The organism is Streptomyces sp. Q2 (assembly GCF_056820935.1).
The window spans coordinates 1-227409 of record NZ_JBXEJE010000007.1 but is presented as its reverse complement, the minus strand read 5'-3'; the positions used below and the strand labels follow the sequence as shown (position 1 = coordinate 227409).

General features: G+C 70.9%; 199 protein-coding genes and 12 pseudogenes (1 of these 211 only partly in view). 84 read left to right on the top strand and 127 right to left on the bottom strand.

The window, feature by feature from the left end; translation table 11 throughout:
* From ACWBNA_RS10330 to ACWBNA_RS10315, 4 genes are all read left to right on the top strand, one after another.
* Positions 1-521 carry the 3' portion of an ABC transporter ATP-binding protein gene (locus tag ACWBNA_RS10330; RefSeq protein WP_482703955.1) on the top strand. It extends 196 nt beyond the left edge of the window, so only the last 521 of its 717 coding nucleotides appear in the window; its start codon lies off the left edge, out of view; it ends in the stop codon at positions 519-521.
* Positions 518-1486, top strand: a complete 969-nt coding sequence (locus tag ACWBNA_RS10325; protein ID WP_482703954.1) for an ABC transporter substrate-binding protein — start codon at positions 518-520, stop codon at positions 1484-1486. Before ACWBNA_RS10330 ends, ACWBNA_RS10325 begins: the two co-directional genes overlap by 4 nt.
* Positions 1487-1513: 27 nt before the next feature.
* Positions 1514-2611 carry an LLM class flavin-dependent oxidoreductase gene (locus ACWBNA_RS10320; RefSeq protein WP_482703953.1) on the top strand — a complete coding sequence of 366 codons (1098 nt, stop codon included), beginning with the start codon at positions 1514-1516 and terminating at the stop codon, positions 2609-2611.
* A 144-nt stretch (positions 2612-2755) separates the two neighbouring features.
* Positions 2756-4132 (top strand): FAD-binding oxidoreductase, encoded by a 1377-nt coding sequence (locus tag ACWBNA_RS10315; protein WP_482703952.1) that lies wholly within the window; start codon positions 2756-2758, stop codon positions 4130-4132.
* A gap of 140 nt (positions 4133-4272) precedes the next feature.
* Here ACWBNA_RS10315 and ACWBNA_RS10310 read toward each other — a convergent pair whose 3' ends face one another.
* The 4 genes from ACWBNA_RS10310 to ACWBNA_RS10295 all read right to left on the bottom strand — a co-directional run bounded on the left by ACWBNA_RS10310 (position 4273) and on the right by ACWBNA_RS10295 (position 9146).
* A complete protein-coding gene (locus ACWBNA_RS10310; protein WP_217242573.1) occupies positions 4273-4674 on the bottom strand; it encodes an SseB family protein in 402 nt (133 codons plus the stop codon).
* A gap of 378 nt (positions 4675-5052) precedes the next feature.
* The gene (locus ACWBNA_RS10305) at positions 5053-5304 is read right to left on the bottom strand and encodes a hypothetical protein (protein ID WP_482703951.1); all 252 of its coding nucleotides are present in this window, start codon (positions 5302-5304) and stop codon (positions 5053-5055) included.
* A gap of 375 nt (positions 5305-5679) precedes the next feature.
* Positions 5680-7356: a cellulase family glycosylhydrolase gene (locus tag ACWBNA_RS10300; RefSeq protein ID WP_482703950.1), complete on the bottom strand. Its 1677-nt coding sequence runs from the start codon at positions 7354-7356 to the stop codon at positions 5680-5682.
* Between the two features lie 194 nt (positions 7357-7550).
* Positions 7551-9146 (bottom strand): alpha/beta hydrolase, encoded by a 1596-nt coding sequence (locus ACWBNA_RS10295; protein WP_482703949.1) that lies wholly within the window; start codon positions 9144-9146, stop codon positions 7551-7553.
* 443 nt (positions 9147-9589) lie between these two features.
* Here ACWBNA_RS10295 and ACWBNA_RS10290 point away from each other — a divergent pair, with 443 nt between their 5' ends.
* Both ACWBNA_RS10290 and ACWBNA_RS10285 read left to right on the top strand, forming a co-directional pair.
* Positions 9590-10711, top strand: a complete 1122-nt coding sequence (locus tag ACWBNA_RS10290; protein ID WP_482703948.1) for a glycoside hydrolase family 53 protein — start codon at positions 9590-9592, stop codon at positions 10709-10711.
* A gap of 391 nt (positions 10712-11102) precedes the next feature.
* Positions 11103-12659 carry a carbohydrate-binding protein gene (locus ACWBNA_RS10285; RefSeq protein WP_482703984.1) on the top strand — a complete coding sequence of 519 codons (1557 nt, stop codon included), beginning with the start codon at positions 11103-11105 and terminating at the stop codon, positions 12657-12659.
* A gap of 114 nt (positions 12660-12773) precedes the next feature.
* On the opposite strand, the gene ACWBNA_RS10280 is transcribed toward ACWBNA_RS10285, so the two are convergent.
* Positions 12774-13886, bottom strand: coding sequence for a sensor histidine kinase (locus ACWBNA_RS10280; RefSeq protein ID WP_482703947.1), 1113 nt, complete (start codon positions 13884-13886; stop codon positions 12774-12776).
* A gap of 1 nt (position 13887) precedes the next feature.
* Entirely contained in the window at positions 13888-14478 is a 591-nt protein-coding gene (locus ACWBNA_RS10275) for a response regulator transcription factor (RefSeq protein WP_482703946.1), read from the bottom strand.
* A gap of 179 nt (positions 14479-14657) precedes the next feature.
* On the opposite strand from ACWBNA_RS10275, the gene ACWBNA_RS10270 reads away from it, so the two are divergent.
* Positions 14658-15041 (top strand): hypothetical protein, encoded by a 384-nt coding sequence (locus ACWBNA_RS10270; RefSeq protein WP_482703945.1) that lies wholly within the window; start codon positions 14658-14660, stop codon positions 15039-15041.
* Between the two features lie 62 nt (positions 15042-15103).
* Here the strand turns inward: ACWBNA_RS10270 and hypE are convergent, their stop codons facing one another.
* The 18 genes from hypE to denD form a co-directional block, all read right to left on the bottom strand.
* Positions 15104-16183 carry a hydrogenase expression/formation protein HypE gene (gene hypE / locus ACWBNA_RS10265; protein ID WP_482703944.1) on the bottom strand — a complete coding sequence of 360 codons (1080 nt, stop codon included), beginning with the start codon at positions 16181-16183 and terminating at the stop codon, positions 15104-15106.
* Positions 16176-17303: a hydrogenase formation protein HypD gene (gene hypD / locus ACWBNA_RS10260; RefSeq protein ID WP_482703943.1), complete on the bottom strand. Its 1128-nt coding sequence runs from the start codon at positions 17301-17303 to the stop codon at positions 16176-16178. The genes hypE and hypD overlap by 8 nt, the downstream gene beginning before the upstream one ends.
* Positions 17300-17620 (bottom strand): HypC/HybG/HupF family hydrogenase formation chaperone, encoded by a 321-nt coding sequence (locus tag ACWBNA_RS10255; protein ID WP_482703941.1) that lies wholly within the window; start codon positions 17618-17620, stop codon positions 17300-17302. Before ACWBNA_RS10255 ends, hypD begins: the two co-directional genes overlap by 4 nt.
* A gap of 31 nt (positions 17621-17651) precedes the next feature.
* Positions 17652-20069, bottom strand: coding sequence for a carbamoyltransferase HypF (hypF, locus tag ACWBNA_RS10250; RefSeq protein ID WP_482703940.1), 2418 nt, complete (start codon positions 20067-20069; stop codon positions 17652-17654).
* Complete coding sequence (gene hypB / locus ACWBNA_RS10245) at positions 20066-20857, bottom strand: hydrogenase nickel incorporation protein HypB (RefSeq protein WP_482703939.1); 792 nt, start codon at positions 20855-20857, stop codon at positions 20066-20068. The genes hypF and hypB overlap by 4 nt, the downstream gene beginning before the upstream one ends.
* Positions 20858-20860: 3 nt before the next feature.
* Positions 20861-21256, bottom strand: coding sequence for a hydrogenase maturation nickel metallochaperone HypA (hypA, locus tag ACWBNA_RS10240; RefSeq protein WP_482703938.1), 396 nt, complete (start codon positions 21254-21256; stop codon positions 20861-20863).
* A gap of 125 nt (positions 21257-21381) precedes the next feature.
* The gene (locus tag ACWBNA_RS10235) at positions 21382-21486 is read right to left on the bottom strand and encodes a DUF6893 family small protein (protein WP_374200275.1); all 105 of its coding nucleotides are present in this window, start codon (positions 21484-21486) and stop codon (positions 21382-21384) included.
* Between the two features lie 11 nt (positions 21487-21497).
* Positions 21498-22043, bottom strand: a complete 546-nt coding sequence (locus ACWBNA_RS10230; RefSeq protein WP_482703937.1) for a hydrogenase maturation protease — start codon at positions 22041-22043, stop codon at positions 21498-21500.
* The gene (locus tag ACWBNA_RS10225) at positions 22040-23473 is read right to left on the bottom strand and encodes a hypothetical protein (RefSeq protein WP_482703936.1); all 1434 of its coding nucleotides are present in this window, start codon (positions 23471-23473) and stop codon (positions 22040-22042) included. The genes ACWBNA_RS10230 and ACWBNA_RS10225 overlap by 4 nt, the downstream gene beginning before the upstream one ends.
* A complete protein-coding gene (locus tag ACWBNA_RS10220; RefSeq protein WP_482703935.1) occupies positions 23470-24162 on the bottom strand; it encodes a DUF6084 family protein in 693 nt (230 codons plus the stop codon). Before ACWBNA_RS10220 ends, ACWBNA_RS10225 begins: the two co-directional genes overlap by 4 nt.
* Positions 24159-24827, bottom strand: coding sequence for a DUF5947 family protein (locus ACWBNA_RS10215; RefSeq protein ID WP_482703934.1), 669 nt, complete (start codon positions 24825-24827; stop codon positions 24159-24161). The genes ACWBNA_RS10220 and ACWBNA_RS10215 overlap by 4 nt, the downstream gene beginning before the upstream one ends.
* Positions 24824-25360 carry a hypothetical protein gene (locus ACWBNA_RS10210; protein ID WP_482703933.1) on the bottom strand — a complete coding sequence of 179 codons (537 nt, stop codon included), beginning with the start codon at positions 25358-25360 and terminating at the stop codon, positions 24824-24826. The genes ACWBNA_RS10215 and ACWBNA_RS10210 overlap by 4 nt, the downstream gene beginning before the upstream one ends.
* Positions 25357-27141: a nickel-dependent hydrogenase large subunit gene (locus tag ACWBNA_RS10205; RefSeq protein WP_482703932.1), complete on the bottom strand. Its 1785-nt coding sequence runs from the start codon at positions 27139-27141 to the stop codon at positions 25357-25359. The genes ACWBNA_RS10210 and ACWBNA_RS10205 overlap by 4 nt, the downstream gene beginning before the upstream one ends.
* A gap of 79 nt (positions 27142-27220) precedes the next feature.
* The gene (locus ACWBNA_RS10200) at positions 27221-28309 is read right to left on the bottom strand and encodes an NADH-quinone oxidoreductase subunit B family protein (protein ID WP_482703931.1); all 1089 of its coding nucleotides are present in this window, start codon (positions 28307-28309) and stop codon (positions 27221-27223) included.
* Positions 28310-28372: 63 nt separating this feature from the next.
* The gene (locus tag ACWBNA_RS10195) at positions 28373-30139 is read right to left on the bottom strand and encodes an enoyl-CoA hydratase-related protein (RefSeq protein WP_482703930.1); all 1767 of its coding nucleotides are present in this window, start codon (positions 30137-30139) and stop codon (positions 28373-28375) included.
* Positions 30140-30296: 157 nt separating this feature from the next.
* A complete protein-coding gene (locus ACWBNA_RS10190; protein ID WP_482703929.1) occupies positions 30297-30554 on the bottom strand; it encodes a hypothetical protein in 258 nt (85 codons plus the stop codon).
* Complete coding sequence (locus tag ACWBNA_RS10185; protein WP_482703928.1) at positions 30541-30855, bottom strand: DUF6400 family protein; 315 nt, start codon at positions 30853-30855, stop codon at positions 30541-30543. Before ACWBNA_RS10185 ends, ACWBNA_RS10190 begins: the two co-directional genes overlap by 14 nt.
* Positions 30856-31584: 729 nt before the next feature.
* Complete coding sequence (denD, locus tag ACWBNA_RS10180) at positions 31585-32601, bottom strand: D-erythronate dehydrogenase (protein ID WP_482703927.1); 1017 nt, start codon at positions 32599-32601, stop codon at positions 31585-31587.
* A 282-nt stretch (positions 32602-32883) separates the two neighbouring features.
* On the opposite strand from denD, the gene ACWBNA_RS10175 reads away from it, so the two are divergent.
* Positions 32884-33561: an SDR family NAD(P)-dependent oxidoreductase gene (locus ACWBNA_RS10175; protein WP_482703926.1), complete on the top strand. Its 678-nt coding sequence runs from the start codon at positions 32884-32886 to the stop codon at positions 33559-33561.
* A gap of 115 nt (positions 33562-33676) precedes the next feature.
* Here ACWBNA_RS10175 and ACWBNA_RS10170 read toward each other — a convergent pair whose 3' ends face one another.
* On the bottom strand, positions 33677-34375 hold the full coding sequence (locus ACWBNA_RS10170; protein ID WP_482703925.1) for a TetR/AcrR family transcriptional regulator: 699 nt from the start codon (positions 34373-34375) through the stop codon (positions 33677-33679).
* Between the two features lie 105 nt (positions 34376-34480).
* A complete protein-coding gene (locus tag ACWBNA_RS10165) occupies positions 34481-35194 on the bottom strand; it encodes an SDR family NAD(P)-dependent oxidoreductase (protein WP_482703924.1) in 714 nt (237 codons plus the stop codon).
* Positions 35195-35488: 294 nt separating this feature from the next.
* Here ACWBNA_RS10165 and ACWBNA_RS10160 point away from each other — a divergent pair, with 294 nt between their 5' ends.
* Positions 35489-35947, top strand: coding sequence for a pyridoxamine 5'-phosphate oxidase family protein (locus ACWBNA_RS10160; protein WP_482703923.1), 459 nt, complete (start codon positions 35489-35491; stop codon positions 35945-35947).
* A 498-nt stretch (positions 35948-36445) separates the two neighbouring features.
* Here ACWBNA_RS10160 and ACWBNA_RS10155 read toward each other — a convergent pair.
* Positions 36446-36894 (bottom strand): annotated as a pseudogene (locus ACWBNA_RS10155) (Lrp/AsnC family transcriptional regulator).
* A gap of 139 nt (positions 36895-37033) precedes the next feature.
* Between ACWBNA_RS10155 and ACWBNA_RS10150 the strand changes: the two are divergent.
* Positions 37034-37426, top strand: a complete 393-nt coding sequence (locus tag ACWBNA_RS10150) for a VOC family protein (RefSeq protein WP_482703922.1) — start codon at positions 37034-37036, stop codon at positions 37424-37426.
* Between the two features lie 130 nt (positions 37427-37556).
* Here the strand turns inward: ACWBNA_RS10150 and katG are convergent, their stop codons facing one another.
* The 11 genes from katG to ACWBNA_RS10095 all read right to left on the bottom strand — a co-directional run bounded on the left by katG (position 37557) and on the right by ACWBNA_RS10095 (position 58209).
* On the bottom strand, positions 37557-39746 hold the full coding sequence (gene katG, locus ACWBNA_RS10145; protein WP_482703983.1) for a catalase/peroxidase HPI: 2190 nt from the start codon (positions 39744-39746) through the stop codon (positions 37557-37559).
* A 643-nt stretch (positions 39747-40389) separates the two neighbouring features.
* On the bottom strand, positions 40390-41931 hold the full coding sequence (locus ACWBNA_RS10140; protein ID WP_482703921.1) for a diguanylate cyclase domain-containing protein: 1542 nt from the start codon (positions 41929-41931) through the stop codon (positions 40390-40392).
* 59 nt (positions 41932-41990) lie between these two features.
* Entirely contained in the window at positions 41991-44780 is a 2790-nt protein-coding gene (locus tag ACWBNA_RS10135; protein ID WP_482703920.1) for a response regulator, read from the bottom strand.
* 369 nt (positions 44781-45149) lie between these two features.
* Positions 45150-47249, bottom strand: a complete 2100-nt coding sequence (locus tag ACWBNA_RS10130; protein ID WP_482703919.1) for an ATP-binding protein — start codon at positions 47247-47249, stop codon at positions 45150-45152.
* Positions 47246-48733 (bottom strand): glycosyltransferase family 2 protein, encoded by a 1488-nt coding sequence (locus ACWBNA_RS10125; RefSeq protein WP_482703918.1) that lies wholly within the window; start codon positions 48731-48733, stop codon positions 47246-47248. Before ACWBNA_RS10125 ends, ACWBNA_RS10130 begins: the two co-directional genes overlap by 4 nt.
* On the bottom strand, positions 48730-49827 hold the full coding sequence (locus tag ACWBNA_RS10120; protein ID WP_482703917.1) for a HEAT repeat domain-containing protein: 1098 nt from the start codon (positions 49825-49827) through the stop codon (positions 48730-48732). The genes ACWBNA_RS10125 and ACWBNA_RS10120 overlap by 4 nt, the downstream gene beginning before the upstream one ends.
* A complete protein-coding gene (locus ACWBNA_RS10115; RefSeq protein WP_482703916.1) occupies positions 49827-50201 on the bottom strand; it encodes a response regulator transcription factor in 375 nt (124 codons plus the stop codon). Before ACWBNA_RS10115 ends, ACWBNA_RS10120 begins: the two co-directional genes overlap by 1 nt.
* A complete protein-coding gene (locus ACWBNA_RS10110; RefSeq protein ID WP_482703915.1) occupies positions 50201-50623 on the bottom strand; it encodes a response regulator in 423 nt (140 codons plus the stop codon). The genes ACWBNA_RS10115 and ACWBNA_RS10110 overlap by 1 nt, the downstream gene beginning before the upstream one ends.
* A gap of 168 nt (positions 50624-50791) precedes the next feature.
* Positions 50792-51580 carry a leucyl/phenylalanyl-tRNA--protein transferase gene (locus tag ACWBNA_RS10105; RefSeq protein WP_482703913.1) on the bottom strand — a complete coding sequence of 263 codons (789 nt, stop codon included), beginning with the start codon at positions 51578-51580 and terminating at the stop codon, positions 50792-50794.
* On the bottom strand, positions 51577-54864 hold the full coding sequence (locus tag ACWBNA_RS10100; protein ID WP_482703912.1) for an amino acid adenylation domain-containing protein: 3288 nt from the start codon (positions 54862-54864) through the stop codon (positions 51577-51579). Before ACWBNA_RS10100 ends, ACWBNA_RS10105 begins: the two co-directional genes overlap by 4 nt.
* A 72-nt stretch (positions 54865-54936) precedes the next feature.
* A complete protein-coding gene (locus ACWBNA_RS10095) occupies positions 54937-58209 on the bottom strand; it encodes an EAL domain-containing protein (RefSeq protein ID WP_482703911.1) in 3273 nt (1090 codons plus the stop codon).
* 402 nt (positions 58210-58611) lie between these two features.
* Here ACWBNA_RS10095 and ACWBNA_RS10090 point away from each other — a divergent pair, with 402 nt between their 5' ends.
* Positions 58612-59535, top strand: coding sequence for a hypothetical protein (locus ACWBNA_RS10090; protein WP_482703910.1), 924 nt, complete (start codon positions 58612-58614; stop codon positions 59533-59535).
* A gap of 134 nt (positions 59536-59669) precedes the next feature.
* Here ACWBNA_RS10090 and ACWBNA_RS10085 read toward each other — a convergent pair whose 3' ends face one another.
* Positions 59670-60542 carry a class I SAM-dependent methyltransferase gene (locus ACWBNA_RS10085; RefSeq protein ID WP_482703909.1) on the bottom strand — a complete coding sequence of 291 codons (873 nt, stop codon included), beginning with the start codon at positions 60540-60542 and terminating at the stop codon, positions 59670-59672.
* A 126-nt stretch (positions 60543-60668) separates the two neighbouring features.
* Positions 60669-61259: a helix-turn-helix domain-containing protein gene (locus ACWBNA_RS10080; RefSeq protein ID WP_482703908.1), complete on the bottom strand. Its 591-nt coding sequence runs from the start codon at positions 61257-61259 to the stop codon at positions 60669-60671.
* 97 nt (positions 61260-61356) lie between these two features.
* Between ACWBNA_RS10080 and ACWBNA_RS10075 the strand changes: the two are divergent.
* The 8 genes and pseudogenes from ACWBNA_RS10075 to ACWBNA_RS10040 all read left to right on the top strand — a co-directional run bounded on the left by ACWBNA_RS10075 (position 61357) and on the right by ACWBNA_RS10040 (position 68936).
* Positions 61357-62370 (top strand): annotated as a pseudogene (locus ACWBNA_RS10075) (NAD(P)/FAD-dependent oxidoreductase).
* Positions 62371-62496: 126 nt separating this feature from the next.
* A complete protein-coding gene (locus ACWBNA_RS10070) occupies positions 62497-64089 on the top strand; it encodes an MFS transporter (RefSeq protein ID WP_482703907.1) in 1593 nt (530 codons plus the stop codon).
* A 279-nt stretch (positions 64090-64368) separates the two neighbouring features.
* Positions 64369-65031 (top strand): SPDY domain-containing protein, encoded by a 663-nt coding sequence (locus ACWBNA_RS10065; RefSeq protein ID WP_482703906.1) that lies wholly within the window; start codon positions 64369-64371, stop codon positions 65029-65031.
* Positions 65032-65080: 49 nt separating this feature from the next.
* Positions 65081-66199 (top strand): HAD-IC family P-type ATPase, encoded by a 1119-nt coding sequence (locus ACWBNA_RS10060; RefSeq protein WP_482703982.1) that lies wholly within the window; start codon positions 65081-65083, stop codon positions 66197-66199.
* Positions 66103-66378, top strand: coding sequence for a YHS domain-containing protein (locus ACWBNA_RS10055; protein ID WP_482703905.1), 276 nt, complete (start codon positions 66103-66105; stop codon positions 66376-66378). The genes ACWBNA_RS10060 and ACWBNA_RS10055 overlap by 97 nt, the downstream gene beginning before the upstream one ends.
* Positions 66375-66779 carry a metal-sensitive transcriptional regulator gene (locus tag ACWBNA_RS10050; RefSeq protein WP_482703904.1) on the top strand — a complete coding sequence of 135 codons (405 nt, stop codon included), beginning with the start codon at positions 66375-66377 and terminating at the stop codon, positions 66777-66779. Before ACWBNA_RS10055 ends, ACWBNA_RS10050 begins: the two co-directional genes overlap by 4 nt.
* A gap of 40 nt (positions 66780-66819) precedes the next feature.
* Complete coding sequence (locus ACWBNA_RS10045; protein ID WP_482703902.1) at positions 66820-67260, top strand: hypothetical protein; 441 nt, start codon at positions 66820-66822, stop codon at positions 67258-67260.
* 71 nt (positions 67261-67331) lie between these two features.
* Complete coding sequence (locus tag ACWBNA_RS10040) at positions 67332-68936, top strand: multicopper oxidase family protein (RefSeq protein ID WP_482703901.1); 1605 nt, start codon at positions 67332-67334, stop codon at positions 68934-68936.
* Positions 68937-69104: 168 nt separating this feature from the next.
* On the opposite strand, the gene pspAB is transcribed toward ACWBNA_RS10040, so the two are convergent.
* The 4 genes from pspAB to ACWBNA_RS10020 form a co-directional block, all read right to left on the bottom strand.
* Entirely contained in the window at positions 69105-69683 is a 579-nt protein-coding gene (gene pspAB / locus ACWBNA_RS10035) for a PspA-associated protein PspAB (protein WP_482703900.1), read from the bottom strand.
* Positions 69684-69751: 68 nt separating this feature from the next.
* Positions 69752-70654 carry a zinc metalloprotease HtpX gene (gene htpX / locus ACWBNA_RS10030; protein ID WP_482703899.1) on the bottom strand — a complete coding sequence of 301 codons (903 nt, stop codon included), beginning with the start codon at positions 70652-70654 and terminating at the stop codon, positions 69752-69754.
* Positions 70655-70659: 5 nt separating this feature from the next.
* Entirely contained in the window at positions 70660-70938 is a 279-nt protein-coding gene (gene pspAA / locus ACWBNA_RS10025; RefSeq protein ID WP_482703898.1) for a PspA-associated protein PspAA, read from the bottom strand.
* The gene (locus tag ACWBNA_RS10020) at positions 70935-71711 is read right to left on the bottom strand and encodes a PspA/IM30 family protein (RefSeq protein ID WP_482703897.1); all 777 of its coding nucleotides are present in this window, start codon (positions 71709-71711) and stop codon (positions 70935-70937) included. The genes pspAA and ACWBNA_RS10020 overlap by 4 nt, the downstream gene beginning before the upstream one ends.
* A 347-nt stretch (positions 71712-72058) precedes the next feature.
* Here ACWBNA_RS10020 and ACWBNA_RS10015 point away from each other — a divergent pair, with 347 nt between their 5' ends.
* Positions 72059-72586, top strand: a complete 528-nt coding sequence (locus ACWBNA_RS10015) for a DUF6448 family protein (RefSeq protein WP_482703896.1) — start codon at positions 72059-72061, stop codon at positions 72584-72586.
* 130 nt (positions 72587-72716) lie between these two features.
* On the opposite strand, the gene ACWBNA_RS10010 is transcribed toward ACWBNA_RS10015, so the two are convergent.
* From ACWBNA_RS10010 to ACWBNA_RS09980, 7 genes are all read right to left on the bottom strand, one after another.
* Positions 72717-73394, bottom strand: coding sequence for a hypothetical protein (locus tag ACWBNA_RS10010; protein WP_482703895.1), 678 nt, complete (start codon positions 73392-73394; stop codon positions 72717-72719).
* A gap of 61 nt (positions 73395-73455) precedes the next feature.
* Positions 73456-74205 carry a glucose 1-dehydrogenase gene (locus ACWBNA_RS10005; protein ID WP_482703981.1) on the bottom strand — a complete coding sequence of 250 codons (750 nt, stop codon included), beginning with the start codon at positions 74203-74205 and terminating at the stop codon, positions 73456-73458.
* A gap of 123 nt (positions 74206-74328) precedes the next feature.
* Entirely contained in the window at positions 74329-74748 is a 420-nt protein-coding gene (locus tag ACWBNA_RS10000) for a CBS domain-containing protein (RefSeq protein ID WP_482703894.1), read from the bottom strand.
* Between the two features lie 131 nt (positions 74749-74879).
* Positions 74880-77516, bottom strand: coding sequence for a cation-translocating P-type ATPase (locus ACWBNA_RS09995; protein WP_482703893.1), 2637 nt, complete (start codon positions 77514-77516; stop codon positions 74880-74882).
* Between the two features lie 119 nt (positions 77517-77635).
* Entirely contained in the window at positions 77636-78514 is an 879-nt protein-coding gene (locus tag ACWBNA_RS09990) for a potassium channel family protein (protein ID WP_482703892.1), read from the bottom strand.
* A 112-nt stretch (positions 78515-78626) separates the two neighbouring features.
* Positions 78627-81026, bottom strand: a complete 2400-nt coding sequence (locus ACWBNA_RS09985; RefSeq protein ID WP_482703891.1) for a glycoside hydrolase family 65 protein — start codon at positions 81024-81026, stop codon at positions 78627-78629.
* Between the two features lie 57 nt (positions 81027-81083).
* Positions 81084-81959: a universal stress protein gene (locus ACWBNA_RS09980; RefSeq protein ID WP_482703890.1), complete on the bottom strand. Its 876-nt coding sequence runs from the start codon at positions 81957-81959 to the stop codon at positions 81084-81086.
* Between the two features lie 317 nt (positions 81960-82276).
* Here ACWBNA_RS09980 and ACWBNA_RS09975 point away from each other — a divergent pair, with 317 nt between their 5' ends.
* A complete protein-coding gene (locus ACWBNA_RS09975; RefSeq protein WP_482703889.1) occupies positions 82277-82678 on the top strand; it encodes a cyclic nucleotide-binding domain-containing protein in 402 nt (133 codons plus the stop codon).
* Between the two features lie 22 nt (positions 82679-82700).
* Complete coding sequence (locus ACWBNA_RS09970; protein ID WP_482703888.1) at positions 82701-83378, top strand: CBS domain-containing protein; 678 nt, start codon at positions 82701-82703, stop codon at positions 83376-83378.
* A gap of 49 nt (positions 83379-83427) precedes the next feature.
* On the opposite strand, the gene ACWBNA_RS09965 is transcribed toward ACWBNA_RS09970, so the two are convergent.
* Positions 83428-84420 carry an Acg family FMN-binding oxidoreductase gene (locus ACWBNA_RS09965; RefSeq protein ID WP_482703887.1) on the bottom strand — a complete coding sequence of 331 codons (993 nt, stop codon included), beginning with the start codon at positions 84418-84420 and terminating at the stop codon, positions 83428-83430.
* Between the two features lie 75 nt (positions 84421-84495).
* Entirely contained in the window at positions 84496-85422 is a 927-nt protein-coding gene (locus ACWBNA_RS09960) for a pyridoxamine 5'-phosphate oxidase family protein (protein ID WP_482703886.1), read from the bottom strand.
* Between the two features lie 133 nt (positions 85423-85555).
* On the opposite strand from ACWBNA_RS09960, the gene ACWBNA_RS09955 reads away from it, so the two are divergent.
* Positions 85556-86230, top strand: a complete 675-nt coding sequence (locus ACWBNA_RS09955) for a CBS domain-containing protein (RefSeq protein WP_482703885.1) — start codon at positions 85556-85558, stop codon at positions 86228-86230.
* Positions 86231-86344: 114 nt separating this feature from the next.
* Here ACWBNA_RS09955 and ACWBNA_RS09950 read toward each other — a convergent pair whose 3' ends face one another.
* From ACWBNA_RS09950 to ACWBNA_RS09930, 5 genes are all read right to left on the bottom strand, one after another.
* Positions 86345-86803: an Hsp20/alpha crystallin family protein gene (locus tag ACWBNA_RS09950; RefSeq protein ID WP_482703884.1), complete on the bottom strand. Its 459-nt coding sequence runs from the start codon at positions 86801-86803 to the stop codon at positions 86345-86347.
* 34 nt (positions 86804-86837) lie between these two features.
* Complete coding sequence (locus ACWBNA_RS09945; RefSeq protein ID WP_482703883.1) at positions 86838-87125, bottom strand: DUF1876 domain-containing protein; 288 nt, start codon at positions 87123-87125, stop codon at positions 86838-86840.
* 39 nt (positions 87126-87164) lie between these two features.
* Positions 87165-88526 (bottom strand): nicotinate phosphoribosyltransferase, encoded by a 1362-nt coding sequence (locus tag ACWBNA_RS09940; protein WP_482703882.1) that lies wholly within the window; start codon positions 88524-88526, stop codon positions 87165-87167.
* Positions 88527-88563: 37 nt separating this feature from the next.
* Positions 88564-89169, bottom strand: coding sequence for an Rv1733c family protein (locus ACWBNA_RS09935; RefSeq protein ID WP_482703881.1), 606 nt, complete (start codon positions 89167-89169; stop codon positions 88564-88566).
* A gap of 157 nt (positions 89170-89326) precedes the next feature.
* Positions 89327-90148 (bottom strand): universal stress protein, encoded by an 822-nt coding sequence (locus ACWBNA_RS09930; protein WP_482703880.1) that lies wholly within the window; start codon positions 90146-90148, stop codon positions 89327-89329.
* Positions 90149-90348: 200 nt separating this feature from the next.
* Between ACWBNA_RS09930 and ACWBNA_RS09925 the strand changes: the two genes are divergently transcribed.
* The 5 genes from ACWBNA_RS09925 (at position 90349) to ACWBNA_RS09905 (ending at position 96307) form a co-directional block, all read left to right on the top strand.
* A complete protein-coding gene (locus ACWBNA_RS09925) occupies positions 90349-91218 on the top strand; it encodes a universal stress protein (RefSeq protein WP_482703879.1) in 870 nt (289 codons plus the stop codon).
* A 103-nt stretch (positions 91219-91321) separates the two neighbouring features.
* Positions 91322-92797, top strand: coding sequence for a bifunctional aminoglycoside phosphotransferase/ATP-binding protein (locus ACWBNA_RS09920; RefSeq protein ID WP_482703980.1), 1476 nt, complete (start codon positions 91322-91324; stop codon positions 92795-92797).
* Between the two features lie 176 nt (positions 92798-92973).
* Entirely contained in the window at positions 92974-93555 is a 582-nt protein-coding gene (locus ACWBNA_RS09915) for a hypothetical protein (protein ID WP_482703878.1), read from the top strand.
* Positions 93552-95141, top strand: a complete 1590-nt coding sequence (locus ACWBNA_RS09910) for an FAD-dependent monooxygenase (RefSeq protein WP_482703877.1) — start codon at positions 93552-93554, stop codon at positions 95139-95141. Before ACWBNA_RS09915 ends, ACWBNA_RS09910 begins: the two co-directional genes overlap by 4 nt.
* Positions 95142-95278: 137 nt before the next feature.
* Positions 95279-96307 (top strand): alcohol dehydrogenase catalytic domain-containing protein, encoded by a 1029-nt coding sequence (locus tag ACWBNA_RS09905; protein ID WP_482703979.1) that lies wholly within the window; start codon positions 95279-95281, stop codon positions 96305-96307.
* Positions 96308-96490: 183 nt separating this feature from the next.
* On the opposite strand, the pseudogene ACWBNA_RS09900 reads toward ACWBNA_RS09905, so the two are convergent.
* Positions 96491-96898: pseudogene (locus tag ACWBNA_RS09900) on the bottom strand (STAS domain-containing protein); the annotation flags it as partial.
* A gap of 57 nt (positions 96899-96955) precedes the next feature.
* Entirely contained in the window at positions 96956-97276 is a 321-nt protein-coding gene (locus tag ACWBNA_RS09895) for a hypothetical protein (protein ID WP_482703876.1), read from the bottom strand.
* Between the two features lie 512 nt (positions 97277-97788).
* Between ACWBNA_RS09895 and nhaA the strand changes: the two genes are divergently transcribed.
* Together nhaA and ACWBNA_RS09885 are read left to right on the top strand one after the other, a co-directional pair.
* Complete coding sequence (nhaA, locus tag ACWBNA_RS09890) at positions 97789-99087, top strand: Na+/H+ antiporter NhaA (RefSeq protein WP_482703875.1); 1299 nt, start codon at positions 97789-97791, stop codon at positions 99085-99087.
* Entirely contained in the window at positions 99084-99257 is a 174-nt protein-coding gene (locus ACWBNA_RS09885) for a hypothetical protein (protein ID WP_482703874.1), read from the top strand. Before nhaA ends, ACWBNA_RS09885 begins: the two co-directional genes overlap by 4 nt.
* Before the next feature lie 364 nt (positions 99258-99621).
* Here ACWBNA_RS09885 and ACWBNA_RS09880 read toward each other — a convergent pair whose 3' ends face one another.
* Positions 99622-100674 carry a class I fructose-bisphosphate aldolase gene (locus tag ACWBNA_RS09880; RefSeq protein WP_482703873.1) on the bottom strand — a complete coding sequence of 351 codons (1053 nt, stop codon included), beginning with the start codon at positions 100672-100674 and terminating at the stop codon, positions 99622-99624.
* 201 nt (positions 100675-100875) lie between these two features.
* Between ACWBNA_RS09880 and ACWBNA_RS09875 the strand changes: the two genes are divergently transcribed.
* Positions 100876-101766, top strand: coding sequence for a universal stress protein (locus ACWBNA_RS09875; protein ID WP_482703872.1), 891 nt, complete (start codon positions 100876-100878; stop codon positions 101764-101766).
* A 78-nt stretch (positions 101767-101844) separates the two neighbouring features.
* Here the strand turns inward: ACWBNA_RS09875 and ACWBNA_RS09870 are convergent, their stop codons facing one another.
* Positions 101845-102870, bottom strand: coding sequence for a 6-phosphofructokinase (locus ACWBNA_RS09870; RefSeq protein ID WP_482703871.1), 1026 nt, complete (start codon positions 102868-102870; stop codon positions 101845-101847).
* A gap of 402 nt (positions 102871-103272) precedes the next feature.
* Between ACWBNA_RS09870 and ACWBNA_RS09865 the strand changes: the two are divergent.
* A pseudogene (locus ACWBNA_RS09865) lies at positions 103273-104371 on the top strand (PEP/pyruvate-binding domain-containing protein); the annotation flags it as partial.
* 177 nt (positions 104372-104548) lie between these two features.
* Positions 104549-105070 carry an STAS domain-containing protein gene (locus ACWBNA_RS09860; RefSeq protein WP_482703870.1) on the top strand — a complete coding sequence of 174 codons (522 nt, stop codon included), beginning with the start codon at positions 104549-104551 and terminating at the stop codon, positions 105068-105070.
* A gap of 139 nt (positions 105071-105209) precedes the next feature.
* Here the strand turns inward: ACWBNA_RS09860 and ACWBNA_RS09855 are convergent, their stop codons facing one another.
* The 4 genes from ACWBNA_RS09855 to ACWBNA_RS09840 all read right to left on the bottom strand — a co-directional run bounded on the left by ACWBNA_RS09855 (position 105210) and on the right by ACWBNA_RS09840 (position 110273).
* A complete protein-coding gene (locus ACWBNA_RS09855; protein WP_482703869.1) occupies positions 105210-105704 on the bottom strand; it encodes a flavodoxin domain-containing protein in 495 nt (164 codons plus the stop codon).
* 16 nt (positions 105705-105720) lie between these two features.
* A complete protein-coding gene (locus ACWBNA_RS09850; RefSeq protein WP_482703868.1) occupies positions 105721-106452 on the bottom strand; it encodes a CBS domain-containing protein in 732 nt (243 codons plus the stop codon).
* Positions 106453-106490: 38 nt separating this feature from the next.
* Positions 106491-109184, bottom strand: coding sequence for a bifunctional acetate--CoA ligase family protein/GNAT family N-acetyltransferase (locus ACWBNA_RS09845; protein ID WP_482703867.1), 2694 nt, complete (start codon positions 109182-109184; stop codon positions 106491-106493).
* Between the two features lie 183 nt (positions 109185-109367).
* Complete coding sequence (locus ACWBNA_RS09840; protein WP_482703866.1) at positions 109368-110273, bottom strand: universal stress protein; 906 nt, start codon at positions 110271-110273, stop codon at positions 109368-109370.
* 468 nt (positions 110274-110741) lie between these two features.
* Between ACWBNA_RS09840 and ACWBNA_RS09835 the strand changes: the two genes are divergently transcribed.
* Positions 110742-111443, top strand: coding sequence for a response regulator (locus ACWBNA_RS09835; protein WP_482703864.1), 702 nt, complete (start codon positions 110742-110744; stop codon positions 111441-111443).
* Between the two features lie 33 nt (positions 111444-111476).
* Here ACWBNA_RS09835 and ACWBNA_RS09830 read toward each other — a convergent pair whose 3' ends face one another.
* The 13 genes and pseudogenes from ACWBNA_RS09830 to ACWBNA_RS09770 all read right to left on the bottom strand — a co-directional run bounded on the left by ACWBNA_RS09830 (position 111477) and on the right by ACWBNA_RS09770 (position 126786).
* Entirely contained in the window at positions 111477-113198 is a 1722-nt protein-coding gene (locus ACWBNA_RS09830; protein ID WP_482703863.1) for a sensor histidine kinase, read from the bottom strand.
* Positions 113199-113574: 376 nt separating this feature from the next.
* Entirely contained in the window at positions 113575-113835 is a 261-nt protein-coding gene (locus ACWBNA_RS09825) for a hypothetical protein (protein WP_482703862.1), read from the bottom strand.
* A 38-nt stretch (positions 113836-113873) separates the two neighbouring features.
* Positions 113874-114992 carry an Mrp/NBP35 family ATP-binding protein gene (locus ACWBNA_RS09820; protein ID WP_482703978.1) on the bottom strand — a complete coding sequence of 373 codons (1119 nt, stop codon included), beginning with the start codon at positions 114990-114992 and terminating at the stop codon, positions 113874-113876.
* Between the two features lie 88 nt (positions 114993-115080).
* Complete coding sequence (locus ACWBNA_RS09815) at positions 115081-116148, bottom strand: 2-oxoacid:ferredoxin oxidoreductase subunit beta (RefSeq protein WP_482703861.1); 1068 nt, start codon at positions 116146-116148, stop codon at positions 115081-115083.
* On the bottom strand, positions 116145-118091 hold the full coding sequence (locus ACWBNA_RS09810) for a 2-oxoacid:acceptor oxidoreductase subunit alpha (RefSeq protein WP_482703860.1): 1947 nt from the start codon (positions 118089-118091) through the stop codon (positions 116145-116147). The genes ACWBNA_RS09815 and ACWBNA_RS09810 overlap by 4 nt, the downstream gene beginning before the upstream one ends.
* The gene (gene fdxA, locus ACWBNA_RS09805) at positions 118088-118426 is read right to left on the bottom strand and encodes a ferredoxin (RefSeq protein ID WP_482703859.1); all 339 of its coding nucleotides are present in this window, start codon (positions 118424-118426) and stop codon (positions 118088-118090) included. The genes ACWBNA_RS09810 and fdxA overlap by 4 nt, the downstream gene beginning before the upstream one ends.
* 61 nt (positions 118427-118487) lie before the next feature.
* Positions 118488-119261: an ABC transporter ATP-binding protein gene (locus tag ACWBNA_RS09800; protein WP_482703858.1), complete on the bottom strand. Its 774-nt coding sequence runs from the start codon at positions 119259-119261 to the stop codon at positions 118488-118490.
* The gene (locus ACWBNA_RS09795) at positions 119258-120154 is read right to left on the bottom strand and encodes an ABC transporter permease (RefSeq protein ID WP_482703857.1); all 897 of its coding nucleotides are present in this window, start codon (positions 120152-120154) and stop codon (positions 119258-119260) included. The genes ACWBNA_RS09800 and ACWBNA_RS09795 overlap by 4 nt, the downstream gene beginning before the upstream one ends.
* Positions 120155-120250: 96 nt before the next feature.
* The gene (locus ACWBNA_RS09790) at positions 120251-121714 is read right to left on the bottom strand and encodes an ABC transporter substrate-binding protein (protein ID WP_482703856.1); all 1464 of its coding nucleotides are present in this window, start codon (positions 121712-121714) and stop codon (positions 120251-120253) included.
* A 12-nt stretch (positions 121715-121726) separates the two neighbouring features.
* On the bottom strand, positions 121727-121954 hold the full coding sequence (locus ACWBNA_RS09785) for a 4Fe-4S dicluster domain-containing protein (RefSeq protein ID WP_053748154.1): 228 nt from the start codon (positions 121952-121954) through the stop codon (positions 121727-121729).
* A gap of 12 nt (positions 121955-121966) precedes the next feature.
* Positions 121967-124713: pseudogene (locus ACWBNA_RS09780) on the bottom strand (fumarate reductase/succinate dehydrogenase flavoprotein subunit).
* A 5-nt stretch (positions 124714-124718) separates the two neighbouring features.
* Entirely contained in the window at positions 124719-125504 is a 786-nt protein-coding gene (locus tag ACWBNA_RS09775) for a GntR family transcriptional regulator (RefSeq protein ID WP_482703855.1), read from the bottom strand.
* A gap of 250 nt (positions 125505-125754) precedes the next feature.
* Positions 125755-126786 (bottom strand): LysR family transcriptional regulator, encoded by a 1032-nt coding sequence (locus tag ACWBNA_RS09770; protein WP_482703977.1) that lies wholly within the window; start codon positions 126784-126786, stop codon positions 125755-125757.
* A 114-nt stretch (positions 126787-126900) separates the two neighbouring features.
* Between ACWBNA_RS09770 and ACWBNA_RS09765 the strand changes: the two genes are divergently transcribed.
* Positions 126901-127995: a YeiH family protein gene (locus ACWBNA_RS09765; RefSeq protein WP_482703854.1), complete on the top strand. Its 1095-nt coding sequence runs from the start codon at positions 126901-126903 to the stop codon at positions 127993-127995.
* Positions 127996-128500: 505 nt separating this feature from the next.
* Positions 128501-129895, top strand: a complete 1395-nt coding sequence (locus tag ACWBNA_RS09760; RefSeq protein WP_482703853.1) for an MFS transporter — start codon at positions 128501-128503, stop codon at positions 129893-129895.
* Between the two features lie 41 nt (positions 129896-129936).
* On the opposite strand, the gene ACWBNA_RS09755 is transcribed toward ACWBNA_RS09760, so the two are convergent.
* The 4 genes from ACWBNA_RS09755 to lnt all read right to left on the bottom strand — a co-directional run bounded on the left by ACWBNA_RS09755 (position 129937) and on the right by lnt (position 134974).
* Positions 129937-131883, bottom strand: coding sequence for a helix-turn-helix domain-containing protein (locus ACWBNA_RS09755; protein WP_482703852.1), 1947 nt, complete (start codon positions 131881-131883; stop codon positions 129937-129939).
* Positions 131884-131959: 76 nt separating this feature from the next.
* A complete protein-coding gene (locus ACWBNA_RS09750; protein ID WP_482703851.1) occupies positions 131960-132769 on the bottom strand; it encodes a 3-hydroxybutyrate dehydrogenase in 810 nt (269 codons plus the stop codon).
* Between the two features lie 54 nt (positions 132770-132823).
* Complete coding sequence (locus tag ACWBNA_RS09745) at positions 132824-133303, bottom strand: NUDIX hydrolase (RefSeq protein ID WP_482703850.1); 480 nt, start codon at positions 133301-133303, stop codon at positions 132824-132826.
* A 57-nt stretch (positions 133304-133360) separates the two neighbouring features.
* Complete coding sequence (gene lnt / locus ACWBNA_RS09740; RefSeq protein WP_482703849.1) at positions 133361-134974, bottom strand: apolipoprotein N-acyltransferase; 1614 nt, start codon at positions 134972-134974, stop codon at positions 133361-133363.
* Positions 134975-135274: 300 nt separating this feature from the next.
* Here lnt and ACWBNA_RS09735 point away from each other — a divergent pair, with 300 nt between their 5' ends.
* Entirely contained in the window at positions 135275-136282 is a 1008-nt protein-coding gene (locus ACWBNA_RS09735; protein WP_482703848.1) for an O-antigen ligase family protein, read from the top strand.
* Between the two features lie 44 nt (positions 136283-136326).
* On the opposite strand, the gene ACWBNA_RS09730 is transcribed toward ACWBNA_RS09735, so the two are convergent.
* Positions 136327-136872 carry a hypothetical protein gene (locus ACWBNA_RS09730; RefSeq protein WP_482703847.1) on the bottom strand — a complete coding sequence of 182 codons (546 nt, stop codon included), beginning with the start codon at positions 136870-136872 and terminating at the stop codon, positions 136327-136329.
* A 138-nt stretch (positions 136873-137010) separates the two neighbouring features.
* Positions 137011-137796, bottom strand: a complete 786-nt coding sequence (locus ACWBNA_RS09725) for a glutamate racemase (protein ID WP_482703846.1) — start codon at positions 137794-137796, stop codon at positions 137011-137013.
* A gap of 57 nt (positions 137797-137853) precedes the next feature.
* On the opposite strand from ACWBNA_RS09725, the gene ACWBNA_RS09720 reads away from it, so the two are divergent.
* Complete coding sequence (locus ACWBNA_RS09720) at positions 137854-139032, top strand: glycosyltransferase (RefSeq protein WP_482703845.1); 1179 nt, start codon at positions 137854-137856, stop codon at positions 139030-139032.
* Positions 139033-139036: 4 nt separating this feature from the next.
* On the opposite strand, the gene ACWBNA_RS09715 is transcribed toward ACWBNA_RS09720, so the two are convergent.
* On the bottom strand, positions 139037-140320 hold the full coding sequence (locus ACWBNA_RS09715; RefSeq protein WP_482703976.1) for a TerD family protein: 1284 nt from the start codon (positions 140318-140320) through the stop codon (positions 139037-139039).
* Positions 140321-140619: 299 nt separating this feature from the next.
* On the opposite strand from ACWBNA_RS09715, the gene ACWBNA_RS09710 reads away from it, so the two are divergent.
* The 4 genes from ACWBNA_RS09710 (at position 140620) to ACWBNA_RS09695 (ending at position 145288) form a co-directional block, all read left to right on the top strand.
* The gene (locus tag ACWBNA_RS09710; protein ID WP_482703844.1) at positions 140620-141069 is read left to right on the top strand and encodes a DUF6643 family protein; all 450 of its coding nucleotides are present in this window, start codon (positions 140620-140622) and stop codon (positions 141067-141069) included.
* A gap of 41 nt (positions 141070-141110) precedes the next feature.
* Entirely contained in the window at positions 141111-141938 is an 828-nt protein-coding gene (locus ACWBNA_RS09705) for an MOSC domain-containing protein (RefSeq protein ID WP_482703843.1), read from the top strand.
* Positions 141939-142135: 197 nt separating this feature from the next.
* Positions 142136-142741, top strand: coding sequence for an Rv1733c family protein (locus ACWBNA_RS09700; protein WP_482703842.1), 606 nt, complete (start codon positions 142136-142138; stop codon positions 142739-142741).
* A 108-nt stretch (positions 142742-142849) separates the two neighbouring features.
* Positions 142850-145288: a right-handed parallel beta-helix repeat-containing protein gene (locus ACWBNA_RS09695; protein WP_482703841.1), complete on the top strand. Its 2439-nt coding sequence runs from the start codon at positions 142850-142852 to the stop codon at positions 145286-145288.
* Here ACWBNA_RS09695 and ACWBNA_RS09690 read toward each other — a convergent pair.
* A complete protein-coding gene (locus ACWBNA_RS09690) occupies positions 145258-147606 on the bottom strand; it encodes a hypothetical protein (protein ID WP_482703840.1) in 2349 nt (782 codons plus the stop codon). The two genes, ACWBNA_RS09695 and ACWBNA_RS09690, sit on opposite strands and share 31 nt — an antisense overlap.
* Positions 147607-147897: 291 nt before the next feature.
* Between ACWBNA_RS09690 and ACWBNA_RS09685 the strand changes: the two genes are divergently transcribed.
* Complete coding sequence (locus tag ACWBNA_RS09685) at positions 147898-148728, top strand: DeoR/GlpR family DNA-binding transcription regulator (RefSeq protein ID WP_482703839.1); 831 nt, start codon at positions 147898-147900, stop codon at positions 148726-148728.
* A 63-nt stretch (positions 148729-148791) separates the two neighbouring features.
* Complete coding sequence (locus ACWBNA_RS09680) at positions 148792-149265, top strand: SRPBCC family protein (RefSeq protein WP_482703838.1); 474 nt, start codon at positions 148792-148794, stop codon at positions 149263-149265.
* On the opposite strand, the gene cds1 is transcribed toward ACWBNA_RS09680, so the two are convergent.
* The gene (cds1, locus tag ACWBNA_RS09675) at positions 149262-150383 is read right to left on the bottom strand and encodes an L-cysteine desulfhydrase Cds1 (protein WP_482703837.1); all 1122 of its coding nucleotides are present in this window, start codon (positions 150381-150383) and stop codon (positions 149262-149264) included. The genes ACWBNA_RS09680 and cds1 overlap by 4 nt on opposite strands.
* 346 nt (positions 150384-150729) lie before the next feature.
* Between cds1 and ACWBNA_RS09670 the strand changes: the two genes are divergently transcribed.
* The gene (locus ACWBNA_RS09670) at positions 150730-151053 is read left to right on the top strand and encodes a hypothetical protein (RefSeq protein ID WP_482703836.1); all 324 of its coding nucleotides are present in this window, start codon (positions 150730-150732) and stop codon (positions 151051-151053) included.
* 187 nt (positions 151054-151240) lie between these two features.
* Positions 151241-151771: an ATP-binding protein gene (locus ACWBNA_RS09665; protein ID WP_482703835.1), complete on the top strand. Its 531-nt coding sequence runs from the start codon at positions 151241-151243 to the stop codon at positions 151769-151771.
* A 318-nt stretch (positions 151772-152089) separates the two neighbouring features.
* Here ACWBNA_RS09665 and ACWBNA_RS09660 read toward each other — a convergent pair whose 3' ends face one another.
* Positions 152090-152374, bottom strand: coding sequence for an SHOCT domain-containing protein (locus ACWBNA_RS09660; RefSeq protein WP_482703834.1), 285 nt, complete (start codon positions 152372-152374; stop codon positions 152090-152092).
* Positions 152375-152552: 178 nt separating this feature from the next.
* Between ACWBNA_RS09660 and ACWBNA_RS09655 the strand changes: the two genes are divergently transcribed.
* From ACWBNA_RS09655 to ACWBNA_RS09640, 4 genes are all read left to right on the top strand, one after another.
* Positions 152553-153143 (top strand): TetR/AcrR family transcriptional regulator, encoded by a 591-nt coding sequence (locus ACWBNA_RS09655; protein WP_482703833.1) that lies wholly within the window; start codon positions 152553-152555, stop codon positions 153141-153143.
* Positions 153144-153154: 11 nt separating this feature from the next.
* Entirely contained in the window at positions 153155-153739 is a 585-nt protein-coding gene (locus tag ACWBNA_RS09650; RefSeq protein ID WP_482703832.1) for a DUF4865 family protein, read from the top strand.
* On the top strand, positions 153733-154644 hold the full coding sequence (locus tag ACWBNA_RS09645; RefSeq protein WP_482703831.1) for a phosphotriesterase family protein: 912 nt from the start codon (positions 153733-153735) through the stop codon (positions 154642-154644). Before ACWBNA_RS09650 ends, ACWBNA_RS09645 begins: the two co-directional genes overlap by 7 nt.
* A 142-nt stretch (positions 154645-154786) precedes the next feature.
* On the top strand, positions 154787-154963 hold the full coding sequence (locus tag ACWBNA_RS09640; protein ID WP_482703830.1) for a DUF1272 domain-containing protein: 177 nt from the start codon (positions 154787-154789) through the stop codon (positions 154961-154963).
* 129 nt (positions 154964-155092) lie between these two features.
* On the opposite strand, the gene ACWBNA_RS09635 is transcribed toward ACWBNA_RS09640, so the two are convergent.
* On the bottom strand, positions 155093-156562 hold the full coding sequence (locus ACWBNA_RS09635; RefSeq protein WP_482703829.1) for a ketol-acid reductoisomerase: 1470 nt from the start codon (positions 156560-156562) through the stop codon (positions 155093-155095).
* Positions 156563-156651: 89 nt separating this feature from the next.
* Between ACWBNA_RS09635 and ilvY the strand changes: the two genes are divergently transcribed.
* A complete protein-coding gene (gene ilvY, locus ACWBNA_RS09630; protein WP_482703828.1) occupies positions 156652-157509 on the top strand; it encodes an HTH-type transcriptional activator IlvY in 858 nt (285 codons plus the stop codon).
* Here ilvY and ACWBNA_RS09625 read toward each other — a convergent pair.
* The 3 genes from ACWBNA_RS09625 to ACWBNA_RS09615 form a co-directional block, all read right to left on the bottom strand.
* A complete protein-coding gene (locus tag ACWBNA_RS09625; protein WP_482703827.1) occupies positions 157506-157955 on the bottom strand; it encodes an RpiB/LacA/LacB family sugar-phosphate isomerase in 450 nt (149 codons plus the stop codon). The genes ilvY and ACWBNA_RS09625 overlap by 4 nt on opposite strands.
* A 128-nt stretch (positions 157956-158083) precedes the next feature.
* Positions 158084-159325, bottom strand: a complete 1242-nt coding sequence (locus ACWBNA_RS09620; protein ID WP_482703826.1) for an ROK family protein — start codon at positions 159323-159325, stop codon at positions 158084-158086.
* A 36-nt stretch (positions 159326-159361) separates the two neighbouring features.
* A complete protein-coding gene (locus ACWBNA_RS09615) occupies positions 159362-160003 on the bottom strand; it encodes an alpha-ketoglutarate-dependent dioxygenase AlkB family protein (RefSeq protein ID WP_482703825.1) in 642 nt (213 codons plus the stop codon).
* Between the two features lie 66 nt (positions 160004-160069).
* Between ACWBNA_RS09615 and ACWBNA_RS09610 the strand changes: the two genes are divergently transcribed.
* A complete protein-coding gene (locus tag ACWBNA_RS09610) occupies positions 160070-161209 on the top strand; it encodes a methyltransferase (protein ID WP_482703824.1) in 1140 nt (379 codons plus the stop codon).
* 41 nt (positions 161210-161250) lie between these two features.
* Here the strand turns inward: ACWBNA_RS09610 and ACWBNA_RS09605 are convergent, their stop codons facing one another.
* Both ACWBNA_RS09605 and ACWBNA_RS09600 read right to left on the bottom strand, forming a co-directional pair.
* A complete protein-coding gene (locus ACWBNA_RS09605) occupies positions 161251-162099 on the bottom strand; it encodes a class II fructose-bisphosphate aldolase (protein ID WP_482703823.1) in 849 nt (282 codons plus the stop codon).
* 40 nt (positions 162100-162139) lie between these two features.
* Positions 162140-163021 carry an SIS domain-containing protein gene (locus ACWBNA_RS09600; RefSeq protein WP_482703822.1) on the bottom strand — a complete coding sequence of 294 codons (882 nt, stop codon included), beginning with the start codon at positions 163019-163021 and terminating at the stop codon, positions 162140-162142.
* 122 nt (positions 163022-163143) lie between these two features.
* Here ACWBNA_RS09600 and ACWBNA_RS09595 point away from each other — a divergent pair, with 122 nt between their 5' ends.
* Positions 163144-163923: a DeoR/GlpR family DNA-binding transcription regulator gene (locus tag ACWBNA_RS09595; protein ID WP_482703821.1), complete on the top strand. Its 780-nt coding sequence runs from the start codon at positions 163144-163146 to the stop codon at positions 163921-163923.
* 50 nt (positions 163924-163973) lie between these two features.
* Here the strand turns inward: ACWBNA_RS09595 and ACWBNA_RS09590 are convergent, their stop codons facing one another.
* Together ACWBNA_RS09590 and ACWBNA_RS09585 are read right to left on the bottom strand one after the other, a co-directional pair.
* On the bottom strand, positions 163974-165161 hold the full coding sequence (locus tag ACWBNA_RS09590) for a GDSL-type esterase/lipase family protein (RefSeq protein WP_482703820.1): 1188 nt from the start codon (positions 165159-165161) through the stop codon (positions 163974-163976).
* Between the two features lie 57 nt (positions 165162-165218).
* Positions 165219-165803 (bottom strand): TetR/AcrR family transcriptional regulator, encoded by a 585-nt coding sequence (locus tag ACWBNA_RS09585; RefSeq protein WP_482703819.1) that lies wholly within the window; start codon positions 165801-165803, stop codon positions 165219-165221.
* Positions 165804-165951: 148 nt separating this feature from the next.
* On the opposite strand from ACWBNA_RS09585, the gene ACWBNA_RS09580 reads away from it, so the two are divergent.
* On the top strand, positions 165952-167778 hold the full coding sequence (locus tag ACWBNA_RS09580; protein WP_482703818.1) for a glycoside hydrolase family 15 protein: 1827 nt from the start codon (positions 165952-165954) through the stop codon (positions 167776-167778).
* A gap of 25 nt (positions 167779-167803) precedes the next feature.
* Here the strand turns inward: ACWBNA_RS09580 and ACWBNA_RS09575 are convergent, their stop codons facing one another.
* The 7 genes and pseudogenes from ACWBNA_RS09575 to ACWBNA_RS09545 all read right to left on the bottom strand — a co-directional run bounded on the left by ACWBNA_RS09575 (position 167804) and on the right by ACWBNA_RS09545 (position 173908).
* Complete coding sequence (locus tag ACWBNA_RS09575) at positions 167804-168811, bottom strand: hypothetical protein (RefSeq protein WP_482703817.1); 1008 nt, start codon at positions 168809-168811, stop codon at positions 167804-167806.
* A 475-nt stretch (positions 168812-169286) separates the two neighbouring features.
* Positions 169287-169575, bottom strand: a pseudogene (locus tag ACWBNA_RS09570) (hypothetical protein); the annotation flags it as partial.
* A 24-nt stretch (positions 169576-169599) separates the two neighbouring features.
* Positions 169600-170361, bottom strand: a complete 762-nt coding sequence (locus ACWBNA_RS09565) for a cupin domain-containing protein (protein WP_482703816.1) — start codon at positions 170359-170361, stop codon at positions 169600-169602.
* Positions 170355-171281 carry a DUF6807 domain-containing protein gene (locus ACWBNA_RS09560; protein WP_482703815.1) on the bottom strand — a complete coding sequence of 309 codons (927 nt, stop codon included), beginning with the start codon at positions 171279-171281 and terminating at the stop codon, positions 170355-170357. The genes ACWBNA_RS09565 and ACWBNA_RS09560 overlap by 7 nt, the downstream gene beginning before the upstream one ends.
* Entirely contained in the window at positions 171278-172393 is a 1116-nt protein-coding gene (locus ACWBNA_RS09555; RefSeq protein WP_482703814.1) for a Gfo/Idh/MocA family protein, read from the bottom strand. Before ACWBNA_RS09555 ends, ACWBNA_RS09560 begins: the two co-directional genes overlap by 4 nt.
* Positions 172394-172532: 139 nt before the next feature.
* Positions 172533-173102 carry a hypothetical protein gene (locus ACWBNA_RS09550; protein ID WP_482703813.1) on the bottom strand — a complete coding sequence of 190 codons (570 nt, stop codon included), beginning with the start codon at positions 173100-173102 and terminating at the stop codon, positions 172533-172535.
* A gap of 29 nt (positions 173103-173131) precedes the next feature.
* On the bottom strand, positions 173132-173908 hold the full coding sequence (locus ACWBNA_RS09545; protein WP_482703812.1) for a class I SAM-dependent methyltransferase: 777 nt from the start codon (positions 173906-173908) through the stop codon (positions 173132-173134).
* 322 nt (positions 173909-174230) lie between these two features.
* Here ACWBNA_RS09545 and ACWBNA_RS09540 point away from each other — a divergent pair, with 322 nt between their 5' ends.
* Together ACWBNA_RS09540 and ACWBNA_RS09535 are read left to right on the top strand one after the other, a co-directional pair.
* Positions 174231-175481, top strand: a complete 1251-nt coding sequence (locus ACWBNA_RS09540) for a sensor histidine kinase (protein ID WP_482703811.1) — start codon at positions 174231-174233, stop codon at positions 175479-175481.
* A complete protein-coding gene (locus tag ACWBNA_RS09535) occupies positions 175478-176107 on the top strand; it encodes a response regulator (protein WP_482703810.1) in 630 nt (209 codons plus the stop codon). The genes ACWBNA_RS09540 and ACWBNA_RS09535 overlap by 4 nt, the downstream gene beginning before the upstream one ends.
* A gap of 26 nt (positions 176108-176133) precedes the next feature.
* Here the strand turns inward: ACWBNA_RS09535 and ACWBNA_RS09530 are convergent, their stop codons facing one another.
* Together ACWBNA_RS09530 and ACWBNA_RS09525 are read right to left on the bottom strand one after the other, a co-directional pair.
* Complete coding sequence (locus tag ACWBNA_RS09530) at positions 176134-176889, bottom strand: response regulator (RefSeq protein WP_482703975.1); 756 nt, start codon at positions 176887-176889, stop codon at positions 176134-176136.
* Positions 176890-176897: 8 nt separating this feature from the next.
* On the bottom strand, positions 176898-177596 hold the full coding sequence (locus ACWBNA_RS09525; protein WP_482703809.1) for an ATP-binding protein: 699 nt from the start codon (positions 177594-177596) through the stop codon (positions 176898-176900).
* 193 nt (positions 177597-177789) lie between these two features.
* Here ACWBNA_RS09525 and ACWBNA_RS09520 point away from each other — a divergent pair, with 193 nt between their 5' ends.
* Genes ACWBNA_RS09520 through ACWBNA_RS09510 form a run of 3 tightly spaced genes read left to right on the top strand, consistent with a single transcriptional unit; the run spans position 177790 to position 180801 of the window.
* Positions 177790-178773, top strand: a complete 984-nt coding sequence (locus tag ACWBNA_RS09520; RefSeq protein WP_482703808.1) for a Bug family tripartite tricarboxylate transporter substrate binding protein — start codon at positions 177790-177792, stop codon at positions 178771-178773.
* Complete coding sequence (locus tag ACWBNA_RS09515; RefSeq protein WP_482703807.1) at positions 178770-179306, top strand: tripartite tricarboxylate transporter TctB family protein; 537 nt, start codon at positions 178770-178772, stop codon at positions 179304-179306. Before ACWBNA_RS09520 ends, ACWBNA_RS09515 begins: the two co-directional genes overlap by 4 nt.
* 1 nt (position 179307) lies before the next feature.
* On the top strand, positions 179308-180801 hold the full coding sequence (locus ACWBNA_RS09510) for a tripartite tricarboxylate transporter permease (RefSeq protein WP_482703806.1): 1494 nt from the start codon (positions 179308-179310) through the stop codon (positions 180799-180801).
* A gap of 300 nt (positions 180802-181101) precedes the next feature.
* Here the strand turns inward: ACWBNA_RS09510 and ACWBNA_RS09505 are convergent, their stop codons facing one another.
* A complete protein-coding gene (locus tag ACWBNA_RS09505) occupies positions 181102-181905 on the bottom strand; it encodes a FadR/GntR family transcriptional regulator (protein ID WP_482703805.1) in 804 nt (267 codons plus the stop codon).
* Positions 181906-182106: 201 nt separating this feature from the next.
* Here ACWBNA_RS09505 and ACWBNA_RS09500 point away from each other — a divergent pair, with 201 nt between their 5' ends.
* The 9 genes from ACWBNA_RS09500 to ACWBNA_RS09460 all read left to right on the top strand — a co-directional run bounded on the left by ACWBNA_RS09500 (position 182107) and on the right by ACWBNA_RS09460 (position 192063).
* Positions 182107-183003, top strand: a complete 897-nt coding sequence (locus tag ACWBNA_RS09500) for a proline iminopeptidase-family hydrolase (RefSeq protein WP_482703804.1) — start codon at positions 182107-182109, stop codon at positions 183001-183003.
* Positions 183004-183023: 20 nt separating this feature from the next.
* On the top strand, positions 183024-184748 hold the full coding sequence (locus tag ACWBNA_RS09495) for an ABC transporter substrate-binding protein (RefSeq protein ID WP_482703803.1): 1725 nt from the start codon (positions 183024-183026) through the stop codon (positions 184746-184748).
* Positions 184745-185770 carry an ABC transporter permease gene (locus tag ACWBNA_RS09490; RefSeq protein WP_482703802.1) on the top strand — a complete coding sequence of 342 codons (1026 nt, stop codon included), beginning with the start codon at positions 184745-184747 and terminating at the stop codon, positions 185768-185770. The genes ACWBNA_RS09495 and ACWBNA_RS09490 overlap by 4 nt, the downstream gene beginning before the upstream one ends.
* Positions 185771-185775: 5 nt before the next feature.
* Positions 185776-186744, top strand: a complete 969-nt coding sequence (locus ACWBNA_RS09485; protein WP_482703801.1) for an ABC transporter permease — start codon at positions 185776-185778, stop codon at positions 186742-186744.
* Positions 186737-187786, top strand: a complete 1050-nt coding sequence (locus ACWBNA_RS09480) for an ABC transporter ATP-binding protein (protein WP_482703800.1) — start codon at positions 186737-186739, stop codon at positions 187784-187786. Before ACWBNA_RS09485 ends, ACWBNA_RS09480 begins: the two co-directional genes overlap by 8 nt.
* Positions 187783-188853 carry an ABC transporter ATP-binding protein gene (locus tag ACWBNA_RS09475; protein ID WP_482703799.1) on the top strand — a complete coding sequence of 357 codons (1071 nt, stop codon included), beginning with the start codon at positions 187783-187785 and terminating at the stop codon, positions 188851-188853. The genes ACWBNA_RS09480 and ACWBNA_RS09475 overlap by 4 nt, the downstream gene beginning before the upstream one ends.
* A gap of 105 nt (positions 188854-188958) precedes the next feature.
* A complete protein-coding gene (locus ACWBNA_RS09470; RefSeq protein ID WP_482703798.1) occupies positions 188959-190098 on the top strand; it encodes an ABC transporter substrate-binding protein in 1140 nt (379 codons plus the stop codon).
* A gap of 112 nt (positions 190099-190210) precedes the next feature.
* On the top strand, positions 190211-191401 hold the full coding sequence (locus ACWBNA_RS09465; RefSeq protein WP_482703797.1) for a sensor histidine kinase: 1191 nt from the start codon (positions 190211-190213) through the stop codon (positions 191399-191401).
* Positions 191398-192063, top strand: coding sequence for a response regulator transcription factor (locus ACWBNA_RS09460; RefSeq protein WP_482703796.1), 666 nt, complete (start codon positions 191398-191400; stop codon positions 192061-192063). The genes ACWBNA_RS09465 and ACWBNA_RS09460 overlap by 4 nt, the downstream gene beginning before the upstream one ends.
* 158 nt (positions 192064-192221) lie before the next feature.
* Here ACWBNA_RS09460 and ACWBNA_RS09455 read toward each other — a convergent pair.
* The 4 genes and pseudogenes from ACWBNA_RS09455 to ACWBNA_RS09440 all read right to left on the bottom strand — a co-directional run.
* Positions 192222-195406 (bottom strand): annotated as a pseudogene (locus ACWBNA_RS09455) (amidohydrolase family protein); the annotation flags it as partial.
* Positions 195407-195564: 158 nt separating this feature from the next.
* A complete protein-coding gene (locus ACWBNA_RS09450) occupies positions 195565-195810 on the bottom strand; it encodes a hypothetical protein (protein WP_482703988.1) in 246 nt (81 codons plus the stop codon).
* Between the two features lie 118 nt (positions 195811-195928).
* Positions 195929-196063: pseudogene (locus ACWBNA_RS09445) on the bottom strand (HupE/UreJ family protein); the annotation flags it as partial.
* A 68-nt stretch (positions 196064-196131) separates the two neighbouring features.
* A pseudogene (locus ACWBNA_RS09440) lies at positions 196132-196191 on the bottom strand (hypothetical protein); the annotation flags it as partial.
* Positions 196192-196209: 18 nt separating this feature from the next.
* On the opposite strand from ACWBNA_RS09440, the gene ACWBNA_RS09435 reads away from it, so the two are divergent.
* Both ACWBNA_RS09435 and ACWBNA_RS09430 read left to right on the top strand, forming a co-directional pair.
* Positions 196210-196509 carry a hypothetical protein gene (locus ACWBNA_RS09435; RefSeq protein ID WP_482703795.1) on the top strand — a complete coding sequence of 100 codons (300 nt, stop codon included), beginning with the start codon at positions 196210-196212 and terminating at the stop codon, positions 196507-196509.
* 68 nt (positions 196510-196577) lie between these two features.
* Entirely contained in the window at positions 196578-198761 is a 2184-nt protein-coding gene (locus ACWBNA_RS09430) for a serine/threonine-protein kinase (RefSeq protein WP_482703794.1), read from the top strand.
* A gap of 94 nt (positions 198762-198855) precedes the next feature.
* On the opposite strand, the gene ACWBNA_RS09425 is transcribed toward ACWBNA_RS09430, so the two are convergent.
* Positions 198856-199287, bottom strand: coding sequence for a helix-turn-helix domain-containing protein (locus tag ACWBNA_RS09425; protein WP_482703793.1), 432 nt, complete (start codon positions 199285-199287; stop codon positions 198856-198858).
* Between the two features lie 74 nt (positions 199288-199361).
* Between ACWBNA_RS09425 and ACWBNA_RS09420 the strand changes: the two genes are divergently transcribed.
* Positions 199362-200225 carry a class I SAM-dependent methyltransferase gene (locus ACWBNA_RS09420; protein ID WP_482703792.1) on the top strand — a complete coding sequence of 288 codons (864 nt, stop codon included), beginning with the start codon at positions 199362-199364 and terminating at the stop codon, positions 200223-200225.
* 12 nt (positions 200226-200237) lie between these two features.
* On the opposite strand, the gene ACWBNA_RS09415 is transcribed toward ACWBNA_RS09420, so the two are convergent.
* The 3 genes from ACWBNA_RS09415 to ACWBNA_RS09405 all read right to left on the bottom strand — a co-directional run bounded on the left by ACWBNA_RS09415 (position 200238) and on the right by ACWBNA_RS09405 (position 203402).
* Positions 200238-201017: a carbohydrate ABC transporter permease gene (locus tag ACWBNA_RS09415; protein ID WP_482703974.1), complete on the bottom strand. Its 780-nt coding sequence runs from the start codon at positions 201015-201017 to the stop codon at positions 200238-200240.
* A gap of 50 nt (positions 201018-201067) precedes the next feature.
* Positions 201068-201994, bottom strand: coding sequence for a carbohydrate ABC transporter permease (locus tag ACWBNA_RS09410; protein WP_482703791.1), 927 nt, complete (start codon positions 201992-201994; stop codon positions 201068-201070).
* 130 nt (positions 201995-202124) lie between these two features.
* A complete protein-coding gene (locus tag ACWBNA_RS09405; RefSeq protein ID WP_482703790.1) occupies positions 202125-203402 on the bottom strand; it encodes an extracellular solute-binding protein in 1278 nt (425 codons plus the stop codon).
* 308 nt (positions 203403-203710) lie between these two features.
* On the opposite strand from ACWBNA_RS09405, the gene ACWBNA_RS09400 reads away from it, so the two are divergent.
* The 3 genes from ACWBNA_RS09400 to ACWBNA_RS09390 all read left to right on the top strand — a co-directional run bounded on the left by ACWBNA_RS09400 (position 203711) and on the right by ACWBNA_RS09390 (position 207242).
* Positions 203711-204502 carry a DeoR/GlpR family DNA-binding transcription regulator gene (locus tag ACWBNA_RS09400; RefSeq protein ID WP_482703789.1) on the top strand — a complete coding sequence of 264 codons (792 nt, stop codon included), beginning with the start codon at positions 203711-203713 and terminating at the stop codon, positions 204500-204502.
* Positions 204499-205860, top strand: coding sequence for a 6-phospho-beta-glucosidase (locus ACWBNA_RS09395; protein ID WP_482703788.1), 1362 nt, complete (start codon positions 204499-204501; stop codon positions 205858-205860). The genes ACWBNA_RS09400 and ACWBNA_RS09395 overlap by 4 nt, the downstream gene beginning before the upstream one ends.
* Before the next feature lie 209 nt (positions 205861-206069).
* A complete protein-coding gene (locus ACWBNA_RS09390) occupies positions 206070-207242 on the top strand; it encodes an FAD-dependent monooxygenase (RefSeq protein ID WP_482703787.1) in 1173 nt (390 codons plus the stop codon).
* A gap of 95 nt (positions 207243-207337) precedes the next feature.
* Here the strand turns inward: ACWBNA_RS09390 and ACWBNA_RS09385 are convergent, their stop codons facing one another.
* Both ACWBNA_RS09385 and ACWBNA_RS09380 read right to left on the bottom strand, forming a co-directional pair.
* A complete protein-coding gene (locus ACWBNA_RS09385; protein WP_482703987.1) occupies positions 207338-207802 on the bottom strand; it encodes a DUF1349 domain-containing protein in 465 nt (154 codons plus the stop codon).
* Positions 207803-208118: 316 nt separating this feature from the next.
* Positions 208119-208355: pseudogene (locus tag ACWBNA_RS09380) on the bottom strand (GDSL-type esterase/lipase family protein); the annotation flags it as partial.
* 649 nt (positions 208356-209004) lie between these two features.
* Between ACWBNA_RS09380 and ACWBNA_RS09375 the strand changes: the two are divergent.
* Together ACWBNA_RS09375 and ACWBNA_RS09370 are read left to right on the top strand one after the other, a co-directional pair.
* Positions 209005-210204 (top strand): MFS transporter, encoded by a 1200-nt coding sequence (locus ACWBNA_RS09375; protein ID WP_482703786.1) that lies wholly within the window; start codon positions 209005-209007, stop codon positions 210202-210204.
* Positions 210205-210318: 114 nt separating this feature from the next.
* Positions 210319-211053 carry a maleylpyruvate isomerase family mycothiol-dependent enzyme gene (locus ACWBNA_RS09370; RefSeq protein WP_482703785.1) on the top strand — a complete coding sequence of 245 codons (735 nt, stop codon included), beginning with the start codon at positions 210319-210321 and terminating at the stop codon, positions 211051-211053.
* A 13-nt stretch (positions 211054-211066) separates the two neighbouring features.
* Here the strand turns inward: ACWBNA_RS09370 and ACWBNA_RS09365 are convergent, their stop codons facing one another.
* The gene (locus ACWBNA_RS09365; protein WP_482703784.1) at positions 211067-211459 is read right to left on the bottom strand and encodes a MarR family winged helix-turn-helix transcriptional regulator; all 393 of its coding nucleotides are present in this window, start codon (positions 211457-211459) and stop codon (positions 211067-211069) included.
* A gap of 85 nt (positions 211460-211544) precedes the next feature.
* Between ACWBNA_RS09365 and ACWBNA_RS09360 the strand changes: the two genes are divergently transcribed.
* Positions 211545-213023, top strand: a complete 1479-nt coding sequence (locus ACWBNA_RS09360) for an MFS transporter (RefSeq protein ID WP_482703783.1) — start codon at positions 211545-211547, stop codon at positions 213021-213023.
* A gap of 74 nt (positions 213024-213097) precedes the next feature.
* Positions 213098-213523 (top strand): DUF6332 family protein, encoded by a 426-nt coding sequence (locus tag ACWBNA_RS09355; RefSeq protein WP_482703782.1) that lies wholly within the window; start codon positions 213098-213100, stop codon positions 213521-213523.
* On the opposite strand, the gene ACWBNA_RS09350 is transcribed toward ACWBNA_RS09355, so the two are convergent.
* The 3 genes from ACWBNA_RS09350 to ACWBNA_RS09340 form a co-directional block, all read right to left on the bottom strand.
* Entirely contained in the window at positions 213484-214149 is a 666-nt protein-coding gene (locus ACWBNA_RS09350) for a response regulator (protein WP_482703781.1), read from the bottom strand. The two genes, ACWBNA_RS09355 and ACWBNA_RS09350, sit on opposite strands and share 40 nt — an antisense overlap.
* Positions 214146-215381, bottom strand: a complete 1236-nt coding sequence (locus tag ACWBNA_RS09345; RefSeq protein WP_482703780.1) for a sensor histidine kinase — start codon at positions 215379-215381, stop codon at positions 214146-214148. Before ACWBNA_RS09345 ends, ACWBNA_RS09350 begins: the two co-directional genes overlap by 4 nt.
* A 100-nt stretch (positions 215382-215481) precedes the next feature.
* Complete coding sequence (locus tag ACWBNA_RS09340) at positions 215482-216183, bottom strand: TetR/AcrR family transcriptional regulator (protein ID WP_482703779.1); 702 nt, start codon at positions 216181-216183, stop codon at positions 215482-215484.
* Positions 216184-216349: 166 nt separating this feature from the next.
* On the opposite strand from ACWBNA_RS09340, the gene ACWBNA_RS09335 reads away from it, so the two are divergent.
* A complete protein-coding gene (locus ACWBNA_RS09335; protein ID WP_482703778.1) occupies positions 216350-216799 on the top strand; it encodes a nitroreductase family deazaflavin-dependent oxidoreductase in 450 nt (149 codons plus the stop codon).
* Here ACWBNA_RS09335 and ACWBNA_RS09330 read toward each other — a convergent pair.
* On the bottom strand, positions 216789-218027 hold the full coding sequence (locus ACWBNA_RS09330; protein WP_482703777.1) for a geranylgeranyl reductase family protein: 1239 nt from the start codon (positions 218025-218027) through the stop codon (positions 216789-216791). The two genes, ACWBNA_RS09335 and ACWBNA_RS09330, sit on opposite strands and share 11 nt — an antisense overlap.
* A gap of 134 nt (positions 218028-218161) precedes the next feature.
* On the opposite strand from ACWBNA_RS09330, the gene ACWBNA_RS09325 reads away from it, so the two are divergent.
* The 3 genes and pseudogenes from ACWBNA_RS09325 to ACWBNA_RS09315 all read left to right on the top strand — a co-directional run bounded on the left by ACWBNA_RS09325 (position 218162) and on the right by ACWBNA_RS09315 (position 221356).
* Positions 218162-219517, top strand: a complete 1356-nt coding sequence (locus ACWBNA_RS09325) for a M20/M25/M40 family metallo-hydrolase (protein ID WP_482703776.1) — start codon at positions 218162-218164, stop codon at positions 219515-219517.
* A 70-nt stretch (positions 219518-219587) separates the two neighbouring features.
* A pseudogene (locus tag ACWBNA_RS09320) lies at positions 219588-220278 on the top strand (MBL fold metallo-hydrolase).
* 22 nt (positions 220279-220300) lie between these two features.
* Positions 220301-221356 (top strand): protein kinase family protein, encoded by a 1056-nt coding sequence (locus ACWBNA_RS09315; protein WP_482703775.1) that lies wholly within the window; start codon positions 220301-220303, stop codon positions 221354-221356.
* Here the strand turns inward: ACWBNA_RS09315 and ACWBNA_RS09310 are convergent.
* From ACWBNA_RS09310 to ACWBNA_RS09295, 4 genes are all read right to left on the bottom strand, one after another.
* Entirely contained in the window at positions 221346-222386 is a 1041-nt protein-coding gene (locus ACWBNA_RS09310; RefSeq protein WP_482703774.1) for an NUDIX hydrolase, read from the bottom strand. The genes ACWBNA_RS09315 and ACWBNA_RS09310 overlap by 11 nt on opposite strands.
* 143 nt (positions 222387-222529) lie before the next feature.
* On the bottom strand, positions 222530-222724 hold the full coding sequence (locus ACWBNA_RS09305; RefSeq protein ID WP_482703773.1) for a hypothetical protein: 195 nt from the start codon (positions 222722-222724) through the stop codon (positions 222530-222532).
* A gap of 31 nt (positions 222725-222755) precedes the next feature.
* A complete protein-coding gene (locus tag ACWBNA_RS09300; RefSeq protein WP_482703772.1) occupies positions 222756-223766 on the bottom strand; it encodes a TIGR01777 family oxidoreductase in 1011 nt (336 codons plus the stop codon).
* 137 nt (positions 223767-223903) lie between these two features.
* Positions 223904-224857, bottom strand: coding sequence for an ROK family protein (locus ACWBNA_RS09295; RefSeq protein ID WP_482703771.1), 954 nt, complete (start codon positions 224855-224857; stop codon positions 223904-223906).
* Positions 224858-225072: 215 nt separating this feature from the next.
* Between ACWBNA_RS09295 and ACWBNA_RS09290 the strand changes: the two genes are divergently transcribed.
* Together ACWBNA_RS09290 and ACWBNA_RS09285 are read left to right on the top strand one after the other, a co-directional pair.
* Positions 225073-226134 (top strand): LacI family DNA-binding transcriptional regulator, encoded by a 1062-nt coding sequence (locus tag ACWBNA_RS09290; protein ID WP_482703973.1) that lies wholly within the window; start codon positions 225073-225075, stop codon positions 226132-226134.
* A gap of 7 nt (positions 226135-226141) precedes the next feature.
* The gene (locus tag ACWBNA_RS09285; protein ID WP_482703770.1) at positions 226142-226936 is read left to right on the top strand and encodes a hypothetical protein; all 795 of its coding nucleotides are present in this window, start codon (positions 226142-226144) and stop codon (positions 226934-226936) included.
* Here the strand turns inward: ACWBNA_RS09285 and ACWBNA_RS09280 are convergent.
* Positions 226882-227409 (bottom strand): annotated as a pseudogene (locus tag ACWBNA_RS09280) (serine/threonine protein kinase); the annotation flags it as partial. The gene ACWBNA_RS09285 and the pseudogene ACWBNA_RS09280 sit on opposite strands and share 55 nt — an antisense overlap.

Below are 227409 nucleotides of genomic sequence, written 5' to 3'. Positions count from 1 at the left end.
GCCGCAGTGCCGCCTTCCAGTCACCGCGGCTGCTGCCCTGGCTGAAGGTGTGGCGCAACGTCGTCCTCGGACTGCCCGGACGGCCCGACCGGGAACTGGCCGACAAGGCCCTCGCCGAGGTCGGCATCGCGGAGCGCGCGGGCGTCTGGCCCAGGACGCTCTCCGGCGGGCAGGCCCAGCGCGTCTCCCTGGCCCGCGCCCTGGTGCGCGAGCCCGAACTGCTGCTCCTGGACGAGCCGTTCGGCGCCCTCGACGCGCTGACCCGGGGCAGGGTGCAGCAGCTGGTCGCCGAGCTGTGGCAGCGGCACGGCTGCGCGGTCCTCCTGGTCACCCACGACGTGGAGGAGGCACTGCTGCTCGCCGACCGCGTCCTGGTGATGGACGAGGGCCGCATCGCCCACGAACTCACCGTCGACCTGCCCCGCCCCCGCGACCTCACCGCCCCCGAGTTCGTCACCCTGCGCGCCCGCCTCCTGAACTGGCTCGGCGTAACCCGCACTCTGGAAGGAACCCCCTCGTGATACGCCGATTCGCAGCCGCCACGCTGAGCTTCTCCGCCCTGCTGACGCTGACCGCCTGCGGCGCGGACTCCTCGGCGGACGCCTCCGGAAAGGGCCGGGTCACGCTCACCATCGGTGACCAGGCCAAGACCCTGCAGACGATCGTCGCCGCCTCCGGCGCCCTGAAGGGCGCCGGCTACGAGGTGAAGTGGGCCGAGTTCGAGGGCGCTGCCCCGCTCTACCAGGCCGTGCAGGCGGGCGCCGCCGACACCACCTACTCCGCGGACCTGCCCGCGCTCCAGGCGCTGAGCGGCGGAGTGCGGTTCAAGAACGTGGCCGCCCTCAAGAACGACGGCCGGCATGTCGGCATCGTCGTCGGCAAGGACTCCGGCATCGACAGCGTCAAGGACCTCAAGGGCCGGAAGGTCGTGGTGTCCTCGGCGAAGGGCAGCGTCTCCGAGTACCTGCTGGCCAACGCGCTCAAGCAGAACGGCCTCAGCTACTCGGACGTGAAGGTGCAGTACCTGCTGCCCACCGACGCGCAGGCCGCGTTCGCCTCCGGGAGGATCAAGGCCTGGGCGACCTTCGGCGTCTACCAGGCCGTCGGCCTGGAACAGGGCGGCAAACTGCTCGTCGACGGCGCCGACGGACGGGTCAGCGGCTACGGCTTCGTCGGCGCGTCCGACAAGGCGCTCGCCGACTCCCCGAAGAAGGCCGCGCTCGCCGACTTCCTCAAGCGCCTCGGTACGGCACTGAAGTGGACCAGCACGCACCAGGACGCGTACGCGAAGGCCATCGAACAGCGCAACGGCGCGGACCCCTCCGTGGCGAAGACACTGGCCTCCGCCGCGTACAGCAAGGTCCTGCCGGTCTCTTTGGACGTCAACAAGACGGTCCAGGGCGTGGCCGACCTCATGAACGGGATCGGTGTGCTGGAGCCCAACGTCGACGTGGCCCAGTCGGCCGACACCTCCCTCCTCGACTGATCCCTTCTCACTGATCAGGAGCTGCACATGCCTGTCGAGTTCATCAGCGCCGTCCACACCGACTCCGCGGCCTCCGGTCCGGCCGCCGCGAGCCGCACCGGCTTCGACCCCGACCACCTGCGCACGTACGCCCGCACCCTCGACGACGGCGGCTTCGACCACACCCTCGTCGCCTACCACTCGGCGTCCCCGGACGCCTTCCAGGTCGCCCAGTTCGTCGCCACCCACACCGAGCGCATCCGCCCGATCCTGGCGCACCGGCCGGGCGTGATCTTCCCGACGCATGCCGCCCGCGCCCTCGCCACGCTGGACCGGATCAGCAACGGCCGGCTGAGCGTGCACATCATCTCCGGCGGCAGCGACGAGGAGCAGCGCCGGGAGGGCGACTACCTGGGCAAGGCGGAGCGGTACGCGCGTTCGGACGAGTACATCCAGATCCTGCGAAAGGTGTGGCAGGCCGACGGACCGGTCTCGCACAAGGGCAGGTACTTCACCTTCGAGGACTACTACTCGGACGTGAAGCCGGTGAACGGGCTGGTGCCCGTCTCGGTGGGCGGCTCGTCCCCGGACGCGTACCGGGTCGGCGGTCAGCAGGGCGACATCTTCGGGCTGTGGGGCGAGCCGCTGAAGGAGACGGCCGAGCAGATCGCCGCCGTCAACGCGATCGCGGATGCCGCCGGGCGTCCCCGTCCCCGTATCTGGGTGTCGTTCCGTCCGATCATCGCGCCCACCGACGAACTGGCCTGGGAGAAGGCGCACCGCACCCTGGGGGTGCTCCAGGACCAGGCCCGCAACACCGAGCTGCTGCGCCACTACCGCACCAGCGGCCGCCCGGACAACGTGGGTTCGCAGCGCCTGCTGGACATCGCCGAGCGCGGCGAGGTGCACGACCGCTGCCTGTGGACCGCCCCGGCGGTCGCCACCAACGCGGCCGGCGCCTCGACGGCGCTGGTCGGCTCGCCCGAGACGGTGGCGAAGGCGCTGCTCGACTACGTCGACATCGGCTGCGACCTGCTGTCGATCCGGGGCTACGACCCGCTCAACGACGCCATCGACTACGCCCGTCACGTCCTGCCGCTGGTGCGTCAGGAACTCGCCCACCGCACCACGACCCAAGCCGCCTGATGGAGATCCCGTGTTGTCCCGTCGCACCGTGCGCACGTCCGTCGCCGCCCTCGCAACGGAAAGGACAGGACGCGTGACTGGCGCGTCGCGCACGGAAGGCGTCGCCCCAGTGACCACCGCACCGGAATCGAAGGTGTTGGACCGATGACCACCGCACCGGAACGAACCGCCTCCGCCAGGCTCCTCGGGCTGCTCGCCCGCGATCTGCCGCCCGACCGGCTGACCACCGACCCCGCCGTGCTCGCCGCGCACGCCACCGACCGTTCCGGCAGCCGCCCGGACGGCGAGGCCCTGGCCGTCGTGCACGCCCGGCGGACGGAGGACGTGACGGTCACCCTCCGGCACGCGCACGCGCTGCGCGTGCCGGTGGTGCCGCGCGGCGCGGGTACCGGTCTGTCGGGCGGCGCCACGGCGAACGAGGGCTCCCTGGTCCTGGACTTGTCCGCGATGAACCGCATCCTCGAACTCAACGCCGACGACCAGCTCGCCGTCGTCGAACCCGGCGTCATCACGGCTGAACTGGACCGGGCGGCGGCTGCGCACAAACTGCGGTACGCGCCCGACCCGGCGAGCGCGGCGCTGTCCACCATCGGCGGGAACATCGCGACCAACGCGGGCGGTTTGCGGTGCGCGAAGTACGGGGTCACCCGGGACAGCGTCCTGGGTCTGGAGGCGGTCCTCGCCGACGGGACGGTGGTCAGGACCGGGCGCCGTACGGTCAAGGGCGTCACCGGCTACGACCTGACCGCCCTGCTCACCGGTTCGGAGGGCACCCTCGCGGTGATCACGTCGGCCACGCTGCGACTGCGGCCCGTTCCGGTGGCGACGGCAACGCTGGCCGCCTACTTCGCGTCCTTCGAGGAGGCCGCCGAGGCCTCGTACGCGATCACCCGGGCCGGGGTCGAGCCCGCGCTGGCGGAGCTGGTCGACGGGCCCGTGCTACGGGCCATCGACCCGGCGCTGCGGGAGCGGGGCGCGGCGCTGCTGGTGGTGCAGTGCGACGGCGCGGGCGCGGCGGCGGAGGCCGCGGCGGTGGCCCGGCTGGTCGCTGCGTCGGCCACGACGGTGGAGACGACCGAGGACCCGGCCGAGGCGGAGGCCCTGCTGGCGGCCCGCCGGCTGGCGCTGCCCGCGCTGGAGCGGTTGGGCCGTCCGCTCATCGAGGACATCGCGGTCCCGCGCTCACGGCTGGCCGAGGCGGTGCGCGGTATACGGGCGATCTCCGCACGCCACGACGTACCGGTGTTCACCCTCGCCCACGCGGCGGACGGCAATCTGCACCCCATCCTCGTCGTGGACCCGTCCCTGGACCGGCTGCCGGAGGCCGCGTGGGAGGCGGCCGGCGCGATCTTCGCCCTGGCACTGCGGCTGGGCGGGACACTGACCGGCGAGCACGGGGTGGGCCTGCTGAAGCGGCAGTGGGTCGCCGAGGAGCTCGGCCCCGCGGCCCACGCGCTGCAGCGGCGGCTGAAGGAGGTGTTCGATCCCCGGGGGATCCTCAATCCCGGCAAGTGCCTGTGAGGCGTGCCGTGTCGTTGCCGGGCATGCGAAAAACCGGGGTGCGGGGGCAAGAGCCTGCCCGCACCCCGGTCGCGCATGCCGGTCCTGGCCCGGCCGATCCCCCTGCCGCTGAGCGGTGGCCGGGCCCGATCCGCTCGCCTCTACGGCCTCGCCAGCAGGGTGCGGACGCCCTCCGACGTGAGGGTCAGCGGATGCGCGGAGTTCGCGTCGATGGTCAGGGACAGGTCGTCGGCCGGCCACTGCGCGGCGAGTGCGCCCAGCGGGACCAGACGGTAGCGGGAGACGTACGGCAAAAGCTCGGCCATCTCCGGCTCTGAGGTGAAGACGGGCACCACGGGAGCGCCGTCCGGCTGCTCGAGGACCGGCAGCGCCACCACGCTGGAATCAGCGGCATCCTCCTGACCGGCGTCGTCGGGCACCGGCACCAGCACCTCGCTGCTCGCGAGAGTGGCCAGTGCCGCCGTGTCCTCGGTGTTCTCGGCCAGCGCGTCAAGCGCCCGCCGGGCCGGTGTGACGGTGTTGTCGTAAGCGGGAGTTTCCATAAGTGATGATTCCCCTGATAGCGGCGGTCGTGCGGCCCGCGCGGGGCAAGATCGCCCCGAGTGCGGTCCTGCTCGCGTACCCGACCGCAGCCGGAGCATTCATACGGATCTCGACGGATGACGGACGGCTCGGCATTCAGCGTGCCCGGAAGGGCAGCCGCGGGCGCGTGTTTGCGCACGTGTACGTGCCGGCATCAGCAACCCGGCGTCGTCCTCGGTGTCGTCGCCGCCCGCGAAGTAGACGCCGGGTACCCAGCCCACCTGCCGTTGTCCGTCCTCGTACTGCCACCAGTGGTTCCCGGCCGAGCACGCCCGGAAGGTCTCACCCTTCATCTCGGTCACGAACCAGTTGGCGGCATCGCCCTGCCCGGCAGGTGGTCACGGCGTGCGGAGCCCGGAGACGACCGTAGCGGCCTTGCTCCCGGTGCGGCGGGCGGGGCTCCCGGTCAGCGCGGCCGCCAGGGGTGCGGCGTGCGGATGCGGGCTGGTGCGCGGACGCACGTACGAGGGGACGGCGGGCGGGGCACCGGCGACCGGGAGGTACCGGACGTCGGGGTCCGGGTTTCCGGCCGCGACCGAGGCGGGCAGCGCGCCGACGCCGCGGCGGGCGGCGACGGCGTGCAGGGACACACAGGCGATGCCCGCGACCCGGCCTTCGGCGAGGACGCGGACCGTGCCCCGAGCGGTAGAACAATATGGATGGCATGTACACCAATGCCGGTGGTGCATGTGAGACGCACGGGCCGCATGACGGCTGATCGCGACGGTGCCGCCGTCCGAGGTATGCGTCGGGGTCGGCCGGCGCCCGACTCGGCGCGGTTCATCCGGCAGTTGGAGCCGAACGGGAAACCTGCGGCCGCCCCAGTCCACCTGGCGGGCAGCGGTTCGCCGAGACCTCCACCGGGCCCTGCGTGCACCGGCCTTCCGAGAGGCGTGACCGTCGTCATGGACGCATGCCTCTCACGTTCATGACGACGGTCACAGCGAGATGGGCCGTGCCTCGGGTCAAGCCGTCGCGCAGGCCGTTCCGTTGAGCGTGAACGCGGCCGGCGCGGTGTTGGTGGCTCCCTTGTTGGCGATGAAGCCGAGGGTGACCGAGCCGGCGGCCGGAATGGTGGACGTGTAGGACGCGGGGGCGACGCTCACGGTGCCGCCGCTCTGGGTGGGCGTCCCGCCCCACATGTTGTTGACGGTCTGGCCGTTGGCGAAGGTGAAGACCAACGTCCAGCCGCTGATGGCGGCGGTGCCGGTGTTGCGGATGACGATTTCGCCCTGGAAGCCGCCGGACCACTCGTTGGTGGCACGGTAGGCGACGGAGCAGTTCCCGCTCGGGGCGCTGCTCGTGCTGACGTTCACCGTGGCCGAGCGGGCCGAGCGGTTCCCGGCCGCGTCCCGGGCGTAGACGGCGAAGGTGTACGCCGTGGCGGCGGTGAGGCCGGTGACCGTCACCGAGTTGGTGGCGGAGGCGGCGACCTTGGTCTCGGTGCTGCCGCTGACCCGGACCACGTCATAGCCGGCGACGCCGACGTTGTCGGTGGACGCGGTCCAGCCGAGGGCGGCGGAGGTGGCCGTCACGGAGGATGCGGTCGGGGTACCGGGTACGGTCGGGGCCTGGGTATCCCCCGGGTTTCCGCCCCCGAAGACGGTGGCTTCCTCGGAGGTCTGGGCGATGCCGTTGGCGCCGTTGAAGATGCGCTGGCCCCATGAGCTGAGCCGGTCGGAATCGAAGCCGATCGACAGGTCGAGGATCGGGTCGGTGTTTCCGCTCCAGGACCAGGCTAGATAGCCGAGGTCGAGCTGCTCGGCGGTGGCCATCATGGTGTCCTCGTCCGGGTCGCCCCACTGGTCGGCCGGCCCTCCGAACTCGCCGATGAGAATGGGCAGTTGGGCGTCGGCGAAGGCGTTCAGGTAGTCGGTGATCTCCTGGGCGGTGTCGTAGACGCTGTACATGTGGATCGAGAAGATCAGGTTGCCGGTGACGTCGGCGTCGTAGACGGCCTGGGCGTTGGCGCGCATGACACCCTGCCAGTCCTGGCCCCAGTTGGGCGCGTCCACCATGATCGTGTGCTCGAATCCGGCGGTGCGCAGCTTCTTCACCGCCGCGATCGTCGGGTCGGTCCAGCCGGCGGGGTCGGTGTTGCCCCAGGGCTCGTTGCCGATGTTGATGATGACGTAGTTCTCTTCACCGGCGAGGACGTCCTTGAGCCCGATCCAGTAGTCGGCGGCGTGGTCGAGCGTTCCGGCCGCGGCCTCCTCTCCGTAGCCGGTGGTGTCGTGCACCTCCAGTACGCAGATCAGCCGGTTGGCCTTGCACTGGTCGACGATGTTCGCCACGTCGGCAGGGCTGTTCTCGGTCCAGCGGTGGCCGTCGGAGAGCACGACGCGGACGCTGTTGGCGCCCAGTGCCTTGATGTCGGCCAGCGACTGCGTCTCGCCCGGGTACCAGGTGTGCGCGTGGTTGACGCCGCGCATGACGAAGTCGTTGCCGTTGCCCTCCAGCAGTCGGCCGTCACTGATGTGCAGGCCGGTGGCCTGGACTTCGGCCTGCGCCTGGGCCTGGACTTGGGCTTGGGCCACGACGGGGCAGAGGACGCCGAGCACCACGAGGCCGATCAGGGTGGCGAGGCCGGTCAGCAGACGGCCCAACGGGTCCTTTCGTGTCGTGCTTCTTCTCGTTCTCATTGCGACTCCAGGGGGTGAGCGCCGAGAAACTCAGGCATCAGAGGTGTCATGGGAGCGCTCCCATGAAGCCACTATGCCAAGTACACGTCAAGACATCGCGCACGCATCGTCACGTGACGAACGAAGGGGCGCGGCCCCGACCGGGACCGCGCCCCTCACTCACGGCCGCGTCGGATCAGGCCTCGTCCCGCGGCTCACCGGCGCGCCCCTGTGCCCAGCAGCCCGGGCAGCGGGTTGACGAGATCCCCGCTCGGCGACTGGCGCTGGGCGGAGGGTCCGGTCGGCCAGACGGCGGGGCAATGGGTGCCCTTGCGGGGGGTCTTGAGGGTGAGCAGGTAGGTGTCGATGGCGTCACGCGCGCACGGGCTCAGCCAGTAGTCGCCGTGCCCGACACCGTCGTACGTGAGGAACACGGCCTCGCGGCCGATCTGGCGGGCCGCGTTGGAGCCCCAGGAGTGCGGAGTGGCCACGTCGTAACGGCTGTTGGTCACCAGGATCGGCGGAGTGCCGTCGACACGGAGCCGGTGGGGCGGGTTTGTCACCTCGGTCGGCCAGTTCTGACAGCCGGTCAGGTCCGTCCAGGCGAGGGAGCTGAGCCGGGTGACCGGGGCGCGGCGGGCCAGTTCGCGCTCGAAGCGGGCGAGCGTGCCGTACGACCGTACGTCGAAGTCGTAGTCCTGGCACATCACCGGGAGGTACGCGAACTCCGTCGGCTCACCGCGCTTCCCGACGGACCGTGCCGCGGCGGGGTCGGGTGCGTCCAGGTAGGCGAGGTCCTCGGCGAACTGGAACCAGGAGGCCGGGTCGTACATGTAGCCGAAGGCCAGGGACTGGAGGTCCTGGGTGGTGAAGGTGTAGGGCGGGTCACCCGGCAGGACCAGTTCACCCGCGTCGGCCCGCTTGTAGAGCGAGTCGAACAGGGCGCGCGCGTCCTGGTCGTGCAGCACGCAGGAGGCGGTCCGGGCGCACCAGTCGGCGAACTGGCCGTACGACTCCTCCATCGCGATGGTCTCGGTCTTCTGGTAGGCCCACGGGTCGAGGCTGTGGTCCATGTTCGAGTCGATCGTCATCGCGCGGACGCGGTGCGGGTAGCGCTCGGCGTACTGCTGGCCGATCCCGGTGCCGTAGGAGACGCCGTAGTAGCTGATCCGCTTCTCGCCGAGGCCGGCCCGGATCGCCTCCATGTCACGGATGACGCTCGCGGTGTCCATGTTGTCGACGAGTGGCCCGGTGAGGTCGCGGCAGCTCTCACCGAGGGCGCGGTTCGCCTCGCGCAGGGCGGCGAAGGAGGAGGCGCTGTCCGGGTAGAGCAGTGCGCCCTGCTCGGCCACCCGGTCCGCGTCGCACTTCACCGGGTTGCTGAGGCCGACGCCGCGCGGGTCGAAGCCCACGATGTCGAAACGCTCCAGCAGTTCGGGCGAGAAGGAGTCGGGGGCACTGAACGCGAAGCCCACCCCGGAGCCGCCCGGACCACCGGGGTTGATCAGCAGCGAGCCGATCCGGTGCTCGGGGTCGGTGGCCAGGTGGCGGGCGAGGGCCAGGTCGATGGTGGCACCGCCCGGCCACTTCCAGTCCACGGGAACCTTGATGGTGGCGCACTCGAAGCCGCCCTGACCGGAGGGTGATTCACAGGGTGCCCAGGCTATTCGCCCGGGTGACGGCGTCTTGGCCGCGGGCGCCGCGGCGGCGGTTCCGGCGAGCAACTGGCCGAACAGCGCGGTGACCAGGGCTCCGACGGCCAGTCTTCGGCGGCCTGTCGAGCGTGAGGTCGGTGGGGGGTTGGACGGCACGGATGTTCCTCCACGAATCAGGAGTTCACAGACGGATCACAGCATGACCCGAACCTCCTTGCGGGACAAGAAATTTGATGATCCATCAGGTAAGGGTCACCGATGGCATCACGCGTACGCCGGCAAGGGCACGTGCCGGGGGGGTGTCCGCCCACAGGTCGGCGCGTCAACGCCGGCGAGTTGGCAGGTGACCGATTGCGCGCCGTTCCGAGGACGATCGTCCCCCGACACGGCCCCGACCCCCACGCACTCCGATGATCCATCGACTGTGCACGTACCCAACCGACCGCCCACAGGCTCACGCCGCCGACCTGTACGAAATCCCCCCGACACACATATGTACAGCTCTTGTCACCTCCCCTACTGTGAACGTTCACGGAACCAGTTACATGCGCATGCCAAGCTCTGCTCGGCTTCGCACGTCTCGATCAAAGGAGTTCGGGATGACCGTGAACGGTCCAGGTCGCACAGTGAAGGCCGCCCTGCTCATGGCAGCCGTCGCCCTGCCCGCGTCCCTGCTCACCACCCCCACGACCGCCACCGCCGCGGGCACGCTCACCATGCTCGGCGCCGACGTCTCGACCGCGCAACGCGCCCTCGATCTCGGCGCCAAGTACTACGACGCGAGCGGCACCGCCAAGGACCCGCTCGACATCCTCAAGGGCGCCGGCGTCAACTACGTCCGCCTGCGGGTCTGGAACAACCCGGCCAGTGGCTACAACAACAAGGCCAAGGTGCTGGCCTACGCGAAGCAGGTCAAGGCGAAGGGCCTCAAGCTGCTGGTCGACTTCCACTACTCCGACACCTGGGCCGACCCGGGCAAGCAGTACAAGCCGGCGGCCTGGTCCAGCCACAACATCGGCCAGCTGCAGACGGACGTCTACAACTACACCTACGACGTCTGCAACAGCCTCAAGTCCCAGGGCACCACCCCGGACAGCGTGCAGATCGGCAACGAGATCAACGTCGGCATGCTGTGGAACGAGGGCAAGGTGGTGAACAACGACTTCACCAACCTCAGCCTGCTCCTCAAGTCGGGCTACAACGCGACCAAGTCTTGCAACAGCGGCACCAAGGTGATCATCCACACCGCCAACTCGGACAGCGACGCGCATGCCCGCTGGTTCTACGACGGCATCACCGCCAAGGGCGTCAACTGGGACATCACCGGGCTGTCCTACTACTGCCCGTGGCACGGCACGCTGGCCAACATGGGCAGCGTCGTGTCCGACATGAAGTCCCGGTACGGCAAGGACGTGGTCATTGCCGAGACGGCCTACCCGTTCACCTCGGCGAACGCGGACAGCACCAGCAACTCGATCACCTCCGGCTGCTCGGGCTATCCGCTCACCTGGCAGGGGCAGGCCGACAACTTCACGGCCGTGCAGAACACGGCCCGCAACGCCGGTGCGATCGGCGTCTTCTACTGGGAACCGACCTGGTACGCGGTCTCGGGCAACGGCTGGGATCCGGCCGACATCAACAACAGCGGCAACGGCTGGGACAACATGGCGATCTTCAACTGGACCGGCCAGCTGAACCCGAACGTCAAGTGGACACCGTAGCCACCGTCAAGTGGACACCGTAGCCACCGTCAAGTGGACACCGTAGCCACCGTCGAGGTGACACCGTAGTCACCGCAATCCCGTAGCGAACGGCACCGTCTCCGGACGGTGCCGTTCGCGTTGGTGCGGGCGCACGACGAGCGCGGGATCTCCGGCGACCGGTCGGACGAGGCTCGGCGAATTCATCAATGTGAACAAGGATCATGTACGCGACCGTTGACGCGTTCACGGCAGCCCCTTTAACGTCCCGGGAAAGCGCTTTCCCCCGGCCGGACGCAGTTCCCGGCTGCCCGCTCCATTCATGATGCCGAACCGACCACCTCATGACACCCGGAACCGCCCTCTTCACCGAGCGCCTGGTCGGACGAGCCCACCCACCTGGAGATGAATGATGCAACCGAGAGCCGTCATCGCGTCCGTCAGCCTGCTGACCGGCACGGTCGTCGCACTGTCCGGTACCACGGCGCAGGCAGCGTCCACCCGTTATGAGGCCGAGAGCTCCCCGGCGGTCTGCACGGGCACCATCGACTCCGACTGGGCCGGCTACTCCGGCAACGGCTTCTGCAACGGCAACAACGCGGTCGGCGCGTACTCCCAGTTCACCGTGACCGCACCCGCATCGGGCACGGCGACACTGAGCGTCCGTTTCGCCAACGGAACCACCACCACCCGGCCCGCGAACGTCATCGTGAACGGCTCCACGGCCACGACCGCGTCGTTCGAGTCCACCGGCACGTGGGGCGCGTGGACGACCAAAACGCTGACCGTGCCGGTGAGTTCGGGCAGCAACACCATCCGGCTCAGCCCCACCGCCGCCGTCGGTCTGCCCAACATCGACTACCTCGACGCGGAGGTGGGCGGCACCACCACGCCGCCGACGGGCTCCGCGCTGTACGTGGCGCCCGGCGGCACCGACAGTGCGGCCGGAACGCAGGCGGCCCCGACCACGCTCACCTCGGCGATCAGCCGGATCACCCCCGGCGGAACGATCTACATGCGCGGCGGCACCTACCGCTACTCGCAGACGGTCACCATCCCGGCGGGCAACAACGGCACCGCGAGCGACCGTACGGAACTGGCGGCCTACCCGGGTGAGACCCCGGTGCTGAACTTCTCAGCCCAGGCAGAGGACCCGGCGAACCGCGGACTCGCGGTGAACGGCTCGTACTGGCACGTCAAGGGCCTGGTCGTCGAGCGTGCCGGTGACAACGGAATCTTCGTCGGGGGCAGCAACAACATCTTCGAGCGCACGGTGACGCGCTTCAACCGGGACACCGGCCTGCAACTCTCGCGGATGCTCTCCAGCACGCCCAGCAGCCAGTGGCCGTCCAGCAACCTCATCCTGAGCGCGGAGTCGCACGACAACGCCGACTCCGACGGCGAGGACGCCGACGGCTTCGCCGCGAAGCTCACCTCCGGACCCGGCAACGTGTTCCGCTACGCCGTGGCCCACAACAACATCGACGACGGCTGGGACCTCTACACCAAGCCCGACACCGGCCCCATCGGCGCGGTGACCATCGAGGACTCCCTCGCCTACGACAACGGCACCCTCACCGACGGCTCCCAGGCCGGCAACGGTGACCGCAACGGCTACAAGCTCGGCGGCGACGACATCGCGGTGAACCACATCGTCCGGCGCAGCATCGCCTACCACAACGGCAAGCACGGGTTCACCTACAACAGCAACCCCGGCTCGATGACGGTGTCGGACAACATCAGCATCGACAACGTCCAGCGCAACTTCAACTTCGACGCCGGCACCTCGGTGTTCCGCAACAACACCTCGTGCCGCAGCGGCAGCGGCACCAACGACCGGATCATCGGCAGCTCCGACAGCTCCAACCAGTTCTGGTCCGGCTCGAACGGCTCCCGGTGCTCGTCCTACTCCGGGGCGCTGCACTGGTCCTTCGCCTCGGACGGCCGCCTCGTGGTGACCTTCGGCTGATCGAGGGTGTCAGGCCACGACTGCCCGGTGCCGCCCCCTCGTGAAGGCGGCACCGGGCAGTCGGTGGTCGGTCGGTGCCCCGTGGGGGTCTTCCGGGCCAGGGAACCTCCCTGCTCAGGCCTCGGCCGCGGGGAGGGTCACCTCGAAGCGGCAGCCGCCGGGGACGTTGCGCACGGCGGCCCGGCCGCGGTGGGCCTCCACGATGCCCCGGACGATGGCGAGGCCCAGTCCGGCGCCGGCGGGCGGGGTACGGGCATGTGTGCCGCGCCAGCCGGTGTCGAAGACCCGCGGCAGGTCCTCCTCGGGGATGCCGCCGCAGCCGTCGGTGACGGACAGGACCACCCCGTCCAGGGAGCGTTCGGCGGCGACCGCGACCGTGCCGTCGGAGGGGGTCCGGCGGATCGCGTTGACCAGCAGATTGCCCAGCACCCGGCTCATCTCCTTGCCGTCCACCTCGACCGGTATCGGCTCGATGCGGTCGCCGACCAGCATCACCCCGTACTCGCGGGCGAGGGCGTCCGCTCCCGCGAGGGCGTCGCCTACGAGGTCATACACGGAGATGCGGGAAGGAGTCAGGGCGAGCGCCCCGGCATGGATGCGGGAGAGCTCGAAGAGGTCACCCACCATGTCGTTGAGGCGTTCGACCTCCGTGCGCATCTGGCGGAGGTAGCGCTGGGGGTCGGCGGCGACGCCGTCCTCCAGGGCCTCGGACATGGCGCGCAGCCCGGCGAGGGGCGTGCGCAGGTCGTGGGAGATCCAGGCGACGAGCTCGCGTCTCGAGGTCTCCAGGGCGCGCTCGCGATCCCGGGACTCGGCCAGCTTGGCACTGGTGGCGGCCAACTCCCTGCTGAGCGCATCGAGTTCGGCGGTCGCCGGGCCGTCGGGAGCCGCGAAATGACCGCCGTCACCGAACGAGCGGGCGGCGGCCGTGAGCGCCCGGCTGCGGGCGACGACCCAGCGGCCGAGCAGCAGGGCGGTGGCCAGGGAGACGACCGCCGCCATCGCGACGACCGTGGTGACGACGCTCAGGTCGTGCGAGGACAGGAACATCGCCTGCGCCACGGCCAGCGTGCCCGCGAGCATGGCGGTCACGGCCACGGCGGAGACCACGGCGAGGGAGGCGGTCAGCGAGCGTCGCCTGATCAGCCACAGTGTGCCCGCCCCGAGCAGCCCGGCCGTGACGGCGCCGAGGAAGGCGAAGAGGGCGATGAGGAGGGTGTCGCGCATGTCAGACCGCCTCCTCGCGGGGTGTGGCGTCGAAGTGGTGGCCCGCTCCCCGCACCGTCTGGATCAGCCGGGGCCGGGCCGGGTCGTCCTCCACCATGCCCCGCAGCCGGCGCACACGGACGGTGACGGTGGACAGGTCGCCGAAGCCCTGGGCCCACACCTCGCGCATCAGCTCCTCGCGGCTGTGGACGCGGCTGTGGACGCGGTGGTCGCGCAGCAGGAAGGCGAGGAGGGAGAACTCGCGGTGGGTGAGGTCGAGTTCGGTGCCGTTCTTGGTGGCGCGGCGGGCTGCCGGGTCGACGGCAAGGCCCGTCGCGTGCCCGGGGCGGGCCGCGACGGCGGGCCGGCCGGAGCGCGCCACCGACTCGACCCGCGGCACCGGTTCACGGGGGCTGAAGGGCTTGGTGACGTGGTCGTCGGCGCCCACTTCCAGGCCCAGGATCCGGTCGCTCTCGTCGCCGCGGGCGCTGAGCAAGTAGCCGGAGACCACCTCGGCGACGGGCGGGGCGTCATCCACCATGAGGACGCGGCTCGTGCCCACGCGTCCACGCGGAGTGAGCACGGGGCCCGGAGATGCGTACGACTGGTGCATGCCCCCACCTTCCCACCGGCCTCGCTTCCGTACGGCCCGCCCACCTCGATGTCCCTGTTTCGTAAGAACACACGGAGGGGAGCCGGGGAACGAAATGCCTGAAATATGACAAAGAGGGATAATTTCCCTACCGCGGCGACGCGCGATCGCGTCCCCCCACTGAACAGGCAGGTCGGCCCATGCCGAAGAAAACACCCTCGTCCGAGCCCTCACACGGAAAGGGTCCGAGCCGTCATCAGGGCACCGGGCAGCACGGCTGGTCGCCCGATGTGGATGAGACCCGGCAGCAGGACAACCCGAGCGCTCGCCGCTCCTTCGACGCCGGGCAAGCCGGTGCCAAGGGGCGGGGCCGGACGAAGTCCAAAGAGGAGACGAAGTCCGTTCCCGGTGACACGGTCGAAAGCGACAGTTCTCGCGGCGAGGAGTACGGCGGCGAGAGCGAGAAGGGCATGCGGGACACGGGACGCAAGGGCCGCTCCAAGCGCCCCAGCGGCACGAAGGACGCCTCCGCGTTCACCGGCGTGGACCCGCAGGACCCGCCGTCCAAGCGCCGGCCGGGTTAGGGCCCGTCCCGACGGCCGAGGGCCTGACCCGCGGGTCAGGCCCTCGGCCCTCGCGTCGGCAATCAGCAGATCCGCGGCAACTGCTCCCCGATCGGCAGGTCGACCACCCGCGTTCCCCCCAGCCCGGTCCGGGCCACCACCATGCCGGGATGCGTCTCGACGGCCTCGCCGATGATCACGGAGTCCGCACCCAGCGGATGGGCCCGCATCGCCGCGAGGACGGCGTCGGCGTGCTCGCGCGGGACGAAGGCCACCAGCTTGCCCTCGTTGGCGACGTACATGGGGTCCAGGCCCAGGATGGCGCAGGCATTGGCCACGGCCGACGGGACCGGGACGTCGCGCTCCCGGATGACCACGCCCGTGGCCGAGGCCGCCGCGATCTCGTTGAGCGCGGCGGCCAGGCCGCCTCGGGTGGGATCGCGCAGCACGTGCAGGTCCGGGGTGACGGCGAGCATGGCGTCGACCAGGCCGCCGAGCGCCGCACAGTCACTCTCGATCTCCACACCGAATTCCAGGCCCTCGCGGACGCTCATGATCGCCACGCCGTGCACGCCGATGGTGCCGCTGACGATCACGACGTCGCCGGGGACGACCCGCTGAGGACGCAGGTCGACGCCTGCCGGGATGAGGCCGATGCCGGCCGTGTTGATGAAGATCCCGTCGCCGTGGCCGGCCTCGACCACCTTGGTGTCGCCGGTCGCCACCTCGACGCCGGCGGTGCGGGCCGCCGCGCCGAGCGCCTCGGCCACCCGGGAGACGACGTCCAGTTCGACGCCCTCTTCCAGGATGAATCCGCAGGAGAGGTAGGCGGCTCGGGCGCCGCTCATGGCGAGGTCGTTGACGGTGCCGTTGACGGCGAGGTCGCCGATGCTGCCGCCGGGGAAGAACAGTGGCCGCACCACGAAGGAGTCGGTGGAGAAGGCGAGCCGGGCGCCACCCAGTGACAGAGCGGCGGCATCACCCATCTGGGCGAGCGCCGCTCCCCCGTAGGCGGGGGCGAAGATCTGCTGAACCAGTTCGGCGGAGAGCGCCCCGCCGCCGCCATGGCCCATGACGACACGGGGGCGGTCGCGCAGCGGGGCCGGGCACGTCCAGGCCGCGGGGTCCACTGCCGTCGTGGTGAGGTCGGTGGTGTCAGACAACGGGACTCGCCTCCCGGTCCTTGGCGGTGGTCAGGTCCAGACGCCGGTAGAGGTAGTACGCGGCGCAGGCGCCCTCGCTGGAGACCATGGTGGCTCCGAGGGGGGTGCGGGGCGTGCAGAGGGTTCCGAAGGCCTCGCACTCGTGCGGCTTGAGCAGTCCCTGCAGGACCTCTCCGCTGCGGCACTCGGCCGGTTCACGGGTCTGGATGCCTTCGACGGAGAAGCGGTACTCGGCGTCGTGGTCGCGGTACTTCTCCGCCAGCCGCCAGCCGCTGTCGGGGATCACGCCGATGCCTCGCCAGGCCCGGTCGGTGACCTCGAAGACGTCCTCCAGCATGGCGCGGGCGGCCGGGTTGCCTTCCGGGCGGACGGCGCGGGCGTAGGCGTTGTCGACGGTGTGCTCGCCGCGTTCCAGCTGGCGGACGGTCCGGCGCACGCCTTCGAGGATGTCCAAGGGCTCGAATCCGGTCACGACGATCGGCACGCGGAAGCGTTCGGCGAGTTCCGGGTACTCCCCCATGCCCATCACGCTGCACACGTGCCCGGCCGCCAGGAAGGCCTGTACCCGGCACTTCGGCGCCGACATGATCGCCTCGATGGCGGGCGGTACGCGGACGTGGGACACCAGCAGGCTGAAGTTCGGGATGCCCAGGCGGCGCGCCTGATGGACCGTCATGGCGTTGGGGGGTGCCGTCGTCTCGAAGCCGATGCCGAAGAACACCACTTCGCGGTCCGGGTTCTGCTGCGCGATCCGCAGGGCGTCCAGCGGTGAGTAGACGACGCGTACGTCGCCGCCCTCACTGCGCACCTGGAACAGGTCCCGGCCGGTGCCCGGCACGCGGAGCATGTCGCCGAAGGAGCAGAAGATCACGTCCGGACGGGAGGCGATCTCCAGGGCCTTGTCGATGACCTCCAGCGGGGTCACACACACGGGGCAGCCCGGACCGTGGATCAGTTCGACCTCCTTCGGCAGGAGCTGGTCGATGCCGTGGCGGATGATGCTGTGCGTCTGTCCTCCGCAGACCTCCATCAGGGCCCAGGGCCGGGTGACCGTGGAGTGGATGTCGTCGAGGAGCCGGCGCGCCAGTTCGGGGTCCTGGAACTCGTCGATGTACCTCACTTCCGCACCTCCTCGACGGTGTCCTCGCCCGTGTGCCCGGTGGCCGGTCCCGCTTCCGCGGCCAGTTCCCAGGGGTCGCCGAACTCCTCCTGCAACAGGCCCATTTCGGCGAAGAGTTCGAGCGTCTGCTTCGCCGACTCCTCGTCCAGGCGTTGCAGGGCGAATCCGACATGGACGATGGCGTACTCGCCGACCTGGAGGTCGGGCAGGTACTCCAGGCACACCTCCTTGACCACGCCGCCGAAGTCGACGGTGGCCATGCGGGTGCCGTCCCGTTCCTCGATGTCGAGCACTTGGCCGGGTACCGCCAGGCACATGGGGCTCTCCTTGCTGTGGGTGGTGCGTCGGTCAGTGGGCGGTCGTGGCACGGGCGGCCACCATGAGCTGGCCGAGGGCCAGTCCGCCGTCACCCGGTGGGACCAGGTGGTGCCGCAGGACCGTGAAGCCGTCCTCGCGCAGGGCGTCGGCGCAGGCCGAGGAGAGCAGGGTGTTGGCGAACACGCCGCCGGTCAGGGCGACGGTGTCCAGTCCGTGCAGGTCTCGCGCCCGTACGCAGATGCGGTGCACCAGGCCGGTCACGGCCCGGTGGAAGCGGGCCGCGACCACGGCCGGCTCCACACCCGCCCGCAGGTCGCCGACGATCGCCGCGAGGACGGGGGCCGGGTCGGCCCGCACCGCGCGGTCCCCGTCCGGCTCCGAGGTGCGGAAGGCGAAGGCGTACGCGGTGGTGTCCTCGGCGGGGGCGTGCAGTGCGGCGCCTTCCAGCTCCACGGCTGCCTGAGCCTCGTATCCGGCGCGGTGGCACACGCCGGCGAGAGAGGACACGGCGTCGAAGAGCCGGCCCATGCTGGAGGTGGGGACGCAGTTCAGGTTGCGCTGCAACTGCCGCTCCAGCACGTTGAGTTCGTCGCGCGGGCAGACGGCGACACAGGCGAGGTCGTGCGACCAGGCGATACCGGCCGCGCGCAGGTGGGCCAGCGCCATCCGGTACGGCCGGCGCACCGCCGCGTCTCCACCGGGGAGCGGGACGTAGGCGAGATGTCCGAACCGGGTGAAGCCGTCGTAGTCCGCGAGCAGGATCTCGCCGCCCCATACGGCGCCGTCGTCGCCGTGGCCCGTGCCGTCGAAGGCGACGCCGATCACCGGCCGGGTGCCGTCCAGCCCGTGTTCGGCCATCGCGGCGGCGACGTGGGCGTGATGGTGCTGGACGCGCACGACGGGCCGGCCTGCGCCGTTCCTTTCGGCCCACCGGGCGGAGCGGTAGCCGGGATGCCGGTCGGCGACCAGCGCCTCGGGGCGCACGCCGGTGAGGGATTCCAGTTGGGCCACCGCATCCTCGAAGGTTCGCTGCGTGGCCAGGTCGTCCATGTCGCCGATGTGCGCGGACAGCCAGGCGCGACGCCCCTCCCCGAGACAGAACGCGTTCTTGAGGTCGCCGCCGACCGCGAGGGCCGGCCGGACGGGCAGCGGAAGGGTGACCGGCAGCGGGGCATAGCCGCGAGCCCGCCGCACCAGCAGCGGCTTCCCGTCGCTGACACGGACCACGGAGTCGTCGCACGGCACATGGATCGGCCGGTCGTGCGTGAGCCAGGCGTCGGCCAGGGGCGCCAGCCGCTCCAGCGCCTCCTCGTCGTCGGTGACGATCGGTTCACCGGCCACGTTGCCGCTGGTCATCACCAGCAGCCGGGGGCCCTCGACGTCGCCGGGCAGGCCGAGGAGCAGATGGTGCAGGGGTGTGTACGGCAGCATCACACCGAGATCGGGGCTGCCGGGCGCGACGGCCTCGGCCGGCCGCAGGGCTTCTGCCTCGTCCGAAGGATTCGGCCCTGCCTCCTGCGAGAGGTCCGTAAGGCGGCGCAGCAGCACGATCGGCCTGGTGCCGCTCTCCAGCATGGCGCGTTCCTCGGGACTCAGCCGGACGAGGTGCGCGACGTCGTCCACGCTCCTGGCCATGAGGGCGAACGGCTTGTTCCCCCGGCTCTTGCGGCGTCGCAGCAGGCCGACGGCTTCGGCGTCGGAGGCGTCACAGGCCAGGTGGTAGCCGCCCAGGCCCTTCACGGCGAGGATCGCGCCCCGGGTGAGAAGTGCGCGCGCTTCGGCCACGGGGTCCGTCCCGCCCACGTTCTCCGGCCGTCCACCGAGTGCTTGTCGGGGCGCGAGCAGACGCAGACGCGGACCGCAGGCGGGGCAGGCAACCGGCTGCGCGTGGAAACGGCGGTCGTCCGGATCGGCGTATTCACGGGCGCAGTCGGAGCACATCGGGAAGCCGGCCATGGTGGTGTTCGCCCGGTCGTAGGGAACACCGGTGACGATCGTGAAGCGGGGGCCGCAGTGGGTGCAGTTGACGAAGGGGTGGCGGTATCGCCGGTCGGCGGGATCGGCCAGTTCACCGAGGCAGTCGGCGCAGGTGGCCGTGTCCGGGGAGACCAGGGTGCGGGCCGGCCCGTCGGTACGGGAGGCGAGGATGGTGAACGCGTCGCCGCCCGTGACCGGTAGTTCCTTGTGGTGGACGGACTCCACGTGGGCCAGCGGGGGCGCGTGTACGGCGATCCGGTCGCAGAACCGGGCCACGGCCGAGGCGGTTCCCTCCACCTCGGCGACGACGCCCTCCGGGGTGTTGGTCACGTGTCCGGCCAGGGCGAGCTCGGTGGCGAGGCTGTACACGTACGGCCGGAAGCCCACGCCCTGCACCACTCCTCGAACGACGACCCGACGGCGCAGCGGCTTGTCGCCTGCGACGACGGCCGAGGGCTGCGGACCGCTCACGAGCGGGTCTGCGCCATGGCACCGGTGCCATCGGGGGCGGCGTGCCCATGGCCATGGTCATGGTGGTGATGCGCGGGGCCCCCGGTTCCGAAGGTGTCCGGCTTGCGGGCCATGACGGGGGTGTGGACAGGCGCCCCGTCCGCCGCCGCCAGCGCCCTGTCGAGCAGCGCGCCGATCGCCTCGCCCCGGCGTGCCGAGGTCAGGAGCACCTCGACGCCCGGGTTGACCTGCTCCACGTTCGCGCGGAACGCGTCCTCGTCGAAGGCGACGGCCTCGGCGATGTCGGTCTTGGTGACCACGACCAGGTGGGCGAGGCCGAAGGCGGTGGGGTACTTCAGTGGCTTGTCCTCGCCCTCGGTCACGGAGGCGAGGACGACTCTCAGCGTCTCCCCCAGGTCGTAGGAGGCCGGGCAGACCAGGTTGCCGACGTTCTCCACGAACAGCAGTCGGGTGTCATCGGGCAGCCAGCCCTCGAGGTGGCCGCCGAGCATCCCCGCCTCCAGATGGCAGAGCCCGTCGGTGAGGACCTGCTTGACCGGCACGCCGGAACGCGCCAGGCGTGTGGCGTCGTTCTCGGTGGCGAGGTCGGCGGTCAGCGCCGCGACCGGAATCGACCGCTCGCGGGCCAGCAGCAGCTCGCGTTCCAGCAGCGCGGTCTTCCCGCTGCCGGGACTGGACAGCAGGTTGACGACGGCGGTGCCGCGAGCCGCGAGATGGGCGCGCAGGGTGTGCGCGGCCGCGTCGTTCTTGGCGAGTACCGCCTGCTGCAGGTCGACCACACGGCACATGGTTCAGCGCTCCTCGGAGATCGGTTCGCGGGCCTGCGGGTGCGTTTGGCCGTCCTCCCAGTGCACGGCGGCGATCTGGAGTTCCCGGCCCGAGAGCAGGTCGGTGCTGGTTCCGTCGCACGCGGGACAGCTCAGCCGTGGCGGCATGCCCACAGCCCACTCGTGCGCACAGGACGTGCAGCGGGCTCGCCCCGGCACCGCTTCGGTGACGAGTTCGGCGCCTTCCAGCACGGTTCCGGCGCAGGCCAGTTCGAAACAGAAGGAAAGGGAGTCGGGCACGACACCGGCCAGTTCACCGACCCGCAGCCGCACCGACCGCACCGCCGTGACGTCACCGGCCTGGGCAGCGGCCTTCTCCACCTGGTCGATCACGGCGAGCGCGACGGACATCTCGTGCATAGGTCTGTGTCCTCCCAGCCGTCATTAGAGGCGAGGAGCCCCGGTTCGACGGCCCGGCACGCCGTCGCCGCCGACCGGGTACGCCGTTCGACGCAACGTCATGAAGCGCTCGTCGTGAACCCGGTTCACATGCGTCGGATCCGCAGGTAGCGCCTGATGTCGGGAAGTACCTGTGCGACAAGTGCGGCCGCGGCGGCCAGGGCCGCGCCACCGACGATGGTCTTCTTCATCCCGTCTCTCCTCACTTCGAAGCCTCCGTGGTTGTAGCCCGCGCCACGGACGGCTCGCCGTCCCGCAGCATTTCTTCGATCAGCCGTACGGCCTCGGGTACGGCCTCGGACACCGGCGGGCTGAGACCGATGCCCTCCTCCACCGTGGCCGGTTCGCATCCGACGATCAGGGTGCGTCGCGGCGGCCGGCCGCCGGTCCCGGCGCAGAGCGTGCCCAGCAACGCCAGGACGGTGTCGGGGGTCATCCGGTGGCCGTCGATCGCGGGGGTGTCGTGGGGCTCGCCCGCGCGAGGGCCGTCGTACTCGATCACGTACAGCGTGCCGGGTGCTTCGCCGCGTGCCGTGGCGTCCACGAGGACGAGGGTGTCGTAGCCGTCCAGGAGCTGGTAGGCGAGGTGGACCCCGCGCACGCCGATGTCCACGACCTCGACGTGGGCGGGCAGTTGGCGCTCGGTGAGCCTGCGGGCGGTCTCCACGCCGAATCCGTCGTCCCCGAGGAAGATGTTGCCGATGCCGGCGACGAGGGTCCTCGGACCCGCCGGTGGGGGAAGGTTCACGCGTCGTCCTCCAGCGGTGTGACCTCGTCGGGCTGGAAGTACAGGAACCGGCCCTGCTCGCGGCGGATGTCGGCGCCCGGATCGCCCTCGACCGTCACGGCCAGGTGCACCCCGCCGTCCACGTCGTGCAGCACCGCCTCGACCGTCGCGCTGCACCCTTGCAGGAACAGGTCCTGTGCGTCGGTACGCCGCAGGCCCGGTCGCAGCAGCACGCGGCTGCCCGCGCCCAGCGACCGGCCGTCCACGACGACCCGGTCCTGTGCCGGGTCGAAGCCGGCGTCGCTCGCCGGGTCCCACCACGGGGTGTCCGGGCGCGGCACTCCGTACTCGTCCGGGAACCCGTCCGCGGCGGCGGGGGCGGCCGCGGTGCCGGTCACCTCCCGCAGGCTGCGTACCGCGCCGTGCAGGCGTTCCAGAACCTCGGGCGGCATCGAGTCCGCGAGGTCGATCACGGCGGCCGCCCGGTCGTCGGTGCCCCGGGCCTCGCGTTTCTCCTCGTCGGTGAGGGCCGCGGTCCGCAGCGCGAGGATCTCGTCGATCTCGGTGGCGTCGTAGAGGGCGCCGGGGCTTTCCGGTGCGATGGCCGGGTGGTCCTCCAGGATGATCGGCGAGGACAGCACGAGGTCGGCGCGGCCGGGTTCACCGGCGAGTACGGGCCAGGTGTGCAGGTTGCGGCAGGCGGCGGTCGCTCCCTTGGCCCACTCGGGGGGATCGGTCATCGACAGGAACGATCCGGCGCTGAGGGCCATGAGGAGGTGCGCGGCGACCAGGGAGTGCGGCAGTGCCGCGTCCCGGTCGGCACTGCGGCCCTCGGGGGGCGTCCAGGGGGTGGTGTTCTCGACGATGGCGGTCAGCCGCAACGCCCGGTACGGCCCGTCGATTTCGCGCGCGGACAGGCGCACCGCTCCGCTGATCTCCTCGCACCGCCGGACCAGTCGGCCGACGGTCCGGCCGGCCTCGTCCACCACCGGCTCGGTGTCCTCGCGGGCGGGTCGCTCGAAGGGAAACGTGATGCCGTCCCCCAGCAGCTCGTCCACCGACGCGACCACCTCGACGCGTTCCTCGGCCCCCTCGTCCCAGGGCACCAACACCCGGTCTTCGAGGCGGAGTTCGGGGACGGTGTCGTGGCCGCCGTCGGGGCGGGCCTGCTGCACGGTCCGCCGCCGGGCGTGCAGGAAGCGCACCTCGACCGACAGGGTCGCGCCCGCCTTCGGTTCCATCAGGCACTCGGTGTGCTGGAAGTCGTGCTCCTCGCACTCGGCGCCCCAGGCGGGCGGCACGAGCACCCCGAACTGCCAGCGCAGCCGGTTCTTGGCCGCCGACGCCCGGTATGGGTAGAGCACGTAGCCCTCGAAGAGCACGGCGTCGGCCACCTGGCGGGCGAGGGCGAACCGCTCCTCGGTCTCGGGGGCGAACGCGGTCACGGTCACGGATCCGTCCTTCCGGTGGTGCCGGTGAGCGCGAGAAACGGGTCCGTCCCGGGTGGCTCAGCGGCGGCGCTCTCGTCGAGCAGGGCGCGCACGGTCGCCTCCCAGGAGGGCAGTGCGTGCCGGGAGCGGTAGGCGAGCAGGGCGTCCATGGTGTCCCGGGGCAGCCGGATCCAGCCGCAGCCGGGGAAGTGCTGCTCGACCATCTCCCGCCATACGGTGACCGGCATCCGGAAGGCCGCCTCGCGGTCCCACGGAACCGGCTCGACCTGGAAACCGCCCGCGCCGGTGAACGCCGTACCCGAGAAGAGCATCAGCAACGGAACCTCACCGCCGGTGAGCGCGGCCAGGTAGCGGCTGGCGGCGATGTCCATGTCGTAGGTGCAGGGCACGACGAGGTCGGTGTCGATCTCTCCGGTGAAGCTGGGGACCATCACGCAGACCTGGGTGAACTGCACCGGCTGGAGGGTGCTGCCCCAGCGCGAGCGCTCGCCGAAGAGATCCGCCAGCCCGTCCGCCTCGGCGGATTCGTAGCCGCGGCGGGCGGGTTCGATACGGATCTGGCAGCGCAGCGCGAGTGCGTGCACGCGGGCGTTGTCCGCCGCGGTGACACGCAGCCGGAAGACGAGGGTCGGTCCGGCGGCGTACCGGTCGGCGCGGACGCCGGTGCAGGCGAACGAGAACTGGGTCACGACCGGCCCACCTCGCCCACGGGCCGGGCGCGTCGCGCGACGTCCGCGAAGAACGCGTCCAGGGCGGCACGCGCTTCGGCTCCGCCGTCGAAGCCCTGCCACAACAGGCGCATCCGGCCGACCAGTTCGTAGCAGATGTCGATCGGGACGAGGTAGCAGTCGCACCGGCCGTCGGTGCGGCGCAGCAGCAGCGCCTCCACGTCGGGTTCGAGCAGCTCGGCGAGCGGGCTGCCGCCGAGGACCTCCGTCCACGTGGACGGTTCGAGTTCACTCTCGGTGGCTCCGGCCGGGCTCGGGTAGAGGGCGACCAGCCGGTCCAGCGCCGCGTTGCGGAAGAAGAAGGCGACGCCGACCGGGATCTGCAACGACTCCCACGCGCGGTCGTCGAGACGATGGCCGGGGTCGGTGAGGTAGCGGGCCGGGACCGCGCGGAAGCGGCCCGCCGCGGCGCCCGGCTGTTCCATCAGCAGGGCGCAGGAGACGCAGGCGCACGCGAGGGCGCGCTTCTCGGTGTCGACCAGGTGGCGGTGGTTCTCCTCGGGCACCGCCACCGCGCACAGCTCGCACCGCTCCGGCCGCGGCGGACGCGCGGTCAGGAACCTGCGCAGGCCCGGTGGCCGCGGGTCTGGACCCGGTGGCCGGACGGGCGTCGGGGACGCGTTCACCGGGTCTTCGCCTGCGCCGGACCGGTGCCGATCTGGAGCAGGGCGGGCTCCGCGGGTGCGTCCTGCACGTCGACGGCCCTGACCTCGGGCGCGAAGCAGGCGAGCGCGTCCTCGGCGGCCTGCCGGGCGCCTTCGCCGGTGCCGCAGCCGCAGCCGCCGCTCGCCCGCGTCCGCAGCCTCAGGGTGCCGCTCTCCTCGTCGAAGTCCACCACTTCCAGGGCGTGGTCCCGGACGCTGTCGACGGCCCGGGCGATCCGGGTGTCCCGGTCCTCGGGGTGAAGGTCGTGCAGCACGAGGAGGCTCGCGACGAGTTCGTCGTCGAGCAGCTTCGCCAGGGGCTCGCCGGAAGCGGGCAGCAGCTGGAGGATGCGGGCGAGGCCGGAGCCGTAGAAGTCCATGAGGGACCGCACGAGTTCCTCCGCGGCCGCGGCGGCCGTCGGGTTGCCGGCGCCCGCCAGACGGTCCAGGACCTCCTCGACACGGCGGCCGGTCTGCTCCGCGTTCACGGGCCGCGTCCCCGTCACGGCGCTCATCCGCCCAGTCCGCTCAGGCCGGTCGGCACGTGCATCTTCTGCACGGTCTTGCCGCCGCCGACGTACATGTGGACGCCACAGGGCAGACAGGGGTCGAAGCTGCGGACCGCGCGCATGATGTCGATGCCCTTGAAGTTCTCCGGGGAGTTCTCCTCGAAGATCGGCGTGTTCTGCACCGCGTCCTCGTAGGGGCCGGGCGTGCCGAAGGTGTCCCTGGTGCTGGCGTTCCATGGGGTCGGCGGGTAGGGGTGGTAGTTGGCGATCTTGCCGTCGCGGATCACCATGTGGTGGGAGAGGACACCGCGTACCGCCTCGGTGAATCCGACGCCGATGCCCTCGTCCGGCACCTCGAACTTCTCCCAGGTCTGGGTGCGTCCGGCCCGGACCTCCTCCAGCCCCTTCTCCGCGAAGTGCAGTGCGACGGCGGCGGTGTAGGCCTGGAAGTAGGTGCGCGCGCGGTTGCGTTCCAGCGCGTTGCTCCACTTCGGGATCTTCCACTCGAAGCTGGTCTCGGGCCTGGTCATCGTGCGGGGCAGGTTGATGACCACGCTGTGGCCGGTGGACTTCACGTACCCGGTGTCGACGAGCCCGGACAGGGCTGTGGACCACAGCCGGGCGATGGGGCCGCCGCCGGTGTCCAGGGCGAGGTGGTCCTTGCCGTCGAACCAGCGCGGCGACATGACCCAGCTGTACTTGTCGTCGAAGTTGCGCTTCTGCGGGGCGGGAATCGTGTGCTGGTTCCACGGGTGGCGCGGGTCGACCGGGTTCCCGAGGGGGTCGTGGGTGACGAACTGTTCCTGCCCCTGCCAGTCCTCGTAGTAGGAACTGCCCAGCAGGATGCGGATGCCGAGGTTGATCTCGGTGAGGTCGTTGGTGACGAGCTTGCCGTCCACGATGATGCCGGGCGTGACGAACATGCGCCGGCCCCAGTCGGTCATGTTCGCGTACGTGAAGTCGCAGTACTCCGGGTCGTTGAGCGCTCCCCAGCAGCCGAGCAGGACGCGGCGCCGGCCGACCTCCTCGTACCCGGGCAGGGCCTCGTAGAAGAAGTCGAACAGGTCGTCGTGCAAGGGCACGACCCGCTTCATGAACTCCACGTAGCGCATCAGGCGGCTGAGGTAGTCCGTGAAGAGCTGCACGGAGGCGATGGTGCCGACGCCGCCCGGGTAGAGCGTGGAGGGGTGCACATGGCGGCCCTCCATGAGGCAGAACATCTCCCGCGTGTAGCGGCTCACCTGGAGGGCTTCGCGGTAGAACTCGCCCTCGAGCGGGTTCAGCGACCGCATGATGTCGGCGATGGTGCGGTAGCCGTGCTCGCCCGCGTGGGGGGCCTCGGTGCGCTCGGCCAGTTCGAGGACGCCGGGGTTGGTCTCCTTGACCATCTTCTCGCAGTAGTCGACCCCTACCAGGTTCTCCTGGAAGATGTTGTGGTCGAACATGTACTCTGCGGACTCGCCGAGATTGATGATCCACTCGGCGAGGTGCGGGGGCTTCACGCCGTACGCCATGTTCTGGGCGTACACCGAGCATGTGGCGTGGTTGTCCCCGCAGATGCCACAGATGCGACTGGTGATGAAGTGGGCGTCGCGGGGGTCCTTGCCGCGCATGAAGACGCTGTAGCCGCGGAAGACCGACGAGGTGCTGTAGCACTCCGCGACCTGCTTCTGCTTGAAGTCGATCTTGGTGTGGATGCCCAGGCTGCCCACGATCCGTGTGATCGGGTCCCAGGCCATCTCCACCAGGCCACTGCCGTCGCCGGCCGCCGTCGTCGTCGATGCCATCGTTTGTGCCGTGCCCTTCGTTGCGCGGGGGTTCGTGTGGGGGTGCACGAAGCAGGGGCGGATTACTTGCGTCGGATCCTCACCACGGCGGCCGATATCCGGTGGTGATCTTGTCTCCGGTGCGGCGCCACTTGGGCTCCTTGTCCACGGTCTTGGCCGTGATCGACCGCAGCTTGCGGACCACGGCGCCATAGGCGCCGCTGGCATTGCTCGACACCTTCGCGCCGGGGGGCTCGTCCATGAACGGCATGAACTTGTCGGGGAACCCGGGCATGGTGCAGGCGATGCAGATGCCGCCGACGTTGGGGCAGCCGCCGATCCCGTTCATCCAGCCGCGCTTGGGCACGTTGCACTTGACGACGGGGCCCCAGCAGCCGAGCTTGACCAGGCACTTCGGCGAGTCGTACGTCAGGGCGAACTGGCCCTGCTCGTAGTAGCCCGCACGGTCGCAGCCCTCGTGCACGGTGGCCCCGAAGAGCCAGGTCGGACGCAGCTTGTCGTCCAGCGGGATCATCGGCGCGGCACCGGCTGCCTGGTAGAGCAGGTACGTGAGCGTCTCGGAGAAGTTGTCCGGCTGGATCGGGCAGCCGGGGACGCACACGATCGGGATGCCGGCGTGGGACTTCCAGTCCCAGCCGAGGTAGTCCGGCACGCCCATCGCACCGGTCGGGTTGCCCGCCATGGCGTGGATGCCGCCGTAGGTGGCGCAGGTGCCGATGGCGACGACGGCCAGGGCTTTCGGGGCGAGCCGGTCGATCCACTCGCTGGTGGTGATGGGCTGGCCGGTCTCCGGGTTGTCGCCGAAGCCGCACCAGTAGCCCTCGGGCTTGATCGCCTCGTTGGGGATGGAGCCCTCGACGACCAGCACGAACGGGTCGATCTCGCCGCGCTCGCCCTTGAAGAACCACTCGATGAACGTGTCCGAGCCGCCGACCGGGCCGCACTCGAAGTCGATGAGCGGCCAGTGGACGGCGATCTTCGGCAGACCCGGCAGTACGCCGAGCACGATCTCCTCGATGCTCGGCTGCATGGCCGCCGTCAATGCCACAGAGTCGCCGTCGCAGCTCAGCCCCGCGTTGATCCAGAGAATGTGGATCGTGGGTGTCTCGTCGGCGGGCGCGCCTGCGGCGTCCGCAGCGCCGACCGTGTCCGGCGTCGCCTCAGTCATGGGACCGCCTCCTGGGGAGGTATGGGATGAAGGCCGGCATTTCGGCCGACAGCCTTCTTCGTATCAGCGACTCGGCCGGGATGAGATGCGATCGAGGGCCATTCCAGTGACGCGAGCGTCCGAAGCGGCCGATTCCGTTTGCGCGACCGCGGCCGGGTTCAGGTGCGGCGGAGTGCCCAGCGGCCGCTCCTTGCGGACGAACGCGCGACGCAGAGCGTGGAACGGAGCGTCCGGGTCGTCGAAGGTACGGCGCATCCAGGCCAGCTCCCGCTCCCGGAAGACCGCCAACGGGGTCACGCTCTCCTGCCGGTCCAGCTCGGTCTTCTTCGCGGTGATCCGTGACTCCGTGGCCGGCAGTGACGCCAGTCGAGCGGCCAGGACGCCGACCTGGCCGGCGAACTCCTGCGGGCCGCAGTCGACCACCCGGTCGACGAGTCCGAGCTTCAGGGCGCCCGCCGAGCTCACGGGCAGCGCCTCGCGCATGAGCCGTTCGGCGGTCGCGGCACCCACCCTGCGCGGCAGGGTGTACGTCCAGTACTCGGAGCCGTACAGGCCCATCAGTCGGTAGTGCGGGTTCAGTACGGCACCCGAGCGGCACCACACCTCGTCCGCCGCGAGCGCGAGCATCACCCCGCCCGCCGCCGCGTTTCCGCCGACCGCCGAGACCACCAACCGGTCCGTGGTCGTCAGGACCGCCTCGACCAGATCGTCGACGGCGTTGATGTTTGCCCAGGACTCGGCGCCGGGGTCGTCCGCGGCCTCGATGACGTTGAGGTGGATCCCGTTGGAGAAGAAGTCGCGTTCGCCGCCCAGCACCAGCACCGAGGTGGGTCGTGCGCACGCCTCCCGGTAGGCGTCCAGCAGGCGTCGGCACTGCGCGGTGCTCATGGCGCCGCCGGGGAAGGAGAACGAGAGGAAGCCCACGTTCTGGTCCTCCTGGTAGCGGATGTCCGTCCAGGTGCGGTTCCCCGCGTCGGGCAGCAGGGGCAGGGAGTGCTCGCGCAGCGGCGGCAGCCGGTCGCCCAGGGCCTGCACCGCGGGCAGTTTGAACGTGGGCGGCTGCCCGGGCGTCCGCCGGGGCCGCAACTCGGGGATCCACACGGCGCCGTCCTTTGTGGCCCGGCAGATCGCCCCGGCCCGGGTGGCCAGGAGCTCGCCCGCCCGGCCGCGCAACGCGCCCTCGGGGTGGCCGCCGTGCAGGTACCACTCACCCCCCAGGAGCACATCCAGCACACCGGGCTGGGAGTCCGCCGCCCGCAGCTTGCGCACGACGGTCCGCGTGGAGTCCTCGGCCCAGTCGATCCGCCGGACGCTCTGGTCGAGGTACGGACGGACACGCGGGTGGGTGTCCTCCTGGTTGAGCGGGACGTGGTTTCCGCCCGCGAAGCGCTCGACGGCGAGCAGGACGGCCGCGAGGGCGGCGTCGGCGACCTCCCCGCGATACAGGTCGCTCTTGGACACCGGAGGGACCGGGCACGGTACGCAGGCCCAGACATCGCCGGCGTCCATCTCCCCATCGGCCTGCAGGACGGTGACGCCCCAGTCGTCGGCGCCCTCGTGGATCGCCCAGTCCAGGGATGACGGCCCGCGGTCGCCCAGCGGCCCCGGATGAACGATGAGGCACGTGTGCTCTGTCCACACCTCTTCGGGAATCGCCGTCTTCAGCATCGGCGCCACGATGAGCTCCGGGGCATGCCGGCGTAAGGCGTCCGGCAACGGGCTGCCCGGCAGCGCGAGCTCCACCGCCACGGTGTGCCCGCGGTCGCGCAGTTCGGCGTGGACACGCTGGGTGAGGCTGTTGAACGCGCTCGCTACGAGCAGGATGTGCACAGCTGCCTCCGGGCGGACGAACGGCAGGCAGGGATGACCCGCCGGCTTCGATCCTCAAGTAGACCGTTCCGCCCACCCCGGCAACAGACGGTGGGGTCATCCGAAAGCAGCTGTCGATCCGCCGTCCGGCCTCATCACGGACACGGCGGTCGAATGCTCACCGTGGCCACAGACCGTCGGCAATACGCCCCCAGGCGGAGCGGGTGGCGCCGAAGCGCGTCTCGTGAGTCCAGATGTGGGTGCACGAAGGGCACTGCAGGTGGAGCAGGCTGCCGGTGTTGGAGAGCAGATAGCGCCAGTGCTCGGAGCAGGTACGCCGCTGCTCGCAGGTGGCGCAGCCGCGATGGTCGTCACAGCTGGGGCAGGCCACCCAGGCGCGGCGCCCGATGTCGGCCTGCGGGTCAAGCGGCAGCATGGCCGCCCCCTCTGCGCGGGAGCACACCGGCCGAGACCAGTTCGTCGTACAGGCGCTGCTGCTCCACGCTGAGGCCCGAGTACAGCAACTCGTACGCCTCTTCCTCGCCCCGCAGCACCGCGACGGGGTCCCAGTCGGGGCCGAGAGCGGCCAGGACATGAGCCCGCCGGAGCATTTCGTGCGCACTCAGGTCGACGGCCAGGCCGAACGGTGCGGTGGCGTCCGGCAGGTCCGCCGCGGGCCTGCTCGCTGCGGCGGGTTCTTCCGGTTCGCCGGAAAGGGCGGGGCCAGGGGAGGACATGCGACCGAACGTAGGTAAGCCCTCCTCGCTGCGGCAAGAGCAGGTGGGAGAAGTCACAGCAGAACCGCAACCACTGCGGCACCCGCCGCCGCCTGCGGATCAGCGACCTTGCCGATGCCGCGGAGGCTCGTGTACGCGGCATCGACTCGTATACGCGGCATCGAAAAGGGCGGGGTCGCGGCGCAACGCCCGACAGCTGGTCAATACCGTCCACTCCTCGTTCATCACCCTGGGCATCATCCTCGGCTCGTCCATCGGCGCCATAGCCAGAGAAACCTGGGGCCTGCGCGGGCCCCTCTGGCTCGGCGGCACCATGGCCCTCCTCGGCCTGGCCACCGTTCTGCCCGAACTCGCCCGCCGTGCCACTCCCGCCACTGCCACCACGTCCGTCGACATCGAAATCGCCACCGGCACCGGCACCGCTTCCGCTTCCGCCAACCAGACGGAACAGGGGGGCGGTCAGCACGCCGCTTGCCCTCCACTCCGGTCCGCTCCCCCGCCCTGACCGATGGAGACGGCGACCGCGAACACCCCTGCGAGAAAGGCCCGGTCAGCCGCCCCTGCCGACCGCCGGCTCGGGTCGCCGCACCCTACGGAGCTGCCGCCCGGCAGACCCCGACAACACGGCTGTCGAGGCCCGCGTACGCCTCGTCTCCACGGACAGAGTCCCGGCGCCGACTGCCGCGGCCGGCGCCCAACCAGGCACGCGGGTGGACACACAAGCGGCGATCAATACGACGTGCCGGTGACCGCGTCGGGGTGGTCGGCGAGATAGCTCCGCACCACGGACGCGAAACTCGCGTCGGGCCGCAGACCGAGGCCGGCGGCGCGCCGGTTGTCGAAGAGGGCCGGCCATGAGCCGACGACGGCCTTCACGGCTGGGTCGGGGACGATGGTCACCAGGCCGGCGGCCTTGTCGCCGGCCACCTGCCGCAGTGTGTCGAGCATCTCGGCGACCGAGACAGTCAGGGCGGGCAGATTGACGGGCATCGTGCCGTCCAGGCGCCCGGGCCCGGTGCCGCGTTCGGCCTCGGCGATGCGCAGGATGGCCTGGATCGTGCGTCGCGGCGAGGACAGGGCCACCTGCAGGCCGAGGTCGACGGGGCAGACGGCCGGCAGTCCCGCGAGGGGCTCGCGGATGATGGCGGAGACAAAGCCGGAGGCGGCCGCGTTCGGCCTGCCCGGCCGTACCGCGACGGTCATCAGCCGGGCGACCCGCCCGTCGATGAAGCCGCGGCGGGTCAGGTCCGCCATCAGGTACTCGCACATCAGCTTCTGCGTCCCGTAGCTGGATCGCGGCATCGGCAGGGTCGTCTCGCTGACCACCGGCGCCGGCCCGACTGTCGGCCGGGAGCTGTAGACGGCGAGACTGCTGGCGAACACCACCCGCGCCACCGGCCCGCCAGCCACCGACTGCGCCCGCGCCGCCTGCAGCAGGGCGCGGGTGGCGTCCACATTGGCACGCATGCCGAGGTCGAAATCTGCCTCGCACTCGGCCGACAACGCCGCCGCCAGATGAATCACCACATCCACCGGGGCCGCGAACACCTCGGTCAGGTGGTCGACCACATCACCGTGCACCACCTCCACGAGCGGATCATCCTTCCGCGGAGTACCGGGCCACACGACACGGTCGACCAGCACCAGCCGGGTAATCGGCACACCGGCGAACACCCGCCTCTTCAGCAGTGCCTCGGCCAGCAGACGCCCCAGGAACCCGGACGCCCCCGTCACAGCGATCCTCACCGCACACCCCCGCTCAGCGACCGACACCCCACGATCCCGTATCCAGCCGGATCCCCGAAAGACCCTCAGCGGCTCGGCCCCCGCCCAGGGCTCTTTCGATGCCGTGTCAGGTGGCGAGCCCTCAGGGTTCAGGCCGGCCGGGCAAGTAATCGGATTGCCCTTTCCAGTTCCGTGGTACCGTGGCAAGCGAACCGGAAAGACCTATCCAGATCCAGAAATGGATAAGGCTATCCAGTTTTTCGCGTGCACTCTCCTGTCACGCTTCCACGAAAGGACCCTGCCGTGACCAGCATTGCCATCGTCGGAGCCGGCCCTCGGTTGGGCCTGGCCATCGCCCGCACCTTCGGCTCCCACGGCTTCGACGTCGCCCTGATCTCCCGCGACCGCGACAAGCTCGACGACCTCGTCGGCAAGCTCACCGCCGAAGGCATTGCCGCCGCCGCCTTCCCGGCGGACGTCCTCGACCGCGACGCACTCACCCAGGCACTCAAGGACGCCGCCGCGCAGTTCGGCGGCATCGACGTACTGGAGTACTCCCCGGTGGGGACGTTCGGCTCCACCACGCTGACCACCCCGGCCGACACCGACCCCTCGCACGTGCAGCACGAGATCGAGTTTCAGCTCTATGGGGCCATCGCCGCCACGAAGGCGGTGCTGCCCGCGATGCGCGAGGCCGGCGCGGGCACACTGCTGTACACCACCGGCGCGGGCTCCATCGACCCCGTGCCGCAGGTCGCCAACGTCAACGCCGCCGCAGCCGCGCTGCGCAACTGGGCGATCAACCTGCACAAGGAACTGGCCGACACCGGCATCCAGGCCGCCCACATCGGCATCGACGTGTCGATCGGCATGTCGGTGGTCCCCGGGTTCCCGACAGCCAAGCCCGAGCAGATCTCCCCCGTCTACTGGGACCTGCACACCACCAGGCGGGACCAGTCCGAGCTCGTCTTCAGCCTCTGACACCGGGCCGACAGGCTCACCGCGTAGCCGCCACCAGCAGCGGACTCACGCGGAAAATGTCGCCGCGCCGCCAAGGCGGGCCCTGCACCACTGCTTTGTCTTCATGACCCTGAGGTCAGTCGCTCGCGCCCGGCTCCGCTGCGGTGAGGCCCGCCGGACTGGCGCGGCGCATCGCCTTGTAGAGGGCGTCGTGGTCGGGCGAGTCGGGCAGAGGACCGCGGGCGGGGGCCTCCAGGGCCTGGATCGTCAGGCCGACGACGCGTCGCCAGGCGTCGGGAGCGGCATCGCCGCAGGCGTTGACGACACCCGCGTTGGCCATGTGGATCAGCACCAGGTCCGAGGGGTCGAAGTCCTCACGCAACCGCCCCGCCGCCTTGGCCCGGCCGATGAGCTCCACCATGCCCTCGTATGCCTCGTTGCGGCGCTCTTCCATGGCCTTGGCGGTGGGGAAGGTCATGGTCAGCACGTCGGCGAAGCCGTAGTCGGCGGCCTGCATCGCACAGGCGGCCTCGATGTAGCCGATGAAACCGCGCCAGGGGTCGGGGTCGTCGAGGGCGACGGCGACCGCGTCGGCGTAGGCGTCCATGCGGTCGGCGAAGACGGCGGCGACCAGTTCCTCCTTGACGGGGAAGCGGCGGAAGATGGTGGCGATCCCGACGCCCGCCTCACGGGCCACGGACGCCATGGAGGCGTTCAGACCGTCACGTGCGAACACCCGGCGCGCGGCAGCGATGATCCGCCCCCGGTTGCGTTCGGCGTCGCTGCGCAGCGGCTGGGCGGCGGTGTCGTCGGGGTATTGGGAGGCGGGGGTCATGCCTGCCACTCTAGCAATCGGATAGGGCTATCCGATTAAGGCACCGGCGGCCGAGCCGCCCACCTCGGCAACGCTCCCCGATGATCGACACCCCAGGCGTCACAGTCAGGCGAGCGGGACGCCGGTGTGGCTCGCCAGGGCTTGGATCAGGCGGTCGCGGAACGCTTCGTCCCGCGCTGCGGAATGGGGCGTCTGCGTCTGTCGGTGGTACCAGTAACCGCCGGTGCGCGGGACTACGTCGTGGTGGGTGGCGAGCCATACCTGCGTCTGATGCCCTGCGTCCAGGTCGTCCGATGCGCCGGCGCCACCCATACGTGTGGGGACCCATCCGGGGTCGACCGCATGGCTGGAGGTTCCTTCCCATCGGGAGGCGAGTGCGAGCGCCAAGGTGGTGACCCACAGTTTGCTGTCGTCATAAGAAGCGGTGCCGGCGGCCAGCCGCCGCAGGTCGGTGGAGCCGGTTCGGTGCATGGAGCTGCTGAGATAGATGAGCCTGGCCGGTTTTTCCATCAGGGCCGTCAGCATGTAGGGCGCGACGGTGTTGACGTTGACCGTTTCGGGCGAGTGCAGGACGCCGGCGTTGTGGATGACGGCGTCGAAGCGGCCGAACTCGGAGGCCTGCCGGGCGACATCATGGATCTCGTCCAGCTCGGCGAGATCGCCGACGACGATGCCCTTCCACCGGGCGGTGTCCTCCGCGTCGGCCAGACGGGCCGGGTTGCGGACGTGGATGACCACGTCGTGCCCGCCCTCGGCCAAGGCGTTCGCCGCGTCGCGTCCCAGTCCGCTGGACGACCCGGTTACCAGTATCAGCGCCATGTCTGTCATCTCCGGTATGAGTGATTCAGTCCCTGCGCCCGGTCCGGACGGACGACCTTGGGGATCAGCTTCGCGTTCAAGGTCCCGCTGCCGAGTGTTCTCCTCCTGCCGTTCGTCGTGCCGGTGCTGAGCATCTCCGAAAACCCGCTACGGGTTCACCACCATCGCCGCGGAAGGTCCCCTCAGTCATTGCAGACTCGGGGAAATCGGCCCATGCTTCTGCCGCTACGCCGGAAACGAGTCCCACCCTGACGCCAGAGACAGTCCCGCCCTGACGCAAGAGAAGAGGCCCGCATGGCGGCAACTCAGCGCAGAAGCCGGAAGATCATGATGACGCCGGACGAGCTGGACGAGTTCCTCGCCACCCAGCGCACGTGCCGGATCGCAACCGTCTCGAGCGACGGTGCCCCGCATGTCAGCGCCCTCTGGTTCGCCTGGGACGGAACCTCGCTGTGGCTGTACTCCATCGTGCGCAGCAAGCGATGGGCCGACCTTCGGAACGACCCCCGCGTCGCGATCATCATCGACTCCGGCGAGGGGTACGGGGAACTGCGCGGCGTCGAACTGTCAGGCACTGCGGAGTTCGTGGGCGAGAGCCCCCGCACCGGAGAACCATGCAGCGAACTCGACGCGTTGGAACCGCTGTTCGCCCGCAAGAACTTCGGCCTGGAGGCAATGCCGCACGATGGCCGGCATGCGTGGATCCGCCTGACACCGTCGAAGACCGTCTCCTGGGACTTCCGCAAGCTGTGACGGCTCCCGGCGACGCCGAAGAGACCACCCACCGAGGACCGCCCGATGTGGCCGAACAGGGCAACTCCGACAGTGCTCTCGCCGGCCCGGTGAGTTCCCGTAGCGGCCCCGACGGTCCCACCGTCCTCATGGTGCCCGCACGCACCTCTACCCCCGAGCTATGGTGCCCCACCACATGTGCCACTGACCTGCGGATTCCTACGGCATGGCGACACGAAACGTCCCCGCCAACCGCTTGGAATTGGTGCCGGTGTCCTCCCGCGCGACCGCTCCCCCACCCCCCGCCAGTGCCGGCGCGGGTGGCGCGCGCCTGGCCCATCACCCGTCGGCCCGGCGGCCTGGTCGCTCTCGCGATTCGGAGCACTGCACCAGGCGAGGAGAACCGACGCCTCCGCCAAAACTCACCGAAACACCTCATAACGTCCAGGTCCTCCCAGCGCACGGCCGGTAGAGACTCCCGACCCGGCCTTCGTGGCAACCGGGTTCGCGGACAGGCGGCTACTCAGGCAGGGGGCGGTCGTGGACGACGTTCTTCATGACGAGGGTGGAGGTCAGGCGCTGGACCCCGGGCAGTCGGGCGAGCTGCTGGTCGTAGAGCTGCCGGAATGCGGTCAGGTCGGTGGTGGCGACACGGAGCAGGTAGTCGGGTTCGCCGAACAGGCGCTGCGCCTGGATGACGTGCGGGACAGCGCTCACGGCCTCTTCGAAGGCCGTGACGGTGTCGGGGTCCTCCCAGCGCAGGGTGGCGAAGACGAGAGCCTCGAAGTTCAGGCCGACGGCCGCCGGGTCCACTATCGCCCGGTAGCCGAGGATGGCGCCCTCGCGTTCAAGGTCGCGCAGGCGACGGTGGCAAGGCGAGACACTGAGCTGCACGCGCGGGCCAGCTCGGTGACCGTCAAGAGGTCGATGGTGATCGGCTCCGGTGACCGTCCGTCGACGGAGCACAGGCGGCGGCCGGCCATCGCTTCGTGAGGGTGAAGGGCGCACGACCATCCGGGCGTCGACCGCGTGGCGTGCCGTTGACCGTGGCCCGTGTGGTGTGCCCTGAGATCTTGTGTTGGCTCACCCGTGAAGGAGACACACGGCATGTTCGGACAGTCGCAGGCTTTCAGCGGCTTCGCGGTCGACGATCTCGGCGAGGCCCGCCGGTTCTACGGTGAGACTCTCGGTCTCCAGGTGGAGGAGACCGGGCAGGGGGACATGCGGATGCTGACCCTCACACTCGGCAGCGGCGCGCGTGTCTTCGTCTATCCGAAGGAGACGCACACCCCCGCGACGTTCACGCTTCTCAACTTCCCCGTGGACGACATCGAGGCCGCCGTCAATGAACTGGAGCGGCGCGGCGTGAACCTTGAGCGCTATCCCGAATTCGACCACGACGAGAAGGGCATCGTCCGTGTCGGTGACGGCGGTCCTGCGGCGATCGCGTGGTTCACCGACCCGGCCGGGAACGTTCTCTCCGTGCTCCAGGAGAATTGACGAGCGGGGCCGGTTGACCCTGTGGGCTCGGCGGGCCCGCGTGCTGTGTGGAGTGCGCGTGCCCGCCATGGAAGCGCTGCGGGAGCTCTGAGGGACCAGCGTCCCTGCCCCCCCCGCCCGGACATCGGGTTCAGGCCAGGTCGAACCGATCGAGGTTCATCACTTTGTCCCACGCGGCCACGAAGTCACGCACGAACTTGTGTCCCGCGTCCTGGGACGCGTAGACCTCCGAGACGGCTCGGAGCTGGGAGTGTGATCCGAAGATGAGGTCGACCGCGGTGGCGGTCCACTTGAGCTCGCCTGTGGCGCGATCCCGGCCTTCGAACACGTTCTCGTCCGAAGTCGACGCCTTCCACTCCGTGCCCATGTCGAGCAGGTTGACGAAGAAGTCGTTGGTCAGCGTCTCCGGCCGGTGAGTGAAGACGCCGTGTGAGGATCGCTTGTAGCCGGTTTGCAGGATCCGCATGCCGCCGATCAGTACCGTCATCTCGGGGGCGGTCAGCGTCAACAGGTTGGCGCGGTCCAGCAGGAGTGTCTCCGCCGACAGCTTCTCGCCCGCGCGGACGTAGTTCCGGAATCCGTCGGCCCTGGGTTCCAGCACGGCGAACGACTCCACGTCGGTCTGTTCCTGCGAAGCGTCCGTGCGCCCCGGCGCGAACGGAACGGTGATCTGGTAACCGGCGTTCTTCGCGGCTTGCTCGACGGCCGCGCACCCGCCCAGGACGATCAGGTCGGCGAGCGAGACCCTCGTGCCGCCGGCATGGGAGCGGTTGAAGTCCTGCTGGATCCGCTCCAGCTTCTGCAGCACCTCGGCCACCTCGGGCAGGTGGTTGATCTCCCAGTCCCGTTGCGGCGCGAGGCGAATCCGTGCCCCGTTGGCCCCGCCCCGCTTGTCGGTGCCGCGGAAGCTCGCCGCCGAGGCCCAAGCGGTGGTGACCAGCTGGGAGATGGACAGCCCCGAGGCGACGATCGTGCCCTTGAGAGCAGCGATGTCCTCGGCCACGACGAGTTCGTGATCGACCTCGGGGACGGGGTCCTGCCACAGTTGCGGCTCGGGAACCCACGGGCCGAGGTAGCGCGTGGCGGGTCCCATGTCGCGGTGCAACAGCTTGTACCACGCCTTGGCGAAGGCTTCCGCGAGCTTGTCCGGGTTCTCGTGGAAGCTCTTCGAGATCGGGCCGTAGACCGGATCCAGCTTCAGAGCGAGGTCCGTCGTCAGCATCATCGGAGCGTGCCGCCTCGACGGATCATGAGCATCGGGCACCGTGCCCTGGGCCGAAGGATCCGTGGGAGTCCACTGCTTGGCACCGGCGGGGCTCGTCGTCAGCTCCCATTCGTACCTGAACAGGTTGTCCAGGTACCCGTTGTCCCACCGGGTCGGCTCGGAGGTCCATGCGCCCTCGAGCCCACTGGTGAGCGCGTCGGCGCCCTTGCCGCTGCCGTACGTGTTCCACCAGCCGAGACCCTGTTGCTCGACGGGTGCGGCCTCGGGTTCCGGGCCGATGTACGTGGGATCGACCGCACCATGACACTTGCCGAAGGTGTGGCCGCCGACGATGAGCGCGACCGTCTCCTCGTCGTTCATCGCCATGCGCCGGAATGTCTCGCGAATGTCCCGGGCGGAGGCCATCGGATCCGGGTTTCCGTTGGGCCCCTCCGGATTGACGTAGATCAGTCCCATCTGCACGGCACCGAAGGGAGTGGCGAGTTCCCTGTCGCCGCTGTAGCGCTCATCTCCGAGCCAGATGTCCTCGGACCCCCAGAAGATCTCCTCGGGTTCCCAGATGTCCTCTCGCCCGAATCCGAAACCGAACGTCCTGAATCCCATCGATTCCATGGCACAGTTACCGGCGAAAACCAGAAGGTCGGCCCAGGAGATTTTCTGTCCGTACTTCTGCTTGACCGGCCACAGCAAACGGCGCGCCTTGTCGAGGCTCGCGTTGTCCGGCCAACTGTTCAGGGGGGCGAAGCGCTGAGCGCCGCTGCCGCCACCGCCCCGGCCGTCGGCGACACGGTACGTGCCCGCGGCGTGCCAACTCATCCGGATGAAGAGCGGCCCGTAGTGGCCGTAGTCGGCAGGCCACCATTGCTGTGACGTCGTCATCACGTCGAAGACGTCCTGCTTCAGTGCGTCGAGGTCGAGTGCCGCGAACTCTCTCGCGTAGTCGAAGCCCTCGTCCATCGGATTGGAGTGGGACGAGTGTTGGTGGAGAATTTGGAGATCCAGCTGATTCGGCCACCAGTCCCGGTTCGTCCTGGGCCGAGTCGGCGTGGGGGTCGGAGAGGCGATTACCGGGTTCTCGCTTTCGCTACCGGACATGTCTTCCTTCTTTCTGCATCGGCGATTCCACGCATCATGCCGATGAATGTGATGTCGGCGTCCGTATAGTCGCGTACCGCAGACGGCACCGCTACGAAACACGCAGGGCACCCCGCACGACAAACGCGCGAGCAAAGGCATCTTTCCTACCTGGAAGTCGATCTCCAAGCGACGTGCCGGGTGACTGCCCTGACTCTCGTGAAGCGGACGGCGCGGCGCACCGGTGAGTTCGGCCATGCGGCCGAGGTGTCGCCCACTGCGGACGCGACTGCCGCCACCCCGGGTGGTCGGCCTTACGTCGATGCTGCCCGGAGTCATCGCGGCTCGCACGGCCGAGGGCCGACACGGAGGCGACCGACCCCGAAGCTGCCGCTTACCCATCCGGCCCGTGCCCGCCCCCAGGTAATGGAGAAGTGGGCCCCGACGACGCCGATCGGGGGCAAGCGGTGCGACGGTCGGCCGCGACTGACCAAGATCCGGACCCTGCGCGGGCCAACCCTCGCGATTGGCTTCGGCTCAGGCCCTTTCCCTGGCCGCCCGCCGACTCTGTACCACCAGCAGACGAAGAACCTGCTGGTGAGCTACTCGCCGAAGAAGCTGGGCTTCTTCCAGGCGCCTGTCGCCCAGCCGATTCACGACTCCGCTACGGGGATTCGAAAAACACGGCTTGGTTCTTGCCTGCGGTTTTGGCTCGGTACAGGGCGATGTCAGCGTCCCTCAGCGCTTCTGCCAGCGTGGTCGGCCTGGTGATGCTCCGTGCTCCGATGCTTGTTGTCACGTGAACCGAATGGCCATGGGCGAGGGTGAAGGAGTCCTTGAAGGAGTCGAGGATCCGGACGGTGTAGTCGCACAGTGCGCTCGCGCCCATGCCTTCCACGAGCAGTGCGAATTCGTCCCCGCCGAGCCTGGCCACGATGTCCTGCTCGCGGACCCTGCCTGTCAGCCGCCGTGCGACGTCAACGAGCAGTTCGTCGCCGGACGGGTGCCCCAGCGAGTCGTTGACTTCCTTGAAGCCGTCGAGATCGAGCATCAGCAGTCCGGCGGGGGAAGTGGCGGAGCACCGGCCGAGAGCGGATTCCAAGCGCTCGTTCAGCAGCACTCGATTGGCCAGACCCGTCAACGGGTCGTGGGTCGCCTGATGGCTCAGCTGCTTTTGGAGCTGTTCCTGCTCTCGCAGTGATGCTGCGAGGTCGTGGGCCTGCGTCCGCGCTTCGGCGGCCCTGCTCTGGGCGTACTGGGCCAGGAACGCGATGCGCAGCACCAACAGCAGCGAAAGGGTCGCCAGCATGCCGACGATCACCGTGACGTTCACGGGCTGGTACCGGATACCCCCGACATTGGCCACCATGATCAACGGCCCCACCAGGATGAGCGCGATCAGGATCGACAGTCGCCGCCGGGGCATGCTCTCATTGCCGTCCGACAGTTGTGCCGGACGGCCGACCGACGGGTGCAGCACCGCAGCCCCCAGCAGGAGGGACGAGACCATCCACCCCACTTCGGACACGTCCTCCGCGATCGCGGTCCCGGTCGTCGCCATCGTTCCGTAGTAGAGGCCGTCGGCGGCGAGGAGGGCCAGCAGCCATCCGATGCACAGAAGCAACGACGGAGTGCGCTTGCCGGTGGTGAGCATCAGCCGCGCGGCCACGGACAACAGCACCAGGTCGGTGACGGGATAGGCGATGGACACCGCGAGCGGCCACGCGGACAGTTCGCTGCGCAGGTAGGGGGCGATGATGAACGCCCACGACAGAATGCAGAACCCCAGCGTGACGATTCCCGCGTCCAGCAGCCCCGCTAAGTGCAGACGGCCTGACTGCTGCCGGGCCAATGTCACCAGGCCCGCGGCGAACAACAGGTAGCTGCCCAGGTACAGCATGTCGGCCACACCCGGGAACGGAACGTCTGCGTCGCGGACCTGGTACGTGCCCCAGATCGCGTCCGCCACCGTGTACGGAGCCATTGCCGCCGCGAGGAGACACCACGGAACGAACGATGGGGGCCTGTTCCTGGTGAGTCCCATTGCTATCGCGAAGACGACTGAGGCGGCTACCAGCACGGGCAGCATGTAACGCGCTGAGGAGGAACTGACCAGATAGATGATGATGATCGTGGTCCCTGCCGCCACATACGCCCAGACCGCCGCATCACGGCTGGCGGGCGACAGGCCTTGAACCTTGCCCACAGATTCTCCTTCCCTCCTCTGGCCCCTACGCGCCCGGGCGGCAGTGTGCGGGCGGCTCGTCAACCAGGTTCGCGGCCGGGAGTTTGGGAGCGGAGCGTCTCGAGAGTGCGACAGGTGCGGTCGAGTTCGTCCTGGAGGCGGGGAGCGGTCTCGGCCAGTGAGGCCGGGTGTCCGGCACGCGCGTGCTCTTCCAACTCCCGGCAGCGGGCGGCGAGGCCCTCGGCGCCCATGTTGCCGGCCGCACCTCTGAGGCTGTGTGCCTGATCTGCGATCTCCTGCGTGTCGTGGCGGTCGAGCGCGTGGAAGAGTGAACTGGTCATCTCGGGGGCCCGGACGAGGAAGTGGTCCACCAGCCTGTCCACCAGTTCGTGCTCGGCCGGGGTGCCGGCGCCGCGTAGTTCGTCCAGCCGCTGCTCGATGGATGCGCGCAGGTCCTCGTTGTCCGCCTGTGGGTCGGCTGGGCGGACCCAGTGCGCGAGGGCTTGTTCCAGGTTGTCGGCGCTGACGGGTTTGGAGACGTAGTCGTCCATGCCCGCGGCCAGGCACCGTTCCCGGTCCTCGGCGAGGGCGCTGGCGGTCATGGCGATCACCGGCAGGTGACGGCCGTGGTCCCGTTCCCGGCGGCGCAGTTCCCTGGTGGCGCTGTAGCCGTCCATCCGGGGCATATGACAGTCCATGAGTACGGCCTGATAATCGTGTTCCTCGGTCATGCGCAGGGCCTGGGCGCCGTCGGCGGCGGTGTCCGTGCTGTAGCCGAGCCGGGTGAGCATGCCCTGGGCGACCATCTGGTTGATCTCGTTGTCCTCGACGAGCAGGAGATGACCCCGGTGGGCGGGCCGGGGCGTGCGGGGGGCCTGCGCTTTCGGAGCCGCTCTGGTCACCGGCGTTGTCCGGGTGGCCACTTCGACCAGGGCGTCCAGGAGCTGCGACTGGTGGATGGGCTTGGACAGGCTCTGGGCGATCCCGGCCGCCTGCAACTCGGCGGCGGGCGGCGGGGGGCCGGAGGTGAGCAGCAGCATGTGCACGCGGGCGAAGTTCTGATCGGTGGTGATCCGGCGGGCGAGTTCCAGGCCGTCCATGTCAGGCATGTGCATGTCGACAAGGGCGAGGTGGAAGGAGCGACCAGCGGCCTCTGCCTCGTGCAGAGCCACCAGTGCCTGGGGGCCGCCGGCGACCATGGCCGGCTGAATGTGCCATCTGCGCAGCTGCGTGTCGAGGATCAGCCGGTTGGTGTCGTTGTCGTCGACGACCAGGACCCGCAGCCCGCGAAGGATGTCGGGGTGGGGTGGGGGCGGGGGTTGTTCGGGGGCGTCGGGTGCGCGAACCGGTACCACGAAGGAGAAGGTGCTGCCCTGGCCGGGCCGGCTGTTGACGCCGATGGAGCCGCCCATGGCCTCGGTGAGCCTGCGGCAGATGGCCAGGCCCAGACCGGTGCCTCCGTAGCGGCGGGTGGTGGAGGCATCGGCCTGGGAGAAGGCGTCGAACATCCGTGCCTGATCGGCCTCGGCGATACCGATGCCTGTGTCGGCCACCTCGAATTGCAGCCACGGCGCCTGCTCTGCGGGTGAACGGGACGGGGCCGGGCGGGCACGAAGCACGACCTCGCCGGATTTGGTGAACTTCACCGCGTTGGACGCCAGGTTGAGCAGGATCTGCCGCAATCGGCCGGCGTCGCCAAGCACCATCGCGGGCAGGTCGGGATGGCAGTCGCTGAGCAGTTCGAGACCCTGGGCCTGGCCGGTCTGCGCCACCAGCGAGACGACTTCCTCCACCAGCACCTGCGGGCTGAAAGCGACCTCGTCCAGTTCGAGTTTGCCCGCCTCCAGCTTGGAGAAGTCCAGGATGTCGTTGATCAGCGACAGCAGTGCCGTGCCGGCGGCCTGAATGCCCTCGGCGTAACGTCGCTGCTCGGCATCCAGTTCGGTGCCCAGCAGCAGGTCGCTCAGCCCGATGACGCCGTTCATGGGGGTGCGGATCTCGTGGCTCATGGAGGCGACGAACTGCGACTTCGCCTGGGACGCGGCGATCGCCTGGTCGCGGGCCTCCGCCAGAGCGGCTTCGGCCTGTTTGCGCTCGCTGATGTCCCGGATGAAGGCGTTGAAGCAGCGCGCCTTCGCCGACTTCAGCCGCCACACCGCCAGTTCGACCGGGATCTCGTGGCCGTCGTGATGACGGGCGGTGAGTTCGACCTGACGGCCCAGCACATGAGACTCACCGCCGGCCAGCACCCTTTGCAGACCGGCCCTGTGCGCGGCGTGGTACCGGTCAGGAATGATCGTCTCCGTCAGCGGACGGCCCACCGTCTCGCGGTGGCTGAACCCGAACAGCCTCTCTGCGCTCAGGTTCCAGTCGATGACCAGGCCATCCTCGTCGATGGAGACGAAGGCGTCCCGGGCGGTCTCGATGACCGAACGTGCCTGATCCTGCAACAGCCGCAGCGCTTCCTCCCTGCGCCGCTGGCCTTCCGCCTCACGGACGAACCCGCGTACTTCGATCGGCTCGCCTGCGGGTCCCCGCACCACCCAGGACGTCAACTCCGTCCACATCGAGTGCCTGTCGGCATGCCGCAGACGCAGACACACCGACACCCGGCCGTCGCGGAGCAGATCCCGCTCCGCCCACTCGAATTCCTCCACATCGGCCGGATGGACCCAGGACTTCAGCGACGTCCCCACGATCTCCTCGACCGGACGGCCCAGCAATGCCTGCCCCGCGGCGGACACCTCCTGGTAGACGCCCTCCGTCGTCCGGCGGAAGACCATGTCCGGAGAGTTCTTGAGCAGCAGCCGAAACCGCTCCTCGTCGTCGGCCGCATACTGCCTTGGCCCGGCTTTCGATTCCGGTTCCATCGTCCGCCTCCACATGTCAGGCACGGCCACAAGGCGCGGCCGGGACCACCGAACAGACCGGTCGCGACGGTTTCGGTGCGGCGTGCGATGACGGAGATCAAGCGATCCGCTCGTCGGACATTTCCAGCAAAGAATGAACCACTGAAGATCGCAAATCGAGGAAGCGGACGCCGAGCCGGTGTTTACGGTCGGGCTACGGCCATCCGAGTAGCCCGGTTGCCAGGCACCCTCATGCCCATGGCTTCCGGTGCCGGCCTTCTGACGGCCGACGCGCACGTACCGGACTGCCCCTGCGGGGCTGGACAACTGAGGTCCGGTCAGGGCGGGGCCGGCCGCCGGGCGTCCCGGGAGGCCGCGGGGCGGCGCCGTTCAGGCGGAGCCCGCCCCACCGTCCGTACCGGTGAGCGGCAGCCAGGCGGTGATCGTGGTACCCCGGCCCTCTTCGGAGTTCACCTCCGTCCGGCCGCCATGGTTCGCCACGATCGTGCGCACGATGGTCAGGCCCAGACCGGTACCAGGGATGGCCTGTTCGGTGGCGTTCGAGGCGCGGAAGAACCGCTGGAAGAGCTTCTCCTGCTCGGCCGCGGGAATGCCGATGCCGGTGTCGCTCACGCTCAGCAGCGCCTCCCCGTCCTGCGCGCCCGCTCGTACACTGACTTTGCCACCGCCGCGGGTGAACTTCACCGCGTTGGACAGCAGGTTCATCAGGACCCGGTCGAGTTGTTCGCCGTCCGCCTCCAGCACCAGCGGCTGCTCGGGGCACCGCGTCTCCAGTGTGACCGAGGCGGCCTCGGCGGCCGGTTTGATCGCGTCGACCGCCGAGGCCACCAGCCGTCGCAGGTCGATCGGTCCCTTCTGGGAGGTGAACGCGCCCGACTCGATCCTGGAGAGCGTGAGCAGGTCCTCGATCAGTGTCCGCAACCGGTTGGCGTTGCGGTCGACGACGTCCAGCATGCGCAGCTGGGACGGGGAGAGCGGACCGGTGTCCTCGTCCTTCAGCAGCTCGATGTATCCCACGATGCTCGTCAGCGGGGTGCGCAGCTCATGGGAGACGGTGGACAGGAAGTCACTCTTGGCCTTGTCCAGGGCTCGCAGCTTGTCCACCAGGCCCGACTCCTTCTCGTAGAGAAGGGCGGTGTGCAGCGCCCGGCCGACACCGCCGGCCATGGACTCGGCGATGTCGACCTCGACCGGACGCCAAGGTCGGTCGGCGCTGGTACGGGCCACGGACACGGCACCGATCGGTTCCTCCCCCACCCCTATGGGGATGATCACCGCCGAGTGCAGGCCCAGCGCCGCCGCGGCAGCGCGGTTCTCCGCCGGCATACCGGTCGTCCCGAAGGAGCCGGGGGCACCAGGCATCGGCCTGGTGTCGGACACGTACTGGGGCAGGTCGGTGACCAGCCAGGCCGTTCCCCGCCGGTAGTGGTCACGGACCACGTCCGCCGGGAGCGTCGGTATGCGTCCTTGCTCCTCGTCGGGCAGCAGGCCGCGCTCCGCGGACCACACCCGGGCCACGGGAAACTCTGAACCGCCGTCCTCGGCGAGCAGGATGAAGACGTAGTCGGCCTGCATGACCTCGCCGATGCCGCGACACGACGCGTCGAGGACATAGCCGACCTCGAGGCGGTCCCTGATCCGGATGCCGGTCTCCCTCGCGGCCGTCGACAGTCGATGCCGTTCCTCCTCGACCGCCCGTAGCCGGTCGCTCTCGTCCGCGAGCACGTTGACCGACCGCGCCACCGCCCGGATCTCCTCCGGCCCCGTCACCTCGACCCGGGCCGCACGGTCTCCCGCGGTGAGCCGGCCGAGCGTCCACGCGGTTCTCCGCAGCGGCCCGGTCAGGGCGCGCGTGGCGTGCACCGACGTGTACACGGCCACGGCGAGGGCCACGACCAGCGCGGCGCCGAGCCCGGCCACGCCCGCCCGGATCACCGCGTCGGCGTTCCCCTCCAGACGCTGCTCTTCTTCGTTCAGCTCGTCGTTCAGACGGGCGTTGGTCGCCTCGAACGCGCCGAACCGCCGGCTGGCCTCCCGGGTGAGCGCGACGGCCTGCGCGCTTCCCGGAGTGGTGTGCGCCTGGTCGTCGGCCAGGCGCAGATAGGCCTCGATCTGCCGCTGCTGCGTCGCGAGATCGCCTTCGTCCGCGACCTCGTGGCCACGGACGCCCTCGATGATCGATGGAATGCCGTCCCGGGCCGCGCGGAAGGCGGCGAGCTCTCTCGGGTCGCCCGTGACCAAATAGCCCCGCATCGAACGCTGCACGCTGATGCCCGCGTTGAACAGGCGCAGATTGTCGATCTCGGCGGGGTGGATGCGGTCGCTGATCCGGTCGCGCTGGCTGTCCAGCACCAGCGCGCCGATCAGCGTACCGGCCCCGCACAGGGCGATCAGAAGGGTCAGCAGCCCGAACGCGAGGCCGAGCCGGTGCGCCACCCGGCCGCTGCCCTGCCTGGATGCACGGCTCATGCACGATCACCTCCGCTCTCCCTCTCCTGACCGGGAGAGGCGAATCCCGCACGGGTCATGGCACCCCACACCTGGGGAGACCCGCGCAACGCGTCCCACATGCCGCGCAGCCGCCACCACGCTGTCAACTGGCGGTATCCGATGTTCTCGACGACCACCCCGACGAGGGCTCCCCAGACGTCCCGCCACCGGGTGAAACGGTGGAAGGCGTACTCCTCCACACCGACCGACACCATGCTGACGACGATGGCGTAGGCGTAGGCGGCAAGCATGAAGCGCCAGAGGAAGTCGACGTTCACCGCACCGATCAGTACGCCGAGGGGTACGAGAACCAGTCCCGCGAGCTCCACCAGCGGGGCCAGGAGTTCGAAGACGACGTAGAAGGGCAGTGCCAGCAGTCCGATGCGGCCGTAGCGGGGGTTACCGATCATGCGGCGGTGCTTGAGCAGGATCTCCGTCAGGCCGCGGTGCCACCGCCGCCGCTGGCGGGCCAGCATCGTCAGCTTCGAGGGTGCCTCGCTCCAGGAGATCGGCTCGGCGACGAAGACGATGCGGTAGTCACGACCCTGCTCGCGCATGTGCCGGTGGAGGCGGATGACCAGTTCGGCGTCCTCGCCGATACAGTCCGGGTCCATCCCGCCGACCGCCACGACCGCGTCCTTGCGGAAGAGGCCGAAGGCCCCGGCGATGACCAGCAGGCTGCCGAGCTTGGACCATCCGGTGCGGCCGAGCAGGAAGGCGCGAAGATACTCGACGACCTGAACGCGTCCGAGCACGTCCGGGGGCACACGCGCCTCGACCACCCGCCCCGCGACGACGGTGCAGCCGTTGGCGAGGCCGACCACGCCGCCGGAGGCGACCACCCGCAGCGGATCGTCGCAGAACGGTTTGGCCACCGCGAGCAGCGCCTGGGAGTCGAGGATCGAGTCCGCGTCCACCATGCACAGCAGCGGATAGCGTGCCAGGTTGATGCCGACGTTGAGCGTGTCGGCCTTGCCGCCGTTGTCCTTGCGGGCCACCACCAGGCGCACCGGGCCGCCCCTCGGCAGATGGACCGAGGTGATCCTGCCGCGTACGGGGACGTCGTCGGGCACCACGTACTCCACCTCGGCGAGGTCGAAGGCGTCCCGCAGGGCGTCCAGCGTGCCGTCGGTGGAGCCGTCGTCGATGACGACGACCTCGAACTCCGGGTAGCGCAGCAACAGCATGGCCCGTACCGCTTCGACGATGCCGGCCGCTTCGTTGTACGCGGGCATGATCACCGAAACGGGTGGGGTGAGGGGGCTGGTGGCGGCCTCGTCATGGCCCGCGAAGGGAGCCCGGCGCAGCGTTCTGACGAACTCCCCGAGGGCGATCAGGATGAGCACCAGATAAGTGGTGTTGATGGCCAGGAAGTACGTGATCACCGCGCCGTCGCACACGGTGAGCAGCGAGTGCGCCGCGCCCAGCAGCGACGCCCACGGTTCGTCGGCCGCCGTGATCACAGAGCCACCTCCGCACGGACGTCGTGGCGTGCGGCCCCGACCGCCGATTCGGCGAGCACGGCTCTGGCCTGGGCGACGGCCTGTCGGCGGGAGTGGTCCTCGGCCACCGCGCGCAGCGCAGCCTGCCCTTCCGGGCCGAGCTGCAGCAGCGCGCGAGCCGCCGTGGCTGCCACATGTGGGTCGGGATCGCCGAGCAGCTCCGCCAGCGGGCCCGTCGCGGCGACGGCTCCCAGAGTGCCAAGGGCCCCGGCGCCCACCATGCGCAGCGCGACCGGCTGACCCGGCCGGACAGCCGCCAGCAGCGGCTCCAGGCCGTCGGGCATACCCAGTCGGCCCAGCGCGCGTGCCGCCTTGATGCGTACCTCGATCTGGGGGTCCTCGCCCAGTGCACGGGCGATCCCTGACGTGTGTGAGACCACGCCGGTCGCGCCGAGGACTTCGATGGTCACGGCTCTGGCGAGAGGTTCCGGATGTTCCAGTCCCGCGGCGACACTCCGCTGTGCCTCCGGTCCCAGGGAGACCAGCGCCCTGGTGACCACGGCGGGCGGCACCGCCCGCGGTCCGCGGAGGGCCTCGAGGAGGTACGGCACGGACTCCGGTCCCCCGCACCGGCCCAGCGCGCGTGCGGCGGCCAGGCGGACCTCGGGGTCGCGATCGGCCAGCAGAGGGCACAGCGACGGGGCGGCGGGACGGTGGCCCAGTTGACCGAGCACCTGCGCGGCGCGCCCCCGCCGGACCGCGCTGCGGCTCGACAGGTCGGAGACGGCGTCCACGGCGGCCCCGCGCAACTCGTACAGGCGGACCAGCGCCGTACGGGCTCCGCCGGCGACCTTCCCCAGCAGCGCCGTCAGGGTCGGCTCCAGGGCGGCCCAGGTCCGTCTGTCGATCTCCGTCAGCCGGTGCAGCAGCTCGGTCTGCTCGTCCCCTTCGGCGCACAGGACCTGCAGCAGGAGACCGCGCACCGGTGCCGCGATCCGCTCACGTCCGCGCTGTCGGTACCTGCGGACGAGGCGGTTGCCGAGGATCAGCAGGCTCAGCGCCGAGACGACGGCCAGCAGGCCCAGCAACGCGCCACTGAGGAGGCCGTTGGGCATCACCGTTCCACCCGGTTGAGCACCGCGGTCACCCTGCTGGACAGCTCCCGCGGGCTGAACGGCTTGATGATGTAGTCGTCGGCTCCCGCCGCGAAGCCGACCTCGACGTCCGCTTCCTGGGACCGGGCGGTGATCATGATGACGGGGAGCGTCGCGGTCTGGGACGCCGCGCGCAGCTCCCGGCAGACATCCAGACCCGACATGCCCGGCATCCGTATGTCGAGCAGTGCCAGGTCCACCGTGTTCTCACGCGCGGCCTGGAGCGCCGCCATACCGTCCTCCACGGCCGTGACCTGGTGACCGCTCTGGGTCAGCTTGAACGCCACCAGATCCCGGATGTCCGCGTCGTCGTCGGCTATCAGGACATGAGCCATTACTCCTCCTGTGACTCCTGGGACTCATGGGACTCCTGGGACTCAAGGGCCAGGGAGTTTCGGTAGGAGTCCACGAGCCGTGCCACGGCCGACTGCCGGAACGGTTTGGGCAGCACCTCGTCCGCGAGACCGACCAGATCTTCCCGGTCGAGCACCGAGGAGACGACCAGACGGCATCCCCTCGTCCGCTCGTCCGCCCGCAACCTGCGGACGACCTCCCGTCCGTCGATGCCGGGCAGCAACACGTCGACGACCGCGATGTCCGGAGGGTCGGCGAAAGCGAGCCCGAGCCCCTCTTCCCCCGAATACGCGACGGCCACGGGGCATCCCCGCTCGCGGAAGTGCCGCTCCAGCAGGGCGCTCACATCCTGGTCGTCCTCGATCACGAGTACGCGCGGTGGCAACATCACCGTCCTGTCCACGAAGTCAGACCGTCAGTCACAAGTTAGAACCAATAGTTCACTTTCACCACATATGACCCAACGATCCCGCTGGACACCGCCCCACCCCTCACCGACTGTGACGGACAGGCTCCGGGGGAGGACGGCGGATGAGCAGGCCCGGCCGCCCGGGCAGCGCGACGAACACGGTCAGCGCGAGCCCACCGGCTGGGCGAGGCGGCGGGCGGGCAAGGTGGCGGTGGGTATCGGGAGGCTGTCACGCGCGGTGCGGCGGAGGTGTCGCACGTACTGCTCTCGCGGGAGGAGAACGCAGCCGAGGTCGCGGACGTGCGGGCTGTCCCGCTGCGCGTCGAGCAGCTCGCCGCCGGCCTGTGCGAAACGCGCGGCGAGGTCGCTCACCGCGACCTTCGAGGCGCCGGGACGCCGGAAGAACATCGAGTCCATGCTGAAGACCGGTCCGACCCTGAGGCCGAAGACGCCGCCGATCAGATTGCCGTCCTCCCACACCTCGACGCTGTGAGCGTGACCCAGTTCGTGCAGGCGGATCAAGCTCGCGATCAGCTCCTCGGTGAGCCACAGCGGGACACGGTCGCCGCGGCATTCGCGGACGACCCGCTCGAACCCGCGGTCCAGGCTGGTCGACCACGGCAGCCGGTTGCGCAGCCGCCGGGCGAGGCTCCGGCTCAGGTGGGCAGCCGAGACGGGCAGCACCGGCCTGGGGTCGGGTGACCACCAGGAGACGGCGAAGGGATCGGCCAATTCCTCCCCCACGAGCCGGATGCCGCCCTCCTGGACCTGATCGGCGAAGACCACTTCGTTGAGGGCGCGGGTGTACTCGTCGGATGCCGGGAACGGATAGACCCCGGCGCGGTACGCCGCCAGGAGGCCGACGGGACTGAGGTCGGCGCAGAAGGCCACCGGACCGTCGGGCGCTGCTGCCTGCACGTCCAGTGCCTCCCAGCCGGGGCATCGGCTCACCACCGTGCCGCTCCCTGCCCTCGGTTGTTCACCTGCCGGACGGGCTCGGGCTGTTCGAGGTAGTGGATGTAGCGGTCCATCATCTCCGCGTCCACGGGCGGGATGTCGATCCCGGCGTCCACCAGTGCCCGTTCCGCGTTGTTGCGGGTGAACTCCGGGAAAACTCCCTGGAAGTACATCTCGCTCACGGTGATGTCGGCGTGGTGGCACAGGTCGACGAAGAGCGGGACGAACGGTGTTATCGCGTCGGTGGGGTGCCCGGCCGCGTACTTCACCAGAGCGGCGATCCACTCGGCGTAGGGGATCTTCTGCACCGGATATCCCCGCTGGCGCATGCGCTCGACCAGCGAATCCAGCAGGGTGGGACGGGGGTTGGTGAGGTGGTAGACCTCACCGCGCGCGGGTTGGCGGGTGGAGATGTGTCCGATTGCGCGGACGAGGCGGTCGGCCGGCAGGAAGTCCAGCGGCAGCCGGACGTCAGGGCACAGACCGGTCCGCGCGATGAAGCTGATGAGGGCGGCCATTTCGCTGCTGGTGTTCACCACGCCGGTACCGCTGCTGCCCGTGATGTCCATCAGGCGGTAGACGGCGACCGGCAAGCCCGCGTCGGATGCCTTCTTCAGCAGCGCCTCGGCGACCCATTTCGTCTCCACGTATCCCACCGACAGATGTTCCGGGAAGCCCAGGGGCGTGCTCTCGGTCACCTCGCGCACCCCGGCCGGCCCGAATCCGGCGAGCACCGCCATGCTGGAGGCGAAGTGGACGGGGACGGCCCTGCCGGCGGCGAGGCGGATGATCTCGTATGTTCCGTCGACGTTGACCGCGCGCAACTCGTGATACGGGTAGATGAAGTTGACCTGGGCGCCGAAGTGGTAGACGGCGTCGACGGTCGATCCCAGCTCCTCGAACCGGCCGGGAGACAGCCCCAGTCCGGGCTTGCCCAGGTCGCCGACGACCGGCTGGATGCGCGCGCTGGACAGATCGCTGAGGACGTACCGCTGGTGGCTCGAGCGGATCATCTCCATGCCGTGCTGCTCGTCCGAGGCCCTGACGAGGCAGAGGATCCGGCCCGTCGTGCTGCGCAGCAGCTCGTCGATCATGTGCGCGCCGCAGAATCCCGTCGCCCCGGTGAGAAGGACGTCGCCGGGGTGCCGGTGATCGGGAACCGGCGCGTCACGGCCCACCGCCGGAACGCGCCGATCGGTCTCCGAGGTGAAGTCGACGCTTCCGCCCTCCGGGTGGGTCAGTGTGCCGGCACGTGCCTGGCGAACGGACTCGGCGAACGCGGCGAGCATCGGCTGCCGCAGCAGCGAACGGGTCAGGTCGCGGATCTGTGTGACTCCGATGCCGAATATGACACGGGTCCGGGCGAGCATCTCCATGGCCAGCAGCGAGTTGCCGCCCAGCTCGAAGAAGTCGTCGTGCGGACGGACGTAGTCGACACCCAGGATCTGAGACCACAGCTGGGCCAGCCCCTGCGGCACGGGACGGTCGTCAGCGCCGGCCGTCGTCGCCGCGGTCCCGGATTGCGGCACGGCCCTGCGGTCGAGCTTTCCGCTGGGCGCGACGGGCAGCCGTTCCACCTCGTGAAACGCTGCCGGGATCATGTAGCCCGGCAGGACCTCGGCGAGTGCCGACCGCAGCCGTGCGCGCAGCGCCGCCTCGCCGCCGGCCGCCTGCGGCGAGGCCGGCGTGTAGTACGCGATCAGGTCCCGGTCGCCGTTCTCGCGTGTCCTGGCCACCACCATCGCCTGGCCGACCTCCGGGCGGGAGACGAGCGCGGCCTCGATCTCGGCCGGGTCGACCCGGAACCCGCGGATCTTCATCTGGTCGTCGATCCGGCCCAGGACTTCCAGGTTGCCGTCCGAGCGCCAACGGCCCAGATCCCCGGTGCGATACATCCGGTCCCCCGGCGCGGAACCGTACGGTTCGGGCAGGAACTGCCGTGCGGTCAGGGCGGGTTGCCGCCAGACACCACGCGCGAGCCCCTGACCGCCGACGTAGATTTCGCCGCGCTCGCCCGGCGGCACCGGGCGTAGTTCGGCGTCGAGCACGTGGACACGGTTGCCCTCGAGGGGCCTGCCGACCGGGGCGATGGCGGTGTCCGGCGCGGCGAGCGTTTCCTGGTTCAGGTCGCAGAGCGTGGAGGTGATGGTGGTCTCGGTGAGCCCGTAGGCGTTGACGAGCCGTGCACCGGGGATCCGGCGCAGAACGGCGCGGCAGTCCTTCGCGGTGACGATCTCGCCGCCGACGATGACGAGCCTCAGCGACGCGAGGATCTCGCCGCGGTCCGCCACGGAGACGATCCGGTGCCAGTAGGCGGGGGGCAGGTCGGCGACGGTGATCCCGAGCTCGGGCAGGCGGCGCAGCAGGTCGGTGGGCGCCCACGTCGGTGTTCCCGCGAGGATGAGCGTCGCGCCGCTGATCAGCGTGGCGAAGATCTGCTCCAGTGAGGTGTCGAAGCCGAGCGCCGCAGCGTGCAGCACCCGGTCGCAGGGCGTCAGTTCGTATGCCCGGGCCACCGCGGTGAGCGAGTGGGCCAGTGACCGGTGGCTGATCATCACCCCCTTGGGGGGCCCGGTGGATCCGGAGGTGTAGATCACGTAGGCGAGGTCGTCCGGCCGGGGGCCCTGTGCCGGCCGTGGTGCCTCCGGCGGCGCCTGCGTGGCCGGTGCTCCGGGGGGTTCGGCGTAGACGATCCGCGCCTCGCACCCGGCGAACATCGGGGCGTGCTCGCGGCTCGAGACGATGAGGCGTGAACCGGTCTCCCCGAGCAGTGCGACCATCCGTTGCCGGGGAGTCGCCGGGTCGAGGGGCAGGAACGCGCCTCCGGAGCCCAGCACCGCCAGCAGCGCGACGATCAGCTCGGGCACGCGGTCGAGGCACACGGTGACGACGGACTCCGCGCCGACGCCCGACTCCCGTAACCGGTCGGCAAGCCGGTCGGCGCGGCCGCTCAGCTCGGCGTAGCTGAGCCGACTGTCGTCCGAGAGCACCGCGAGAGCGGACGGCTCACGCCGCGCCCGCTCCCGGACCAGCTCAGGCACGGTGCTCGGCCAGGACTCCGGGGGCCGCCCCTCGGCGCGGGCGCTCGCGGGCCGCATGTCGGTCCACAGGCGGTCGACCAGACTCGCGCACCACGCGGCGGACGCCGGTCCGTCGATCCGACGCCACCCGGCCGGAATTCGGCGGTCGGCGTGCCAAATCGCGTACTGCTCCTCGTCGTTGCGCAGCACGACGCACGGTGCAGCCGACTCTGCCGGCAACTGTTCACGTTCCGTCACTCGGGCCTCCTGCCTTCGCGCGGCGCCCTGCGGAGCACGATCTGCGCCCCTAGCGGGAAAGGGCCGCCGCCATCACCGCTCCCCTTCCACGGGTCTCACAGGCAATCCGGCCAGGCGGCCGAGCGGCGGCGCGAGGATGAGTTGCTCCGCCTCCTCGGCGCTGACCGGTTCGGCGAAGAGATACCCCTGAGCCAACTGGCAGCCCATGGAGATCAGCAATTCCTGCTGCCTCACGTTCTCCACCCCTTCGGCGATAACCGTGAGGCCGAGGGTGTCGGCGAGATGCGTGATGCCCTCGACAAGGGCGTACTGTTCCGACGAGCGCCCGAGTTCGTCGACGAACGACTTGTCTATCTTGAGGATCGAGATGGGGAACTCACGCAGATAGCTCAGCGACGAGTAGCCCGTTCCGAAGTCGTCGATCGCGATACGGATACCGAGGTCTGTGAGCGAATTCATCTCGGCCAGGATACGTTCGTCGTTGTACATCAGCACGCTCTCGGTCAGTTCCAGTACGAGAGTCGACGGTTCGATGCCGGAGAAATCCAGGGCACGCCGGACCACGTTGTAGAACTCGTCGTCCCGGAACTGACGTGGCGACACGTTCACGCTGATGTAAGGCACGTTGCGGTCGGCCGCCCCGTCGCGCAGCACGGAGTCCTTCCACCGGACCGCCTCGGCCGCGGCCTGGTCGAGCACCCACGCGCCGAGCGGGACGATCTGCCCGCTCTCCTCGGCCAGCGTGATGAACTGCTCAGGCAACACCATGCCGCGCGTGGAGTGCGGCCAGCGAACGAGCGCCTCGAAGCCGGCGATCCGACCGCTGGCCAGCTCCACGATGGGCTGGTAAAGCACCAGGAAGGAAGTCTCGATCGTCGAACTGTCCAGGGCCTCCTGCAGATTGGCACGCTCAGCCATGCCGCTCTGCAGTTCCGGGTGGTAGTGGCGCCACTGACGCTTGCCCGCCATCTTCGCCGAGTACAGCGCGAGATCAGCGTGTGTCAGCAGTTCGACCGAGTCGATGCTGTCTTCCGTCGTCGCGACGCCGATGCTGGCGTACGTGCTCATCGGCCCCACACTGAGCCGGAACGGCTCGGCGAACACGCTCATCAGGTGTTCGGTGAACCGCTCCACGCCCTCCGTCGTGACGGAGCCCTCCACCAGCAGTGCGAACTCGTCGCCGCCGATGCGCGCGGCGGTGTCGGAGGCACGCACGGCGGTCTGCAGCCGGAGTGACAGCGCGACCAGGAGTTCGTCGCCCACACCGTGGCCGTGTATGTCGTTGATTACCTTGAAGTCGTCCACGTCGATGAAGAGCACACCGACCACCGTGCCGTCGCGCTGAGCCTGCGCCAGAGCGTGGTTGACCCGGTCCTGGAAGAGCACGCGGTTGGCCAGGTTGGTGAGCGAGTCGTGGAACGCCTGGTGGGTGAGTTCGCGTTCGAGTTTGCGCTGTTCGGTCACGTCCCGCAAGGTGAGCACCACTCCACCGACGGTCGCCTCCGACCGCAGGTCGCTCCACCTCACCTCGACCTCGATGGACGACCGGTCGGCGCGGAGCATGCGCCAGTGCTCGCGCTTGCTCTGGTACTCGCCTTTCCGTATCCGGCCGAGTGTCTCGACCACCGCGCGGCTGTCCTGCGGTGGCACCAGATCGACGAGGAGGGTGCCCTCCAGGTCCGGACCGCCGAGCACCTGGCCGGCTGAGGGGCTGGCGTAACGGACCCGGTCGTCGTCGTCGAGGATCAGGATGACCTCGGAGGCGTTCTGCACCAGCGTGCGGAAGTACATCTCGCTGTTGCGCCGGTTGACCTCCTGGGCGAGGGTGACCCGCGCGGCGGCAAGTGCTGCCTGCGCGGCGAGAGTCGCCAGCGTGTCGCGGAGCACGAGCAGGTCCTGCTCGTTCCCGGCCACGATCAGCACCCCCATCAATGGATCGCCCGAGGGGTGATCCTGCGCGGCGAGCGGGCAGACCAGCGCGTGGCGGGTGCTGGTCGGCTCCTCGTCCGAGCCCATGAGGCGGGCGGCAAGATCGGGCCCCACACCGTCGAGGCTCACCAGGCGGTTCTCGCCGGACGCGATCAGTTCCCGTACGGCCGCGGTCGCCCGCTCGGTCAGGGGCCCGCGCAGGGCGTCGTGCGCCCCGTTCACCCAGAACGTGTTGTCCGGCAGGGTGAGCAGCGCGGAACGCGGCGGCCCCTGCGACATCAGCTCCGTCACCGCGGAGTGGACGGCGGCGGCCACATCCCGCAGCTCGCCCGCTCCGCCCAGCGACGACACCGCGTTGCGCAGCACCTTCTCCCGGCCGACCGCACGCCGGTGGGTGGCCACCACCCCCGACAGGCGGTAGAGCACGAGGAGGAAGAGCACTGCGGAGAAGACCCCGATGACGCCGACGTTGGACCTGACGCCGCGCACCGCCTCCGTCAGGAGGATGGCCGGGGCGATCAGCGACGCCAGGGTGAGCAGGCTCAGCCGGCCCGTGCCGGTCTCGGCTCGCCATTGCACCGGCTGCGTCAGCCGACGCATGGACGGATGGAGCGCGGCGGCCGCCCAGGCGCCGTACAGGACGGCCCAGCCGAGTTCGACCGCGCTACCCGTGCGCCACGTTCCGTTCAGCTGGATCAGGCCGTAAAGCACGTCGGCGGTGAGCAGACCGAGGGTGCCCGCGGTGAGCAGCATGAGCGAGCGGCTCTTGCCGCCACGTCCGACGAGCAGCCGCAGCAGCATCGCCAGGACGAGGATGTCGCCGAGCGGATAGGCGATGGCGAACGCCTTCTGCCACCAGGTCAGACCCGCGGCGCGGGCGTACGGATCGATGAGGAAGAGCCACGACAGCAGAGCCAGGCCGACCGTCAGCGTCAGCGCGTCGACGAGGCTCGCCCGGTCGCGCCAACCTGTGCGCCAGTGCACGAAGCCCAACAGCCCGGCCGCATAGAGCGGATATGCGGCGAGATAGAAGCCGTCGGCGATCGACGGGAACGGGATCTCCTCGTCGAGCAACTGGATGAGGATGATCTGGGTGGCTTGGCCTGCGGCGAAGGCGAAGTTCCCCGCGGCGAGCAACAGCCAGGGGAGTCGATGCGCCGGGTGGTTGAGAAAGACACCAAGGACGATACCGATGACGCCGGTCGCTCCAATGGCGACGAAGAGCAGCCGTTTTTCCGGAAATACGTAGTAGAACGCGGTCAGCACGACGATGCATGAACTGACGGCGGCCATCGCAGCCTGGCTTCGCAGTCGCGCGTTCATCCCAACTAACCTCCTGATGGGCCACTTTTCGACCGGCTGAGCTGGGCGAACGGCACCGGGCGGCGGAGAAGCCCGTGGGAGCCGGGCTGACATATGGGGAACTCTCCGTGCGCCAGGCCGGGACTCGGCCCTGATCGCCTGTGAACACGATTTCCGGTATACACGGTCGCCGGTATACGCGGTCTGCGGTATACACGGTCGCCGGTATACACGGTCTGCGGTATACACGGTTCGCCGTTATGCGGACTCCTTCTACACCGAGACATCGACGTGTCCTTCATCCAGCGTACCGAGATTGCCATTTCCCGCACGCCCACGGAGAGATACCCACGGAGAGATACCGAGTCACCTCGCGAGAAACCACGACATGCGTGAAAATGGAGGACGCGGAAACCGGACCGGGTCCTCCCAGCGTCGATCCACTGACGGAGCGTCAAGGCCATGCTCTCCGTTCACCGCCGGACCTTCGCCCCGCAGGCAGACCGCCAGTAGTCCATGGGTAAGGAGCATGACCCGGACCATCCAGCCCGCGCCACCATCGACACCGTCGCCGACCTGAATGCCGCTCTCGAGGACGGCGTCGGCATCTCCGGGCCCGCCGCCCGCCGGGCCATCACAGCCGCCGGCACCGCACCCCAGTACACCGGCACCGTCATCACCGCCCGGCAGGCCCGCCAGATCCTCGCCAACCCCCACCTGGCCGTCTACGACAATCCCCACACGCTGCTGATGTGCGTCTACAAGCGCGACAAGCCCCTGTGCCACCGCGGCCTCAAGGACACCCCCAGCCTCGACCAGTGCGTCCCCGCCTGCGCGAACATCGCCCGCACCGATCAGCACGCCGCCGGCCTCCGGCTCCGCGCCACCGCGCTTGACCAGCAGGCAGGCCACGTCCCCGGCCCGCTGGGGCGCGCGACTGCGCGACAACGCCACCCGGCTGCGCGACCTCGCCGACGCCCACCACCGCACCCGCGCCACACTCCAGGACGGCACCGCATGAGCCCCGCACTCGAGGAACGCGACCGTATCCGCGCGGCCATGGACCGCATCCTGCAGGGGACCGCTCAGCACTCCAACGGCGCGCTGACGATCGTCGCCCTGGCCCAGGAAGCCGGCGTCCCGCGCAACGCGCTCACCCAGCGCCACCTCGACCTCAAGAACGACTTCTACGCGCAGGTCAGAGCGCGCGGACAGACGCCGCACTCCGAGATCCGTCTGCGCCAGCAGATCGTCAAACTAAAGGAGCTCCGCGCCAAGGACGCCACCGAGCTGGCCCAGCTGCGGACCGACGTCGAGCACCTCGTCCGCGCTGTGAACCAACTGACCGCGCACAACCGACAGCTGCTCCACGCCCTGTCGCAGCCCGACTCCCCGGTCCGGGCGCTGCCGACCCACCGCACCCCAGGCCGAAGCCACTGAGTCGCTGCCCGATGTCCGGTGCAGGTGGCTTCGCCGCAAAGTGCAGCTGACCAGCGGGACGAAAGGCGTACCCGGCCATTCACCGCCCGCGGGCTCGGAGGCGGGCCCGCCCTGGCGGGAGGAGCCATCCGTGGTCAGATGCGGCGGGCTGCCCAGACGGTGCGCTCGGTGCGTACCGTCAGGTCGTCGCGGCGCAGGATGCTGCGCGGGCTGCTGGTGTCGAGGAGCCGGTCCAGCGCGGTGAGGTCCTCCGAGGAGAGTCTGGCTGCGATGACGCTGCGGATGCGCTGCAGGACGCCGGTGGCGTAGCGGCCGATCGCTTCGCTGCGCGAGCCTTCGAGGTTCACGGCGATGGTGCGTTCGCCCTCGACGGTGAAGCCGGCGGCGGTCAGCATCGGGCCCCAGTCGGCGCCGCGGTGGGGCATGTGTTCGACTTGGAGGCGGTCGGCCGCGGCGCGGACGCGCTCTTCCAGGCCGGGCCGGTCCTCGGGGGCGCTTTCGGGCAGGAAGCGGGGGTGGCCGGCCAGTTCGACGACGGCGAACAGGCCGCCGGGCGCGAGCGTGTCGTGGACGGTGCGCAGTGCGCGGTCGGGGTGGGCCATGTGGTGCATCGAGGCCGATGCCCAGACCAGGTCTGGTGAGCCGAGGTCGGGCCAGGCGTCGTCGTCGAGGTCGGCCTGCACCGTGCGCACGCGCTCCTGGACGCCGCGGTCGCACGCCTTTGTGCGCAGGCGCTGCAGGTGTTCGGCGGACGCGTCGACGGCGGTGACGTGCGCGTCGGGGAAGCGGTCGAGGAGGGCGAAGGTGCCCGCGCCCGTGCCACAGCCCAGATCCGCGATGTGGTGCGGGACGGGCTGCAGCGGCAGCCATGCGGTGATGGAGGCTGTGTGCTCGGCGAGGACCTCGGCGTCCAGGTCGAGGATCTCCGCCTGGCCGTCCATTGCGTGCTCGTGGTGGTGACCGTGCGAAGCACCGTGGTGGGGGGTGTCGGTGTGTGCGTGGTTCATGCTCTTCACACAGACGGATATGCGCCTGCGGCACGAAGTGTCCCCGTTTACGCAAGGTGATGGTCGAGGGCGCTGCCCGACGCGCAAGATGTCACCGCCAGGGAAGGCCGTCGCGCGGCCTCACGGTCACTCGGGAGCGCCCTGGGTGTCGTCGCCGCTGTCGCTCTGGTGGCCGCGGCGGGCGTCGCGGTCGAAGATGCCCAGGATCTCGCAGGGCCCGCCGTCGGCGCCGATCGCGTGCGGCATCATCGTGGGGAACTCGGCGGCCTGATTGGTCTCGAGCCGGAAGCGGCGGTGGCCGAGCATGAGGATCGCCGTGCCGGACAGGACGACGAGCCATTCGCGCCCCGGGTGGGCGCGCATGCGCGCCGGGTTCTCGGGGGGCGGTTCGGTCATGCGGTGGCGCACCACGCTCATCCCTGGGTCGGCCTTGATGGTCCAGCGCATCCGGCCGTGGGTGCTGTCGATCGTTGGGCTGGTGACTACGTCGTCGGTGGCGGTCTCCACGAGCTGATCCAGCGTGGTGTCCAGGGCGCGGGCGAGGGTGACCAGCTGATCCAGTGCGAGACGGCGCTGGCCGTTCTCGATGCGGCTCAGTGAGGACTGGCTGAGGTGGGCACGGGAGGCCAATTCCTCTAGGGACCAGCCCTGCGCCACCCGCAAGGCACGGATGCGTTTGCGTACGAGGCTGTCCAGATCTCCATCTTCTTGCGTCATGAGCAACAGTGTATGCCTTTGACGCAACTCCGGCTTAACGTCGTGTGCAGATGGTCCGCAACGTCTGGGACCAGTGGACGAGGAGAGGCAGGAGGCCATGGCTGTGACAACTTCTCCATACGCGAGTGACGCACTGCCCGGTGGGACCGTCGATGCGGTGGTGATCGGCGGGGGCGTCGCGGGGCTGAATGGTGCGCTGATGCTCGCCCGCTCCCGCCGCTCGGTCGTCGTGATCGACAGCGGCTCCCCACGCAACGCGCCGGCCGAGGCCATGCACGGCTTCATCGTCCTGGACGGCACCCCGCCCCTTGAGATCCTTCAGCGAGGCCGGGAGCAGGTGCGCCAGTACGGAGGGCGCGTCGTCTTCGGTGAGGTGGCCTCGGCCGAGCCCGCCGCCCCGTCGACGGACGGGGATCTGCGGTTCACCATCACCCTGGCCGACGGACTGAGCGTGAGTGCGCGCCGGGTCCTGGTGGCCACCGGCCTGAAGGACGTGCTGCCCGAGGTCCCCGGCCTCGCCGAGCACTGGGGCCACGGTGTGGTGCACTGCCCGTACTGCCACGGCTGGGAGGTGCGCGATCAGCCCATCGGCATCCTCGCCACCGTCCCGGCCTCCATCGGCCACGCATTCCTGTTCCGGCAGCTGACCGAGGACCTGACCTACTTCAGCCACGGCACTCACCTGGATGAGGCCACCCGTGCCCGCTTCGCCGCCCGCAACATCCGCATCGTCGACACCCCGGTGCAGGAGATCGTCAACAACGAGGACGGCACCCTCGCCGGGGTACGCCTGACCCACGGCTAGGTCGTGGCCCGCCGCGTCCTCGCGGTCGCCACCCGGATGGAAGCCCGCGCCGAGGGCCTGGACGGTCTGAAGCTGCCGATGCAGGACCTGCCCGACAACATGGGCCGCGGCTTCACCTCCGGCATGGCGGGCACCACCGAGGTGCCGGGCGTGTGGGCGGCAGGCAACGCCACCGACCTTGCCGCCCAGGTCGGCGCCTCCGCAGCGGCCGGCGCCCTGGCCGGCGCCCACATCAACAGCGTGCTGGCCACCGCAGACACCGACGCGGCCCTCGCCGCAGCCCAGGGCGAAACTCCCGCCCTCTGACATCCGGCGCGGCACCGGCCGCCGCACGCCCCCGATGCGTGCGAGGCCCGGGCCCCGCCCACCCCCATCACCCGGCGACCGGCCCTGCTCCGGCGCTGACTCAGCATGCCCTTTTGAGAGGAATCCATGAGTACGAACCAGCCCGTACCGGCCACGCAGGCCGGCGGCCGGGGCGCCCCCGACGCGCGTCAGCTGCGCACGATCCTGACCACCGTCTCCATCGCCCTGATGGCGGTCATCGCCTCGGTGACCGGGCTGAACGTTGCGCAGACCCACATGGCCGTGGAATTCGCCGCCTCCCAGAGCACGGTCCTGTGGATCATCAACGTCTACACCCTCGCCCTGGCCGCGCTGCTGCTGCCGCTCGGCGCCCTGGGCGACCGCCTGGGCCGCAAGCCCGTGCTTGTCGCCGGACTGAGCGTGTTCGGCATCGCTACCATGGTCGCGGGCCTGGCCCCGACGGCGGAAGTGATGCTCGCCGCCCGCGTGGCCAGCGGCATCGGCGCCGCCATGATCATGCCGATCACGCTCGCCGTCATCACCTCCACCTTCCCCGAAGAGCAGCGCGGCAAGGCGATCGGCGTATGGACCGGTATCGCCGGAGGCGGCGGCATCCTGGGCATGTTCCTCTCCGCGCTCCTCGTCGACGTCGCCGACTGGCGCTGGCTGTTCGTCCTGCCCGCGGTCCTGGTCCTCGTGGCGCTGGCCATGATGCTGAAGTCGGTTCCCAACTCCCGCGAGACCTCGGCCCATCGATTCGACACCGTCGGCGCGCTGGTCTCCAGCTTCGCTGTGGTCGGCCTCATCTTCGTCCTGCAGGAAGGCCCCGAACGCGGCTGGACCGCGCCCGAGACGCTGATCAGCCTGACCGTCGGCCTCATCGCCACCATCGGTTTCGTCGCCTGGGAGCTGCACCGCCGCGACGCCTCCCTGCTGGACGTGCGCCTGTTCCGGGAGCGCGGACTGTCGGGCGGCTCGGTCACGCTGCTGGTGGTCTTCGGTGTCCAGGCGGGCATCGGCGTGGTCCTCTTCCCATTCTTCCAGGCCGTACTCGGCTGGTCGGGCCTACTGTCCACGGTCGCGATGATGCCCATGGCCCTCGCGATGATGATGGCCTCCGGCCTGGCCCCCAAGCTGGCCGCAGGGATCGGCGCACGCTCGACCATGGTCGTGGGCATCGCACTGGCAAGCGTCGGCATGGCGCTCATGGCGCTGTTCGTCTCCGTCAGCGGCGGCTACCTGTCCGTCCTGCCCGGCCTGCTCGCCATGGGCGTCGGCATGGGCCTGTCGATGACCCCGTCCACGGAGGCCATCACCGCCTCCCTGCCGCGCGAGAAGCAGGGCGTCGCCTCCGCCCTCAACGACGTCACCCGCGAATTCGGCACCGCACTCGGCGTCGCCCTGCTCGGCGCGCTCGTGTCCGCCGGCTACCGCAGCGCCATCGACGACAGGCTGCACGGCATCCCCCAGGGGGCCGCGGACACCGCCCGGGAAGGCGTCGCCAACGCCGTTGAGGTGGCGGGCAGCACCGGACCACACGCACCAGACGTGCTCCACGCGGCGCAGCAGTCATTCGTCGACGGCTGGCAGCAGGCCATGTGGGCAGGCTCCATCATCATGGGCGCCCTGTTCATCTACATCGCCCTCCGCGGCCCCAAGAACACATCCTCCGCGGTCGCGGATGAGACAGACCCCGCTGAGGCTGTCTCCGCCGGCTGACCGCACAAGAGCCGGGCCACAGCAAGCAGACCGCCCCGCGAACACCGCGTTCACCCCCGACCAGGAAGCCGCTGAAGTCGAGCTGCCTGTCCGGGGCCGGAAGCGTCAGAAGGCGGTTGCTGCGACTCCCCGGTGGCGCTCCAGATACGCGCGTCCTCCGGCGGTTGCTGACTGCAATAGCGACCTCCGGCACGAGCGAGGCTGCGACCGGACCAGAGGCCGGTCGAAGCCTCGCTCGTGCTGCGTGCACCATCTGACCCGCCCCTGGCCAGAGCATCCATGTGCGTTTGGGTTCAACACGCTGTACTTGACAGGGAACGGACCTGGTCCGACGAGACCACTCACGCGATCCACGAATCGCAGACCCTGCGCATCGAGCGCGTCCACGAAACCCACCCCAGCGAAGGCGCCTGGACCGTTGCCGCGTACGCGACGCCGATGTCCGAGCGCATGTGGCACCTGACCGCAACGGGCGCCGCCCCGGCCCCCATCCTCCAGACCCTGCTGAACCATCTCGCCGACGGTGACGGGTGGGACACCGCCCTGGGGAGCCCCGTGGACAGGAAGATCGTCACCGCCGCCACGAAACCCCTCACGGACGCCGGATGGAAGCACACCGTGGACGGACGCTGGCTCCGCTGGACGAACGCCTCCCAGGATGCCGGTGTCCAGTTCGACGCCTTCGCCGCCCAGCAACCGAACAGCAGCCTTGCCACCTGGACCATCTGGGCCGGCCCCACCATCGACCAGCACACCTGGACGATCCACGCCTCCCTCTACACACCCGCCCCGGTGATCGCCGACCTAGCCGAGGAACTCGCGCACGGCACCGGCACCCGACGGCTCAGCCTCAACGTCCAGCGGCAACCTCCGCGTCTCACCGCTACTGCACCGGCCATCGCGTCGACCGTCGCCAGACCGCTAGAGCGCCGAAGTCGATGACCAACACACTCGCGTGTGCGCGCTGGGCCTGGCAACCCCATTGTCGGTGATGGTCGGCACCGGCAAGGGTGCCCAGGCCGGCATCCTGATCCGCTCCGCCGAAGCCCTGGAGACCGCTCACAAGCTGGACACCGTCGTGCTGGACAAGACCGGCACCGTCACGGAAGGCAAACCCGTCCTGACCGACGTCCACACCGCTGACGGCATCACCGAGACCGAACTGCTGCGGCTGGTGGCAGCCGCCGAGGCCGACAGCGAACACCCACTGGCGCAGGCCGTCCTCGCGGGCACCCGCGACCGCGGTCTGGCCTGGCCGGCCGCGACCGGCTTCGACTCGGTCACCGGCAAAGGCGTCCGGGCCACCGTGGACGGCCACGCCGTCCTGGTCGGCACCGCCCGGCTCCTGGGCGACGTCGACATCGACACCACCACACTGGCGCCCGTCGCGGCCGACCTCTCGGCCCACGGCAAGACCCCCGTCCTCACCGCCGTCGACGGATACCCTGCCGGGGTGCTGGCCGTCGCCGACACCGTCAAGGACGACTCCGCCGCCGCGATCGCCGCCCAGGTCGGCGTCACCCGCGTACTGGCCGAGGTGCTCCCGGAGCACAAGGCGGATGAGATCCGCCGCCTGCAGGGCGAAGGCCGCACCGTCGGCATGGTCGGAGACGGCATCAACGACGCCCCCGCGCTCGCCGCCGCCGACGTCGGTCTCGCCATCGGTACCGGCACCGACGTGGCCATCGAAGCCGCCGACATCACCCTCATCTCCGGCTCCCTGACCGGCGTCGTCACCGCCATCCGGCTGTCGCGCGCCACGATGCGCAACATCCGGCAGAACCTGTTCTTCGCCTTGGTCTACAACGCCGTCGGCGTCCCTCTCGCGGCGGGCGCCCTGTACCCGTTGTGGGGCGTGCGGCTCAGTCCGATCATCGCCGCCGCCGCGATGACCCTGTCCTCCCTGTCCGTTGTGACCAACTCCTCCCGCCTGCGCCGCTGGCACACCAGCCCGCTGCCGCCCACCACACGGAACCCGTCGAATCACAGGTGGAGTCAACAGTCGACCAGGCCATGGCCCAGCCCGCCCTGGCCGGTGACGGACGGCAGGGGCACCATCCGCCGGAGTCCGGCACCGGCCACGAGCACCCGCCAGACGCGGAAGCGATGACGGTGGACCCGGTGTGCGGCATGCACCTGGACCCGGCGACCACCGCGGCCCGGCGTGACACCGAAACCGGCAGCTACTTCTTCTGCTCCACGCACTGCGCGGCCGCCTTTGACGCCGACCCGTGCCGCTACCCCGCACCGGCAGCAGGCGGGACACAGGAAGGGGGACAGAACCGATGACCACCATCGCCGACCACGCCGACACCGCGCATTCGGAACCGAGCGGGGCCTCGCGCTGTTACACCGACCACAAGGACGAGCACCTGTCCCGGCTGCACAAGGTCGAGGGCCAGGTCCGCGGTATCGCCCGCATGGTGGATCAGGACCGGTACTGCATCGACATCCTCACCCAGATCAGCGCCGTCAACCACGCTCTGCAAGAGGTCGCACTCGGCCAGCTCGACGACCACATCCGGCACTGCGTCCACGACGCGGTCCGCGCCGACGAGGCCGAAAGTGACGCCAAACTCGACGAACTCATCCTCGCCCTGCGCCGCACGCTACGGCTGTCACCGCCACCGCTACGCAAGAGCCAGGACACCCCACAGAGGTATGTTGAGAAGACAGTGAGCCCTCGCTGACAGGGCTCCCAGAGGACAAGCCCGGGCGGAGGCGATGGCGATGGCAGCACCCCGCGCCAGTGCCATCCACTGGGCACGCAGCGCCGTCATCGCCCTGCTCGCCGCGCTGGCGGTGCTGATCCACCACGAGACGGCCGCGATCACCGCCACCCCGGTGCAACACGCCGCGCATTCCCCGTATGCCGAGCCCGCCATGCCCGGCATGGTCCCCTCGTCCGCCGCCGGGTCTCATGGCTCCGCCGCCCACCGTACGCTCGACGCACCCGCCCCCGCGCACGGCCTTGATGGCAGCGCCTGCGCCAGTACCGGCATGCAGCACTGCGCCACCGCGAGTGTTGACACGGTCAAGCTCGCCGCGCCGCCGCAGGGCCATGCGAAGCAGGCGGCGAACCCGCACCAGGCCAAGCCCGGTCTCGTGCCCGCCGGGACAATCGGCCGCGCGCCGCCCGATCTGTCGGTCCTCTCCCAACTGCGCATCTAGGCCCCGCCCACGGCACCCGTGTGCCGTCCCTGCCGCGACCACATGCCAGCTCCAAGAAGAGGACCCACATCGTGAACAGCATCAACCGGCGCTCCGTCCTGCTCGCCGGACTCGGCGCTGCGGGCGCGGGCGCACTCGCCGCGTGCACCGACTCCGGCAGCACCCCCGCCCTGGTCAGCCCCTCCGGCTCCGCCATCGCCGCAGCCGAGAAGAAGCGGCCCGGCAGCGGCAGGCAGCTCAGGATCACACTCACCGCAGCGCCCGCCACGGTCGACCTCGGCGGTGGCATCAGGGCCAGGACCTGGGCCTTCGACGGCCGCACGCCCGGCAAGGAGGTCCGGCTCTCTGCCGGAGACACCCTGGCCGCCGAACTCGCGAACCAGTTGCCGGGCAGGACCACTACCTCGATCCACTGGCACGGCATCGCCCTGCGTAACGACATGGACGGCGTCCCCCCGGCGACCCAGAGCGCCGTACGGGCTGGGAGCACCTTCACCTACCGGTTCATCGCCGACACCCCCGGCACGTACTTCTTCCACCCGCACGTCGGCGTCCAGCTCGACCGCGGTCTGTACGCCCCGCTGATCATCGAGGACCCGCGCGAGCCACTTGCCTACGACGACGAATGGGTGATCGTCCTCGACGACTGGCTCGACGGCGTCACCGGTACCCCCGACGAGGTCTTCACCGAACTCACGCAGGGCATGGCCGGCATGGACATGGGCGGCGACTCCGGTTCCGCCAGCTCCGGTGCAGAGGGCCACGACATGCACAGCATGGGGAACATGAGCGGCGACGCGTCCCCGTCTGCCTCCGCCTCGTCGGGCAGGATCTCGTCGAGGTTCATGCTCATGGGTGCCGAGAGCGAGCTGCTCGGCGGCGACGCCGGGGACGTGAAATACCCCTACCACTTGGTCAACGGCCGTATTCCGGCCGACCCGGACGTCTACACCGGCAAGCCCGGCCGCAAGGTGCGCCTGAGGATCATCAACGCCGGCAGCGACACCGCCTACCGCGTCGCCCTCGGCGACCACAGGATGACGGTCACCCACACCGACGGCTTCCCCGTCCAACACCAGGAAACGGACGCGATCCTCATCGCCATGGGCGAGCGGTACGACGCACTGGTCACCCTCGGCGACGGAGTCTTCCCGCTGATCGCCCTGGCTGAGGGAAAGAACACGACCGGCCTGGCCCTCGTGCGCACCGCCTCCGGCCGCGCACCCACGGCCACCGTACGGCCGAAGGAGCTCAGCGGCACGATCATCACCGCGTCCCGGCTCCGCGCGGCCGACGAGGTACGTCTGGAGTCCGTCGCGACCGACCTCACCCACCGGATCGAACTCACCGGCGGCATGATGCACTACAACTGGGCCATCAACGGCAGGCCGTTCGACATGGCCGACCCGGACGCCAACGCGATCCTCGTCGAGGACGGCCAGCGGGTCCGGCTGGACTTCGTCAACACGACCACCATGTGGCATCCGATGCACCTGCACGGCCACACGTACCAGCTCGGCGGCTCCGGGCCCCGTAAGGACACCGCGATCGTGCTGCCCAAGAAGGAGCTGTCCGTGTTCTTCGACGCCGACAACCCCGGTCAATGGATGCTGCACTGCCACAACGCCTACCACGGCGAGGCCGGGATGATGACGAACGTCGCCTACCAGGCGTGACCCGCGTGGCTGGACGGCACGCGACACCGGTGTGCCGTCCAGCAACTGTCACCCGTGGTGCGACGGAGAGATTCCGACGCCCCTGGGCTTCATGGAGACTCAGGCGGAGTGCCAGGCCACTGGGCCAACCCAATCTCCATGCCCTGCCGTTGACTCCGGGCCTGACCGTCACAGGCCGGGGGCACCCCAGAGCGGGAACCAGCGAGTCAGGTCAGGTTCGATGCGCAAATCGTCCTTGACGATGGTCTTGACCTGGAGTTCGAGGGGGTTGTCGCGCTTCTCCCCGGGCTGGGGTGCGAAGGGGTAGAAGGTGCCGCGTTTGTAGAGGTACACGAGGGCGAGGGGGCGGAGTTCGGCGCCGTGGAAGGCGACGAGGGAGCAGAGCAGTTGGGGACCGAACCCGCTGTCCTGCAGGGCTGTGTTGACCGCGTGCAGGTCGTTGACGAGTGCCGGGAGGTCGTCGGGGTCGCGGCGGGAGAGCAGCCATGAGTAGCCGTAGTCGTCGCGGCTGAATTCCACGGGCGTGCCTCCGCGTTCGGAGTCGGCGTCCAGCAGACCCCGTACGTCCTGCTGTACTTGGGCGAAGGCACCGCCTTCGACGCTGGCGAAGCAGACCGAGCCTGTGCCGGTCGGCGTGAAGCCGATGGCCGCCTGGAGGGTGATCGCCGCCGACGGCAGGCCGAAGAGCTGGTCGAGGTCGGGCTTGACCGGCTTGCTCCGCCCCAACAGGGCATCGAGGAAACCCACAGTCGTTCAGCTCCTTCCTGTCGCTGCCTGGTGAGGGCGCCGTATGCCGGTCCGGCAGTGGGCGGCGGTCATGCCGTCTCGCCCAGCTCGGCTGAAATCTCGGCGAGTGCCTCCAGACGCCGCTCCAGGCTGGGGTGAGTGGAGAACAGATTGGCCACCGTGGTGCCGGGCCCGAGGGCTGGGGTGAAGAAGAACGCGTTGAACGCCTGGGCGGTGCGCAGGTCCTGAGTGGGGATACGGGCGATGTCGCCGGTGACCTTGGTCAGTGCCGAGGCCAGTGCGGAGGGCCGCGCGGTGAGCATGGCTCCGGCGCGGTCGGCGGCCAGTTCGCGATAGCGGGACAGGGCCCGGATCAGCAGGAAGCTGATCGCGTAGACCAGTGCGGAGACCCCCATGACAAGCGCGAGCGCCGCCGCGGTGTTCTGGTCGCGGTTGCGCCCGCCGAACAGCTGGGAGTAGAAGGCGAAGCGGACGATGAGGCCCGCGATCACTCCCAGGAACGAGGCGATGGTGATCACCGCGACGTCGCGGTGCGCGACGTGGGACAGCTCGTGGGCGAGGACGCCTTCGAGCTCGGCGGGCTCCAGGCGGCGCTGGAGCCCGGTGGTGACGCAGACGACGGCGTGGTCGGCGTTGCGGCCGGTGGCGAACGCGTTGGGCAGATCCATCCGGGAGACGGCCACCCGTGGTTTGGGCATGTCCGCGGCTGCGCACAGCCGGTCGATGACGCCGTGCAGCTGGGGTGCTTCCTCCCTGGTGACGAGGCGGCCGTGCATGGCGTACAGGGCGATCCGGTCGGAGTACCAGTACTGCGCGACCAGCAGCCCGGCGGCGATGACGACGACCAGGACGACAGACTTGAGCAACACGATCAGCACCGCGACGAACGCCACGTACAGCAGCCCGAGCAAAAACATCGTGACCAGCATCCGGGCGGTGAGCTGCCGGTCGGGCTCGAATCGGCTGCGCATCGCCATCACCCCGGGATCAAGCCCTCGTCGGAGAGCAGCGCCCGCACCTGCGTGAGGCTGGTGTCCTCGTCGGGCAGCACCAGGTCGGACGGCGTGATCCTCTCGTCCGGCAGGGGCGTGCCGAGGCTGCGTACCGCGTCCAGCAGGGCAGACAAGGCGGTGGTGAACGCCGTCTCGTCGCCTGCGTCGGCTGCCGACTGCAGGGCGGCGTCCAGCTCGTTGAGCCGGTCGAGGTGTTCGTCGGTGATCTCGTACTGGCCTTCACCGAGAATCCGCATGATCATGATGTCGCCTCCGGGTCCCGCGGGCCCTGCTCAGCGCTCTTGGCTTCTACGGCCGGCGGGGTGGCGGACGCGGGAAGCTGGGCTTTCATCCGGGCCAGCTCCTCGTCCACGTCCTGGCCCGCGGTGACGCGTTCGAGTTCGGCCTGGATGTCGTCGCCGCCGGCAGGGAGGGTGGCGTCCTCCAGGGCACCGGAGGCGAGTAGTTCGTCCAACGCACCGGCCCGGGCCTGCAGTTGTTCGGTCTTGTCCTCGGCGCGCTGCATGGCCATGCCGACATCACCCATCTCCTCGCCGATACCGGTGACGGCCTCGGTGATGCGGGTCTGGGCCTCGGCCGCGGTGTAGCGGGCCTTGATGGTCTCCTTGCTGGTGCGGAAGGTCTCCACCTTCGCCTGGAGGCGCTGGGAGGCCAGGGTGAGTTTCTCCTCCTCGGCCTGCAGCGTTGCCTGCTGGGTCTGAAGGTCCGTGAGCTGGGAGGCCACGGCGGTGCGCCTGCTCAGGGCTTCGCGGGCGAGATCCTCGCGTCCGGCTCCGAGCGCCTGTTGGGCCTGTCCCTCCAGCTTGCCGCTGGACTGGCGCAACTGGTTGATCTGCAGGTCGATGCGCTTGCGGCTGGTGGCCACGTCCGCCACACCACGTCGTACCTTCTGCAGCAATTCCTGCTGCTGGGCATAGGAGTAGTCCAGTACCTCCCGCGGGTCTTCGGCCTTGTCCAGGGCCTTGTTCGCCTTCGTCCGGAAGAGGGTGGCTATGCGGTGGGCGATGCTGGTCATAGCGGCCTGCCTCCTCTTCGACAGGTGAGGAATCAGCCAGTCCAGTCATGTCTGCGGGACACTTCCAGACTCCGGCGGCGTGGTCCGGGCCGCAACCCCCGTCCCGCGTCCGAGAGCACGGCTGCAACGGCAGCAGGCATGGAGAACACCGCACCCCCATCCTGCGCCGCCGAAGGAGTGGTGGGCGGGCGGCCCGGCTGGTCGGGAACAGACGGCGGCCTCTCACCATCGCGAGCAAGGGCTGCTACGGCGGCCCTCAGCCTTCGCCACCCGGTTGCGGTCGTGCCTCTCCCGCTCGCGCCTGCGGGCAGATGATGGAGGTGAACCGCAAAGGGAGGTGATCGGCGATGCCACCGCACTGTGATTCTCTCGACGGTCCCGTCGTCACGGCCGCACGCAAAGCCCTGGAAGGAAGGGATGTCGACCAGGTCCTGCCCTACGTATCTGAGGAAGGGGAACCAGAGGTACGTGAGGCGTTCAGTCTCACGGCCAGGGCACGTACGCGCGGCCGGGAGGCCCAGGAAGTGGCCGACCGTTGGTTCTTCGAGACGGTGGTCCGCGTACACCGCTCGGGAGAAGGCGCTCCCTTCACGGGACTGAAGCCGGCCGGGCTCGATGTCGGGCCGGTGATCCCGGCTGCCGAGCGTGCCCTCGACGCCGGCTCCGCGGACGAACTGACCGGGGTGCTCTGCGGGATCATCCGTGAGCAGGTGGAAGAGCGTCACGGCCGCGCCATGGCGCTCAAGGAGCATGTCGCTGAGGGGGTGGATGCCGCCCGCGAGTTCGTGGAGGCCAGTCTCGGCCTGCAGGTGTGGTCGCACCACGTCTACAAACAGGCGATCGCCGTCCCGCACGCATCAACCCGGTGCTCGTAAGGAAACGGACAGTCTGGGCCACCCGCCATTACGATCCCCGGCGCGGAGGACGGCGCGCGTATCGCCTGTTTCCCCGCGCATCCGCACGAGGTCGGTCCGCGGTTGCGGTGCCACGGCGTCCTCCTCGCATTCATGCCGTCGCACTGACGCGCGTGCGCAGGTTGTGGAACTGGCGGGTTTGCATGATCAGGTGGGCGGGTTCCCAGAACAGGATGTCTATGGTCCGGGTGAGGGGCCGTGGGCGGCTGCGACCCCTCGCGCGGACAATAAGCCGGGTCCTTCCGCCGGGCTCCGGCCGGAGGTGGAAACCCCAGATCGAGTCGATGTACGCCCTGGGCAGCGGCTCGTACCGCACGTCGAAGGGGCGTCCCGAGGGGAGTTTCGTCTGCGAGCGCAGCACCAGGGTCCGCTCCGGTTCCAGGACCGCGACGGTGAACCAGGCATCGCCGCTCGGCAGGGAGTCCAGGTGCTGGTCCAGCTCCAGGAGCTGCCACTCCGGGACGATGCGTTCCGCGCTCGGGCGCCCGCCATTGTCCAGGCGGTCCCAGCTGTACCAGCCGCCGCGGTTGCAGCCCATCTGTGCCAGCCAGGGCCAGATCTCTTCGGGCGGCGCCGGCAGGGTCGTGGCCATGGTCGAGGTGCCGTGCGCATCGGGGATGAGGCCATCGCCGGGGAGGTCACGGGCGGCTTCGTCGGGTGTCGTGCCCCAGGTCAGCACCCGTGGCCGCAGGAAGACGCCGTACAGGGCCAGGGCGGCGGCCGCCACACCGAATGGACGTCGCCCGGCCGCGAGCCGGTGCTCGCTCATGTCTTCAGCGTCGCAGCTCCGCATCGGTCCCACCACGCACGGCATGTTGTTGGCTCCCAGGTCAGTCGGCGGGAGTCAGGACGGTGGGCGGGCCGGCGGTGACACCGCCGTCCAGGACGAACTCCACGCCGGTCGAGAAGGTGGCGTCGGCGGCGATGAAGAGGACCATGCGGGCGACCTCCTCGGGCTCGCCGAACCGTGGGAGGGGTTGTCCGGCGGTGAACGAGTCGTCGAAGTCGGCCGTCATCGCGGTACGCACCGCACCGGGGTGGACCGAGCAGACGCGGATCCCGTCCGGGGCCAGTTCCAGAGCCGCGGCCTTGGTCAGCCCGCGCAATGCCCACTTGCTGGTCACATAGGCTCCGATGCCGGCGTAGCCGGTGATGCCGGCGATCGAGGAGATGTTCACGATCACGCCTCCGCCGGCGCGACGAAGTGATGGTGCAGCCGTACGCATGCCCAGCCAGGCGCCCTGGACGTTGACGTCGATGACCCTCCGGAAGGATTCGAGGCTCTGTTCCTCGATGGTCCCCCACTCAAGAATCCCGGCGTTGTTGACCAGCACCGAGACCGGGCCGAGGTCCCGCTCCGTCTCCGCGACCACCGTCTGCCAGCCGCCCTCGGTGCTGACGTCCAGGTGCGCGTAGCGGGCCGGGCCACCGAGTTCCGCCGCCAGCTTCTCCCCCTCGGCGTCGAGGACATCGGCGACCACCACGGTCGCGCCCTCGGACGCGAACAGACGTGCCACAGCGGCGCCGATCCCCCTGGCTCCGCCGGTGACGATCGCCACCTGCTCGTTGAGACGTCCCATCATGACCTCCTGAACCCATGCCTCGACGAAGATGTCCATGTGCGCCATCAGCCGCGACCGACTCGGCATGACGGCATGACACGTGCGGTCTCAGGGGCCGCAGGCCGACGGACAATGGGTCGGTCAAGGGGCCGCGCAGATGACCTCGACGAAATGGCCCACCTGGGCCTCGGGCAGGTGACGTGCGAGGTCGGCCTCGCTGATCATGCCGACGAGGCGATGGTCGTCGATCACCGGCAGCCGACGGATCCTGTGCTCTTCCATGGCATGAAGGACCTGGCCGGCATCGGCCTCGGCGTCGATGGTGATCGGCTTGCCCTGTTCGAGCTGGCCCGCGGTCACGGTCCTGGGGTCCTTGCCCCTGGCGAGACACTTCACGACGATGTCACGGTCGGTGATGATCCCGTGGAGCCGGTCGTCCTCCCCGCAGATCGGGAGGGCTCCGACGTTCAGTTCCTTCATCCTGCGCGCCGCGGCCTCCAGTGTCTCGTTCTCCTGGATGCAGGTGGCGCCGCCGTGCATGATCTCCCGGGCAGTGGTCATGGTCGTCTCCTTCGAGCGTCGCTGTCCACGTGGGAAGAGTCCCCAGAGCCTGGCGCACCTGGCCGGTGCTCCTCCAGACCAGTGTGAGTTCCTCACCTCCCGTGCGCATGCCGGGAAGGCGCCCACGTCACTCAACGTCCCTTGACCGCCGGCAGGCCCACGCGCGGCGGGCGTTGCGGTCTCAGTCGCGCTTGGAGACGCATGACGACATGGCCGAGGCCGGACAGGACGCAGGCGATCGCCAGGTCGGTGAGCGCGAGCGGCTCCGTACCCAACAGGTCTTGCAGAGGCGGCAGATAGACACCGGCCGCCTGGAGGCTCAGTGCCACTGCCACGGCGACCAGCAGGAACGGGTTGGCCAGGGTGCCCGGGCGGGCCCGGGAGCCGAGTGCCACGCCGAGCTGGGTCGCCCCGAGCACCAGAAACATCATGGACTGCCAGGGACGTCCGGTCTCCCGGGCCCAGACGCCGGCTACGAGGGTCACCGTGGCGACGAAGGTCCCCATGAACAGGATCCGCGGCCACAGGCCGGCCCCCAGCACGCTCTCTTCGGGAGGCCGGGGTGCGTGGCGCATCGTGTGCGGGTCGACGGGTTCCGCGCCGAGAGCGACACCGGGCAGGCCGTGCGTGAGCAGGTTGATCCACAGGATCTGCGCGGGCAGCAGCGGCAGCGGCATCCCCAGGAAGGGGCCGAGGAGCATCACCAGGATCTCCGCGGTGCCCCCGGCGAGCGCGTAGAGCAGGAACCGGCGCACGTTCGCGTAGACCCGGCGTCCCTCCTCGACGGCCGCCACGATCGTGGCCGGGTTGTCGTCGGCGAGCACCAGATCGGCTGCCTGTCGTGCGACCTCGGTGCCCCGCCGGCCCATGGCGACGCCGATGTCGGCCTGACGCAGGGCCGGGCCGTCGTTGACGCCGTCCCCCGTCATCGCCACCACGTGCCCGGCCCCGCGCCACGCCTGGACGATGTCCAGCTTCTGCTCGGGAGTGGTCCGGGCGTAGACGCGTACGTCCGTCAGATCGCCTGCTGTGCCTGCCCGGATCCGGTCCCCTGTGGTGACCTCGTCGTCCCGGGTGGCGATGCTGAGGCGCCCGGCCACGGCCCGCGCGGTCAGCGGGTGGTCGCCTGTGATGAGTACGGGGACGATGCCGGCACGTCTGCAGGCGGTGATCGTCGGCTCGGACGCGCTGCGGGGCGGGTCCAGGATGCCGACGAGGCCGAGGAGCGACAAGCCCGATTCCCAGGTCGGGGGTCGCTGGGCCGTGTCCTCGTGGTCGGCCGAGGCGACGGCGAGCACCCGGTATCCATGGCGCGCCAACGCCTCCGCGTGGGCGGCCGCGCGGGCGACCGCCTCAGGGCGGTCGGCCAGAATCTGCGGCCGGAGCACGGATTCCGGCGCTCCTTTGCACGCGATGCGCACCCCGCCGTCCGGGCGGCGGTGCACGGTCGTCATGCGCTTGCGGGTGCTGTCGAAGGGAATTTCCTCCAGGCGCGGCAGTTCGCGGTCCAGTGCCGCCCGGTCCAGCCCGAGGCGGGCCCCGGCCACCAGCAGGGCGGCCTCGGTGGGATCGCCGAGCGCGCTCCACTCCGGGGAGTGGTGCGACGGGGGCTCCAGCGCCGCGTCGTTGCACAGCATCGCGACGCTCAGCAGCGCCGCCAGGTCGGGAGCGTCACCCGCGGTCACCGCCTCGCCGTCTCGGACGACCCGGCCCTCGGGTTCGTAGCCGGTCCCCACGACCGATGCCTCGCCGAGTGACGTCCACAGTTGCTCGGCCGCCATCCGGCCCTCGGTCAGGGTGCCCGTCTTGTCGGTGGCGATCACAGTCACCGAGCCCAGGGTCTCCACCGCGGGCAGCCTGCGGACGATGGCGTGCCGGTCCGCCATCCGCCGTGCTCCCAGCGCCAGAGCGAGCGTCACCACGGCGGGAAGCGACTCCGGAACGGCGGCGACGGCGAGGCTGATCGCCGCCACGATCATCAGCTCAACGGGCTGGCCGCGCACCAGCCCGAGAGCGAGTACGACCGCGCACAGCGCCACGGTGACAGCCGCCAGCGTCCGGCCGAACCTCGCCAGCCGGTGCTGCAGCGGGGTGAGGCCGGGCGCGCCGCCCATCAGGGAGGCGATCCGGCCGAGCGCGCTGTCGGCCCCGGTCGCGGTCACCACGACCCGTCCGTGGCCGCGGACGACGACCGTGCCCGCCGACACCGCCCCGCGCGCCTGGTCACTGTCGGGGACCTTCTCCACCGGAACGGACTCGCCCGTCAGTGACGACTCGTCCACCAGCAGCGACGCCGTGACGAGCACGTCCCCGTCCGCGGGGACGATGTCCCCCTCGGCCACCAGCACCACATCGCCCGGCACCACCCCGGCTGCCGCGACGGAGCGCTCCTCACCGTCCCGCACCACCCTGGCGGCGGGGGCACTCATGGCGGACAGGGCCATCACCGCCTCTTCCGCCCGTACCTCTTGAACGACGCCGACCACCGTGTTCACCGCGATCACGAGCAGGATCACAGCGGCGTCGGAGAGATCGCCGGTGGCGATCGTCAGGGCGGCAGCGACGAGCAGGACGAGGATCAGCGGGTCGCGCAGCTGCTGCAGCACCCGCCGCCACACCGGGGTCCGCGGCTCCGAGGGGATCTCGTTGGGCCCGTGGAGCGCCAGCCGCCGCGCGGCCTCGTCCGACGACAGCCCCATGGCGGAAGGCGTGTCCGGGAGCCGGTCGACCTCCGCGGCGGGCCTCCGGCTGCCTTCTCGCCGGTTCACGTCCGTGGCGGAGCCGCGTCCGGACGGCTCCGTGCATGGGCTGCCATCCACCGCTCCCGTCGTGTACTCGGCCACCGACCCGAGGTACGTACCCCCGCTTTCTCAGAGTGCACCCTGGCTCAAGGGTGCGCGCGGCTGCGGCCGTGGTCGTCGGCGTACGCGGCGAACACTTCCGTCGGCGTTCCGCCCGTATGGAGGAAGCGCTGGTCAAGGATGGCGGCGAAATCCTTCAGCGCACCGGCGAGCAGGTCACCGGCCAGTCGCACCTCCGGCCGCCGCGCCGCCCGCCCGTGTCGGGCAAGGGCATCGGCGTAACCGACCATGGCCGCCAGCGAGGAGTGGTCCTCCCCGTCATGGAAGTAGTACGCCTCGGCGTACTGGGTGAAGTCGATCCGGACGCGAACGACCTCGGTGGCCAGGCTGTCCAGCAGGAGCGCCCCCGCCGTGCAGTCGATCTGCTGCGTCGTCGGGTCCGAGTCGCGCAGCAGCGCCAGGCGGATGGCCAGGACCCTCCTACGGGTCAGCGCCGGGTAGATTTCCAGGACCCAGGAGACCGTGGCCGTCAGGAGGGCGAAGCCGACGAGGGCTTCCAACGGTGAGACCAGGCGAAGCCAGCTCTCAGCGGGTGCGATGTCCCCCAGCCCCAGGGTGGCGACCGTCACGAGCGACAGGTACACGGAGTCGAGCAGCGCCGGCTCCCGCGCCGCCTCGGAACCAGGCGAGAAGGTGAACGCCCCAGGCATGTGGGGCCAGTAGACGATGGCCCAGCCGAGGATGACGGTGACGGCCCACATACTCACCACCGTCACCATGGCGAGCGGTCCCACGAGCCCGACCACTCGCCTACGCGCACGGAAGCGGCGGGCCAGTCGCCACAGCGCCGTCATGACGAGGCGGCTCAGGCCACCGTGGCGGGTGGGGTGCCAGAGGGTGTGGAACAGGTCCCGCAGGGTGATCATGACCAGCCCGGCACCGACCAGCGAGACCAACCACTTCATCCACGTCTCCCACGGCCCTGCCGCCTGAAGCGGAACCCGCTTTCTCGGAGCCTATGGCCTGTCCGGCGGATCCTGCGGCAGACGCGAGGTCCGGCACACCCATCTGCGCTGATCAACTCGTCGGCAGCTCGAGCGTGCAGGTCTCCCCGGGCGCGACGGTCACTGCCCGGTCGGCCAGCACCACGCGGATCGGCGATTCCTCCGAGTCGGGCACACCGATCTCCAGCTGCCCTCTTCGGCGCCGTACGCCGACACCCCAGTGACCGCGATAGCGCAGCGAGAAACCGTACTCGGACAGTGCCGGGAGGGGAACCGGGTCCAGCCACAGGGCGTCCTCACGCGTCTCGAGTCCGGTCAGACCACGCTGGACCAGGTCGAGGGTCCCGGCCATGGCCCCGAGATGGATGCCCTCGCCGGTCGTGCCACCCTGGATGTCGGCGATGTCCGCCTCCAATGCCTCCTGGACGTACTTCCATGCCTCGGCTCGTCTTGCGCGGGCGAGGACAAGGCCATGGACGAGCCCGCTGAGCGTGGAGCCGTGGCTGGTGCGCTGGAGGTAGTAGTCGACGGTCCGGCGCCAGACCTCGTCGTCCAGGTCGTACCCGAGACGCCGGAACAGATCCCCCAGTTCGGCGGGCGAGAAGAGGTAGCCGAGCATGAGAACGTCGGCCTGCTTGGACGCCTTGTAGCGGGTGACCGTGTCGCCCTCAGCCTCCAGGATCCGGTCCAGGCGTCGGATGCCGTCGTAGCGCGCCCGGTAGGCGTCCCAGTCCAGCTCGGCGAGGTTGTCGTAGCCCTCGAACTGGCTGATGACGCCCTGGTGGAAGGGCACCCGCAACCGCCGGGAGACCTCCTCCCACTTCGGGAGTTCGTCGCCGCCCAGCCGGACGCGTTCGAACAGCTCCTCCCGGCGCCAGGCGGGAAGGCGCCGCAGCAGGTCCAGGGCACGGGCGAGGACCCAGGCGGCGGTGACGTTGGTGTACGCGTTGTCGTCCAGCCCCGGCCCGGCGGCCCCCGGGTAGCCGTCGTGGTATTCGTCGGGGCCGACGACGCCGCGGATGCGGTAGCGGCCCGTGCCGGGGTCGAACTCGGCGAGGTCCGCCCAGAAGCGGGCGATCTGCAGCAGCATCTCCGCACCCTTGGTGTGCAGGTACTCCGTGTCGCCGGTGGCCTCGCAGTACTGCCAGACGTTGTAGGCGATCGCCGAGCCCACATGGTGCTGGAGCCGGGAGTGGTCGGGCAGCCAGCGCCCCGAGCGGGGGTTGAGATGCCACACCTGAGTCTCCTCGCGGCCGTCGCTGCCGCTCTGCCACGGGTACATCGCCCCGGCCCGGCCGATTGCGGCGGCGGCCCGGCACGCTCGCGGGAGGCGTCGGTAGCGGTAGTTCAGCAGCGCCCGGGAGACCTCCGGGAAGTGCAGGTTGAGATACGGCAGCACGAACAGTTCGTCCCAGAACACATGGCCCCGATACGCCTCACCGTGCAGGCCCCGGGCCGGCACTCCCACGTCGAGGTCCGCGGTGTGCGGCGAGAGCGTCTGCAGTACGTGGAAGAGATGCAGGCGCAGGACGCGGCCGGCCCGGCCGGGCACCTGGATGTCCGCGCGCCGCCACAACCGCCCCCACGCAGCGATGTGGGAGTCCAGCAGGGCCGAGAAGCCCGCCGCCGTGGACACCCGGTCGAGTGCTGCCTCGAGCGGGTCGCTGATCGCCGTGTCGCGTGAGGTGAACAGCGCCACGGTCTTCTCCACGTCGACGGATCGGCCCGGAGCGATCGGAACCACCAGGCGGTGGACGGCACGGCGCCGGGCGGGACGAAGCTCCGAAGAGGCCACGGGCTCGCCGGCGACGACCGTCCGGGCGGCCATGGCCACACCGATGCCCGAGCTGCTGGTGCGGCAACTGAGCCAGACCGTGTCGGGCTCCTGTGCCTCCGTCCGCACACGGGTCAGATGGCTCCCGTTGAGGGCGCGGTAGCGGTGCACGTTGCCGTTGATCACGTCACCGTCTAGGCAGGACTCGATCTCGATCTCCCCCGACCAGTCCTCGGGCGTGAAGACCGTCCGCAGGGCCGCCAGGTGAGGGTCCCCCATGTGCACCAGGCGGGTCTGCCGGACGCTGAGCACGCCCACTTTGTCGTCCCGGAAACGAAGTGTGCGGGTGAGCGTGGCCCGGCGCAGGTCCAGGGTGTGCTGGTAGTCCAGTAGTTCGCTGGTGTCCGGGGAGAACCACGGGCACCACGCTCCCCCGGCGCGGCGCAGACGGAACCGCAGGAGCAGCCAGTTCGGGAGGTTGACCAGGTCCTCGTTCACCACTTGCCGTCCCGCCACGGTCGACTCGAGGCGGTTGTAGCACCCGGCGCCGTAGGTTCCCGGGTAGTGCACCAGGCTCGCCCGGCACTCGGGCGCCGCGCCGCGCGTGGCGAAGTAGCCGTTGCCCAGCGTGCAGAGTGACTCACGCAACTGCTCGGCCGTGGGGTCGTAGCCCTCGTACTCCCATGTCCAGTCCGCCATCCGCGCCCTCTTCTCCTCCCTTGACGAGATGTGCAGGAGCGTGAGACGCGCGCCGGATCAGGCCCGCTGCGGTACGACGGCCACCGGGCACTCGGCGTGATGCAGCAGGGCGTGGGCGACCCTGCCGAGTTGCAGACCGAAGTGGCCGTGCCGCCTCAATGCGCCCACGACCACCAGGTCGGCCTCGGCCGAGGCATCCAGGAGGACCTTGTGTGCCGGGCCTTCGACCGCTTGGCGGTGCGCATCGACTTTGGGTTGATCCCGTACGGCGTCGCGCAGTGCGTCGGCGAGGAGAGCGGAGGCCCGTTCCTCGTGGGCACTGACAGCATCGTCCGCGACCAGGGGATGGTCCACGTGCTCATGGGCGGGGCGCCGCCAGGCCCGTACCGCGTGCAGGGCGCAGCCGCGCGCCTCGGCCTCGCGGAAGGCGAACCGCACAGCGGCCGAGCCCTCCGTCGAATCGCCGACACCGACCATGACCTTGTCGAAGGTGCCCTGCCGGTTCTGCTCCCCGCCGCGGACCACGATGACCGGGCACACCGCACGGGCGGCCACCGCGAGGCTGACTGACCCCAGCAGCAACCCGGCGACCTCGCCGCGGCCGCGGGAGCCCATGACCAGGGCGAAGGATTCATGAGCCGCGTGCAGGAGCGCGGACACGGCGTCGTCGGGCAGCACATCGCTCGACACCTTCACCTGTGGGTTGCGCAGCTGGGCGCGTTCCGCGCAGGACGCCGTGATGTGCTCGGCCAGAACCTTCTCGGCCGGACGGTCGGTACCGAAGGAGGGGAGGCGTCCCTCGTACCGCTCCCACAAAGAGGCGTGGACGAGCCGCAGAGACAGCCCGTGCCGCGCCGCCTCGTCCACCGCCCAGTCCACGGCCTGCAGGCTGGAGTCCGAGCCGTCGACACCCACGACCAACGGGAGTTCCATGGTCACCATCACCTTCCTGCCCCGGCCACTGCCGCAAGCCCCTGTCAATACCGTCGCACCGCCCTGGGCCCATCGCGACACGTGGATCCGACGCTCGCCAAAGAGCCTCGGCCCAGGTTGCAGTGTGGCGATTTGCGACGATTGTGGAGTCAGGCGGCCTGGAGGAAGAGCGGGTGCCGCTCCCACCTCTCCGCCACGGCCGTCCCCTCGGCCGGATACGAGCCCGCTCCGCTTCGAGGCCATGGTGAAGGGAAGCGATGGTGGTAGCGAGGACCGGCGTTTTCGGCGCCCTGACCACGAAGCATCAGGAGCAGCTCATGTCGCTCGCTCGTGAAGTGTCGTTCGCGATCGACGAGCGCATCTTCAACGAGGGCGGCAAAGCCGACCGCTTCTGGATCATCCGCACGGGAACCGTCGCTCTCGACGTTCACGTGCCCGGCCGCCGCGCAGCGGTCATCGAGACCCTCGGTGCCGGGGCCCTGCTGGGCTGGTCCTGGCTGGTTCCTCCTCATCACTGGCACATGGGGGCCCAGGCAACCAGCCCGGTGCGTGCCTACGAGTTCGACGCGGCCGCGGTCGGTCAGCTGTGCGTGCACGACCCGGAACTGAAGCAAGAGCTGTGGACCTATGTCGCAGGAGTGATCGCGGGGCGGCTCAGGTCCGCACGGGTGCGGCTGCTCGACCTGTACGCGCCCTTCGGGGCCGGCGAGGTGCCCTGACAGCGAGACGAGGTGGTGCGCGGTGTCCGAAACCCCGCACATCGTGAGCGATGTGATGACCCAGACGGTCGTGGCCGTGGGACGCGACGCGCACTTCAAAGAGATCGTCCGGACCATGGAACAGTGGAAGGTCAGTGCCATGCCGGTCCTGGAGGGCGAAGGGCGCGTCATCGGCGTCGTGTCCGAGGCCGACCTGCTGCCCAAGGAGGAGTTCCGCGACGACGACCCGAACCTCTTCGAACAGCGCCGACGCCTGTCCGACGTCGCCAAGGCCGGCGCGGTGACGGCAGAGGAGCTCATGAGCACCCCTGCGATCACGGTCCACCCCGACACCACCCTGGCGCAGGCGGCCAGGATCATGGCCGTCCGGCACGTCAAGCGGCTGCCCGTGGTCGACCAGGTGGGCATGCTCCAGGGCATCGTCAGTCGTGCCGATCTGCTGAAGGTCTTCCTGCGGTCGGACGAGGACATCGAGGAGGAGGTCCGCCGCACCGTGGTGTCCTACCTCTTCCCGGCATTCAGCCACGCCATCCACGTGAACGTGCACGAGGGAGTCGTCACCCTCCGGGGACACATCCGCGACACCTCACTCATCTCGGTCGCCGTGCGCCTCGTGCGCGCCGTGGAGGGCGTCGTGGACGTCGAGCCCCGCCTCACCGGCCAGCCAGCTGGTCCGGACGGTCCCGAGGACAGTCAGTGACCCGTGTACCGGGCGCCCGGCGCCGACGGGCTGCGGTCCCTCGGGCAGGTCAGGGTCGGATGTCGAGTACCTCCAGCACCGGGCGGCGCGGTGTGCGGGGGCCTTTGGGGCCGTATCCAAGGCGCAGCAGCATCTGCGTGTAACCCGTCCCGGTCACCGGGTCGCGCAGCGGCCAGCGCAGGTCGGTCCACTCGAGGGGCTGGGTGGCGAAGGAGCTGGACAGGCCCTCAAGGGTGGCCAGCAACAGGACACGTTCCATGGCCTGGCCGGCGCGCAGCCAGTCCTCCGGGTGGTCATGGCTCGTGCTGACCAGGGCCAGCTGGGGGCTCTGCTCGAAGTCCGCGGCGTCCCGTCCCGCCACCTGCCGCGGGCCCGCGAAGTCCCTCATCGGGGCCTTGCCCCCGCGCTTGCGCGGCCCGAAGGCGTAGTCCGGGACTCCGTCGTCGGTCATGTTCACCGACGGAGCGTCGATACGGGTCCATTCGGCCAGGTCCTGGTCGCTGCCGCGGTCGGTGATGTTGCGCGCCTCGGCTTCCTGGACCACCTCCAGGACCTCCTGCAGATGCCATGAGGTGGGGAACGTCAGCACGGCCCCCTCACGGCGAGCGGCCTCGCTGAGTGCCTCTCGCACGGCATCGGGGATTTCCGTCTCGTCGAACGGGAAGCGGCTGCTGTGCCGCTCGTGAATCGCCGGATACAGCGCGCCCAGGTCGCCCTCGCCGCTTTCGGGTGGGGTGAGCCGCACGCTGGCGAGGAGCGCCGGGTCGGACAGGTCATGCAGCAGTCGGGTCTCCGGATGCCAGCCCTCGTGGGCCACAGCGACCCGCAGGTTCAGCAGGGCGGCGCCGCAGCCGATGTGAAGGCCGCGGGTTCGGGGGTCGGAGCGCGGCATGGCACGGTCGAAGTCGGCGCGTATCTCGAACGTGCGGCTGCGCCGGACGTAGCGGAAGCGCCAGGGCTGTGCGTTGTGCATCGACGGGGCGGCGGCAGCGTCGTGGACCAAGTCCGTCACGCGCTCGTCGGACGGTACTTCTCGGCTCACCGGAGTCTCCTCTCGCGAGTCGGCGGCATGCCAGGAGGGGACCACTCTTCTGTTGATGCCAGTCCTGCGGCGGGCTTACTGGTCGGCCGGGGTGATGCGCCTGCCCGTGAGGCTCGCGGGCCGGATCGACACCCACATCTCGCGTTCACCGCCTGCCCAGGGCGTGGTGTGGGCGCGTCGGGTGAGTCCGCGCACGGCGTCGGGCTCCGTGACGACGCGCGCCGGGCCGACTGCAAGCACACTCCAGCCCTGGCTCATGGCCTCGTCCACGTGGTCCACCTCGAAGGCGACCTCCTTCCCCACGGCCGCCGCCGGCGCCGAGCCGGGCGCGGTCCGGAAGACGATGGCGTCATCGACGACTTCGTAGTTGACCGGGACCACCGCCGGGCGACCGTCGGACGCCGGGACCGCGATACGCCCCACACCGTGCGTGGAGAGCAGCGTGCGGCACTCCTGCGGGCTGAGATCCCTCAGCTGAGGGTGCAGTAGCGCCTGGCCTTGGCCGGGGGGCAGATCGATGCCGCCGCCACGCAGGGCAGCGACGGTGGTGCCCAGCGCGTCGGCCAGTCTGATGAGAGTCCCCACACTCGGGTCGGCGGGCTGTTCCTCCAGGTACGCCAGGTAGTCGGGCGACATGCGGGCGCGGCGGGCCGTTTCCCCCAGGCTGAGCCCACTCCTGTGGCGTTCCACGGCCACGCGCCGGCCGATGTCGCCGGGGTTGGGGTTCCCGGTCGGCGAGGCTGCCGCCGAGACGGATTCCGGCTCGACCGTGTCCGGCTGGGAAGACCCCTGGGCGGTCCCTGGCTGCTGTCCGTGCTCGAGGTGGCGGAGGTGCGCGTCGGGCCCGGGGAACACGAGCGTCACTTCGTCCGTGTCCGACCAGCGCACGTCGTATGGGGGTGTTCCGTCCTCGTGGTGGAGTCCGACGATCTCGCCGTCGCGCCTGGTGGCGCCGGTCTTCTGGCTTTCGATGACGAGTTGGTCGCCGAGGTGAGCTCGCATGATCGCCGCCCTCTCCTCAGAATGGTGTTGTAACCAACGTGCCACGCGCGACAGGTCACCGCATGGGCCGAGTGGCCCGTATCCGCAGGGTGGGCCGAGATGACTGACTGTCACGTACGGGATGGGAGTCGACATGCGCCACCGAACGGTCTCTGAACTCATGACCCGGGACGTCGTCCGGGCGCGGCGTGACACGCCGTTCAAGGAGATAGCCAGGCTGCTGGCGGAGAACGATGTCACCGCGGTACCCGTCGTGGACGATCTGGACCGGCCCGCGGGTGTGGTGTCGGAGGCCGACCTGCTGCGCAAGAGCGCCGACCAGGCCGATCCGTCCGGTCGAAGCCCGGTCCCACACCTTGAGGCGTGGGAGCGGGCCAAGGTTGAGGGGTCCCGCGCCGAGGAGCTGATGTCGGCTCCCGCGGTGTGCGCACGGCCGGAGTGGAGCGTGGTCGAGGCCGCCCGGCTGATGGAGGCCCATCACATCAAACGGCTGCCCGTGGTGGACGAGACGGACCGGCTGCTGGGAATCGTCAGCCGTGGTGACCTGCTGCGGATCTTCCTGCGCCGGGACGACGCGATCCGCGACGAGATCACCGAAGACGTGTTGTGGCGCACGATAGGACTCGCTCCCTCGGAGGTGACGGCCGAAGTGCGCGACGGACGGGTCGAACTCGGTGGCTCCGTCGAGTTCAGGAGTCTGATTCCCGTCATCGAACGGCTGTGCGGCAGCGTCGACGGCGTGGTCTCGGTCGGCGGGCACATCGCCTACCGGAACGACGACGCCCCACCTTTGCCCTCCCACAGTTGAACCCCGCGGCAACGTCGTCGGGCGAAGGCCGGCGGCTGAACCGCCGGCCCTCGGGAAACCGCGGGCACCTGCCGGCCCCCGTTACGCGTCCCGGTGACTGACCCCACCGCTGGCTCAGCCGGTGATCTCGATGCGGTGTGCCTTCCCCTGATCGGTCTTGGGGACGCGCACCGTGAGGACCCCGTTGGTCAGATCCGCGCTGATGTGCTCGGGGTCGGAGTTCGGGGGCAACGTCGTGCGGTAGTCGAACTGCCCGAGGCGGCGGGTGTGCCTGCGGACAACCCCGGTATGTTCCTTCTCCTTGATCTCACCGTGGATGTCGAGCTCGCCCTCGCCGACCTCCACGGTGATCTGGTCCTTGTCCACACCGGGAAGCTCCAGCTCCACCAGATAGGCGTCCTCGGTGTCCTCGATGTCGGCGAGCGGCGCCCAGGGCTCGGCCGCGCCGAACTCGTAGGTGCCGCCGCCCGGGAAGGCGGCGTGCATGAGCTGGTCGACCCTGGTACGGAGGTCCTCCAGCTCACGCAAGGCTGCCGGAAGCCCACCCCTGCCGTGTCGTGCGGGATGCGTCATGAGTGATCCTCCTTGACTTGCTTGCCGCCGCCGGTCACAAGGGCCAGCCGACGGCCTGACGGGTGCTCGGCCGGGACGCCCCCACGCCCTCGATGTCGCGCTCGGCGATTTCCAGCAGTTGCTGGGCGAGATTTTGCATGGCTCGGCCCGCCGCCAGTTCGTCGCCGATCTCCGGCACGTTCGAGTCCGCCGGATGACAGTGCGCTGTTCCTTGTCCGCTCAGCGCCGTGGTGCCCGTGTCCAGCACCACGTGTGCCTTCGTCGCTCCCTCGTCGTCCTCGAAGAGGTGGAGACGAACCTTCCATTCCACCGTATGTGACATCGTTTTACTCCTCACTGCGATCCGGATGCGGCCGGCCCGTCATGGGCTCACGGGCCGTGCGTAGGGAGCCGACCTCTGCTCGTCGATGCGGCGCCGCACGCGGCGAGCGAGTGCACTCAGGTGCTCGGAGGCCGTCGCGCGGGGCGGGACCGGGCCTCGTATCCGGCGCGCGGCCGGGGGCAGACCGGCCAGGTCCGCAGCGAGTCTCTCCCGGCACGCGTCGAGCGTGGCTCTGCCGCAGGTGCGCTGCCCACCCCGCATCACGGGCTCCAGCAGCGGGCTGCCGTCGCCGGGCGACGGCTCGTCGGCGAGACGGATCACGTCGGCGTACGCCGTGCGGCGGAACACCTGCTTGGGGCCGGGTGCGGTCACTTTCGCCGACGACAGCTTCATCACCGGGCGCCCGTCGTACTCCACCATCTTGTACGCGGAGTCCAGGTACGGGGCGTCGGCGGAGACCCCGACCCGCGTCCCGACGGCGTAGGTGTCGATCGGCGCTCCGGAGCGGACCAGGTCGTCCAGGGCGTACTCGTCGAGACCTCCGCTGGCGATGATCCGTACGTCGGGCAGGCCCGCAGTGTCGAGGATGCAGCGTGCCCGGGCCGCCAGGGCGCCGAGGTCGCCGCTGTCCAGCCGTACGGCCGAGCCTGGACCGCGGGCCGCGTGGTCAAGGTCTCGCAGCACGCGAGCCGCGACGCGGACGCCCTCCTCGGTGTCGTACGTATCCACCAGCAACGTCACCGGGCCGGGGTGGCAGCGTGCGAACGCGCGGAACGCTTCTTCCTCCGTGGCGAACGCCTCCACGTAGGAGTGGGCCATCGTGCCGACGGCGGGGATGCCGAGAGCCGTGGCCGCGGCCACGTTGCTGGTGCCGGCGAAGCCGGCCATCGCACCGAGCCGGGCGGCCTGGAACCCGGCCTGCGGGCCGTGGGTCCGCCGCAGGGAGAAGTCCACGACCGGATGCCCGGCCGCAGCGAGCACACAACGCGCTGCCTTCGAGGCGATCGCCGTCTGGTGGCTGAGCTGGTTGAGCACGTACGTTTCGGCCAACTGCGCCTGTGGAAGAGGCGCGGTCACCTCCAGCAGCGGCTCTCCCGCGAGCACGATCCGGCCCTCCGGTACGGCCCGCACGTCACCCGTGAACTCCAGGCCGAGCAGGGGCTGAAGATCCCCCGGGGGCCGGTGCAGCGCGGAAGCGAAGGCGTCGACGTCCTCGGGGCCCACTCGGAGGCCGGACAGGTAGTCCAGGGCCGACTCCAGCCCCGCGGCGACCAGGAAGCCCCGCTCAGGAGGAAGGTCGCGGACGAAGAGGCTGAAGGTGGCCGGGCCGGTCATCCCTTCCCGCAGGTAGGACATGGCCATCGTCACTTCGTACAGATCGGTGGTCGTCGCTTCGGACATCGACGTCGCCTCCTCATGCGCATCCGGTCTCTGCCCGTCATCGGCGGAAGCGCCCGGACCACAGGGGCTCCACCAGGTCCCACTCGGCGTCCCACTGCGTGTACCTTTTCCGCTCCAGCACGCGGTGCATGCCTGCCCGCACCGCGAAGAACCCGCCCGCCACGCCGACCGCGGCCATGCCGCCCGCGAACCAGCCGTTGGTCCTCGCGGTGAGCGCGTTCATCGGCGGGCTGGTGATGGTCCCCTCCCGGTCCACCCACACCGGCACGGTGGCTCCCTTGGGCGTTCCCGACTTCACGAGGGTCGTTCCCGTCCGCACCGTGCCGTTGTCGTCGGTCCAGCGGACCCGCGCCTGCTGCTTCCCGTCCGTGGTGACGCCCTTGACGTTCGACGTCAGCCGGGCGGTGACCTCCTGTCGCTCCGCCGACTGGGCTTGCACGGTGTGCATCGACGACTCGTACGCCGTCAGCCCCGCGCTGAGCGCTGCCAAGGGCAGTCCGAGGACCAGCACGAGCATCAGGAAGCGGCGGATCCAGGTTTCGAACCTGTCGGACGGACGGATCAGGGGGTTCGTCCCCTTGGTCAGGGGCTCCCCGCGCGAGGGGGGCGGTCCGGACGCGTACGGCGAACCTTGTGCACTCATAAGTCGGCCTCCAGCAAGTCGCTGGCCCGTTCCCCCCACCACTTCGTCCCACCATCGGACAGCGGCGGTCTTCGGTCACAGGGCCGAAAGTCCCTGCGGGACCGACTTCCGGCCCCGATGGGGCCGAGCCGACGTGGTCGGTCATTTCCACTCGCGGTCATATCCGGGGAACGACCGCGATCGGACACGGGGCGTGATGCAGTACCGCGTGGTTGGTCAGGCCCAGTTGCAGGCCCAGGTGCCCCTGCCGTCTGCGGGCGCCGACGACCAGCAGGTCCGCCTCCGACGCGGCTTCCAGCAGTGCCTGGCGTGCCGGTCCCTCGATCACCCGCCGGCTCACCCGGGCATCGTCGTACTGCTCCTCCGGGGTGCGCAGGGCGTCGTCGAGTACCTGGGCCGGCGAGCGGCGGTGGGCTTCCAGGGCGTACCACGAGGGGGCCTGAGGCGTGGTCAGGGCACCGAGCTGTGCGCCCCAGGCATGTAGGGCGACCAGTCGGCAGCGCCGCACCTGGGCCTCGCGAAGGGCGAACTGCACGGCCGTGCCGCTGCCCTCGCCCTCCTCGACACCGACGACCACGCTTCCGAACCGCGCATTTTGGTGCTCCGCCGCGCCGCGGACCACGACGACCGGGCAGTCCGCGCGTGCCGCCACGGCGAGGCTGACCGAACCCAGGAGCATCCCCGCGAGGTCTCCGAGCCCTCTCGACCCGAGCACCAGCGCGAAGGCGTTGCGTCCCTTGTCGACCAGGGCGGAGGCCGCGTCGGAGTGCAGCACCTCGCTCGACAGCCGCACCGTGGGTGCCCGCTTGATGGCACGTTCCGAGGCGTGGCCGATCACGTCGGACACCTCATGGTCCCGCGCCGCCGCGTGCAGAAGGTGGAGTGGCACCCCGTGCCGGATCGCCTCGTCGGCGGCCCAGTCCACCGCCTGCAGGCTCGCCTCGGACCCGTCGACGCCGACCACCAGGGGAATCGCCACGACCCATGCCTCCTCTCCTGCCGGTCCTGCCCGGCCCCGCAGCCTCCGGCCCTCTCCTGCGCATGCGCGGTGAAGGGGATTGGGGTACTCCTCGAATGAGGGAACGCGCCACGCTCGGCATGTCGGCAACATCCGAACAGTCCGGCAATCAGACTCATCAGCCGTTACTTCCAGCTTGCTATGCGACGGAGGCCGCTGCCATGCAACCAGTTGTCACCGTGGGCCTCGACGGCTCACCCGAGAGCCTTGCCGCCGCCCACTGGGCGGCCGACGAGGCCGAAAAGCGCAGGCTCACCCTGCGTCTGCTGCACGCATGGCCGCTGCTGGCACCGGAACCGGCCCGCGTCCCCTCCGAAGTCGATCAGAACTACTGGGCGAAGCGTCTCGTCCACACCGCGCAGGCGGAGTTGCAGGCGCGCCATCCGAGCCTGTCCGTCATCGGGAGCCTGGTGGCAGAGGACGCCCAGGACGCCCTGCTCCGAGCGGCCTCGGAGTCCGAGGTGCTCGTGCTCGGTTCACGAGGACTGGAATCCGTCGCGAGCTACTTCCTGGGCGACGTCAGCATGCCGGTCGTGGCACGGGCCCAGCGGCCGGTGGTGCTGGTCCGCGCCGAAGCCGGGGAGGAGGGGCCGGTGCCGGCACCCGCGGGCCGCGTGGTCGTGGCACTGAAATTGCGCGATTCCTCGGAGAGTCTGCTCGACTTCGCCTTCCACAGCGCTGCGGCCAGGGGCGTGCCTCTACTGGCCGTCCACGGCCGAAGCGTGCCACTGCATGCCCGCGTGCCCTGGGGCGTGGACCACGACGTCACCGAGGAGATGAAACGGGACGCGCAGAAGCAGCTGAGCAAGGCGCTCCGCCCCTGGCGTGAGAAGTACCCGCAGGTGGACGTGGCAGACGACATCCGTTTCGCAAGCCCGGCCAAGGCCGTCGTACAGGCCGCCGAAGGCGCCGCGCTGCTGGTCGTCGGCCGACGCGCACACCGTCCGGGTCTCGCGCCCCACCTGGGCCCCGTCGCCCAGGCCGCCATCCACCATGGGCGCTGCCCCGTCGCCGTCGTCCCTCATGACTGAACCTGGCCGCATTGAGACATCGGTTCGGTCGGTGTCGCCGGACGACGCCTCAGTGCCCCGGTCCGGTGCCCGCCACCACGGCGAGCCGCTGCCGCGCGCTGAGGTGTGCGAGACGCACACCGCTGTCGTGTTCTTCGTCGGCGACCGCGCCTACAAGCTCAAGAAGCCGGTGGATCTGGGATTTCTTGACTACACCACGCTGGCGGCTCGCCGGGCCGCGTGCGAACGCGAAGTCACTCTCAACCGCCGCTTCGCCCCCGACGTCTACCTCGGCCTGGGCGAGATCCGCAGCCCCGACGCGGAAGCGCCCGAACCGCTCGTAGTAATGCGCCGCATGCCCGCGGATCGCCGCCTCTCCCGACTGGTGGCGGAAGGGGCCTCCGTCGACGAGGTCCTACGGGCCCTCGCCCGGCAGGTCGCGACGTGGCACGCGGAGGCGCCCCGCGGCCGGGACGTGGACGAACAGGGCACGAGGGATGCGTTGTCGTCCCGCTGGGAGGCCAGTTTCGAGCAGGTCCGCGCGCTGGCTGCCGACGGCTTCGTGCCCGACGGCGTTACGGAGGCAGAGCGGCTGGTGCGCCGCTATCTTGCCGGGCGCGAGCGCCTGTTCGCCTCACGTATCGAGCAGGGGCGAGTGGTCGACGGTCACGGTGATCTGCTCGCCGAGGACGTCTTCAGCCTCGACGACGGTCCTCGCGTCCTGGACTGCCTGGAGTTCGACGACCACCTGCGCTACGTCGACGGTCTCGATGACGCCGCCTTCCTCGCGATGGACCTGGAACAGCTCGGCGCCCCGGAGGCCGCCGCGTACTTTCTTGCTCAGTACAGCGAGTACTCCGGCGACCCCGCACCCCCCTCCCTGTGGCACCACTACGTCGCCTACCGCGCGTTCGTCCGCGCCAAGGTTTCCCTGATCCAGGCACGCCAGGGCGCGCCGGACGCGGAGACGGCGTCACGACGGCTTGTCTCGACGACGCTGCGCCACCTGCGTACCTCCGCCGTGGGCCTGACGCTCGTCGGCGGGCTGCCGGGCAGCGGGAAGTCCACCCTCGCCGGAGCTCTGGCCGACCGGCTGGGGGTCACTCTGCTCAGCAGCGACCGCCTCCGCAAGGAGCTGGCGGGCATCCCCGCCGAGCAGTCGGCGGAGGCCGACTACGGCGAGGGCTTGTACACCCCCGAGTGGACGGCCAGGACCTACGCCACCCTGCTCGACCGCGCTTCCGCGCTGCTATCCTCCGGCGAATCCGTCGTGCTGGACGCCACCTGGTCCCATGCGGGACAACGCGAAGCGGCACTCCACCTGGCCGAACGCACCAGCGCCGACCTGGTGGCCCTGCACTGCCACGTGCCGGGCGACGTGACAGCGGCCCGCCTGACCACGCGCGCCTCCGGAATCTCCGACGCCGACCTCGACATCGCCACCGCCATGGCAGCCACGGAACCGCCATGGCCGGAGGCCGTCGCGGTCGACACCAGCGGCCCGTTGGAGTCCTCGGTCGCCCGGGCGCTGGCAGCCGTACGCCCCTGGGGCCCCGGCCAGGCCCCGGTCTTCCGCCGCCCCTACATGGAGCCGGACTGAATGAGCGAGTACCCCGCGTATATCCGGGACCGGCCACTGGTCGCCGAGCCGCACCACCAGGTTTCGCGGGATGTCCCGCGTTCCCTCAGGGTGGGTTGTAGAAGGAAGCCCGGCAGGCGTGCCAAGCCCAAGTCGGGCAGCACACGCCCGTCACGGCTCTTCGGGAGGAGGCCACCATGAGTGAACAGCAGCCGCTTGCCCCTGTCGAGGCATGGCGGGCCGTGACCGCATGCTTCCTCGCCAGTTTCGCTCTGCTCGCGCGGCGCCACGTCCATCTGGCGAAGGAACGGCTTGGAATGCGGCTGCGCTTCGCCGACGGCACCTCGGGAAGGGTGTACCGGGAGACCCGCCTCGGCAGCGGCTTGGCGAAGGACCCGTGCACGCTGGTGGTCACCTTCAGGCTGCGCCTGGTCCGTGGGCCCGCGCACGCACTGTTCCGAGAGGAGAGCCTGCTGAACACCCCGCTGTTCGTCGGGTTCCCCGGTTTCACGTCGAAGCTGTGGCTGGCCCACGACGAGCGCGATCGCTACCGCGGCGTGTACGAGTGGGACGGCGCGCGGCGCGCCGAACACTACGCGCGTTCGCTGTGGCGTGTTCTGGCGCTGGTCAGCGTGCCCGGTTCGATCAGTTATGCCGTCCTGCCCGGGCTGCGACGCGACGACGTGATCGCGGATCCTGGGCTGGTCGAGGACTTTGCGTCGGACGCCGCATCAGACACAGCAGACACAGCATGGTGGCGCATCCAGTCCGGGACGTGACGCCAGTGGCGGACATCCTGGTCGTCGGGGCCGGCACGACCGGCCTCACCCTGGCGCTCCAGGCCCACGACCACGGAGCACGGATCCGGGTCATCGAGCGGCGTCCCGAGCCGTTCCGGCCCTCCCGCGCCCTCATCCTGCACCCGCGCAGCCTGGAAGTCCTGCGCCCGCTGGGGGTCACGGACGCCCTGCTGGAGCTGGCGGACACGGCCCCGGCAGTCAGCCTTCATCTCGGTTCCCGCGTCGTCGAAACCCGACTCGCCGACCTCGCCCTGCCCGACACGGCGTTCCCGCACCTATCACTCATGCGGCAGATGGACGTCGAGAGAGTGCTGACGCAGGCTCTCTCCGACCGCGGGGTGGCGGTCGAACGGGACACCGAACTGATCAGTGCCCGCGACGACGGGCACAACGCGCGAGCCGTGCTGCGATCGCGGTACGGCATCGAGGAGGTCCGCTGCCCCTTCGTGGTCGGTTGCGACGGCCCGGCCAGTACAGTGCGGGAGTGTGCCGGCATCGGGTGGCACGGCAGGCCCTACTCCGAAGAGGTCGTCCTCGCCGACCTGGATCTCGGCGGCATCTCCGGTCGGTCCGATCCTTCCGGTCCTTCCGAGGCCCAGGTGTTCGCGGGCCGCCGAGGACTGTTGTTCCTCTTCCCGCTCGGAGAGCAGGCCACCTGGCGGCTGCTGGCCACCCGGGCGTCCTCCGGCGGGTCCGGGCGGAACTTCGGCCAGCCCGGACCAGCCGTCCCGCAGGCCGAGCTCCAGCGCCTTCTGGACGACGCGGGGCTGGGGGCGCGGATCGAGCGCCTCGCGTGGTCCGCGCGGGTGCCACTGCAGTGCCGCCTCGCCCCCCGCTTTCGCCGAGGCCCGCTCTTCCTCGCGGGGGACGCGGCTCACAACTACTCACCGGCCACCGGCCAGGGAATGAACGCGGGTATCCAGGACGCGGTGAACCTCGGCTGGAAGCTCGGCTTCACAGCGAGCCGCGCCAGGGGTGAACACACGGACGGGCTCGGTGCCGACGTGCTGCTCGACTCGTACGACAGCGAGCGCAGGTCGGCTGCCCACCGACGGATGCTTCTCACACACACGGCGTTCTGGGCGGAGGCATCGACCGGTCGGATCCCCTCATGGCTGCGTGCGGTGGCCGCTCCGCGCGCCGCCCCGGCCGTACCCGCCCTCCTGGATCGGCGGTGGCTGGTCGCCGAGGCCATCCGTGTCATCTCCCAACTGCGGGTGAATTACCGTCACAGTCCTCTGTCCGTGGAGGGAGCACCGCGCCTGCGGGGTGCTCCCCGCCCGGGAGACCGCCTGCCGGACGCCACCGTCAGCGTCGCGGGATCTCCCCAACGGTTGCACGCGCTGCTGGCCCGTCCCGGCGTGCACCTGTTGCTGCAGCGCGACGCCGACCCGCCGCCGGACGCGGTACCCGGTCCCCAGGTCACCGCCCTCCGGCTGACGAACAGCCCCGGCCGTGGTCTGCTGGCCGTCCGCCCGGACGGACATGTCGGCTTCCGGAGCGGGACCGTCGACCCGGCCGGGCTGACGGGCTGGCTCTCACTGATCGGCGCAGCGGCAGCTTGATCCACGGAGTCATGAACAACGGCGGAACGACGAGACGACAAAGTCCGCCGTGCCAGGGTCCAACGAGCTGATGATCCCGGTTGCCCGGGAACCCCTCGGGGGTGACCGTGGAGTGGGGGAGCGAGGGAGTGAGTATCGTGCGAGCGCTCGTCTACCACGGCCCGGGACAGAGCTCCTGGGACACCGTCCCCGACCCCGCGATCGAGGAGTCGACCGACGCGGTCGTGCGCGTCGACGCCGCCACCGTCTGTGGCAGCGACCTGCGCATCCTGCGGGGTGACCTCCCCGAGGTGAAGCCGGGCACGGTTCTCGGGCACGAAGCCGTCGGCGAGGTCGTGGAGATCGGACGCAACGTCCATCACCTGCGCCCCGGAGACCAGGTGATCGTGTCAGCCGTCTCGGCCTGCGGCCGGTGCCGGGAATGCCGCAACACCACGCTCGCGCAGTGCAGCGGGGGCGGCGGATGGCTTCTGGGCAACCTGGTCAACGGGACACAGGCCGAGCTGGTGCGGGTTCCCTTCGCCGACCACTCCACCCACCGGCGGCCGTTGAACGTCCCGCTCGATGAAGCGGTCCTGCTCGCCGAGCTCCTCCCCACGGCCTACGAGGTCGGGGTACGGAACGGCCACGTGAGCCCGGGAGACACCGTGGTCGTGGTCGGGGCGGGTCCCGTCGGTCTCGCCTCGATGGTCATCGCGCGGCTGTACTCGCCCCGGCGGATCATCGTGGTGGACCTGTCCGCCGCGCGGCTCAAAGCCGCCGCCGGTCTGGGGGCCGATGTCGCCGAGGTGCCCGGCAAGATGATCGCCGACCTGGCCGATGGACCGGGTGCCGACGTGGTCATCGAGGCATCGGGCGAACCGGACGGCTTCGTTCTGGGCACCCGCGCCGTCCGCACCGGAGGGCACATCGCCAACATCGGAGTGCACGGCAAACCGGTGACCCTGCATCTCGAGTCCCTGTGGCGCAAGAACGTGACCATCAGCACCGGTCAGGTGGACACGTCCTCCACACGGTGGCTTCTGGAGCTCGTGAGATACCGAGACCTGCCCATCTCCGGGCTGGTGACCCACACCTTCCCCCTCGACCGGATGGAGGACGCCTACGAGGCGTTCGCCGGCGGCACCACCACGGGTGCCCTCAAGGTCGTACTGCACCGCGAGTGAGAGGCCGGCCCGTCAGGAATCCTGCCGGGCCGATCGGCCCCCGGGCCAGGGCCGTCAGACCCTACAACACCCCGGTGATGGGTGGTGCCATGGAATTGAGCCGAGGGCCACATGGAGACACGGAGAAACCATCCACAAAACGTCCCCAGACCTGCAGTGCGGCGGCCCTCGCGTCACGGACGGTCAGTGGCTGCCGGTGAGTTCGCCGCTGAGCTTTTCGTGGATGTGGGCGCTCGGCTTGTTCAGGCCGATGATCTGGACGGTCTTGCCGCGCTGGGTGTACTTGGTCTCGATCGCATCCAGTGCGGCGACCGAAGAGGCGTCCCAGATGGGGGCAGCCGACAGGTCGATGACGACCTTGTCGGGGTCGGTGGCGTACTTGAACTGGCCGACGAGGTCGTTGGAGGAGGCGAAGAACAGTTCGCCGGTCACGGAGTAGACCACGCTGCTGCCATCGGGGGCGGCGACCGCGGTGACGCTGGCGAGGTGGGCGACGCGCTTGGCGAAGATGACCATGGCGGTGACGGAGCCGAGGACCACGCCGATAGCGAGGTTGTCGGTGGCCACCACGCATGCGACGGTGATGGCCATCCCAAAGGAGGCCGCCGACCTGGGCGGCTTCACGGGTGTCAGCTCGGACGCGGAACGTCAGCGCGTCCGGGCTGCCCGGATGCTCCTACGGCGCGACGGCCGCATCTGGCTGACTCCCATGAGGATGAGACCGGAGAACATCAGCGCGTTCGTACCAAGGAAACGGAACTCCCAGGACGGGCTTGGCACGAAGTGGAAGTAGAACAGCCCCTGGATCACGCAGGTCGCGCCCACCAGCAGAGCTCCGAGCCCGTAGACCCGAGGGCGGGTGACACGACGGCGTACCCAGGGCAGTGTCCAGCCGGTGCGTATCGACGCCATGCCCAGTGCGATCGCCAGCAGGCCCAGGAACATGCCGCTTCCAACGACCCATTCCATGGGCCCCTCCCATCGCCTGAGTTCGCTCGCACCTCGCGAACTCGCCCGCTGATCATCCACCATGATCAAGATCAGCACCAGGCTGCAACCAAATAGTGCCGGAGCCCCTCGGGGAACGCCGGTTCGGCACCGATGACGGCCAAGCCGGGCTTATTGCCAAGAGCTCAGCCCGGCCGTCGCCGACAGAGGTCCTGCTAGCTGCCGGGCGGGGCCTGCGTCGGCGGTATGCGGCTTGCTTGAGCACCCGGCAAAAAGGCCCGCTACCCAGCCGCGTTCACCGCGTCCCGACTAGTCGATTGGCCAGGATCCCCAGGTCTGCAGCGCCCAGCGACGGTCAGATCAACCTCGGTATGCCTGATGCGTTCTCGCTGGCTATGGGGCGGACTGGGCAGGGCAGCGTACTGCGCATAGGGTCTAAAGAACGCGTCAAGTGGCGCGGGGTGTGCCGGGAAGTCTGGTCGGCGTCCGTAGGGCCGTGTGCCCTTTTGCCGACACCCCGGAGGTTCGCCGTCTTGGCTGCCGCCCCGCGCTCCCGCTCCCCCTTCCTGGGGCTTCTGCCCTGGCCCGAACGCCAGGCCGTCGCCCAGGCGCTGCGCACGGAAACCGTCGGCGGCCTGGTCCTGCTGGCCGCCGCGGTAGTGGCACTGGTCTGGGCGAACAGCCCACTGGCCTCCTCCTACAGCACACTTCGCGACTTCCACTTCGGGATACCCGCCCTGGGTCTGGATCTGTCGGTCGGCCACTGGACCTCCGACGGGCTGCTGACCGTCTTCTTCCTGGTCGCGGGGATCGAACTGAAGCGGGAACTGGTGGTCGGCACGCTGCGCACCCCGGCCACTGCCGCCCTGCCGGTCATCGCCGCCGCCTGCGGCATGGCGATTCCCGCCGCCCTCTACGCCGCCACCGCCGCGGCCAGCGGGGGCAGCATGGACGGCTGGGCGGTGCCGATGGCCACCGACATCGCCTTCGCCCTGGCGGTCCTGGCCGTCATCTCCACCCACCTGCCGACCGCCCTGCGCGCCTTCCTGCTCACCCTTGCCGTCGTCGACGACCTCGGCGCGATCCTGATCATCGCCCTCTTCTTCACCTCCCACCTCAACTACTGGGCACTCGCCGGCGCATTGGCCGGGCTGATCGTCTTCTACGTTCTCCAACGGCTGCGGGTGCGCGGCTGGTGGTGGTACCTGCCGCTCGGCGTGACGGTCTGGGCGCTGATGTACAACGGCGGCATCCACGCCACCGTCGCCGGCGTCGCAATGGGTCTGATCCTGCGCACGACTCGCGACGAAGGTGAGCAGGCTTCACCCGGCGAGCGCACCGGTCATCTGCTGCATCCGCTGTCCGCCGGGATCTGTGTGCCGCTGTTCGCGCTGTTCGCCGCCGGGGTCAGTGTCTCCGGCGACGCGCTGGGCAAGGTGTTCACCACCCCCGAGCCCCTCGGCGTGGTCATCGGCCTGGTGGCGGGCAAGATCCTCGGTATCTTCGCCGGCACCTACCTGGCCGCCCGCTTCACCCGCGCCCAGCTCAACCCCGAACTCGCCTGGGCCGATGTCTTCGGCCTCGCCACGCTGGCCGGGATCGGGTTCACCGTCGCCCTGCTCATCGGTGACCTGGCCTTCACCGGTACGGCCACCGGCGAGCACGTCAAGGCCGCCGTCCTCATCGCCTCCCTGACCGCCGCCCTGATCGCCGCCCTGCTCCTGCGCCGCAGGAACACCGTCTACCGGCGCCTGTACGAGGAGGAGAACATCGACGAGGACGCCGACGGCATCCCCGACATCTACCAGCGCACCCCGGGCAGCGGCGCATGACACCACCACGCCCCAACCACCCACGGGCCGCCGCGGTGGCATGGCTGCTGACCTGCGGACTGGCCACTGTGGCCCTCATCCTCACCACACCAGCCCGGGGCAAGATCCACTGGCTGATCGCTGCCGCCGCCCTGCGCACCGCTGTGCAGTACGCGTGGTCCGCACGGTGAAAGCGACGCCGCGCTGGTGGCGCGCAGCAACGGGTCCCGATACTGCCGGAATCTGGCATGGCGGCCACCAGCATCGCCACTTACCGTGCCCCCAAAGAACAAGACCAAGGGAAGGCAGCACGGGAGATCTGGGCTTCAAGGAGCACGGAACGGGAGGGTGTCCGCTCCGCTTGGGGGAGGTCTCCCAGCCGCGGTGCTGGAAACTGAGCGATTGTGGCCGCGAACCCCACCCGTAAGATCGCCTCGGTGTCTACCGTCGCGCCCGACTCCGACTGCCGCGCAAAGCGCCGCGAGTTCGGACTGCGGCCGGGGCCCTCGTGTCGTTGGCGAGCGGACAGGTGACGTTCGGGACCACTGTCTCCGGTCACGCCACGGTGATGCTGTCGTCGAGGTAGACGTCCTGAACGGCGTGAAGTAGCTCGATGCCCTCGCTGGTGGGCCGCTGAAAGGCTTTGCGGCCGGTGATGAGGCCGGTGCCGCCGGCCCGCTTGTTGATCACCGCTGTCCGTACGGCCTGTGCGAGGTCTCCTCGGCCAGCCGATGCACCGCCGCTGTTGATCAGACCGACCCGGCCCATGTAACAACTGGCCACCTGCCAGCGGGTGAGGTCGATCGGATGATCAGTGGTGAGCCTCTCGTAGAGGAGCTTGTCGGTCCTGCCGAAGTCCAGTGCGGGGTAGCCGCCGTTGTTCTCCGGCTGCTTCTGCTTGACGATGTCGGCCTGGATGGTCACGCCGAGGTGGTTGGCCTGCCCGGTGAGGTCGGCCGACACCGAGTAGTCCACGCCGTCCTTCTTGAACGCCGGGTTGCGCAGGTAGCACCACAGCACGGCGAACATGCCCAATTCATGGGCCCGCGCGAAGACTTCGCTGGCTTCCTGCAACTGGCGGTCCGACTGCTCCGAGCCGAAGTAGACCGTGGCGCCGACTCCCGCTGCGCCGAGGTCGAAGCACTGCTCGACGTTGCCGAACATGATCTGGTCGTAGTGGTTCGGGTAGGTCAGCAGTTCGTTGTGGTTGAGCTTCACGATGAACGGGATCTTGTGCGCGTAGCTCCGCGATACGGCCCCGAGTACGCCGAGTGTGCTGGCGACCGCGTTGCAGCCGCCCTCGATGGCGAGTTCGACGATGTTCTTCGGGTCGAGGTAGCGGGGGTTCGCGGCGAACGCCGATGCCGCGGAGTGCTCGATGCCCTGGTCGACCGGCAGGATCGACACGTACCCGGTTCCGGCCAGACGGCCGTGGTCGAAGAGGGACTGCAAGTTGCGCAGCACCCGGGGCGAGCGGTCGGTTGCGGCCACTGTCCGGTCGACGAAGTCACGACCCGGCAGCACCAGGTTCTCCTTGGGAATCCCCTGGGCCGCATGGGTCAGCAGGCTCTTGGCCTCGTCGCCGAGCAAGCCTTGGATGTCGGTCATCGGCTCGCCTCTCCGGTCGTTCGGAAATGCGGAGGTGGGGCCCGGGTTCCCCGCGACAGCCGGGCTCATGTGAGTCCGTGCGAGCCGTTTCTCCCGCATCCGGTCCGGACGCCTGAGCGGTCCTGCCGTGGAACAGTGGAAGACAGGAGACACAGGCCGTGTGGGGCCCACGGAGATGCAGGCCGGGCGAAGGAGGACGCGATGAGTCACCCTGTACTGGCGGGTATCGACGGGTCGGAACGCAGCTCGGCGGCGGCCGACTGGGCGGCGCGGGAGGCCGCGCTGCGCGACGTTCCGCTGCGTCTGTTCCACGCCTCTCCACCGCTTCCAGGGGCGACCGTGCCGGGCCCGGCCCTGGACAGGCTGCATCACATGGGGACGCGATTGCTCCAGCAGGTGGCCGCCACCCTCGGCGACCTCTACCCGGACGTCGAGGTGCGGGCCGAGCAGGCCGACGACGCTCCGGCTGCGGCTCTCCTCGCCGCGGCCCGCGATGCCGGGCTCCTCGTCGTCGGCACACGGGGGACGGGCGGTTTCGACGGTCTCGCGGTCGGCTCGGTGGCCCTGCGGATGGCGGCGGCAGCCCCGTGCCCTGTCGTGTTGGTCCCTCATCGACCCAGCCCCTTCGGAGAGGGGGTGCAGCACGCGGCACGCGACGCTGCTCAGGTCGTGGTGGGGTTCGACGCACATCACCCGGTGAGTGAGACGGCGGACTTCTCGTTCTCAGCTGCTGAGGCACGCGGAGCACTCCTGCGGGTGGTGCAGGCATGGGCGTTTCCAGCCGAGGCCGTCTCCCCGCGGACGCTGGTGGTGACCGAGGAGGACCGCGCCACCTGGGAGGATCAGGAGGTCTTGCAGCTCTCCGACGCGCTGCGCGCGTGGCAGGAGAAGTACCCCCGTGTGACGGCCCGCACCGACGTCGTGCTGCTCCATCCCGCGGAAGCACTCTTGAACGCGTCCCGCAGTGCGGACCTGCTCGTCGTAGGGCGCCGCACCGACCCGCAGGCGGCCGAAGGCCGACTGGGCCCGGTCACGCACGCCGTACTGCACCACGCCCGCTGCCCGGTGGCGGTCGTACCGCACGCCGGATGACGGCCGACGCGAACCGTGGTGGCCAAACGCCAGCCAGATCCTGTGGCGGATCGGTGATCCGGTGAGCACCGGGGCCGGTCAGCCGAAGAACACCTCGAACTCGTCGTACAGCGACGGATCGACCAGCTTGTTCTTCGCTGTGGCATCGGCGAGAGGGAACCGGACGATCCGGGTGCCCTGCAGGGCGACCATGACGCCGAAGTCACCGTCCTTGACCGCGTCGATGGCGTGCAGCCCGAAGCGCGTGGCCAGCCAGCGGTCGAAGGCGCTCGGGGTGCCACCGCGCTGGACGTGACCCAGCACCGTGGTGCGGGCATCCTTGCCGGTGCGTTCCGAGATCTCCTGCGCCAGCCATTCGCCGATGCCCGACAGCCGCACATGGCCGAACTCGTCCAGCGACCGATCCTTGAGAATCATCTGCCCCTCTTTGGGGACGGCCCCTTCGGCCACGACGACGATCGGCGCGTAGTTGATCTTGAACCGACTCTTCACCTGCTCACAGACCTGATCGATGTCGAATGGGCGCTCCGGGATGAGGATCACGTTGGCGCCGCCCGCGATGCCGGCGTGCAGGGCGATCCACCCGGAGTGCCGCCCCATCACCTCCACCACCAGGGCGCGCATGTGTGACTCGGCAGTGGTGTGGAGACGGTCGATGGCCTCGGTCGCGATACCGACGGCTGTATTGAAGCCGAAGGTGTAGTCGGTGCCGGAGACGTCGTTGTCGATGGTCTTCGGTACGCCGACCAGCCGGATCCCCTGCCGGCTCAGCTCGGTGGCCACGCCGAGCGTGTCCTCGCCGCCGATCACGACGAGTGCGTCCACTTCGTGCGCGGCAAGGGTGTCCTGCACGCGTCGCAGCCCGTCCTCGTGCTTGAACGGGTTGGTGCGGGAGGAGCCGAGGATGGTTCCGCCGCGAGGAAGAATTCCCCGCACGTTGGAGATGTCCAGCGGCATGACATCACCCTGGAGCAAACCGAGCCAGCCGTCCCGCACGCCGACGAAGTCGGCGGCGTATTCCTGGACCCCTTTGCGGACGACACTGCGGATCACGGCGTTGAGGCCCGGGCAGTCACCGCCGCCGGTCAGGACTCCGACCTTCATGGGCTTTCTCCCATCCGCTGGTCACCCCGCTCGCCTGGTCGCGGCCTTCTCAGCGATCGAAAACAGCCGTCGGGGCAACATGGACCGCCTCCTTCCAGCCTCCCTCCGTTCGATCCGCAGTGGCCACTCGACGAGCGCGCCGGGGCCAGGCGACTCGCTCGTGGGATTTCTGTCCGGCCCAGGGATTCGCCTCGAGTCCGATGGACAGGTGTCGACACCCTGGATGTGCTGTCCGGACAGGTTGGTGACGCGGCTTGCGGCCACCCGCCCTAGCAAATGGGCCGACCGGCCCCACCAGCAGGGTCGGGCGGCACCTGCCTGCAACCAGGACGACCGTCCGATCCGGGAAGGGAGGGAGCCGCACAGTTGTCTGGGAGCTGCAGAGCCGAGGAGCGCGGTGTCATGGTCCGTTACGTGTACGACTTCACGAAGGGCGGCCGTGACCTGGCCGGCCCGCTCGGCGGCAAGGGCGCGAACCTCGCCGAGATGACCCGGCTGGGCCTGCCGGTCCCGCCCGGCTTCATCGTGTCCACCGAGGCGTGCCGGGCCTTCCTGGCCACCGGCACCCACCCGAGGGCATGTCCTGGGAGGTCTCCCAGCAACTGTCGGCCCTCGAGTCCGACGCCGGACGCCGCGTCGGACAGCCGGACGACCCGCTGCTGGTGTCCGTCCGCTCCGGGGCTCGCTTCTCCAGCCCGGCATGATGGACACGGTCCTGGATCTTGGCCTCAACGACGACTCCATCCTGGGCCTGGCCAAGGTTTCGGGGAACGAACGCTTCGCCTGGGACTCCTACCGCCGCCTCATCCAGATGTTCGGCAGCACCGTCATGGCCATCGACGGGGCACTGTTCGACCCGATGATGACCCGGCTGTGGGAACTGCGGGGTGCCCCGACGACCTGCACCTGGACGCCGCCGACCTCGCCGAACTCGTCGAGGCGTACAAGCGGCTCATCCACGAGGGAACCGGCATTACTTCCCCCAGTCCCCCGCCGAGCAGCTGCGCCGTGCGATCCTCGCGGTCTTCCGCTCCTGGAACGGCGAACGTGCCCGCCTCTACCGCCGCCGCGAACACATCCCTGACGACCCGGGCACCGCCGTCACCGTGCAGCGCATGGTCTACGGAGGACCCGACTCCGGCAGCGGCGTCGCCTTCACCCGCGACCCGGTCACCGGACGCCCCGGCCTGTACGGCGACCACCTGCCAACGCGCAGGGCGAGGACGTCGTCGCCGGCATCCGCAACACCGTGCCCCTCGCCGAACTGGAACGACTGGACCCCCGCTCGTACCACGAGCCGCGCGAGCACATGCGCACGCTGGAGCGGCACGACCGGGACCTGTGCGACATCGAGTTCACCATCGAAAGCGGCACCCTCTGGATGCTGCAGACCCGAGTCGGGAAACGCACCGCCGAGGCCGCGTTCACGATCGCCGCCGAGCTGGCCGACGAAGGACCGATCACCCATGAAGAGGGGCTGGCCCGGGTGAGCGGTGACGGGCATCCAGATTGCCGTGCACCGGCAAAAGGTGCTTGAGCCGGTCGGCCCCATCCGCCGGGCGGACGGAGCCTTGCCCAACGGCCGGTCCACTACCGCATCGCGAAGGCCCTACCGGACCCTGGTACCTGGACCGGTCGGCCCTACCGCGCGACCCATTCGCCCGGCTTTGCTGGCACCATGTCCGACATCCTCTTCGGGTCCACCCCGCATCCCACGGAGCACATCGCCGACGGGACCGCCGTCGTGACAGTGCAGGGTGAGATCGACCTGCTCACGGCACCGGGACTGGCGGCACACCTCGACAGGCTGACTGCCAGGCCCTGTCCCAACCTGGTACTTGACCTGCGTCCGGTGTCCTTCATGGACTGTGCCGGGCTGGGGGTCCTGTGCCGGGCGCGGAACCGGGTCGTGGCACGGCACGGCCGATTCCGCCTGGTCACCGACAGCACCGGTTTCCGGCGGATCTTCCGGCATGCCGGTCTGGCGGGCGTCTTCGAAGTGCTCCCGTGCCTGCCCGAGGGCGTGGCCGATACGCCGACCACGAACGCCGACGAAGGCACGGCGGGCCGACCGCGCTCGCTCGGTGGAGGGTCCGTTGGTCCCCTCCGAGGGCCCGGGCAAGCAGCGACCGGCGCCGCTGCTGTGCCTCGCGGTCAGCCCACGTCACAGCGCTCCGCCGACCAAGAGGTTGAGGCTTGACCGGCTGGGCCCGGCCAGCCCTCGCGCAAGGGCGGCCGTGGCAGCCCTCGTCCGTCACCAGCGGCCCTCTCACAGGGCGGAGGTCATGTCCCTGGCACCGATCCCGACCACGACAGAGGCTTTCCTCTCCCTTCCCCTGTCAACTGGTCAGCTCCTGGCCGACCCGTGCCGCCCACGCCTCGATCCGGTCGAAGTCGCGGAAGTCCCCGCCCTTTCCGTTGCGGACGATCATCCGGGCGACCCATCCCTTCGCGCCTTCCCGCAGGCAGCCGCCGAAGGTTACGTGTTCCCTGGCGTCGAGCCGGACCATGGCCTTCTTCACCCCGGGCACGGGCGGGATGTCCCGCTCCGAGGCCGAAGGGTCGAGCGGACCGCTGCTGAAGAACCACAGCGGGCGTTCGGCCAGGTCCTTGCCGTGGCGCCGGACGAAGCGGCGGGCGTCCTTGTGCCAGCGCCCGGCGTACAGCCCGCCGCCGACGACGACAGCGTCGTAGGACGTCGCGCTCGGCACGGAGCGTGCCGGACGCGCCTCGACCGCCAGCCCTTCCTTGCGCAGGACCTCGGCGACGGTCTCGGCGATCTCCGCGGTCGATCCGTTTGTCGTTCCGTAGGCGACCAGCACGTTCGTAGGCATGGTGGTCCACCTCCTCTCACAATTCGCGCCGCCAGTCGTCGGCCACGCCGTGCAGCGCCTGATGGTCCGGCCGCAGACGGGTGTCGTCCATGCGCCAGGTGAGCTCGTCGACGACGGCGACCACACCGTCGATCTGCCGGGTCATGGAAACGGCGATCTCCGTCTCACTCTTGCGTTCCAACTGACCGGAGAGCGTGACCACGCCCTCCGCGACCGAGACGTCGATGCTGCGCGGCGCCAGCCACAGCGCACGTACCAGGACCTCGTCGATCACCTCAGTGCGGATCTCCGCGTCAGGCCGCAGGAAGACCTGGAGCAGGTCGCGGCGGGTGACGATGCCGACCAGCCGGTCCTCCTCATCGAGCACCGGCAACCTCTCCACATGCCGCTGGGCCATGGTCCGCGCGGCCTCGACGATGGAGTCGTCGGCGTGCACGGTGACCGGCGGCGCGCTCATCAGCCGACCGGCGGTGCGCGCCGTCACCTTGGCCGCCCGTCGCCGGGCGGTGGGCATCAGCACGGTGGACCGGAGGCGCCGGTGCGGCGCGTGCGGGTCGGGGGTGGCTGCCTGGTGGGCCATCAGGTCGGTTTCGGAGATGACGCCGATGACCCGGTCGTCCTCGTCCACGACGGGCAGTCCGCTGATCCGATGGTCCGCGAGCAGCCGGGCCACCTCCTTGAACGGTGTTCCATACTCTGCCCGGACCACGTCCATGGCCATGACGGAGCCGACCTTGTTGTGTTTCACAGTGGTCCTCCTCGGCTGGCTCGGCCGACGCGGCTGACTCAGCGGAGTCGGCGCAGATAGGGGTCCTGGGACCGGCGCGGCAGCAGACGCAAACGGGCGTCGAGCACGGTGACCGCGTCAGGCGTCGCGAGGACCGGGTTGAAGTCGGCCTCCGCGAGCTGCGGGAGGTCGCTCGCCATCCGCGACAGGCGCAGGAGCAACTGCTCCAGCCCCGGAAGGTCGAGGGGCCGGCTGCCGCGAGAGCCGAACAGCAGCGGTGCACAGCGCGGGGACGTGATCAAATCGTGCACGTCGTGATCGGTGAGCGGGGCGAGGCGGGCCGCGTGGTCGGCCAGGACCTCCGTAGCCGTGCCGCCGAGCCCGAAGAGGACGAGCGGTCCGAACACTTCGTCCTGGACGACGCCGCCGAACAGCTCGGTGCCGCGCGCGGCCAGCGGCTGGACGACCACGCCGGTCAGCAGCTCACCGAAGCGGGTCTCGAAGTCCCGGTAGGCGGCTCGTACTTGGGCGTCACCCTGGAGGTCGAGGTGGACGGCACGCTCCTCGGTCTTGTGCACGAGACCCGGCCAGTACGCCTTCATCACCACCCGGCCGTCCGCGCCGCGCAGCCGCCGGGCCGCGAGGACGGCGTCGTCCTCGGTCTCCGCCCAGGCCCACGGGATCTGCGGAATGCCGTAGCAGTCGAGGAGTTCCGCGCAGGTGCGCGGGTCGAGCCAGCCGCCCTCCGGCTGTGCCGCGAGGTAGGTCCCGGCGATCTCGTGAGCCCGCTCGGCGTCGACACCGTCCAGCTCCGGCACAGTGCCGACCGGCCGGGCAAGCCAGGCTGCACGGCGCGCCGCATGGGCCAACGCCCGTGCAGCGGCCTGCGGTTCGGCGTAGGAGGGGATCGTGCCGCCGTCGGCGGCCGGCAGCAGGGTCACGGGGACGTCCTGCTCCAGGCGCACGACGGCGACAGGCCGGGTTCGGCGTCCCGTGGCGCCGGTGAGCCCCCGCACCAGGTCGTCGCCCGTCGCCGCAGCCACCGCGGTGGGCACCAAGGCTACGAGTACCGCGTCGATGCCGCCGTAGCGCATGAGCCTGTCGACACACTCACCCAGCTGCTCCTCCGTCACCGCGGCCGTGGCGTCCGCCGGGTTGCCGACGGCCGCACCTTCGGGCAGCACGACGTGCAGGTCATGCGTCAGCTCGTCGTCGAACGACGGCAGCGCCAGCCCGGCCTCCGAGCAGGCGTCGGCGGCCAGCACTCCGGCGCCGCCGGCGTTGGTGACGATCGCGACGCGGGTACCCGCCAAAAGCGGCTGAGAGTGCAGCAGGGCGGCCGTTTCGAGGAGTTCGCCGACCGAGCGGGTGGCCGTGATGCCGGCCTGGGTGAACAGCGCCTGCCGGGTCATGGTCCGGGTGGCGGCCGCCGCCGTGTGCGAGGCGGCGGCGCGCCGACCCGCCTCGGTGCGGCCGGCGTCCACGGTGAGCACCGGCATACGGCGGGTCACGCGCCGCGCCGTACGCGAGAACGCGCGCGAGTTGCCGAACGACTCCAGGTGCAGCAGCGCGAGGTCGGTGCGGCCGTCGCTCTCCCACCACTGGAGCATGTCGTTGCCGCTGACGTCGTACTTGTCTCCGAGAGAGGCGAAGGTCGACACGCCGATGCCGAGGCGGGAGAGCCCGTCGAGGAGCGCGATACCGACGCCGCCGGACTGCACGGCGACTCCTGCGGTGCCGGGACGCGGATGGTCGGCGGCGAAGGTCGCGTCAAGACGCAGATCCGGGTCGGTGTTGGAGATGCCGAGGCAGTTGGGGCCCACAAGCCGCATGCCATACGCACGGCATGCGGCCAGCAGTGCCCGCGCCTGCTCGGCGTCGAGTCCGGCGGTGACGACCAGGAGGGCCCGTACACCCGCCCTGCCGCACTCCTCGGCGGTGGCCGGCACGGCGGCTGCGGGCACGGCGAGGACCGCGAGGTCCGGGGTTCTGGGCAGGGCACTGACCGACGGGTGACACGGCACGCCGAGGATCGCGGTCGCGGCGGGGTTCACGGCGAACAGCCGCCGGGTGCAGCCGCCGGCCTTCAGATGGTGCAGGATCGCCCGGCCCACCGACCCGGGCCTGCGCCCGGCGCCCACGACGGCGACCGCGTCGGGCCGGAAGAGCGGTTGGAGGCTGGCCACGTCGGCGGCCCGGCCCCGCTTCTCCACGGCCGACAGGTAGGCGTCGTCCTGGTCCAGCCGGATCGTGCAGCGCACTTCCGGCCCGTCGAAGTGCCGGGCCGTGCGCAGTCCGAGGTCGGCGAAGAGCCGGAGCACCTCATGGTTCTCGCCCAGTGAGTCGGCCGTGAAGGTGGTGATGCCGTCCGCGCGGGCCGCGGAGACCAGGTGTTCGACGAGCAGGGTGCCCACACCGCGATGGTGCAGGCCCTCTGCCACCGCGACGGAGATCTCGGCCTCGTCCGCCTTCCCGCCGGTGTCGTACTCGGCGAGACCGATCGCCCGGCCCTGCACCTCGGCGAGCAGGGCCCGGTAGCCCGGCCGTGCCGGGGCGCAGGCCCGGGCGGCGGCCATCGCGGCGGAACGGCGGCTCGCCGCGAAGAACCGCAGCCGCAAATTCTCCGGAGACATCTCCTCGTAGAAGCCCCGCAACCGCTGGTGGTCCTCACGCTTCACGGGACGTATGCACACGGTCGTGCCGTCGGCGAGCAGGGCGTGGACGGGGGGCCGGTCGAGCACATCGTGCGTCATGGCGATCGCCTCCGAGCCTCTCGATACTTCGAGTGTCCAGCGGATCCTGGAGTGGCCCCATGGGCTGTCCGGGGTCGGCCGGGGACCGTTCGGCCCCTACGGTGCCCGCTACTGGCCACGGCCACGAGGACCTCAGTGATGCCCGCCCGCTGCCGCCTTCCTGTCCGCCTCATCGATGGTGTGTCAGTCGTGCGCGACGACGGCGACGGGGGCTGTGGCGTGGTGCAGGACGCCGTGCGTGACGGATCCGATGTGCACCCCGAACGGGTGGCGGCGGATCCGCCGTCCGACGACGACCAGCGAGGCCCCATGGGAGGCGTCGATCAGGTGGCTCGCCGGGCTACCGGAGCGGGACTCCTCGACCACTTCGACGGATGGGTACTTCTGCCGCCAGAGAATCAGTGCCTCGGCGAGCGCGGAGGCGTGCCGACGGGCGACCTGGTCGTACCGTGCCAGATCAGTGGTCGGACCGTCGACGTAGTAGGCCGGCAGGTTCCACCCGTGCACGGCCCGCAGGCCGGTGTCGCGCCGGGCGGCCGCATCAAAGGCGAACTCGATCACCGAGGCATCGAGGTTGTCGACGTCGAGACCGAGAACCACCGGTCGGTACCGCGTAGCGGCCGACGGAATTCCCGCCGGGTCCTTCTCATGCTCGTCCGCCGCCTGCTCACCGGCACGGACCAGGACCACGGGGCACTCTGCGTGCGCCACGACGGCCAAGCCGACCGAACCGACCAGGAACCCGCCGATCCCGCTCAGGCCCCGTGAGCCGAGGACGAGCAGCTCGGCTCCCTTCGCGGCCTCGCCCAGCACCTCGATCGGGCTGCCGGCCACGTGTTCGGCTGTCACCTCGACACCGGGGTGGCGCAGGCGGAGTCCCTCGGCGGAATCGCGGGGGATCTTCTCGCTCCAGTGCTGATGCGTTTCGGCACCGAGCAGCGGGGCTTGTGCCATGGGCTCCGGCACCGGCTCCCACACGTGGAGGATCTTCAGCGGCAGACCGCTCAGCTTCGCCTCGCGAGCCGCCCACTCGGCTGCGGCCCGGCTCTCAGACGAGCCGTCGAGGCCGATGGTGATCGTGCGGGCCATGCTCTCCACCTCCTGAGTAGGGGCTGATGATTCGAGCGTCGGTGCCTACGCCGTCGCTGTGAAGGGGCCACAGGTCCTCTGCCGGGACCGGTCGGCCCTATGAGGGGATGACGGGACCGGTAGGCCCTATGACAGGACCGGTCGGCTCTACGAAAGGCGCTGGAGCCCTACGCCGCGGCCGCCCGCCTTGTGGGCTTGGCCCAGGATTGTGCTGCCGCGCGTGCAGCCAAGCCGTTACCCGCCGCCCCGAGCGGCGCTCGGCCCGCCCCGGCCCTCGACACACGAGAACGGAGGCACCCGGCCCGGCACAGGACAAGAGCCGTCCTACCTATCGGAGCTGGGCGGAAGGGGCGCAATCGGCAGGACCGGGGCCGATCGGCCCTAGTGCATCCGGTTCTGACGGGCCATGATCGTTGTCACGGGTGGTACACAGTCCGCCCTTCCGGCTATCCGGAACGAGGGGTCGAAGTGACCGAGCCGCGCACCTTCACCGAGGAGCACCCGATCCGGGTCTTCCTGCTCGACGACCACGAGGTCGTGCGCCGCGGTCTGGCCGACCTGCTGGACGCCGAACCCGACATCTCAGTGGTAGGAGACGCCGAGAACGTCGAGCACGCGCTCGCCCGGGGCCCGGCGCTCCGCCCCGACGTGGCCGTACTCGACGTACGCCTGCCGGACGGCAACGGCATCACGGTCTGCCGCGAGTTGCGTAGCCGGATGCCCGAGCTGGCCTGTCTGATGCTGACCTCGTTCGACGACGAAGAGGCCCTGCTCGACGCCATCATGGCCGGCGCCTCCGGCTATGTGCTCAAACAGATCCGGGGCTCCGACCTGATCTCGGCGGTGCGCACGGTCGCATCCGGGCGGTCCATGCTTGACCCGGAGACGACGGCCCGGCTGATGCGCTCGCTGCGCGCGGACCCGGCCGCGGAGCCGGCCGTCGCGCCCGAGTTGGCGAACCTGTCGCCGCGCGAACGGGACATCCTCGCCCTGATCGGGGACGGGCTCACCAACCGTGAGATCGGAAAGAAGCTCTACCTGTCCGAGAAGACCGTCAAGAACCACATCTCCCGGCTCCTGTCCAAGCTCGGCGTACAGCGCCGCGTCCAGGCCGCCGTCCTGGCGTCGCACCTGGACCAACCCGGTACGAACGAGAGTCAAAGACGCTGAGCCCGGGGCGCCGCACAGCATTCTCGGCGGGGGTCAACCGCGCGCCGACCGCACCGGCACCCACCACACCACCCGGGTGCCGCCTCCTTCCGGCCGCTCATCGAGTCGGAGGTCACCACCGAGCGCGAGGGCTCGTTCCTCCATGTTCTTCAGCCCACTGCGCGCGACACTCTCCGGCATCCCGCGACCGTCGTCAGTAACCGTGAGGGTCAGCTCACCGTCAGCGCACCGCAGATGTACGTCCACGGAGTGGGCCCCGGCGTGCCGGGCCACGTTGCTCAGCGCCTCGCCGAGCACCGCGAGCGCCTGATCAGCGATCTCGCCCGGTACGTCCGTGTCGACCAGGCCCTCTATCCGCAGCGCCGGAGCGAAGCCCAGGGCTGAGGCCGCCGCCGTCACCGTGTCCGAGACGCGGCCGCGCAGGCCGCTGCCCTCTCTTGTCCCGTCGCCGTGCGCCCGCAGTCCGAAGATGGTGGACCTGATGATCTTGATGGTCTCGTCGAGGTCGTCCACGGTCCGCGACAGTCGCTCGACGGCCTCCGGATGGTCGACGAAGCGCTGGGTGCTCTGCAGCGTCATCCCGGCCGCGAAAAGCCGCTGAATGGCCAGGTCATGAAGATCCCGCGCGATGCGGTCACGATCCCGCAGCAGCGCGATCTGCTCGGCCTCCCGGCGTCGCTCGGCCAGCTCCAGCGCCAGCGCCGCCTGTCCGGCGAACCCGAGGAGAGGGCGCGTGTCGACGCCCGTGAACGGCGTACGACCCGCCGCGCGTCCCAGCAGCAGCACACCGCCGGCCTTGCCGCCGGCCTCCAGTGGCACGCCGACCACCGGTCCGAGACCGGCCCACTGCGCCGCGTCCCCGCTGGTCCGGGGGTCATCCCGGATGTCGGCACTCACCGCCGGCTCCGCCGAGGTCAGCACGGCGGCCACGAACCCGTCCTGCCCGGACATCACCAGGCCACAGCGCGGTACCGCGTCCAGCCCGACGGCCAGCATCGGCCGCAACGCGCCGTCCTCGGACACCCGCTCGGCGATCATCCCGACATCGGCGTCGGCGATCTGCCGCGCCTGCTCCACGATCAGTTCCAGGACATCCAGGCTCAGGGCCCCCGACAGCAGGGCACGGGTGACCTCGGAACTCGCCCTCAGCCAGCGCTCACGCAGCCGCATCTCCTCGTACAGGCGGGCGTTCTCGATGGCCACGCCCGCCGCCACCGCCAGTGTGGAAAGCACAGACTCGTCCTCGGCGTCGAACTCTGCCGCGCTCCGCTTCTCGGTGAGATAGAGGTTGCCGAACACCTGTTCGCGCACCCGGATGGGCACGCCGAGAAAGGAACGCATCGGCGGGTGATGGGGCGGGAAGCCGTACGAGGACGGGTGCTCGGAGAGCTCCGTCAGCCGTAGCGGCTCCGGGTGCCGGATCAGCTCGCCCAGAATGCCGTGCCCGCTCGGCAGGTCCCCGATCCGGGCCCGCTGCTCGTCGCTGATGCCGACGGTATGGAACTCGGAGAGCATGCGGTCGTCACCGATGACGCCCAGGGCCCCGTATTCGGCGTCCACGAGCACCACGGCGGCCTCGACGATACGCCGGAGAACCTGCGGGAGATCCAGCTCCCTCCCTACGGAGAGCACCGCCTCCAACAGGCTGTGCACGCGGTCCTGGGCGCCTCGTGCCGCGTCGATCCGCGCCTGCAGTTCGTCCAGCCGCAGTTTGGGCAGGTGCTGCTCGGAACGCCCGGCCCGTTCGCCGCTCATCGTCGCCTCCGACCGCCTCGCGCGACCGCACCAGGATCAGGCGCCTTCCTTCACTCACGATAGTGGGTGGGTCCTGGTTGGACGGGCCTACAGGTCCTTTGATGGCCAGCTGCTCGCATGTGCGTCGCACGCCCCCAGGTGGGTTGCGACCACCTTTGACTGTGGGTCGGCAGGCCCAGGCACGGTCATGAATCTGCCTACCGAGCTCGGGCACGGTTGGCGGTGAGGCGTCGAGGACTTAGATGGGGATCGATATTCACATCTGACGCGTTGACCTCAGGTCGCTGACGTGCTGGCGGGACAACAGGCCGGCGACCGCCTGCACTGTTTCGCTCGTATGTTCTCGGTGGCCGAGGTGGCGGGCCAGAGCCCGCCATCAGGCACTGTCACGTTGGCTGACCGGCGGGATGATCTTCTGGTTGATCAGCCTGGGAAGGGTCGTCCGTGGGGAGCGCGTCGCTGTCGTACAAAACGTGACAACACCGTACGACGGTAGCCGGGCGGTGGTGAGCCAGTCGTGCTCAGCCTCGTACTGTTTCAGCCCGGCTGCCAGATGAGTGTTGAGATTGTCCCTGACCACAACGATGGGGCCGTCAAGCTGGATGTGGTCCAAGATCACCAGGACGCCGCCGAGCACCGACGGCACCCCTTGGGGCCGGTGACAGCGCCCCCAGGTCATGACGGGCTGACCTGGAGCCGACGACCGGCCAGGCCACGTCGGCGTGTGGACAGTCCTTCCGCGATTCCGCGGAGCGTCACCGCCGCGGGAGCCTCGGGGGCGCTCAGCACCAACGGCGTACCGGCGTCGCCCGCCTCGCCCAGGAGGGGGTCCATCGGCACCTGCCCCAGCAAAGGGACTGCCACGCCCAGCGCGAGGGACAGCGAGTCGGCGACCCTCTGGCCGCCGCCGGAACCGAAGAGCCGCGCCGTCGAACCGTCCGGCATCCGCAGCCAGGACATGTTCTCCACCACCCCGGCCACCCGCTGACCGGTCTGTAGCCCGATGGCCCCGGCCCGCTCGGCGACCTCGGCCGCTGCCGCCTGCGGTGTGGTCACTACGAGGATCTCGGATTCGGGAAGCAACTGGGCGAGGGAGATGGGGATGTCACCGGTGCCGGGCGGCAGGTCGAGCAAGAGCACGTCGAGATCCCCCCAGTACACCTCGCCGAGGAACTGCTGCAGCGCGCGGTGCAGCAGTGGGCCGCGCCACATCACCGGTGCGTTGCCCGAGGTGAACATGCCGACGGAGATCACCTTCACACCGTTCGCCCGGGGCGGCATGATCATCTTTTCGACGCGAGTGGGGCCCGCCGTCACCCCCAGCATGCGCGGAACCGAGTGGCCGTAGATGTCGGCGTCCAGCACGCCGACCGACAGCCCGCGGGAGGCCATCGCGGCGGCCAGGTTGACCGTGACACTCGATTTCCCGACTCCGCCCTTGCCGGAGGCGACGCAGTAGACCCGGGTCAGTGAACCGGACCGGGCGAAGGGGATCTCCGGCTCGTCCGTGTCGCCCCGCAGACTCCTGCGCAGCTCTGTGCGTTGCGCGTCGCTCATCACGTCCAGCTCGATGCGCACCTTGCGCACGCCGGGCAGCGCGGACACAGCGGCGGCGGCATCCGCGGTGATCTTCTCGCGCAACGGGCAGCCGGAGACCGTCAGATAGATGCCGACCAGCACCGCGCCGTCGGCGCCCACCGTGATCTCCTTGACCATTCCGAGATCGGTGATGGGCCGCTGGATCTCCGGGTCGAGGACCGCGGACAGCGCCTTGCGGACCGTGTCCGTGGCCAGGGTGGCGTGCTCGTGGGTCTGTGCGGTTGTCACAGGCGGGGCTCCGAATCCGTGGGGGCTGGGTGTGAGGGCGAGGCGAGACCAGGCGTCAGCCGGCGACGGTCCAGGTGTCCGTGCCGGCGAGCAGGGACTGGAGGTCGGCGGGTGTGGTGCTCCTGGCCTGTTCGATCTGGGCGCGGACCTGGTCGTCGTAGACGGGGCGGCTGACGGAGCGGAAGACGCCGGTGACGGTGTGGGCGACGTTCTGGGAGGACAACCGCGACAGGGCGAAGGCGTAGGAGGGGTCCACCAGGGTGGCGTCGTGCACCACCAGGGCCTCCTCCCCCACTTCCGAGACCTTCACCGTCTGAAGCCCTCCGGAGCCGGTGCGGACCACGCCATATTCTTTGTCGGCGCCGAAACGCAGCGGTTGGCCGTGGCGCAGCGGGATGAGGCGCCGCTCCCGTTCGCCGGGCTGCCGCAGTACCTCGAAGGCGCCGTCGTTGAAGATCGGGCAGTTCTGGTAGATCTCCACGAGCGCGGTGCCCCGGTGTTCGGCGGCCGCGGTGAGCACGTTGGTCAGGCCCGCGCGGTCCGAGTCGAGGACGCGGGCGACGAAGGTGGCACCTGCGCCCAGAGCCAGCGAGACCGGGTCGAAGGGCGCGTCGACCGAGCCCATGGGGGTGGATTTGGTGACCTTGCCGGACTCCGAGGTCGGCGAGTACTGGCCTTTGGTAAGTCCGTAGATGCGGTTGTTGAACAGCAGGATCTTGAGGTTCACGTTGCGCCGCAGAGTGTGGATCAGGTGATTGCCACCGATCGACAGGGCGTCCCCGTCACCGGTGACCACCCACACCGACAGATCGGGACGGGCCACGGCCAGGCCAGTGGCGATGGCAGGGGCGCGGCCGTGGATGGAGTGCATCCCGTAGGTGTTCATGTAGTACGGGAAGCGGGAGGAGCAGCCGATGCCCGAGATGAACACGGTGTTCTCCCGCCTCAGCCCCAGCCTGGGCATGAATCCCTGCACAGCGGCCAGGACCGCGTAGTCACCGCAGCCAGGGCACCAGCGCACCTCCTGGTCGGACTTGAAGTCCTTCGGCGACAGCTTCGTGTCGGCCTCGGGCACCAGTGCCTGTCCCCCGATGCCGGGCAGGCCAAGGTCGAGAGTGGTCATGTCCGGACTCCTTCGATCACATCGGTGAACACGCCCTGAAGTTCTTCCGCGCCGAACGGGAGACCGGCGACCTTCGTGTACGAGACGGCGTCGACCAGGTACTTGGCGCGCAGCAGCAGTGCGAGCTGGCCGAGGTTCAACTCCGGGACCACCACGCGCTCGTAGCGGGAGAGCACCTCACCGAGGTTGGCGGGCAGCGGGTTGAGGTGCCGCAGATGCAGGTGTGCGACGGCGTGTCCGGCCCTGCGGACGCGACGGGCGGCGGCGCCGATCGGCCCGTACGACGAGCCCCAGCCCACCACCAGGACCTCGGCCCGGCCGGACGGGTCGTCCGGTACGGCATCGGGCACGGTGATTCCGTCGATCTTGGCCTGTCGCAGTCGCACCATGCGGTCGTGGTTGTCGGCGTCGTACGAGATGTCGCCCGTGCCGTCGGCCTTCTCCAGGCCGCCGATGCGGTGTTCGAGTCCGGGGGTGCCGGGCACCGCCCATGGCCGGGCGAGGGTGTGCGGGTCGCGCAGGTAGCCCCAGAATGCGCCGGATCCGTCGGGGGCGTTGGGTTCGGTGGTGAACTCAACGCTCAGGTCGGGCAGTTGCGAGGCGTCCGGGACGAGCCAGGGCTCGGCGCCGTTGGCGATGTGGCCGTCGGACAGCAGTAGCACCGGTGTGCGGTAGGTGAGGGCGATCCGGGCCGCGTCGAGCATGGTGTCGAAGCAGTCCGCCGGGGTGGCCGGCGCGAGGACCGGCACCGGGGATTCGCCGTTGCGCCCGAACATGGCCTGCAGCAGGTCCGCCTGCTCCGTCTTGGTGGGCAGGCCGGTGGACGGCCCACCGCGCTGTACGTCGATCACCAGCAGTGGCAGCTCGGTCATCACCGCCAGGCCGATCGTCTCGCTCTTGAGCGCGAGCCCGGGACCGGACGTCGTGGTCACGCCGAGGGCCCCGCCGTACGAGGCCCCCAGCGCGGCGCCGATCGCGGCGATCTCGTCCTCCGCCTGCACCGTGGTGACGCCGAAGTTCTTGTGCCGGGACAGTTCGTGCAGGATGTCGCTGGCCGGGGTGATCGGGTAGCTGCCGAGGAGTACCGGCAGCCCGGACTTGGCTCCGGCCGCGACGATTCCGTACGCCAGGGCGGTGTTGCCGGTGATCTGTCGGTACGTGCCCGGAGCGAGCGCCGTCGCAGGGGCGACCTCGAAGGTCACGGCGAACGACTCGGTGGTCTCGCCGTAGTTCCAGCCGGCCCGGAAGGCGAGGATGTTCGCCTCGGCAATCTCGGGCCTGCGCGCGAACTTCTGCCGCAGGAACCGCTCGGTCCCGGCGGTGGGACGGTGGTACATCCAGGACAGCAGGCCCAGGGCGAACATGTTCTTCGCCCGCTCCGCGTCCTTCTTGCTCAACCCCGTGTCCGCCAGTGCGCCCCGGGTCAGCGTGGTCATGGCCACCGGGTGGGTCTGGAAGGAGGTCAGTGTGGCGTCCTCCAGCGGATCGGCGACGTAGCCGGCTCTGGTCAGATTGCGCGGGGTGAACTCGTCGGTGTTCACGATCACCGTGGCGCCGGGCGGCAGGTCGGCGAGATTGGCCTTCAACGCGGCGGGGTTCATCGCCACCAGCACGTCGGGCCGGTCTCCGGCGGTGAGGATGTCGTAGTCGGCGAAGTGCACCTGGAAGGACGAGACTCCCGCGATGCTGCCCTGGGGGGCGCGGATCTCGGCCGGGAAGCTGGGCAGCGTGGCCAGGTCGTTGCCGAAGGCCGCGGCCGCCGAGGTGAACCGGTCGCCGGTGAGCTGCATACCGTCTCCGGAGTCACCGGCGAACCGGATGACCACCCGCTCAAGCCGTTCGGTCTGATCGGTCCGTTCGGTTCGCCCAGTCCCTGCTGAGCCGGTGTCGATGCCTGCGGAGCAGGTGTCTATGCCTGCGAGGCCGGCGTCGGCGCCCCTCATGGCGCCACGTACCTCTGGACGAAGGGTGTGTCGACACCGATCGGACCGAGGTCCGCCGCACCGCCGGGCGAGCCCAGCGGCTCGGCACGCCCGGGCAGCGGTTCGGAGAAGAAGCGCGCGTTCTCCGTGACGAACGGTGCGTCCTCGGGCGCGAGTTCCTCAACCGTGGCGATGGCCTCGACCGGGCAGACGGGTTCGCAGGCGCTGCAGTCGATGCACTCGTCGGGGTTGATGTAGGCCATGCGCTCCCCGACGTAGATGCAGTCCACCGGGCACTCGTCGACACAGGCGCGGTCCATGACGTCGACGCACGCGGCCCCGATGACGAAAGTCATGATGAGGTGACTCCTTTGGTGTGGGGTCGAACGACCCGTAGTGGTTCGGGCGACAGGGACTTCAGGCGCCTTCGGCGGCGAACTCGGCGGGCGGAGCGTCGCCGAGCGAGGCGAGGATCTCGTAGCGGCGACGGGCGAATTCCGGTTCGAACTGGGCTCCCGGGCGCCGCGGTCCGGGGATGTCGACGATCTCGCGTACGACGGCGGGTCGAGGGCTGAGCAGGACCACCCGGTCGCCCAGCAGCAGGGCCTCGTCGACATCATGGGTGACGAAGAGGATCGTGGTCCCGTACTGCCGCCAGACCGAGATCAGCAGTTGCTGCATCTCCGAGCGGGTCTGGGCGTCCAGGGCGCCGAACGGCTCGTCCATCAGCATCACCCGGGGGCGGGTGGCCAGCGTCCGGGCGAGCTGCACCCGTTGCCGCATCCCGCCCGACAATTGGCCCGGCAGGTGGTCGTAGAAGCCCTCCAGGCCGACCTGGGCCAGAAGTTCCTCGGCTTCCTGACGCCGTTGCCGCCGGGGTACACCTCGTAGTTTCAGGGCGTACTCGACGTTGCGCGCGGCTGAACGCCAGGGCAGCAGTGCGTCCTCCTGGAAGACCATCGCACAGGCCGTGTCGGACCCGCCCGCCGTTTTCCCGTCGACCTCGGCGCGCCCCGCGGTGGGCGTGAGCAGCCCCGCCAGGGCCCGCAGAATGGTCGACTTCCCGCACCCTGACGGCCCGAGCAGGACGACGATCTCTCCGGGCCGCACATCTAGGTCGACCTCGGCGGTCGGCATGTCGCCGAAGGCGAGCTTCAGTCCTTCCAGCCGGACCCGCGCTCCCGCGCTCATCGGGTGTTCCTCGGCAGCCAGCGGTTGACGCGGGAACCGAGCCGTTCCACCAGCCAGGCCGTGCCCCAGCCCAGGACGCCGATGGACAGCATGCCGACGATCACACCCGAGTAGTCGAGCAGACCGTAGGACTGCCAGGTGTAGTAACCGATGCCGAACTGGCCGGAGATCATCTCGGCGCTGATCACGCAGATCCAGGCCACCCCCATGGAGACGGACAGCCCCGAGAAGATGCCGGGCATCGCTCCGGGGAGCACCACGTGGGCCAGTACGGACAGCCGGCGGGCACCCATCGTCCGGGCGGCCTCCTCCCATACCTTGGGCAGGGTCTTCATCGCGTGGATGGTGCTGACCGCCACCGGGAAGAACGCGGCGAAGAAGGTGATGAAGACGATGCCCTGCTCGCCGGTCGGGAAGATGAGGATCGCCAGCGGGACCAGGGCGATCGCCGGGATCGGCCGGGCCACCTCGATCAGCGGCCGGACCAGCGCCTGGACGACCCGGGAGCGCCCGATCGCCATGCCGATGGCCACCCCGCTCACCGCGGCGAGCCCGAAGCCGAGCAGGATGCGGCGCAGACTGGCCAGCAGGTCCTGGTAGTAACTTCCGGACTTCAGTTGCCCTTTGAGAGTGTCGTACACCTCGACCGGGCCGGGCACCTTGTCGAAGCGCAGCCACAGGACGACGTTGTCGGCCGTGAGCAGGTACCAGATCAGCAGCGCCGCGGCCAGCGGCAGCGCCGCCCGCGCCCCGGCGGCCAGTCGGCGCGGCCACGCTCCGAGCGTCGTGAGCGGGCGCAGTCCGGCACGCAGACCGGGGCGTGGCCGCGGGGTGACGGCTGTCGGATCACCGGTGGGTGTCAGGGACTGCTGGGAGACGGGAGTCGTTGTCATGCGTCCTCTTTCCTGCGATGCCTGCGAAACCTGCGATACCTACTCAGCTCTGCGAGGGGTGGTTGCCGTCATACTGGTCCTGCGACCGCCGCCGGCTCACGAAGCAGCCTCCAGCGCCGCCTCGTAGCCCAGCTCGCGGGCGCCGGGGTGGTCCGCCAGATAGGAATCCGCGTCCGCGGCCACCGCGAACGGCAGCAGCCGGGAGTTCGCGGACCGCTCGGGGTCGAGCACCCAGGTCGCGGCGGACGCGAACATCCGGGTGCCGTTCTTGGCGTCGGGGACGTAGGCGGCGCGTACGCCCCCGACGTGGGCGGCGATCTGCCGCAGCAGGCAGGTCGGAGTCGCCGCGACACCGGTCGACTCCTGGCCGCTGAACCACACTTCCGAGGCGGTGCGCGGATCCTTGACGGGCTCGTGGCAGTGCGGGTCCTGGCCACTCAGCACGCTCGGGGATGCCGTGCTCTTGCTGGCGGCGTCGTACGAGGCGCCGTAGATCTTGCGCAGGTAGCTGTCGTTGACGAACTTGCCGAGGTCCAGGTTCTTGACCGAGCCGAGGTCCTTGAGGAAGGGCAGGTCCTTGGAGAGCGCGGCGACCAGCTGGGGCTTGATGGTCGGGTCGAAGGTCACCAGACCGCTCGGTCCGTTGTAGAGGTAGACCACCTCTGGCTCGATGCCCGTCACCTTGGCGACCTGCTCGGCGGCGGCCAGCGGGTTCTTGTTGAGGTAGTCCGCCGTGTCACGGACCGACTCCAGGAAGGCCCGCATCACTTCGGGATGCTCGTCGGCATACGCCTTGCGGGAGACGACGGCGTGGAACGTCGGGACGCCGTTGGCCCCACCGTCGTAGAGCAGCCTGCCCTGCTTGCGGAACACCATCAGCTGCGGCCAGGGCACGAACTGGGACAGCGCGGCGACCTGTTCGCCCTGGAGCGCCGAGGCGCCGACCGCCGGTTCCTGGTTGAGCAGCTTGACGTCGTCCGGGCTCAGCCCGTTCTTCCGCAGGGCGTTCACGAACATCCCGTGTGCGGCCGAACCGACACTGGTGGACACGACCTTGCCGCGCAGATCGGTCAGCTTCTGCGCCGGGGAGTCCTTCGGCACGACGACCTCATTGAGCGATCCGCGCAGGTTGTAGCCGGTGACCGCGACCAGTTCCGACCTTGCGTCGGGAAACTCGGCGGTCTTCGAGCCGTTGACGAGGACCGGATAGTCACCCATGGAGCCGATGTCCACTTTGCCGGCGATCATCTGGGCGGTCAGCGGTGGTCCTGAGGGAAAGTCCTGCCAGACGACCTTGTAACGCACCCCGGAGGTCTTGCCGATGGCGTTCAGCTTGCGCTCGAAGGTGCCACGCTGGCGCAGCAGGGTGCCCGCGGTGACGGTGTTGATGGTCTTGGACTGGAAGCCGATGTTGACCACCACGGTCGAGGAGCCGGCCGAGGTGTCGGTACCGCAGGCACTGGCACCGAGCCCCAGGACGGCGAGTACGGCGAGCAACGGCCGACGGCGGGACCGCTGCGGTAGCGAGAACTGTGGGACGGGGTGCGGAAAGGGATACATGTCAGTCTCCAGTCACCGCAGCAGGAAGGGGATGTCGACGGTGACCGCGTCGACCGGGCAGCGGGCCGCGCAGGGACCGCAGTACCAGCACTCGTCGACGTGCATGTACGCCTTGCCGGTCTCGGGGTGGATGGCCAGTGAGTCCAGCGGGCACATGTCCACGCAGAGGGTGCATCCGTCGATGCACTTGGATTCGTCGATGGTGACCGGTACGTCGACCCGGTTGGATGCGTGCGCCATCAGTGGTCTCCTTCAGCTTGTCGCGGTGTCGGTGGACGGGGATTCGGTCAGGTCCGTACGAGCGTCGGACAGGCCCATGCGGGCGAAGGCGCGGACATCGGCGTCCACGTCGTCAACGGCTGCCTCAAGTGCGGCCCGGACCTCCGGGCGCCCCGCGGTCAGGCCCCCGAGGGCACGCACGGCGGCCTTGCGTACGTCGAGGTTGGTGTCCTTGGTCGCGGTGATCAGGGGGGTGACCGCCTGCTGGGGGTCCGCCACCGCCAGCGCGGCCGCCGCCCCTTGCCGGACCTGCCATGCCGGGTCGGCCAGAGCCGTACGGGCCAGGTCCGCCGCCTGCTCGGTGCAGCCGGTGTGCGCCATGGCGGACAGGGCCGCGGCGCGGACCAGGAGGTCGGAGTCCTCAGCGAGGCGTATCAGGGTGGCGGCGCCACGTGGGTCTCCGACAGCGGCCAGCCCCCGGGCCACGGCGAGACGTACGGCGGCAGCCGGGTCGCCGGCGGCTTTCGCCAGTGCGTCCAGTGCGTCCAGGGAGACGAGCCCCAGCACGGTCTCGCAGCGCACGGCCTCGTCCGGGTCGGTCAGCAGCGCGGTCAACTCGTCGACGGTGCACAGCCGGTGACGCCACAGGGCAACCACGGCGGCGGACCGGACGTCGGCGTCCGGATGCCCGCACGCCTCGCGCAGCGACCGCGAGAAACGCTCACCGGACACCAGCACCTCGCGCAGTTCGCCCAGTAGCTCTATGGCGACGCGGCGGACCGTCGGGTCCCGGTCCAGCAGGGCCGCGGCGAAGACCGCCGACGGCTCCTCCCAGGATTCGGCGGCCTCGCTGAGCACGGTCAGCGCGGTGCGGCGCACGTCGGGGTCGGTGTCGGTGAGGAACTCCGCCAGTTCCTCGGTGGTGGGCGCCTCGTCCACGAGTTCGAGGAGCGCCAGGATGCGGTGGGGCGCGCCCTGCGTGGGCGTACCGCCGGTCATCCCCACACCGCCGCCAGGTCGGCACCGGTCGGGGCGGGCACGTCCGGCACCCCGTCCGGGCGGGTGAATCCGGGCACCGGCACGATGTACGGCGCTATCGGCCGGGTCAGCGTCTCCATCTCCCCGCTCCCGCCGGCCTCTCCCGCTCCGCTCTTGCGCAGGTTCAGATGCCGGAACCAGTTCGCGTCGTCCTGTTCGGGCCAGTCGGCGCGCTGGTGGTAGAGGCCCCAGCGGCTTTCCGTGCGGGCCAGTGAGGCGCGCGCGGCCATCTCGGCGCAGTCCCGGATGAAGGTGACCTCGGCACAGCGCATCAGCTCGTGCGGAGTGCGGGCCCCCATGCCGGCGATCTCGCGGCTCATCCGCCCGAACGCCTCCAGCCCTAGGGTCAGATAGCGCTCGGTCTTGGGCGGCTGGAGGTAGTCGTTGACGAAGCGGCGGAGCTTGTACTCCACCTGCGGCTGGGGGGGTCCGTCCGGGTGGGAGAGCGGCCGGTAGATCAGTTCGTGGGCCGCCGTGATCTGGTCCTCGGGCAGTGCGGGGCGGCCGGCGGAGGCGGCGAAGCCGCTGGCGTGCTCGCCGGCGATGTCGCCGTAGACGAAGGCGCCGATCATGTAGTTGTGCGGTACGCAGGCCATGTCTCCGGCGGCGTACAGGCCCGGCACCGTGGTGGCGGCGTGCTCGTCGACCCAGACGCCCGAGGCGGAATGGCCGCTGCACAATCCGATCTCCGAGACGTGCATCTCGATGTCCCGGGTGCGGTAGTCGTGGCCGCGGCCTTCGTGGAACGTGCCGCGGGTGGGCCGCTCGGTGGTGTGCAGGATGCCCTCGATCTGGTTGATCGTGGCGTCCGGCAGGTGGCTGAGCTTGAGGTAGATGGGGCCGCGGGCGCTGTCCAGCTCGCGCTTGACCTCGGCCATCATCTGGCCGGACCAGTAGTCGCAGTCGACGAAGCGGTTGCCGTCGGCGTTGACCGTGTAGCCCCCGAAGGGGTTCGCGACGTAGGCGCAGGCCGGCCCGTTGTAGTCCTTGATGAGCGGGTTGATCTGGAAGCACTCGATGCCGGACAGTTCCGCGCCCGCGTGGTAGGCCATCGCGTAGCCGTCACCGGCGTTGGTGGGGTTCTCGTACGTGCCGTACAGATAGCCGCTGGCCGGAAGGCCCAGGCGTCCGCAGGCACCGGCGGCCAGGATCACCGCGCCTGCCGAGATGGTGACGAACTCCCCGGAGCGGGTGTCGAAGCCCACCGCGCCGACCGCCCTGCCGTCCACGGTGAGGACCCGCACCGGCATGATCCGGTTCTCGATCGTGACCCGGGAGCGCACGTGGCGGGCGCGCAGCGTGCGGTACAGGACCTTCTTGACGTCACGGCCTTCCGGCATCGGCAGCACGTAGCTGCCCGAGCGATGCACCTTGCGCACGGCGTACTCGTTGTGTTCGTCCTTCTCGAACTTGACGCCGTAGCCCTCCAGCCGCTGCACCATGCCGAAGCCGCGGGTGGCGGTCTCGTAGATGGTGCGCTGGTTGACGATGCCGTCGTTGGCGAGGGTGATGTCGGCGACGTAGTCCTCGGGGGTCGCCTTGCCCGGAACGACAGCGTTGTTCACCCCGTCCATGCCCATGGCCAGGGCACCGGAGTGACGTACGTGTGCTTTCTCCAGCAGGAGGACGTCCGCGCCGTTCGCCGCCGCGGTGAGGGCTGCCATGGTGCCGGCGGTGCCCCCGCCGACGATGAGAACGTCGCAGGTGAACTCGCGGCGTTGAGACTGGGGTGGGATCTGCACGGAGGTCAGCCCCTTTCGGTGGAAGAGTGATTCGACGGCGTGCCAGGGGTGCGGTGGAGCCAGCCGGCCAAGGACATCCGGTCGCCGCGCAAGCGAACGAATTCGAGATCGATCGGCCGGCCCGCGTTGGTGTAGGTCAGCCGTTCGAGGAACAGCAGGGGAAAGCCGTCCGCCACATGCAGCAGGTCGGCGACGGTACGGTCGGCGGCGATCGCCTCGATGGACACGGCGGCGGCGCCCAGGGGGAGGCCCAGTTCGCCTTCGAGCAGCCCGAAGACGTCGTGGCGCGCCAGGTCCATCTCCAACAGGGGCCTGCCGATGTCCGCGGGAAGGTAACTGGCGTCCAGCGACAGGGGCTGCCCGTCGAGCAGCCGAACCCGTTCCAGGGCGACCACTTCGGTGCCCGGGGCGAGTTCGAGGCGCTCGGCCACGGTGGGCGTGGCGGGCACGGTGTCCGCAAGCAGCACCTGGTTGACCACGCGGTCGCAGCCGGTGTCGAAGCTCTCCGCGAGCCCGCGCAGCCGGTCCAGTCCCTGCACGGCCTTTCCCGACACGACGAACGTCCCGACACCGGGAATCCGGTCGACCAGGCCCTCGATGCGCAACAGCCCGAGGACGTCCCGGACCACGTTGCGGCTGGCCCCCAGTTCCGCGGCCAGCTCCGCCTCGGAGGGCAACGGCCGAGTTCCGTATACGCCCGTGAGAACGCGGGTGCGCAGCACGTCCCGAATGCGCCGTACCGGTGCGACACGGCTACCTGAACCTCTGCCACCAGCGACGATCCCTGTCATGGCCGGAATGCTGCGGATGACGTGTTACACCGACCGGTTGCCGGAATTACGCGCTGGTTACGCCAGACTCATCACTGTCAGCATCCTCCTGACCTGGGAAAACAGGCGTGGGACAGCCGGTAGCGCCAGGGCTGTGGGCGGGGGGAGGGCTTGCGGGCACCTGGCGGACACGGGTTCTGGTGGGTGATGGCCGGTCGCCTCCGGGTCTTCTCAGGACCGCCCTGCGGCGCCGGGTTCGTGCCCCTGCTCGCTATCTGCGGTCGGCCAGGATCAGCAGCGTGGCCGCCGGCCCCACCGGGGGCGTCTCCCGCAGCCAGACGGCCCGGAATCGCCGCCGCAGCAGGGCTGGTTCCTCCAGCGGAACGCTGATCAGCCGCCGGTCGTCCAGTTCGGCCGATACGGCGAGACGGCTCAGCACCGCGGGGGCGTCGCCCGTGGACACGGCCGACTTGATCGCGGTGGTGGAACCCAGTTCCGCCGCGGGCGGCGCGGGCTCCTCGCCGATCTCCGGCTGGACCGGCATCTGTCCGGTCGCACTTCCCGAAATCGTGGCGGGAGGGGTCCGGTCGGAAGACACAGGAGGAGCGGGACCGTCGAGTGCGGGCGGGTGGAGGGTCGTTCCCGCGGAACGGCGGAGGATTTCCCATACGGCGTCGCGCGTGCCCGAGCCCTGTTCGCGCACGATCAAGGGAGTGGCCGCCAGTGTCCGCAGTGGCAGCGGCTGTCTGCGCCTGGCCCACGGGTGCCCCGGCGCGACCACCACGACCAGCTCGTCGTCGGCGATGGTGCGGCTGCGGAGTCCGTCCGGTGCGTGCGGGCCCTCGACGAAACCGAGGTCGGCCTCACGACCGCGCACCATGTCGGCGACCTGCGATGAATTGCCGACTCGCAGGGCGACCTTGACCTCGGGGAGTCTGGTGCGCAAGGCCATCAGCCACCCCGGCACCCGGTGGTCCGCAATGGTCATCGACGCAGCGATCCGCAGCCGGCCCTGCTGATCCGCGTGGAGCGCCGCGACGCCACTGACCAGCGCCCGGGCCGCGTCGAGCACCGGCAGGGCCCAGTCCACGACGGCGGTCCCGGCCGGTGTGAGGCGTGACCCGGTGGGGCCGCGTTCGAGCAGCACCAGCCGCAACTGCCGTTCCAGCGCCGTGATGCGCATGCTCGCCGCCGGCTGGCTCATCCCGTGCCGCGCGGCGGCCCGGCCGAGACTGCCGGTCTGGGCGACGGAGACCAGCAGGTCCAGCACTTTCAGTTCCGGTGTCCCCGGCGGAAGGCCCATCAGCACTGCTTATGACCTCCTCTGAAACGGGTCTCTACCGGAGACCGGCGGAGCCCGGCGATCGTGCAGATGCAGATCGCCAATCGCCATAGGAATGCAGGAAGGGGAGACGTCATGGAATCGTCCCAAGCCCTGCCGGTCAAGCCGCCACCGCGCGTGCCGGCCGGTTCGAGGCACGCCGGGCGGGCGCCGGGTGCCGTACTGCCGGGACTGGCGGTGGCGGTCGCGGTCGCGCTGCCGGCCGCTTGGCTTGGCCGACTCGTCCCGACCGTGGGCGGCCCGGTGTTCGGCATCGTGGTGGGTGCTCTGGCCGGAGCCCTGCTGAGACGGATGGCCCCCCGCGGAACGGCCGAGCGTCTGCGCCCCGGCTTCGCGGCCGTGGGCAGACAGGTCCTGCAGGCGTCCATCATCGTGCTCGGGACGGGCCTTTCGCTGAGTGACGTGATGCGCGTCGGGGCGGGTTCACTGCCGGTCATGCTGGGCACGCTGGGCGTCGCGCTGCTCGGTGCCTGGGCCGTCGGCGGGCTGCTGGGTGTCCACCCTGAGACCGGGCTGCTCATCGGAGTCGGCACGGGCGTCTGCGGAGCCTCGGCGATCGCCGCGGTGACCGCCGCAGTCGGCGCCGCCGAGGCCCGCGTCGCCTACGCCCTCGGCACCATCTTCACCTTCAACATCGCCGCGGTCGTCCTGTTTCCTCCGGTGGGCCATCTTCTCGGGATGTCGCAGGAGGCGTTCGGACTTTGGAGCGGCACCGCGATCAACGACACGTCCTCGGTCGTCGCCACCTCCTACAGCTACGGAACCGAGGCCGGGCAGTACGCGGTGGTGGTCAAGCTGACCCGTAGCCTCATGATCGTACCGATCTGTGTGGCCCTGGTGCTGTGGCGGTCCTTCGGCCGACGAAGCCAGGGCGTCCGGCAGGCCGAGAGCGCGGGCAGGCGGATCTGGCGTGCGTTCCCCGTGTTCATCGTTGGATTCCTGCTCGCGTCAGCCGCCGCCACACATCACTGCATCCCTGCCTCATGGAAGCCGGCACTGCCCGTGATCAGCACGTTTCTGATCACACTCGCCCTGTCGGGGATCGGTCTATCGCTGAAGTTCTCCAAGCTTCGTGACGCGGGTCCGCGGCCACTCCTGCTGGGTGCGATCCTCTGGGCCGCCGTCAGCGCGACCGGTGTCGGTCTCCAGTCGATCACCGGTCAACTCTGAGCCCCACACGCACTGGGGCCACCTGTCGTCCGACAGACATCTTCGCCGGCCCCCACGTGCAGACGAAAAAGATCCGGGCCTTCACGGGCAGGTATGCATCCGCACCGATGGGACGCCCTGGTTCGGCGATACATGTCGCTACGGTGACAGCAACTACCGAGGCTCGCCCGATCTGACCCCCATGCCGGATTCTGACACACAGTAGTCAGCACCAAGTCAGCACGGGAGAGGTGAGAACGGGTGATGACATGGGCTTTTAGTCAGCACCAAACCAGCACAGGAGTCAGCACCCCATCTCCAAATCATGCCCGAATAGCGCAACTCGGGCAGCGCTCTCGCGGGCCCAATTGAGGCCCGTGTTAAGGCTCCGGCCACGCCCTCATGGTGGCCGCACGCACCTCCGCACCCAGAACTATGGTGCCCCACCACATGTGCCACTGACCTGCGGATTCCTACGGTATGGCGACACGAACACGTCCCCGCCAACCGCTTGGAAGTGGTACCGATGTCCTCCCCCGCGACCGCTCCCCCCTCCCGGGAAACCCCCGCCAGCCTCAAGCGCATCGTCGCCGCCAGCCTCATCGGCACCACCATCGAGTGGTACGACTTCTTCCTCTACGGATCCGCCGCGGCCCTCGTCTTCAACAAGCTGTTCTTCCCGGGCTCCGACCCGCTGGTCGGCACGCTTCTGTCGTTCCTGACCTACGCCGTGGGATTCGCGGCGCGGCCGCTGGGCGCCCTCGTCTTCGGGCACTACGGCGACCGGCTCGGACGCAAGAAGCTGCTGGTGCTCAGCCTGTTGATGATGGGCGGGGCGACCTTCGCGATCGGTCTGCTGCCCACCCACGCGACGATCGGCACGGCAGCTCCGGTGCTGCTGACCGTGCTGCGCCTGGTGCAGGGCTTCGCGCTGGGCGGTGAGTGGGGCGGGGCGGTGCTGCTGGTGTCCGAGCACGGGGACGCGCGCCGGCGCGGCTTCTGGGCGTCGTGGCCGCAGACCGGAGCACCCGCGGGGCAACTCCTCGCGACCGGCGTGCTGTCGCTGCTGACCGCCACCCTGTCGGACGCCGCGTTCGTGAGCTGGGGCTGGCGGATACCGTTCCTGCTCTCCGGTGTCCTGGTGATGGTCGGTTTGTGGATTCGTCTGTCTGTCGACGAATCGCCGGTCTTCAAGCAGGCGTTGGCCCAGGCAGAGGCGCGCCGCACGGCAGGGCCCGGTGACGCAGAGAAGCTGCCGGTCGTCGCCGTGCTGCGTCACCACTGGCGGGACGTCCTGGTGGCGATGGGCGCGCGTATGGCGGAGAACATCAGCTACTACGTGATCACGGCGTTCATCCTCGTCTACGCCACCACCTCGGCCGGCGTCTCCAAGCAGACCGCCCTCAACTCGGTGCTCATCGCCTCGGCGGTGCACTTCGCGGTGATCCCGGGCTGGGGCGCGCTGTCGGACCGGATCGGCCGCCGTCCCGTGTACCTCCTGGGCGCGGTCGGCGTCGGCCTGTGGATGTTCCCGTTCTTCTCGCTCATCGACACCGGCGGCTTCGGCAACATGGTCCTCGCGGTGACGGTGGGTCTGGTGCTGCACGGCGCGATGTACGCACCCCAGGCCGCCTTCTTCTCCGAGATGTTCGCGACCCGGATGCGCTACTCCGGCGCCTCCATCGGCGCCCAGTTCGCCTCGGTCGCGGCGGGCGCTCCCGCACCGCTGATCGCCACGGCGCTGCTGTCCGACTACGGGAGTTCCACGCCCATCGCGCTGTACGTCATCGGCGCGGTCGTCTTGACGGTCGTCGCCGTGGGAGCGGCCAAGGAGACCCGGCACCGGGACCTGGCCGACGTCGAGCCCACGGCCGACGCGGAGCCCACCCCGGCCCGGACCGCGGACGCTCGTACTGTCTGACCCACTCGGAACCGGCCCCCGTACGCCCGCGCGTACGGGGGTCAGTGCTGCGTCGGTCCGGACAACCGGTGCAGACGCAGGGCGAGTTGTATCTCCAGAGCACGCGCGGGGCTCTGCCAGTCGTCGCCGAGGAGGCGGCCGACCCGATCCAGGCGCTGGGCGACCGTGTTCACGTGGACGTGCAGCTCGTCCTTCGTACGAGCCGGGCTCATCCCGCAGGCGAAGTACGCGTCGAGGGTGCGCACCAGGTCGGTGCCGCGCCGTTCGTCGTAGGCGACGACCTGGCCGATGGTGCGGTCGACGAAGCCGGCGATGTCCCGGTCCCCGGCGAGCAGCAGTCCCAGGAAGCCGAAGTCCTCGGCGGCGGCCCCGTCCCCGGCGCGGCCGAGCAGCCGCAGGGCTTCGAGACAGCGCCGGCCTTCCTCGTAGGCGGCGGCCACGGCGTCCGGGTGGGCGGCGAGGCCCTCGACCGGGGCGGAGGCGCCGACGGTGACCGCCTCGTGCACGGCGGTGCCGAGGTGCCGGGCGGTGCGGCGGGCCAGCTCCGTCGCGGTGTCGCCGGGTTCCAGGGGCAGCAGCAGGACGGTGCCGCCGTCGCGGGCGGCTGCCAGTCCGCGACGGGTGGCGGCGAGGTGGGACGCGGCGGACCACAGGCGTCTGCGGGCGGCCGCTTCCTGATCGGCGTCGGCCGCGGCGCCGCCCAGGCGGGCGGCGAGTACGACGTGCTCGGCGTCGAGGTCGGCGTGCAGCCGGGAGGCGCGCTCGCGCAGCAGGCGTGGGTCCCGGTCGCGGGCGTCGAGCAGGTCGTCCAGGAGTTCGCCGCGCACGCGCTGTTCGGCTTCGGCGGCGGAGCGTCGGGCGAGCAGCAGCAGCGAGGTGACCATGGCGGCGCGCTCCAGGGTGCGCTGGTCGACCGGGTCGAGCCCCGGCTGTCCGCGCAGCACGAGCGCGCCGAGGAGTTCGCCGCCCGCGGCCACGGCGGCGATCCAGTCGTCCGCGTGTCGCACCGCGTGGCCCTCGGCCCGGGACACCTCCAGGGCCTGCGCGGGTGCGGCGGTGGCCTCGGTGAACTCGACCGTGCCGTCGAGGATTTCGGAGACCGCGGCGGCCACGTCATGGACGCCGCCGCCGCGCAGCACGAGCTCGGCGAGCCGGTCATGGACGTCGGAGGCCCGCTCGATGACCCCACTGCGGTCCCGGATGATCTCGTTGGCGCGTTCCAGGCCGGCGAGGGCCGAGCGGGTCTCGGTGAGGAGGTTCGCGGTGTCGATGGCGGCCGCGGCCAGCGCGGCGAAGGAGCCGAGCAGGGCGATCTGCTCGCGCTCGAAGACCCGTGCGCGCCGGTCCGCCGCGAAGAGGACCCCGATGACGTGGTGCCCCAGCATCAGCGGCACGCCGAGGATGGCGACCAGGCCCTCGTCCCGGACACCCGTGTCGATGGTGAGGGTGTGCTGGAAGCGGTCGTCCTTGAAGTAGTCGTCGGTGACGTACGGACGGGCCGTCTGGGCGACGAGGCCGCCGAGCCCCTCCCCCATGCCGAGCCGCAACTGCTGGAAGCGGGCCGCGACCGAGCCCTCGGTGACCCGCATGTAGGTGTCGCCCCGCAGCGGGTCGTTCAGGCTGAGGTAGGCGACGTCGGTGCCGAGCAGCGACCGGGCGCGCTGCACGATCGCCTGCAGCACCGCGTCCAGGTCGCGCAGCCCGGCCAGGTCGTGGGCGGTCTCGAAGAGCGCCGACAACGCGGCCTCCCGCCGGCGCCGCCCTTCCAGCTCCGCGCGCACCCGCAACGCGGTCAGCTTGGCCTGCTCCAGCGCGACGATCCGCTCGGCCGGCCATCCCTCGGCACGGGCCAGCAGCACCGGCTGCTCGAAGGCGTCGGCGGACGCGCCGCGGGCGAGCAGCTCCAGGAACGGCGCCTCGGCATCGCCTGCCGACGCTTCGGCGGCGGCATCGGAACGCTCGGCCGACTGCACGTGATCGCGGGACATGCCCACAGGATTCACCATCACCAGACCGCCCCGTCAGCCCTGTGGAAAACTCCGCCGGCGCCCGAGACCGCCCGGTTCAGTGCGCGGTCCAGCCGCCGTCGAGGACGAGCGAGGTGCCGGTCACGAAGGAGGCCTGCGGGCTGCACAGGTAGGCCACGGCCTCCGCGACCTCGTCGGGTTCGATCAGCCGTTTGACGGCGCTGTCCTGGAGCAGCACCTCGGACAGCACGCGCTCCTCGGGGATGCCGTGCGCGCGGGCCTGGTCGGCGAGCTGTTTCTCGACCAGTGGGGTGCGCACATAGGCGGGGTTCACACAGTTCGAGGTGACGCCGTGGGGTGCGCCTTCGAGGGCCGCTGTCTTGGACAGGCCCTCCAGTCCGTGTTTGGCGGCCACATAGGCGGACTTGTAGGCCGATGCGCGCAGACCGTGCACGGAGGACACGTTGACGATACGGCCCCACCCCTGCCCGTACATGTGGGGCAGGGCGCCTCGAACGAGCCGGAACGGCGCCTCCAGCATCACGGTGAGCACGGTGTGGAAGACGTCCGGCGGAAACTCCTCGATCGGGCTCACCAGTTGCAGCCCGGCGTTGTTGACGAGGACGTCGGTCCCCGCGGCGGCGAGTTCGGCGGCGTCCAGGTCGGTGAGGTCCAGGACGTGCGGTGCGAGGGTGCCCGCGAGGCCGCGGGCGTCCTCGGCGAGCGCCTCCAGGCCCGCGGCGTCCCGGTCGACCGCTCTCACCTTGGCCCCGGCGGCCGCGAGCCGCAGCGCACAGGCGCGGCCGATGCCGCCGGCGGCGCCGGTGACGAGGGCGGTGCGGCCGCCGAGGTCGAGAGTGGGGGCGGGTGCGCCGTGGGGGCCCGGGAGGGCACTGCTAGCGGTCATGCCTCGACCCTAGGCAGCACCCGAGCCCCGCCCCATGTGGTCACCACCCACACTTCACTCGGAACTCGTGGGGTCGAACCATGTGGGTACGTCCGACAGAGCTTGCTTGATCCTCAGGTGTGCGAAGTCGTTCAGCTCGGGCAGGGCGTCCACCGCGAACCAGCCCACCTCCAGCGACTCGTCGTCGTTGACCCGTGCCTCGCCGCCGAGGGCCCGGCAGCGGAACGAGATGTCCATGTACTGGCAGACGTCCCCGTTGTCGTACGTCACGGGGTTCAGCGCCTGGACGACGATCACCCGCTCCACGACACAGTGGACCCCCGTCTCCTCCTCGACCTCTCGCACCGCGCAGGCCGCGGGCTGCTCCCCCGGCTCCGGGATGCCGCCGATCAGTGACCATTTACCGGTGTCGGAACGGCGGTTGAGCAGCACTCTGCCCTTGTCGTCGAAGACGACGACGCTGACACCGGGCAGCCACAGCAACTCGTGGCCGATGGAGGTCCGAAGCGAACGGATGAAGTCAGGAGTAGCCATGGCCCGACCCTAACGGGCCGGCCCCATCACCCCGTTGGGCGTCCGACGGGCGTACGGTTACGCGCGCCGGGCGCGCCGCCCGCGCACACCGGCGCCCACGGCCCAGCCGAGTCCGCCCGCGGCCACCAGCACCAGCGCCATCTCGGGCGCGATGCCCAGCCGCGTGGCGGGCGTCTGGGAGGACCGCAGAGGCACCTTCTGCACCAACGAGTCGGCGACGAACATGCCGGTCTTCTGCGTGATCTTCCCGTCCGGCATGATGATCGCACTGACGCCGCTGGTCACCGGAACGGTGACCGTCCGGCTGTGTTCGACGGCGCGGACCCGGGACATGGCGAGCTGCTGGTAGGTCATCTCGCTGCGGTCGAAGGTCGCGTTGTTGCTGGGCACCGAGATCAGCTGCGCTCCGTCGGTGACCTCGGAGCGCACGGCCCAGTCGAAGGCGGCCTCGTAGCAGGTGACGAGCCCGACCTTGGCACCGTCCATGTCGAACACGCCCGGCTTGCCGCCCCGGCTGAAGTCCTGGCGGACCATGGAGGTCCAGTTGTCGTTGATCGCGCCGATGAGCGAGCGCAGCGGGAGGTACTCGCCGAAGGGCTGGATCTGCCGCTTGTCATAGGTGTCGACAGGTCCCTTGGCCGGGTCCCACAGGATCTGCTCGTTGTAGAGCTTGCCGTCCCGTTCGACGACACCGCCGACGGAGATCGGCACGCCGATCGCCTTGGCCGCCTCGTCGATGACGGCGCGCGCGTCGGCGTTGGCGAACGGGTCGATGTCGGAGGAGTTCTCGGGCCACAGCACGAAGTCCGGCTTGGCGACCTTGCCCGCCTTCACCTCGGCGGCCAGCCGCTCCGTCTCGCGCGCGTGGTAGTCGAGCACGGCTCGGCGCTGGGCGTTGAACTCCAGCCCCGCACGCGGCACGTTGCCCTGGATGACCGCGACGGTCACCGTGCCGTCCTCGGCCTTGTCGCTCACCAGCGGCCTGGCGGCCACCGCGCCCACCACGGGCACAGCCACGCTCAGCAGTGCGACGGCCGCCGCGGACCGCCGTACCGTACGCGTGCGCCGCCCCTGGACGCCCAGGCGGACGACCTCGTAGAGACCGAAACCGCACAGGGCCACCGCGAAGCCGAGCACCGGGGTGCCGCCCACCGCGGCGAGCGGGAGGAAGACGCCGTCCGCCTGGCCGAACGCGATCTTGCCCCAGGGGAAGCCGTTGAAGGGCACACGCGCGCGTGCCGCCTCGCCGGCGATCCAGAGGGCGGCCGCCCACACCGGCGCACCCGGCAGTTTCGACACCGCGGCGACGCCCGCGCCGACCAGCGCGACGAAGATCGCCTCGATCACGACCAGGGCGATCCAGGGGCCGGGGCCGACCTCCACGCCGGTCCACACCAGCAGGGGCAGCAGGAAGCCGAGGCCGAAGAGGTAGCCGAGACCGAGTCCCGCCTTCCAGCTTCGGCCGCGCAGCACCCAGCCGAAGACGGCGAAGGCGGGCAGGGCCAGCCACCACAGGGTGCGCGGCGGAAAACTGACGTAGAGCAGCACTCCGGAGAGCGCGGCTGCGGCTGCCGGGGCGAGACGACGCAGGAGCCGCGCCGCGCGCGATACGGGCGCGGTCGGGGGCTTTACCTGGTCCGACTCGTCCACGGGGGTTGCGGTGACGGTCACTGTGGGAGTGTACGGCCGCTGACCTCGGTGCCGACAGCGTGGTCCAGCCGGCCACGGCGGACGCCTCCCGGCACCTCGGGCGCAACGTTCCTGCGCAACTCGGTCCAACTCGTCCACAAACCGCCCATCAGCGGTTACGGTGTGGCGAAGTCCTTGTCGTACGGGCCGGTAACGACTGCGACGACAGGGACCGTCACGGGTCGGGGGCGACCGGGTTCGGGGGGCGCGGTGGGTTCCACGAGGATGACGTCTGAGGCCGGTCCGGATGAGGACGGCGACAGACGCAACGTTTCTGATGCGATGGGTGTCGTCGTGCTCGGGGCCTGCGCCGTCTGGTCCCTGGTCACGGCGGCCGCGCACGACGGCCGCCCCGAGGGGGTACTGCTGGCGGTCCTGGCCGTAGGCGCCGGTTACGCGGCGGGGCGGATCTGCGGAGCGCTGCTGCCGGTCGCGGCGCCCTGCGCGGGCGCCGTGGCCGGGCTCGGCCTCACGGTGGGCCTGCCGCAGCTCACCCCCGGTCCCGAGATCATCGCCCCGCTGGGACACGCCGGTGCCACCGCCGCCCTGCTGACCCTGTCGGCAGGCGCCGCGTGCTGCGCCGCCTGGTCCGCCGCGGCGCCGGCCATTCGGCTCGCCCTGCGCGCACTGGCCGCCGCGATCGCGGTGACCGCGGCCGTTCTCGGTTCGGTCGGCGGGTTCGCCGCCTGCACCGCGGTCCTGCTGTTCTCGCTCGCCGCGGGCCGGACGCGCCACCGGGGCGCGGGCCTCGTGGCACTGGCCCTGTCCGCGGCCCTGGTGACGGCTCTGACCTGGGCGGTCGCCGGGAAAGCAGTGCCGGACGGGTTCGAGGTGTCCCTCGCTGGCCGGCTGACCGAGCACCGGATCGAGCTGTGGCACGACGCGCTGAACATGGCGCGCCACGAGGCGGCGCTGGGTGTCGGCCCGGGACGGTTCGGGGAGCTCAGCACGACGGCGGCCCAGTCACTGGTGTCCGACGGCAAGCCCCACTCGGCGCCGCTCCAGCAGGCGGCCGAACAGGGCATCGTCGGCGTCGCCCTGCTGGCGACGGCCTTCGGCTGGGTGCTCTACGCGCTGTGGCGCACCGGACGGCCGACACCGGTCGCCCTCACCGCGGCCGCGACCCTGACAGCTCTGGCGGCGATCGCCTGTGTCGGCAACGCGCTGAGCTTCACCACGGTGTCGGCGGGCGCGGGGCTGCTGGCCGGACTGGCCACGGCACGCCCCTTCGCCGAGGAGTCACCGGGCCACGAGACGGATGTACGCGCGCGTGGTGGTCCGACCCCGTGACCTGGGCGGCTTCGCCGCGGGTGCGTGCGTGGTGGCCCAGGGCCTCAGTGCGTGGCGCCCGCGGTGCCCGACCGCAGCCGGGCCCGGATCACCCGCACGGCCGCCTCCGCGTCGTCCACGGTGATGGTGAACGTGTGACCGTCCCACAGTTGCAGGACCACGCCCTCGCCGCGCCGTACGACGACCGCGGTGCCCTTCTCGGGACGCCAGCGGTAGCCCCAGCCACCCCAGTGGCGCGGGGTGACGTGCGGGTCGAACTCGGCGCCCGCGACATGCGCCAGGGGGATGCGGCGGCGCGGCAGGCCCATGTGGCCGCAGCGCACTTCCAGGCTCTCCTTGTCGACCTTCAGGGCGACGTGCACGAAGGCGAGGGTGCCGAAGAGGACCAGCAGTCCGGCCGCGATGCAGCCGACGACGGACATGACGAGCGGGGCGATGCCCGACGTCCAGGCCGAGTCGACGGCCAGCTCGATGCCGAGCGCCAGGCAGGCGGCGCCGACGAGTGCGAGCAGCCACTGGATCCGGTTGGAGGCACGCCCGGTCCAGACGTCGGGGTGCGGGGCGTTCTCGCCGCTGGGGTGGTCCCTCATGCCTACGAGATTACTCAGGTTTCGCTGTGCGGGTAGCGCGTGGCGGAGAGTGACTGCTCCGGGTGGAGGCACCGGATGCCGGACGTCCTCTTTGTCCGCGCCCGGCGCGTGTCCCGCGTACGGAGGGCGTCCGCCGGGTTACCGGGCGGGGCTGACCGTCTTGAGGAGCCGACCCTCCTCGTAGGCCAGCGCGGGCTCGGGCAGGCTGCCCTCGCGTCCGCTCAGCAGCACCGTCAGGGTTCCGTCGGCCGCCGCCCGCGGGGCGGGCTGCTCGCCGAGCCGGCGGAGCGCCTGGGCGGCGACCGCTCCCGCGGAGCCGTGCAGGACGAGCGGGGGGAAGCCGGGGCGCTGCACGGCGGCGCGGATGCGCTCGGAGACCAGCTCGTAGTGGGTGCAGCCGAGGACGACGGTCGTCACGTCGTCCGGGGTCAGGGCCGCGGCCGCGGCGACGGCGGCCTCGATGGCCGCCTCGTCGGCGTGCTCGACGGCTTCGGCGAGACCGTGGCAGGGCACCTCGGTGACGGGCACACCGTCGGCGAAGTCGGCGATGAGGCCGCGCTGGTAGGGGCTGCCCGTCGTGGCGGGCGTCGCCCAGATCGCGAAGGGGCCGCCGCCGGCCGCGGCCGGCTTGATCGCGGGAACCGTGCCGATGACCGGGATGCCGGGTTCCAGGCGGGCGCGCAGGGCCGGCAGGGCATGGACGGTGGCGGTGTTGCAGCCGATGATCAGGGCGTCGGGCCGGTGCGCGGCGGCGGCCTCCGCGACGGCCACGGCACGCCTTGTGAGGTCCTCGGGGGTCCTGGGGCCCCAGGGCATGCCGTCGGGATCCAGGGAGAGGACGAGATCTGCGTCGGGTCGCAGACGCCGTACCGCGGCGGTGGCCGCCAGTAGCCCGATCCCGGAGTCCATGAGCGCGATCTTCACCCCGCCACGATAGACGATGTGCCCTTACGGGCCGGGCCCGTGGGGCAGACTGCGCGCGTGAGCGCCATCGTGTGGACTGCCGCCGGATCCGTCGCGGCCTGGGTGTGGCTGCTGCTCTGCCAGGGCTTCTTCTGGCGCACGGACGTGAGACTGCCGTCCAGGACAGAGCCCGGGGACTGGCCGTCGGTCGGTGTCGTGGTACCGGCGCGCGACGAGGCCGGCGTGCTGTCGGCGAGTCTGCCCTCGCTCCTCCTCCAGGACTATCCGGGGCGGGCGGAGGTCTTCCTCGTCGACGACGGCAGTTCGGACGGCACCGGGGAGCTGGCGCACGAACTGGCCCGGCGTCACGGAGGGCTGCCGCTGACCGTGACCTCGCCCGGCGAGCCGTCCGCGGGCTGGACCGGCAAGCTGTGGGCGGTGCGCCACGGCATCGGACTGGCACGCGCGCGTGCCCCCGAGTACCTGCTCTTGACCGACGCCGACATCGCCCACGCGCCGGACAGCCTCCGTCATCTGGTCGCGGCGGCGCGTACCGGCGGTTTCGACGTCGTCTCCCAGATGGCCCGACTGCGGGTGGCGAGTGTGTGGGAACGGCTCGTCGTGCCGGCCTTCGTCTACTTCTTCGCGCAGTTGTATCCGTTCCGCCGGATCGGCAGGCGGGGGGCACGGACCGCGGCCGCGGCGGGCGGCTGTGTGCTGCTGCGTACCGAGGCGGCCGAGCGGGCGCGGATCCCGGACGCCATCCGGCACGCCGTGATCGACGACGTGGCGCTCGCGCGCGCCGTCAAGGGCGGCGGCGGCCACATCTGGCTGGGGCTGGCGGAGCGGGTGGACAGCGTGCGCCCGTACCCGCGGCTGTACGACCTGTGGCGGATGGTGTCGCGCAGCGCGTACGCGCAGTTGCGGCACAACCCCTTGCTGCTGACCGGAACGGTGGCCGGGCTGGTGCTGGTGTATCTCGTGCCGCCCGTCGCCCTGGTCGCCGGTCTCGCGACGGGAGATGCGGCGGCCGTGGTTCTCGGCGCTCTCGCGTGGCTGGTGATGACGGGGACGTACGTCCCGATGCTCCGTTACTACGGTCAGCCACTGTGGCTTGCTCCTCTGCTGCCGTTCACCGCGTTCCTCTATCTCCTCATGACGGTGGATTCGGCGGTGCAGCACTACAGGGGGCGCGGTGCGGCGTGGAAGGGCCGCACCTACGCGCGGCCGGACGCCGTCGTGGGGGACGAGACCTGAGCGATCACTTCCTGCCCGGGGTCCAGTTCATGCCCCATCCGTAGGCGTGGTCGACGGTCCGCTGCGGGCTCACTCCGCGCTCGGGCACCAGGTAGCGGGCCTCGCGCTGGACGACGAGGTCGCTGCCGGTGTTGGTGATCAGGGCGAGCGCGCACACCGTCGACGGGACCGTGCATTCGTCGAGGGAGAAGTCGATCGCGGCGCCGTGCTGCGGCTGGAGGGTGACCGTCGCGTTCAGGTCGGCGAACGACCTGGCCCCTTCGTAGATGGTGACGAAGACGAGGATGCGGCGGAAGTCCCGTTGATGGTCGAGGTTGACGGTGAGGTTCTCGCCGCTCGCGAGGGCGCCGGTGCGGTCGTCGCCGTCGAGGTGGATGTACGGGGGCCGGTGCAGGGCGCCGAAGGCGTTGCCGAGCGACTGCACGACTCCCTTGCTGCCGTCGGCGAGTTCGAACAGGGCGCACAGGTCGAGGTCCAGGTCGGCGTGCATGGCGACCGCCCGGCCCAGTTTGTTGCCCCACCCCGAGAACTGCTTGCGCATCTGCCAGTTGAGGTTCACACGCAGGGCGCCCGAGGTGCCGCCCTGTTTGGTGAGCGAGACGGAGGGGGCGGCCTTGGTGAGCGTGACCTTGGTGAGGCGGACGGGGGGTGCCGAGGAAGGGGGCGGCACGGGCGCGGGGGGCGTGACGGGCGCGGAAGTCGTGACCGGTGCGGAAGCCGGTGCGGAAGTCGTGACGGGCCCGGAAGTCGTGACGGGCGCGGTCTGCTGGGGCTCGTCGACGGTGATCCCGTAATCCGTGGCGAGGCCTTCCAGTCCGCTGCCGTAGCCCTGGCCGACGGCACGGAATTTCCAGGCGCCCTGACGGCGGTAGAACTCACCGAGTACGAAAGCGGTTTCCACCGTGGCGTCGTTGCTGTCGAAACGGGCGACCACTGTTGACCGAGCGGCTTCCGTCACCTCGATATAGAGGTCCGGCACCCCCGCGAACGTGCCGCCGTCCGCGGAGGCGGCGAGGACGACGGTCTCGATCGCGGGCTCCACGCGCGCGAGGTCGACGACGAGCGTGTCGGTCACCTGGCCGCCCTCGTCCCGTTTGCCCTCGTGACGGACCGCTCCGGAGGCGTGCGCCGGCTGGTTGTAGAAGACGAAGTCGGCGTCGGAGCGGACCTTCCCGCCGACCAGCAGCAGCGCCGAGGCGTCCACGTCCGGGACGCCCGGACCGGAGCGCCACCCCAATTCGACGCGCAGTGCCGTCGACGGCACCGGAACATTTGAACCTTTGAGCATTGCCATGTGCGCCCCCCTCACGTGTCACCCACGCCGGATACGCCCCGGCAGTCGCCTCGGGATGCCTACCCGCCAACCTATTCCCCCGCGACGGGGAACTCGCATGAGCGGCACAGGAAGACCGATGATCAACCGCCGGTAACCCCCCGGGAACTCGGCCTTTACATGAGAAACGTCTTGCGCGGCGCCCCTTTTTGCCAAGTTCGCTCGCATTGGGGGTCCCACGTCACTGCCGACACGGAAAACAACCCTCTTATCGGTCTCCCCAACCAGCACATCGTGGGCTTAACTTATGTGCCATGACCTCCCCCCGCTCCACTTATGGTGGCGGCTACTACTCCGCCTCCTTCCCGGACACTCCGATCTATGACCGGCTCGTGGCCGAGCGGGGTACCCCGCAGATCGCCCCGATCCGGGTCCCCGCCGCGTACGACATGCCGGGCAACCACCTGCCCGCGCTGCCGTCGGCACTCCCCGCCCTTCCGGCCGGCCCGTCCCAGCCCGCCTACGGCTACGGCTACCCGCAGGCCCAACAGCCCGCGCCGCTGCAGCAGGCGCCCGGGGCGTACATCCCGCAACAGGCCGGCGCGCCACGGGGTTACCCCGGGCCGCAGGCACAGCAGCAGCCGCGACCGGCGGGCCCCGGAATGGGCACGGGGTACGAGGCGATGCGGCCGGCGGCACCGCGCCCCGCACCGACTCCGTACCAGGACCCGTACAACAACCAGCAGTACCGAGGCGGCTACTGATCTTCTTCCGGGCTGTCGGCGGCGGCTGGCACGATGGCCCCATGGGGAACGCGCAGCTGCAGTCGATTCACGTCCATCCGGTCAAGGCGTTCCGGGGCCAGGCGCCCCGGGAGGCCGTCGTGGAGCCCTGGGGGCTGGCCGGTGACCGACGCTGGGTACTGGTCGACGACGGGGGAAAGGTCGTCACGCAACGCGAACAACCGCGCCTCGCGCGGGCCGCCGCCGAGCTTCTGCCCGGCGGCGGCATTCGTCTGTCCGCGCCCGGCATGGACGCGTTGACCGTGCCCGTGCCGCGCCCGGGCACCACCGAGCCGGTGAACATCTTCCGCGACAAGGTCGAAGGGGTACCGGCCGAGGGCACCGCCGCGCATGCCTGGTGCAGCGCATACCTCGGTGCGCAGACGCGCCTGCTCCACATGGCCGACCCCGCCACGTGCCGGCCCGTCGACCCGGAGTTCGCGCTGCCGGGCGAGACCGTCTCGTTCGCCGACGGCTACCCGCTGCTTCTCACCACGGCGGCGTCCCTCGATGCCCTGAACTCCCTGATCGCCCAAGGTGACCACGCGGCCGAGGGCCCGCTGCCCATGAACCGCTTCCGGCCCAACGTGGTGGTCTCGGGCACCGCAGCCTGGGCCGAGGACGACTGGTCGCGCGTCTCCATCGGTGACGTCGCCTTCCGGGTCGCCAAGATGTGCGGGCGGTGCGTCGTGACCACCACCGACCAGAGCACCGCCGACCGTGGCAGGGAACCCCTGCGCACCCTCGGCCGCCACCGGCGCTTCGGCGGCAAGCTCGTGTTCGGGCAGAACCTGGTGCCCCTCTCCTCCGGCACGATCCGGGTCGGCGATCCGGTGACCGTTCTCGAATAGGGCGGACCGGGCCGAGCAGGACCGGTCGGGACGGGGGGCGGGTTCATGGGAACACCGGCCGGGGGTCCGGTCGTTGGGTTCCGTGAGAAGTTCATGAACGGACCCGGCCACAGGTGATTTCGCTCTCTCTTCGGCCCGGCCCGCGCGTGAACGACTCCGCCGGGAGTTATCACGGAGCGGGAAGGGGGTGCGAGACGGTGCGAGCGATCAGCGGACTCTGGCGCTGGCGGCACAATCCGCTGCGCCGTGCGACCGATCTGGCCGAGGCCTGGACGGCCCTCGTGGCCCTGCTGCTGATCCTGGTCGTCGGCCCCGTGATCGGCTCGCTCGTCGGCGGCGTCGCCCAGGACGCGTTGCAGCGGTCGGTGCGGGAGCAGCGCGAGTCGCGTCACCCGGTGACCGCCACCGTGGTCCGCGAACTGGACCGCTCCGCTCTGGACGCCGACCCCGAGACCTCCTCCGGCCGGGAACTGCGCAGCCGGGTGGAGGCCGACTGGACCGCACCGGACGGCACCGCGCACCACGGCACCGTGATCGCCGCTCTCCAGACCCCGCACCGCGGCGACCACTTCACACTGTGGACGGACGAGCACGGCCGGATAGCGGCCCGCCCGCTCGACTCCGCCACGGCGACCACGCACGCCGTCCTCGCCGGGGTCGGTGCGGCCCTGCTCACCACGGGCCTCGTCGAGGCGGGCAGACGGCTCATGGTGTGGCGCATGGTCCGCCGCCGGTACGCCCGTTGGGACCAGGCATGGGAGCGGGCCGGCCCGGACTGGGGCAGGACCGGCACCGGCAGCTGACTGCCTTCCGGCTCTGGTCAACCCACCGCCTGCGCGCACGCTACGGTGGACCGGCCGAACGTATTCGGCATCAACCCGCGTACCACGAGGTGGGGGCACAGCAACGCCATGGCACAGGGCACGGTCCAGGTGACGCACACCGGCACATCGCGCTGGCGGCGCCGCACGGGTGAGTACGCATCGCTCGCCGCCGCCCTGGAGGCCGCGGCCGAAGGCGATGTCCTCACCGTCGCCCCCGGCACCTACCGGGAGAACCTCGTCGTGCAGCGGGCGGTGACCCTGCGCGGTCCCGAGGGTTCTCCCGGCTCGGTGCGCATCGCGCCCCTGGACGGGGTGCCGCTGACCGTGTGCGCCTCGGCCGTGGTGCAGGACCTGCACGTGGAGGGCCAGGACGCGGCAGCACCCGCCCTGCTCGTCGAGGAGGGCACGCCGGAGCTCACGGACATCCGGATCGTGACGCGGTCCGCGGCCGGTATCGAGGTGCGCGGCGGCGCGCGGCCGACCGTGCGGCGCTGCACCGTCGACAACCCGGCCGGCATCGGCATCGCCGTGGTCGACGGCGGGGGCGGCGTGTTCGAGGAGTGCGAGGTCGTCGCCGCCGGCCAGGCGGGCGTCGCGGTGCGCGGCGGTGGGCACCCCCGGCTGGACCGCTGCCGGGTACACCACGCGTCGGGCGTCGGCCTGTCGGTGACCGGTGAGAACTCCGCGCTGGAAGCGGTGGGTTGCGAGGTCTACGAGGTCCGGGGCAGCGGTGTCCAGGTCACCGGCCGGGCCACCGCCCACCTCACCGACTGCGACGTGCACCGCACCACGGCGGACGGCGTCACGCTCGACACGGACGCGGTCCTGACCCTGGCCGACTGCCGTATCCACGACATCCCGGAGAACGCCGTCGATCTGCGGTCGCGTTCGGTGCTGACGCTGACCCGGACGACGGTGCGTCAGTTCGGGCGCAACGGGCTGTCGGTGTGGGACCCGGGCACGCGCGTGGACGCCAACCAGTGCGAGATCTTCGACAGCACCGGCGACTACCCGGCCGTCTGGGTCAGCGACGGCGCCACCGCGGTCCTCGACTCCTGCCGGGTGCACGACGTACCCGACGCCCTGTTCGTCCTGGACCGCGGCTCACGCGCGGACGTCGTCGACAGCGACCTCTGGCAGGTGCGCAACACGGCCGTGTCGGTGAGCGACGGGGCCACCGCGCAGCTCGACGACTGCCGCATCCGCGACGCGGCGACGGGCGCCTGGTTCCGCGACCACGGCAGCGGCGGCACCCTCAACAACTGCACGGTGGACGGCACCCAGACCGGCGTGATCGTCACCAAGGGCGCCGACCCCACGATAGAGCGCTGCACGGTCGACTCCCCCGCCGAAGCGGGCTTCTACGTCTCCGCCGGCGGCCGGGGCAGCTTCCTGAACTGCCGGGTCACGGGCAGCGGAGGCTACGGCTTCCATGTGATCGACGGCTGCCGTACGACGCTGAAGAAGTGCCGCACGGAGCGGTGCGCGCGCGGTGGCTACGAGTTCGCGGACGCCGGCCCGGACGAAGGATCCGGTGCGGGTCCCGTGGTCGAGGACTGCACCAGCGACGAGAGCGGCGGCCCGCGACAGCCGGCGGCGGCCGAGACCGCCGTGCAGACGGTGTCCCGGTCGGCCGGCCTGCTGGGCGCGATCCCCGGGCAGCGCGCCACCGAACAGGAGCCGCTGGTCACCGGCGCGGAGCCACAGGAGCCGGCGCGGACCTCGAAGGCCGTGCTCGGTGAACTGGACGCGCTGGTGGGCCTGGACAGCGTCAAGCGCGAGGTCCGGGCGCTCACGGACATGATCGAGGTGGGCCGGCGCCGGCAGGAGGCGGGCCTGAAGGCGGCCTCGGTCAAGCGCCACCTGGTCTTCACGGGCTCCCCGGGCACCGGCAAGACGACGGTCGCCCGTCTCTACGGCGAGATCCTCGCCTCCCTCGGCGTGCTGGAGAAGGGCCACCTCGTCGAGGTGTCCCGCGTCGACCTGGTCGGCGAGCACATCGGATCCACGGCGATCCGCACCCAGGAGGCCTTCGACAAGGCGCGCGGCGGTGTCCTGTTCATCGACGAGGCGTACGCGCTGTCGCCGGAGGACTCGGGCCGGGACTTCGGCAAGGAGGCCATCGACACGCTGGTGAAGCTGATGGAGGACCACCGGGACGCGGTCGTGGTGATCGTCGCGGGCTACACGGCCGAGATGGAGCGGTTCCTCTCGATCAACCCCGGTGTGGCGTCCCGCTTCTCACGGACCATCACCTTCAGCGACTACAACCCCGAGGAACTGCTGCGGATCGTCGAGCAGCAGGCCGAGGAGCACGAGTACCGGCTGGCACCGGGCGCCTCTCAGGCCCTGCTGAAGTACTTCACGACGCTCCCCAAGGGGCCGGCCTTCGGCAACGGCCGTACCGCCCGCCAGACCTTCGAGGCCATGGTCGAGCGGCACGCGAGCCGGGTCGCCCAGGTCGCCGACCCGAGCAAGGACGACCTGACGCTGCTCTACGCGGAGGACCTGCCCGGGTCCTCCTGAGGCCGCTGCACGGGTACGTCCGGCCGCAGCCGGGCCAGCAGCCGTCCCCGTTCCTCCGCGAACGCCGGGTCGGCCTGGTAGTCCGAGTGACCGAGGATCGGCGCGGGCAGAGGGTGTTCGTTCGTACGGCCGTACGCCAGCGGGTCCTTGAGGGCTTCGCGGTCCACCTCGGGGCCGCAGTCGCCGGGCAGCCGGACCGGGCCGCCGATCGGGTCGGTGGGCCGATGCAGGTTGCGCCAGCAGTCGACGTCCTGGTGGAGCGCGCTGAGCGCGGCGGGGCCGAAGTGGGCCGGGAACCAGCGGCCGTAGAGGCGTTCCAACGGGGAGCCGTACGTCAGCAGCGCGACGCGTTTGCGGACGGACGGCTTCAGCTGCCAGGCGGCCGCGGCGGCGAGCACGCTGCCCTGTGAGTGTCCGGACAGGACGAGCCGGCCGCCGGTGGCGTGGGTCCAGGTGGCCATCCGCCAGGTCAGGTCGGGCACCGCGCGTTCGGCGTAGCAGGGTGGTGCGAAGGGGTGGGCGGCGCGTGGCCAGAAGGTTCCGACGTCCCAGAGGATGCCGATGGTGCGGCGCGCCGAGGCGTCCTTGTAGGCGCGCCGGCCCCAGGTGACGAACAGTATGAAGCCGAGTCCGATCAGCCAGGAGCCCAGTGCCTGTGCGGTCTCGGCGACGCCCTGGACGAAGGCGGGTGTCCGCCGTGCGGCCTCGGCGGGTACCCGGTCGGTGGCCATCGCGCCGACCAGGGCCCCGGCGCCGAGCAGGAGGGTCGTGGTGGAGGTGACCGCGACGAGCAGGGGTCCGCGGTCGGTGAGCGTGGCCGTCGCGCGCATCCGTGCGATGCGGCGGGTGCGGGTGGTGTCCTTGGGCTCGCCCGGGTAGTCCCGTTCCACCGCGGCCAGTTCGGCCCGGCGCAGGAGCCAGGTCCGCCACGCCAGCCAGCCGCAGAGCACCAGCAGGACGACGAGCAGCGGCGGGATGACGGACGCCTGCCAGGTGAGCAGGACCGGCGGGCCGGGGATGTTCGTGCCGGTGCCGTCCAGCCAGTCGGCGACGCGCTGGGAGACGCCGCCGGACATGACCCCGCCGAGTGCGCAGGCCAGCATCGCGACGGCGGGCCCGCCCAGGCCGCGCATCGCGGCGCGCGGGTCGGGACGGGCGCGGTGCAGGACATGGGCGACCGCGCCGAGGGCGATGACGAGCAGGCCCTGGAGCAGGACGATGCCGCCGAAGGTCGCGTCGCCCGGCAGCCGGCCGGCCGACTCCCATCCCGGGCGCTCCCAGCCGGCGTACACGGTGGCGAGCACGAGCAGGACGACGCAGGTGAGCGGCAGGCCACGTACGAGACGGGCGTCGAGCTCCCGGTCGAGGCGGTGTTCGCTGCGGCCCCTGCGGCAGACCACCCACACCACGCCCACCGCGGCGGCGAGGAGCGCCGCTTCGAGGAGCCGGCCCAGCGCGTCGAGCGGCGCGGGCCCGCCGGGCCGGTGGTCGAACCGTGCCGCGGCCGTACCGACGGCGGCGGCGACGGTCAGCAGTCCGGCGGCGGTGTGGGCGGCACGCAGCCGGGCCACCAGGCGGCGTCCGTACCAGAAGCCGGGCCGGCCCAGCGCGGTGCGGCCGGTCTCCTCGTCCCGCTCGGGTGTGCGGGACATCGGCTGCTGGGACTCGTACGCGCTCCAGGTGCGGTGCGACAGGTACCACAGCAGCCAGGTGAGCGCGGCCGGGACCAGTGCCGCGAGGGCGAGGCGGCGGCCGGGCCGGCTCCACCAGCCGCCGTCGGAGACGGTGGGCGACAGGAAGCCGAGCCAGGAGTGCCGCCCGGCACACGCGCGCGTGCCCGCGCACTGCCAGGCCGCGAGGTCGAGGGCGACCTCGCAGACCGCGGCGACGAGCAGCACGGTCAGGGTCAGTCCCGTGAGCCGCACCAGCAGCCCGTACAGACGCACCGTCCGTCTGCGGCCGCGCGCGGTGGGGCGCATCCAGTGGGCGAGGTTGACGACCATGAACGGCAGCAGCAACAGCCACAGGGCGCGGGTGCCGTTGCCGGAGGTGAGGTTGCACCAGACGTACGCCTCGGGCACCGGCCGGCCGCGGTGGTCGTGCGGTCGTGATTCGGCGTCGGCGTCGGCGGCGCGCCGGAAGACGGCCGCCGTGTCGTCGCCGGTGATCCGGACCGTGCGCGGATCGTCGAGCATCTTCTCGGGTGTGGTGCCGCCGACTCCGTGGACGAGGAGTTCCAGGGCGGCTCCTGATTCGTCGGGCCTGGTGGCGGAGCCGTCGGCTCCGGCGGTCGAGGCACGTTCCTGCGCACGTTCCACTGTTCGCACTTCCCCCGTGACGCGCTGTCGGCATCTGTTTGTGCGGGGACAAGGATCGCTGTTCGGCGCGTGCCGCACACCTCTCGTCACGGAATCTCCCCGATCCGTGTGCCGGTCGGCGGCCCGGATGTCACCCGGGCGGCACGCCCGCGTCGGGACGGTCGGTGGCGCTACCCCCACCGGCGCGTGCAAGGATGGGGCGTCCGCGCACCAGCACCCGGCAAAATGTCCTTGTCACAGGCGGTGCGCAGGGCGTGTCGGACGGGTTGAGGCGAAAGGACCGGAGCGTACGTGAGCGAGAATCAGAACCTCCTCGCGGAGCAGCGACGTGCCCTGATCCTGGACGAGGTGCGCCGCCGCGGCGGCGTCCGTGTCAACGAGCTGACCCGAAAGCTCGGCGTGTCGGACATGACCGTACGACGTGACCTCGACGCGCTGGCCCGGCAGGGCGTGCTGGAGAAGGTGCACGGCGGCGCGGTCCCGGTGGTCGAGGCGAGCACGCACGAGCCGGGCTTCGAGGCGAAGTCGGGTCTGGAGCTGACCGCCAAGGAGGACATCGCGCGGGCCGCGGCGGAGCTGGTCGTGGCGGGCAGCGCGATCGCCCTGTCGGGCGGTACGACGACGTTCGCGCTGGCGCACCGGCTGGTCGACGTGCCGGACCTGACCGTCGTCACCAACTCGGTGCGGGTGGCCGACGTCTTCCACGTAGCGCAGCGCACCTCGGGTCCCCGGCAGGGCGCGGCCACGGTGGTGCTGACCGGCGGGGTGCGCACCCCGTCGGACTCGCTGGTGGGGCCGGTGGCGGACCAGGCGATCGCGGCGCTCCACTTCGACCTGCTGTTCCTCGGTGTGCACGGCATATCGGTCGAGGCCGGCCTGTCGACGCCGAACCTCGCCGAGGCCGAGACCAACCGGCGCCTGGTGCAGTCGGCGCGGCGGGTCGTGGTCGTCGCCGACCACACCAAGTGGGGGACGGTGGGCCTCAGTTCGTTCGCGGCACTGGAGCAGGTCGACACGCTGGTGACGGACGCCGGGCTGCCCGGCGAGGCACGCGCGGAGATCTCGGAGCATCTGCGGCGGCTGGTCGTGGCGGGCGAGCCCGGCGAAGATGCAGACGAGTGACTGACCGTCAGCTAATGTGACGCTGCCCGGTCAACGCCCGCCTCCCCCAAGGGGGTTCTGCCCATGGCCCGTCAGCTGCGCCCGGTGGGGATCGAGTTCGTCGAGACCGCCCCCGTACGCCTGGTCTTCGCGCGGGAGATCTCCGCTCCCCCCGGGAAAGTCTTCCGCGCACTGGCCGAGGACGTGCCCGGCTGGACCGACTGGTTCGGGGCGGTGACGCTGGCCCGGTCCTGCGACGACGGGGCCCGGCGCGAGATCCGGCTCAAGGGCGGGACGCGTTTCCTGGAGACGGTCCTCGTCGCCAAGGAGGCCGAGGTGTACGCCTACCGCGTCGACGAGACCAACGCGCCCGGCGCTCGCGCGCTGGTCGAGGAGTGGCGGCTGGTCCCGTCGGGCACCGGCACCCGCGTGCAGTGGACCTTCGCCGCGGACGGGCCGGCGGCGTTCCGGCTGGCGCTGACCTTCGTGCGCGGGGGCCTCGGGCGGGCCTTCCGCGAAGCCGTCACCGCGCTCGAGGGACGACTGACGGCGCGCTAGCGCCAGACACCCGACTCCAGCAGCGAGACGATCGCCGCCGTGTACGGCGCGATGTCCATGCCCTGTTCGGCGAGCCAGGCGTCCGAGTAGTACTTGTCGAGGTAGCGGTCCCCGGGGTCGCACAGCAGCGTCACCACACTGCCCTGCCGGCCCTCCGCGACCATCTCGGCGATGATCTTCAGCGCGCTCCACAGCCCGGTGCCCGTCGAACCGCCCGCCCTGCGGCCGATGGCCTGCTCCAGGGCGCGGACGGCGGCGACGCTGGCCGCGTCCGGGACCTTCATCATCCGGTCGATCGCACCGGGCACGAAGCTCGGTTCCATACGGGGCCGGCCGATGCCCTCGATGCGGGAGCCGCAGTCGCACGTGACGTCCGGATCGCCGGTGGTCCAGCCCTCGAAGAAACACGAGTTCTCCGGATCGGCGACACAGATGCGGGTGTCGTGCTGCATGTAGTGGACGTAGCGCGCGATGGTCGCGGAGGTACCTCCGGTGCCGGCTGTCGCGACGATCCACGCGGGCTCCGGGAACCGCTCCAAACGCAGCTGGCGGAAGATGGATTCGGCGATGTTGTTGTTGCCGCGCCAGTCCGTGGCCCGTTCGGCGTAGGTGAACTGGTCCATGTAGTGGCCGCCGGTCTCCACCGCGAGGCGGGCGGACTCCTCGTACATCCTCCGCGAGTCGTCCACGAAGTGGCACTGGCCGCCGTGGAACTCGATGAGGCGGATCTTCTCGGCGCTCGTCGTGCGCGGCATGACGGCGATGAAGGGCACGCCGATCAGCTTCGCGAAGTACGCCTCGGAGACGGCCGTCGAGCCGCTGGACGCCTCGATCACCGGGCGGCCCGGACGGATCCAGCCATTGCAGAGGCCGTAGAGGAAGAGGGAGCGGGCGAGCCGGTGCTTGAGGCTGCCGGTCGGGTGCGTCGACTCGTCCTTCAGGTACAGGTCGATGCCCCATTTCTCGGGCAGCGGGAAGCGCAGCAGATGCGTGTCGGCCGAGCGGTTGGAGTCGGCCTGGACCTTGCGCACGGCCTCTTTCAGCCAGCCGCGGTAGACCACGTCGCTGTGGTCGACGTCGAGGGTTTCGCCGGTCCGGGTTCTCTGCGGGGTGCTCACGGCGGGGCTCCTTAGGGCTGCGCGCCGACGGCGCGTCGCGCGGCCGCCACCTCGATCATAGACACCTTCCGCACGCTTCTCACCTGCATAAACATGCCTTTGAGCACCTCAAAGGCACCCCTGGGGCTGGGCGGCACCAGGAGGTGGGGGCGCATTCGCGCGAGTGCTCCGGGCGCTCTCGGCGAGGCGGTCGTGCGCACTGGTGCGGGACGTCGGAGGCGGGCAGACTGCCCGACGGGACGAAGGTCGCCCACGGGGGCGCACACTGGATCACGACACGAACAGGTCAACGGCCCACTCGGAAGCAAGGGCCGGGACACCCACACGCACTAGGGGGCGGGGCGGGATGGCGGAGCCGGAGTTCACGGCCACGGGCGTGCGGATCGGGAAGCGGCTGCGCTCGCTCACCCGGGCCGGCCAGGTCCGGATCAGCGACGGCCGGCTGGAGTTGCTCACCAGTTACGGCAGTGAGATCGACAGCGCGCCGGTGCAGGCCGTGCGTGCCTCCAAACCGTGGTTCGCCCCGGAGGACCGAGCCCTGGCGGACCTCAACGGCAACCGCTACCTGCTGACCCTGGGCGAGCACGACCCCGCTCCGGGCGAGCCCGGGCCGCCCGCGGCGCGCCGGTTCATCGAGGCCGTACGGCGGGCCGCAGGGCGTAACGACTGAATCACCGTGAGTTGCGGGACCGCACCCCCTGGGCCACTCTTGTCTCACGTCACTCTGGGTTTACCGGCGATAACGCTGCGAACCAGCCCGCCGGGCCACGACAGCAGGCGGCCGTTTCACGCAAGGCACGCTGCTGGATCGATCCGAACTCCGTGTTCTTCCGGACCTACGTCGGGGAGTCGCAGCCGTGATCAGTCACCCAAGCAGGCACTGCGCGGTGGAGCTCCAAGCCCTGCCGTCGCGGATCGGCCAGGTCCGCAGAATCGTATCGGCGCAGTTGCGCTACTGGCATCTGGATCCGCTCATAGACCGGGCCGCGCTCGGCGTGACGGAGTTGTTGACCAACGTCCACCGCCACGCCCAGCCCGACAAGACGTGCACCGTGGAGATCGAGCTGCTGCTCGACCGTCTGACGGTCTCGGTGCGCGACCACGACCCGCGGCTGCCGGTCGTGGAGGACGCCGAGACGTTCGCCACGTGCGGGCGCGGGCTCGCGATGGTCGCCGCGGTCAGCGAGAGCTGGGGCGCGCGGCCGGAGGGCGAGTCCGGCAAGGTCGTGTGGTTCACGCTGCCGACACCCTCGTCCGCGCGGCCGGCCACGCGCCCGCCACGGCGGGCGGTCGCGGACAAACCCGCGCACCGGTTCGTGGAGGTCGCGCACGCCGTCGACCTGCGCAGGCCCGAACACGCTCCCGCCCGGTCGGCCGTTGCCGGCTGACCGGGCGGTGACCCCTCTTTCGGTTCGTTCGCCCACTGGGCACCCAAGCCGGTGGCGAGCCCCTCCGGCTCTCTCACGGCCGACGCGTTGGGACAGTGGGCGTCCGTGGGCCCTTGCCCGTCACTGCGTGGCCGTGGCCCGCAGGACGTCCGGGTGGGCCGCGCGCCGGGTCGGGCGCCAGGCCCGCGTGGGCTCCCGCCGCGAGCCCCTACGGACGCGACCACCGTCAGCCGCGGGGGTCGCATCGCAAAGGCGAAGGCGCTGCCGCTCACCCCGTCCGAGGCCGTGACCAGCGTGTCGTTGGTGGCGGGGTGGTGGTCATGCCGCACCGCCCTCGCCGGTGCGGCCGAACTGCTCGTCCAGGACGGACAGCCGGCGCCAGTACTCGTCCTCGTCGATCTCGCCGGAGGCGAAGCGGTGGCCCAGGACGGTGATGGGCGAGCTGTCGTCGACGGTCGGGCGCCGCCGGGGTCCGCCGCGTCCGCGCCATACGGTGCGGCGCAGCAGAGTGATGCCGCCGATCACGACGGCCGCCCAGATCAGCGGGAAGAGCAGGATCCACGGGCCGGGGCCGCCGTCGCCGAAGTGCGCCAGGGTCTGCATCTCGGGTCATCTCCTCGGTGGGTTTTCAGGTGATGCCTCGACAGTGGCTCCGGGGAGGGGTCCGGGTCGTCGTACGGCCGGCGGCGGTGCGCGTACCTCCCGGGGAGTACGCGGGCGTGTCGCCACTGCCCCCCCCCGGACCTCGACTCTCCAGGATTCGACTCCTGTAACTACTAGTATGTACAGTGCCGATGTGAGCACCTCGGAGCGACTGATCGAGTCCACCCGTGAGCTGTTGTGGGAGCGCGGCTATGTGGGCACCAGCCCCAAGGCGATCCTGGAACGTGCGGAAGCCGGGCAGGGCAGCATGTACCACCACTTCAAGGGGAAGCCCGACCTCGCCCTGGCCGCGATCCGCCGGACGGCGGAGGAGTTGCTGGCCACCGCCGAGGGAGTACTCGACGGTCCCGGGACACCGTACGAGCGGATCGAGGCGTATCTGCGGCGGGAGCGCGACGTACTGCGCGGCTGTCCGATCGGGCGGCTGACGATGGACCCGGAGATCATCGCCAGCGACGAACTGCGCGCGCCGGTCGACGCGACGCTCGACCGGATCCGTGAGCGGATCGCCGGAATCGTCGAAGAGGGCAAGGAGCAGGGCCACTTCGCGCCCTCGCTGGACGGTGAGGAGATCGCGGCGACCGTCCTCGCGACGGTCCAGGGCGGCTACGTCCTCGCCCGCGCCTCCGGTTCGCCCGCCGCGTTCGACACGGGCGTCCGAGGCCTGTTGTCGCTGCTCGCGTCGGCCCGCCCCGACCACACGGCCTGAGGAGACATCCGATGCACGCCATGCAGTACGAGCTCACGCTGCCCGCCGACTACGACATGGGCGTCGTCCGCGACCGGGTCGCACGCAAAGGTCGTCTGCTCGACGGCTGGGAGGGCCTGGGCCTCAAGGCGTTTCTGATGCGTGAGCGGGGCACCAGCGGATCGCCGGTCAACCAGTACGCGCCGTTCTACCTGTGGAACACCATGGAGGGCATGAACACCTTCCTGTGGGGCGGCGCCTTCCAGGTGATCCCCGACGACTTCGGGCGCCCCGCGGTCCGGCAGTGGACGGGAGTGGCGTACGAGGAGGGCGCCGCGACCGGCTCCCCCGCGCGGATCGCCGTGCGGCGGCGGCAACGGGTGCCGGACGGGGTGCCGTTGGGCGAGGTGATGGAGGACGCGGCGGGTGAGGCGGGGCGGCTCGCGGCCAGGGAGGGAGCGGTGCTGGCGGCGGCCGCCGTGGACACGAGCCGCTGGGAGCTCGTCCATTTCTCGCTCTGGGAGGGTGACGCGCCGAAGGCCGAAGGCGATGTGTTCGAGGTGCTGCACCTGTCGCAGCCGGGGCGCGACCGGATGCGGCGGGGGCGGCGATGGTGAGCATGGTCCGTACCGTGCTCGGGGACGTGCGCCCCGCGGCCCTGGGCGTCTGCGACGCGCACGACCACCTGTTCTTCAGCAGTCCCCGCCTGCCGGGGCAGGAACTCCAGCACGTGTCCGCAGCCCGCGCGGAGTTGGCGGCGTTCCTCGCGCAGGGCGGCAACAGCGTGGTGCAGTGGACGCCGTACGGGCTGGGGCGACGGGCCGCCGATCTGCCGTCGCTGTCCCGGGAGACAGGGGTGCTCGTGGTGGCCGCGACCGGGTTGCACCAGGCCGTCCACTACGACGACGAGACCCTCGCCGGGCTGCGGGGCCGGCTCGCCGAGGTCTTCGTCGCCGAACTGACCGAGGGCATCGGCCCGTCGGGGGTCCGGGCGGGCCTGATCAAGGTCGCGGGCGGCTTCCACGCCCTCGACGCGCACGCCCGCTGGACGATGAGAGCGGCGGCCGAGGCCCACCATGCGACGGGAGCGCCCATCGCCGTCCACCTGGAGCTCGGCACCGGCGCCCTGGACGTACTGGACCTGCTGTGCGGCGAGTCGGGGGTGCCACCGCACCGGGTGATCCTGGGGCACCTCAACCGCTCCCCCGACGTCGTGGTGCAGCTCCAGGCCGCGCGGACCGGCTGCTACCTCGCCTTCGACGGGCCCTCACGCGCCAACCACGCCACGGACTGGCGGATGCCGGGCGCCGTACGAGCGCTCGCCGACGCGGGATACGGCGACCGGCTGCTGCTCGGCGGCGACACCACGACCGCGGCGGCCCGCTCGGTCGACGGCGGTCCGGGGATGCCGTATCTGCTGCGGCGGGTGCGGCCTCGGCTCGAAGTCGAGCTGGGCGAGGAGATGGTGGAGCGGATCCTCACGCGGAACCCGGGCGCGGCGTTCGCGGCGCAATGGCGCTGACCCGCCCCGGGCCAGGGCCCGGGCCAGGGGACGACGACCACCTGGCCCGATCACGTCGGCCTTTGGCCCTTTCGGCGCCTGTCGGCCGCGCCCCGCGCCCGGAGGATGGCGGCAGCGGGACTGCGACGAGGAGGGCGACGACATGCCACTGGAGATGCGCGAGCGCTGCGAACGCTGCGAGACGGCGACGCTGCCGCCGGACGCGCCGGCCCGGATCTGCTCGTACGAGTGCACCTTCTGCGTGCCGTGCGGCGAGGCCTTGCGGGACCTCTGCCCCAACTGCGGTGGGGAGCTGGTGGCCCGGCCACGCAGGAACTGACGGGACCTGACTGACGGGACCTGACGGCAACCGGCAGGCACGCTTCGCCAGGGGCGGCCCCCCGCGCAGGAGCACGCGCTGTACCGGCGGAGTGCCGTGGGCGCGGAGCGCCGTGGCCACGGAACAGCCCTAGGCCACCGCGATGTCCACGGACGGCCGGAGCTTCGCCGCCGCGGCCAGGGCCTCGTGGACGGGGTGGGTGGCGAAGGCCGTCAACAGGGCCGGGTCGGCCGGGGTTTCGGCGGCCGGGAAGGCGATCTGCTCGTACGCCGCCTGGAAGCGCGGGCCCCAGCGGCGGGCCCCGAGACGGGCCGTCCGGGAGCAGTTGTCGACCATGTGGGCCACGTCGCGGGCGTGCATGTAGGGCAGCAGCGAGTCGACGGCCTCGATGACGGACTCGTTGACGATCTCCGACCACGGGTGCCCGCGCTCGGCGAACTCGTCCACCTGGGCCAGCATGGTGGCGACGAAGACACCGGCGGTGAACGGATCGACGGGCAGCTCGCGCCGGGCCCGCCGGGCCCGGACCCGGTCGCTGACGGACCACATCGGTGAACCGCCGATCTCGGTCATCGGGCGGCCGCCGAGCCGCCGTTCGGCCAGGATCACGCTGCGCAGCTCGGTGCCGTCGGCGACCTCGTCGTAGATCTCGGCGACGATCTCGCGGGAGGGTGCGTACGTCGCCGCGTAGGCGCGGTCGAAGACGTCCCGCCCTGCCGCGTCGAGGCTGTCGCGCACCGCACGGAGTCCAGCCTGCGAGATCGTGCGGGCGATCGGTCCGGTGACGTTCTCGCAGGACCTCTCGTACGCGGTCACCTCGTCGTCCCCGGCCAGGCGGTGGCGGCCGTACAGGCTCTCGACGATGCCGTGCACGGCGCCGAGCAGGATGGCGCGTTCACCGACGATGTCGGAGCGGTACTCGCTCTCCAGCGTGGTGCGGAAGGTGTACGGCGACCCGAGCGCCACCGACCAGCCGAGCGCGAGGTCGACGGCCCGGCCGTCGGGGTCGGCGTGCACGGCGAAACTGCTGTTGATCCCGGCGCCGTTGACCTCCGCGCCCTGCTGGTACAGGCGGCGCACCGAGTCGCCCATGCCCTTGGGGCACACGGCGATCACCGGGTGGCCGGACGGGAAGTCGCCGCCGGTTGCCCGCAGGTGGCCGAGCAGGAAGCCGTGGGAGAGACCGATCGCGGCGCCGGGCCGGAGGGCGGCGAAGATCTCCTGGTGGTGGGCGGCGAGCGCGGCGTCCGCGATCAGCAGGACGACCAGGTCGCTGTCGGCGGCGACGGCGAGCCAGTCGCCGAGCGTGCCGTCCTTCTCCGTGAAGCCGTGGGCACGGGCGTCGGTGGCCGACCGGGAGCCGGGGCGCAGTCCGACGGCGACGCGGATGTCCGTGCCGGCGAGCGAGTCGCGCAGGTTGAGGGCCTGGGCGCGGCCCTGCGGGCCCCAGCCGAGGACGCCGATGCGGCGGACGCCGTCGAAGGCCTTCGGCAGCAGGGGAAACAGGTGCCGGCCGCCGCGCAGGATGGTCTCGGTGCCGTCGGGCACGTCCATCGCTTCGAGGGCGAAGACGCGGGAGGTGTACGTGGTCGAGGTCATGGTCGAGTTGTAGGCTCGGCGCGAGCGTTGCGGCAAGCGCAACCTTTGCAGCGCACTGTTGCGTGAAGCGAAAGGGCCAGGTCACGGGCATGCGGGACGATCACCGGGAGCTGCGCCTCTTCCTGCATCTGGCGCGGACGCTGAACTTCGGCCGGACGAGCCTGGACTGCCATGTCAGCCCGGCGACCCTCACCCGGACCGTGCAGCGACTGGAGGCCGACCTCGGGCACCGGCTGTTCGACCGTGGGCCGCGCGGCGTGTCGCTGACGGCGGAGGGACACCGCTTCCGTGAATACGCCGGTCAGGCACTGGAGTTGTGGCGCGCCTACCGCGAGGAGCACCCCGACCCGGCCGAACTCACCGGTCGGCTGGCCGTGTTCGCGACAGTGACGGCCTGTCAGGCGCTGCTGCCCGACCTGTTGACCCCGTTCCGCACCGCACACCCCCAGGTACGGCTCGATCTGCGCACCGGCGACGCGGCGGCGGCGCTGGCCCGGCTGGACGAGGGCGAGGTCGACGTGGCCGTCGCGGGAATCCCGGCGAGGCTGCCGGAGCCCCTGGTCAGCCGTACGGTCGCGGTCACCGAGCTGGTTCTCGTCACCGCGCGCGACCGCCCCGGCCCCGGCCTCGACGGTCCCTTCGTCCTTCCCCACCGCGGGCTGGTCCGCGAGGCCGCCGACCGCTGGTTCCGCACGCGCGGCACGGCACCCGAGGTGGCCTGCGAACCCGACGGTCACGAAGGGCTGTTGACGCTCGTCGCCCTGGGCTGCGGCACGGGCGTGGTCCCCCGTCTCGTGCTGGAGCACAGCGCGGTGCGCGACCGGCTCGCCGTGCTGCCGGTCGAGCCGTTGCCGGAGCCGTTTCCGATCGGTTTGTGCGTACGGCGGGCCGATCTGCGCCGGCCACTGGTGGCGGCGTTGTGGAGCCTCACGGCACCGGAGAGCTAGCTCCTGCCGAGGTCGAGTCGTTCGACGCGGGCCACGTTCTCCCGGTCCTCCGCGTCCTCGCCGGCCGTGGCGGCGAACCAGGCGTCGAGGATCTCCTTGAGCAGCGGCTCGGACGTCAGCCGCAGGCTGAGTGCCAGCGCGTTGGCGTCGTTCCAGCGGCGGGCGCCGTCGGCCGTGTAGGCGTCCGTGCACAGGGCGGCGCGTACGCCGGGCACCTTGTTCGCGGCGATCGACGCGCCCGTGCCGGTCCAGCAGCACACGACGGCCTGGTCCGCGGTGCCGGCGGCGACGTCGCGGGCGGCGGTCTCCGAGCAGACGGCCCACCGGGGGTCGTCGCCGGGGTTCAGCGCGCCGTACGGCACGACCTCGTGGCCGCGATCGCGCAGTTCCCTGACGAGAGCGCGCGCCACGGGTTCGTCCATGTCCGAGGAAACGGAGATCCGCATGCCACGACCCTACCCGGGGGTGGCTCGGGCTCCCAGGGAACGGACGGGTCAGCGGGCCCGGCGGTTGTGGGTGCCGCTCTGCGCGAACACCGGCCTCGGGTGGTCCCGCCGCCGAGGAGGCGTGGGCGCTACCCGGCCAGCGCGGTCAGCGGATCGTCCAGGACCGGCTGCCACGCCAGCTCGGCCGCGCCGACCAGGCTGTTGTGGTCGAGGGTGCAGGCCAGGATGGGGACGCCGCCGCTCTGCCCCCACAGACTGCGGTCGGCGACGACCGCGCGCAGGCGGTGCGGGTCGGCGCCCAGCAGGGTGCGGTGCAGGCCGCCGAGGATGATCCGGTCGGGGTTGAGGATGTTCACCAGGCCGGCCAGGCCGAGGCCGAGACGGTCGATCAGGGCCTCGGTGGCGGTGCGGACGTACGGGTCGTCGTAGTGGTTGCGGATGAGGTCGTTGGCCTGCTGGAGGAGGGACACCTCGGGGCCCGGGTCGCGGCGCGCGGCGGTGAGGAAGGCGAGCGGGTCGGCCTCGACGTCGAGGCAGCCGCGGCTGCCGCAGTGGCAGGGGCGGCCCTCGGGGTTCACGGTGAGGTGGCCGACTTCGAGGGCGAGCCCCGCACTGCCGGTGTGCAGACGCCCGTCGAGCACCAGCGCGCCGCCCACACCCCGGTGCCCGGTCGCCACGCACAGCAGGTCCCGGGCGCCGCGGCCCGCGCCGTGCCGGTGCTCGGCGAGCGCGGCGAGATTGACGTCGTTGCCCGCGAAGGCCGGTCCGCCGATCCCGGCCGCGCGCACGCACTCCGCGAAGATACGGCGGACCGGGGCGCCCACCGGCCACGCCAGGTGCAACGGGTTCAGGGCGAGTCCGTCGGGCTCGGCGACCGCGGACGGCACGGCGAGACCCGCGCCCACGCACCGCCGCCCGGTGGTGCGCAGCAGTTCGGCGCCGGCCTCCACGACGGACACCAGAACCTTCGCGGGATCTTCTTCGACGGTTTCGCAGCCGGGCGCGGTGGCGACGATACGGCCGCCCAGTCCGACCAGCGCCGCCCGGAACCCGTCGGCGTGCACCTGCGCGGCGAGCACGACTGGCCCGTCCTCGGCGACCGCGAGCCGGTGCGAGGGCCGCCCCTGCGAACCGGCCGCCGCGCCGGGCCGGGCGTCGACCCGGATCAGCCCGAGCGCCTCCAGTTCGGCGGCGACCGCGCCGGCGGTGGCCCGTGTCACGCCGAGCTCGGCGGTCAGCACGGCACGGGTCGGCGCGCGTCCGGTGTGCACGAGCTCCAACGCGGGCCCGAGCGCACCGCGCCCCCGGTCCAGCCGCGCTCTCGAGGTGGTCCCTTCCCCCGCCGTACGGGGGTCCGCCTTGCCGCTCATGAGGGCGAGTCTCCCATGATCCGCAGCCCCGGCGGCCTACAGGCCGCTCGCCCGGAGCGTGATGTTCAGCCGCCCGGTCAGCCCCAACTCCGGGGGTGCGGTACCCGCGTGGACCCGGGGCACCCCGTGGTAGGCGAGCCGGGACGGCCCGCCGAACACGAAGAGGTCGCCACTGCGCAGTTCGACGTCCGTGTACGGCCGGGTCCGGGACGCGGGGTTGCCGAAACGGAACACGCAGGTGTCGCCGAGGCTCAGCGACACCACCGGCGCGTCCGACTTCTCGTCGCTGTCGCGGTGCATGCCCATGCGGGCGTCGCCGTCGTAGAAGTTGATCAGCGCGATGTCGTACGGAACGGATTCGGCGCCCAGGGCCTCCCGCGCCGCGTCCCGGCCCAGTTCGCCCAGCCAGCCGGGGAACGGCTTCACAGGGGTGCCGTCGCCGTCGACGACCGTGCGAGCGTAGGCGTACGGGTACCAGTGCCAGCCCAGACAGACCTGGCGGGCGGTCATCGTGCCGCCGCCGGGTGTGCGGACCGTTCTGAGGCCGGCGGGCGGGCGGGCCCACTCACGGCAGGCCCGAAGGAGCTCGCGCTGCCGGGCCGTGTCCAGCCAGTCCGGCACGTGCACCGCGCCGGGCGCGACCTCCGTACGGGCCCTGGGGAACAGCTCGGTGTCCATGGTTCCATCCTGCCCGACAGCTCTGATCTGCTGCTCCGCTAGCCTGGGGGCACGATGGACGACCGTATGAAGACTCCCTGGGGCGAGTTCGCGCTGTCCCGCTTCCCCGAAGACCCACGTGACCAGCTGCGCGCCTGGGACGCCTCCGACGAGTACCTCCTGCGGCATCTGGCGGACCAGGACGTGTCACTGTCCGGCACGGTCGTGGTGGTCGGGGACCGCTGGGGCGCGCTCACCACGGCACTCGCGGCACACCGGCCGGCGCAGATCACCGACTCCTACCTGGCCCAGGAGGCGACCCGGGCGAACCTGGCGCGGGCCGGTGCCGAGCCCGGTGCCGTGCAGCTGCTCACCACGCAGGATCCGCCGCCCGGGCGCGTCGACGTCCTGCTGGTGCGGGTGCCGAAGAGCCTGGCCCTGCTGGAGGACCAGCTGCTGCGGCTGGCACCCGCGACGCACGAGGGAACGGTCGTCGTCGGCACCGGCATGGTGAAGGAGATCCACACCTCGACGCTGCGGTTGTTCGAGCGGATCCTCGGCCGGACCCGTACCTCGCTCGCGGAGAAGAAGGCCCGGCTGATCTTCTGCACGCCGGAGCCGAAGCCGTCGCCGGAGCGTGGCGCCAGTCCGTGGCCGTACAGCTATGAGCTTCCCGACGGCATCGGCCGCGTCTCGGGCCGTACCGTCGTCAACCACGCGGGTGTCTTCTGCGCGGACCGCCTCGACGTCGGCACCCGGTTCTTTCTGCAGCACCTGCCGGACAGCCGTGGCGGACAGCGGGTGGTGGACCTGGGATGCGGCAACGGTGTCGTCGGTACGGCGATGGCGCTGGCCGATCCTCAGGCCGAGGTGCTGTTCGTGGACGAGTCGTACCAGGCGGTCGCCTCCGCGGAGGCGACGTTCAAGGCGAACGGCGTGCCGGGACATGCCGAGTTCCGGGTGGGGGACGGGCTGGTGGGAGTGCCGGCCGACAGCGTGGACCTGGTGCTGAACAATCCGCCCTTCCACTCCCACCAGACGACGACGGACGCCGCCGCCTGGCGGATGTTCACCGGGGCGCGGCGCGCGCTGAGGCCGGGCGGCGAACTGTGGGTGGTCGGCAACCGTCATCTCGGGTACCACCTGAAGCTGCGGCGATTGTTCGGCAACAGTCAACTGGTCGCGAGCGACGCGAAGTTCGTGGTGCTGAAGGCGGTCAAGAGGTAGCGGCGGCGGGCCGTGCGCGCTCTACGGCCGCGCCGGTCCGGTCAGCCGAGGACCCGGATGATCCCGGCCACCGCCCGCACCATCGCCTCCCGGCCCACGCTCAGGTACGCGCGGGAGTCGACCGCCTCGGGGTGGGCGGCCAGGAACTCGCGGATCGCGCCGGTCATGGCGATGTTGAGGGCGGTGCCGACGTTGACCTTGGCGATGCCGCCCGCGGCGGCCTTGGTCAGCTCGCCGTCCGCCACTCCGGACGAGCCGTGCAGCACGAGGGGCACGTCCAGGATGGCGGTCAGGCTCTTGAGGAGGGCGTGGTCCAGGGTCGCGGTGCGGGTGGTCATGGCATGGGAGCTGCCGATGGCCACGGCGAGGGCGTCGACGCCGGAGTCCGCGACGAAGGAGTGGGCCTCGGCGGGGTCGGTGCGGGCGCCGGGTTCGTGGGCGTCCAGCGGCGACTCGCCGTCCTTGCCGCCGATCCGGCCCAGCTCGGCCTCGATCCAGAGCCCCTGGGAGTGCGCCCAGTCGGCGGCGGCTCTGGTCGCGGCGAGGTTCTCGTCGTACGGCAGCTGGGCCGCGTCGTACATGACGGAGCTGAATCCGGCGTCGGGTGCCTGGCGCAGCAGGTCGTCGCTTCGCACGTGGTCCAGGTGCAGCGCGACGGGTACGGCGGCTCGTTCGGCGGCGGCGAGGGCGGCGCGGGCGAGCGGGAGCAGCCGTCCGTAACGGAACTTGACGGCGTTCTCGCTGACTTGGAGGACGACGGGCGAACCCGCCGACTCAGCGCCGGCGATGACGGCCTCGACGTGCTCCAGCGTGATGATGTTGAAGGCGGCGACGGCGGAGTGCGCGGTGGCGGCGCGGGTCACGAGTTCACCGGTGGTGACGAGGGGCACGACTGATCCTTCCGAAGGCTTCAGAGGGCGTCAGAGGGCATCAGGGGGCGAGGATCACCGAGCGGGTGAGGTGCCTCGGCCGGTCGGGGTCGAGGCCGCGGGCCGCTGCGACGGCGACGGCGAGCCGCTGGACGCGGACCAGTTCGGCGAGCGGGTCGAGGTGGCCCGCGACCCACAGTGCGCCGGTGTCCCGGACCTGCTCGGGCAGGCCGTCCGGCGCCTCGCCGAGCATCCAGGTGGCGGTGCCGTGGGTGGTGACGCTGATGGGGCCGTGCCGGTACTCCATCGCCGGGTAGGCCTCGGTCCAGGCGAGGGCGGCCTCCCGCATCTTCAGTCCGGCCTCGTTGGCCAGCCCGACCGTCCAGCCGCGGCCGAGGAAGGTGAACTGCGAGCAGTCCACGAGCCCTTGGGGCAGCTGCGCGCGGAGCGCGGTGCGGGCGTCGGCGACGACGGCGTCGGTGTGCAGGCCGAGGTGGGCGCGGAGCAGGGTGAGCGCGGTGGTGGCGAACCGGGTCTGCACGACGGACCGTTCGTCCGCGAAGTCGAGGACGACGAGGTCGTCGGCGACTTCCACGACGGGAGTGCCGGGGTCCGCCGTGATGGCGGTGGTGCGCGTGCGTCCCCGCAGCTCGCCGAGCAGCTCCAGCACTTCGGTGGTGGTGCCGGAGCGGGTGAGGGCGATGACGCGGTCGTACGAACGGCCGTACGGGAACTCGGAAGCGGCGAAGGCGTCCGTCTCGCCCTGGCCCGATCCTTCGCGCAGGGCCGCCACGGCCTGCGCCATGAAGTAGGAGGTGCCGCAGCCGACGATCGCGACCCGCTCCCCAGGGGCCGGCAGCGCCCCGCCGTGCTCCGGCGCCCGTGCAGCCGCGCGGGTCCAGCACTCGGGCTGGCTCGTCAGCTCGTCCTCGACATGGGTCATGCCACACCTCTCTACTCTTGCTTGTTCGTGCAAGATATAGCGCTGTTTCGAGCATAATCAAGCATCTGCTCAAGTGGGGGTGCGCTAGGGTCACCGGGAGATCGAGGAACGGAGGGGCGCGGATGTCACGCGACGCCCGGTGGAAGGCGCTGCTGGAACTGCTCGTCGAGCGCGGCCGTCTGGACGTCGAGGAGGCGGCCGCCGAGCTGGCGGTCTCGTCCGCGACCATCCGGCGCGACTTCGACCAGCTGGCCGAGCAGCAGATGCTCGTGCGCACCCGGGGCGGCGCGGTCGTGCACGGGGTGTCGTACGAGCTGCCGCTGCGCTACAAGGCGGCCCGCCACGCCTCCGAGAAGCAGCGCATCGCGAAGGCGGTGGCCGACCTCGTCGCCCCCGGCGAGGCCGTGGGGCTCACCGGCGGGACGACCACGACCGAGGTGGCGCGGGCACTGGCCGTGCGCGCCGACCTCGCGGCCGGCGCACCCGCGCTGACCGTGGTCACGAACGCCCTCAACATCGCCAACGAGCTGGCCGTACGCCCTCAGTTCAAGATCGTGCTGACCGGAGGGGTCGCACGCCCGCAGTCGTACGAACTCGTGGGGCCGCTCGCGGACGGCGTGCTCGGTCAGATCACGGTCGACGTGGCGGTGCTCGGGGTCGTCGCCTTCGACGTCACGCACGGCGCGTCGGCCCACGACGAGGCGGAGGCGGCGATCAACCGGCTCCTGTGCGAACGCGCCGAGCGCGTGGTCGTCGCCGCGGACTCCAGCAAGCTGGGACAGCGGGCCTTCGCCCGGATCTGCGCGACGGAGGCCGTGGACACCCTGGTCACGGACGCGGCGGCCGGGCCGGAGACGGTACGGCGGTTCGAGGACGCGGGGCTGACGGTCGTCTCGGTCTAGGGAGCGGCCCGGTTCCGCGCGTCCAGGGGCACTCGGGGAAGCGACGGGACTCAGACGCCGCCGTGGTCCGCGAAGGCCCCGTCGGCCGTGAAAGCCAGGTCGGCGAATCGTTCACCGATGAGGCGGTGGGTGGCGGCGTCCGGGTGGAGGTTGTCGGGCAGGGGAAGCTCGGCGGAGTCGGGCTCGCCGTAGAGGTCGCGTCCGTCGAGGTAGTGCAGGTTCGGGTCGGCGGCCGCTCGCTGCTCGACGATCCGGGCCAGCTCGTCCCGAATGACGCCGAGGGTCAGTTTCCCGCTCGCGCGCTCGGCCGGATCACCCATGGCCACGAACCGCATCTGCCCGGACCCGGGTTCGCCGAAGTCCGGGGCGGCGGGGCCGGGCGTGTCCTCGTGGATGGGGCACAGGATGGGTGAGACGACCAGCAGCGGAACGGTGGGGTGCCCTTCGCGGATGGTGTCGAGGAAACCGTGGACGGCGGGGGTGAACACCCGCAGGCGCATCGCGTCCAGATTGACCAGGTTGATGCCGATCTTGACGCTGATCAGGTCGGCGGGAGTGTCCCGCAGGGTGCGCGCGGTGAACGGGTCGAGCAGGGCGCTGCCGCCCAGGCCCAGGTTGATCAGTTCCACACCGCCCCGAGCGGCGGCGAGTGCGGGCCAGATGGCGGTGGGCCCGGCGGCGTCGGAGCCGTGGCTGATCGAGCTGCCGTGGTGCAGCCACACCCTGCGGCCCGAGGGCGGGGCGGCCTCGACGGGGGCGTCGGTGCGCAGGGCGACGAGCTCGGTGGTCTCGTTGTGGGGCAGCCAGATCTCGACGTCCTTGGTGCCGTCGGGCAGGCCGGTGAAGCGGAGCGTGCCGGACTGTCCCGGTCGGTGCTCGAAGCTCCCGGTGGTCATGTCGATGGTCAGGGTGTGCCCGTCCGTCACGGTGCCCCGGCCTGCCGGGCGGCCGTCGACGAGCAGTTCGTACACCCCGTCCGGGCGTGGTGGGGCGCCCACGTAGACCCGCTTGGTGGGCAGTGTGTCCAGCTCGACGGCGGTCGCCCGGGTGCGGAAGGCGAGCCGAACGCCGGAGGGCTGGGACTCGGCCATGGCCAGTTGCCCGTCGGTGTACTGGGCGCGGGCCCAGGCGGGCAGCCGGTGCGGCAGCACGCCGTGCTCGGTGCGCTCCAGGTCGAGCGCTCCGCGCAGAAGGTCCATGGTGATGGGCGTGGTGATCCAGTCGTCCTTGGTGTGCATGGCCCCAACCTGTTGATCAACGTTTCTGAACTGCGTGGACTGTGTGAACCGGGCGGACTACGTGGACGGCGCGGACGGCGCGGGCCAGTTGCGCAGCAGCGCGTCAAGGGCGTCCAGCACTCTTGACCAGGTCTCCTGCGAATCGGGGGCGCTGTGGCTGAACCCTCCCCCCAGTTCCAGGCTGACGTAGCCGTGGAAGACACTGCCCAGCAGCCGGACGGCGTGCGTCTGGTCCGGCTCCGTCAGGTCGTAGCCGCGCAGGATCGCCCGCGTCATCTGGGCGTGCCGGCCACCGGCGCTGGCGGCCGCCGCCTCCGGGGAGAGCCTCAGCTGGGCCGCCGCGTAACGGCCGGGGTGCTCGCGGGCGTAGTCGCGGTAGACGTTCGCGAGGGCGGTCAGCGCGTCCTTGCCGGCCCGGCCGGCGAGGGCCGCGGCGCCCCGGTCGGCGAGTTCCTCCAGGGCGAGCAGGGCGATCCCGGTCTTGAGGTCGTGGGAGTTCTTCACGTGCGAGTACAGACTCGCGACCTTGACGTCGAACCGCCTGGCGAGCGCCGAGACGGTCACCTGGTCGAAGCCGACCTCGTCGGCCAGCTCGGCCCCCGCTCGTACCAGGCGTTCCGTGGTCAGTCCTGCGCGCGCCATAACCTACCCTCCACTCACCTAAATGAATTGTGCATCCACCTAATACATATAGGCAAATCCTCTCTCCCCGTCTCCTCGTCCCCCGGCGCCGGGCTCTCCGCTCCCCCTAAGCTGAGGCTGAGATGCGTGTCGGGCCGGGGAGGCTGCCATGGATGATGCACAGCAGGCGTCCGGGGCCGCGCGCTATCTGCCGATCGCCGAGCACGGTCTGATCGGCGACCTGCGCAGCGTGGCCCTGGTGGGGACCGACGGCACGATCGACTGGTACTGCTGCCCCTCCTTCGACGCCCCGAGCGTCTTCGCCTCGATCCTGGACGCGGACAAGGGCGGCCGTTTCGAGCTGGCGGCGAGCGTGCCGGCCCGCACCAAGCAGTTCTACTTCCCCGACACCAACGTCCTGATCACCCGGTTCTTCACCGAGGACGGCGTCGGAGAGGTGCAGGACTTCATGCCGGTCGACGGTGACTCGGTCGAGACCGAACGCCACCGGCTGATCCGCCGGGTGCTGTGCGTGCGCGGCTCCATCCCCTTCCGCACGCGCGTGGCGCCGCGTTTCGACTACGGCGCCGAGCCGCACACCGTGCGCATGGTCGGTGACGTCGCGGTGTTCGAGTCCGCCAAGCTGTCGCTGGGGCTGACCGCGACCGTGCCGCTGGAGGTCGACGGCCTGGACGCGCGCGCCGACTTCAAGCTGGCCGAGGGCGAGTCCGCGGTGTTCGCGCTGGACCAGGTGGGCGGTGAGGTGGCGCCCCGCCGGTGTGCTCGGACGGAGGCCGAGGAGCAGTTCACCACCACGGTGGCGTACTGGCGCAAGTGGCTGTCCGCGTCCAAGTACCGTGGCCGCTGGCGGGAGATGGTGCACCGCTCGGCCCTCACGCTGAAGCTGCTCACCTACGCGCCGACCGGCGCGATCGTGGCCGCACCGACGACCAGCCTGCCAGAGCGGCTCGGCGGCGAGCGCAACTGGGACTACCGGTACGTGTGGGTACGCGACGCCGCCTTCTGCGTGTACGCGTTGCTGCGGCTGGGCTTCACCGGCGAGGCCGAGGCGTTCATGAACTTCGTGACCCGGCACATCAGTCCGGGCGACGGCAAGCCGTCCGGCCCTCTGCAGATCATGTACGGCATCGACGGCCGCACCGATCTGCCCGAGCGTGAACTCGCCCATCTGGAGGGACACCAGGGCTCAGCGCCGGTACGGGTCGGCAACGGCGCCGCCGAACAGCTCCAACTCGACATCTACGGCGCGCTGATCGACTCGATCTACCTCTACGACAAGTGGGCCAAGCCGATCTCCAGCGACCAGTGGGACGACGTGACCGCGCTGGTGGACTGGGTGTGCGAAAACTGGGACCAGCCCGACGAGGGCATCTGGGAGACCCGCGGCGGCCGCAAGAACTTCCTGTACTCGCGGCTGATGTGCTGGGTGGCGATCGAACGGGCGATCCGCATGGCCAACCGGCGGGGCCTGCCCGCCGATCTGAACCGCTGGCGGGAGTGCCGCGACACGATCTACCGGCGGATCATGAAGCGCGGCTGGTCCGAGACCCGCCAGGCCTTCGTGCAGACCGAGGACGGAGACGTCCTCGACGCGGCCGTCCTGATGATGCCGTTGACGAAGTTCATCGCGCCGACCGACCCCAAGTGGCTGTCCACGCTGGACGCGCTCACCCACGACCTGGTCTCCGACTCGCTGGTCTACCGCTACGACCCCCAGGCGAGCCCCGACGGACTGCACGGCGACGAGGGCACGTTCTCCATCTGCTCGTTCTGGTACGTCGAGGCCATGGTGCACGCCGGGCGGATCGACGAGGCCCGGCTGGCCTTCGAGAAGATGCTCACCTACGCCAACCATCTGGGCCTGTACGCCGAGGAGATCAGCCACACCGGCGAGCAACAGGGCAACTTCCCGCAGGCCTTCACCCATCTCGCCCTGATCAGCGCGGCGTTCAACCTGGATCGCGCCCTGGGCTGAGGAGCCGGGGGCACGATCCGGGCGGTCAGTGTCCGTGGTCGCCGGCGGAGTCGTGGGTGGCCGGGGATTCGGGGGTGGCCGGGAATTCGGGTACGTCCGTCGGCGCGTCGTCCGCGGCCGCCCGCGCCGCCTCCGCCCGGACCGTGAACGCCGCGGTGTGGACCTCGCCGCCGTGCTTGAAGTCGAGGAAGAGCCGGTAGGTGCCGCCGCTCGGCGCGGTGGCCGCGAACGAGACGTCCGGGCCCGGCTCGGTCGTGCCGTCGCCGGGTTCGCCGTTCGGGTGGACGTGGAGGTAGGCGAGGTCGCCGGAGCGCAGGGCGACCAGATGGCCGTACGCACCGAGGTAGGGCTGGAGGTCGGTGACCGGCTTGCCGTTCCGGGAGACCTTGAAAGTCAGGTCTCCCGGCGTGCCCGGGCGCAGGGCGCCGTTCAGCGCCACCTCGTAGCCGTCGACCTCGGCCGTCGCGTTCGGCGCCGGAAGGTCCTTCGGCACGTAGGGGCCGCCCGAGGCCGCCAGATCGGCGCCGAGGGTGAGGTTCTCGGCGTTCTTCCCCGCCGGGGTGAAGTCCGCGAAGACCCGGTAGCCGCCCGCGCGGGGCAGGTCGACGGGGATGCTCCAGGTGCCGTCGGCGGCGAGGGCGGGGTGCAGGTGGCGGTAGGTGATCAGGTCGCGTGAGGCCACGATGAGGTGGAGTTCCTTGTCGTGTTCCCGTTGGTAGGCGGTGACGGCGCGGCCACTGTCGTCCCGCACGACGAAGCGCAGGTCGGACGGGCGCCCGGCGGTGACCTCGGTGGTTTCGAGGTCGAGGGTGTAGCCCTTCTCGGAGATCTGCAGTCCCCCTGCCGGTTCCGCCTCGTGCCCGCCATGCCCACCCCCTCCCTCCGATGACGGTGGCGCCTCGCTGTGGCTCTCGTGACGCGGGGGCGCGCTGTCCTCGACCAAGGGGTCGAGGCCCTTCCCCACTCCGTAGGCGGTACCGAAGGTCGCGGCGAGCGCGGCGGCGAACGTGGTGATCTTCAGTCCAGCATGCATGGTCGGCTCCTGGGAGACGTGGCCCCGGGCTTCGGGCGAGGGCCTCGATACACGACCCACCATACCCCTAGGGGGTATCCAGTCAAGCCTTCAGGGGCATGTTCCAAATACGGGCCAGGGGTATGACAGGGAAGCGGTCACGACCCCGCGCCGTGGCCACCCTGCCGACGGACTGCGACCGACCCGCCCAACCCGATGCCCTCCGGGACCGCAAGCTGGATGGCCTTTCACACCGCACGTCCTCCAGTGGGCCGTCACGTGGAGCGCCCGGCAGTCCCGCCCCGGCCAGCGCGAGATCCGCGGCGAACAACAGCGCGCCCACCAGGGCGACGGCCTCCGCCGCCGGGTCGCCGGCCCACAGCCGGCGTCGTAGCACCGTGAAGTACCGCCCGGCCCTGGCGGGTTGCCCCTGCCCCGCACCCCGCAGCACCGCGCACGCTCGACATCAGGGCGGCCAGGCAGCCGAGGTGCAGGGCTACGCGGCCCCGGTGAACGGGCTTACGGGAAGCGCAGTCGAGGCAACGGCCATCGCCCCCCCTCGGACACGGAAGACCCAGGAGCCCGAGATGCGGAACAGCACCGCCGTGACGGCGCCGATGACGAGAGAGCAGCACCCAGGCCATGGCGGAGGCGTAGCCCATGGGGGAGTCGGCGGGCCGCGGTCGTAGAGCCCCGTCCAACGCCGCGGTCTCGTACGGCTCGGCGGGTATCTGCTGGAGCCCGGCGGGGAAGACGACCATCGGGGCGCCGAACTGGCACACCGTCGTTCCCCCGGTGAAGGCGCCCTGTTACTCGCCTTGGTGGGGCACGGTCGTCCCCGGCAGCGCGTACTCGTCCCGTCGGCCGCACATTCCGAAGCCGCCGAGCCGGGTGGGCGCGGTCTCGTACGCGGTCGCCTCGCCGAGATAGGCCGGCTCGCCGGCCGCCAGCGCGTCGAGCTGGGCGCCGGTGCGTTCGGCGGTGGCCAGCGCGCCGGCCCGCCACAGTTCGCGCCAGGCCGGCACCTTGGCGCGCACCAGCCGGGCGGCGGTGCGCTGGAACTCCCGGTACGGGCCGCTGTCGCCGGCGACGAGGGCCTCGCGCAGCCCGAGGTAGCCCTCGACGGCGAGGTCCCTGCGGCGGCGTGCCGCGGCGGCCGTCCGTGGGCCGGTGCCGGGCGGTAGCGTGGCCGCCGCCGCGTACGCGTCGGGGTCGGCGAGGATCTCGGGCGGGAAGGTGAAGACGGCGTCCCCGGCCTCCGGCAGCCCGCTGTTCTGCATCAGCACGGTGATGCGCAGATCACCGCCCTGCACCATGCGGTGCACGGTGCCCGGCGTGAACCAGGCGACCGAGCCCGGCTCCAGCGGGATGTCCCGGTAGCCGTCGGGGCTCAGCGTCTGCACGGCGCCCCGGCCGCCGGTGACGACGTACGCCTCCGTGCACACCAGGTGCAGATGCGGGCTGCCGCCGCACACACCGTCGGCGGCCTCCCAGTCGTACGCGCTCAGGTGGGACAGGCCGACGGCGCCGGGCAGCGGGTGCGGAAGGATGGGTCTGGGCTCGCTCACCACGGCAGACCCTCCAGGTGGGTGGCGACGCGATCACCGTCCCAGGCCCCGTCGGCGACGACCAGCCGGTAGCGGTAGGCGAAGGACTCGCCCGGCGGCAGCTCGAACTCCTCGAAGAACGCCCAGGAGAACGCGACCGTCGGGAAGGGCTCGGAGCGCACGAACCAGTGCGACTCGTGGACGGCGCTCTTCGCGTCGAGGTTCTCGGGGGCGTGCGCGAAGACGAGCGTGGAGTGCGCGTCGACCTCGTCGTGCTGCGTCGTGACGGCGAGCCAGGGGCTCTGGGTGCCCATCAGCTTGTCGGCGTCGGCGTCGGTGTCCGGGGCGAAGACGGTGCCGCCGGTGAAGTCGCGCGGCCCGCGCCACTGCAGGCCGGTGTAGCCGGCCATCTCGCGGCCCGCGGTGGTCGGCGAACCGAAGACGAGGGGCTCGGCACGGAGGTTGGTGAGCCGGATCGACCAGTCGAGGGTCCAGGCACCGGCCTCCTCGTCGACCGAGTGGACGGCCAGACCGCGCTCCTCGCGCGCCCACTCGGCGCCGCCGTTCTCCACCCAGGTGAGCTCCTCGGTGAAGGCCAGCCGGTCGTCCGCGACCGTGAACGCCGGGAAGCCGTCGTGCCGCATCGAGCCGACGCGCTCGGGCAGGGGCAGGTAGCCCTGGCCGTGGACGTAGCAGTTGCCGCCCCAGAAGTTCTGGCCGGACAGGTGGCTGGCCGTCATCTGCAGGCCCTTGTGCCAGCGGTGGTCGTTCGGGCGGTACCCGGTCACCGTGCGCCCGGCGAGCGTGCGGACCGGGTGGGCGTAGGGCTTGCGGGACTCGAAGGCCTCGGGGTCGGGGCGGTAGACGTAGCGGAGGATCTCCGTGCCGTCCGCCGCCTCGACCGCGATGTGCTCGCCGTGGACGTGGCTGACGCGGATGCTCATGCGCGCTCCTTGGGGGCCCAGTGGGGGTGGTCTCCGTGCATGACCGGGTAGAACGGGTCGCCGGGGCCGATCTCGCCCGCGTGCACCGGGTTGCCGGTGAACGCGGCCTTGTAGAGGGCGGCGGCGAATTCCAGCGTGGCACGGGCCTCCGGGCCACTGGTCGGCGGCCTGACACCGTTGTCGTACGCGTCGAGGAGGGCGCCGAGCTGTGCCGTGTGCGAACTGGGCACGTCCGCGGCGGGGGTCGCCCAGGCGGCGGCGCGCTCGGAGCCGACGTGCGGGGCGGGGGTGTAGACCCAGTCCTCGTTGCGGTGCCCGTACAGGTGGGTGAGCTCGACGGTCGCGTCGGCGCAGTCGATGCGGATGCGGCTGACCTCGTCCGGGGAGAGCACGCTGTTGACGACGGTGGCGAGGGCGCCGTTCTCGAATCGGACGAGCGCCGTGGAGACGTCCTCGCTCTCGGTGTCGTGGACCAGACGCGCCGCCATGGCCCGGATCTCCGTCCACGGGCCGAGCAGATGCAGCAGCAGGTCGTACTGGTGGATGCCGTGCCCCATGGTCGGCCCGCCGCCCTCGGTGGCCCACTTCCCGCGCCACGGCACGGCGTAGTAGGCCGCGTCGCGGTGCCAGGTGGTCTGGCAGTGCGCGACCCGCGGGGCGCCCAGCTCGCCGCTCGCGATCAGTTCACGGGCGTGTACGGCGCCGGAGCCGTAGCGGTGCTGGAAGACCACGGCCGCGTACGCCCCCGAGGCCTCCTCCGCCGCCGCGATCTCGTCGTACTCGGCGAGCGACAGGGTCAGCGGCTTCTCGCACAGCACCCAGGCGCCGGCCTTCAGCGCGGCCACCGTCTGCTCCCGGTGCAGGGACGGCGGCGTGCCGATGAGCACCAGGTCGGGGCGTACGGCGTCCAGCATCGCGTCCATCGACGTGTACCCGGCGACCGCCTCCCCCGCCAGCTCCCGGAAGGCGCCGAGTCGGTCCGGGTCCACGTCGACGGCGGCGACCAGTTCCACCCGGTCGCTGTGGGCTCTGAGCGCCGGTAGGTGACTGCCGCTGACGATGGCACCGGTCCCGACGACGGCGACACGACGGCGGGCTGGGAGCGGGGGCATGCGGTACTCCTCGGACAGCTTGCGGACGCACGTAGAAAGCGCTTGCCGCGAGCGAGCCTAGGCGTCGGAGAATGTACGGACAACCCCCTGACGGCGACGAAGGTCGCGGAACGCCCGACGGACGTGGCCCGCGGCGACCTCAGCGGGGGATCTCCTCCACCTCGGCGAAACCGTCCGTCCGGCTCCACCCCAGCCGGGTCAGCCACTCGGTGGAGACCCTGGTGAAGCGCAGCCGCCGCGAGCCGTCCACGGCGGTGACCTTCTCCCAGCCGTCGAAGTCGCGGCTGAGCTTGGTGTCCCACCGCGACAGGTCCGCGGTGCCGACCGCGGCGACCGACTCCGTCGGCGGTTCGCCGTCCGCGCAGTAGTGCCCCCAGTCGGCGATGACCGCGAGCGTGCCGTCGAAGGCCTTGACCGTCATGCTCCGACACGAATCCGACGAGGTCTTGTACACCACCCGCGGCTCGCTCCACGTCCCCGTTCCGGCGCCCCGATGCCGCTCCAGGAGCCCGCGGCCGGGGGCGTACGACAGGCCCACGTGCCGGCCGTCGGGCAGCACGACCTCCTCGTCGAACCGAGCCGGCGTCGGCGAGGCGGGCCGGCTGTCGCTCTCGCCTCCCCCGCCTCGCGACGGTCCGCAGGCCACCACGGCCGGCAACGCCATCGCCACTCCTGCCAGCACCAGCAGCCGGCCCCCTCGCATCCGCATGTTGCTCAGCACGCCCTCTGGAACGGCGATCAGGAGCCGTGGGTCACGCGGATCTTCGACTGGCCGTGCGGAAGCCGCTCCCAGTCGTCCATGAAGCGGGCCCGCAGGCCATGGTGTTCGGCCAGGGCCACGAGCGTCTCCGTCCGGTAGTAGAAGTCCTCCCGGAGTACGTGGTGCTCCTCGCCCTCGGTGCGGTCGAAGGTGAAGTCGAACCAGCCGCCGGGGGCGAGCACCCGGCCGACGTGGGCCAGGCATTCGTCGATCACCGGGAGCGGCGAGTGGGAGAAGACGCTGTGCGCGTGCACCACGTCGAAGTGGGCGTCGGGCAGGAACCGCAGGGTCAGATCCCGGACCGGGGTCAGGGTGGGGAGCCGCTGTCGCAGGCCCATCTCGACGATGGTGTCCTGCGCGGCGACGAGGATGTCGGGCGAGATGTCGATGCCGTGGTAGTGCCCGGGCTCCAGGTGCCGGATGAACCGCCAGCCGCCCCGCAGGTTCCCGCAGCCGATCTCCAGCATGCGGTGCTCGGGGCGCAGGCCGTGCTCGAGCAGGTAGTCGAACTGCATCGCCCCCAGCGCGAGCCACCGCTCACGGCTGCGGCTGCCGACCGCCGCGTCCGGGTCGGTCCGGGTGTCGGAGCGCATCACGGCACGGTAGTAGGAGACGTGGTCGGTGTGGCGGTGGCGCAGCCACAGGTCCCGGGCGGCGCGCGCCAGGTGGCGGGGCACCCGGTCGGGGTGACGGAGGGCGTAGCCGAGGCGGTGGCCGAGGGCGGCGCGGTTGGCGGTGAGGTTCTTGGCGGGCATGTGGTCGCTGCCTTTCCGAGTGACGTCTTCCGGGCTGTCGCCACAACCCGTCGTCCCCGAAGGGCGGGGTACGTGGGTCTGTGCCCGGTGTGGCGGGAGTTCGTGCACGGCGCTCGCGCGGCGGGCGGGAATTCGACGACAGGGCCCAGCGGTGCGGGGCCTGGCGACAGCGCCCAGCGGTGCGGGGCCTGGTTCTCAGCCTCGGTGCGGGAGCGGTGCGGTGGGCTCGGTCAACGGGCTGCGGTCCTCGGACGCTTCGGGTGACGGGCGGGTCAGCCGATCGGTTGATGCGGCCGCGCCTCAGACGCGTTAGACACGGAGGATGAGAGACACCGATCCGGACGAGCGCTGGCTGGGCGTGGTCGTGCACGGCGCGTTCTTCCTGCTGCTCGGCTCCTCGTTCGCCCGCTTCCTGACCCGCGACCAGGGCGGGGCGCACACCGGGTGGGTGGTGGGACTGTTCGGGGTCTTCTGTCTGCTGTACGTCCTCGGTCGCTTCCTGGCTCCGGCGCCGCGCCCCGGCTCGTCACCCACCACGCGCCATCTGGTGTGGCTGGCCTCGGTGTCCGTGGTGTGGGTCGTGCTCCTCGCTCTCACGCCGAGCGCCACCTGGTGCGCGATGCCGCTGCTGTTCGCCAACCTGCACGCACTGCCCCCGCGGATCGCGGTGCCGGTGGCGGGCGTGCTCACCGCGCTGGTCGTCGTCTCCGAAGTGCGGGTCGCCGAGGGCACGTTGAACCCCAACATGGTCGTCGCCCCGCCGGCCGTCGCCGCGGTCGCCACCGCCGTGATGGTCCATCTGCAGCGTCAGGGGGCCCGGCAGCGCGTGCTGATCGAGGACCTGGTCCGTACCCGGCACGAGCTCGCGGTCACCGAACGGCGGGCGGGGGTCCTGGCGGAGCGCCAGCGGCTGTCCGCGGAGATCCACGACACCCTGGCACAGGGCATGTCCAGCCAGCAGATGCTGCTCCAGGCCGCCGGGCGGGTCTGGGACACGGACCCGCAGGCGGCCCGCGAGCACGTCCGCGGGGCGGCGGAGATCACGTCCCGCAGCCTCGCGGAGGCCCGCCGGTTCGTGCACGACCTGGCGCCGGCCGACCTCGCCGAGCACACGCTGCCGGGCGCGCTCGCCGTACTCGCCGACCGGGAGAGCGGTCCTGGGCTGACCGTGGAGTTCCGGCTCGACGGCGAGCCGGGCCGGCTGCCGGAACGGGTCGAGGCGGCGCTGCTGCGCATCGCCCAGGGGGCGCTGGCCAATGTGCGCGAGCACGCGGCGGCGACCCGGGCCGCGCTGACCCTGACCTGTCTGGACGACCAGATCTCGCTGGACGTCGCCGACAACGGGCGCGGTTTCGACGTGGACCGCGTGCCCGAGCCGTCCGGACCGGAGTCGGACCGGGGACGCGGGCACGGGCTGCCCGCCATGCGCATCCGGGCCGGGCAGACGGGCGGCACGCTCACCGTGGAGTCCACGCCGGGCGAGGGCACCGTCGTGTCGGCGGCGATCCCCCTGGCACCCTTGGCCTCCCCGGTCCGGCCCGCCCCGAACGCCCCCAAGGAGCCTGCCCTGTGACGCCCGTACGCCTGTTGTTGTGCGACGACCACGCTGTGGTGCGGGCGGGACTGCGCGCGCTGCTTTCCAGCGCCGACGGCATCGAGGTGGTCGGTGAGGCGGCCACCGGCGAGGAGGCGCTCGCCATGGCCGCCCGGCTGCGCCCCGACGTCGTGCTGATGGACCTCCAGCTCGACGGCGGGATGGATGGCGTGACGGCCACGCGACGCCTGACCGCCGCCGGCGCACAAGGCCCCCGTGTCCTGGTCCTCACGATGTTCGACACCGATGCCGACGTCACCCGCGCCATCGAGGCGGGCGCCACCGGCTACCTTCTCAAGGCCGAGCAACCCGACGAGCTGTTCACGGCGATCCGCAACGCGGCGTCCGGCCGCACCGCCCTGTCGGCCCCGGTCGCCGACCGGTTGATGACCCGGCTGCGCAGCCCGCGCCCCACCCTGTCCGCGCGCGAACACGAGATCCTCGGGCAGCTCGCCCGCGGCCTGGGCAACCGGGAGATCGCCCGTGCCCTGTTCATCAGCGAGGCGACGGTCAAGACCCATCTCGGGCGGATCTACGGCAAGTTGGGCGTCGAGACGAGGGCGGGTGCGGTGGCGGTCGCCAAGGAGCGGCGACTGCTGGCGTGACGGCGGCGTACCGCGCTGCGTGTCCCCTATGGCCTGAGCTGGGCGCGGGCCTCGCCCGGTCGCAGCCCGGCGGGCCGTCCGCGGAACCGGTAGCGGCGTTCGGGCCGGCCCGTCGACCCGTAGCGCAGGGACACGTCGGCACTGCCGATGGTGTGGAAGTGCTCCAGGTAGCGGCGCGCGCTGACCCGGGAGACGCCGGACAGCGTGGCGCACTCGGCGGCGGACAGGGAGCCCTCCGCCGCCCTCAGGGTGCGTTCGATCAGCTCGGCGGTCTCCACGCTCATGCCCTTGGGCAGCGTGCCGGAGGCCGAGGCCGGTACGGCTCCGGCGCCGGCCAGGACCCGGTCCACATCGGCCTGACTGCGCACTACGGTGGCGAGCAGCCGACCGCGCTGCACGGCGTAACGCTCCAGGCGGACCCGCAGGTCCTCGAAGTCGAACGGCTTCAGCAGGTAGTCGACGACGCCGTGGCGGGCGGCGCCGCGCACCGCGTCCGCCTCCCGTGCGGCGCTGATCACCATGACGTCGCAGTCGTGGCCCGCGGTGCGCAGCCGGGGAATGACGTCCAGGCCGAAGAGGTCCGGCAGATACAGGTCGAGCAGAACGAGGTCGGGGGACAGGGTGTCGACGGCGTGGGCGGCCTGCTCGCCGGTGTGGGCGACGCCGACGACCCGGAACGGCTCGACCCGTTCGACGTAGGCGCGGTGGACCCTGGCCACCATGAAGTCGTCGTCGACCACGAGCACGTCGATCGTGTCGCCCGTCCCGGACGTACCGGTCATCGGCGTCGTCATAGTGGAACTCCTTCCGCCACCGCGTCGGTGAGGTGGCTGACGGTCATGCGTGCGGTGAGCACGGCCTTGAGCGGGGTGTTGGTCACCGAGGTCTCACCCCCGTGACGCTCGCAGACCAGCCGGGTCGGCGCCAGACCGATGAAGAACTCGCCTTCCTGGGCGGCAGCGGCGTCGACGGCGCTGTCGACGCGGTCGCCCACCACCACGGTCGCCACGACGGCGTCGGCCACCGTCAGTGAGGCGGACCAGCCCCGGCCCCGGGAGGCTTCCTTGCCGAAGGGCGACCGGGCGCCGATGGCCGGGGGCTGGTGGCGCTGACGAATCCTGTCGTCGGCGTCGGCCACCGTCACCGAGGTGGCCTGGGACGGTGGCCGCGTGGAGTTCACCAGCGGGGCCGAGGCCCGCTGGGGCACGGGCGACATCAGCAGGCTGCACACCCGGGGGTTGGCGGCGAGCTGCCTGGCCGGCGCCACCACCCGCCGGAGATTTTCGACCCGGTTGCAGGCCGCCGCCGACTGGGCGGACAAGACCGCGGCGACCGCCGCCAACGCCACTGCGACGGTGGCGAGTTGGAGCACCGCAGCTCGCCTGCGAGGGTCTGACGGCGGAAGGCGGCGGAAGGCGGCGACCACGGCGTACTCGATCTCCCGTACCGGCACGGCGTACGGCGGCTCGTCCGCCGGGCGCCCCGTCATGGCGTCCGCCCGAGGGCGGGGAAACAGGGTGCACGCACCGACGACGGTGACCGCAATGACCACAACCTCCGTTGGTTCCGGAAGCGAGACAGGCCGTTCAGGCGCGGGCAACATGTGGCCCACATCACCCTCCCCCACAGGGCTGCCGTACCTCATCGACCTTTCATCGACGAACCGACAGGTGGTGGCACTCGTGCGTCTGCGCACCCCCCTCGCCCTGTTCGGGGCCGCCGTGCTCGTCCTCGTGGGACCTCCGCTGCTCACGAGCGGCAGCGGCGCCGAGACCGGCACACAGATCCCGGGCCTGCGCCTCATGGTCCCCAACACACCCGGCGGCGGCTACGACATCACGGCCCGGACGGCCGCCAAGAACGCCGAGGACGCCGGACTCACGCACAACATCGAGGTGTTCAACCTGCCCGGCGCCGGCGGCACCGTCGGCCTGAGCCGGCTGGTGAGCGAACACGGCAACGGCAAGCTCGCCATGTCGATGGGCCTCGGGGTGGTGGGCGCCGTCCGCTCCAACCACGCGCCGAAGACGCTGGCCGACACCACCCCGATCGCCCGGCTCACCGAGGAGCAGGACGTCGTCGTGGTCGCCAAGGACTCCCCGTACAGGACGATCGACGAGCTGATCGGCGCCTGGAAGGAGGATCCCGGCAAGCTCCCGGTGGGCGGCGGATCCTCGCCCGGCGGGCCCGACCACCTCGCGCCGATGCTGATGGCCCAGGCCGCGGGTATCGCGCCGAAGCAGGTCAACTACATCCCCTTCGACGGCGGCGGGGAACTGCTCGCCTCGATCCTCGGCAGCAAGGTCGCCTTCGGGGTGTCCGGGGTCGGCGAGTACCTCGACCAGATCAAGGCGGGCGAGCTGCGGATTCTCGCGGTCACCGGGCCCGAGCGGGTCTCGGAGCTGGACGCGCCCACGCTCAAGGAGTCCGGCTACGACGTGGAGTTCACCAACTGGCGGGGCATCGTCGCCCCGCCCGGCCTGTCCGGGGCCGAGCGCGACAAGCTCGTCCGCCTGGTCGAGGAACTGCACGACTCGCCCGAGTGGCGCAAGTCACTGGAGCGGAACGGCTGGGACGACGCGTTCCTGACCGGCGAGAGCTTCGGCGACTTCCTGGACGCCCAGGACAAGCGCGTGGTTGCGGTGCTGAAGGAGCTGGGACTGTGACGACGCAGACCGACACCCCCGCGGCCCAGGCGCCCGGACGCCGCTCCTGGCTGGGCGAGCACTCCGAACTCGGCGTCTGTGTCCTGCTGTCGGCGCTCGGCGTGCTCGTCCTGACCGACGCGCTGACCATGGACGTCGACCTCACGCAGCGCGGGCCGGTCGGACCGAAGACCGTGCCGGTCGTCGTCGGCATCGGGCTGCTCGTGGTCGCCGCCCTGCTCGCCGTCGACGTGCTGCGCGGCGGTCGTGGCCAGGCCGAGACCGGCGAGGACGTCGACCTGTCCGAGCCGGCCGACTGGCGCACGGTGCTGCTGCTCGCCGGGGTCTTCCTCGCTACGGCCGTCCTCATCGAACCGCTCGGCTTCCCGGTCGCGGGCGCCCTGCTGTTCTGGGGAGCCGCCTTCGCGCTCGGCAGCCGCCGGATCGACCGTGATCCGCTCATCGCCGCCGTCCTCTCCCTCGTCACCTACGCGGTCTTCAACAACCTGCTCGGAGTCCCGCTGCCCGGCGGTCCACTGATGGGGGTGCTGTGACATGGACGCCCTCAACTCCCTCATGGACGGCTTCGGTACGGCCCTCACCCCGGTCAACCTGATGTGGGCCGCCCTCGGTGTGCTGCTCGGCACCGCGATCGGCGTGCTGCCGGGCATCGGACCCGCTATGGCGGTCGCGCTGCTGCTGCCGGTGACGTACGGACTGAACCCGATCGCCGCGTTCATCATGTTCGCGGGCATCTACTACGGGGCGATGTTCGGCGGCTCCACGACCTCCATCCTGCTCAACACCCCCGGCGAGAGCGCCGCCGTGGTCGCGGCCATGGAGGGCAACCCGATGGCCAAGGCCGGGCGTGGCGCCCAGGCCCTCGCGGCCGCCGCCATCGGTCACTTCGCGGGCGGCCTGATCGGCACGATCCTGCTGGTCGCGCTGGCGCCGACGGTCGCGGACCTGGCGGTGGACATCGGTGCGCCGGACTACTTCGCCATCATGGTGCTGGCGTTCATCGCGGTGACGTCGGTCCTGGGTTCGTCGCGGATCCGGGGCATGGCCTCCCTGCTGATCGGGCTGACGATCGGCCTGGTGGGCCTGGACCAGATGACCGGTCAGCAGCGTCTGACCTTCGGTTCCCTCCAACTCGCCGACGGCGTCGACGTGGTGATCGTGGCGGTCGGCCTCTTCGCGATCGGCGAGGCCCTGTGGGTGGCGGCGCACCTGCGGCGCAGCCCGGGCGAGCCGATCCCGGTGGGCCGGCCGTGGCTGGGCCGCGCCGATGTGCGGCGGACCTGGAAGTCGTGGCTGCGCGGCCCGTTCATCGGTTTCCCGTTCGGCGCGATCCCGGCGGGCGGCGCGGAGATCCCCACCTTCCTGTCGTACGTCACGGAGAAACGTCTCTCGAAGCACAAGGACGAGTTCGGCAAGGGCGCCATCGAGGGTGTGGCGGGTCCGGAGTCGGCGGCGTCGGCCTCGGCGGCGGGCACGCTCGTGGCCATGCTGACCCTGGGACTGCCGACCACGGCGGTGGCCGCGGTGATGCTGGCGGCGTTCCAGCAGTACGGCATCCAGCCGGGGCCGTTGCTCTTCGAGCGCGAACCCGACCTGGTCTGGGGCCTGATCGCCTCGCTGTTCGTCGGCATGGTCCTGCTGCTCGCGCTCAACCTGCCGCTGGCGCCCGTGTGGGCGAAGCTGCTGCGCATCCCGCGGCCGTACCTGTACGCGGGGATCCTGTTCTTCGCGGCGGTCGGCGCGTACGCGGTCGGCGGCGAGGTCGTCGACCTGGTGATCCTCCTGGTCATCGGCCTGATCGGATTCGGCATGCGGCGCTACGGCCTGCCGGTCCTGCCCGCCGTGATCGGCGTCATCCTCGGTCCGAACGCCGAGCAGCAGCTCCGGCGCGCCCTGCAGATCAGCGACGGCAGCGTGAAGGGGCTGGTCGACACCCCGTTCGCGGTGACCGTGTACGTGGTGATCGCGCTACTGCTGGCCTGGCCGCTGCTGAAGAAGCTCGTGCTGCGGGCCCGCGCGGGCACCTGATGCCGGCGCCGGGGCGCGGTACGTCCGTGCGTATCGCGCCCCGGCGTTCCCCGTGGCCGCGGAACGTCTGTATCCCCGGGCTCGAACACCGCGGTCCGCCCGAACTCCGGCAGCGGCCGGATCCGAGGTGACGGTTGCTCAGGAGAGCCCGCGGCGATCCCTCGAGGTCCGGCGTGCCTGGTCCGGCCGCACCATCGAGGGCAGCGCACGTTTCGGCGGAGCCGACGGACCCGGTTGGCAGAGCCGTGTCACGACCGCACGTTTCGGCGGAGCCGAACGGACCCGGTTGGCAGAGCCGTGTCACGACCCCGCGGCCCGGACCCGGGCCAGTACGTCACGGATCATCTCGGCGCTGATCATGAAGTGCTCCCGGGCGATCTCCTCGGCACGCTCGGGTTCGCCCGCGGCGATGGCCTCGTACAGGGCCGTGTGGCCCTCGCCGGCCCGATGGAAGTGGGAACGCTCGCCCTTGCCCCACGGCTCGACCGGGAAGCCGAGGCTGATCCGGGTCAGCAGGTCGCGGCTGAGCAGGGCGATCTGGGGGTTGCGGGTGGCCTCGCAGATGCTCTGGTGGAACGCGCTGTCGGCGGCCTGTTCCTCGCGGGGCGTGCTCGCGGAGAGGTGCGCGGCCAGGGCCTCGCGCATCGGCTCCAGGTCCTTGGGCCGTCGGCGGCGGGCAGCCGTCGCGGCCACCATGCCCTCCACCAGACCACGCAGGTCGAAGAGTTGCTCGAACTCCTCCCACCGGGGCAGCAGCGTACGGCGGACCGCGGCCGCGGAGGACTCGCTCCAGCTCTCGCGCACGAAGGCTCCTCCGCTGCGGCCGCGGCGGATCTCGATGACGCCCAGGGCCTGGAGGCGTCCGACGGCCTCGCGCACGGTGGGGCGGCTCACCCGCAGCAGCCCGGTGAGCTCGCGTTCGGCCGGCAGCCGTTCGCCCGGCAGGAAGTCTCCGACGGCGATCGCGGTGAGCAGCCGGTCGGAGACCTCGTCGACCGCCGAGGTCACGCGCACGGGGCGCAGCGACGACGACGGAGTGCCGCCGAGGAGGACCCGGTCGAGCACGCGGGAGAACTCGTCCCCCGGTTCGGATGACTCACGCACGGATGTCAGCTGTCCTCCTCGTCGGAAACCGCACAGGTAAACCGGCGGGGGCCACGTAAACACGCCGTTACGTCTTGCCCCGGCACCGCTAAAAGGTCTTGTGCGCTGACCTTTTACCCAATCACTATCTCATCCATCCGTCACACCCATCTCGTTTCAGACAGCGGGCGGCCGATTCCGGCCAGTCCGGGAGGCTTCCCCGTGGCGATCCCCGAACCGAACCACACCGGAACCGTCGACTTCAACGGCTGGTCCACCTGGTACCGGATCACGGGCGAACCGGGCAGGACACCCTTGGTCGTCCTGCACGGCGGACCCGGAGCCGGCCACAACTACACCCTCAGCATCGCGGGCATCGCCCAGCAGGGCCGCCCCGTCGTGCACTACGACCAACTGGGCACCGGACTGTCCACCCATCTGCCCCACGAGGGCGCCGACTTCTGGACCGTCCAGCTCTTCCTCGACGAACTCGACACCCTGCTCAAGGCGTTGGGCATCGCCGAGGCCTACCACGTCCTCGGCCAGTCCTGGGGCGGCATGCTCGCCGCCGAGCACGCCGTACGCCGCCCGCCCGGGCTGCGCGGCCTGGTCATCGCCGACTCCCCCGCCTCCATGGAGCTGTGGCTGTCGGCGGCGAGCCGACTGCGTGCCGATCTCCCGCCGGAGGTCCAGCACACCCTGCTGGCCCACGAGACGGCCGGGACCACCGACGACCCCGCCTACCGCGCGGCCGAGCAGGTCTTCAACGACCGCCACGTGTGCCGTCTGGTGCCCAACCCGCCCGAGGTGCAGGCCACTTGGGACAACATCGCGGCTGATCCGACCGTGTACCACACGATGAACGGCCCCAACGAGTTCCATGTCGTCGGCACGCTCAAGGACTGGTCCGTGATCGACCGGCTGCACCTGGTCGAGGCGCCGACCCTGCTGGTGTCCGGGCGGTACGACGAAGCGACTCCCGAGACCGTCCGCCCCTTCGCCGACCACATCCCCGACGTGCGCTGGCACGTGTTCGAGCACTCCAGCCACATGCCGCACGTCGAGGAGGAGGAGCTCTTCCTCCGGGTCGTCGGCGAGTTCCTCGACTCCACCGACTGATCCCCCGACGGGAGTTCCGGATGTCCAGCAACACGAGACGGAGCGCGCTCGCCGCCGCCACCGTCGCCCTCGCCCTGACCGCTGCCGCCTGTTCGTCCTCCGGCGACGACTCCTCCTCCGGCCCGACCGCGTCCACGTCCGGCTCCGGTTCCGTCGCCTTCCAGCCGCAGCACAAGGGCGGCACCCTCAAACTGGTCGCCCACGCGGCCGCCGGCAGCCTCGATCCGCAGGTCAACTACACGCTTCAGTACTGGCAGTTGTACCAGTCGATGTACGACGGGCTGCTCGCGTTCAAGAAGGTCGGCGGGCAGCAGTCGTTCACCGTCGTCCCGGACCTGGCGGCGGCCATGCCGAAGGTGACCAACGGCGGCAGGACGTACACCTTCACCCTTCGCAAGGGCATCACCTTCTCCAACGGCAAGGCCCTGACCACCGACGACGTGGTGGCGTCCTTCCAGCGCATCTTCAAGGTCTCCAGCCCCACCGCGGGCACCTTCTACAACGGCATCGTCGGAGCCGACGCCTGCCTGAAGAAGCCCGCCTCCTGCACGCTCGCGGGAGGCGTGAGCGGCGACGCGAAGGCGAACACGGTCACCGTCAACCTCACCGCCCCGGACACGGAGTTCCCGTACAAGCTGGCCGTCCCGCACGCCAGCGTCGTACCGAAGGACTCGCCGGTGAAGGACGCCGGCACGAAGCCGCTGCCGACGACCGGCCCGTACATGGCCGCCTCGTACGACCCGAACCGGGCGCTGAGGCTGGTGCGCAACCCACACTTCAAGGAGTGGTCGCGGGAGGGCCAGCCCCAGGGCTACCCCGACGTCATCGACTACACCTTCGGCCAGACCGTCGAGTCCGAGGTCACCGCCGTCGAGAACGGCCAGGCGGACTGGATGTACGACCCGCCGCCCGCCGACCGGCTGAACGAGATCGGCACCAAGTACGCCTCCCAGGCACACGTGAACCCGCTGACCGCGTTCTGGTACGCGACGCTGAACGTCAACACGGCGCCGTTCAACAACAAGCTGGCCCGTCAGGCGATCAACTGGGCCGTCGACCGGTCCGCCGTGGTGCGGCTGTACGGCGGCACGAACCTCGCCTCTCCCGCGTGCACGATCCTGCCGCCGGGCTTCCCCGGGCACACCGACTCGTGCGCCTACACCAAGGGTGGCGACAAGACCTGGACGGCCGCGGATCTGGCCAAGGCCAAGGCGCTGGTGAAGCAGTCCGGTACGGCCGGGCAGGAGGTCGGCATCGTCGTCCAGGACGACGACGTCAACAAGTCGATCGGGCAGTACCTGCAGAGCCTGCTCACCCAGCTCGGCTACAAGGCGACGCTCAAGCCGCTGTCGGCGAACATCCAGTTCACCTACATCCAGAACACCAAGAACAGGGTGCAGCTCGCCCTGACGTCCTGGTACCAGGACTACCCCGCGGCCTCCGACTTCCTCAACGTGCTGCTGTCCTGTGCCTCGTTCCGCCCCGGCAGCGACTCCAGCATCAACATCTCCGGATTCTGCGACAAGGGCATCGACGCGAAGATGCAGGCGGCGCTGAAGACCGCCCAGACCGACCAGAAGGCCGCCGACCAGCAGTGGGGCGCCATCGACCAGGACGTCATGGCCCAGTCCCCGGTCGTCCCGCTGATCAACCCGAAGATCATCGACTTCACGTCGAAGCGGGTCGGCAACTACCAGTTCAGCAAGCAGTTCTACATGCTTGTCGGGCAGACGTGGGTCACATGAGCAGCACGCCCCCCGTGCCGTCGACGGAGGCCCGGCGTTCGCCGGGCCCCTGGCGGACGGCCGCCGCCGACCTGTCGCACAACAGGCCGGCGCTGGCCGCGGCCGTCGTCCTGTTGCTCGTCGTGCTGGCGAGCCTGTGCGCGCCGCTGTACGCGGACCACATCGCCCACACCGACCCGTTCCAGTCCCACGTCTCCGGCACCACGGTCGTCGGCGGGAAGACCGTGCCGGTGCTCACTCCCAGCAGCACCGGCCTCGGCCTCGGGGTCACACCCATCGGCCCCACCTGGGACCCCGCCCACTACTTCCTCGGCGCCGACAACCAGGGCCGCGACGTCATGGCCCGCCTGCTGTACGGCGGTCGTACCAGCCTGTTCATCGGTGTCACCGCGGCCCTGCTGACCTGCCTGGCCGGTACGGCCGTCGGAGTCGTCGCCGGCTACGCGGGCGGTGTCGTGGACGCCGTCGTCTCCCGGATCCTGGACGTGATCTGGGCGTTCCCGGTGTACCTGCTGGCGATCTGCCTGTCGGTCGTGCTGCTCACCAACGGGCTGCGCCTGGGCCCGCTCACCGTGGACGCGGGAAGCCTCTGGCTGCCCGTGGCGATCATCGCGGCGATCTACGTGCCGTACATCTCCCGGCCGTTGCGCGGTCAGGTCCTGGTGCTGCGCAACAAGGAGTACATCCAGGCGGCCGTCGGCTCCGGCTCGCCCACCCCGCGCATCCTGCGCCGGGAGGTGCTGCCGAACGTCCTGCCCACGGCGATCGTCTTCGTCCCGCTGATGACCGCGCTGGCCATGCTCACCGAGTCGGCCCTGTCCTTCCTGTCCGTCGGCGTCCAGCCGCCCGACGCCAGCTGGGGCACGATCATCGAGGACGGCCTGGGGCTGCTCTACACCCGCCCCGCCGTGACCATCGCCCCGGGACTGCTGATCGCACTGACCACGGCGGCGCTCAACGTCCTCGGCGACGGCGTGCGGGACGCGCTCGATCCGGGTGCCCGGCTGCGCGGAGGGGTGTGAGTCCGATGCTCCGTTTCGTCGTCAAGCGCTTCTCCTCGGCCCTGCTGGTGATGTTCGCCATCAGCGTGCTGGTGTTCCTGATCTTCTTCGCCACCCCGGGAGTCGACCCCGCGGCCCGCATCGCGGGACGCAACGCCGACCCGGCCACGCTCGCCCAGGTACGGCACTCCTTCGGCCTCGACCGGGCGATGCCCGTCCGCTACCTGCTGATGATGCGTCACCTGCTCGTCGACCGGGACCTGGAGTCCTTCGTCAACCGCGGCTCCCGCGTCATCCCGCAGATCGTGCAGGCCACCCCGGTCACCCTGTCCCTCGTGACCGGCGCGGCGCTGATCTGGATGACGGCCGGCATCCTCATGGGCACCGCGGCGGCGACCTTCCGCGGCAAGGCCGCCGACCCGCTGATCATGCTGGTCGGCGTGGTCGGTGTCTCGCTGCCGGCCTACTGGCTCGGCGAGGTCGTCAACCTCGTCACCCAGAAACAGCTGCACGACTCGGTGTTCTCCTGGGTGCCGCCACCCGGATACGTCGACCTGAGCCAGAACCCGGGCCAGTGGGCGCTGCACCTGCTCTTCCCGTGGCTGACCCTGGCGCTGCTGTACGCCGGGATCTACGCCCGGCTGCTGCGCGGCGAGGTCGTCAGCGCGCTCAACGAGGACTACGTCCGCACGGCCCGGGCCAAGGGGCTGTCCGAGCGCCGGATCCTCGTCCGCCACGCCCTGCGCTGCTCGCTGATCCCGATCGTGTCCTTGTTCGGCCTGGACTTCGGCGCGCTCGTGGGCGGCGCCGCGCTGCTCACCGAGGTGGTCTTCGGCCTGCCCGGCATCGGCAAGCTCACCTTCGACGCCCTGCAGAACCTGGACCTGCCCGTGATCATGGGGACCGTCCTGTACGCGGCGTTCTTCGTGGTCCTCGCCAACGCACTGGTGGACGTCCTGTACGCGCGACTCGACCCGAGGGCCCGCCATGCCTGAGCCTTTGCTGGACGTACGAGATCTGCGGGTGTCCTTCCGCACCCGCACCGGCCCGGTCACGGCCGTCGACGGACTGTCCTTCTCGGTCGCCCCCGGCGAAGTCCTGGGCATCGTGGGCGAGTCGGGCTCGGGCAAGAGCGTCTCGATGCTGGCCGTCCTGCGCCTGCTGACCAACCCGAACGTGACCGTGTCGGGTGAGGTCCGCTTCCGGGGACGGGATCTGCTCGCTCTCCCCGACAAGGAGATGCGCGCGTTGCGGGGCAGGCAGATCGCCATGGTCTTCCAGGACCCGATGACCGCGCTGACCCCCGTGTACACGGTGGGCTGGCAGATCGCCGAGCAGATCCGGGCACACGAGCGAGTCTCCCGCAAGGAGGCACACGCCCGCGCGGTCCGGCTGCTCTCCGACGTCGGCATCCCCGACGCGGCCTCGCGGGTGAACGCCTATCCGCACGAGTTCTCCGGCGGCATGCGCCAGCGCGCGGTCATCGCGATGGCCCTCTCCTGCGACCCCGCCCTGCTGATCGCCGACGAACCGACCACGGCCCTCGACGTGACCGTCCAGGCGCAGATCCTCGACCTGGTGCGTGAGCTCAACACGCGCGGCTCGGCGGTGGTCCTCATCACGCACGACATGGGTGTGGTCTCCCAGATCGCCGACCGGGTCCTGGTCATGTACGGCGGCCGGGCGGCCGAGGACGGCCCGCGCCGGGCGGTGTTCCACGGTCCCCGGCACCCGTACACCTGGGGCCTGCTCGACTCGGTGCCCCGCGTCGGCGGCCCCCGGCTGCGGCGGCTGCCCACCATCGCGGGCGTGCCCGTCTCGCCCGGCCACCTGCCGGAGGGATGCGCGTTCGCGCCGCGCTGCCGACTGCGTCACGACCGGTGCGAGGAGCGGCCCGCGCTGTCCGCGGGCGGTCTCGACGACACCGCCCACCGCGACGCCTGCTGGCTGCCGCCCGAGGACCGCGCGTCGCTGCGGCTCACGGCACGGGCCGCGGCGACCGACGTACCCGACGTGCACAGGGAGGCGACACCGTGACGGCGCAGGACATCGTGGCAGTGAACGGCGACAGCGGCGCCCGGACGGACGGCGGGGTACTGCTGCGCGCGTCGGACGTCACCAAGTACTACCCCCTGCGCGCGGACCCGCTGTCCCGGCGCCGCAAGGTGCTGCGCGCCGTGGACGGGGTGTCCCTCGACGTCCGCGCCGGGGAGACCCTCGGCATCGTCGGCGAGTCGGGCTGCGGCAAGTCCACCCTCGGCCGCTGTCTGGTCCGGCTCACCGAACTCACGGGCGGCCGGGTCGAGTTCGACGGACTGGACATCACCACCCTGTCCACACGGCGGCTGCGGCCGGTGCGTCCGGGGATGCAGCTCGTCTTCCAGGACCCACAGGCCTCCCTCAACCCCCGCCGCCGCGCCGGGGACATCGTGGCCGAGCCCCTGCTCGTGCACCGCTACGGCGATGCCGCCGCGGTCCGCCGCCGGGTCGCCGAGCTCTTCGACGTCGTAGGCCTGGCCGCGGCGCATCTGGACCGGTACCCGCACGAGTTCTCCGGCGGCCAGCGTCAGCGCATCGGCATCGCCCGGGCCCTGGCCACCGCCCCGAAGCTCATCGTGGCCGACGAGCCGGTGTCCGCCCTCGACGTGTCGATCCAGGCACAGGTGCTGAACCTGTTCGCCGACCTCCAGGAGGAGTTCGCGCTCACCTACGTCTTCATCGCCCACGACCTCGGTGTGGTCCGTCACGTGTCGGACCGGATCGCCGTCATGTACCTCGGCGAGATCGTCGAACTCGCCGAGACGGAAGCGCTGTACGAGGCCCCGGCCCATCCCTACACGCAGGCACTGTTGTCGGCGGTCCCGGACATCGACGACGGCGGCTCGGCGGCGGGCGCAGCGCGCCGGGAACGCATCGTCCTCACCGGCGAGGTGCCCAACCCGGTGGACAAGCCGACGGGCTGCCCCTTCCGCACCCGCTGCCCCCACGCCCGCGAGCGCTGCGCCCTGGAGCGGCCCCGACTCACCGCCACGGCGCCGGGGCGCCTCACCGCCTGCCACTTCCCGCTGACGAGCCCGGTGGGGCCCGTTGCATCGAACGGTTGAATCCGAAGGCACCGTTCGGGCGACGCGGAACGACGCTCCTCCCGGGAAGGCTTGCTCCGCCACCGCGTACGGACGCGGCGGCGGAGCAACAGGAGGACCCCCCACATGTCCACGAACTTCAGCAGGCGCCGGCTGCTCGCCACGGGGGCCGGGGTCGCGCTCGGCAGCGCCGCCACGGTCGCCGCGCAGAGCCCGGCGGGCGCCGCTCCCGCCGCCGTCTCACCCGGCGTTCGCGAGGAGACGCGCTCCCTCGACGAGCTCTACGCGGCGGCGGTCTCCGAGGGCGGCAAGCTCGTCCTCTACCAGGGCGGGGACGTCGACAGCCAGGCCGCCGGCGTACGGACCGCGTTCGGCAGCCGCTTCCCCGACATCGATCTGACGGTCGTCGTGGACTACAGCAAGTACCACGACGTCCGGGTCGACAACCAGCTCGCGACCGGCACCCTGGTCCCCGACGTCGTACAGCTGCAGACGCTCCAGGACTTCACCCGCTGGAAGCGTCAGGGCCGGCTGCTGCCCTACAAGCCCGCCGGATTCTCCAAGGTCCACCAGGGGTTCAAGGACCCGGACGGCGCGTGGACGGCGATAGCCGTCATCGCCTTCAGCTTCCTGTACGACATCCAGGCGGCCGGCGCCGACGCGCCCAGGACGCCGCAGGACCTGGTCGACCCGCGTTGGAAGGACGCCATCGCCTCCTCCTACCCCCACGACGACGACGCGGTGCTGTACCTCTTCTCCCTGTACCAGCAGAGGTACGGCTGGGACTGGGTCGCCGAGTTCGCCGCGCAGCAGCCCCGGTTCGCCCGTGGCTCGCACACCCCGAGTGCCGCGGTCAACGGCAAGCAGAAGACCATCGGCGTCGGCACGTCCGGCAGCGCGGTCTCCACGTCGACCTCCGTCAAGTGGGTGGCGCCCGTGGGGCACCCCTTCATGGCGTGGGGGCAGCGGGCCGCGGTCCTGAAGCAGGCCGCCCACCCCACGGCCGCGAAGCTGTACCTGAACTGGGTCCTGTCCGAGGAGCGGCAGAAGGCCGCCTTCAACGGCTGGTCGGTGCGCACCGACGTCCTCCCCAACCCCACGCTGAAGCCGGTGTGGGAGAACCCGGACGCGCACGTGGACGGCTTCCCGCGGTTCATGGAGGACCGGGCCGCGATCGAGCGGTTGAAGCAGACCTTCGCCCTCTACTTCGGCGAGGTGAAGGGCGATCCGTCGCCCGGCACGCTGGGGCTCCACCCGGGGCGCTGACGTCCCGCGCGCGGCAGACCCGTACAGGGCGTTTACAGCGGCCACACAGGCCACGGATACACTTCTGGCGCTGTTGTCGCATCCGCCCGGCCCGCCCCAGGGAGCCGCAGCCGTGACCGCCACCGCCCTCCTTGCACGCCGGCCGCCCGTGTCGGCGCGGCACCTGCCGCACCTGGTGTTCCTGATCGCCGTCGCCGGCACTCTCGTACGGCTCGTCGCGCTGAACAACCAACTGTGCTGGTCCGTCGCGCCTCCCACGACCGCGCTCGCCCTGCTCTACGCCGCAGGGCAGGCCCGGTGGAACCGGCTCGGGCGCGCGGCCCGACCCATCTGGCTCGGTCTCCTCCTGCTGCTGTGGTCCTGGGTCGCCTGGATCCTCCCGGCGGCACTCACCCTCGGATACGCGTGGCTGGCCGTGCCGCTGGCCGTCGTGGCCCTGCGGATGCCCACCCGCACGGAGCGGGCGGTGGGACTCGGCGTCATCACGGCACTGCTGGTGGCGGCCCTGACGCGGTTCAGCGGCCTCGACCCCGATGTGCTGGCACCGCCCGTCGCCGCCGTCTGGGCCACCGTGCTCCTCTACCGCACCCAGCAGCGGCTCGCCTCCGAACTGGACGCCACCCGGGGCCGGTTGGCCCGGCAGCAGCGAGAGGCGGGACGGCTCGCCGAGCGGTCCCGCATCGCACGGGACCTGCACGACACGCTCGCCCAGGAACTCGCGGGCAGCCGCATGCTGCTCCAGGCCGCGGAACGGGACTGGGACCGCAACCCGGACGCCGCCCGGCGGCAACTGCGGACGGTCACCGACGCCCTCGGCGAGCACCTCGCGCAGACCCGCGGCATCATCGACGACCTCACCCCGCCCGTCCTCGCCCAGGACGGTCTGGCGGCGGCGTTACGAGATCTGTGCGCCCGCGCCGACTCGGCCGGCCGCTCGCCCCGGATCTCCTTCCGCACCGAACACGAGCCGTACCCCCTGCCCACCGACCGGGCGGTCGCCCTGCTGCGAGTGGCGCAGGGCCTCCTGGCGAACGCCCGCGAGCACGCGCGGTCCACGCACGTCCACCTCACCCTGGCCTACGGCGACGAGGCGGCGGTTGTCGAGGTCCGGGACGACGGAACGGGATTCGACCCGGACGCCGCGAGGCCGGGCCGCGCCGACCGCGGTTTCGGACTGGCCGCCGCGCGTGACCGGCTGCGCGCGTTCGGCGGCACGCTCACCGTCGACAGCGCGCCCGGGCGGGGCTCGCGCGTGCGGGCCGCGCTGCCGGCCGAGGACCGTGTGCCCGCCGGTGCCCGATGAGCGATCCGCTTCCTGTGCCGCTGCGGATCCTGATCGTCGACGACCACACCGTCGTACGAGCGGGGCTGCGCGCCCTCCTCGAAGGCGAGCCCGACTTCCAGGTGGTCGGCGAGACCGGCGACGGAACCGACGCGGTGCGTCTGGTGGGCGGGCTCCGGCCCGACGTGGTGCTGATGGACCTGCGGCTGTCGGACCCGGGCGCGCCGCACAGCCGCGTCGACGGCATCGAGGCGACTCGCCGGATCCTCGCGCTCGCCACCGGCGCACAGGTGGTGGTGCTCACGAGCTACGGCGGTCAGGCCGATGTCCTGCGGGCCGTGGAGGCCGGTGCGCGCGGCTACGTTCTCAAGGCGGGCCCGCCCGAGGAGTTGTTCCGGGCCGTGCGCGCCGCGGCGGCCGGAGGCATGGCCCTGGCGCCGGAGGCCGCGGCCCGTTTCGTCGGGCAGGCGAGCGAGCAGGCACCTGGGCTCAGCGAGCGCGAGATCGAGGTCGTACGGCTCCTGGCGCGGGGTCACAGCAACCGGGCCATCGCCGGCGCCCTGTTCCTGGCCGAGGCGACGGTCAAGACCCACCTCGTACGGATCTACCGCAAGCTCGGCACCGAGAACCGCGCCGCCACCGTCAGCGAAGCCGTCCGGCGCGGCCTGATCGAACTGACCTGACCGGCCGGTGCGCCCGGCCCGGCCGTCTCCCGTGCTCAGCCCATACTCTGCGGATCGCAGCACCCCTCGCGTCGCATGATGCGGCTGACCTCCAGCCAGTCCTCGGCCGGCTCCTGCGGACCCTCACGCCGCACGGTCGCGGCCTCGAAGGCGTCGGCCAGGTCCGCCTGTTCGAACAGGACACCGCCGCGCAGGACCGCCCCCGTGCGGATCAGCGTGGCGAAGTCGGTGAACGGGTCGCCGTCCACCACCGTGAGGTCGGCGAGCTTGCCCTCCTCCAGCGTGCCCAGGTCGGCGTCCGCGCCGAAGACCCGCGCGGGCAGCACGGTGGCCGTGCGCAGGGTCTCGGCCGGCGACAGGCCGGCGCGGTGCAGTGCGCGCAGGGCCAGGTGCAGGTGCAGCCCGACCGGGACGAGCGGCTGGTCCGTGCCGAGCGCGATCAGTCCGCCGCCCGCGAGGATCCGCCGGTAGACGCCCGATTCCCTGTCCAGGATGGCCAGTTGGGCACCGGTCGGCTGCTGAGCGGCCTGCCGGCGGACGAACGCGGTGTCCCACGGCGGCATGAGCGCGGTGACCCGCGGGTCGTCGGCGAGCGAGGGATCCGCGCCGAGCAGGGCCAGTGCCGTGAACGGCGTGGCGACGAGGTGGAAGGCGGCGCGGGTGTAGATCTCCTCGACGTCCTGGTAGGCACGCCCCGTGGCCGAGGTCGCGTGCCCGAACTCCAGTCGCTGCGTGGCCTGCAGATGGGTCGTCAGGTCCTGGCCCAGCTGTACGCCCGGCGTGCACAGGTGGCTGCCGCTGCGCACGCCGAGCCGGTCGTGCGCGAAGTCGGCGGCCTCCTTCATCATCCAGGCGGGGGCCCGTACGTACGTCTTCACGAAGTCCCAGTCCAGCGCGGCCCCGCGCGCCAGCGAGCGGCGCAGGCCCTCACGGGTGCGGTGGGCGCGGCCCATGCTGTAGGCGACGCGTGCCCCGTCGAGCAGTTCGCCGGTGGCCAGCAGCCGGGGTCCGGCGAGGGCGCCGGCGGCGACCGCCTCCCGGACGCGTGCCTGCTCGTAGGCGAACCCGCCCAGTGAGACGGCCGTCGTGATGCCGTACGCGAGCTGGAGGGCGGTCTGGCGGCCGCCGTAGGTGGACTGCCAGGGGTGGGTGTGCGCGTCCCACAGGCCCGGGATCACGGTGCGGTCGCTCGCGTCGACGCGGTGTGCGGCCGGGCGGCCGGTGCGGTGCGCGGACACCTCCGCGATACGGCCGTCACGGACCACGACGTCGATGTCCTCGCGGACGTCCGCGCGGACATCGACGTCGTGGTGCGTGACCGCCGGCTCGCGGAGGGGTGCGCGCACCCCTCCGCGATCCGGCCGTCACGGCCCACGACGTCGATGTCCGCGCGGACGCCCGCGCCGGTGCCGTCCCAGCCGCGGCCCGCGTGCACTACCGTGGCGGCCGGCCGGGGTCTGCGGTAGTCCAGCGGGACGCGGACGGTACGCGCCTTGCCGCTGCCGATGTCGATCAGTCGCAGGGCGCCCGCGGACAGGTAGAGCAGGGTGCGGGCGTCGGCGGACCAGGACGGGTGGTCGGCGGGTTCGGTGGTGAGCCGGCGCGGTTCACCGTCGGGGCTGCCGTCGGCGCGCACCGGCAGCAGCCACAGTGCCGACTCGGCGACGGCTGCCATCCAGCGGCCGTCCGGGGACCAGACGGGGCCCGAGTCGTAGCGGTCGGAGAGCGAGGTGTGCGGGGCGAGGGCGTGCAGGGCGTCGGCTGCGGTGGTCGTGTCGACGACCCGGATGAGGTTGTAGCCCTCGCGGAAGCGATGGTTGACGCGGTTGCGGTCGCACAGCGCCACGTACCGGCCGTCGGGCGACCAGCTGGGGCGGCCGGGCAGCCCGCCCGCGCCGATAGGTGCGGCGAGGTTGCGCTCGCCGCCGTCGGTCAGGTCGCGCACCACGAGGTTGCCCGACATGTCCAGGCAGGCCAGCCGGGTCCCGTCGGGCGAGAGGGCGGGGAAGACACGGCCGCCCTCGGCGAGCACGGTCTCCTCGCCGGAGCCGAGGTCGTGGCGCCGTACGGTGAAGAGGCCGTCGCGGTCGTCGGTGTACACCAGCGCGGTGCCGTCGGGCGTCCAGGTCGGCGCCGAGACGTAACGGGTCGCGGGGACGTGAAGGACTGTGCGGGGTGCGCGGGTGCCCGTGGTGTCGGTGATCCACAGCGCGTTGAGCGCGGCGAACGCGACGCGGCGGCCGTCTGGTGACAGGGCGGGCAGGTGCAGCGCGCGGACGGGACGGGTGCCGGCCCCGTCGAGGTCGTACGCCTTGCCTCGGTAGTGGGGCCGGTCCACGGGCAGCGTGGCCGTGAACGGGATGTCCTCGCCGTCGTGCGGCGCGTCCGGGTCGACCAGGCGGAAGCGACCGTCGACCGTGAGCAGGAGGCGCTCGTCGCCCGTCCAGCGGGGCGGCGCCGGGAGGACGTCGCCCTCGACGGCGACCGGTTCCCCGTCCACCACGAGGGTGCTGGAGGCCGCGGGCGCGGCCGTGGTGCGCAGGTAGGCGAGACGGCCGGCGGGTGAGACGGCGGGGGTCATGAGCTGGGCGCCGGAGTCGTCGGTGTGCTCGGTGGTGACCGGTCCGGAGCCGTCGGCGGCCACCGACGCGATGGTGGCCGCTCGGAGGGTGCCCGCCGCGGTGACGACCGCGCGCACGAACAGCACCCGCTCACCGTCGGCCGACCACGTGGGGTCGAAGTCCTCCCAGGCGGCGTCCTGCCCAGGCCCCGGCCGGCCGGGATGTCCGGTGAGCCGGGTCGGCGTGCCGGTGCGCACGTCCACGACCCAGATGCGGTACGGGGCGCCGGTCACGGTGTCGCCCCCGCGCTCGGAGGCGAACGCGATCCGGGTGCCGTCCGGCGACCAGGCCGGAGCCCGGTCGTCCCACGGGCCGTGGGTGAGCTGGCGTGCCCCGGTGCCGTCGGGCCGCAGCGTCCACAGGTGGAAGCCCCCACCGCGGTAGGCGCACACGACGAGGCGGCTGCCGTCGGGCGAGAACTGCGGGCGGGTGGGTTCGAGGCCGGGCGGGGTGAGCGCGACGGCGGCGCCCGACTCTCGCGATACGGACCAGAGCACGTTCTGGACCTCGGCGACCAGCCGGTCACCGGACGGGGCGAGTGTCGCGGAACCGCCCGTGGCGGCCGTGAAGGAGAGGGTTGTGGTACCGGAGGCGGCGGCCGCGACGGGCGTTCCGTCGGCGACGACCGCGGTGGCCGCGACGGTGGTCAGGAGGAATCCGCGACGGGAGAGGGGGCCGAAGCGGGGGGCGTCTGAGGCGCCTGCGGTGCCGTCGATGTCCAAGGAAGCTCCCAGTACACGGAGTTGGCGTGCCGGACGAAAGACTGGGAAGAACGTACGGGGCGGAGCCCGCTCGCGGACCCCGCCACGGCACTTCTCCGCCGATCTTCACCCGTCGGTGCCCGTCGTCCGCCGAGGTGACCTCGACCGGCCCGGCCCGCTCATCGGGAGTCGGCGGGTACCCGCTGCGCCCCGTCGCTCACGGCGGCCGGACGGTCGTCGACGCCCTCGGTGGGCGCGGAGCGTCCCGTCGCCTCGGAAGGTGCCCGTGGGGCCGGCCCCCGCGCCACGGCGGCGAGTACCGCCACGGACCCGGCGACCAGCAGGGGGTGCCCGACCAGTGAGCTCTGGACGCCTTCGAACGGGTCGGAGAACGTCAGACCCGCCCGTTCGAGCATCCAGGACACCGGGAAACAGCAGGCCGACGAGGGCCACCCCGACAGGGAAAGCGGGGTACACGGCCGTAGCGGCGAGGACGAGCAGCGACGGCGTCATCAGCGCGACGACCAGCAACCAGGTCAGTTCGACGCCCAGGTTGAAGCCCGGCAGCGCGGTCACGAGGGAGCCTCGCCGCAGCCCCAGGTCACCGACGAGCGACGCGAACGCCGGCCCGTGCGCGAGCCCGAAGCCACTGGCGAAGAGGACCTCGCCGCGAGCCACCAGAGGGCGTAGCGCATGGAGTGGAGTGCGGACACCGCGATCGCGAAGGCGGTCATCGTCTCGACCGGCCGTGACGGTACGCGGATCACTCCGGCCGACGCCAGTGCCGGCGTGGGCGAGTGGCCCACGGCGAACGCGGAGACGACGTGCACGACACGGACGATGCTGCCGCCCGCGTGTTCGACCTCTTCTGCGGGGGCGGCACCGCCCGCGGCCCGCCCGGGTCCGGACTCGGCCTCGCCATGGTCGGCGACGTCGCCGAGACCCCCGGCGGCACCGTGTTCGCGGGTGCCCGGTCCGGCGACGGGGCCGCGATCGGCTTCACCGTGGACGCATCGCGCCTCCTGCCCGGTGCCGTCGCCGACCCGGGCATGCCCGGCACCGCTCGCGCACGCGGCACCTCCAATGCGCTGACAACGCCGGAAGGCCCGGCCACCGGGCACTAGAGTGAGCGGTCCCTGGCAGAAGGGTCCGGATCGGCACCGTCCCGGGCACACGTCGTGAAGGAGACACGGTGACCCTGCGCGAGGACGATCCGCGGTCTGTCGGCGGCTACCGGATCGAATCGCGGATCGGGACCGGCGGCATGGGCGTCGTCTACCTCGGCAGATCGGCGTCGGGGCGGGCCGTCGCCGTCAAGGTCGTGCACACCAGGTATGCCGACAACGCCGAGTTCCGGGCCAGGTTCCGGCAGGAGATCGCGGCCGCGCGCCGGGTCAGCGGCGCGTTCACCGCCCCGGTCGTGGACGCCGACCCGGACGCGGAACGGCCGTGGATGGCAACCGCGTTCGTCCCGGGCCGCACGCTCGCCGAGCGGATCGACGAGGCGGGTCCGCTGGACTGGCGGGCGCTGCGCCGTCTCGGCACCGAACTGGCCGAGGCGCTGCGGGAGATCCACCGGGCCGAGGTCGTGCACCGGGATCTCAAGCCGAGCAACGTGCTCCTGCTGGAGGGCGAGGGTGACGACGGGGCGGTACGCGTCATCGACTTCGGCATCTCGCGCGCGGCCAGCAGTGACGTCCGTACCCAGACCGGCATGGTGATGGGCTCGCCGCCGTTCATGGCGCCGGAGCAGTTCAGCCGCCCCCGCGAGGTCGGCCCCGCCGTGGATGTCTTCTCGCTGGGCGCGGTACTCGTGTACGCGGCCACCGGGCACAGCCCCTTCGAGGCGGAGAACGCGTATCTCGCCGCGTACAACACCGTGCACAGCGAGGCCGATCTGGGTGAACTTCCCGAGCCGCTGCGCCCGTTGGTGTCGGCCTGCCTGACGAAGGAGCCGGAGAACCGGCCGACGTCGGGCGAGGTACTGGACGCACTGGCCGGGCTGCCCGAAATCCTTCCCGACGAGAAGGGCCGTGCACAGTCGTCCCGGATCACGGTGACCCCGTTGTCGGGACAGGCGACGTTGCCGTCCGCAGACGCCGGGCCGACCGAGCCGGCCGAAAAGAAGCGCCGCGGGAAGAGGCTGTGGACCGGCGTCGTCGGCGTGGCCCTCCTCGGCGTGGCCGTGGCGGCTTCGGTCGCCGTGGTGGCCGACGACCCGGCGAGCACGGTCGGCGAGGCCGACCAGTCGGAGCAGCGGGTGACGGCCCCTGAGGCGACGCCCCGGGGTTCGGCACCGCCGGGCTGGCGGCCGTGGCACAACGCGCTGGAGCCGGACGAGGACGAGCCGATGTCCTTCGCTCCGGCATGCACACCGGACGCTCTCGGCGTCTTCTGCTCCTCCGCACAGGCCGCACTGACGCGGCTGAACCCCTCGACGGGCCGGGTGGACTGGACGAAGCCCATGAGCGGGAAGACGGTCGACGGCTTCTCGCTGCGCGAGCCCGTCGTCCATGACGGTGTGGTGTTCGTGAGCAGCGCGGACCGCGCCGAAGGAGTGGACGCGTTCGACGGCAGGACCGGGAAACGGTTGTGGCACCTGAACGGTCCGGTGGGCGGCTTCGAGTACCTGAGCGGGGTGCTGCTCGTACGACTGGACGAGCTCGGGCCCTCCGACGTCGCGCGCTATGCGGCCTACGAGCCGGGCACAGGTGAGGAACTGTGGCGGCGCGAACTCACTTCCACCTCGGCGAGCCCGTTCCACGCGGGGACCGAGGGCACCCTCTACGCCGATCTGCGCGGCGGCTCCGGCGGTATAGCCCGCCTCGACGCCCACACCGGCAGGACGCTGGGCAGTGTCGAGGCGCCGAAGGGGGATCTGTGGCTGGCCACGGTCCACGACGACACGGCGTACTACGCGCGTTGGGAGGACGACACCGGGGTCTCCGCCGCCTTCTTCGTCCAGGATCTCGGCAGCGGGAAGACCCGCCGGGTCGACTTCCCCTGGAGCGTGGAGCCGGAAGCACCACCGCTGGTGCACGGCGACACCATGTACATCTTCGACTACGGCAACGAGACCCTGCTCGCCCTCGACCTGAAGCGCGGGAAGCCGCTGTGGACCAGCTCGCGCGACCTGCGCGTCTTCAGCGAACCGGCCGTCCATCAGGGCCGGTTGTACGTCACGATGCCGGATACCAGCATCCTGGCCCTCGATCCGCGCACCGGCAAGGAGATCGGGCGCACCGCCCCGTCCTTCGACACGGCGGGCCGCTCCTTCGAGGAACTGACACCGAGTGCGGTGCCGCCGCTGCTGGCGGGCGGTGTGCTGTACGGGATCACCGGGCAGGGGATCTTCTCGGTGGCCGACGTTTCCTGATCGGCGAGGTCGGCAGGCGGAGTGGGTCGCCTCGCCCGACGCGGTCAGTCGGTCCGGCCCGGTCCGGTGGGGTTCCGATGCCCGGTCGTCCGCTTCACGGCGGTCGCGGAGTCCGTCTCCTCGGCACCGCGACAGCGCGGGACGCGGCGGCCCTGAGGAGGCGGCGGAAGGTGGAGCATTCCATGTGGCTCGGTGCCGGGCAGGCGGCGGCGTGCCGCAGGGAGTCGCGCAGAACGCCGAGTTCGCGGATCGTTCTGTCCAACTCGTCCGCCTTGGCCGCGAGCACCTGCCGGTCGATGCGGGGCTGTCCGTCCGGCGCGAACATGCGCGCGATCTCGTCGAGCGAGAAACCGGCGGTGCGCCCCACGGCGATCAGCGCCAGGCGTTCCAGCACGCCGGGATCGTACTGACGGCGCAGGCCCCGCCTGCCGATCGAGGCGATCAGGCCCTTTTCCTCGTAGAAACGCAGTGTCGAGGCGGGAAGCCCGGCGCGGTGCGCCACCTCGGCGATGTCCAGATCTGCCATCCTCTTGACCTCAAGTCGACTTGAAGTAGAACGGTGTCATCTCCGCCCCGGCAGGACAAGCACAGGAGACGATCATGGACAGCACGCGCAGGACCGAGGACGAACAAAGGGCCCGTTGGAACGGGCCCGCCGCCCACGCCTGGGTCGAGGCCCAGACGGTTCTGGACGACCTGCTCAGGCCCTTCGAGGACCTGCTCGTCGAAGCGGTACGCGCCGAACCCGCAAGCCACGTGCTCGACGTCGGCTGCGGTACGGGCGGCACCACGCTGGCCGTCGCGCGGCTGTTGGGCCCTCAGGGCCGTTGTGTCGGCATCGACATCTCCGAGCCGATGATCACCGCCGCCCGGGCGCGCACCGAGCGGGAGGGCACCCAGGCCTCTTTCGTCCGTGCCGACGCGCAGGATCACGTGTTCGAGCCTGCCGGCTTCGACACCGTCATCTCGCGCTTCGGTGTCATGTTCTTCACGGACTTCGTCCGGGCCTTCACCAACCTGCGGCGTGCCGCGAAGGACGACGCCCGGCTCCGGTTCGTCGCCTGGCGCGGCCCCGCGGAGAATCCGTTCATGACGACGGCGGAACGCGCCGCGGCCCCGTTGCTGCCGGACCTCCCCGCCCGCCGACCGGACGAGCCGGGGCAGTTCGCCTTCGCGGACCCGGACAGGGTGCACCGCATCCTGGAGGAGAGCGGCTGGACCGGGATCGACATCCGGCCTGTCGACGTGGTCTGCACACTGCCCGAGAGGGAGCTGGTCGGCTACTTCACCCGACTCGGTCCGGTCAGTCAGGTCCTGCCCGCGGCGGACGAGCAGACCCGCGCACAGGTCGTCGAGACGGTCCGCGCCGCCTTCGACCCCTTTGTGCAGGCCACAGAAGTCCGCTTCACCGCGGCCTGCTGGATGGTCGGCGCCCGGGCATCGTCCGCTCGAGGACCGGTCTGACCACCGCGGCCCTCAGCGCAGGGCCCCCTTGGTGGCGTCGGCGATGAAACCGCGGGCGAAGAAGGTGAACACCAGGACCAGCGGTATGACCGACAGCAGCACCCCGGACATCACCATGCTGTAGTCGGTGGAGTGGCCGGCGTACAACTGGGCCAGCGCCACCTGGAGGGTGAGGCGGTCCGGGTTGACCAGCATCACCAGCGGCAGGATGTAGTCGTTCCAGGCGGCGATGAAGGTGTAGATGCCGAGGAACGCCAGGGCGGGGCGGACGCACGGCAGCACCACGTGCCAGTACAGGCGGAAGAAGCCGGCGCCCTCGATCCGGGCGGCGTCCAGCAGTTCGTCGGGGACGCTGCTGCTGGTGTACTGACGCATCCAGAAGATGCCGAAGGCGTTGGCGGCGGCGGGCACGATGAGCGCCTTGAGGGTGCCCAGCCAGCCCAGCTGCACCATGATCTCGTACTGCGGGATGATCGCCAGCTGGGTCGGCAGGATGTACATCGACAGCAGGAGGCCGAACAGGTACTTCTTGGCGGGGAAGTCGTACTTGGCGAAGGCGAAGGCGGCCAGGGAGTCGAAGAACAGCACCAGCAAGGTGGTGCAGACCGCGACGATCGCCGTGTTGAACAGCGACCCGAAGAAGTCCATCTTGGCGAACAGGTGCTGGATGTTGGTCCCCAGGTGGGAACCGAACCACAGTTTCGGCGGGTAGCTGTAGATGTCCTGCGAGGTGTTCGTCGCCATGACGACGATCCAGTAGAACGGGAACACCGAGATGACGACACCGGTCATCAGGACGACATGGACGCCCAGTCCCCGGACGCGGTTGCGGTTCCGGCTGTTCACGGCCGTCGCTCCTTTCGCTGCACCAGGCGCCAGTTGACGGTGACGATGAGCAGGATCAGCAGGAAGAAGGCCCAGACGATCGCGGCCCCGTAACCGAAGTCGTTGTTGTCGAAGGCCTGGTGGTAGAAGTACAGCAACGTGGTCAGGCCCGCCTGGCCCGGTCCGCCGGAGTTGGGGTTGGTGGCCGCCTCGCTGCCGAAGAGCACCTGTGGTTCGGTGAAGCTCTGCAGGCCGGTGACGGTGGAGATCACCACGGTGAACAGGATGATGGGCCGCAGCAGCGGGATCGTGAGCGAGAAGAAGATCCGTACCGGGCCCGCCCCGTCCATCTTGGCGGCCTCGTAGAGCTCCGAGGGGATGGCCTGGAGGCCGGCCAGGTAGATGATCGCGTTGTAGCCGGTCCACTGCCAGGTCATCAGCGTGGCGATCACCAGCTTGATCGTCCACTCGTTGCTCATCCATGGCACCGCCGACAGGTGCAGCGACTTGAGAATGGCGTTGATCAGGCCGAAGTTGTTGCTGAAGACCGCGCCGAAGAAGATCGCGATGGCCACCAGTGAGGTGATGCTGGGGATGAACAGGGCGACCCGGTAGAACGCCGTGAGTCGCTTGGTGGAGTTCACCAGCACCGCGAGCACCAGCGCGAGGAAGAGCATCGGCACGGTCGACAGCACCCAGATGACCAGGGTGTTGCGGATGGACAGCCAGAAGACCGGGTCGTCCCACAGGAAGCGGAACTGCTGGAACCCGACGAACTGCATCTGACCGATGCCGTCCCACTTCTGGAACGCCAGGAACACGGTGTAGAGCACCGGGAAGAGCATGAAGACCGAGAAGAGCAGGTAGTACGGCGAGATGGCCAGGTACTGCGGCCAGTACCTGGCGGCCCGCCGTCGTGGCGCGCGCCGGGGTCCGGCCGGCACCGGCCGGACCCGGCGGACAGGCCGGCCCGGACCGGGTGGGCGGTCCTGGCCGGGCCGGCCGGCGGCCCCGGCGTCGGATCCGGAGGACGATCCGGTCGCGGCCGGACCGGCTACCGGGCTTGACGACATGTCACTTCACTCCCTGACGCTGGGCGATCTGCTTGGCCTGGCTGACCGCGTCCTTCCAGGCGTCGTCGGGGTCCTTGCCCTTCGCCTCGATGCTGGTCAGCTCGCTGTAGAAGGGCGCCGAGACCGCCGAGTCGGCCGGGGCCTCGTAGGCGGCGGGGACGTCCTCGGCCGCCGGAGCGAAGATCTCGATGGTCTTCTGGCCGCCGAAGAAGGCGTCGCCTCCGGTCAGCGCGGGCAGCAGGTACGCGGCCGGGGCGGTCGGGAACAACGCCGCGTCGGTGAAGCCGCGCGCCTGGTTCTCCGGGCTGAGGATCCAGCTGATGATCTTGAAGGCCTCTTCGGGGTTGCCGCTGGTCGCGGGGATGGCCAGGAAGGATCCGCCGAGGTTGGACGGCCCGCCCGGCAGGTTCGCCACCCGCCACTTGCCCTTGGTGTCCGGGGCGGCGCTCGTGATGTCCAGCGCGTGCCAGGCGGCGCCGATCTCGGTGCCCAGGGTGCCGCCGCTGACGGCGGCGTTCCACGTGTTGTCGTTGATCTTGGCGTCGATGCCGAGGGTGTAGGGCTTCACGGCGGTGGTCCAGGCGGCGCGGATGTGGTCCTGGTCGCCGATGAACTTGTTGCTCTCGTCGATGAACCGGTGGATGTTCTGGCCGACGATCATCGAGAAGACCGAACCGATGTTGTTGATCAGGAAGGTCTTCGGTTCGGCCTTGTGCAACTCGACGCCGGCCTGGAAGTAGGCGTCCCACGTGGACAGTTCGGAGGAGACCTTGGCGGGGTCGGTGGGCAGTCCCGCCTTCGCGAAGAGGTCCTCGCGGTAGAACATGGCGCACGGGCCGACGTCGATCGGGAGGCCGATGAGCTTGCCGTCCTGAGTGGTTGCCTGCTTCACCTTCCACGACAGGTACTGCGAGATCTCCTTGTCCGCGCCGAGGGTCTTCAGGTCGATGAAGCGGTTGGCGTTGGGCAGGAACGAGGCGATGTCCTCGCCCTTGATGCCGGTGATGTCCGGGGCGGACTGCGCGGCCCGCAGCCCGGTGAGCAGCTTGGTCTTGAAGTCGCCGCCGACCACGGAGGTCTTGAGGCTGATGTCGGAGAAGTGCTTCTTGGCGTCCGCGACGACCTTGTCGCTCAGGCCGCCGGACCAGTACCAGAGGCTCAGGTTCTTGTCGTTCTTGCTGCCGCTCGTCGTGGCGCCGCCGCCGCACGCCGCGGTGGCACCTGCCGTGGCGGCCGTCAGTACGGCGGCCTGAAGGAATCGTCTGCGGGAAAGGTCCACGGTCTTCTCCTGGTGTTGGGCGTGTTCGGCGTGTCCGGCTGGGACCTGTGAGTCATGGGCGAGGGCGGGGACAGCGGGGCCCGGATGGCTGAAGAGGGACGGTGACCGGCGAGCGCACCTCGCCGGCCGGAACGTGTGACGTGGTCTTCTCAGACGGTGCCGACGCGTGAGTGGCGGCGAAAAGCGCCGTTGATCCGCTTCGACCGACCGGAGTGGGGCCCGAACCCGGCTCGAATTACGCAAGAGAGTGCACCCGGTGAGCGGTTTTGACAAGAGTCAAGCAGTGATCGAGACATTCATGCGCGACTTTGCTTGAGTTTGGCGGGCCGACGAGTATGGTCAGCGGCATGCTCCCTGACCGCAGACATGAGCTGATCCTCCGCGTCCTGCGCGCCGCCGGTCCCACCAGCGTGACCTCCCTGGCCGAGAAGGTCGGAGCGAGTCAGGCCACGATCCGGCGTGACCTCGTGCAACTGGAGGACGAGGGCCTGCTCAAACGCGTCTACGGCGGCGCCGCTCCACTCCTCGGCGAGGACGACCCGTTCGCCGACGTGGCCGCTGTCCGCGTCGAGGCCAAGGACGCCCTGGCCGCCTGGTGCGCAGAACTCGTCAAGGACGGTGAGACGGTCCTGCTCGACATTGGCACCACCGCTCACCGGGTCGCCCGCCATCTGCACGGGCGGTCCCTGACCGTGATCACCAGCAACCTGGCCGTCTACGAGGAGCTCCAGGACGACAGGGACGTCCAGCTGATCCTGCTGGGCGGTGTGGTCCGGCGCGACTATCGCTCGCTGGTGGGCTTCCTCACCGAGGACAACCTGCGGCAGATCCACGCCGACCGGCTGTTCCTCGGCACCAGCGGGGTCCGTCCCGACGGCCAGGTGCTGGACACCACCGCCGTCGAGGTGCCCGTCAAGCGGGCGATGATCGCCGCCAGCGCCCAGGTGGTCCTGCTGGCGGACGCCGGCAAGTTCCCCGGTACCGGAATGGCCCGGGTGTGCGGGCCGCAGGAACTCGACGTCGTGGTGACCAACTCCGGCGCCGACGAGAAGACCTGTGCCCGACTGCGCGAGGCGGGAGTCGAGGTGGTCGACGTATGAGACTCACCATCCTGGGGGGCGGCGGATTCCGGGTCCCGCTGGTCTACCGGGCGCTTCTGGGCGATCACGGCCAAGGGCGCGTCACCGAGGTGACCCTGTACGACCTGGACCCCTCGCGGCTGGCGACCATCCGCAAGGTCCTCGTCGACCAGTCCGCCGGGCACCGCGACCCGCCCGTCGTCACCGTCACCACAAACCTCGACGAGGCCGTCACCGGAGCCGACTTCGTGTTCTCGGCCATCCGCGTCGGCGGGCTCGCCGGACGAGCGGCGGACGAGCGGATCGCCCTGGAGGAAGGCGTGCTGGGCCAGGAGACCGTCGGCGCGGGCGGCATCTCCTTCGGGCTGCGCACCGTCCCGGTCGCCGTCGCCATCGCCCGCCGCATCGCCGCCCGGGCGCCCGACGCCTGGGTCATCAACTTCACCAACCCCGTCGGCATGGTCACCGAGGCCATGACCGCCCACCTCGGCGACCGCGTGATCGGGATCTGCGACTCGCCGGTGGGCCTCGGCCGCCGGGTGGCCGGCGCGCTCGGCGCCGACCCGGCCCGGGTCCGCCTGGACTACGTGGGCCTGAACCACCTGGGCTGGCTGTGCGGCCTGTACGCCGACGGCCGGGACCTGCTGCCGTCCCTTTTCGAGAACGAGGCGGCGCTGACCTCGTTCGAGGAGGGCAAGCTCTTCGGCGCCGACCTGTTGCGCACACTCGGCGTGCTGCCCAACGAGTACCTGCACTACTACTACTTCCACCGCGAGTCGGTCGACTCGGCGCGGGCCGCCGAACAGACCCGCGGCGCCTTCCTCCACTCCCAGCAGCAACGCTTCTACGACGCCATGGGCACCGCCGACGGCGGTCCGCCCGTGCCCCGCGCCGCCTGGAAAGCGTGGGACGCCACCCGCCTGGAGCGCGAGACCACGTACATGGCCGAGAACCGTGACGCCGTCGGCATGGGCGAACGGGCCTCCTGCGACCTGGAATCCGGCGGATACGAGCAGGTGGCCCTCGCCCTCATGCGGGCCATCGCCCGGGACGAGCGCGCCACCCTCGTCCTCAACGTGCGCAACCACGGGCGGATCCCCGTCCTGGACGACGACGCCGTCATCGAGGTCCCCTGCCACGTGGACGCCAACGGCGCCCGCCCCATCTCCGGCGCCCCCCTGCCCGACCACGGCACGGGCCTGGTGTGCTCGGTGAAGGCGGTCGAACGTGCGGTCATCCACGCCGCCGGCACCGGCGAGCGCGCCCACGCGGTCAAGGCGCTGACCATCCATCCGCTGATCGACTCGTACGCCGTGGCGGAACGCCTGCTGGACGCCTACCAGCGCCACTTCCCCGAACTCGGTTACCTGCGTCGCTGAGCCCCTCCCCCGGCCGTGCGACGGCGCGGCCGCCGCGGGTTCACCACGCACGACGTGGGCCGAAACGCCCCGTACAGCGGTGCGGTTCCGTTCGATACCCTGCCCCGGCTGACGGTCGCGAGCAGGTCGGGAACGACCGATCCCCTCGGGTTCGGCCAGGTCGCCCGTCAGGGCGCGGGCACGTGAGCGGGGCGAAGTGAGGTCGTGGCATGAGGGCGATCGTCGTGGGTGCGGGCATCGGTGGGCTGGCGGCGACACTGAGCCTGCGCCGGGCCGGCCACGAGGTCACGCTGGTCGAGCAGACGCCGCGGCTCACCGAGGTCGGAGCCGGAATCCAACTCGCGCCCCACGCCACGCGCGTGCTGCGCCGACTGGACCTGCTCGACGCGGTCGCCGCACGGGCCGCCCGTCCCTCTCACATCAGCTTCCGCACCTGGTCCGACGGAGCCGAGATCTGCCGCCACACGCTGGGCCGCGAGGCCGAGGACGCGTTCGGAGCGCCCTACCTGCAACTCCACCGGGCCGATCTGCAGCATGCGCTGGCCGCCGCGGTGCCACCCCGGTCGATGCGCCTCAACACCCAGGTCGCGGGAATCGACCAGGACGACGAGTCCGCCCACGTGACGACGGCGAGCGGCGAGCGCCTGCGGGCGGACCTGGTCGTGGCCGCGGAGGGGGTACGGTCCGCGGCCCGCCAGTGGCTCTTCGGCGAGGACGAGGCGATCTTCTCGAAGACCGCCGCCTACCGCGCGCTGCTCCCGGCCGACGAGGTGGCCGATCTGGAGCTGCCGGACACCGGGGTCTGGCTCGGACCCGACCGGCACTTCGTCCACTACCGGGTGCGCCGTGGCGAACTGCTCAACGTCGTGGCCGTGTTCCGCGCGCGGACGGGGCAGGAGTCGTGGACCGCCCGGGCGGAACCGGGAGAGCAACTGCGCGAGTTCGACGGCTGGGACTCCCGGGTGCTCACCGTCCTCGAACGCGCGGGCCAGGTGTTCCGCTACGGCATCCACACCCGGGTTCCGCTCACGCGGTGGAACGTCGGGCGAGTGACCCTGCTGGGCGACAGCGCCCACGCGATGGTGCCGTTCCAGGCCCAGGGCGCGGCCCAGGCGATCCTGGACGCGGCCGTGCTCGGCGACACCCTGGCGGGTGCGGCACCGGCCGAGGTGCCCGACGCGCTCGACCGGTACGTGCGCCGGCGGCTGGCGGCCGCCACGAGCACGCAGACCGCTTCCGCGCGGGCGGGCGAGGACTACCACCTGCCGGACGGCCCGGAAGCCCAGGCGCGGAACGCCCGCATGGCGGCGTACGCGGCGCAGAACGCGTTCATGCCGCAGGCGACCACGTGGGCGGCCGACGTCCGTGACGAGCAGGTGTGACCGGGCGAGCGGCCGTACGGCGACGGCCGGGCCGGAAAGGCGTGATGCGGCTCCGGCGCGGACCCGTCCGCCCGCCCCTCCGTCCGTCCGTCCGCTCAGTCGACGGAGAAGTCCTCGAAACCGGCGATCCCGCGGGTGTCGGTCCAGCCGTTGGCGGCCGTCATGAAGACGCCGATGTCCTGGGTGTCGGCGACGCCGCCCGGTGTGGCGGTGCCGACCTTGGTCCAGGAGACGCCGTCACGGCTGCATTCACCGGTGTACGTGGTGCCGGAGCGCGTCAGCCGCAGATGCACCGGGGCGGCCAGGGAACCGGTCAGTTCGATGGCGTCGAACTGGCCGTTGCCGTCGGAGTCCCAGGACAGCGCGCAGCCGTTGGACGCAGTCACCGCCAGATTGACGTAACCGGCCGAGCCGTTCTCGGAGAGGTCGTTGCGGACGATCAGTCCGGCGCGGGCCCAGCCGCCGGTGGTGTCCTGCGAGGTGACCTGGACCGTGGCGGTCGCACAGGCCCCGAAGGCGGCGGCCCGGTAGACCGTGCCGACTCGTTGGTGCCGCTCCACAGGTCGGCGCCCGCTCCCTCGATGGCGATCGCGTCGCCCGACTGGCCGAAGACCGCGTCGTTGAAGGAGGCGGTGCGGTAGGAGTCCCCACGGAGGCGGTGCGGTAGGAGTCCCCCACGCCGGTGCCCGCCATCAGCCGGACGCTCGCCAACGCCGAACCGCGCGTGCCGCCGGTCCGGTAGGACGCGCTCACCGGCACCCGGGAGATCAGCGCGCCGGTGGCCTTCGTGAGGGTGACCGTGAAGGTCGCCACGCCGGCCGTGATCCGGTTGCCGCTGATGCCCTCGTTCAGCACCCCGGCGGTGGACGAGCAGGCCGCCAGCCGCCCGGCCAGATAGTCGGGCCAGCGCCGGTTGGCGTTCGACGTGGAGGCCGCGCCGTCGGTGATGGAGTCGCCGAGCGCCACCACGGCTCCCGCCGTGCTTCCACCCTGTACGTCGACTCCGGTCAGGAAGGGGAAGGCGGAGTCGGTCCGGGTGAAGGCGTCCCCGGCCGCGTCCGAGGCATGGTCGCCGCCGCCGTCGGGCGTCCAGTAGACGGTCTGGAGGCCCATCCAGTGCTGGCTGATGTGGGTGAGCCGACCCGGGAAGTACAGGCTGACGACCAGGTCGCTGCGGGCGGGAACAGTGAGCCGGACCTGATCACTGGCCGCCTGCTCGCCGCCCGGGATCGTCACCTCGCTCTTCCCGCCGGCGAGGCACTGGCGCGGCCGCGCCAGGGGCTCGGGCTCGGGCTCGGGCTGCGGCAGGGCTCCGGCTGCGCGGCTGCGATTCCGGCTCTGGCCCTGGCTCTGGCTCTGGCTGCGGCCCGACACGGCTCGGACTCCCGCCAGGCCCTCCGTCTGCGGATCCGGGCTCGAGGGCTGCGGCCCGAGTCGGGCTCGGGCTAGGTCCCGCCAGACTCCTCCGGCCGCGGCCGCGGCTGGGGCCCGACTCCAGCTGCAGCTCGGACTCGGACTGAGGCCCGGCTCCGGCTGCGGCCCGACTCGGCCTCGGCCTCAGGCTCCCGCCAGGCCCCTCCGGCTGCGGCCGCGGCTACGGCTGTGGCTGCGGGTCGGGCTCCGGCTCCGGCTCCGGCTGCGACCCGTCTCCAGCCACGGCTCGGACTCGGACTGCGGCCCGGCTCAGACTCCGGCGAGGCATCCCCTACCGTCGCCGCCACGCTCCCTTGCCCTCTCCCCGGTGCCCACCTAGCCTGAATTTGTGCCGCAAATAAACAAAGCCCGAACGCACAACGTCGTGCCGGGCAACACCCTCATCCGGCTCCGCGTCGTCCTCACCGCCTTCTTCGCCCTCGACGGCTTCGTCTTCGCCGGCTGGGTCGTCCGCATCCCCGCCATCAAGGAGCAGACCGACGCCTCCGCCAGCACCCTCGGCCTCGCTCTCCTGGGCGTCTCCGCCGGCGCGGTCATCACGATGATCCTCACCGGCCGCCTCTGCCGCCGCTACGGCAACCACCGGGTCACCGTCGTCTGCGCAGTCCTCCTTTCCCTGAGCGTCGCGCTGCCCCCGCTCACCCACTCCGCGGCCGCGCTCGCCGCCGTACTGCTGGTGTTCGGCGCGGCGTACGGCGGGATCAACGTGGCCTTCAACAGTGCGGCCGTCGACCTGGTGGCCGCCCTGCGGCGACCGATCATGCCCAGCTTCCACGCCGCCTTCAGTCTCGGCGGCATGATCGGCGCGGGCCTCGGCGGACTGGTCGCCGACCACCTCTCCCCCACCGAACACCTGCTCGGCCTGACCGTCGTCGGCCTGCTGGTGACCGCCGCGGCCGGCCCCACCCTGCTGCGCATCGAACCTCCGGTCCCACCGGAGCACGTTCGGCGGGAGAAGCCCGCCGGTGTCCGCCTCGACGGCCGTACCCGCGGACCGGTCCTGGTCTTCGGTCTGATCGCGCTGTGCACCGCGTACGGCGAGGGCGCCCTGGCCGACTGGGGCGCCCTGCACCTGCAGCAGGACCTCGACGCGTCCCCCGGCATCGCGGCCGCGGGGTACTCGTCTTTCGCGCTGGCGATGACCGTCGGCCGGCTGACCGGCAGCACGCTCCTCCAGCGTCTCGGCCGGACGCCGACCGTGGTCGCGGGCGGTGCCACCGCGGCCGTGGGCATGGTGCTGGGCTCCCTCGCCCCGCAGGTGTGGATGGTGCTCCTGGGCTTCGCCGTCACCGGACTCGGTCTCGCCAACATCTTCCCGGTCGCCGTGGAACGCGCCGGGGCCCTGGCAGGCCCCACCGGTGTCGCCGTCGCCTCCACCCTCGGCTACGGCGGCATGCTCCTCGGCCCGCCCGCCATCGGCTTCATGGCCGACTGGTTCTCCCTGCCGATCGCTCTCACCAGCGTCGCCGTGCTGGCGGCGGTCGCCGCGGTGATCGGATTCGTCATGCGCCGGGCGGCGACAGGCTGATGACACGTGTCCGCGGCCCGGCACGGTCGCTTCACCCGGGCATCGGCATCGGGCCGCGGCTGCCGCGCGTAAATCCCTTCCCTTGGAACGCACTCCATCCGGCACACTCCCCCCATGGAGACTGCCGAGTTCATCGCGACACTTGACCGAGAGGGCCGGCTGCTGGCCACCGCCGCCGAGGAGGCCGGGACCGGTGCCAAGGTGCCGACCTGCCCGGGGTGGCAGGTGGCGGACCTGCTGGGGCACACGGGCATGGTGCACCGCTGGGCGACGGCGTTCGTCGCCGAGGGACACACCTCGTACCACCCCATGGAAGAGTCGCCCGATCTCGACGGCGCCGAGCTGCTGGCCTGGTTCCGGGAAGGCCACGAACGGCTCGTCGACACCCTGCGCTCCGCCTCCCCCGACGTCCGGTGCTGGCACTTCCTGCCCGCGCCCTCGCCGCTGGCGTTCTGGGCCCGGCGGCAGGCGCACGAGACGGCCGTGCACCGGATCGACGCCGAGGCGGCCAGGGGCGGCGCCCCGGGCGAGATCGCCGGCGGCTTCGCGGTGGACGGCGTCGACGAGCTGCTGCGCGGGTTCCACGCCCGCGCCAAGAGCAGGGTGCGCACCGAGGAACCCCGCGTGCTGCGGGTGCGGGCGACGGACGTCGACGGTGCGCTGTGGACCGTACGACTGACTCAGGAGCCGCCGGCTGCCGAGCGGGGCGACACCGGGGAGGCCGACTGTGAAGTGGCCGGGCCCGCCGCGCAGTTGTATCTGTCGTTGTGGAACCGGCTGCCGTTCCCGGCCGTGTCCGGGGACGCCTCGGTCGCACAGCTGTGGCGGGAGAAGTCCGCCGTCGGGTGAGCCGGGGTGCGGCTCAGCCGGCGGCCAGCATCTTCGTCAGTACCGCGCGCTGCAGGGGCAGCACGTCGCCGTGCAGCGCGCGGCCCTTCGGCGTGAGGGCCACGCGGACGCCGCGCCGGTCCTCCGCGCACATCCCGCGTTCGACGAGACCGTCCTTCTCCAGCCTGGCGACCAGTCGGGACAGGGCGCTCTGGCTGAGGTGGACGCGCTCGGAGATCTCCTGGACGCGGTAGGAACAGACGCCGTCCGCGCGCTGTTCGGCGAGGACGTCGAGCACCTCGAAGTCGCTGCCGCACAGGCCGTGTTGGTGCAGTGCGCGGTCGAGTTCGCACTGGGTGCGCGCGTGCAGCGCCAGGATGTCCCGCCACTGGTCCGCGAGCGTCTGCTCGGCCTTCTTCGCCGCCATGAGCGCACCGTAGCAGAGGAACGAGTTTATTGCACGGGAATTAAATGCGCTTGCATTCGATGCATGCGCATGTAGTGTCTCCGGCATGACCTCTCCGCTCACCACACCCGCGCCCGAAGGGCGTTGGACGCCCCGGTTGTGGGGCACTCTGCTGGTCCTGTGCGCCGCGATGTTCCTGGACGCCCTGGACGTGTCGATGGTCGGCGTCGCCCTGCCGTCCATCGGCACCGACCTCGGCCTGTCCACCTCGACGCTGCAATGGATCGTCAGCGGCTACATCCTGGGCTACGGCGGCCTGCTGCTCCTCGGCGGACGGGCCGCCGACCTGCTGGGCCGACGCCAGGTCTTCCTGATCGCCCTCGGCGTCTTCGCCCTCGCCTCACTGCTCGGCGGCCTCGTCGACTCGGGCCCGCTGCTGATCGCCAGCCGCTTCATCAAGGGCCTGAGCGCGGCCTTCACCGCCCCCGCCGGCCTGTCGATCATCACCACGACGTTCCCGCAGGGCCCGCTGCGCAACCGCGCCCTGTCCATCTACACCACCTGCGCCGCCACCGGCTTCTCCATGGGTCTGGTGCTGTCCGGCCTGCTCACCGAGGCCAGTTGGCGCCTGACCATGCTGCTGCCCGCCCCCATCGCCCTGATCGCCCTGGCCGCCGGCCTGAAGCTGCTGCCGCGCAGCGCCCGGGAGAAGGACCACAACGGGTACGACATCCCCGGCGCCGTCCTCGGCACCGCCTCGATGCTGCTGCTGGTGTTCACCGTCGTACAGGCCCCGGAGGTCGGCTGGACCTCGGCCCGCACGCTGTCCTCCTTCCTCGCCGTCGCCGTCCTGCTCACGGTGTTTGTCCTGGTCGAGCGGCGCTCGGCGGGCCCGCTGATCCGACTCGGCGTGCTGCGGTCCGGCACCCAGATCCGCGCCCAGCTCGGCGCGATGGCGTTCTTCGGGTCGTACGTCGGCTTCCAGTTCCTGGTGACGCTCTACATGCAGTCCCTGCTCGGCTGGTCGGCACTGCACACCGCGCTCGCCTTCCTGCCCGCGGGCGCGCTGGTGGCACTGTCCTCGACGAAGGTCGGCTCGATCGTCGACCGTTACGGCACCCAGCGGCTGATCGCGGCGGGCTTCGCGCTGATGGTCGTCGGGTACGCGCTGTTCCTGCGGGTCGACCTCGACCCGGTGTACGCGGCGGTCATCCTGCCGTCGATGCTGCTCATCGGCGCCGCCTGCGCACTGGTCTTCCCGTCCCTCAACATCCAGGCCACCAACGGCGTCGAGGACCACGAGCAGGGCATGGTCTCCGGCCTGCTCAACACCTCCGTCCAGGTCGGCGGCGCGATCTTCCTGGCCATCGTCACCGCCGTGGTGACCGCGGGCGCGCCCGAGAACGCCACCCCGCAGGCCGTCCTGGACAGCTACCGGCCCGGACTGGTCGTGGTGACCGTGGTCGCCGCGGCCGGCCTCCTGATCACCCTCACCGGTCTGCGGCCGACGCGTCGCGCGCGGCAGTCCGTCGTGGTCGCCAAGTCCACTGTGAAGGAGACGGAGCGCGTCACCGTACGCGACTAGGGGGCCGTCTCCGACGCCGTGTGCCCGGCGGGGCCTGCTTGCCCCGCCGGGCACACGCCTGTGAGACTTCCGGGATGGAGCGTTACGGGGGACGGCGCGGTCAGACGGAGCGGGACGCGATCACCGTCGAGATCGGCTACGCGCTGTTCAGCGCGGTGTTCGCGNGGGGGCCTGGCCCGCCCCCGCGGCCCCACGCCTGTGAGACTTCCGGGATGGAGCGTTACGGGGGACGGCGCGGTCAGACGGAGCGGGACGCGATCACCGTCGAGATCGGCTACGCGCTGTTCAGCGCGGTGTTCGCGGCGGCGGTCGTCTTCGGGGCGATCGCGGGTCCGGCGCTGCTGTTCGCGCTGCCGTCCACCGTGGAGCTGCTGCTGCTCCACGCCGCCATGGTGCTCGCACCCCTCCTCTTCCTCGCCCGGGTGGTCAGCGTGCTGGTCCGTTTCCGGCCGGGGCGTCCTCAGCCCAGCCACCCCGGCCGCACCAACCCCGACTCGTAGGCCAGCACGACGAGTTGGGCCCGGTCGCGGGCTCCCAGCTTGACCATCGTGCGGCTGACATGGGTCTTCGCGGTGAGCGGGCTGACGAACAGGCGGCGGGCGATCTCGTCGTTGGACAGGCCGATGCCGACCAGGGCCATCACCTCGCGTTCCCGCTCGGTGAGCTGGACGAGGGCGTCGGCGGCCGCCGGTTCCTTGGAGCGGGCGGCGAACTCGGCGATCAGGCGGCGGGTCACGCCCGGCGAGAGCAGTGCGTCGCCCCCGACCACGGACCGTACGGCGCGCAGGAGTTCCTCCGGCTCGGTGTCCTTGACCAGGAAGCCGGAGGCGCCCGAACGGATCGCCTCGAAGACGTACTCGTCGAGTTCGAAGGTGGTGAGCATGACCACCTTGACCTGGCTCAGCGCGGCGTCCTCGGTGATGCGCCGGGTGGCGGCGAGGCCGTCCAGCAGCGGCATGCGGATGTCCATCAGCACGACGTCGGGGCGCAGTTCGCGCACCCCGCGCAGCGCTTCCTCGCCGTCGGCGGCCTCCCCCGCCACGTCGATGTCCGGCTGTGCGTCGAGCAGCGCCCGGAAACCGGCCCGCACCAGTGACTGGTCGTCGGCGAGCAGTACGCGGATCACCGGTCGTCCTCCTTGTGCTTGGCCTTCGCCGGCAGCACGGCCAGCACCCGGAATCCTCCGTCGGCCCGCGGGCCCGCCTCGATCGTGCCACCCAGCGCGGCGGCCCGCTCCCGCATTCCGGCCAGACCGTTGCCGCTGCCGCCCGCGTCGGCGCCGGTCGCTGGTCCGTCGTCGTCGATACGCAGCCGCAGCGCTCCTTCGTCGTGATCGAGCCGCACCCGCGCGTGCCGTGAACCGGAGTGCCGTACGACGTTGGTGAGGGCCTCCTGGACGATCCGGAACGCGGCGAGGTCCGTGCCGGGGGCGAGCCGGGGCGGCTCCCCTTCGACGTCGACGGTGAGACCCGCGCCCGCCGCCTGTTCCACCAGTTCGGGGAGCCGGTCGAGGCCGGGCGCCGGTGCGCGCGGCGCGTCCCCCGGGGTGCGCAGCGTGTCGAGCACCTGGCGGACCTCGCCGAGCGCCTCCTTGCTCGCGGCCTTGATGGTGGTGAGCGCCGTGCGGGCCTGCTCCGGGTCGGCGTCGAGGAGCGCGAGGCCGACGCCCGCCTGCACGTTGATGACCGAGATGCTGTGCGCGAGGACGTCGTGCAGTTCACGGGCGATCCGCAGCCGCTCCTCGTCCGCCCGCCGCCGCGCCGCCTGCGCGCGCTCGGCCCGCTCACGGGCCCACTGCTCGCGCCGGGTGCGGGCGAGTTCCGACACCGCGAGGATCAGCACCGTCCAGGTGGCGACCACGACCTCCTGTCCCCATGAGGCGGCCAGGTCTCCGGCCGGCGGCAGCCACCGGTACAGCCAGTGCGCGACCAGCACATGCCCGGCCCAGAGCACCCCCAGCGCGGCCCAGGCGGACCGGCGGTGCCCGGTGACGACGGCGTTGAAGCAGGCCAGCGCGACCGCCAGGAAGACGGGCCCGTACGGGTAGCCCGCGCCCAGGTAGAGCATGGCGGCCGTCGCCGTGCCGAACACGACGAGCACCGGCTGCCGCCACCGCCACAGCAGCAGGCCCGATGCCAGGACCAGCAGGACACGCGCGAAGGCGTCGAGGGAGGCTCGCTCGCCGGCCTGCTGGGCGGCCGCGTAGTTCGACCCGACGAGCACGAACACGGTGAACAGCGCGGTGGACCGCCACGGCCACCGGGGACGCCGTTCCCCGTCGTCCCAGCGGTCCAGCCACGGCGGCCCGTGCCGCCACCACCGCGGCGGGCCGCCCCCGCGTACGCGTTCCACGTCCATGACCGCAACGCTAGACGCCGGGACCACCGGCGGCGTCGGCCGAGCGCGGTGCTCACGGATACTCCCCGTGAAGTACGCCGACCGCCCGCGCGCCGCGTCCTTACGGCGGATCCACCAGTCCGACCCCGTGGGCGAGTCGGGTCACCGCGTGCCGGAAGAACGGCTCGCGGTCCTCCACCACCCGGTTGAACTGCCCGAACAGCTCGAAGCCGATCAGTCCGCCGAGCTGGGCCCAGGCCGCGACGAGTGCCGGGACCGTCTCGGGCGGGAGGTCGGGGGCGAGGTCGGCGGTCATCCGGTCGGCCTCGGACCGCAGCTCCGCGGGCAGTGGCGTGGGCTCGGCCAGGCCGGAGGCCTGGTGGGCGTCGCGCAGGATGGCGATGAGGACGAGGCCGACACGGGAAGCGGCCGGGACGGTGGACTCCGGCGCGGTGTAGCCCGGAACCGGCGATCCGTAGACCAGCGCGTACTCGTGCGGATGCTCGAGCGCCCACACGCGCACCGCCTCGCACACAGCCGACCAGCGTCGGACGGGCCCGGCGTCGGCGGCAGCGGCATGCGCCTGCTCCGCGGTCTCGCCGAGAGAGTCGTAGGCGTCGATGATGAGTGCGGTGAGCAGGTCGTCGCGGCTGGGGAAGTAGCGGTACAGCGCGGAGGAGACCATGCCGAGTTCGCGGGCCACGGCACGCAGCGAGAGCTTGGCGGCACCTTCGGCCGCGAGCTGTCTGCGCGCCTCGTCCTTGATGGCCGCGGTGACTTCGATCCTGGCGCGGGCTCGGGCGCCGTGTGCGGTGCTGCTCATGGGACGAGTGTCCCATGAGGCGAGAGCGCTGCACACAAACAAGAGCGATGAACAAAAAAGAGAGCAGCGCTCTTGCTTTAGACGTCGATCCAGGGCAGGCTTTCTATCAGGCGAGAGCAGTGCTCACAAAAGAGAGCGACGCTCTTCTGGTTCTTCGGGAGTCCTCATGACCACGCACGTCCAGAAGCCCGGCTGGTTCACCGTCAACGTTCTGAACCGTGCCGTGGCGTGGATGACCCGCCGGGGCATCAGCGTCTGGGGCTCCCGGGTCCTGGCGGTCCGCGGCCGCAAGAGCGGCGAGTGGCGGACCACCCCCGTCAACCTGCTGACCGTGGACGGACAGCAGTACCTGGTCGCCCCTCGCGGTCACGTGCAGTGGACGCACAACATGCGCGCGGCCGGCGGCGGCGAACTGCACCTCGGCAAGACCGTGGCCGCGTTCACCGCGACCGAGGTCACCGGTGACGACAAGGTCCCGCTGCTGCGCGCCTACCTCAAGCGCTGGAAGGCCGAGGTCGGCGTCTTCTTCAACGGCGTCGGCCCCGACTCGCCGGACGCCGACCTGCGCCGGATCGCCCCCGACCACCCCGTCTTCCGCATCACGGTCACGGGCTGACGTCGCCGGTGGGGCCGGACTGCCGCCGGTCCAGCGCGGTCAGCGCACGCTGGGCCATCGGACGGGTGCGGACGATCTCGCCCAGCGACGTCGCGCCGCGGGTGATGTCCATGAACGCCTTCCAGACCGGGCGGATACCGGTCAGCCCTGCATGGAACAGACCGGGCCGCCGCTCGAACGCGATCAGCAGCCGCTTCCCGACGCTCATCTCGACGCCGAGCCCGGCCTTGATCGCGAACGCGTAGTTCAGGGCCTGCCGACGGGCGTCCACCGCGTCGTGCGCCTCCGCGATCCGGACCGCCCACTCCCCCGCCAGCCGGCCGGAACGCAGCGCGAACGAGATGCCCTCGCGGGTCCACGGCTCCAGCAGCCCCGCCGCGTCCCCGCAGACCAGCACCCGCCCACGCGACAGCGGGGAGTCGTCGGCGCGGCAGCGGGTCAGGTGGCCGGAGGAGATGCTCGGCTCGAAACCGGCGAGACCGAGCCTGCCGATGAAGTCCTCCAGGTACCTCTTGGTCGCGGCGCCTTCACCGCGCGCGGAGATCACACCGACCGTGAGCGTGTCGCCCTTGGGGAAGACCCAGCCGTAGCTGCCGGGCATCGGCCCCCAGTCGATCAGCACCCGTCCCTGCCAGTCCTCGGCGACCGTCTCCGGCACCGGGATCTCCACCTCCAGGCCGAGGTCCACCTGGTCGAGCTTCACCCCGACATGGGCTCCTATGCGACTGGCGCTGCCGTCGGCCCCGACGACCGCCCGCGCGAGCACCGTCTCACCGCCCTGCAGGACCACCGCCACCGTGCGCCGGTCGGGCACGGACGAGCCGTGCTGCTCGACCCGCTGGACGGTGACGCCCGTCCGCAGCTCCGCGCCCGCCTTCTGCGCGTGCTCGACCAGCTGCTGGTCGAACTCGGGCCGGTTGATCAGTCCGAACAGCATCTGCCTGGAGCGACGGGTGCGGGCGAAGCGGCCGTTGTGCGAGAACGTCACCGCGTGCACCCGGTCCCGCAACGGCAGCTCGAAGCCGGGTGGCAGGGCATCGCGCGAGGGGCCGATGATGCCGCCGCCACACGTCTTGTAACGCGGCAGCTCCGCCTTCTCCAGCAACAGCACGCGCCGTCCCGCGACCGCCGCCGCGTAGGCGGCCGAGGCCCCCGCGGGTCCCGCGCCCACCACGACGACGTCCCACACCCGCTGCACGTCGTCCGCCGAAGAGTTCTCGCTGCTCACGTTGGTCTACTGCTCCCGATCAAGCCGCTGCCGCACCTGTCCCCCCGCATCCTACGGCGGACGTCCTCTCCGGCCACTGTGGGAGGATCTACGGCACCCATCGGTACAACGTCGCACCCACAAGGAGCGTGCCCATGTCGTCGAATCCGGTCGCCGAGACCGTCGCCTCGCTGATGCCGAGGGCGAAGGCGGAGCTCACCGAGCTGGTGGCCTTCAAGTCGGTGGCGGACTTCGACCAGTTCCCGAAGAGCGAGAGCGAGGGCGCCGCCCGGTGGGTCGCCGACGCGCTGACCGCCGAGGGCTTCCAGGACGTGGCCCTGCTCGACACCCCCGACGGCACCCAGTCGGTGTACGGCTACCTGCCCGGCCCCGCGGGGGCCAGGACGGTGCTGCTCTACGCCCACTACGACGTGCAGCCGCCGCTGGACGAGGCCGCCTGGACCACCCCGCCCTTCGAGCTGACCGAGCGCGACGGCCGCTGGTACGGGCGCGGGGCCGCGGACTGCAAGGGCGGCGTGATCATGCATCTGCTGGCGTTGCGCGCGCTCAAGGCGAACGGCGGCGTCCCGGTGCATGTCAAGGTCATCGCCGAGGGTTCGGAGGAGATGGGCACGGGCGGCCTGGAGCGGTACGCCGAGCAGCATCCCGAGCTCCTGGAGGCCGACACCATCGTCATCGGCGACGCGGGCAACTTCCGGGTCGGCCTGCCGACGGTCACCTCCACCCTGCGCGGCATGACGCTGCTGCGCGTCCAGGTCGACACGCTCGAAGGCAACCTGCACTCCGGCCAGTTCGGCGGCGCCGCCCCCGACGCGCTCGGGGCCCTGATCCGCGTACTGGACTCGCTGCGCGCGGAGGACGGCTCGACCGTGGTCGACGGGCTCACGCCGGAGAGGTCCTGGGACGGGTTGCAGTACGACGAGGAGCAGTTCCGCCAGGACGCGAAGGTGCTGGACGGCGTGCGACTGATCGGTTCCGGCACGGTCGCCGACCGCATCTGGGCCCGCCCGGCCGTCACGGTGCTCGGCATCGACTGCCCGCCGGTCGTCGGCGCCACCCCGTCGGTGCAGGCGAGCGCCCGCGCGCTGATCAGCCTGCGGGTGCCGCCGGGGGTGGACGCGGCCGAGGCGACCAAGCTGCTCGAGGCCCACGTGGCGGCGCACACCCCGTGGGGTGCCCGGGTGCGCACCGAGCAGATCGGCCAGGGCCAGGCGTTCAGCGCGGACACGAGCAGCCCGGCGTACGCGGCGATGACCGAGGCGATGGCGGTGGCCTACCCGGGCCAGAAGATGCAGTACGCCGGCCAGGGCGGCTCCATCCCGCTGTGCAACACCCTCGCCTCCCTCTATCCGCACGCGGAGATCCTGCTCATCGGCCTGAGCGAGCCGGAGGCCCAGATCCACGCGGTGAACGAGAGCGTGTCCCCGCAGGAGCTGGAGCACCTCTCGGTGGCGGAGGCCCTGTTCCTGCGCAACTACGCGGCAGGCTGAGCCGAACTCGCGCTCTGCTGTCGGCAGAGGGCCCTCGTCACCGGACGAGGGCCCTTTCTACGGTCGTCCCATGGACGTCATCGAACTCCTCCCGCGCCTGCGCCTCCTGCGCTTCCCGGTCGGCCAGGCCTATCTATGGCGCGACGGCGACGAGTTGACGCTGATCGACGCCGGACCGCCGGGCTCCGGAGCGCCGATCGCCGAAGTCGCCGCGGCCCTGACGCGTACGGCGGATCGTGCTCACCCACTTCCACGAGGAGCACGTGGGCGGCGCCGCCGAACTGTCGGCGGCCACCGGCACCGAGGTGCCGGCCCATCGCCTGGACGCACCCGTCGTACGGGGGGAGGTCCCCGGCCCGCCACCGGTGTTCGAGGACTGGAAGCGCCCCCTGCACGCGGCGGCCGTACGGCACCCGCCCCAGGGGGAGTACGCGCGCCCGCCGCAGGTCACCGAGCTGTCGGACGGTGACGTCCTGGGCTTCGGCGGCGGAGCGGACGTCGTCCACATCCCCGGTCACTCGCACGGCAGCATCGCACTCCGTCTCCCGCGCCACGGCGTGCTGTTCACCGGGGACGCCGTGGCCGCCTCCCCTGTCGACGCGAGCGTGATGCTCGGCGTCTTCAACCTCGGCCGGGCCCAGGCCGTCGACTCGTTCCGGCGATTGGCGACACGGGAGGCGGACCTGGCCTGTTTCGGCCACGGTGATCCGGTGATCGGCCAGGCGTCGACAGCACTGCGGAGAGCGGCGGACACCTACTGACCGGGGCGCCGATGATGAGACGATGCCCCGCAACGGACGTCTCGCCCGCCACAGCGACATCTCTACGACCCTCGATCTGCTCAGCGATCACGAACTCGCTCAACTAGTGGCGTCCGGCACGGCGAACGGCTCTGGGATCGGCGGGCGTTCGACCCTGGTCCACGTGGACGGCATCCCCATCTTCGTGAAGCGCGTACGGCTCACCGATACAGAGCGGCGGCCGGAGAACGTCCGCTCCACCGCGAACCTCTTCGGCCTGCCCACCTACTTCCATTACGGCATCGGCAGCGTCCCCAGTCCCGGAATCGGCGCGTGGCGAGAGCTCGCCCTGCACACGATGACGACGAACTGGGTGCTGTCGGAGCGGTTCACGGGCTTCCCGCTGCTGCACCACTGGCGCATCCTGCCGGACAAGGCACAGCCCCTCCCCGAGGAGATCGCGGATGTCGAGAGGGCCGTCGCCTACTGGGGCGGTAGCCCGCAGGTACGCGAGCGCATCGAGGAACGACGGACGGCGACCGCGGACCTGGCACTGTTCCTGGAGTACTTGCCCACCACCCTCCACGACTGGCTCCACACCCAGATGGAAAGCGGCGACCCGGAGGCGGCCTGCCTGCTGGTCGAACAGGGACTGGAGGAGGCCGTCTCCTTCCTCCACGAACACGGACTCCTGCATTTCGACGCCCACTTCAACAACATCCTCACCGACGGCCGGCGGCTCTACCTCACCGACCACGGCCTCGCCCTGTCCTCGCGTTTCCGCCTGGCACCGCCGGAGCGCGCCTTCTTCGACGCGCACCGGCACTACGACCGCGCCTACACCCGCATGTACCTGGTGATCTGGCTCGTCACCGAGCTGTACGGGTACCGGGGAGAGGAACGGGAGGCGTTCGTCCGCGCCTGCGCCGAGGGCGAGCAGCCGCGCGGCATCCCGGACGCCGCCGCCGCGCTCATCACGCGGCACGCCGGGCAGGCCCTGGTCATGACCGAGTTCAGCCGACGGTTCCAGGAGGAGAGCAGGCTGACGCCTTGTCCCCCACCGTACGGTGAGGTGACCGACCGGCAGGTCATGGCGTAGGGATCCCCGCCTCCAGATACATCGCCGCGCCGCGTTCCCGCGCCCGCAGAGCCCACCGCAGCCGCTCGTAGCGGACGGGCGGCAGCAGGTCGGCGGCCTCCTCCTCGGTGGCGAAGCACCAGCCACGCAGCTCGGGGCCGGGCAGCAGCAGACGCGCGGCGTCGGCGGAGTCGAGCCGGCCTCCGTCGAAGAGGAAACGCAGACCGCCGTAACCGGGGGGCGCGGGCGGCTCCCAGTCGGCGACGAGGAGGCGGGGCACGTCGTCCAGGCGGATCCCGGTCTCCTCCTCGACCTCGCGGATGCCGGCGCGGGCGGGGGCCTCGCCGGATTCGACGACGCCGCCGGGAAACTCCCAGCCGGCCTTGTAGGTGGGGTCCACGAGCAGCACCCGGTCCTGCTCGTCGAAGAGCAGGACGCCCGCCGCGAGCGTCTCGGCGGTCGGCTCGGGCGTCTGCACGATGTCGCACACCGGCACGTTCCCGGCACTGACGGCCTCCGCGATCCGTGCGGCGGTCTCGTACGGCGTGAGGGCACTGCTGTCGATCAGGTGGGCGTCCGCGGTGAGCCAGGAGGCGAGGGCGGTCCGGTACGGCTCGATGTGGTCGTACGCCCACTGCCGTAGCCGTATCTCGCCGTCGGGCAGGGCCGGCGGGATCTCCCGCCCGGCTATTCGCTCACGCAGGATCGTTTCCGCCGGAGCGAGAAGAACATGCTGGATGGTGACCCGGCGCGCGGCCAGGCCGCCGAAGATCTCGTCCCGGTAGTCCTGGCGCAGCAGGGTCATCGGGACCACCAGGGTCCCGCCCAGTTCGGCGAGCATCGCCGCCGCCGTGTCGATCACGAGTCGCCGCCAGATCGGCAGGTCCTGGAAGTCGCCGACCTCGGCGAGGTGTTTGGGCGGCAACAGGTGCCAGAGTGCTCCGCCTATGACCTCAGGGTCGAAGAGCGTGCTGTTCGGGATCAGTTCGATCAGTTCCCGTGCGGTGGTGGTCTTCCCCGCACCGAACGCGCCGTTGACCCAGACGATCACGTTTCCCCCTCTGCTACCGGCCCCCTGAGGCTTGCCCGCTCCACCCTGCCACGAAAACCAGCCGCAGTTGAGGGCGCACGAGCGGGCGTCGGCGCCCCCTTCGTCCGGGGGCGCCGGCGCCACGGTCCTGCCGAGCGACCTCGTCAGCCGTTCTGACCGAGGGTGCCCTCGTCCAGGTCAGCCAGGCTCTCGCTGGAGATGGTCTGGTCGAGGGCACTGAGGGTCTTGTCGACGTCGAGGTCGTTCTTTTCCTCCCCCGCGGCGTGGGAAGGGGAGACCGCCGCGACGACGAAGCCGGTGGCGAGGGAGGCGATGGCGAGCATGCTGCGCTTCTTCATGCCGGGTTCAACTGGCGAACGGCCGCGAGGGTCACGCCCGGCTCCGAAGTGATCGCGGCAGCGCGGGAACCCGCCGCCGAAGGGCGCTTGCGGCGGATCCGGACCCGCCGCGCAGCCGCCCGACCAGGTCGTCGGCGGCTCCCGGCCACTCGGCGTGGTCGAAGGCGAAGCCCGCGTCGAGCAGGCGGCCAGGGACGACGCGGCGGCTCTTGAGAAGGAGTTCGGTGTCCGAGCGCAGCACGAAAGCGCCGATCTCCGCCATGCCTTTCGTCGCGGGCAGGCCCGCTGGAACGCGCCACGCGGAGCGCAGGTCGCGCATGAACGCGCGCTGCGGCAGCGGCCCGGGAGCGGCGAGGTTCACCGGCCCGTCGATGTCGTCGCGGTCGATCAGGAACTCGACAGCGCGGACGAAGTCACGGTCGTGGATCCAGGACACGTACTGGGCACCGCCCGCGACCGGACCGCCGAGTCCGAGCCGCGCCAGCCGCGACAGCACATGGAAGACGCCGCCACGGTCGGGGCTCATCACCATGGCCGAGCGCAGGGCGACCTTGCGGGTGTGCGGGGTGACGGCCTGCTGCTGGGCCAGTTCCCAGTTCCTGGCGATCTCGACGCTGTAGGCCCAGTAGTGGGGTACGCCGGGCTCGCCGCCCCCGATCACGCCCGTCTCCTCGTCGTTCGGGGCGTCGAAGCGGTGGGCGTAGACGGTGGCCGTACTCATCTGGAGCCAGACCCGGGGCGGCCGTACCGAGGCCGCTATCGCCTCGCCCACGGCCCGTGTGGACCGTACCCGCGAGTCCATCATGGCCCGCAGGTTGGCCGCGGTGTAGCGGCAGCTGACGCTGCGGCCGGCCAGGTTGATCACGACGTCGCTGCCGTCGATCTCCTGGGTCCACCCGCCCGGCGTCTCCCCGTCCCAGCCGACCTCGCGTTCCCGCTCCGGTCGCCGCGTCAGGACGACGACCTCGTGGCCCGCGGCGGTCAGGGCGCGGTCGAGGACCGTGCCGACCTGTCCGGTTCCTCCGGGAATGACGATCTTCATGGGCTCCCCCTTCGTTGGGGCAAGCCTAGCGTGAAAAGTTGAACGTGTTCAAAACGAAGGGTGTGCCGTGAAACACGTAGCTCGGCCGACCCGGTTCGGGTCGGCCGAGCTACGAGCAAACGTTCCTGCCGAGTGCGTCAGACTCCCGCCGCTGCGGGGTCGGTCCGTCTGGTGAGCGCCGCCGCGGCCGCCCCCACCAGCCCCGCGTCGGTGCCCATCTGGGCGGGCGTGATCGTCAGGCGCTGCACGAAGGACAGGGTCGCGTAGTGGGTCAGCGCCTTGCGCAGAGGCGTGAACAGCACGTCGCCCGCCTTGCCGACGCCTCCGCCGATGACGACGACGTCGATCTCCACGAGGGTCGCGGTGGCCGCGATCCCGGCGGCCAGCGCCTGGGCGGCCCGCTCGAAGGAGGCCACGGCGACCGGATCGCCGGCCCGGGCGGCGGCGGCCACCGCGGCGGCGGACGCGTCGCCGTCCGGGCCGGGCCGCCAGCCGTTCTCGATCGCCCGCCGGGCGATGTTGGGGCCGCTGGCGATCCGCTCCACGCAGCCGCGCGAGCCGCACGGGCACAGATCACCGTCGAGGTCGACGCTGATGTGGCCGATGTGACCGGCGTTGCCGGTCGGGCCCGGGTGCAGGTGGCCGCCCAGGACCAGGCCGCCCCCGACGCCCGTCGAGACCACCATGCACAGGGCGTTGTCGTGGCCGCGGGCCGCGCCCTGCCAGTGCTCGGCGGCCGTGATCGCGACGCCGTCGCCGATCAGCTCGACGGGCAGCCCACCGGCCGCGGCCCGAACCCGGTGGACCAGTGGGTAGTCGCGCCAGCCGGGCACGTTCACCGGGCTCACCGTGCCGGTGGACGCGTCCACCGGACCGGCGCTGCCGATGCCGAGCGCCGTGACGTGTCCCCACAGAGGCGAGGCGGTCAGCTCACCGAGCACCTCCTCGACGGCGCGCATCACGGTCTCGCCGTCCTCCCGGGCGGGCGTGGCGCGCTGCGCTCGGGCCTGGATCCGGCCGTGGCCGTCGACCAGCGCCCCGGCGATCTTGGTGCCGCCGATGTCGAGCGCGGCCACTAGGTCGGTGTGCATCAGTGTCGGATCTCCCCGTCGGACATGAGAACAACCTTGGCAACAGTCATGAGAAACAGCAGGCCGGTTCGCGGTGGGGGCGCAGGCCGGAGATTGCGCTCGACAGTGTCTCCCGCATCTGACAACGTTGTCCAGGTTCTATGCTCGACGCCACATCCTCATACAACATCATGGAACTGCGCACCCCCGTGGACGACAGGACAGGACACCACATCGTGCCCGAGACCCACAGCCGAGCAGACCGCTTCGCGGGCGGCATCTCCGCGAGCCGCTACGGCAACCGTCCGACCATGAAGGACGTGGCCGCACGGGCCGGTGTCGGACTGAAGACGGTCTCGCGCGTGGTCAACGGGGAGCCCGGTGTCACCACCGAGACGGAGCGCCGCGTCCAGGAGGCCATCGACGCGCTCGGCTTCAGGCGCAACGACAGCGCGCGGGTGCTGCGCAAGGGCCGCACCGCCAGCATCGGCCTGGTCCTGGAGGACCTGGCGGACCCCTTCTACGGCCCGCTCAGCCGTGCCGTGGAGGAGGTGGCCCGGGCCCACGGAGCACTGCTGATCAACGGCTCCAGCGCCGAGGACCCGGACCGCGAGCAGGAGTTGGTGCTGGCGCTGTGCGCGCGGCGGGTGGACGGGCTGGTGGTGATCCCGGCCGGCGACGACCACCGCTACCTCGAGCCCGAGCTGAAGGCGGGGGTCGCGACGGTCTTCGTGGACCGCCCGGCCGGGAAGATCGACGCCGACGTGGTCCTGTCGGACAACCACGGCGGCGCCCGCGACGGCGTGGCCCACCTCATCGCCCACGGGCACCGGCGGATCGGGTTCATCGGCGACATGCCCCGCATCCACACCGCCGCCGAGCGGCTGCGCGGCTACCGGGCCGCCATGGAGGACGCGGGCATACCGGTGGAGGACGCCTGGATGTCCCTGGGGGTCACCGACCCCGGGCGGGTGCGGCGGGCTGCCGAGGAGATGCTGTCCGGCCCGTCCCCCGTCACCGCCGTCTTCGCGGGCAACAACCGGGTGACGGTCACCGTGATCCGCGTCCTCGCCGAGCAGGTCCGCCGGGTCGCCCTCGTGGGCTTCGACGACATCGAACTCGCCGACCTGCTCCAGCCGGGCGTCACGGTCGTGGCCCAGGACGCGGCGACCCTGGGCCGTACGGCCGCCGAGCGTCTCTTCCGCCAGCTGGACGGCACCCAGCTCACCCCGGAGCGGATCGAGCTGCCGACCCGGCTGGTCACCCGCGGCTCGGGCGAACTGCCGCCGGCGGACTGAGCGCGCCATGAAGAACCGCACCCTCCTCGCCCTCGGTCTCGCCGAGGCCCCGCGCAACCGTCCGCTCCTCTATCCGGGAACCTGGCCGCAGGATTCCGGGCTCCTCGACGGGGACCACTTCCTCCCCCACGACCAGCTCGTCCACCAGGACCGCACGCCCGTCCTCGCGGTCGGCTCCAACGCCAGCCCCGGCCAGCTCCGCCACAAGATGGCCCAATGCGGAATCGTCTCTCCCATCCCGATGGTGAAGGCCACGGTCACGGGCGTCGACGTGGGCGTCTCCGCGCATGTGAGCCGTATGGGATACGTGTCCGCGTCGCCCTTCCACGCGCCGGGCAGCGTACGGGAGCTGTTCGTCATCTGGCTCGACACCGAGCAGCTCGCGGTGATCGACGCGAGCGAGGGCGTGCCGCTGCCCAACGGCAACTTCGGCCGCGCCTTTCTGTCCGCGCCCGAGGTGCGGGTCGAGCTGGGGGCCGGGGTGACGCTGCCGGGCGTGTACGCGTACGTCAACCGCCACGGCGTGCTGCACGACGGCACCGGCGCCCCCCGCACGCACCCGGGCCAGCGGGCGCTGCTCACCGAGCTTCTCGTGGGATCGGCCCGGCTGAGGGAGCTGTTCGGGGTCACGCCCGAGGAGTTCTGCGCGCGGGCCCGTGCCGACCGGCATCTGTGCGAGCGGGGTACGCGGCTGTTCAAGGACGAGAAGCGGGTGACGGATTCCGGCCTGGAGCGCTACGTGCGGGTTCAGCAGACCGGGAGCCCCGGGACCGGCTCGTCGTTGTCGCCGCCCATGACGTAGACGTCGGAGACGTAGACGCCGGTGTTGCCGCTGTCGTCGTCCGTCTTCGCCCACCAGACGTTGGTCCACTCGCCGGATGTCTCGCGGCGGCCCAGGTTCTGCTGGCAGTAGAAGTAGTTGGTGCCCTCGTTGAGGACGCCGACCTCGGTGCCGGAGGCCGTGTACGACTTCGCGGTGCGCCAGAGCTCGCAGTTGTACTTGCCGCCGCCGATGGATTTGCAGGCGGGGGCCGCGGTGGTCGCCGTGTCGCTGCCTCCCGAACCGCCGCCGGGGGTGCTGTCGTCGGTGCCGTTCCCCGGCGTCTTGGCCGGGGCGGAGGCGGTGGCCCCGCCGGAGGGCGTGGTGTCGGTCCCGCCGCGCTTGGACCCGGTCGCCGACGGAACCTTGTCGGCGACCTCCTTCTCGGTCGGCTCGGGACCGCCCGTGCGGCCGGCCGCGGCCCGGTCCGCCGCCGAGGAGGCGCCGGCCGAGCC

What these genes read in the sequence shown, in the direction of transcription:
- ACWBNA_RS10320 (WP_482703953.1), top strand. Translation starts at nt 1,514, where the DNA reads ATGCCTGTCGAGTTCATCAGCGCCGTCCACACCGACTCCGCGGCCTCC.
- ACWBNA_RS10315 (WP_482703952.1), top strand. Translation starts at nt 2,756, where the DNA reads ATGACCACCGCACCGGAACGAACCGCCTCCGCCAGGCTCCTCGGGCTG.
- ACWBNA_RS10310 (WP_217242573.1), bottom strand. Translation starts at nt 4,674, where the DNA reads ATGGAAACTCCCGCTTACGACAACACCGTCACACCGGCCCGGCGGGCG.
- ACWBNA_RS10300 (WP_482703950.1), bottom strand. Translation starts at nt 7,356, where the DNA reads ATGAGAACGAGAAGAAGCACGACACGAAAGGACCCGTTGGGCCGTCTG.
- ACWBNA_RS10290 (WP_482703948.1), top strand. Translation starts at nt 9,590, where the DNA reads ATGACCGTGAACGGTCCAGGTCGCACAGTGAAGGCCGCCCTGCTCATG.
- ACWBNA_RS10285 (WP_482703984.1), top strand. Translation starts at nt 11,103, where the DNA reads ATGCAACCGAGAGCCGTCATCGCGTCCGTCAGCCTGCTGACCGGCACG.
- ACWBNA_RS10280 (WP_482703947.1), bottom strand. Translation starts at nt 13,886, where the DNA reads ATGCGCGACACCCTCCTCATCGCCCTCTTCGCCTTCCTCGGCGCCGTC.
- ACWBNA_RS10275 (WP_482703946.1), bottom strand. Translation starts at nt 14,478, where the DNA reads ATGCACCAGTCGTACGCATCTCCGGGCCCCGTGCTCACTCCGCGTGGA.
- ACWBNA_RS10270 (WP_482703945.1), top strand. Translation starts at nt 14,658, where the DNA reads ATGCCGAAGAAAACACCCTCGTCCGAGCCCTCACACGGAAAGGGTCCG.
- ACWBNA_RS10255 (WP_482703941.1), bottom strand. Translation starts at nt 17,620, where the DNA reads ATGTGCCTGGCGGTACCCGGCCAAGTGCTCGACATCGAGGAACGGGAC.
- hypB (WP_482703939.1), bottom strand. Translation starts at nt 20,857, where the DNA reads ATGTGCCGTGTGGTCGACCTGCAGCAGGCGGTACTCGCCAAGAACGAC.
- hypA (WP_482703938.1), bottom strand. Translation starts at nt 21,256, where the DNA reads ATGCACGAGATGTCCGTCGCGCTCGCCGTGATCGACCAGGTGGAGAAG.
- ACWBNA_RS10235 (WP_374200275.1), bottom strand. Translation starts at nt 21,486, where the DNA reads ATGAAGAAGACCATCGTCGGTGGCGCGGCCCTGGCCGCCGCGGCCGCA.
- ACWBNA_RS10210 (WP_482703933.1), bottom strand. Translation starts at nt 25,360, where the DNA reads ATGAGCGCCGTGACGGGGACGCGGCCCGTGAACGCGGAGCAGACCGGC.
- ACWBNA_RS10205 (WP_482703932.1), bottom strand. Translation starts at nt 27,141, where the DNA reads ATGGCATCGACGACGACGGCGGCCGGCGACGGCAGTGGCCTGGTGGAG.
- ACWBNA_RS10200 (WP_482703931.1), bottom strand. Translation starts at nt 28,309, where the DNA reads ATGACTGAGGCGACGCCGGACACGGTCGGCGCTGCGGACGCCGCAGGC.
- ACWBNA_RS10190 (WP_482703929.1), bottom strand. Translation starts at nt 30,554, where the DNA reads ATGCTGCCGCTTGACCCGCAGGCCGACATCGGGCGCCGCGCCTGGGTG.
- ACWBNA_RS10185 (WP_482703928.1), bottom strand. Translation starts at nt 30,855, where the DNA reads ATGTCCTCCCCTGGCCCCGCCCTTTCCGGCGAACCGGAAGAACCCGCC.
- ACWBNA_RS10170 (WP_482703925.1), bottom strand. Translation starts at nt 34,375, where the DNA reads ATGACCCCCGCCTCCCAATACCCCGACGACACCGCCGCCCAGCCGCTG.
- ACWBNA_RS10165 (WP_482703924.1), bottom strand. Translation starts at nt 35,194, where the DNA reads ATGGCGCTGATACTGGTAACCGGGTCGTCCAGCGGACTGGGACGCGAC.
- ACWBNA_RS10160 (WP_482703923.1), top strand. Translation starts at nt 35,489, where the DNA reads ATGGCGGCAACTCAGCGCAGAAGCCGGAAGATCATGATGACGCCGGAC.
- ACWBNA_RS10150 (WP_482703922.1), top strand. Translation starts at nt 37,034, where the DNA reads ATGTTCGGACAGTCGCAGGCTTTCAGCGGCTTCGCGGTCGACGATCTC.
- katG (WP_482703983.1), bottom strand. Translation starts at nt 39,746, where the DNA reads ATGTCCGGTAGCGAAAGCGAGAACCCGGTAATCGCCTCTCCGACCCCC.
- ACWBNA_RS10135 (WP_482703920.1), bottom strand. Translation starts at nt 44,780, where the DNA reads ATGGAACCGGAATCGAAAGCCGGGCCAAGGCAGTATGCGGCCGACGAC.
- ACWBNA_RS10130 (WP_482703919.1), bottom strand. Translation starts at nt 47,249, where the DNA reads ATGAGCCGTGCATCCAGGCAGGGCAGCGGCCGGGTGGCGCACCGGCTC.
- ACWBNA_RS10120 (WP_482703917.1), bottom strand. Translation starts at nt 49,827, where the DNA reads ATGCCCAACGGCCTCCTCAGTGGCGCGTTGCTGGGCCTGCTGGCCGTC.
- ACWBNA_RS10115 (WP_482703916.1), bottom strand. Translation starts at nt 50,201, where the DNA reads ATGGCTCATGTCCTGATAGCCGACGACGACGCGGACATCCGGGATCTG.
- ACWBNA_RS10095 (WP_482703911.1), bottom strand. Translation starts at nt 58,209, where the DNA reads ATGTCAGCCCGGCTCCCACGGGCTTCTCCGCCGCCCGGTGCCGTTCGC.
- ACWBNA_RS10090 (WP_482703910.1), top strand. Translation starts at nt 58,612, where the DNA reads ATGGGTAAGGAGCATGACCCGGACCATCCAGCCCGCGCCACCATCGAC.
- ACWBNA_RS10085 (WP_482703909.1), bottom strand. Translation starts at nt 60,542, where the DNA reads ATGAACCACGCACACACCGACACCCCCCACCACGGTGCTTCGCACGGT.
- ACWBNA_RS10080 (WP_482703908.1), bottom strand. Translation starts at nt 61,259, where the DNA reads ATGACGCAAGAAGATGGAGATCTGGACAGCCTCGTACGCAAACGCATC.
- ACWBNA_RS10070 (WP_482703907.1), top strand. Translation starts at nt 62,497, where the DNA reads ATGAGTACGAACCAGCCCGTACCGGCCACGCAGGCCGGCGGCCGGGGC.
- ACWBNA_RS10065 (WP_482703906.1), top strand. Translation starts at nt 64,369, where the DNA reads ATGTGCGTTTGGGTTCAACACGCTGTACTTGACAGGGAACGGACCTGG.
- ACWBNA_RS10060 (WP_482703982.1), top strand. Translation starts at nt 65,081, where the DNA reads ATGGTCGGCACCGGCAAGGGTGCCCAGGCCGGCATCCTGATCCGCTCC.
- ACWBNA_RS10055 (WP_482703905.1), top strand. Translation starts at nt 66,103, where the DNA reads ATGGCCCAGCCCGCCCTGGCCGGTGACGGACGGCAGGGGCACCATCCG.
- ACWBNA_RS10050 (WP_482703904.1), top strand. Translation starts at nt 66,375, where the DNA reads ATGACCACCATCGCCGACCACGCCGACACCGCGCATTCGGAACCGAGC.
- ACWBNA_RS10045 (WP_482703902.1), top strand. Translation starts at nt 66,820, where the DNA reads ATGGCAGCACCCCGCGCCAGTGCCATCCACTGGGCACGCAGCGCCGTC.
- htpX (WP_482703899.1), bottom strand. Translation starts at nt 70,654, where the DNA reads ATGCGCAGCCGATTCGAGCCCGACCGGCAGCTCACCGCCCGGATGCTG.
- pspAA (WP_482703898.1), bottom strand. Translation starts at nt 70,938, where the DNA reads ATGATCATGCGGATTCTCGGTGAAGGCCAGTACGAGATCACCGACGAA.
- ACWBNA_RS10020 (WP_482703897.1), bottom strand. Translation starts at nt 71,711, where the DNA reads ATGACCAGCATCGCCCACCGCATAGCCACCCTCTTCCGGACGAAGGCG.
- ACWBNA_RS10015 (WP_482703896.1), top strand. Translation starts at nt 72,059, where the DNA reads ATGCCACCGCACTGTGATTCTCTCGACGGTCCCGTCGTCACGGCCGCA.
- ACWBNA_RS10010 (WP_482703895.1), bottom strand. Translation starts at nt 73,394, where the DNA reads ATGAGCGAGCACCGGCTCGCGGCCGGGCGACGTCCATTCGGTGTGGCG.
- ACWBNA_RS10005 (WP_482703981.1), bottom strand. Translation starts at nt 74,205, where the DNA reads ATGGGACGTCTCAACGAGCAGGTGGCGATCGTCACCGGCGGAGCCAGG.
- ACWBNA_RS10000 (WP_482703894.1), bottom strand. Translation starts at nt 74,748, where the DNA reads ATGACCACTGCCCGGGAGATCATGCACGGCGGCGCCACCTGCATCCAG.
- ACWBNA_RS09990 (WP_482703892.1), bottom strand. Translation starts at nt 78,514, where the DNA reads ATGAAGTGGTTGGTCTCGCTGGTCGGTGCCGGGCTGGTCATGATCACC.
- ACWBNA_RS09985 (WP_482703891.1), bottom strand. Translation starts at nt 81,026, where the DNA reads ATGGCGGACTGGACATGGGAGTACGAGGGCTACGACCCCACGGCCGAG.
- ACWBNA_RS09980 (WP_482703890.1), bottom strand. Translation starts at nt 81,959, where the DNA reads ATGGAACTCCCGTTGGTCGTGGGTGTCGACGGCTCGGACTCCAGCCTG.
- ACWBNA_RS09975 (WP_482703889.1), top strand. Translation starts at nt 82,277, where the DNA reads ATGTCGCTCGCTCGTGAAGTGTCGTTCGCGATCGACGAGCGCATCTTC.
- ACWBNA_RS09960 (WP_482703886.1), bottom strand. Translation starts at nt 85,422, where the DNA reads ATGCGAGCTCACCTCGGCGACCAACTCGTCATCGAAAGCCAGAAGACC.
- ACWBNA_RS09955 (WP_482703885.1), top strand. Translation starts at nt 85,556, where the DNA reads ATGCGCCACCGAACGGTCTCTGAACTCATGACCCGGGACGTCGTCCGG.
- ACWBNA_RS09950 (WP_482703884.1), bottom strand. Translation starts at nt 86,803, where the DNA reads ATGACGCATCCCGCACGACACGGCAGGGGTGGGCTTCCGGCAGCCTTG.
- ACWBNA_RS09945 (WP_482703883.1), bottom strand. Translation starts at nt 87,125, where the DNA reads ATGTCACATACGGTGGAATGGAAGGTTCGTCTCCACCTCTTCGAGGAC.
- ACWBNA_RS09940 (WP_482703882.1), bottom strand. Translation starts at nt 88,526, where the DNA reads ATGTCCGAAGCGACGACCACCGATCTGTACGAAGTGACGATGGCCATG.
- ACWBNA_RS09935 (WP_482703881.1), bottom strand. Translation starts at nt 89,169, where the DNA reads ATGAGTGCACAAGGTTCGCCGTACGCGTCCGGACCGCCCCCCTCGCGC.
- ACWBNA_RS09925 (WP_482703879.1), top strand. Translation starts at nt 90,349, where the DNA reads ATGCAACCAGTTGTCACCGTGGGCCTCGACGGCTCACCCGAGAGCCTT.
- ACWBNA_RS09915 (WP_482703878.1), top strand. Translation starts at nt 92,974, where the DNA reads ATGAGTGAACAGCAGCCGCTTGCCCCTGTCGAGGCATGGCGGGCCGTG.
- ACWBNA_RS09895 (WP_482703876.1), bottom strand. Translation starts at nt 97,276, where the DNA reads ATGGAATGGGTCGTTGGAAGCGGCATGTTCCTGGGCCTGCTGGCGATC.
- ACWBNA_RS09885 (WP_482703874.1), top strand. Translation starts at nt 99,084, where the DNA reads ATGACACCACCACGCCCCAACCACCCACGGGCCGCCGCGGTGGCATGG.
- ACWBNA_RS09880 (WP_482703873.1), bottom strand. Translation starts at nt 100,674, where the DNA reads ATGACCGACATCCAAGGCTTGCTCGGCGACGAGGCCAAGAGCCTGCTG.
- ACWBNA_RS09875 (WP_482703872.1), top strand. Translation starts at nt 100,876, where the DNA reads ATGAGTCACCCTGTACTGGCGGGTATCGACGGGTCGGAACGCAGCTCG.
- ACWBNA_RS09870 (WP_482703871.1), bottom strand. Translation starts at nt 102,870, where the DNA reads ATGAAGGTCGGAGTCCTGACCGGCGGCGGTGACTGCCCGGGCCTCAAC.
- ACWBNA_RS09860 (WP_482703870.1), top strand. Translation starts at nt 104,549, where the DNA reads ATGTCCGACATCCTCTTCGGGTCCACCCCGCATCCCACGGAGCACATC.
- ACWBNA_RS09855 (WP_482703869.1), bottom strand. Translation starts at nt 105,704, where the DNA reads ATGCCTACGAACGTGCTGGTCGCCTACGGAACGACAAACGGATCGACC.
- ACWBNA_RS09845 (WP_482703867.1), bottom strand. Translation starts at nt 109,184, where the DNA reads ATGACGCACGATGTGCTCGACCGGCCCCCCGTCCACGCCCTGCTCGCC.
- ACWBNA_RS09840 (WP_482703866.1), bottom strand. Translation starts at nt 110,273, where the DNA reads ATGGCCCGCACGATCACCATCGGCCTCGACGGCTCGTCTGAGAGCCGG.
- ACWBNA_RS09830 (WP_482703863.1), bottom strand. Translation starts at nt 113,198, where the DNA reads ATGAGCGGCGAACGGGCCGGGCGTTCCGAGCAGCACCTGCCCAAACTG.
- ACWBNA_RS09815 (WP_482703861.1), bottom strand. Translation starts at nt 116,148, where the DNA reads ATGACCACTCTCGACCTTGGCCTGCCCGGCATCGGGGGACAGGCACTG.
- ACWBNA_RS09810 (WP_482703860.1), bottom strand. Translation starts at nt 118,091, where the DNA reads ATGAGGGGCGCCGACGCCGGCCTCGCAGGCATAGACACCTGCTCCGCA.
- fdxA (WP_482703859.1), bottom strand. Translation starts at nt 118,426, where the DNA reads ATGACTTTCGTCATCGGGGCCGCGTGCGTCGACGTCATGGACCGCGCC.
- ACWBNA_RS09800 (WP_482703858.1), bottom strand. Translation starts at nt 119,261, where the DNA reads ATGAGCGCGGGAGCGCGGGTCCGGCTGGAAGGACTGAAGCTCGCCTTC.
- ACWBNA_RS09795 (WP_482703857.1), bottom strand. Translation starts at nt 120,154, where the DNA reads ATGACAACGACTCCCGTCTCCCAGCAGTCCCTGACACCCACCGGTGAT.
- ACWBNA_RS09790 (WP_482703856.1), bottom strand. Translation starts at nt 121,714, where the DNA reads ATGTATCCCTTTCCGCACCCCGTCCCACAGTTCTCGCTACCGCAGCGG.
- ACWBNA_RS09785 (WP_053748154.1), bottom strand. Translation starts at nt 121,954, where the DNA reads ATGGCGCACGCATCCAACCGGGTCGACGTACCGGTCACCATCGACGAA.
- ACWBNA_RS09775 (WP_482703855.1), bottom strand. Translation starts at nt 125,504, where the DNA reads ATGACAGGGATCGTCGCTGGTGGCAGAGGTTCAGGTAGCCGTGTCGCA.
- ACWBNA_RS09770 (WP_482703977.1), bottom strand. Translation starts at nt 126,786, where the DNA reads ATGGGCCTTCCGCCGGGGACACCGGAACTGAAAGTGCTGGACCTGCTG.
- ACWBNA_RS09765 (WP_482703854.1), top strand. Translation starts at nt 126,901, where the DNA reads ATGGAATCGTCCCAAGCCCTGCCGGTCAAGCCGCCACCGCGCGTGCCG.
- ACWBNA_RS09760 (WP_482703853.1), top strand. Translation starts at nt 128,501, where the DNA reads ATGTCCTCCCCCGCGACCGCTCCCCCCTCCCGGGAAACCCCCGCCAGC.
- ACWBNA_RS09755 (WP_482703852.1), bottom strand. Translation starts at nt 131,883, where the DNA reads ATGTCCCGCGATCACGTGCAGTCGGCCGAGCGTTCCGATGCCGCCGCC.
- ACWBNA_RS09750 (WP_482703851.1), bottom strand. Translation starts at nt 132,769, where the DNA reads ATGACCGCTAGCAGTGCCCTCCCGGGCCCCCACGGCGCACCCGCCCCC.
- ACWBNA_RS09745 (WP_482703850.1), bottom strand. Translation starts at nt 133,303, where the DNA reads ATGGCTACTCCTGACTTCATCCGTTCGCTTCGGACCTCCATCGGCCAC.
- ACWBNA_RS09735 (WP_482703848.1), top strand. Translation starts at nt 135,275, where the DNA reads ATGGGTGTCGTCGTGCTCGGGGCCTGCGCCGTCTGGTCCCTGGTCACG.
- ACWBNA_RS09730 (WP_482703847.1), bottom strand. Translation starts at nt 136,872, where the DNA reads ATGAGGGACCACCCCAGCGGCGAGAACGCCCCGCACCCCGACGTCTGG.
- ACWBNA_RS09715 (WP_482703976.1), bottom strand. Translation starts at nt 140,320, where the DNA reads ATGCTCAAAGGTTCAAATGTTCCGGTGCCGTCGACGGCACTGCGCGTC.
- ACWBNA_RS09710 (WP_482703844.1), top strand. Translation starts at nt 140,620, where the DNA reads ATGACCTCCCCCCGCTCCACTTATGGTGGCGGCTACTACTCCGCCTCC.
- ACWBNA_RS09705 (WP_482703843.1), top strand. Translation starts at nt 141,111, where the DNA reads ATGGGGAACGCGCAGCTGCAGTCGATTCACGTCCATCCGGTCAAGGCG.
- ACWBNA_RS09695 (WP_482703841.1), top strand. Translation starts at nt 142,850, where the DNA reads ATGGCACAGGGCACGGTCCAGGTGACGCACACCGGCACATCGCGCTGG.
- ACWBNA_RS09680 (WP_482703838.1), top strand. Translation starts at nt 148,792, where the DNA reads ATGGCCCGTCAGCTGCGCCCGGTGGGGATCGAGTTCGTCGAGACCGCC.
- ACWBNA_RS09670 (WP_482703836.1), top strand. Translation starts at nt 150,730, where the DNA reads ATGGCGGAGCCGGAGTTCACGGCCACGGGCGTGCGGATCGGGAAGCGG.
- ACWBNA_RS09660 (WP_482703834.1), bottom strand. Translation starts at nt 152,374, where the DNA reads ATGCAGACCCTGGCGCACTTCGGCGACGGCGGCCCCGGCCCGTGGATC.
- ACWBNA_RS09655 (WP_482703833.1), top strand. Translation starts at nt 152,553, where the DNA reads ATGTACAGTGCCGATGTGAGCACCTCGGAGCGACTGATCGAGTCCACC.
- ACWBNA_RS09650 (WP_482703832.1), top strand. Translation starts at nt 153,155, where the DNA reads ATGCACGCCATGCAGTACGAGCTCACGCTGCCCGCCGACTACGACATG.
- ACWBNA_RS09645 (WP_482703831.1), top strand. Translation starts at nt 153,733, where the DNA reads ATGGTGAGCATGGTCCGTACCGTGCTCGGGGACGTGCGCCCCGCGGCC.
- ACWBNA_RS09640 (WP_482703830.1), top strand. Translation starts at nt 154,787, where the DNA reads ATGCCACTGGAGATGCGCGAGCGCTGCGAACGCTGCGAGACGGCGACG.
- ACWBNA_RS09635 (WP_482703829.1), bottom strand. Translation starts at nt 156,562, where the DNA reads ATGACCTCGACCACGTACACCTCCCGCGTCTTCGCCCTCGAAGCGATG.
- ilvY (WP_482703828.1), top strand. Translation starts at nt 156,652, where the DNA reads ATGCGGGACGATCACCGGGAGCTGCGCCTCTTCCTGCATCTGGCGCGG.
- ACWBNA_RS09625 (WP_482703827.1), bottom strand. Translation starts at nt 157,955, where the DNA reads ATGCGGATCTCCGTTTCCTCGGACATGGACGAACCCGTGGCGCGCGCT.
- ACWBNA_RS09620 (WP_482703826.1), bottom strand. Translation starts at nt 159,325, where the DNA reads ATGAGCGGCAAGGCGGACCCCCGTACGGCGGGGGAAGGGACCACCTCG.
- ACWBNA_RS09615 (WP_482703825.1), bottom strand. Translation starts at nt 160,003, where the DNA reads ATGGACACCGAGCTGTTCCCCAGGGCCCGTACGGAGGTCGCGCCCGGC.
- ACWBNA_RS09610 (WP_482703824.1), top strand. Translation starts at nt 160,070, where the DNA reads ATGAAGACTCCCTGGGGCGAGTTCGCGCTGTCCCGCTTCCCCGAAGAC.
- ACWBNA_RS09600 (WP_482703822.1), bottom strand. Translation starts at nt 163,021, where the DNA reads ATGACCCATGTCGAGGACGAGCTGACGAGCCAGCCCGAGTGCTGGACC.
- ACWBNA_RS09595 (WP_482703821.1), top strand. Translation starts at nt 163,144, where the DNA reads ATGTCACGCGACGCCCGGTGGAAGGCGCTGCTGGAACTGCTCGTCGAG.
- ACWBNA_RS09590 (WP_482703820.1), bottom strand. Translation starts at nt 165,161, where the DNA reads ATGCACACCAAGGACGACTGGATCACCACGCCCATCACCATGGACCTT.
- ACWBNA_RS09585 (WP_482703819.1), bottom strand. Translation starts at nt 165,803, where the DNA reads ATGGCGCGCGCAGGACTGACCACGGAACGCCTGGTACGAGCGGGGGCC.
- ACWBNA_RS09580 (WP_482703818.1), top strand. Translation starts at nt 165,952, where the DNA reads ATGGATGATGCACAGCAGGCGTCCGGGGCCGCGCGCTATCTGCCGATC.
- ACWBNA_RS09575 (WP_482703817.1), bottom strand. Translation starts at nt 168,811, where the DNA reads ATGCATGCTGGACTGAAGATCACCACGTTCGCCGCCGCGCTCGCCGCG.
- ACWBNA_RS09560 (WP_482703815.1), bottom strand. Translation starts at nt 171,281, where the DNA reads ATGAGCATCCGCGTCAGCCACGTCCACGGCGAGCACATCGCGGTCGAG.
- ACWBNA_RS09555 (WP_482703814.1), bottom strand. Translation starts at nt 172,393, where the DNA reads ATGCCCCCGCTCCCAGCCCGCCGTCGTGTCGCCGTCGTCGGGACCGGT.
- ACWBNA_RS09550 (WP_482703813.1), bottom strand. Translation starts at nt 173,102, where the DNA reads ATGCGGATGCGAGGGGGCCGGCTGCTGGTGCTGGCAGGAGTGGCGATG.
- ACWBNA_RS09545 (WP_482703812.1), bottom strand. Translation starts at nt 173,908, where the DNA reads ATGCCCGCCAAGAACCTCACCGCCAACCGCGCCGCCCTCGGCCACCGC.
- ACWBNA_RS09540 (WP_482703811.1), top strand. Translation starts at nt 174,231, where the DNA reads ATGAGAGACACCGATCCGGACGAGCGCTGGCTGGGCGTGGTCGTGCAC.
- ACWBNA_RS09530 (WP_482703975.1), bottom strand. Translation starts at nt 176,889, where the DNA reads ATGACCGGTACGTCCGGGACGGGCGACACGATCGACGTGCTCGTGGTC.
- ACWBNA_RS09525 (WP_482703809.1), bottom strand. Translation starts at nt 177,596, where the DNA reads ATGACGGGGCGCCCGGCGGACGAGCCGCCGTACGCCGTGCCGGTACGG.
- ACWBNA_RS09510 (WP_482703806.1), top strand. Translation starts at nt 179,308, where the DNA reads ATGGACGCCCTCAACTCCCTCATGGACGGCTTCGGTACGGCCCTCACC.
- ACWBNA_RS09495 (WP_482703803.1), top strand. Translation starts at nt 183,024, where the DNA reads ATGTCCAGCAACACGAGACGGAGCGCGCTCGCCGCCGCCACCGTCGCC.
- ACWBNA_RS09490 (WP_482703802.1), top strand. Translation starts at nt 184,745, where the DNA reads ATGAGCAGCACGCCCCCCGTGCCGTCGACGGAGGCCCGGCGTTCGCCG.
- ACWBNA_RS09485 (WP_482703801.1), top strand. Translation starts at nt 185,776, where the DNA reads ATGCTCCGTTTCGTCGTCAAGCGCTTCTCCTCGGCCCTGCTGGTGATG.
- ACWBNA_RS09480 (WP_482703800.1), top strand. Translation starts at nt 186,737, where the DNA reads ATGCCTGAGCCTTTGCTGGACGTACGAGATCTGCGGGTGTCCTTCCGC.
- ACWBNA_RS09470 (WP_482703798.1), top strand. Translation starts at nt 188,959, where the DNA reads ATGTCCACGAACTTCAGCAGGCGCCGGCTGCTCGCCACGGGGGCCGGG.
- ACWBNA_RS09460 (WP_482703796.1), top strand. Translation starts at nt 191,398, where the DNA reads ATGAGCGATCCGCTTCCTGTGCCGCTGCGGATCCTGATCGTCGACGAC.
- ACWBNA_RS09425 (WP_482703793.1), bottom strand. Translation starts at nt 199,287, where the DNA reads ATGGCAGATCTGGACATCGCCGAGGTGGCGCACCGCGCCGGGCTTCCC.
- ACWBNA_RS09420 (WP_482703792.1), top strand. Translation starts at nt 199,362, where the DNA reads ATGGACAGCACGCGCAGGACCGAGGACGAACAAAGGGCCCGTTGGAAC.
- ACWBNA_RS09415 (WP_482703974.1), bottom strand. Translation starts at nt 201,017, where the DNA reads ATGACCGGTGTCGTCATCTCGGTGTTCCCGTTCTACTGGATCGTCGTC.
- ACWBNA_RS09395 (WP_482703788.1), top strand. Translation starts at nt 204,499, where the DNA reads ATGAGACTCACCATCCTGGGGGGCGGCGGATTCCGGGTCCCGCTGGTC.
- ACWBNA_RS09390 (WP_482703787.1), top strand. Translation starts at nt 206,070, where the DNA reads ATGAGGGCGATCGTCGTGGGTGCGGGCATCGGTGGGCTGGCGGCGACA.
- ACWBNA_RS09370 (WP_482703785.1), top strand. Translation starts at nt 210,319, where the DNA reads ATGGAGACTGCCGAGTTCATCGCGACACTTGACCGAGAGGGCCGGCTG.
- ACWBNA_RS09365 (WP_482703784.1), bottom strand. Translation starts at nt 211,459, where the DNA reads ATGGCGGCGAAGAAGGCCGAGCAGACGCTCGCGGACCAGTGGCGGGAC.
- ACWBNA_RS09360 (WP_482703783.1), top strand. Translation starts at nt 211,545, where the DNA reads ATGACCTCTCCGCTCACCACACCCGCGCCCGAAGGGCGTTGGACGCCC.
- ACWBNA_RS09345 (WP_482703780.1), bottom strand. Translation starts at nt 215,381, where the DNA reads ATGGACGTGGAACGCGTACGCGGGGGCGGCCCGCCGCGGTGGTGGCGG.
- ACWBNA_RS09340 (WP_482703779.1), bottom strand. Translation starts at nt 216,183, where the DNA reads ATGAGCAGCACCGCACACGGCGCCCGAGCCCGCGCCAGGATCGAAGTC.
- ACWBNA_RS09335 (WP_482703778.1), top strand. Translation starts at nt 216,350, where the DNA reads ATGACCACGCACGTCCAGAAGCCCGGCTGGTTCACCGTCAACGTTCTG.
- ACWBNA_RS09325 (WP_482703776.1), top strand. Translation starts at nt 218,162, where the DNA reads ATGTCGTCGAATCCGGTCGCCGAGACCGTCGCCTCGCTGATGCCGAGG.
- ACWBNA_RS09315 (WP_482703775.1), top strand. Translation starts at nt 220,301, where the DNA reads ATGCCCCGCAACGGACGTCTCGCCCGCCACAGCGACATCTCTACGACC.
- ACWBNA_RS09305 (WP_482703773.1), bottom strand. Translation starts at nt 222,724, where the DNA reads ATGAAGAAGCGCAGCATGCTCGCCATCGCCTCCCTCGCCACCGGCTTC.
- ACWBNA_RS09300 (WP_482703772.1), bottom strand. Translation starts at nt 223,766, where the DNA reads ATGAAGATCGTCATTCCCGGAGGAACCGGACAGGTCGGCACGGTCCTC.
- ACWBNA_RS09295 (WP_482703771.1), bottom strand. Translation starts at nt 224,857, where the DNA reads ATGCACACCGACCTAGTGGCCGCGCTCGACATCGGCGGCACCAAGATC.
- ACWBNA_RS09285 (WP_482703770.1), top strand. Translation starts at nt 226,142, where the DNA reads ATGAAGAACCGCACCCTCCTCGCCCTCGGTCTCGCCGAGGCCCCGCGC.